At 74.4% G+C, this 227,924-nt stretch carries 203 protein-coding genes, 3 tRNA genes and 3 pseudogenes (1 of these 209 running past the window's edge); 90 read left to right on the top strand and 119 right to left on the bottom strand.

Features of this window, described 5'->3' with window-relative positions:
- The 5 genes from ACFFKU_RS05805 to ACFFKU_RS05785 all read right to left on the bottom strand — a co-directional run.
- Positions 1-515: the beginning of a ComEC/Rec2 family competence protein gene (locus ACFFKU_RS05805; protein WP_380136412.1), read on the bottom strand. The gene continues 1,936 nt to the left of window position 1, outside the view; 515 of the gene's 2,451 nt are visible here — the first part of the coding sequence; its start codon is at positions 513-515; its stop codon lies beyond the left edge, outside the window.
- Complete coding sequence (locus tag ACFFKU_RS05800) at positions 512-1,414, bottom strand: helix-hairpin-helix domain-containing protein (protein WP_380136411.1); 903 nt, start codon at positions 1,412-1,414, stop codon at positions 512-514. Before ACFFKU_RS05800 ends, ACFFKU_RS05805 begins: the two co-directional genes overlap by 4 nt.
- A 129-nt stretch (positions 1,415-1,543) precedes the next feature.
- A complete protein-coding gene (gene ligA, locus ACFFKU_RS05795) occupies positions 1,544-3,691 on the bottom strand; it encodes an NAD-dependent DNA ligase LigA (RefSeq protein WP_380136410.1) in 2,148 nt (715 codons plus the stop codon).
- Between the two features lie 49 nt (positions 3,692-3,740).
- Positions 3,741-4,322, bottom strand: coding sequence for a GNAT family N-acetyltransferase (locus ACFFKU_RS05790; protein ID WP_380136409.1), 582 nt, complete (start codon positions 4,320-4,322; stop codon positions 3,741-3,743).
- On the bottom strand, positions 4,319-5,302 hold the full coding sequence (locus ACFFKU_RS05785) for a uroporphyrinogen decarboxylase/cobalamine-independent methonine synthase family protein (RefSeq protein ID WP_380136407.1): 984 nt from the start codon (positions 5,300-5,302) through the stop codon (positions 4,319-4,321). The genes ACFFKU_RS05790 and ACFFKU_RS05785 overlap by 4 nt, the downstream gene beginning before the upstream one ends.
- Before the next feature lie 45 nt (positions 5,303-5,347).
- Between ACFFKU_RS05785 and ACFFKU_RS05780 the strand changes: the two genes are divergently transcribed.
- Positions 5,348-5,842, top strand: a complete 495-nt coding sequence (locus tag ACFFKU_RS05780) for an NfeD C-terminal domain-containing protein (RefSeq protein WP_380136406.1) — start codon at positions 5,348-5,350, stop codon at positions 5,840-5,842.
- Positions 5,843-5,888: 46 nt separating this feature from the next.
- Entirely contained in the window at positions 5,889-7,439 is a 1,551-nt protein-coding gene (locus ACFFKU_RS05775; protein WP_380136404.1) for a flotillin family protein, read from the top strand.
- 50 nt (positions 7,440-7,489) lie between these two features.
- Here the strand turns inward: ACFFKU_RS05775 and ACFFKU_RS05770 are convergent, their stop codons facing one another.
- Together ACFFKU_RS05770 and ACFFKU_RS05765 are read right to left on the bottom strand one after the other, a co-directional pair.
- Entirely contained in the window at positions 7,490-10,081 is a 2,592-nt protein-coding gene (locus ACFFKU_RS05770) for a polynucleotide kinase-phosphatase (RefSeq protein WP_380136402.1), read from the bottom strand.
- On the bottom strand, positions 10,078-11,451 hold the full coding sequence (locus ACFFKU_RS05765) for a 3' terminal RNA ribose 2'-O-methyltransferase Hen1 (protein WP_380136400.1): 1,374 nt from the start codon (positions 11,449-11,451) through the stop codon (positions 10,078-10,080). The genes ACFFKU_RS05770 and ACFFKU_RS05765 overlap by 4 nt, the downstream gene beginning before the upstream one ends.
- Positions 11,452-11,626: 175 nt before the next feature.
- Between ACFFKU_RS05765 and ACFFKU_RS05760 the strand changes: the two genes are divergently transcribed.
- From ACFFKU_RS05760 to ACFFKU_RS05745, 4 genes and pseudogenes are all read left to right on the top strand, one after another.
- On the top strand, positions 11,627-13,375 hold the full coding sequence (locus ACFFKU_RS05760; protein ID WP_380136398.1) for an alpha/beta hydrolase: 1,749 nt from the start codon (positions 11,627-11,629) through the stop codon (positions 13,373-13,375).
- 27 nt (positions 13,376-13,402) lie between these two features.
- The gene (locus ACFFKU_RS05755; RefSeq protein WP_380136397.1) at positions 13,403-14,722 is read left to right on the top strand and encodes a DUF445 domain-containing protein; all 1,320 of its coding nucleotides are present in this window, start codon (positions 13,403-13,405) and stop codon (positions 14,720-14,722) included.
- Positions 14,723-14,745: 23 nt separating this feature from the next.
- The gene (locus tag ACFFKU_RS05750; protein WP_380136396.1) at positions 14,746-15,789 is read left to right on the top strand and encodes a glutathione S-transferase family protein; all 1,044 of its coding nucleotides are present in this window, start codon (positions 14,746-14,748) and stop codon (positions 15,787-15,789) included.
- Positions 15,790-16,222: 433 nt separating this feature from the next.
- Positions 16,223-17,623 (top strand): annotated as a pseudogene (locus tag ACFFKU_RS05745) (putative bifunctional diguanylate cyclase/phosphodiesterase); the annotation flags it as partial.
- A gap of 47 nt (positions 17,624-17,670) precedes the next feature.
- Here the strand turns inward: ACFFKU_RS05745 and mnmA are convergent.
- Positions 17,671-18,879, bottom strand: coding sequence for a tRNA 2-thiouridine(34) synthase MnmA (mnmA, locus tag ACFFKU_RS05740; protein WP_380136394.1), 1,209 nt, complete (start codon positions 18,877-18,879; stop codon positions 17,671-17,673).
- The gene (locus ACFFKU_RS05735; protein WP_380136392.1) at positions 18,879-20,069 is read right to left on the bottom strand and encodes a cysteine desulfurase family protein; all 1,191 of its coding nucleotides are present in this window, start codon (positions 20,067-20,069) and stop codon (positions 18,879-18,881) included. Before ACFFKU_RS05735 ends, mnmA begins: the two co-directional genes overlap by 1 nt.
- An 82-nt stretch (positions 20,070-20,151) precedes the next feature.
- On the opposite strand from ACFFKU_RS05735, the gene glgX reads away from it, so the two are divergent.
- The gene (glgX, locus tag ACFFKU_RS05730; RefSeq protein WP_380136391.1) at positions 20,152-22,311 is read left to right on the top strand and encodes a glycogen debranching protein GlgX; all 2,160 of its coding nucleotides are present in this window, start codon (positions 20,152-20,154) and stop codon (positions 22,309-22,311) included.
- A gap of 40 nt (positions 22,312-22,351) precedes the next feature.
- Here glgX and ACFFKU_RS05725 read toward each other — a convergent pair whose 3' ends face one another.
- Positions 22,352-22,912: a helix-turn-helix domain-containing protein gene (locus tag ACFFKU_RS05725; RefSeq protein ID WP_380136390.1), complete on the bottom strand. Its 561-nt coding sequence runs from the start codon at positions 22,910-22,912 to the stop codon at positions 22,352-22,354.
- 56 nt (positions 22,913-22,968) lie between these two features.
- On the opposite strand from ACFFKU_RS05725, the gene ACFFKU_RS05720 reads away from it, so the two are divergent.
- From ACFFKU_RS05720 to ACFFKU_RS05705, 4 genes are all read left to right on the top strand, one after another.
- The gene (locus ACFFKU_RS05720; RefSeq protein WP_380136389.1) at positions 22,969-23,667 is read left to right on the top strand and encodes an AzlC family ABC transporter permease; all 699 of its coding nucleotides are present in this window, start codon (positions 22,969-22,971) and stop codon (positions 23,665-23,667) included.
- Complete coding sequence (locus ACFFKU_RS05715; protein ID WP_380136387.1) at positions 23,661-23,993, top strand: AzlD domain-containing protein; 333 nt, start codon at positions 23,661-23,663, stop codon at positions 23,991-23,993. Before ACFFKU_RS05720 ends, ACFFKU_RS05715 begins: the two co-directional genes overlap by 7 nt.
- A gap of 53 nt (positions 23,994-24,046) precedes the next feature.
- Positions 24,047-24,847: an Fpg/Nei family DNA glycosylase gene (locus ACFFKU_RS05710; RefSeq protein ID WP_380136385.1), complete on the top strand. Its 801-nt coding sequence runs from the start codon at positions 24,047-24,049 to the stop codon at positions 24,845-24,847.
- A 73-nt stretch (positions 24,848-24,920) separates the two neighbouring features.
- Positions 24,921-25,850, top strand: coding sequence for a ferritin-like domain-containing protein (locus ACFFKU_RS05705; protein WP_380136384.1), 930 nt, complete (start codon positions 24,921-24,923; stop codon positions 25,848-25,850).
- 113 nt (positions 25,851-25,963) lie between these two features.
- On the opposite strand, the gene glgP is transcribed toward ACFFKU_RS05705, so the two are convergent.
- A complete protein-coding gene (gene glgP, locus ACFFKU_RS05700; protein ID WP_380136382.1) occupies positions 25,964-28,528 on the bottom strand; it encodes an alpha-glucan family phosphorylase in 2,565 nt (854 codons plus the stop codon).
- A 225-nt stretch (positions 28,529-28,753) separates the two neighbouring features.
- On the opposite strand from glgP, the gene ACFFKU_RS05695 reads away from it, so the two are divergent.
- The 4 genes from ACFFKU_RS05695 (at position 28,754) to ACFFKU_RS05680 (ending at position 35,154) form a co-directional block, all read left to right on the top strand.
- Entirely contained in the window at positions 28,754-30,883 is a 2,130-nt protein-coding gene (locus ACFFKU_RS05695; protein WP_380136381.1) for a maltotransferase domain-containing protein, read from the top strand.
- A gap of 5 nt (positions 30,884-30,888) precedes the next feature.
- Positions 30,889-32,316: a maltokinase N-terminal cap-like domain-containing protein gene (locus ACFFKU_RS05690; RefSeq protein ID WP_380136379.1), complete on the top strand. Its 1,428-nt coding sequence runs from the start codon at positions 30,889-30,891 to the stop codon at positions 32,314-32,316.
- A 63-nt stretch (positions 32,317-32,379) separates the two neighbouring features.
- Entirely contained in the window at positions 32,380-34,578 is a 2,199-nt protein-coding gene (gene glgB / locus ACFFKU_RS05685) for a 1,4-alpha-glucan branching protein GlgB (RefSeq protein WP_380136377.1), read from the top strand.
- A gap of 18 nt (positions 34,579-34,596) precedes the next feature.
- A complete protein-coding gene (locus tag ACFFKU_RS05680) occupies positions 34,597-35,154 on the top strand; it encodes an NUDIX domain-containing protein (protein ID WP_380136376.1) in 558 nt (185 codons plus the stop codon).
- Positions 35,155-35,172: 18 nt separating this feature from the next.
- On the opposite strand, the gene ACFFKU_RS05675 is transcribed toward ACFFKU_RS05680, so the two are convergent.
- From ACFFKU_RS05675 to ACFFKU_RS05660, 4 genes are read right to left on the bottom strand one after another with little or no spacing between them, the layout of a single operon-like run.
- Complete coding sequence (locus tag ACFFKU_RS05675) at positions 35,173-35,706, bottom strand: TetR-like C-terminal domain-containing protein (RefSeq protein WP_380136375.1); 534 nt, start codon at positions 35,704-35,706, stop codon at positions 35,173-35,175.
- Between the two features lie 58 nt (positions 35,707-35,764).
- Positions 35,765-36,730: a co-chaperone YbbN gene (locus ACFFKU_RS05670; RefSeq protein ID WP_380136374.1), complete on the bottom strand. Its 966-nt coding sequence runs from the start codon at positions 36,728-36,730 to the stop codon at positions 35,765-35,767.
- Between the two features lie 43 nt (positions 36,731-36,773).
- Positions 36,774-37,769 (bottom strand): DUF8094 domain-containing protein, encoded by a 996-nt coding sequence (locus ACFFKU_RS05665; protein ID WP_380136372.1) that lies wholly within the window; start codon positions 37,767-37,769, stop codon positions 36,774-36,776.
- On the bottom strand, positions 37,766-38,485 hold the full coding sequence (locus tag ACFFKU_RS05660; protein ID WP_380136371.1) for a hypothetical protein: 720 nt from the start codon (positions 38,483-38,485) through the stop codon (positions 37,766-37,768). Before ACFFKU_RS05660 ends, ACFFKU_RS05665 begins: the two co-directional genes overlap by 4 nt.
- Before the next feature lie 186 nt (positions 38,486-38,671).
- Between ACFFKU_RS05660 and ACFFKU_RS05655 the strand changes: the two genes are divergently transcribed.
- The gene (locus ACFFKU_RS05655) at positions 38,672-39,124 is read left to right on the top strand and encodes a DoxX family protein (RefSeq protein WP_380136369.1); all 453 of its coding nucleotides are present in this window, start codon (positions 38,672-38,674) and stop codon (positions 39,122-39,124) included.
- A gap of 55 nt (positions 39,125-39,179) precedes the next feature.
- On the opposite strand, the gene ACFFKU_RS05650 is transcribed toward ACFFKU_RS05655, so the two are convergent.
- On the bottom strand, positions 39,180-39,521 hold the full coding sequence (locus ACFFKU_RS05650) for a thiamine-binding protein (RefSeq protein WP_380136368.1): 342 nt from the start codon (positions 39,519-39,521) through the stop codon (positions 39,180-39,182).
- A gap of 130 nt (positions 39,522-39,651) precedes the next feature.
- On the opposite strand from ACFFKU_RS05650, the gene ACFFKU_RS05645 reads away from it, so the two are divergent.
- The gene (locus ACFFKU_RS05645) at positions 39,652-40,755 is read left to right on the top strand and encodes a hypothetical protein (protein ID WP_380136367.1); all 1,104 of its coding nucleotides are present in this window, start codon (positions 39,652-39,654) and stop codon (positions 40,753-40,755) included.
- Between the two features lie 25 nt (positions 40,756-40,780).
- On the opposite strand, the gene ACFFKU_RS05640 is transcribed toward ACFFKU_RS05645, so the two are convergent.
- From ACFFKU_RS05640 to ACFFKU_RS05630, 3 genes are read right to left on the bottom strand one after another with little or no spacing between them, the layout of a single operon-like run.
- Positions 40,781-41,518, bottom strand: a complete 738-nt coding sequence (locus ACFFKU_RS05640) for an alpha/beta hydrolase (protein ID WP_380136366.1) — start codon at positions 41,516-41,518, stop codon at positions 40,781-40,783.
- On the bottom strand, positions 41,515-42,594 hold the full coding sequence (locus tag ACFFKU_RS05635) for a threonine aldolase family protein (protein WP_380136364.1): 1,080 nt from the start codon (positions 42,592-42,594) through the stop codon (positions 41,515-41,517). The genes ACFFKU_RS05640 and ACFFKU_RS05635 overlap by 4 nt, the downstream gene beginning before the upstream one ends.
- Before the next feature lie 25 nt (positions 42,595-42,619).
- A complete protein-coding gene (locus ACFFKU_RS05630) occupies positions 42,620-42,904 on the bottom strand; it encodes an Rv1322 family protein (RefSeq protein WP_380136363.1) in 285 nt (94 codons plus the stop codon).
- A gap of 211 nt (positions 42,905-43,115) precedes the next feature.
- Between ACFFKU_RS05630 and nucS the strand changes: the two genes are divergently transcribed.
- Positions 43,116-43,817, top strand: a complete 702-nt coding sequence (nucS, locus tag ACFFKU_RS05625; protein WP_380136361.1) for an endonuclease NucS — start codon at positions 43,116-43,118, stop codon at positions 43,815-43,817.
- Positions 43,818-43,954: 137 nt separating this feature from the next.
- Here nucS and ACFFKU_RS05620 read toward each other — a convergent pair.
- Positions 43,955-44,248: pseudogene (locus tag ACFFKU_RS05620) on the bottom strand (STAS domain-containing protein); the annotation flags it as partial.
- Between the two features lie 372 nt (positions 44,249-44,620).
- Here ACFFKU_RS05620 and ACFFKU_RS05615 point away from each other — a divergent pair.
- Entirely contained in the window at positions 44,621-44,956 is a 336-nt protein-coding gene (locus tag ACFFKU_RS05615) for a hypothetical protein (protein WP_380136359.1), read from the top strand.
- Between the two features lie 39 nt (positions 44,957-44,995).
- Here ACFFKU_RS05615 and ACFFKU_RS05610 read toward each other — a convergent pair whose 3' ends face one another.
- The 24 genes from ACFFKU_RS05610 to argS all read right to left on the bottom strand — a co-directional run bounded on the left by ACFFKU_RS05610 (position 44,996) and on the right by argS (position 69,213).
- Positions 44,996-45,433, bottom strand: a complete 438-nt coding sequence (locus ACFFKU_RS05610) for a DUF2550 domain-containing protein (protein ID WP_380136358.1) — start codon at positions 45,431-45,433, stop codon at positions 44,996-44,998.
- Positions 45,434-45,482: 49 nt separating this feature from the next.
- Positions 45,483-45,707: a F0F1 ATP synthase subunit epsilon gene (locus ACFFKU_RS05605; RefSeq protein ID WP_380136471.1), complete on the bottom strand. Its 225-nt coding sequence runs from the start codon at positions 45,705-45,707 to the stop codon at positions 45,483-45,485.
- A 102-nt stretch (positions 45,708-45,809) separates the two neighbouring features.
- Positions 45,810-47,168 (bottom strand): F0F1 ATP synthase subunit beta, encoded by a 1,359-nt coding sequence (atpD, locus tag ACFFKU_RS05600; RefSeq protein WP_512701491.1) that lies wholly within the window; start codon positions 47,166-47,168, stop codon positions 45,810-45,812.
- A 169-nt stretch (positions 47,169-47,337) separates the two neighbouring features.
- On the bottom strand, positions 47,338-48,243 hold the full coding sequence (locus ACFFKU_RS05595) for a F0F1 ATP synthase subunit gamma (RefSeq protein ID WP_380136356.1): 906 nt from the start codon (positions 48,241-48,243) through the stop codon (positions 47,338-47,340).
- A 61-nt stretch (positions 48,244-48,304) separates the two neighbouring features.
- Complete coding sequence (gene atpA, locus ACFFKU_RS05590; protein ID WP_380136469.1) at positions 48,305-49,936, bottom strand: F0F1 ATP synthase subunit alpha; 1,632 nt, start codon at positions 49,934-49,936, stop codon at positions 48,305-48,307.
- Positions 49,937-50,057: 121 nt separating this feature from the next.
- Positions 50,058-50,879: a F0F1 ATP synthase subunit delta gene (locus ACFFKU_RS05585; RefSeq protein WP_380136354.1), complete on the bottom strand. Its 822-nt coding sequence runs from the start codon at positions 50,877-50,879 to the stop codon at positions 50,058-50,060.
- The gene (locus ACFFKU_RS05580; protein WP_380136353.1) at positions 50,876-51,445 is read right to left on the bottom strand and encodes a F0F1 ATP synthase subunit B; all 570 of its coding nucleotides are present in this window, start codon (positions 51,443-51,445) and stop codon (positions 50,876-50,878) included. Before ACFFKU_RS05580 ends, ACFFKU_RS05585 begins: the two co-directional genes overlap by 4 nt.
- Before the next feature lie 46 nt (positions 51,446-51,491).
- Complete coding sequence (gene atpE, locus ACFFKU_RS05575; RefSeq protein WP_380136352.1) at positions 51,492-51,701, bottom strand: ATP synthase F0 subunit C; 210 nt, start codon at positions 51,699-51,701, stop codon at positions 51,492-51,494.
- Between the two features lie 73 nt (positions 51,702-51,774).
- A complete protein-coding gene (gene atpB, locus ACFFKU_RS05570; RefSeq protein ID WP_380136350.1) occupies positions 51,775-52,566 on the bottom strand; it encodes a F0F1 ATP synthase subunit A in 792 nt (263 codons plus the stop codon).
- A complete protein-coding gene (locus ACFFKU_RS05565; RefSeq protein ID WP_380136349.1) occupies positions 52,563-52,895 on the bottom strand; it encodes a hypothetical protein in 333 nt (110 codons plus the stop codon). The genes atpB and ACFFKU_RS05565 overlap by 4 nt, the downstream gene beginning before the upstream one ends.
- Positions 52,892-53,338, bottom strand: a complete 447-nt coding sequence (locus tag ACFFKU_RS05560; RefSeq protein ID WP_380136347.1) for a Cg1360 family ATP-synthase-associated protein — start codon at positions 53,336-53,338, stop codon at positions 52,892-52,894. Before ACFFKU_RS05560 ends, ACFFKU_RS05565 begins: the two co-directional genes overlap by 4 nt.
- Positions 53,339-53,486: 148 nt before the next feature.
- Entirely contained in the window at positions 53,487-54,695 is a 1,209-nt protein-coding gene (locus ACFFKU_RS05555; RefSeq protein WP_380136345.1) for a glycosyltransferase family 4 protein, read from the bottom strand.
- Between the two features lie 3 nt (positions 54,696-54,698).
- Positions 54,699-55,472 (bottom strand): L-threonylcarbamoyladenylate synthase, encoded by a 774-nt coding sequence (locus ACFFKU_RS05550; protein WP_380136343.1) that lies wholly within the window; start codon positions 55,470-55,472, stop codon positions 54,699-54,701.
- A gap of 49 nt (positions 55,473-55,521) precedes the next feature.
- A complete protein-coding gene (gene prmC / locus ACFFKU_RS05545; RefSeq protein WP_380136341.1) occupies positions 55,522-56,424 on the bottom strand; it encodes a peptide chain release factor N(5)-glutamine methyltransferase in 903 nt (300 codons plus the stop codon).
- 36 nt (positions 56,425-56,460) lie between these two features.
- Positions 56,461-58,017: a serine hydrolase domain-containing protein gene (locus ACFFKU_RS05540; RefSeq protein ID WP_380136340.1), complete on the bottom strand. Its 1,557-nt coding sequence runs from the start codon at positions 58,015-58,017 to the stop codon at positions 56,461-56,463.
- 5 nt (positions 58,018-58,022) lie between these two features.
- On the bottom strand, positions 58,023-58,508 hold the full coding sequence (locus ACFFKU_RS05535) for an ArsR/SmtB family transcription factor (protein WP_380136338.1): 486 nt from the start codon (positions 58,506-58,508) through the stop codon (positions 58,023-58,025).
- A gap of 45 nt (positions 58,509-58,553) precedes the next feature.
- Positions 58,554-59,624, bottom strand: a complete 1,071-nt coding sequence (gene prfA, locus ACFFKU_RS05530; protein ID WP_380136336.1) for a peptide chain release factor 1 — start codon at positions 59,622-59,624, stop codon at positions 58,554-58,556.
- 112 nt (positions 59,625-59,736) lie between these two features.
- Positions 59,737-59,952, bottom strand: coding sequence for a 50S ribosomal protein L31 (gene rpmE / locus ACFFKU_RS05525; protein WP_380136334.1), 216 nt, complete (start codon positions 59,950-59,952; stop codon positions 59,737-59,739).
- 181 nt (positions 59,953-60,133) lie between these two features.
- Positions 60,134-62,257, bottom strand: a complete 2,124-nt coding sequence (rho, locus tag ACFFKU_RS05520; protein ID WP_380136332.1) for a transcription termination factor Rho — start codon at positions 62,255-62,257, stop codon at positions 60,134-60,136.
- 320 nt (positions 62,258-62,577) lie between these two features.
- Entirely contained in the window at positions 62,578-63,498 is a 921-nt protein-coding gene (gene thrB, locus ACFFKU_RS05515) for a homoserine kinase (RefSeq protein WP_380136330.1), read from the bottom strand.
- Between the two features lie 101 nt (positions 63,499-63,599).
- On the bottom strand, positions 63,600-64,685 hold the full coding sequence (gene thrC / locus ACFFKU_RS05510; protein ID WP_380136329.1) for a threonine synthase: 1,086 nt from the start codon (positions 64,683-64,685) through the stop codon (positions 63,600-63,602).
- Position 64,686: 1 nt separating this feature from the next.
- Complete coding sequence (locus ACFFKU_RS05505) at positions 64,687-66,036, bottom strand: homoserine dehydrogenase (RefSeq protein WP_380136327.1); 1,350 nt, start codon at positions 66,034-66,036, stop codon at positions 64,687-64,689.
- A gap of 43 nt (positions 66,037-66,079) precedes the next feature.
- Positions 66,080-67,513, bottom strand: coding sequence for a diaminopimelate decarboxylase (gene lysA, locus ACFFKU_RS05500; protein WP_380136325.1), 1,434 nt, complete (start codon positions 67,511-67,513; stop codon positions 66,080-66,082).
- Between the two features lie 35 nt (positions 67,514-67,548).
- Entirely contained in the window at positions 67,549-69,213 is a 1,665-nt protein-coding gene (gene argS / locus ACFFKU_RS05495) for an arginine--tRNA ligase (protein ID WP_380136323.1), read from the bottom strand.
- 116 nt (positions 69,214-69,329) lie between these two features.
- On the opposite strand from argS, the gene ACFFKU_RS05490 reads away from it, so the two are divergent.
- A tRNA-Arg gene (locus tag ACFFKU_RS05490) sits at positions 69,330-69,401 on the top strand.
- 78 nt (positions 69,402-69,479) lie between these two features.
- Here ACFFKU_RS05490 and ACFFKU_RS05485 read toward each other — a convergent pair.
- The 3 genes from ACFFKU_RS05485 to ACFFKU_RS05475 form a co-directional block, all read right to left on the bottom strand.
- Positions 69,480-69,905: an ATP-binding protein gene (locus ACFFKU_RS05485; protein WP_380136322.1), complete on the bottom strand. Its 426-nt coding sequence runs from the start codon at positions 69,903-69,905 to the stop codon at positions 69,480-69,482.
- A 107-nt stretch (positions 69,906-70,012) separates the two neighbouring features.
- Positions 70,013-70,591 carry a GNAT family N-acetyltransferase gene (locus ACFFKU_RS05480; protein ID WP_380136320.1) on the bottom strand — a complete coding sequence of 193 codons (579 nt, stop codon included), beginning with the start codon at positions 70,589-70,591 and terminating at the stop codon, positions 70,013-70,015.
- Between the two features lie 55 nt (positions 70,592-70,646).
- The gene (locus tag ACFFKU_RS05475) at positions 70,647-71,402 is read right to left on the bottom strand and encodes a CPBP family intramembrane glutamic endopeptidase (protein ID WP_380136319.1); all 756 of its coding nucleotides are present in this window, start codon (positions 71,400-71,402) and stop codon (positions 70,647-70,649) included.
- Between the two features lie 106 nt (positions 71,403-71,508).
- On the opposite strand from ACFFKU_RS05475, the gene ACFFKU_RS05470 reads away from it, so the two are divergent.
- Entirely contained in the window at positions 71,509-72,198 is a 690-nt protein-coding gene (locus tag ACFFKU_RS05470; RefSeq protein WP_380136317.1) for a hypothetical protein, read from the top strand.
- Between the two features lie 12 nt (positions 72,199-72,210).
- Here the strand turns inward: ACFFKU_RS05470 and ACFFKU_RS05465 are convergent, their stop codons facing one another.
- Positions 72,211-73,668, bottom strand: coding sequence for a phytoene desaturase family protein (locus ACFFKU_RS05465; RefSeq protein ID WP_380136315.1), 1,458 nt, complete (start codon positions 73,666-73,668; stop codon positions 72,211-72,213).
- A gap of 86 nt (positions 73,669-73,754) precedes the next feature.
- Here ACFFKU_RS05465 and ACFFKU_RS05460 point away from each other — a divergent pair, with 86 nt between their 5' ends.
- Positions 73,755-74,459, top strand: a complete 705-nt coding sequence (locus tag ACFFKU_RS05460; protein WP_380136314.1) for a SprT-like domain-containing protein — start codon at positions 73,755-73,757, stop codon at positions 74,457-74,459.
- Positions 74,460-74,488: 29 nt separating this feature from the next.
- Here the strand turns inward: ACFFKU_RS05460 and ACFFKU_RS05455 are convergent, their stop codons facing one another.
- From ACFFKU_RS05455 to ACFFKU_RS05440, 4 genes are all read right to left on the bottom strand, one after another.
- Complete coding sequence (locus ACFFKU_RS05455; protein ID WP_380136312.1) at positions 74,489-75,313, bottom strand: class I SAM-dependent methyltransferase; 825 nt, start codon at positions 75,311-75,313, stop codon at positions 74,489-74,491.
- Between the two features lie 69 nt (positions 75,314-75,382).
- On the bottom strand, positions 75,383-76,504 hold the full coding sequence (locus ACFFKU_RS05450; RefSeq protein ID WP_380136310.1) for an FAD-dependent oxidoreductase: 1,122 nt from the start codon (positions 76,502-76,504) through the stop codon (positions 75,383-75,385).
- A gap of 102 nt (positions 76,505-76,606) precedes the next feature.
- Positions 76,607-79,153: an ATP-dependent helicase HrpB gene (gene hrpB, locus ACFFKU_RS05445; protein ID WP_380136467.1), complete on the bottom strand. Its 2,547-nt coding sequence runs from the start codon at positions 79,151-79,153 to the stop codon at positions 76,607-76,609.
- 47 nt (positions 79,154-79,200) lie between these two features.
- The gene (locus tag ACFFKU_RS05440; RefSeq protein ID WP_380136309.1) at positions 79,201-80,790 is read right to left on the bottom strand and encodes a DEAD/DEAH box helicase; all 1,590 of its coding nucleotides are present in this window, start codon (positions 80,788-80,790) and stop codon (positions 79,201-79,203) included.
- Positions 80,791-81,083: 293 nt separating this feature from the next.
- Between ACFFKU_RS05440 and ACFFKU_RS05435 the strand changes: the two genes are divergently transcribed.
- The 4 genes from ACFFKU_RS05435 to ACFFKU_RS05420 are packed head-to-tail and all read left to right on the top strand — an operon-like array spanning position 81,084 to position 85,020.
- Positions 81,084-82,136 carry an iron chelate uptake ABC transporter family permease subunit gene (locus tag ACFFKU_RS05435; protein ID WP_380136465.1) on the top strand — a complete coding sequence of 351 codons (1,053 nt, stop codon included), beginning with the start codon at positions 81,084-81,086 and terminating at the stop codon, positions 82,134-82,136.
- Positions 82,133-83,227 carry a FecCD family ABC transporter permease gene (locus ACFFKU_RS05430; RefSeq protein ID WP_380136307.1) on the top strand — a complete coding sequence of 365 codons (1,095 nt, stop codon included), beginning with the start codon at positions 82,133-82,135 and terminating at the stop codon, positions 83,225-83,227. The genes ACFFKU_RS05435 and ACFFKU_RS05430 overlap by 4 nt, the downstream gene beginning before the upstream one ends.
- Before the next feature lie 35 nt (positions 83,228-83,262).
- On the top strand, positions 83,263-84,072 hold the full coding sequence (locus tag ACFFKU_RS05425) for an ABC transporter ATP-binding protein (RefSeq protein WP_380136304.1): 810 nt from the start codon (positions 83,263-83,265) through the stop codon (positions 84,070-84,072).
- Positions 84,073-84,096: 24 nt separating this feature from the next.
- Complete coding sequence (locus ACFFKU_RS05420; protein WP_380136302.1) at positions 84,097-85,020, top strand: NAD(+)/NADH kinase; 924 nt, start codon at positions 84,097-84,099, stop codon at positions 85,018-85,020.
- A gap of 18 nt (positions 85,021-85,038) precedes the next feature.
- On the opposite strand, the gene ACFFKU_RS05415 is transcribed toward ACFFKU_RS05420, so the two are convergent.
- The 3 genes from ACFFKU_RS05415 to ACFFKU_RS05405 all read right to left on the bottom strand — a co-directional run bounded on the left by ACFFKU_RS05415 (position 85,039) and on the right by ACFFKU_RS05405 (position 88,861).
- A complete protein-coding gene (locus tag ACFFKU_RS05415) occupies positions 85,039-87,156 on the bottom strand; it encodes a PfkB family carbohydrate kinase (protein ID WP_380136300.1) in 2,118 nt (705 codons plus the stop codon).
- 62 nt (positions 87,157-87,218) lie between these two features.
- Entirely contained in the window at positions 87,219-88,358 is a 1,140-nt protein-coding gene (locus tag ACFFKU_RS05410) for a glycosyltransferase family 9 protein (protein ID WP_380136298.1), read from the bottom strand.
- Entirely contained in the window at positions 88,355-88,861 is a 507-nt protein-coding gene (locus tag ACFFKU_RS05405) for a D-glycero-alpha-D-manno-heptose-1,7-bisphosphate 7-phosphatase (RefSeq protein WP_380136296.1), read from the bottom strand. Before ACFFKU_RS05405 ends, ACFFKU_RS05410 begins: the two co-directional genes overlap by 4 nt.
- Positions 88,862-89,164: 303 nt before the next feature.
- Here ACFFKU_RS05405 and ACFFKU_RS05400 point away from each other — a divergent pair, with 303 nt between their 5' ends.
- The 3 genes from ACFFKU_RS05400 (at position 89,165) to ACFFKU_RS05390 (ending at position 92,184) form a co-directional block, all read left to right on the top strand.
- Positions 89,165-90,544: a D-arabinono-1,4-lactone oxidase gene (locus tag ACFFKU_RS05400; RefSeq protein WP_380136294.1), complete on the top strand. Its 1,380-nt coding sequence runs from the start codon at positions 89,165-89,167 to the stop codon at positions 90,542-90,544.
- A gap of 72 nt (positions 90,545-90,616) precedes the next feature.
- A complete protein-coding gene (locus ACFFKU_RS05395; RefSeq protein WP_380136293.1) occupies positions 90,617-91,483 on the top strand; it encodes a glycosyltransferase family 8 protein in 867 nt (288 codons plus the stop codon).
- 65 nt (positions 91,484-91,548) lie between these two features.
- The gene (locus tag ACFFKU_RS05390; RefSeq protein WP_380136291.1) at positions 91,549-92,184 is read left to right on the top strand and encodes a LysE family translocator; all 636 of its coding nucleotides are present in this window, start codon (positions 91,549-91,551) and stop codon (positions 92,182-92,184) included.
- Positions 92,185-92,201: 17 nt separating this feature from the next.
- Here ACFFKU_RS05390 and ACFFKU_RS05385 read toward each other — a convergent pair whose 3' ends face one another.
- Positions 92,202-93,065 carry a hypothetical protein gene (locus tag ACFFKU_RS05385; protein ID WP_380136289.1) on the bottom strand — a complete coding sequence of 288 codons (864 nt, stop codon included), beginning with the start codon at positions 93,063-93,065 and terminating at the stop codon, positions 92,202-92,204.
- 135 nt (positions 93,066-93,200) lie between these two features.
- On the opposite strand from ACFFKU_RS05385, the gene ACFFKU_RS05380 reads away from it, so the two are divergent.
- Complete coding sequence (locus ACFFKU_RS05380; RefSeq protein ID WP_380136287.1) at positions 93,201-93,563, top strand: PRC-barrel domain-containing protein; 363 nt, start codon at positions 93,201-93,203, stop codon at positions 93,561-93,563.
- Between the two features lie 27 nt (positions 93,564-93,590).
- Here ACFFKU_RS05380 and ACFFKU_RS05375 read toward each other — a convergent pair whose 3' ends face one another.
- The 3 genes from ACFFKU_RS05375 to guaB1 all read right to left on the bottom strand — a co-directional run bounded on the left by ACFFKU_RS05375 (position 93,591) and on the right by guaB1 (position 97,560).
- Complete coding sequence (locus tag ACFFKU_RS05375; protein WP_380136285.1) at positions 93,591-94,634, bottom strand: hemolysin family protein; 1,044 nt, start codon at positions 94,632-94,634, stop codon at positions 93,591-93,593.
- Positions 94,631-95,968: a hemolysin family protein gene (locus ACFFKU_RS05370; protein WP_380136284.1), complete on the bottom strand. Its 1,338-nt coding sequence runs from the start codon at positions 95,966-95,968 to the stop codon at positions 94,631-94,633. The genes ACFFKU_RS05375 and ACFFKU_RS05370 overlap by 4 nt, the downstream gene beginning before the upstream one ends.
- Before the next feature lie 143 nt (positions 95,969-96,111).
- Positions 96,112-97,560, bottom strand: coding sequence for a GMP reductase (gene guaB1 / locus ACFFKU_RS05365; RefSeq protein ID WP_380136283.1), 1,449 nt, complete (start codon positions 97,558-97,560; stop codon positions 96,112-96,114).
- Positions 97,561-97,700: 140 nt separating this feature from the next.
- Between guaB1 and ACFFKU_RS05360 the strand changes: the two genes are divergently transcribed.
- The 12 genes from ACFFKU_RS05360 (at position 97,701) to ACFFKU_RS05305 (ending at position 113,843) form a co-directional block, all read left to right on the top strand.
- Positions 97,701-98,462 carry a response regulator transcription factor gene (locus ACFFKU_RS05360; RefSeq protein ID WP_380136282.1) on the top strand — a complete coding sequence of 254 codons (762 nt, stop codon included), beginning with the start codon at positions 97,701-97,703 and terminating at the stop codon, positions 98,460-98,462.
- Positions 98,459-99,574, top strand: coding sequence for a sensor histidine kinase (locus ACFFKU_RS05355; protein ID WP_380136281.1), 1,116 nt, complete (start codon positions 98,459-98,461; stop codon positions 99,572-99,574). Before ACFFKU_RS05360 ends, ACFFKU_RS05355 begins: the two co-directional genes overlap by 4 nt.
- A gap of 89 nt (positions 99,575-99,663) precedes the next feature.
- Positions 99,664-103,491 (top strand): multifunctional oxoglutarate decarboxylase/oxoglutarate dehydrogenase thiamine pyrophosphate-binding subunit/dihydrolipoyllysine-residue succinyltransferase subunit, encoded by a 3,828-nt coding sequence (locus ACFFKU_RS05350; RefSeq protein ID WP_380136279.1) that lies wholly within the window; start codon positions 99,664-99,666, stop codon positions 103,489-103,491.
- A 151-nt stretch (positions 103,492-103,642) separates the two neighbouring features.
- The gene (locus ACFFKU_RS05345; protein ID WP_380136277.1) at positions 103,643-104,245 is read left to right on the top strand and encodes a GDSL-type esterase/lipase family protein; all 603 of its coding nucleotides are present in this window, start codon (positions 103,643-103,645) and stop codon (positions 104,243-104,245) included.
- A gap of 37 nt (positions 104,246-104,282) precedes the next feature.
- The gene (locus tag ACFFKU_RS05340) at positions 104,283-106,112 is read left to right on the top strand and encodes a DUF7800 domain-containing protein (RefSeq protein WP_380136276.1); all 1,830 of its coding nucleotides are present in this window, start codon (positions 104,283-104,285) and stop codon (positions 106,110-106,112) included.
- A gap of 92 nt (positions 106,113-106,204) precedes the next feature.
- Positions 106,205-107,119, top strand: coding sequence for an ABC transporter substrate-binding protein (locus ACFFKU_RS05335; RefSeq protein WP_380136275.1), 915 nt, complete (start codon positions 106,205-106,207; stop codon positions 107,117-107,119).
- Positions 107,116-108,090, top strand: coding sequence for an amino acid ABC transporter permease (locus ACFFKU_RS05330; RefSeq protein ID WP_380136273.1), 975 nt, complete (start codon positions 107,116-107,118; stop codon positions 108,088-108,090). Before ACFFKU_RS05335 ends, ACFFKU_RS05330 begins: the two co-directional genes overlap by 4 nt.
- Positions 108,087-108,881 carry an amino acid ABC transporter ATP-binding protein gene (locus tag ACFFKU_RS05325; RefSeq protein ID WP_380136272.1) on the top strand — a complete coding sequence of 265 codons (795 nt, stop codon included), beginning with the start codon at positions 108,087-108,089 and terminating at the stop codon, positions 108,879-108,881. The genes ACFFKU_RS05330 and ACFFKU_RS05325 overlap by 4 nt, the downstream gene beginning before the upstream one ends.
- A 162-nt stretch (positions 108,882-109,043) precedes the next feature.
- Positions 109,044-110,531, top strand: a complete 1,488-nt coding sequence (locus tag ACFFKU_RS05320; RefSeq protein ID WP_380136270.1) for an APC family permease — start codon at positions 109,044-109,046, stop codon at positions 110,529-110,531.
- Positions 110,528-112,174 (top strand): amidohydrolase, encoded by a 1,647-nt coding sequence (locus ACFFKU_RS05315; RefSeq protein ID WP_380136268.1) that lies wholly within the window; start codon positions 110,528-110,530, stop codon positions 112,172-112,174. The genes ACFFKU_RS05320 and ACFFKU_RS05315 overlap by 4 nt, the downstream gene beginning before the upstream one ends.
- Positions 112,171-113,226 carry an agmatine deiminase family protein gene (locus ACFFKU_RS05310; RefSeq protein WP_380136266.1) on the top strand — a complete coding sequence of 352 codons (1,056 nt, stop codon included), beginning with the start codon at positions 112,171-112,173 and terminating at the stop codon, positions 113,224-113,226. Before ACFFKU_RS05315 ends, ACFFKU_RS05310 begins: the two co-directional genes overlap by 4 nt.
- The gene (locus ACFFKU_RS05305; RefSeq protein ID WP_380136265.1) at positions 113,226-113,843 is read left to right on the top strand and encodes a TetR/AcrR family transcriptional regulator; all 618 of its coding nucleotides are present in this window, start codon (positions 113,226-113,228) and stop codon (positions 113,841-113,843) included. The genes ACFFKU_RS05310 and ACFFKU_RS05305 overlap by 1 nt, the downstream gene beginning before the upstream one ends.
- On the opposite strand, the gene ACFFKU_RS05300 is transcribed toward ACFFKU_RS05305, so the two are convergent.
- Genes ACFFKU_RS05300 through ACFFKU_RS05285 form a run of 4 tightly spaced genes read right to left on the bottom strand, consistent with a single transcriptional unit; the run spans position 113,828 to position 118,621 of the window.
- Positions 113,828-114,493, bottom strand: a complete 666-nt coding sequence (locus ACFFKU_RS05300; protein ID WP_380136263.1) for a GntR family transcriptional regulator — start codon at positions 114,491-114,493, stop codon at positions 113,828-113,830. The two genes, ACFFKU_RS05305 and ACFFKU_RS05300, sit on opposite strands and share 16 nt — an antisense overlap.
- Before the next feature lie 38 nt (positions 114,494-114,531).
- Positions 114,532-115,695 (bottom strand): glycerate kinase, encoded by a 1,164-nt coding sequence (locus tag ACFFKU_RS05295; RefSeq protein ID WP_380136261.1) that lies wholly within the window; start codon positions 115,693-115,695, stop codon positions 114,532-114,534.
- On the bottom strand, positions 115,692-117,746 hold the full coding sequence (locus ACFFKU_RS05290; RefSeq protein ID WP_380136260.1) for a hypothetical protein: 2,055 nt from the start codon (positions 117,744-117,746) through the stop codon (positions 115,692-115,694). The genes ACFFKU_RS05295 and ACFFKU_RS05290 overlap by 4 nt, the downstream gene beginning before the upstream one ends.
- Entirely contained in the window at positions 117,743-118,621 is an 879-nt protein-coding gene (locus ACFFKU_RS05285; protein ID WP_380136259.1) for an NAD(P)-dependent oxidoreductase, read from the bottom strand. The genes ACFFKU_RS05290 and ACFFKU_RS05285 overlap by 4 nt, the downstream gene beginning before the upstream one ends.
- Positions 118,622-118,807: 186 nt before the next feature.
- Between ACFFKU_RS05285 and ACFFKU_RS05280 the strand changes: the two genes are divergently transcribed.
- The 7 genes and pseudogenes from ACFFKU_RS05280 to ACFFKU_RS05250 form a co-directional block, all read left to right on the top strand.
- On the top strand, positions 118,808-120,097 hold the full coding sequence (locus tag ACFFKU_RS05280; protein ID WP_380136258.1) for an ABC transporter substrate-binding protein: 1,290 nt from the start codon (positions 118,808-118,810) through the stop codon (positions 120,095-120,097).
- The gene (locus ACFFKU_RS05275) at positions 120,094-121,032 is read left to right on the top strand and encodes a carbohydrate ABC transporter permease (RefSeq protein ID WP_380136257.1); all 939 of its coding nucleotides are present in this window, start codon (positions 120,094-120,096) and stop codon (positions 121,030-121,032) included. The genes ACFFKU_RS05280 and ACFFKU_RS05275 overlap by 4 nt, the downstream gene beginning before the upstream one ends.
- Positions 121,032-121,928, top strand: coding sequence for a carbohydrate ABC transporter permease (locus ACFFKU_RS05270; RefSeq protein ID WP_380136255.1), 897 nt, complete (start codon positions 121,032-121,034; stop codon positions 121,926-121,928). The genes ACFFKU_RS05275 and ACFFKU_RS05270 overlap by 1 nt, the downstream gene beginning before the upstream one ends.
- Positions 121,925-124,099 carry a beta-galactosidase trimerization domain-containing protein gene (locus tag ACFFKU_RS05265; protein WP_380136253.1) on the top strand — a complete coding sequence of 725 codons (2,175 nt, stop codon included), beginning with the start codon at positions 121,925-121,927 and terminating at the stop codon, positions 124,097-124,099. The genes ACFFKU_RS05270 and ACFFKU_RS05265 overlap by 4 nt, the downstream gene beginning before the upstream one ends.
- Positions 124,096-124,860 carry a hydroxypyruvate isomerase family protein gene (locus ACFFKU_RS05260; RefSeq protein ID WP_380136251.1) on the top strand — a complete coding sequence of 255 codons (765 nt, stop codon included), beginning with the start codon at positions 124,096-124,098 and terminating at the stop codon, positions 124,858-124,860. Before ACFFKU_RS05265 ends, ACFFKU_RS05260 begins: the two co-directional genes overlap by 4 nt.
- Complete coding sequence (locus ACFFKU_RS05255; RefSeq protein WP_380136250.1) at positions 124,839-125,705, top strand: NAD(P)-dependent oxidoreductase; 867 nt, start codon at positions 124,839-124,841, stop codon at positions 125,703-125,705. The genes ACFFKU_RS05260 and ACFFKU_RS05255 overlap by 22 nt, the downstream gene beginning before the upstream one ends.
- A gap of 61 nt (positions 125,706-125,766) precedes the next feature.
- Positions 125,767-126,165: pseudogene (locus ACFFKU_RS05250) on the top strand (very short patch repair endonuclease); the annotation flags it as partial.
- Positions 126,166-126,249: 84 nt separating this feature from the next.
- Here the strand turns inward: ACFFKU_RS05250 and ACFFKU_RS05245 are convergent.
- The 4 genes from ACFFKU_RS05245 to ACFFKU_RS05230 all read right to left on the bottom strand — a co-directional run bounded on the left by ACFFKU_RS05245 (position 126,250) and on the right by ACFFKU_RS05230 (position 131,242).
- The gene (locus tag ACFFKU_RS05245) at positions 126,250-127,689 is read right to left on the bottom strand and encodes an HNH endonuclease signature motif containing protein (RefSeq protein WP_380136249.1); all 1,440 of its coding nucleotides are present in this window, start codon (positions 127,687-127,689) and stop codon (positions 126,250-126,252) included.
- Between the two features lie 102 nt (positions 127,690-127,791).
- Entirely contained in the window at positions 127,792-129,378 is a 1,587-nt protein-coding gene (locus ACFFKU_RS05240) for a DNA polymerase (protein ID WP_380136247.1), read from the bottom strand.
- A gap of 11 nt (positions 129,379-129,389) precedes the next feature.
- A complete protein-coding gene (locus ACFFKU_RS05235; RefSeq protein WP_380136245.1) occupies positions 129,390-130,274 on the bottom strand; it encodes a YihY/virulence factor BrkB family protein in 885 nt (294 codons plus the stop codon).
- The gene (locus ACFFKU_RS05230; RefSeq protein ID WP_380136244.1) at positions 130,271-131,242 is read right to left on the bottom strand and encodes a GlxA family transcriptional regulator; all 972 of its coding nucleotides are present in this window, start codon (positions 131,240-131,242) and stop codon (positions 130,271-130,273) included. The genes ACFFKU_RS05235 and ACFFKU_RS05230 overlap by 4 nt, the downstream gene beginning before the upstream one ends.
- A gap of 100 nt (positions 131,243-131,342) precedes the next feature.
- Here ACFFKU_RS05230 and ACFFKU_RS05225 point away from each other — a divergent pair, with 100 nt between their 5' ends.
- A complete protein-coding gene (locus tag ACFFKU_RS05225; protein WP_380136242.1) occupies positions 131,343-131,591 on the top strand; it encodes a hypothetical protein in 249 nt (82 codons plus the stop codon).
- Positions 131,588-132,484 (top strand): CARDB domain-containing protein, encoded by an 897-nt coding sequence (locus ACFFKU_RS05220; RefSeq protein ID WP_380136240.1) that lies wholly within the window; start codon positions 131,588-131,590, stop codon positions 132,482-132,484. The genes ACFFKU_RS05225 and ACFFKU_RS05220 overlap by 4 nt, the downstream gene beginning before the upstream one ends.
- Before the next feature lie 12 nt (positions 132,485-132,496).
- On the opposite strand, the gene ACFFKU_RS05215 is transcribed toward ACFFKU_RS05220, so the two are convergent.
- The gene (locus ACFFKU_RS05215; protein WP_380136238.1) at positions 132,497-133,585 is read right to left on the bottom strand and encodes a type IV pilus twitching motility protein PilT; all 1,089 of its coding nucleotides are present in this window, start codon (positions 133,583-133,585) and stop codon (positions 132,497-132,499) included.
- 127 nt (positions 133,586-133,712) lie between these two features.
- Between ACFFKU_RS05215 and ACFFKU_RS05210 the strand changes: the two genes are divergently transcribed.
- From ACFFKU_RS05210 to ACFFKU_RS05190, 5 genes are all read left to right on the top strand, one after another.
- Complete coding sequence (locus tag ACFFKU_RS05210; protein ID WP_380136237.1) at positions 133,713-134,588, top strand: ABC transporter ATP-binding protein; 876 nt, start codon at positions 133,713-133,715, stop codon at positions 134,586-134,588.
- Positions 134,585-135,388: an ABC transporter permease gene (locus ACFFKU_RS05205; RefSeq protein ID WP_380136236.1), complete on the top strand. Its 804-nt coding sequence runs from the start codon at positions 134,585-134,587 to the stop codon at positions 135,386-135,388. The genes ACFFKU_RS05210 and ACFFKU_RS05205 overlap by 4 nt, the downstream gene beginning before the upstream one ends.
- Positions 135,385-136,599, top strand: a complete 1,215-nt coding sequence (locus ACFFKU_RS05200) for a sensor histidine kinase (RefSeq protein ID WP_380136235.1) — start codon at positions 135,385-135,387, stop codon at positions 136,597-136,599. The genes ACFFKU_RS05205 and ACFFKU_RS05200 overlap by 4 nt, the downstream gene beginning before the upstream one ends.
- Positions 136,596-137,252 (top strand): response regulator, encoded by a 657-nt coding sequence (locus ACFFKU_RS05195; RefSeq protein ID WP_380136234.1) that lies wholly within the window; start codon positions 136,596-136,598, stop codon positions 137,250-137,252. The genes ACFFKU_RS05200 and ACFFKU_RS05195 overlap by 4 nt, the downstream gene beginning before the upstream one ends.
- 75 nt (positions 137,253-137,327) lie before the next feature.
- Entirely contained in the window at positions 137,328-137,402 is a 75-nt protein-coding gene (locus tag ACFFKU_RS05190) for a 50S ribosomal protein bL37 (RefSeq protein ID WP_099052597.1), read from the top strand.
- A gap of 60 nt (positions 137,403-137,462) precedes the next feature.
- Here ACFFKU_RS05190 and rsrA read toward each other — a convergent pair whose 3' ends face one another.
- The 3 genes from rsrA to ACFFKU_RS05175 form a co-directional block, all read right to left on the bottom strand.
- Complete coding sequence (rsrA, locus tag ACFFKU_RS05185; protein WP_380136232.1) at positions 137,463-137,765, bottom strand: mycothiol system anti-sigma-R factor; 303 nt, start codon at positions 137,763-137,765, stop codon at positions 137,463-137,465.
- On the bottom strand, positions 137,762-138,397 hold the full coding sequence (locus tag ACFFKU_RS05180) for a sigma-70 family RNA polymerase sigma factor (RefSeq protein ID WP_380136230.1): 636 nt from the start codon (positions 138,395-138,397) through the stop codon (positions 137,762-137,764). Before ACFFKU_RS05180 ends, rsrA begins: the two co-directional genes overlap by 4 nt.
- A 150-nt stretch (positions 138,398-138,547) precedes the next feature.
- Positions 138,548-139,417 (bottom strand): SOS response-associated peptidase, encoded by an 870-nt coding sequence (locus ACFFKU_RS05175; protein WP_380136229.1) that lies wholly within the window; start codon positions 139,415-139,417, stop codon positions 138,548-138,550.
- A 61-nt stretch (positions 139,418-139,478) separates the two neighbouring features.
- Between ACFFKU_RS05175 and ACFFKU_RS05170 the strand changes: the two genes are divergently transcribed.
- The 3 genes from ACFFKU_RS05170 to rsgA are packed head-to-tail and all read left to right on the top strand — an operon-like array spanning position 139,479 to position 142,523.
- Positions 139,479-140,042: a DoxX family protein gene (locus tag ACFFKU_RS05170; protein ID WP_380136228.1), complete on the top strand. Its 564-nt coding sequence runs from the start codon at positions 139,479-139,481 to the stop codon at positions 140,040-140,042.
- A 43-nt stretch (positions 140,043-140,085) separates the two neighbouring features.
- Positions 140,086-141,429 (top strand): 3-phosphoshikimate 1-carboxyvinyltransferase, encoded by a 1,344-nt coding sequence (gene aroA, locus ACFFKU_RS05165; protein WP_380136227.1) that lies wholly within the window; start codon positions 140,086-140,088, stop codon positions 141,427-141,429.
- 26 nt (positions 141,430-141,455) lie between these two features.
- Positions 141,456-142,523 (top strand): ribosome small subunit-dependent GTPase A, encoded by a 1,068-nt coding sequence (gene rsgA, locus ACFFKU_RS05160; protein ID WP_380136226.1) that lies wholly within the window; start codon positions 141,456-141,458, stop codon positions 142,521-142,523.
- Here the strand turns inward: rsgA and ACFFKU_RS05155 are convergent.
- Positions 142,502-143,140, bottom strand: a complete 639-nt coding sequence (locus ACFFKU_RS05155; RefSeq protein WP_380136224.1) for a vitamin K epoxide reductase family protein — start codon at positions 143,138-143,140, stop codon at positions 142,502-142,504. The two genes, rsgA and ACFFKU_RS05155, sit on opposite strands and share 22 nt — an antisense overlap.
- Positions 143,141-143,288: 148 nt before the next feature.
- Between ACFFKU_RS05155 and hisN the strand changes: the two genes are divergently transcribed.
- The 4 genes from hisN to ACFFKU_RS05135 all read left to right on the top strand — a co-directional run bounded on the left by hisN (position 143,289) and on the right by ACFFKU_RS05135 (position 146,858).
- Positions 143,289-144,104: a histidinol-phosphatase gene (hisN, locus tag ACFFKU_RS05150; protein WP_380136463.1), complete on the top strand. Its 816-nt coding sequence runs from the start codon at positions 143,289-143,291 to the stop codon at positions 144,102-144,104.
- 14 nt (positions 144,105-144,118) lie between these two features.
- The gene (locus ACFFKU_RS05145) at positions 144,119-144,889 is read left to right on the top strand and encodes a CPBP family intramembrane glutamic endopeptidase (RefSeq protein ID WP_380136222.1); all 771 of its coding nucleotides are present in this window, start codon (positions 144,119-144,121) and stop codon (positions 144,887-144,889) included.
- A 90-nt stretch (positions 144,890-144,979) separates the two neighbouring features.
- Positions 144,980-146,095 (top strand): mechanosensitive ion channel family protein, encoded by a 1,116-nt coding sequence (locus ACFFKU_RS05140; RefSeq protein WP_380136220.1) that lies wholly within the window; start codon positions 144,980-144,982, stop codon positions 146,093-146,095.
- A 70-nt stretch (positions 146,096-146,165) separates the two neighbouring features.
- Positions 146,166-146,858 (top strand): SemiSWEET family transporter, encoded by a 693-nt coding sequence (locus ACFFKU_RS05135; protein ID WP_380136219.1) that lies wholly within the window; start codon positions 146,166-146,168, stop codon positions 146,856-146,858.
- A 12-nt stretch (positions 146,859-146,870) separates the two neighbouring features.
- On the opposite strand, the gene ACFFKU_RS05130 is transcribed toward ACFFKU_RS05135, so the two are convergent.
- Complete coding sequence (locus ACFFKU_RS05130) at positions 146,871-148,253, bottom strand: glucose-6-phosphate dehydrogenase (protein WP_380136462.1); 1,383 nt, start codon at positions 148,251-148,253, stop codon at positions 146,871-146,873.
- Between the two features lie 265 nt (positions 148,254-148,518).
- Between ACFFKU_RS05130 and ACFFKU_RS05125 the strand changes: the two genes are divergently transcribed.
- Complete coding sequence (locus tag ACFFKU_RS05125) at positions 148,519-150,528, top strand: anthranilate synthase family protein (protein WP_380136218.1); 2,010 nt, start codon at positions 148,519-148,521, stop codon at positions 150,526-150,528.
- Positions 150,529-150,547: 19 nt separating this feature from the next.
- Here the strand turns inward: ACFFKU_RS05125 and ACFFKU_RS05120 are convergent, their stop codons facing one another.
- A complete protein-coding gene (locus tag ACFFKU_RS05120) occupies positions 150,548-151,843 on the bottom strand; it encodes a Glu/Leu/Phe/Val family dehydrogenase (protein WP_380136217.1) in 1,296 nt (431 codons plus the stop codon).
- Positions 151,844-152,005: 162 nt separating this feature from the next.
- Between ACFFKU_RS05120 and ACFFKU_RS05115 the strand changes: the two genes are divergently transcribed.
- Positions 152,006-152,917, top strand: a complete 912-nt coding sequence (locus ACFFKU_RS05115; RefSeq protein WP_380136216.1) for a LysR family transcriptional regulator — start codon at positions 152,006-152,008, stop codon at positions 152,915-152,917.
- A gap of 1 nt (position 152,918) precedes the next feature.
- Here ACFFKU_RS05115 and ACFFKU_RS05110 read toward each other — a convergent pair whose 3' ends face one another.
- The 7 genes from ACFFKU_RS05110 to ACFFKU_RS05080 are packed head-to-tail and all read right to left on the bottom strand — an operon-like array spanning position 152,919 to position 160,392.
- Entirely contained in the window at positions 152,919-153,992 is a 1,074-nt protein-coding gene (locus ACFFKU_RS05110) for an SIS domain-containing protein (protein WP_380136214.1), read from the bottom strand.
- Positions 153,989-154,888 (bottom strand): TIM barrel protein, encoded by a 900-nt coding sequence (locus tag ACFFKU_RS05105; protein ID WP_380136212.1) that lies wholly within the window; start codon positions 154,886-154,888, stop codon positions 153,989-153,991. The genes ACFFKU_RS05110 and ACFFKU_RS05105 overlap by 4 nt, the downstream gene beginning before the upstream one ends.
- Before the next feature lie 50 nt (positions 154,889-154,938).
- Positions 154,939-156,063 carry a Gfo/Idh/MocA family protein gene (locus ACFFKU_RS05100; protein WP_380136211.1) on the bottom strand — a complete coding sequence of 375 codons (1,125 nt, stop codon included), beginning with the start codon at positions 156,061-156,063 and terminating at the stop codon, positions 154,939-154,941.
- A 28-nt stretch (positions 156,064-156,091) separates the two neighbouring features.
- A complete protein-coding gene (locus ACFFKU_RS05095) occupies positions 156,092-157,258 on the bottom strand; it encodes a GNAT family N-acetyltransferase (protein ID WP_380136209.1) in 1,167 nt (388 codons plus the stop codon).
- A complete protein-coding gene (locus ACFFKU_RS05090) occupies positions 157,251-158,132 on the bottom strand; it encodes a carbohydrate ABC transporter permease (RefSeq protein WP_380136207.1) in 882 nt (293 codons plus the stop codon). The genes ACFFKU_RS05095 and ACFFKU_RS05090 overlap by 8 nt, the downstream gene beginning before the upstream one ends.
- A 5-nt stretch (positions 158,133-158,137) precedes the next feature.
- The gene (locus ACFFKU_RS05085) at positions 158,138-159,124 is read right to left on the bottom strand and encodes a carbohydrate ABC transporter permease (RefSeq protein WP_380136206.1); all 987 of its coding nucleotides are present in this window, start codon (positions 159,122-159,124) and stop codon (positions 158,138-158,140) included.
- Positions 159,121-160,392, bottom strand: coding sequence for an ABC transporter substrate-binding protein (locus tag ACFFKU_RS05080; RefSeq protein ID WP_380136204.1), 1,272 nt, complete (start codon positions 160,390-160,392; stop codon positions 159,121-159,123). The genes ACFFKU_RS05085 and ACFFKU_RS05080 overlap by 4 nt, the downstream gene beginning before the upstream one ends.
- 136 nt (positions 160,393-160,528) lie before the next feature.
- Between ACFFKU_RS05080 and ACFFKU_RS05075 the strand changes: the two genes are divergently transcribed.
- Positions 160,529-161,281, top strand: a complete 753-nt coding sequence (locus ACFFKU_RS05075; RefSeq protein WP_380136203.1) for a DeoR/GlpR family DNA-binding transcription regulator — start codon at positions 160,529-160,531, stop codon at positions 161,279-161,281.
- A gap of 15 nt (positions 161,282-161,296) precedes the next feature.
- Here the strand turns inward: ACFFKU_RS05075 and ACFFKU_RS05070 are convergent, their stop codons facing one another.
- The 4 genes from ACFFKU_RS05070 to ACFFKU_RS05055 are packed head-to-tail and all read right to left on the bottom strand — an operon-like array spanning position 161,297 to position 169,793.
- On the bottom strand, positions 161,297-162,331 hold the full coding sequence (locus ACFFKU_RS05070; RefSeq protein ID WP_380136201.1) for an alkaline phosphatase family protein: 1,035 nt from the start codon (positions 162,329-162,331) through the stop codon (positions 161,297-161,299).
- Between the two features lie 29 nt (positions 162,332-162,360).
- Positions 162,361-165,273, bottom strand: a complete 2,913-nt coding sequence (locus ACFFKU_RS05065; protein ID WP_380136199.1) for a glycoside hydrolase family 2 TIM barrel-domain containing protein — start codon at positions 165,271-165,273, stop codon at positions 162,361-162,363.
- Positions 165,270-168,392, bottom strand: a complete 3,123-nt coding sequence (locus tag ACFFKU_RS05060; RefSeq protein WP_380136197.1) for an alpha-mannosidase — start codon at positions 168,390-168,392, stop codon at positions 165,270-165,272. The genes ACFFKU_RS05065 and ACFFKU_RS05060 overlap by 4 nt, the downstream gene beginning before the upstream one ends.
- Before the next feature lie 39 nt (positions 168,393-168,431).
- Positions 168,432-169,793: a 6-phospho-beta-glucosidase gene (locus tag ACFFKU_RS05055; protein ID WP_380136195.1), complete on the bottom strand. Its 1,362-nt coding sequence runs from the start codon at positions 169,791-169,793 to the stop codon at positions 168,432-168,434.
- Between the two features lie 119 nt (positions 169,794-169,912).
- Between ACFFKU_RS05055 and ACFFKU_RS05050 the strand changes: the two genes are divergently transcribed.
- Positions 169,913-170,896: a carbohydrate kinase family protein gene (locus ACFFKU_RS05050; protein WP_380136193.1), complete on the top strand. Its 984-nt coding sequence runs from the start codon at positions 169,913-169,915 to the stop codon at positions 170,894-170,896.
- On the top strand, positions 170,893-171,846 hold the full coding sequence (locus ACFFKU_RS05045; RefSeq protein WP_380136192.1) for an ROK family protein: 954 nt from the start codon (positions 170,893-170,895) through the stop codon (positions 171,844-171,846). The genes ACFFKU_RS05050 and ACFFKU_RS05045 overlap by 4 nt, the downstream gene beginning before the upstream one ends.
- Before the next feature lie 78 nt (positions 171,847-171,924).
- Here the strand turns inward: ACFFKU_RS05045 and ACFFKU_RS05040 are convergent.
- The 3 genes from ACFFKU_RS05040 to ACFFKU_RS05030 form a co-directional block, all read right to left on the bottom strand.
- Positions 171,925-172,001: transfer RNA gene (locus ACFFKU_RS05040), tRNA-Met, on the bottom strand.
- A gap of 144 nt (positions 172,002-172,145) precedes the next feature.
- A tRNA-Met gene (locus tag ACFFKU_RS05035) sits at positions 172,146-172,222 on the bottom strand.
- A gap of 69 nt (positions 172,223-172,291) precedes the next feature.
- Positions 172,292-175,375 (bottom strand): UPF0182 family membrane protein, encoded by a 3,084-nt coding sequence (locus ACFFKU_RS05030; RefSeq protein WP_380136191.1) that lies wholly within the window; start codon positions 175,373-175,375, stop codon positions 172,292-172,294.
- 133 nt (positions 175,376-175,508) lie between these two features.
- Between ACFFKU_RS05030 and ACFFKU_RS05025 the strand changes: the two genes are divergently transcribed.
- Complete coding sequence (locus tag ACFFKU_RS05025) at positions 175,509-176,141, top strand: PPA1309 family protein (RefSeq protein ID WP_380136189.1); 633 nt, start codon at positions 175,509-175,511, stop codon at positions 176,139-176,141.
- Positions 176,142-176,171: 30 nt separating this feature from the next.
- Here ACFFKU_RS05025 and ACFFKU_RS05020 read toward each other — a convergent pair whose 3' ends face one another.
- Positions 176,172-177,356, bottom strand: a complete 1,185-nt coding sequence (locus tag ACFFKU_RS05020; protein WP_380136187.1) for a YlbL family protein — start codon at positions 177,354-177,356, stop codon at positions 176,172-176,174.
- Positions 177,357-177,545: 189 nt separating this feature from the next.
- Here ACFFKU_RS05020 and ACFFKU_RS05015 point away from each other — a divergent pair, with 189 nt between their 5' ends.
- Complete coding sequence (locus ACFFKU_RS05015) at positions 177,546-179,066, top strand: zinc-dependent metalloprotease (protein ID WP_380136185.1); 1,521 nt, start codon at positions 177,546-177,548, stop codon at positions 179,064-179,066.
- A gap of 4 nt (positions 179,067-179,070) precedes the next feature.
- Here ACFFKU_RS05015 and ACFFKU_RS05010 read toward each other — a convergent pair whose 3' ends face one another.
- Positions 179,071-179,637: a M48 metallopeptidase family protein gene (locus ACFFKU_RS05010; RefSeq protein ID WP_380136184.1), complete on the bottom strand. Its 567-nt coding sequence runs from the start codon at positions 179,635-179,637 to the stop codon at positions 179,071-179,073.
- 92 nt (positions 179,638-179,729) lie between these two features.
- Here ACFFKU_RS05010 and ACFFKU_RS05005 point away from each other — a divergent pair, with 92 nt between their 5' ends.
- Both ACFFKU_RS05005 and ACFFKU_RS05000 read left to right on the top strand, forming a co-directional pair.
- On the top strand, positions 179,730-179,888 hold the full coding sequence (locus ACFFKU_RS05005) for a DUF5679 domain-containing protein (protein ID WP_380136183.1): 159 nt from the start codon (positions 179,730-179,732) through the stop codon (positions 179,886-179,888).
- 76 nt (positions 179,889-179,964) lie between these two features.
- Complete coding sequence (locus tag ACFFKU_RS05000; RefSeq protein WP_380136181.1) at positions 179,965-180,957, top strand: hypothetical protein; 993 nt, start codon at positions 179,965-179,967, stop codon at positions 180,955-180,957.
- On the opposite strand, the gene ACFFKU_RS04995 is transcribed toward ACFFKU_RS05000, so the two are convergent.
- The 3 genes from ACFFKU_RS04995 to ACFFKU_RS04985 all read right to left on the bottom strand — a co-directional run bounded on the left by ACFFKU_RS04995 (position 180,938) and on the right by ACFFKU_RS04985 (position 181,907).
- The gene (locus ACFFKU_RS04995; protein ID WP_380136180.1) at positions 180,938-181,129 is read right to left on the bottom strand and encodes a hypothetical protein; all 192 of its coding nucleotides are present in this window, start codon (positions 181,127-181,129) and stop codon (positions 180,938-180,940) included. The two genes, ACFFKU_RS05000 and ACFFKU_RS04995, sit on opposite strands and share 20 nt — an antisense overlap.
- 41 nt (positions 181,130-181,170) lie before the next feature.
- Positions 181,171-181,530 carry a WhiB family transcriptional regulator gene (locus ACFFKU_RS04990; protein ID WP_380136178.1) on the bottom strand — a complete coding sequence of 120 codons (360 nt, stop codon included), beginning with the start codon at positions 181,528-181,530 and terminating at the stop codon, positions 181,171-181,173.
- A gap of 110 nt (positions 181,531-181,640) precedes the next feature.
- Positions 181,641-181,907, bottom strand: a complete 267-nt coding sequence (locus ACFFKU_RS04985) for a hypothetical protein (RefSeq protein WP_380136176.1) — start codon at positions 181,905-181,907, stop codon at positions 181,641-181,643.
- A gap of 183 nt (positions 181,908-182,090) precedes the next feature.
- Here ACFFKU_RS04985 and ACFFKU_RS04980 point away from each other — a divergent pair, with 183 nt between their 5' ends.
- Positions 182,091-183,398: a trypsin-like peptidase domain-containing protein gene (locus ACFFKU_RS04980; protein ID WP_380136174.1), complete on the top strand. Its 1,308-nt coding sequence runs from the start codon at positions 182,091-182,093 to the stop codon at positions 183,396-183,398.
- A 36-nt stretch (positions 183,399-183,434) separates the two neighbouring features.
- Here the strand turns inward: ACFFKU_RS04980 and ACFFKU_RS04975 are convergent, their stop codons facing one another.
- Positions 183,435-185,546, bottom strand: a complete 2,112-nt coding sequence (locus ACFFKU_RS04975; protein ID WP_380136173.1) for an ATP-dependent DNA helicase UvrD2 — start codon at positions 185,544-185,546, stop codon at positions 183,435-183,437.
- Between the two features lie 161 nt (positions 185,547-185,707).
- Between ACFFKU_RS04975 and ACFFKU_RS04970 the strand changes: the two genes are divergently transcribed.
- Positions 185,708-185,971: a mycoredoxin gene (locus ACFFKU_RS04970; protein ID WP_380136172.1), complete on the top strand. Its 264-nt coding sequence runs from the start codon at positions 185,708-185,710 to the stop codon at positions 185,969-185,971.
- Between the two features lie 89 nt (positions 185,972-186,060).
- Positions 186,061-186,603 carry a nucleoside/nucleotide kinase family protein gene (locus tag ACFFKU_RS04965; RefSeq protein WP_380136170.1) on the top strand — a complete coding sequence of 181 codons (543 nt, stop codon included), beginning with the start codon at positions 186,061-186,063 and terminating at the stop codon, positions 186,601-186,603.
- 43 nt (positions 186,604-186,646) lie between these two features.
- Here ACFFKU_RS04965 and nudC read toward each other — a convergent pair whose 3' ends face one another.
- Positions 186,647-187,678: an NAD(+) diphosphatase gene (nudC, locus tag ACFFKU_RS04960; RefSeq protein WP_380136168.1), complete on the bottom strand. Its 1,032-nt coding sequence runs from the start codon at positions 187,676-187,678 to the stop codon at positions 186,647-186,649.
- A gap of 63 nt (positions 187,679-187,741) precedes the next feature.
- Here nudC and ACFFKU_RS04955 point away from each other — a divergent pair, with 63 nt between their 5' ends.
- The gene (locus tag ACFFKU_RS04955; RefSeq protein WP_380136166.1) at positions 187,742-188,686 is read left to right on the top strand and encodes a phosphotransferase; all 945 of its coding nucleotides are present in this window, start codon (positions 187,742-187,744) and stop codon (positions 188,684-188,686) included.
- Positions 188,683-189,552, top strand: a complete 870-nt coding sequence (locus ACFFKU_RS04950) for an endonuclease/exonuclease/phosphatase family protein (RefSeq protein WP_380136165.1) — start codon at positions 188,683-188,685, stop codon at positions 189,550-189,552. The genes ACFFKU_RS04955 and ACFFKU_RS04950 overlap by 4 nt, the downstream gene beginning before the upstream one ends.
- On the opposite strand, the gene ACFFKU_RS04945 is transcribed toward ACFFKU_RS04950, so the two are convergent.
- From ACFFKU_RS04945 to ACFFKU_RS04925, 5 genes are read right to left on the bottom strand one after another with little or no spacing between them, the layout of a single operon-like run.
- The gene (locus tag ACFFKU_RS04945; protein WP_380136163.1) at positions 189,512-192,892 is read right to left on the bottom strand and encodes an ATP-dependent helicase; all 3,381 of its coding nucleotides are present in this window, start codon (positions 192,890-192,892) and stop codon (positions 189,512-189,514) included. The two genes, ACFFKU_RS04950 and ACFFKU_RS04945, sit on opposite strands and share 41 nt — an antisense overlap.
- Positions 192,889-196,272 carry a PD-(D/E)XK nuclease family protein gene (locus ACFFKU_RS04940; protein WP_380136161.1) on the bottom strand — a complete coding sequence of 1,128 codons (3,384 nt, stop codon included), beginning with the start codon at positions 196,270-196,272 and terminating at the stop codon, positions 192,889-192,891. The genes ACFFKU_RS04945 and ACFFKU_RS04940 overlap by 4 nt, the downstream gene beginning before the upstream one ends.
- Before the next feature lie 48 nt (positions 196,273-196,320).
- Positions 196,321-197,214, bottom strand: coding sequence for a methylenetetrahydrofolate reductase (locus ACFFKU_RS04935; RefSeq protein WP_380136159.1), 894 nt, complete (start codon positions 197,212-197,214; stop codon positions 196,321-196,323).
- Positions 197,211-197,558: an MGMT family protein gene (locus ACFFKU_RS04930; protein ID WP_380136158.1), complete on the bottom strand. Its 348-nt coding sequence runs from the start codon at positions 197,556-197,558 to the stop codon at positions 197,211-197,213. The genes ACFFKU_RS04935 and ACFFKU_RS04930 overlap by 4 nt, the downstream gene beginning before the upstream one ends.
- 1 nt (position 197,559) lies before the next feature.
- A complete protein-coding gene (locus tag ACFFKU_RS04925) occupies positions 197,560-198,372 on the bottom strand; it encodes a DUF3152 domain-containing protein (protein WP_380136157.1) in 813 nt (270 codons plus the stop codon).
- A 152-nt stretch (positions 198,373-198,524) separates the two neighbouring features.
- Between ACFFKU_RS04925 and ACFFKU_RS04920 the strand changes: the two genes are divergently transcribed.
- From ACFFKU_RS04920 to ACFFKU_RS04910, 3 genes are all read left to right on the top strand, one after another.
- Positions 198,525-198,749, top strand: coding sequence for a DUF3107 domain-containing protein (locus tag ACFFKU_RS04920; RefSeq protein ID WP_380136156.1), 225 nt, complete (start codon positions 198,525-198,527; stop codon positions 198,747-198,749).
- Positions 198,750-198,983: 234 nt separating this feature from the next.
- On the top strand, positions 198,984-200,768 hold the full coding sequence (locus ACFFKU_RS04915) for a DEAD/DEAH box helicase (protein ID WP_380136155.1): 1,785 nt from the start codon (positions 198,984-198,986) through the stop codon (positions 200,766-200,768).
- A gap of 166 nt (positions 200,769-200,934) precedes the next feature.
- Positions 200,935-201,684, top strand: a complete 750-nt coding sequence (locus ACFFKU_RS04910; RefSeq protein WP_380136154.1) for an oxygenase MpaB family protein — start codon at positions 200,935-200,937, stop codon at positions 201,682-201,684.
- Between the two features lie 20 nt (positions 201,685-201,704).
- Here ACFFKU_RS04910 and ACFFKU_RS04905 read toward each other — a convergent pair whose 3' ends face one another.
- Both ACFFKU_RS04905 and ACFFKU_RS04900 read right to left on the bottom strand, forming a co-directional pair.
- Complete coding sequence (locus ACFFKU_RS04905) at positions 201,705-202,532, bottom strand: PHP domain-containing protein (RefSeq protein ID WP_380136153.1); 828 nt, start codon at positions 202,530-202,532, stop codon at positions 201,705-201,707.
- 50 nt (positions 202,533-202,582) lie between these two features.
- Positions 202,583-203,308, bottom strand: a complete 726-nt coding sequence (locus ACFFKU_RS04900; protein WP_380136152.1) for a DUF6758 family protein — start codon at positions 203,306-203,308, stop codon at positions 202,583-202,585.
- Between ACFFKU_RS04900 and ACFFKU_RS04895 the strand changes: the two genes are divergently transcribed.
- Complete coding sequence (locus ACFFKU_RS04895) at positions 203,190-204,884, top strand: aminopeptidase P family protein (protein WP_432499912.1); 1,695 nt, start codon at positions 203,190-203,192, stop codon at positions 204,882-204,884. The two genes, ACFFKU_RS04900 and ACFFKU_RS04895, sit on opposite strands and share 119 nt — an antisense overlap.
- A gap of 8 nt (positions 204,885-204,892) precedes the next feature.
- Here the strand turns inward: ACFFKU_RS04895 and ACFFKU_RS04890 are convergent, their stop codons facing one another.
- Entirely contained in the window at positions 204,893-205,681 is a 789-nt protein-coding gene (locus ACFFKU_RS04890) for a YflT domain-containing protein (protein ID WP_380136150.1), read from the bottom strand.
- A 129-nt stretch (positions 205,682-205,810) separates the two neighbouring features.
- Positions 205,811-206,398, bottom strand: coding sequence for a Dps family protein (locus ACFFKU_RS04885; RefSeq protein ID WP_380136149.1), 588 nt, complete (start codon positions 206,396-206,398; stop codon positions 205,811-205,813).
- A 109-nt stretch (positions 206,399-206,507) separates the two neighbouring features.
- On the opposite strand from ACFFKU_RS04885, the gene ACFFKU_RS04880 reads away from it, so the two are divergent.
- The 4 genes from ACFFKU_RS04880 to ACFFKU_RS04865 are packed head-to-tail and all read left to right on the top strand — an operon-like array spanning position 206,508 to position 211,460.
- A complete protein-coding gene (locus ACFFKU_RS04880) occupies positions 206,508-207,818 on the top strand; it encodes a magnesium transporter MgtE N-terminal domain-containing protein (RefSeq protein WP_380136148.1) in 1,311 nt (436 codons plus the stop codon).
- Positions 207,811-208,476 carry a DUF1003 domain-containing protein gene (locus ACFFKU_RS04875; protein WP_380136147.1) on the top strand — a complete coding sequence of 222 codons (666 nt, stop codon included), beginning with the start codon at positions 207,811-207,813 and terminating at the stop codon, positions 208,474-208,476. The genes ACFFKU_RS04880 and ACFFKU_RS04875 overlap by 8 nt, the downstream gene beginning before the upstream one ends.
- 52 nt (positions 208,477-208,528) lie before the next feature.
- Positions 208,529-210,274 (top strand): GspE/PulE family protein, encoded by a 1,746-nt coding sequence (locus tag ACFFKU_RS04870; protein WP_380136146.1) that lies wholly within the window; start codon positions 208,529-208,531, stop codon positions 210,272-210,274.
- Positions 210,275-210,317: 43 nt separating this feature from the next.
- Complete coding sequence (locus ACFFKU_RS04865) at positions 210,318-211,460, top strand: P-loop NTPase (protein WP_380136145.1); 1,143 nt, start codon at positions 210,318-210,320, stop codon at positions 211,458-211,460.
- 3 nt (positions 211,461-211,463) lie between these two features.
- Here ACFFKU_RS04865 and ACFFKU_RS04860 read toward each other — a convergent pair whose 3' ends face one another.
- The 4 genes from ACFFKU_RS04860 to sigE form a co-directional block, all read right to left on the bottom strand.
- A complete protein-coding gene (locus tag ACFFKU_RS04860) occupies positions 211,464-211,871 on the bottom strand; it encodes a twin-arginine translocase TatA/TatE family subunit (protein ID WP_380136144.1) in 408 nt (135 codons plus the stop codon).
- 91 nt (positions 211,872-211,962) lie between these two features.
- A complete protein-coding gene (locus ACFFKU_RS04855) occupies positions 211,963-213,303 on the bottom strand; it encodes a S1C family serine protease (protein WP_380136143.1) in 1,341 nt (446 codons plus the stop codon).
- Positions 213,300-213,806, bottom strand: a complete 507-nt coding sequence (locus tag ACFFKU_RS04850) for an anti-sigma factor family protein (protein WP_380136142.1) — start codon at positions 213,804-213,806, stop codon at positions 213,300-213,302. Before ACFFKU_RS04850 ends, ACFFKU_RS04855 begins: the two co-directional genes overlap by 4 nt.
- Positions 213,803-214,513: an RNA polymerase sigma factor SigE gene (gene sigE / locus ACFFKU_RS04845; RefSeq protein ID WP_380136141.1), complete on the bottom strand. Its 711-nt coding sequence runs from the start codon at positions 214,511-214,513 to the stop codon at positions 213,803-213,805. The genes ACFFKU_RS04850 and sigE overlap by 4 nt, the downstream gene beginning before the upstream one ends.
- Before the next feature lie 137 nt (positions 214,514-214,650).
- Here sigE and ACFFKU_RS04840 point away from each other — a divergent pair, with 137 nt between their 5' ends.
- A complete protein-coding gene (locus ACFFKU_RS04840) occupies positions 214,651-215,316 on the top strand; it encodes an O-methyltransferase (protein WP_380136140.1) in 666 nt (221 codons plus the stop codon).
- Here ACFFKU_RS04840 and ACFFKU_RS04835 read toward each other — a convergent pair.
- From ACFFKU_RS04835 to dapE, 7 genes are all read right to left on the bottom strand, one after another.
- The gene (locus tag ACFFKU_RS04835; protein WP_380136139.1) at positions 215,306-216,889 is read right to left on the bottom strand and encodes a leucyl aminopeptidase family protein; all 1,584 of its coding nucleotides are present in this window, start codon (positions 216,887-216,889) and stop codon (positions 215,306-215,308) included. The two genes, ACFFKU_RS04840 and ACFFKU_RS04835, sit on opposite strands and share 11 nt — an antisense overlap.
- A 68-nt stretch (positions 216,890-216,957) precedes the next feature.
- The gene (locus tag ACFFKU_RS04830) at positions 216,958-217,125 is read right to left on the bottom strand and encodes a DUF3117 domain-containing protein (protein ID WP_380136138.1); all 168 of its coding nucleotides are present in this window, start codon (positions 217,123-217,125) and stop codon (positions 216,958-216,960) included.
- A gap of 170 nt (positions 217,126-217,295) precedes the next feature.
- Positions 217,296-218,513 (bottom strand): putative hexosyltransferase, encoded by a 1,218-nt coding sequence (locus ACFFKU_RS04825; protein WP_380136137.1) that lies wholly within the window; start codon positions 218,511-218,513, stop codon positions 217,296-217,298.
- A complete protein-coding gene (locus tag ACFFKU_RS04820) occupies positions 218,510-218,989 on the bottom strand; it encodes an SRPBCC family protein (RefSeq protein ID WP_380136136.1) in 480 nt (159 codons plus the stop codon). The genes ACFFKU_RS04825 and ACFFKU_RS04820 overlap by 4 nt, the downstream gene beginning before the upstream one ends.
- Positions 218,986-219,270, bottom strand: a complete 285-nt coding sequence (locus tag ACFFKU_RS04815; protein ID WP_380136135.1) for a DivIVA domain-containing protein — start codon at positions 219,268-219,270, stop codon at positions 218,986-218,988. Before ACFFKU_RS04815 ends, ACFFKU_RS04820 begins: the two co-directional genes overlap by 4 nt.
- The gene (locus ACFFKU_RS04810; protein WP_380136134.1) at positions 219,267-219,896 is read right to left on the bottom strand and encodes an LOG family protein; all 630 of its coding nucleotides are present in this window, start codon (positions 219,894-219,896) and stop codon (positions 219,267-219,269) included. Before ACFFKU_RS04810 ends, ACFFKU_RS04815 begins: the two co-directional genes overlap by 4 nt.
- Positions 219,893-221,044, bottom strand: coding sequence for a succinyl-diaminopimelate desuccinylase (gene dapE / locus ACFFKU_RS04805; RefSeq protein WP_380136133.1), 1,152 nt, complete (start codon positions 221,042-221,044; stop codon positions 219,893-219,895). Before dapE ends, ACFFKU_RS04810 begins: the two co-directional genes overlap by 4 nt.
- A gap of 66 nt (positions 221,045-221,110) precedes the next feature.
- Between dapE and dapD the strand changes: the two genes are divergently transcribed.
- Both dapD and ACFFKU_RS04795 read left to right on the top strand, forming a co-directional pair.
- Positions 221,111-222,097: a 2,3,4,5-tetrahydropyridine-2,6-dicarboxylate N-succinyltransferase gene (gene dapD, locus ACFFKU_RS04800; protein WP_380136132.1), complete on the top strand. Its 987-nt coding sequence runs from the start codon at positions 221,111-221,113 to the stop codon at positions 222,095-222,097.
- Positions 222,098-222,149: 52 nt separating this feature from the next.
- The gene (locus ACFFKU_RS04795; RefSeq protein WP_380136131.1) at positions 222,150-223,022 is read left to right on the top strand and encodes a hypothetical protein; all 873 of its coding nucleotides are present in this window, start codon (positions 222,150-222,152) and stop codon (positions 223,020-223,022) included.
- 10 nt (positions 223,023-223,032) lie between these two features.
- Here ACFFKU_RS04795 and ACFFKU_RS04790 read toward each other — a convergent pair whose 3' ends face one another.
- The 3 genes from ACFFKU_RS04790 to fdxA all read right to left on the bottom strand — a co-directional run bounded on the left by ACFFKU_RS04790 (position 223,033) and on the right by fdxA (position 225,865).
- Positions 223,033-224,319 carry a citrate synthase gene (locus tag ACFFKU_RS04790; RefSeq protein ID WP_380136130.1) on the bottom strand — a complete coding sequence of 429 codons (1,287 nt, stop codon included), beginning with the start codon at positions 224,317-224,319 and terminating at the stop codon, positions 223,033-223,035.
- A gap of 77 nt (positions 224,320-224,396) precedes the next feature.
- A complete protein-coding gene (gene dapC / locus ACFFKU_RS04785; protein WP_380136129.1) occupies positions 224,397-225,536 on the bottom strand; it encodes a succinyldiaminopimelate transaminase in 1,140 nt (379 codons plus the stop codon).
- 2 nt (positions 225,537-225,538) lie between these two features.
- A complete protein-coding gene (gene fdxA, locus ACFFKU_RS04780; protein WP_380136128.1) occupies positions 225,539-225,865 on the bottom strand; it encodes a ferredoxin in 327 nt (108 codons plus the stop codon).
- Positions 225,866-226,035: 170 nt separating this feature from the next.
- On the opposite strand from fdxA, the gene ACFFKU_RS04775 reads away from it, so the two are divergent.
- Positions 226,036-227,013: a GNAT family N-acetyltransferase gene (locus tag ACFFKU_RS04775; RefSeq protein ID WP_380136127.1), complete on the top strand. Its 978-nt coding sequence runs from the start codon at positions 226,036-226,038 to the stop codon at positions 227,011-227,013.
- Between the two features lie 31 nt (positions 227,014-227,044).
- On the opposite strand, the gene ACFFKU_RS04770 is transcribed toward ACFFKU_RS04775, so the two are convergent.
- The gene (locus ACFFKU_RS04770) at positions 227,045-227,233 is read right to left on the bottom strand and encodes a hypothetical protein (protein WP_380136126.1); all 189 of its coding nucleotides are present in this window, start codon (positions 227,231-227,233) and stop codon (positions 227,045-227,047) included.
- 233 nt (positions 227,234-227,466) lie between these two features.
- Here ACFFKU_RS04770 and ACFFKU_RS04765 point away from each other — a divergent pair.
- On the top strand, positions 227,467-227,924 hold a 458-nt coding region (locus ACFFKU_RS04765; RefSeq protein ID WP_380136125.1), incomplete at its 3' end, for a hypothetical protein.

Below are 227,924 nucleotides of genomic sequence, written 5' to 3'. Positions count from 1 at the left end.
ACGGCGACCTCGGTTCCCGGCGGCACGACAGGATCGGTCGTCCAGGCCTCGGCGTCGGCCAGCACGAGGACCCGGGTGGCCGCGCTGACGCTCCGCCCCCGCGACTCGGCGTGCGTGACCAGCAGCTCCACGGCGACCCGGGGGGCACCGCCCGGACCCGACCGGACCGGGCGCGGATCGGAACGCACCTCGCCCTGAACCTGGACGGTCGACCCGGCCTCGGCCCAGTCCAGCAGAGAACCACTGCGCTGCAGCAGGCTCGCGGCCAGGCAGGAGACGAGGACCAGGATGACCAGCACGCCCGGCAGCAGCCGGGTCGCTCCCCGCCGACGCCGCCGCCCGTGCCACCCGAGGGCGAGGACGCCCAAACTCACGACGCCGAGGACGGCGGCCAGGAGCGACGGCGCCCGCCCGTGCGCCCAGGCCGCGCAGGCCCATCCGGCCACCGCCGCGGTGACGAGCCGGAGATCGGTGGGAACCGGCGCACGCCCCGGTTCGAGAGCGGTGGCGCTCACACGCGGACCAGCCCGCGGACCCGGTCCAGGACGGTCGGGCCGATCCCCCGCACCTCACCCAGGTCGTCGACGGAGGAGAACCGGCCGTTCTCCGAACGCCACTGCACGATGCGCTCGGCCAGCACCTCCCCGATGCCGGGCAGGGCGTCGAGGTCGGCCGCGCTCGCCGCGTTCAGGTCGAGAGCGGCCCCCTCCGCCGGGCCTCCGGCCGCCGCCGGTGCCCCGCTCGTCGACGGCGGGACGACCGGGTCGACCGGCTCCCCCGGGGCGGGGACGAGGATCTGCTCCCCGTCCACCACCGGTCTGGCCAGGTTCACCCGCGTCAGGTCCGCGTCCGACGCGGGACCCCCCGCCGCGGTGACGGCGTCGACGACCCGCGCCCCGGCCGGCAACGAGACCACCCCGGGCCGGCCAACACGGCCCACCACGTGCACGAGCACCACCCCCGACGCACCCGAGGCCACCGGGTCGGCGCTCGGAGCTCCCGTGCCGGACCCGACGGGCTCCGCGCTCGTCGGCCCGTCGAGGTCCGGTGCGGGGGTCGACCGGGCGGGCACGAGCTCCCCCACCGACGCGGACGCGGCCGCCGACGGGTCCGGCCAGGCCCGCCACGTCACGACCCCGATGAGCAGCGCGGCGACCACGACGAGCAGGACGGTCCCCCGCAGCGCTGCCGGCCCGACCCGCCACCGGATCTCGCGCACACCCGGCGGGAGCCGGTCCTCGACCCGCTGCCGCAGCTCGGCCAGGAAACCGGACGGCGGAACGGGGGCCGGCTCCTCGACCCGGGGCACCACCGGACGCGGTTCCTGGGTCGGTTCTCCCCGATCCTGGAGCTGGCGCAGCACCAGAGCCCGGGCGTCGCGGACGGTGCGCTGCTGCGGACGGTGTCGGCTCACCCGGGCATCGTGGGTTCCCGCGTCAGCGGACCGCGGCTCCGGTTCTGCAGCTGTGGACGCGAGCCGGGGAACGCGTCCTCTGTGGACGACGAGCGCGGCATCGCACCCGGCGTCAGGGGGACGAGACGCTCAGCCGGCCTCGTCGTCGCCGTCGCCGTCGCCGTCGCTGTCGATCTCCGGAAGCGCCACGGCCGCGCTCCCGCCGTCGAGCAGCGCGCGGAACCCGTCCTCGTCGAGGATGCGGACCCCGAGCTGCTCGGCCTTGTCGGCCTTGCTGCCGGCCGCCTCGCCGACCACCACGAAGTCGGTCTTCTTCGACACCGAACCGGACGCCTTGCCGCCGCGGGAGAGGATCGCCTCCTTGGCCTCGTCGCGGGAGAAACCCTGCAGCGACCCGGTCACGACGACGGTCAGGCCCTCCAGGGTGCGGGGGGTGGTCTCGTCGCGCTCGTCCTCCATGCGGACCCCGGCCCGCCGCCACTTCTCGACGACGTCGCGATGCCAGTCTACGGCGAGCCACTCCACGACGGCCTCGGCGATGGTGGGACCGACCCCCTCGGTGCTGCTGAGGTCGGCGACGTCGGCGGACTCGATCGCCGCCATGCTGCCGAACCGGGCGGCCAACGCCCGGGCGGCGGTGGGCCCCACGTGCCGGATCGACAGGCCGACCAGCACGCGCCACAGCGGCTGCGTCTTCGCCTTGTCGAGGTTGGCCAGCAACCGTCGCCCGTTGGCCGACAGCGACCCGCTCTTGTTCGTGAACAGGTCGACGGTGAGCAGGTCTTCCTCGGTCAGGGTGAAGAGGTCTCCCTCGTCGGTGACGGCCCCCGCCTGCAGCAGGGCGGTCGCCGCCTCGTACCCCAGCGCCTCGATGTCGAACGCACCGCGACCCGCGACGTGGAAGATGCGTTCGCGCAGCTGGGCCGGACAGGAGCGGGAGTTGGGGCAGCGGATGTCGACGTCGTCGGCCCGCTGGTGGGCGAGTTCGGTCCCGCACTCGGGGCAGTGCGTCGGGAACTCGAAGGCGCGTTCGTCCCCGGTGCGCAGGTCGGCGACCGGGCCCAGGACCTCGGGGATCACATCCCCCGCCTTGCGCACGACCACGGTGTCGCCGATGAGCACGCCCTTGCGGACCACCTCGTTGGCGTTGTGCAGCGTCGCCAGCCCGACCGTCGACCCGGCCACCAGCACCGGTTCGAGGAACGCGAACGGGGTCACCCGCCCCGTCCGACCCACGTTCACCCGGATGTCGAGGAGTTTCGTCGTCACCTCCTCCGGCGGGTACTTGTACGCGATCGCCCAGCGCGGCGCGCGCGAGGTCGCCCCGAGCCGGCGTTGCAGCGCCACCTGGTCGACCTTGACCACGACGCCGTCGATCTCGTGCTCGACGTCGTGCCGGTGCTCGCCGTAGTGGGCGACGTAGGCGGCGACCTCGGGCAGCGTGTCGAACGTGCGCACCCGCTCGGAGGTGGGCAGGCCCCAGGCCCGGAGTTTCTCGTAGGCCTCCGACTGCGTCTCGTTCTCCATGCCCCGACGGGCCCCGATCCCGTGCACGAGCATCCGCAGCGGGCGGGTGGCGGTGACCCGCGGGTCCTTCTGCCGCAACGATCCCGCGGCGGAGTTGCGCGGGTTCGCGAACGCCGCCTTCCCGGCCGCGACCAGCCCGGCGTTCAACTCCTCGAAGTCCGCGACCCGGAAGAACACCTCGCCGCGCACCTCGAGGAACTCCGGGACGTCGTCACCGGACAACCGGGTCGGGACGGTCTCCATGGTGCGCACGTTCAGGGTCACGTCCTCCCCCGTCCGCCCGTCCCCCCGGGTGGCGGCCCGGACGAGGCGGCCGTCCTCGTAGACGAGATCCACCGCCAGTCCGTCGATCTTGGGCTCGCAGAGGTAGCGCACCCCCTCCCCCACCTCGCGCTCGACCCGCGCCGCCCACGCCGACAGCTCGTCGGAGGAGAACGCGTTGTCCAGGCTGAGCATGCGCTCGGGGTGGTCGACCGCGGTGAACTCGGTCGAGAACGTCCCCCCGACCGTCTGCGTCGGCGACTCCGGCGTCCGCAGCTCGGGGTGGGCCTCCTCCAGCTCCCGCAGCTCGCGTTCCAGGGCGTCGTACTCGCCGTCGGTCAACGGCGAGGAGTTCCGCACGTAGTAGGAGAAGCGGGCGGCCTCGATCTGTCCGGCCAGGTCGTCCCAGCGACGCCGCGCCTCGGGCGGGACCTCGGACTCGGGCGGGGCGGCGGGGGACGACTGCGGTGCCTGGCTCACGGGACTCATCTTGCCGCGAGCCTCCGACACGGGCCGTCCGAGGCGGGGGCGCCGGACCTCAGGCCCGGGCCACCGGGCGCCGCAGGACGACGAACTCCAGGTCCGGACGACGGGGCCGCCCGTAGCGCTCGTCGCCGTAGGGGAAGGGGCGGGTCTCACCCGTCTCGACGAAACCGACCCGTCGGTACCAGGCGAGCAGGTCCGCGCGCTGCCGCAAGGTGGTCATGACCAGGGCCGGCGACCCCCAGCGGCGCACGGCCTCCGCCTCGGCCTCGGCCAGCAGGCGGGACCCGATGCCCGCGCCCTGCAGGCCCGGGCGGACGGCGAAGGTCCCGAAGTAGGCCCCCGCCCCCGGTCCCTCGCGGCCCCCCAGCCCCGACCACCCGTTCAGGCGGACCTCGCAGCACCCCACCAGCTCTCCGTCGGCACCGTCGCCCAGCTCGGCGACCAGCAGGGAGGCCTCCGGGTCGGCCAGCACGGCGGCGATGCCCTCGCCGTCGGTGCGCTGGCCGTCGAGCAGGTCGGCCTCGGTCGTCCAGCCCGCCCGCGAACCCTCCCCGCGGTAGGCGGACTCCACCAGCGCCACCACGGCCGCCACGTCGTCCGGCACCGCCCGGCGCAGCCGTACGTCCGCGCTCATCCCTGCGCCACCTCCGTCGTCGCGTCCTGCACCTCGCGCAACCGCCCCAGGAACGACCGGACGGTCGCCGGGTCCAACCGCTGCAGCCCGCCGACCGGCGTCACCACCACGTCCGCGAGCGAGGGGAGCACGAGCCCGAGCCGCCGCCACCGCTGCTCCAGGACCCGGACGACGTCACCGACCGGCGGGCGCCGGTCGACCGGGACGACGCCGGCCCACAGCGTGACCCCGGCCTCGATCCCCGTGGCCAGGGACTCCCAGCCCGCGTCCTCGACGTGGGTGACGTCCACCGCGACCCCCGCGGCCCCGGCCTCCCGGGCCAGCGCGAACGGCCCGTCGGGGGCGAGCCGGAGGACCGGGGTCGCCCCCGACCGGCACACCGCCTCGACCACCGTGCGCAGGCCCTGACGCACCTCGGCGGCATCCACGGCCCGCAACGACCCGTACCCCGAGGCCGTCGGCAGCCGGCCCTCCAGCACGGCGCTCAACGAGGGTTCCTCCAGCAGGACCGTGCGCGAGGCCCCCGGGACGAGCCGGGCCACGTCGGCCAGGTGGGTCTCGATCCCGACCGCCAGGGATTCCGTCACGTCGCGTCGGGCGCCCGGGTCGATCACCGAACGCTCCCCCCGGGGCAGCTCGACCGCGGCGAGCAGGGACCAGGGGCCGGGGACGGGGACGACGAGGTCGCCGGTGAAACCGTCGGCGGCCTCGGCGAGCGCGTCGAGGTCGTTGCGCAGGAACGTCCGGGCGCGGAACTGGTCACGGCCCGGATGGTCGGTGAACCGCCACCCCGACGGTTGCAGGTCCAGCGCGAGGTCGACCAGCAGGGCTCCGGCACGACCCGTCGGGTCCGCCCCGGGCCCCCGGGCCGGCAGCTGCGCGAGGAACGGGTGGTGCGGGGCCTCGCCCAGTTCACCGAGCACCACCGAGGCGGACTCGCCGGGGTCGGTGCCCGGCATCGGGCCCAGTCCGGTGCTCACCCGGGGAACCTACCCCGCTAGGTTCGTGGTCGGGGGTGGTGGGTCGTGACGGTGTTCCTCGTCCTGGCGATCGTGGGCGGCGTCGGCTGCCTGCTCTCCTTCCTGCTCGACGGCGTCTTCGAGGCGCTGGACCTGGACCTCGCGGGCGGGTTCCTCTCCCTGACCTCGCTGACCGGCGGCGTCACGATGTTCGGCCTCGCCGGCACCCTGGCGACCACGAGCCTCGGTTGGTCGACCCCCGCGGCGGCCGGGCTCGGCGCCGGGGTGGCCCTGGTGACGATGGTCGGGGTCGGGGCGCTGGTGCGGACCCTGCGCAGCGAGGAACCGGAGACGCACGTGCAGATCCGGCACGCCGAGGGGGTGGTCACGACCCCGATCACCCGCCCCGGTGGGTACGGGGAGGTCAACCTGCGCCTCGGCGGGACGACCGTGAAACGCACGGCCCTCAGCGACACTCCGCTGGCCCGGGGCGACCGGGTCCGGGTCGAGGCCGAGGTGTCCGCGACGGCGGTCCGGGTGGTGCCCCTGAGCACCGACTGAGCCCGACCCCGGAACACCCTCCCGCCCCACGACCCCAGGAGTTCTCGTGGAGTTCCTCACCCCCACCGTCATCCTCGTCGCCGCGGCCGTCGTCGTGGTCCTGCTGCTCTCGGTCGCCATCGTCCGCCGGTACCGGATCGCCGGACCGAGCGAGGCGTTCATCGTCACCGGGAAGAAGGGGAAACCCGTCACCAATCCCGAGACGGGCAAGATCTCCACCGACCTGTCCGGGCAGAAGGTCGTCATGGGTGGCGGCATCTTCGTCCTGCCGTTCGTGCAGCAGGCCTACTCGTTGTCGCTGGCCTCCCGCCGGATCTCGGTGCAGATCCGCGGTGCGGTGTCGGGCAAGGGGATCCGGTTGAACCTCGACGGTGTGGCGATCATCAAGGTCGGCGGGACCGAGGACTCGGTCCGGGCCGCCGCGCAGCGTTTCCTGCACCAGCAGGACGAGATCGAGTCGTTCACGCAGGAGGTGCTGGCCGGGTCGCTGCGCTCGATCGTCGGCACGCTGACGGTCGACGAGATCATCCGCGACCGCGCCGCGTTCGCCTCCCGGGTCGCGGAGGAGGCCGAGACGTCCCTCACCAACCAAGGGTTGGTCCTGGACACGTTCCAGATCCAGGACGTCACCGACGAGGTCAACTACCTGCGCGACCTCGGCCGTCCCGAGGCGGCCATCGCCGCCCAGAACGCCGCCATCGCCGAGGCCAACTCGTTGCAGGAGTCGCAGCAGGCGGAGGCCCGGGCGCAGGAGGGCGTCGCCGGCGCCCAGCGCGACCTCGCCCTGCGGCAGGCCGAGTTCAAGGCCGAGACGGACACGGCGCAGGCCAAGGCGGCCGCGGCCGGCGTGCTGGCCAAGGCCGCCCGCGACCAGGAGGTGCTGGTCGAGCAGGAACGCGTCGCCGAGCGGCAGGCCGCCCTGACCGAACGCCAGCTCGACACCGAGGTCCGCAAACCCGCCGACGCACGGCGCTACGACGCCGAGCAGCAGGCCCAGGCCCGGCGGAACTCCGAGATCTTCGAGGCCGAGGCCAAGAAGGCGGGCCAGATCGCCAATGCCGAGGCCGAGGCCCGCCGGGTGGAACTGTCCGCGCAGGCAGAGGCCAACCGGGTGCGGCTGGCGGCCGAGGCCGACGCGCAGCGCGTGCGCGTCGCCGGTGAGGCCGAACTGGACCGCCGCCGGGCCCTGGCCGAGGCGACCCGGCTCGAGGGTGAGGCCGAGGGGGCGGCGATCCGCGCCCGCGGTGAGGCCGAGGCGGAGACGATGCGCCTGCGGGCCGAGGCGTTCGAGCAGTACGGCGAGGCCGCGCTCGCGCAGATGGTCGTGGACGTCCTGCCCCAGGTCGCCCGCGAACTCGCCGCCCCGATGTCGGCGATCTCGGACCTCACGGTGATCTCGACCGACGGCGCCTCCCAGCTCTCGCACCAGGTCGGACGGAACCTGACCGAGACGCTGGAGATCGTGCGGCGCACGACGGGGCTCGACGTCCAGGACCTGCTCCGGGGCTGGCAGGAGAAGAGTTCGGGGAGCCGTCCGGCGAGCACCCCCACCGTGGTTCCGAGGACGGACGGGGCACCCGGTCCCGACCGGGGATGACACGCTGGTGCTGCGCCCGCACTCCGCGGACGCAGCACCGGCCGTGGGCCTCAGAGGCGGGGGTCGACCGGCTCGGACTCCAGGGCCAGCACCGCGGCGACGCACTCGTGCACGCGCCAGGCCGGTTCATCCTGCGCCGCGCGGCGCAGTCCCTCCAGCCCCAGTGCGTACTCCCGCAACGCCAGGGATCGTTTCGTGCCGAGCGAGCGCTGCCGCAACCGTTCCAGGGTCGCCGGCTCGAGGTACTCCGGCCCGTAGACCAGCCGCAGGTACTCCCGCCCGCGGACCTTGAGGCCCGGGTGGACGAGGCCGCGCGGTCCCCGGTGCAGGTTCTGCGCCGGTTTGACGACCATGCCCTCTCCCCCCGCCGCCGTCAGGTCCTCCCACCACCGGGTGGCCGCCGCGCGGGACGCGTCGTCGGCCAGGTCGACCACCCGGCGGGCGGTCCGGGTGAGGCGCTGCGGCCCGGCCGCCACCAGCCGGTCGGCGAGGTCGAGGTGCCAGAGGTGGGGGCGCTCCTCGAACGTCGCGCCCGCCGCCGCGAGCACCGCGAACGGAGCGAACGTCACGCCGTCCAGGCCCGACACCGGGCGCAGGAAGCCCCGGTAGGCGGCCGCGAACGCCCGGACGTCGTCGTGCCGGCGCCGGGTCCGGGCGGCCAGGGCGCGCAGGGCGTCCGCGTCCGGACCGGACGAGCGCGCCGCCGCCCGCTCGGCCACCGCGGCGGCCGCGGGCAGCGCCAGCCCCCCGGCCACCGCGAGCGGGGCGAACTGCTCCCGGAGCAGACCGTCGGCCTTCGCGTTCCAGGGCAGCAGCTCTCCGTCCAGCACGATCCAGTCGGCGCCGAGCTCGGCGAAGACGCCGCCGGACTCGACCGCGTCGACGAGGTCGGCGACCAGGGTCGACGTGGTGGCCGGGTCGAAGAAACTCCGTCCCGTCCGGGTGTGCACGACCCCGCGCACCCCGGACCCCGGCCGGGCCCCGAATCGGGCCACGGCCACGTCCTCGTCCCGGCAGAGGACCGCGACGGCCCGGGAACCCATGTGCTTCTCCTCGCACACCACCTGCTCGACCCCGTCGGCGGCGTAGGACCGGAACGCCGCCTCCGGGTGCTCCAGGACCCCCGTCCCCGCGGGGGCGGTCGGGGCCGGGGCCATCGTCGGCGGCAGGTGGAGCAACCACCGTGGGTCGATGGCGAAGCGGGACAGGACCTCCAGGGCGGCGGCGGCGTTCTCCTCGCGGATCGTCACCCGGCCGTGGTGCCCGGTCTCCACGACGCGGCGGCCGAGGACGTCGCCGATCTCGAGGACGTCGGGGTCGCGGACCGCGATCGTCCCGGCGGCGGTCGACGTCGTGGGCTGCAGCAGGTCCGGGCGGACCGGGTCGTGGTGGACCGCGGTGGCCGGCACCGAGACGACGTCGCGCTCGGGGTAGCGCAACGCCGTCAGCCGGCCCCCGAAGACGCAGCCGGTGTCGAGGCAGAGGGTGTTGTTGACCCACACCGGTTCCGGTACGGGCGTGTGCCCGTACACGACCGCGGCCCGGCCGCGGTACTCCTCGGCCCAGGCCCAACGGACCGGCAGCCCGAACTCGTCGGTCTCCCCGGTGGTCTGGCCGTAGAGGCAGAAGTCGCGGACCCGTCCTGAGGCCCGTCCGTGGAACTTCTCGACCAACCCCGCGTGCGCGACCACGAGGGCGCCCCCGTCGAGGACGTAGTGGGCCAGCAGACCGTCGAGGAACGCGACCACGGCGGCGCGGAACTCCTCGGGTTCTCCCGCCAACTGCTGCAACGACTCCGCGAGGCCGTGGCTGATGGTGACGTCACGCCCGCGCAGGGCGCGCAGGAGTTTGTTCTCGTGGTTCCCGCAGACCGCCAGGGCCTGCCCGTTCGCGACCATGCCCATCACGAGGCGCAGGACCCCCGGGGTGTCCGGACCCCGGTCGACCAGGTCCCCGAGGAAGACCGCCCGACGTCCCGCGGGCGGACGGGCCCCGACCGCCCGTCCCCGCCCGTCGCGGTCCACCGCGTAGCCCAATTCCTGCAGCAGGGCGAGGAGTTCGTCGAGGCACCCGTGCACGTCGCCGATCAGGTCGAACGGACCGGTGTCCTCGCGGCGGTCGTTGCGCAACCGGACCCGCTCGACCACCGCGGCGTCCACGGCCTCCACACCCTCCAGCACGTGGACGGTCCGGAAACCCTCCCGTCGCAGCCCGGACAGGCTCTTGCGCAGCGCGGCCCGCTGCCGCTTCAGGACGTGGGCCGGGTGGTCCCGGTCCGGACGGTCGGCGTTGCGGCGGGCGCAGACCGACTCGGGGACGTCCAGGACGATCGCGACGGGGAGCACGTCGTGCGCGCGGGCCAGGTCGACGAGCGAACGTCGGGCCGCGGCCTGCACGTTGGTGGCGTCGACGACCGTGAGCCGGCCCGCCGCCAGGCGGCGCGCCGCGATGAACTCCAGGACGGCGAAGGCGTCCTTGGTCGCGGCCTGGTCGTTCTCGTCGTCGCTGACCAGACCGCGGCAGACGTCGCTGGAGAGCACCTCGGTGGGCCGGAAGTGCCGGCGGGCGAACGTCGACTTCCCCGCACCGGTCGTGCCGACGAGGACGACCAGGGCGGTCTCGGGAACCTCGAGCGCGCTCATCGGGTCAGCACCGCCAGCTGGGTCGGTGCCCCGTGCCCCGCGACCTCCGCGCCGATCCCCCGGAACCGCACCGTGTAGCCGAACTCCTCGGCGACCCCGCGGGCCCACGCCTCGAACTGGGCGCGGGTCCACTCGAAACGGTGGTCGGGGTGCCGGAACTCCCCCGGGCCGAGGTCCGGGTAGGTCGCGGTGACCTCCGCGTTCGGGGTGGTCACCAGGACCGTGCCCGGCCGGGCGTCGCCGAAGACCACGCGCTCCAGGACCGGCAACCGGTCGGGGTCGACGTGCTCGACCACCTCCGAGAGGACGGCCACGTCCACCCCGCCGAGCCGGGCGTCCCGGTAGACGAGGGAGGACTGGAACAGGTCCAACCGTGCCCGGACGGGTTCCGGCAGCCGCTCCGGACGCAGGCGACGGGCGGTCTGCTGCAGCGCACGGGCCGACACGTCGGTCCCGACCACCCGCTGCACGCCGGGTTCGGCGAGGAGGCGGTGCAGCAGCTGCCCCTGCCCGCAGCCGAGGTCGGCCACCGCTCCACCCCCGGCGGCCCGGACCTCCTCCAGCAGGACCGTGCACCGCTCGTCGCGCAACGGCCGTCGGCTCTCAGCGCCGAGGGGTCCCTCCTGGCCCGCGGCGTCGGGCACGAGTCGCGCCACCGCCTCGTCGACCAGGTCGCGGCGGTGCTTGAGGTAGCGGGAGGTGATCTCGGCCGCGTGCGGGTGCCCGGCCAGCCAGTCCCCGCCCCGGCGCAGGAGTTTCTCGACCTCCGCGGAATCGACCCAGTAGTGCTTGTCGTCGCCGAGCACGGGGAGCAGAACGCTCAGGTGCGCCAGCGCGACGGCGAGGCGGTGCGTCCCGGTCAGGATCACGTCGAGGTGCTCGGCCGGCCCCCACCCGGGACGGGTCTCCTCCAGCGGAACCGTGCGCACCTCCGCCGTCCAACCCAGCGGTTCCACCAGGCGCCGCACCGTGTCGGCCCCGCCGCGGCAGCGCAGGGCCGGCACGTCGACCGTCAGCGGCCAGCGCACCGCGACCAGGTCGGGGTGCGTCCGGCAGCGCCCCGCGAGCGCCGTGGAGAACACCCGGCCGAGGGCGACCGCCAGCAGGCTCCCGGCCGCGTAGGGGCGGTCGTCGAGGTACCCCAGGGCCGACCGAGCCGTCGGGGAGACCGGGTCGACCTCCAGCAGCACCGCGACCGTGCAGCGTTCGGCGGAACTCTCCGGGTAGAACACGTGCGCCGTGCCCACCGAGGAGACCGAGGAGTTCACCCGGTCCGGATGCTTGTGCAGCAGGAAACCGAGGTCGGTGGCGGGGACGGCCGCGCCTGCGGCGTCGTGCCCGGGTCCGGCGGCGGTGATCGTCAGCAGCACCAGGGCATCTGACCACGCGCAGGGGGGCCGACGCACGGAGTTACCGGGTCCGACGAAGGGATGACGGGCGGGCACCGGGTCGGCGGTTGGCGCGGGCCACCGCCGGCGGGCTGGATGGGAACGACCGCGGACGCTCACAGCCGGCGCCCATCCCGTCCTCAGGAGGAACGCCCCGATGATCGCCCGCCGACGAGTCCCCACCGTCCCCGCCGTCCCCGCACTGATGGCGTCCACGCTCGCCGCGACCCTGCTCGTCGGTACACCCGCCGCCCAGGCGGCACCGGCACCCCCGGCGGGTCTGCCGGGCACGGGAGAACTCTCGGCGCTGGCCCGGGCCCGCCCGGCCGACCTCGTCGAGGCCGAACGGCAGTTCGTCGAGCGGACGCCCGCGCGGTACCGCGACCAGGAGCCGGCCTGGGCACCGTGCCCGGCGGACCGGGTGCAGCTGCCGGGTTCCGCCGCCGCCCTGGAGTGCGCGACGGTCCTGGTACCGCGGGACTGGAACGACCCCCAGGCCGGGGAACCCCTGTCCATCGCGATCGCGCGCCCCGTCCGCGACGGCGAGCGCCCGGCGCGCTCGGTCATCACCAACCCCGGCGGACCGGGCGGCGCGGGCCTCGACCTCGCGGCGTCGCTGTCCCGGCAACCCGCCCTGGCCGGCACCGAGGTGATCGGGTTGGACGTGCGCGGAACCGGGGCCAGCACCCCCGTGCTCTGCGACCTGCCCGGCGCCGGGACGGGCACCGGCCCGGACGTCCGCGACCGTTCCCCCGAGGCGCTGGCCGCCAACGCCGCGGCGATGGCGGCCACGGCCCGGGGGTGCCAGTCCGACCCGCTGTCGCGGTTCGTGAACACCGAGCAGACCGTCGCCGACATCGACCTGGTCCGCGACGCGCTGGACCGCGAGACGATCGACTGGGTCGGGTACTCCGGCGGGACCTGGGTCGGCACCCAGTACATGACCTACTTCCCCGCCCGCGTGGGCCGGTTCGTGCTCGACTCCACCGTCGACGTGACCGCCCCCTTCGAGCAGATCTTCGCCGGGAACCAGCCGGCGGCATTCCAGCGACGGTTCGAGGTGGACTTCGCGGCCTGGGCCGGGGAGCACCACCGCCTGTTCCACCTGGGCACGGACGCGGCCGAGGTGACCGGCACCTACGAGAGCCTGCGGGCGGCCTACGCGGCCCGGCCGCTGGAACTCCCGGCGCTGGGGATCACGCTCGACGGCACCGTGATCGACCTCCTGATCACCCAGGCCATGTACTCCAAGACGAGTTTCGAGTCGCTGGCCTGGCTGATGACCGGGCTCCGGGCGGTCGACGCGGCCCGGACCTGGGCCGAACCCGCGGTCGTCGACCGGATGCTGGCCGGGCTGACCGGCAGGATCGTCGACCTGCTGCCCGCGGCGCCCGTACCGTCGGGCGACGTCCCGCCGCACGCCCTCACCATGGCGGCGACGTTCCAGGCCACGGTGTGCAACGACACCGCCTGGACCAAGGACCAGGCCGCGTTCGACGCCTACGCGCTCCGCACCGGGCCGCGGTACCCGTTGCTCGGGTGGGGGACGAACCGACAGCCCTGCGCCCACTGGGACCGGGCCCCGCTGACCCTGCCGCTGCCCGACGGGCGCGACCTGCCCCCGGTCCTCCTCGTGCAGACCGAGCGCGACGCCCCGACGTCGGTGGAGGGGGCCCGCCGCACCCACGCCGCCCTGCCGACGTCGCGGATGGTGCTGGTCACCGACGACGGTGACCACGGGGTCTACGCCGCGGCCGGCAACGCCTGCGTGGACGCGGTCGTCGACGCCTTCCTGACCACCGGGGTGGTTCCGGACGACGACGTCGAGTGCGCCACGACGGGGATCCCGGCACCGGGGGCGTTCCTGCTCGGGAACCCGGACCTGCGCGAGGCGGTCCGGGGCTGACGCGGTCGGGTCGGGGAGGATGGCCGGGTGAGCGACGCCGCGCCCCTCCCCCGACCGACCCGTCCCCCGGCGGGTCCGGCGAGCCCGCGGACCCCGGGCGACGGGACGACCGACGAGGACCGCCGTCGGGCACTGCGTCGGATGCGCTGGAACGCGACCCTGCTGCTGGTGGCGGCGGCGGTCGCCTACGCCCTCACCGTGGGCCGCGAGGGCGGCTGGGGGTACGTCAACGCCGCGGCGGAGGCGGCCATGGTCGGCGGGGTCGCGGACTGGTTCGCGGTCACGGCGCTGTTCCGGCACCCGCTCCGGCTGCCGATCCCGCACACCGCGCTGATCCCCCGCCGCAAGGAGGCGCTGGGCAAGAGTCTCGAGCAGTTCGTCGCCGAGAACTTCCTGGCCGAGGACGTGGTACGGGACAAGGTGTCCCGGGCCGGGCTGCCCACCCGGGTCGGCTCGTGGCTGCGCGACCGCGGTGGGGCGCAACGGGTCGTGGAGGAGAGCGCCACCGTGCTGACCGGCGCCCTGGGCGTGCTGCGCGACGAGGAGGTCACCGCGGTCCTGGACCAGGTCGTCATCCGCCGGCTGGCCGAGACGCCGTGGAGCCCCACGCTCGGGTCGCTGCTGGGCGAGGTCGTGCGCGAGGGGACCCACCAGCCCGTCGTCGACCTGACGATGGGCGAGGCCGAACGCTGGCTGGTGGCCAACGAGGCGACCGTGCGCCGCCTGGTCACCGACCGGGCGCCCGCGTGGGCGCCGGACTGGCTGAACGACCGGTTGTCGCGGCGGGTGCACACCGAGGCGCTCACCTGGGTGCGCGACGTGCACCGCGACCGGCAGCACCCGGGGCGCAAGGCCATCGACGACCTGCTGGCCCGCTACGCCGACGCGCTGCAGCACGATCCGGAGACCCGGGCCAAGGCCGACGAGTTCCAGCGCCGGCTGGCGAACTCCCCCGGTCTGGCCGACACGGTGCAGGGGCTGTGGACCACGGTGCGGGGTTTCCTGCTCGATGCGCTGGCCGACCCGTCGTCGTCGCTGCGCGTGCGCAGCGTCGAGGCGTTGCAGGACCTCGGGCACCGGTTGCTGGGCGAGACCGAGGCCGACCGGGTCTTCGCCACCCGGGTCGAGGGGCACGTCACCGACGCGGCCGGGCACCTCGTCCGCAGGTTCGCCCCGGAACTGGCCACCGTGATCTCGGAGACGGTCGCGCGCTGGGACGGACGGGACGCCGCCGACAAGATCGAGCTGCACGTCGGGCGCGACCTGCAGTTCATCCGCATCAACGGGACCGTGGTCGGCGGCCTGGTCGGGCTGACCATCCACGCGCTCACCGCGCTGCTCACCTGAGATCGTTCCGCTAGCGTCGGGGCATGAGCGGCGAGACCTCGGAACAGGGCAAGTACGTCAACCCGTCGGGGTCCTTCGAACGGGACCAGAACTACCTGTCCACGCGGATCACCGCGGACGGGCGCGAGGGGTACCCGGTGGAGGCCGGTCGCTACCGGCTCGTGGTGTCGCGCGCCTGCCCGTGGGCGAACCGGGCGATCATCGTGCGGCGCCTGCTCGGCCTCGAGGAGGCCCTCTCGATGGGGGTCTGCGGGCCCACGCACGACGAGCGGAGCTGGACCTTCGACCTCGACCCCGACGGCCGGGACCCGGTGCTGGGGTACGAGCGGCTGCAGGAGGCCTTCTTCGCCCGCGACCCCGAGTACCCGCGGGGGATCACCGTCCCGGCGATCGTGGACGTCCCCAGCGGAGCGGTCGTCACCAACAACTACCCGCAGATCACGATCGACCTGTCGCTGGAGTGGGGCGAGTTCCACCGCGAGGGCGCCCCGCAGCTCTACCCCGAGCGCCTGCGCGCCGAGATCGACGAGGTCAACGACGGGGTCTTCCGCGACGTGAACAACGGGGTCTACCGGGCCGGGTTCGCCGGGACCCAGGAGGCCTACGAGAAGGCCTTCACCCGGCTGTTCGCGCGGCTGGACGCCCTCTCGGACCGGCTCTCGCGGCAACGGTTCCTGGTGGGCGACACGATCACCGAGGCCGACGTGCGCCTGTTCACGACGTTGTCGCGCTTCGACCCGGTCTACCACGGCCACTTCAAGTGCAACCGGCAGAAGCTGAGCGAGATGCCGGTGCTGTTCGCCTACTTCCGCGACCTGTTCCAGACCCCGGGCTTCGGCGACACGGTCGACCTCGACCACATCAAGCGTCACTACTACGAGGTGCACCGCGACATCAACCCGACCGGGGTGGTCCCGCTGGGTCCGGACACCTCCGACTGGTGGGCCCCGCACGGCCGCGAGGAGCTCGGCGGTCGCCCGTTCGGTGACGGCACCCCGCCCGGCCCGCCGCGCCCCGAGGAGGTCGTGCCGGCGGAGCACGTGCCGGGGCACCCCGTCCCGGCGTGAGGGGCGACACGGACGACACGGACGACACGGCCGACACGCGACCGTCCGGTGGTCCAGTGCTCAACCTGACGCCAGAACCGGTCGACAATCAACCGTGATCCGAACCACCCTCCAGGGGCGCCGCTGGACGACGTGGCTGCCCGAGGGTCGGCAGCTGCCGGACGGGGTGTGGTCACGGCGGCACGGCATCATCGTCCGCCTGGCCCTGCTCCAGGCCGTCGCCCTGGCGGTCTTCGGCACGGTCGTGCATGCGGGGGTGCTCACCGTCCTCGTCGTGCTGGTGGTCGTGACCGCTCCCCTGATCCTGGCGGTCCCCCCGATCCGCAGCCGCAAGGTCGCCTCGGGCGCCGCCTCGGTCAGCCTCTTCCTCGCCTCCGCCGCCCTCGTGCACCTCTGGGACGGTCGGATCGAGGCGCACTTCCACTTCTTCGTCATGGTCGGCGTGGTGGCCCTCTACCAGGACTGGATCCCGTTCGGCATCGGCCTGGCCATCGTCGTGCTCCACCACGGCGTGCTGGGCACCGTGCTGCCCGCGGCCGTGTTCAGCCACGAGGAGGCCCACCGGCACCCCTGGCGGTGGATGCTGGTGCACGCCGGGTTCGTGCTCGCCGCGTCCGCCGCGCACCTCGCCTCCTGGCGCCTGAACGAGCAGCAGGCGCACTCCGACCCGAGCACGGGGCTGGCCACCCGGGCCCGCTTCCTCGACGTGGTGGCCACCGCGCTGTCCCGGCGCTACCCGGTCAGCGTCGTGGTGGTCGCGCTCGAGGAGGACGAGGACCTGCTGGCCCACCACGGCAGCGGGGCCGCCGAGGAGCTCCGCCGGGCCGTCACCGACCGGTTGCGGGCCTGCGTGCGGCCCGACGACGTCGTGGCCCACCTGGGCGGTTCCCGTTTCGCCCTGGCCACGACGGCCGGTCCCGCGCCGGCCGCGACCCTGGCCGCGCAGGTCCGGGCGGCCCTGACCGACCCGGTCACCGTGGGACGGGCGGGGAGCACCGTGGCGCTGTCCGCGGTGGTGGGCGTCGCGCACCGCGACACCCTCGGCGAGGGCGGCGGCGCCGACCTGCTGCGCCACGCCGAGCTGGCCGCCGCCTGGGCCCGCACGCACGACCGCGGCGCTCCCGCGGTGCACACCGAGGGCATGAGCCGCTTCGCCGACGACCGAGTCGGCCTGCGCGCCGACCTCGACGCCGCGCTCGCCGCCGGGGAGTTCCGACTCTTCTACCAACCCGTCGTCGCGCTCGGCGAGGCCCGCGCGGAGCGGGGACCCTCCTACGAGGCGCTCCTGCGCTGGGAGCACCCCGTGCGGGGTCTGGTGTCCCCCGCCGAGTTCGTCCCGCTGCTGGAGGCCGACGGCGGGATCGTGGCCGTGGGCAGCTGGGTGCTGTGCGAGGCGACGGCGCAGGCCGCGCGCTGGACCGCCCAGCAGGGTCGACCGGTCGGGGTGGCGGTCAACCTGTCGGCCCGGCAGCTCGCCGACGACGCGGTGCTCGACGTCGTCGCCGACGCCCTGCTCGCGGCCGGTCTGCCGCCCGAGCAGCTCACGCTCGAGGTCACCGAGACCATGATCATGGACGACCTCGAGGCCGTCGCCGACCGGTTGGCCCGGGTGCGGGCCACGCGGGTACGGGTCGCCATCGACGACTTCGGCACCGGCCACTCCAGCCTCGCCTACCTGCGTTCCCTGCCCGTGGACACCGTGAAGCTGGACCGCTCGTTCGTCAACGACGTGGCGGTCTCCGCCCCGGCGCGGATGATGGCCGCCAGCGTCGTGGAGCTGACCCGCAGCCTGGGCCTGTCCCTCGTCGCCGAGGGGGTCGAGACCAGTGCCCAGGCCCGGGTGCTCGAGGAGCTCGGCTGCCGCTCGGCGCAGGGCTACCTCTACGGGCGACCGGCCCCGGCCGACCGGCCCGCCCCGGAGCCGCGAACGGCCCCGGACACCGTCCGGTCCTCCGCCGCACCGGCCGCCGGGTCCGTCACCGGGGTCGCGCTCGCCGCGGGGCTCGTGGCCGAGATGGTCGCCGAGCCGAGCACCGCGCTGCCCGAGTAGAGCGCCACGGTCTGCCCGGGGGCCACCCCCGTCAGGGGGGTGAGCAGCTCGATCCGGACGGTCCCGTCCCGGGTCGAGGCCCGCGCGGGAACCGGGGCGCCGTGCGCGCGCACCTGCACGTCCACGGCGAGGAACTCCCCGACCGGCGGACCCTGCGGCAGGTCCGGGGAGCTCCACACCGGGTCCACCGCGTCGAGCCCGACCACGGCCAGGCGCTCGACGGGACCGACGGTGACCCGCTTGTCCACCGGTGAGATCGACAGGACGTAGCGGGGCCGACCGTCGGCGGCGGGCCGGTTCAGCCCCAGTCCCTTGCGCTGCCCCACCGTGAACCCGTAGGTCCCGGAGTGGGTCCCGAGCACCTCACCGATCTCGTCGACGATCGAGCCCGGGTCCTCGCCCAGCTTGTCGGCGAGGAAACCCCGGGTGTCGCCGTCGGGGATGAAGCAGATGTCGTGGCTGTCGGGCTTGCGCGCCACGGGGAGGCCGCGCCGCTCCGCCTCGGCCCGGACCTCGGCCTTGGTGGGGGCGTCGCCGAGGGGGAACATCGCGTGGGCGACCTGGTCGGCGTCGAGGACGGCGAGCACGTAGCTCTGGTCCTTGGCCGCGTCGGCGGCGCGGAGCAGCTCGGCCCCGTCCGGACGGTGCCGGACCCGGGCGTAGTGCCCGGTGCAGACCGCGTCGAAACCCAGCGCGATCCCCCGGTCCAGCAGCGACGCGAACTTGATGCGCTCGTTGCACCGCACGCACGGGTTGGGCGTGCGCCCGGCCGCGTACTCGGCGACGAAGTCCTCGACCACGTCCTCGACGAAGTCCTCGGAGAGGTCCCACACGTAGAACGGGATGCCCAGGAGGTCGGCGGCCCGGCGCGCGTCGAGGGCGTCCTCGACCGTGCAGCAACCCCGCGACCCCGTGCGCAGGACCCCGGGGGCGCGGTTCAGGGCCATGTGGACGCCGACCACGTCGTGCCCGGCCTCGACCGCCCGGGCAGCCGCCACGGCCGAGTCGACCCCGCCGCTCATCGCGGCGAGGACGCGCATCAGGCGGCCCCCCGGACGCGACGGGACCGCGGGCGCGCAGCCCGGCGAGCGCGTTCCAGGGCGGGTCCGAGCGCGGCCACGGCGGCGTCGACGTCGGCCTCGGTGCTGCTCCAGCCGGTCGAGAAGCGCAGCGCGCCCGCGGCCTCGTCCGAGGACAGGCCCATGGCCAGCAGGACGTGGCTGGGGCGCGGCACGCCGGCCTGGCAGGCCGAACCGGTCGAGCACTCGACCCCGGCCGCGTCGAGGAGGTACAGCAGCGAGTCCCCCTGGCAGCCGGCGACGGTCACGTGGGTGTTGCCGGGCAGGCGCTCGCGGGGGTCACCGCGCAGGACGACGCCCTCGAGCCCGCCGATGCCCGCGAGCAACCGGTCCCGCAGCCCGGCCAGCCGAGCGGCCTCGCCCGTCAGGTCGGACACCGCGACCGCGAGCGCCGCGGCGGTGGCGACCGCCGCGGCGGCGGCCGGGGTGCCCGAGCGATGGCCGAGCTCCTGCCCGCCGCCGTGCAGCAGCGGGACCAGGGGGGTGCCGCGCCGCAGCACGAGGGCGCCCACCCCGACCGGTCCGCCGAACTTGTGGGCCGACAGGGACAGCGCGTCCACCCCGGCCGCGGAGACGTCGACCGGGACGTGACCGACGGCCTGCACCGCGTCGGTGTGCACCGGCACCCCGACCGCGTGGGCCGCCCGGGTCGCCTCGGCCACCGGCTGCAGGGTGCCCACCTCGTTGTTGGCCCACATCAACGAGAGCAGGGCGATCTGCTCGGGGGCGTCGGCGAGCTCGGCCTCCAGCGCGGCCAGGTCGGTACGGCCCTGCTCGTCGACGGGGAGGAGCCGGACGTCGGCCCCCTCGTGCGCGGCCAGCCACTCCACGACGTCGAGGACGGCATGGTGCTCGGCCGCGCCCACGAGGACGCGACGACGTCGGGGGTCCTCGGCCCGACGGGCCCAGAACAGCCCCTTGATCGCCAGGTTGTCGGCCTCGGTCCCGCCCGAGGTCCACACGATCTCCCCGGCCCGGGCGCCGACGGCCGCGGCCACGCTCTCGCGGGACTCCTCGACGGCGCGACGGGCGTCGCGGCCGGAGGTGTGCAGCGAGGACGGGTTACCGAGCCGGGCGGCCCGCCCCAGGTAGGCGTCCAGCGCCTCGGGGCGCATGGGCGTCGTCGAGGCGTGGTCCAGATACGCCGTCACGGCACAGATACTACGAGCCCCGGCCCCGGGCCCGGTCCGGCGGCAGGGGCGTTCGCGAGGAAGATCGGGCAGACTGCCAGCCGTGCCCGCCACCGCTTCGACGCCACCGCTGCCGCACCCGCTGGGTGTCGTGGCGGCCCGGGACGGCTCCCCGGGGGCCGACGTGGCGGTGCTCGCCGCGCACGCCGACGCGGTCGAGGTGTGCGTGCTCGGGCCGGACGGGACCGAGGTCCGCACCCGCCTGCCGCACCTGGACAACGGGGTCTGGTTCGGCCGGGTCCCGGCCCTGACCGTCGGCGCCCGGTACGGCTTGCGGACCCACGGGCGCTGGGACCCCGAGCTGGGGCTGCGGCACAACCCGGCCAAGCTGCTGCTCGACCCGCACGCCCGGGGGATCGTGGGCCAGATCGCGCTCACCCCGGAGATCTACGGGCACCGGGTGGACGCGGAGCTGCGCGGCGACCTCACCGTGCCCGACGACCGCGACTCCGCCCCCTTCGTCCCCCTGGGGGTGCGCCTGGCCCCGCCGTCGGCGGACCTCCGCCCGCGCGAGGACGAGCGCCCGCGCGTCCCGTGGAGCGACACCGTCGTCTACGAGGCCCACGTCAAGGGGCTGACCGTGCGCCACCCGGGCGTGCCCGAGGCGCAGCGCGGGACGTACGCGGGGTTGGCGAGCCCGGCCGTCGTCGAGCACCTGCACGCGCTGGGGGTCACCAGCCTGGAACTGCTCCCGATGCAGGCCTTCGCCTCCGAGATCGCCCTGCGCCGGCGCGGGCTGGTGAACTACTGGGGGTACAACACCCTGGCGTTCGACGCCCCGCACCCCACCTACGCGACCGAGGCCGCGCGACGGGCCGGGCCCGAGGCCGTGCGGGACGAGTTCCGCGCCGCCGTCGCCGCGCTGCACGAAGCGGGCATCGAGGTCCTGCTGGACGTCGTCTACAACCACACCTGCGAGGAGGGTCCCGACGGACCCCACCTGTCCTTCCGCGGGTTGGACGAGGCGACGTACTACCTGCGCGACGCGGGAGGGCGCCCGCTCGACGTCACCGGGTGCGGGAACTCCCTCGACTTCTCCCACCCCCGCGTCGTCCAGTTCGCGCTGGACTCGTTGCGGCACTGGGTCTCCGACTACGGGGTCGACGGGTTCCGCTTCGACCTCATGACAACGCTGGCCCGGACCCGGGACGGTTTCTCCCCCGACCACCCCTTCCTGGTGGCGCTGGCCGCCGACCCCGTCCTGGCCGGGACGAAACTGGTCGCCGAACCCTGGGACGTCGGTCCCTACGGCTGGCGGACGGGGCAGTTCCCGGCTCCGCTGCACGAGTGGAACGACCGGTTCCGGGACAGCGTGCGCCGGTTCTGGCTGACCGACGCGCGCGAGATCGCCGCCGGCCACCACGCGCCCGTGGCGGCGGGACGCGGGTTGCGCGACTTCGCCACGCGGTTCGCCGGTTCCGCCGACACCTTCGACGTCGCCCGCGGGCGGTTGGCCGGGGTGAACTTCGTGACCGCCCACGACGGTTTCACCCTCGCCGACCTGACCGCCTACGACCGCAAGCACAACGAGGCCAACGGCGAGAACAACCGCGACGGGTCCGACTCCGACACCAGTTGGAACCACGGGTACGAGGGCGTCGACGGCGACGTCGCCCGGGCCCGCGCCCGGGGGGTGAGCCAGCGCAACCTGCTGGCCAGCCTGATCCTCTCGACCGGGGTGCCGATGCTGACCGCGGGCGACGAGTTCGCCCGCACCCAGGGGGGCAACAACAACGCCTACTGCCAGGACAACGAGATCTCCTGGGTCGACTGGGAGCTGGACGACGAGCAGCGCTCGCTGCTGGAGGACACCCGGGCCCTGCTCGGGCTGCGCCGGGAACTGGCCGTGCTGCGCGAGGCGGGTCACGGCCCGGGGGTGCCCCCGCGCGAGCAGCGCACCGATCTCTCCTGGTTCGGCGCCGACGGCGCCCCGATGGGGGTCGACCGGTGGCACGAGGCGGACCGGCGCACGCTCGTCGTCGTCGTCGACGCGGGCGGGCGCCTGGACGCCGACGGGGTCCCGCTGGCCTCGGTGCTCGTCGTGGTGAACGCCGGCGCCGAGGCCGCCGAGGTGGTGCTGCCCGCGGGGGGCGCCTGGCGACCGCGGTGGAGCAGCGTCGCCGACCGGCGCAGCCGTCCCGTGGCCGCCGGTCGCGGCGTCCGGGTCGCCCCGTGGTGCCTGCGGGTGTTCACCTCGGTCTGACCGCAGGCTCCCCAAGGTCCGGCGGGACCCGCCGGCGTCCTCAGGGGTGGTCGGAGACGAGGGTCGCCGTGGTCCCGGGTTCGAGCGCCTGGAACACGTGCGGCGCGTCGCCCGGGTAGCGGACGTAGTCCCCGGGGGCCAGCTCGACCGCCTGGCCGGGCGGTCCGACCAGGGCCCGCCCGGCGCCGAGCAGGACGTGCTCGACCACGCCGGCCCCGTGCGGGTCGGACAGCCGCGCCCGCCCCGGCTCGGCCTCGATCAGGTAGACGTCGCGGCGGACGTGCGGTGGCGCGGCGGTGAGCAGCGTGCCCACGTAGTCCGCGTCCGTCGCGGGGATGCGCGGCCCCTCGCCCCGGCGCACGACCTGGACCACGGGGCGCGGCGGGTCCAGCAGGTGGCTGAACGGGACCCCGAGGGCGATCGCCAGCGCCCACAAGGTCTCGATCGACGGGTTGCCGCTGGCCGACTCCAGCTGCGACAGCGTGGATTTCGCGACCCCGGCCCGGCGGGCGAGCTCGGTGAGGGACCAGCCGACCCGTCCCCGCTCCCGGCGCAGGGAGTCTGCGATCACCTGCCGGGGGGCCACCGTCTCGTTCGACATAGAAACCTCTTCGTTCGTCTTGACGAACCGTCTCGAGCTCGTTCACTGTATCGACCATGCAGTCGATCTGGCGAACACTCGCCGCGCTCCGGTCGCCGACGACCCGGGACGCCGCCCTCGTCGCCGCCGCCACCACCCTGGTCGGCATCACCTTCGGCGCGCTGGGGGCGGGTGAGGGCTGGCCCGCCTGGGCCGTGGCCGCCGCCTCCGTCCTGGTCTGCGCCGGGTCCGCCCAGTTCCTCCTCGTGGCGCTGCTGAGCGCGGGGGCCGGGCTGCCCACCGCGATCGCCGCGGCCCTGCTGCTCAACCTGCGCCTGCTCCCGTTGGCCTTCGCCGCCCGAGACCTGCTGCCCGCCCGCGGGCCGGCCCGGCTCCTGGCCCTGCACCTGGTCACCGACGAGACCGTCGCCTTCGCCCGCACCCACGGCCGGGCCGGGATGCGCACCCTCGCCCCGATGCTGTTCCTGGGCTGGAACCTCGGCACGGTGCTGGGACTCGCGCTGGTCAGCCTCGTGCCGGACACCGCCGCCCTCGGACTGGACGCCGCGTTCCCGGCGGCCCTGCTGGCCCTGGTCGTGCCCGCCCTGCGCGAGCGGAGCACCCGCGTCCTCGCGCTCGCCGGGGCCGCGATGGCCCTGGTCGCGGTCCCCGTCACGCCGCCCGGGGTTCCGGTCGTCCTGTCCCTGCTGGCCCTGGCCCCGGCCGCGGCGCGGCTGCGCCGGACGGGCGGGGCCACGGCGGTGGCGCCGTGCTGAACCCGACGACGGCCCTGACCGCCGTCCTCGCGCTGGCCGTCGGGACGGCGGCGCTGCGGCTGGGCGGGCTCGCCCTGGCCGGTCGGGTCCGCCTCGCCCCGGGGGTCCAGGCGCTCCTCGACCGGGGCACCGTCGTCCTCATCGTCGCCGTGGTGGCCGTCGCCACCCTCCCCGGGAGCCGGGCCGCCGACGCGCCGCTGCCGCTCGCCCTGCCGCTCGGGGTGCTCGTCGGGGCGGTCCTCGCGTGGCGCCGGGCGCCCTTCGCCGTCGTGGTGCTGGCCGCGGCGGGGACGACGGCCGCGCTGCGCGCCCTCGGGCTCGGCTGACCCGCCCGGGCGCTCGGGCGGCACGGAGATCGCGTGCGTGGCAGGCTCCCCGGGTGCCCGAACTCCCCGAGGTCGAGACCGCCCGCGCCGTCGTCGAGCGGCACGCCCTGGGCCGGAAGATCGTCGAGGTCGACGACTCCGACGAGTACGAGTGCCGCCCGCACCAGCCCGGGCAGATCCGCGAGGCGCTGCTCGGACGGACCCTGACGGCCGCGCACCGCCGCGGCAAGAGCATGTGGGTGGACACCTCCGACGCCGGACCGGTGCTGGGACTGCACCTGGGCATGTCCGGCAAGATCGTCGTGACCGACGGCGACGGGGTCGAGCAGGACGGTGGGGACTACTGGCGGCGCGGCCGCGCCCCCGGAGATCTCCGGTTCACCCGTTTCGTGCTGGAGTTCGCCGACGGTGGGTGGTTGCGGCTCGTCGACCCCCGCCGACTGGGCCGCGTGCGGCTCGACCCCGACGTGGAGAAGCTCGGTCCGGACGCGGCCCGCATCGCCCCGACGGAGTTCCGGAACCTGTTCCGCCGCAGCACCGCCCCGCTCAAGGCGCGCCTGCTCGACCAGGAACGCATCGCGGGCCTCGGGAACCTGCTGGTCGACGAGATCTGCTGGCGGGCCAAGGTCTCGCCCGCGCGACCGGTCGACGAGCTCACCCCCGCCGAGGTGACGCGGCTGCGATCGGCCACCGCCGCGGCCGTCACAAGCGCGATCGAGCAGGGCGGCGTGCACACCGGCGAGATCATCGCCCACCGCCGGGCCGGTGGGGTGTGTCCGCGCGACGGTGCGCCCATGGTCCGGGGAACGGTGGGTGGTCGGACGACCTGGTGGTGCGGTCGGGAGCAGGTCTGACCCATCCGGGTGACGTCCGGCTCCGAAGAGTGGGTGCACGCACAACGGTGTGCACCCACGAACGGAGACGTCGATGTTCAACAAGTCCGTGCTCGTCGACCTGATCAACCGTAGTTCCGAGACCGCCGCCGACCGCCGCAACTTCCTGCGCGGGATGGGGTTGCTGTCCGCCGGGGCCGTCACGGCCGGGCTGGGCGGGGCCGCCGTCGCCGGGCCGGCGGCGGCGAGCACCGGCCTCCCCAGCGAGGGCAGCGTGCTGAACTTCGCCCTGAACCTCGAGTACCTGGAGGCGGAGTTCTACTCGCACGCCGCCTACGGGTGGGGCCTGCGCGACAACCTCATCACCGGGATGACGAACCCGGGTCGGGTCATCGGCGGTCACCGGGTGCCCTTCAAGAGTCGGGCCATGCGGGCCTACGCGGAGGAGATCGCCAACGACGAGATCGCCCACGTCCGGTTCCTGCGGTCCGCGCTGGGGCGCAGCAAGGTGCCCCGCCCGACCATCGACCTGCAGAACTCGTTCACCGCGGCGGCCGTGGCGGCCGGTGTCATCAAGCAGGGCGAGTCCTTCGACCCGTTCGCCTCGGAGCAGAACTTCCTCCTGGGCGCGTTCCTGTTCGAGGACGTCGGGGTGACCGCCTACAAGGGCGCCGCCCCGCTCATCAAGACCCCCGCCTACCTGGAGGCGGCCGCGGGCATCCTCGCGGTCGAGGCCTACCACTCGGGCATCGTGCGCACGCTGCTCTCCGAGAACGGCCTGAGCGCCCCGACCAACCTCATCTCCGACGCCCGCGACCAGCTCGACGGCACCGGTGCCGACAAGGACCAGGGCATCACCGCGGACGGTGACCGGCCCAACCTGGTGCCGACCGACCGCGACGGGATCGCCTTCAGCCGCTCGCCGCAGGAGGTCCTGAACATCGTCTACCTGACCCCGGGCGGCGGGGTCGACCGGGGCGGGTTCTTCCCCGACGGCATCAAGGGCGGGATCCGCACCACCTGATCCGCACCGCCTGGTCAGCATCGCCTGGTCGGCATCACCGGAAACGCGTCGGGTCCCTGCCCCCCGGGGAGGAGGGCAGGGACCCGACGACGGGCCCGACGGCGGCGACCCGCTCAGGCGTTGGCGACCAGACCGACCTCGGCGGCCGTGGCCAGACCCTCGTGGTGCGGGAGGACCCGGACCGTGTACCCGAACGGACCGGTCTGCCGCAGCGTCAGCTGCCCCTCGAACCGGTGCCGCCCGTCACCGAAGTCCTCGGCCGGGGTCAACGGCACGATCCCGCTGGGGCGCAGCTCGTCGGCGTCGTTCACCCGTCCGTGGACCACCTGCACCTCCACGTCCTGGGGGCGGATCGACTCCAGCGTCACGAACGCGCGGACCTGGACGACGTCCCCGATCTGGGCGGAGTCGCCCACGCCGGAGGACTCGACGTGGTCCACCCGGACCCGGTCCCAGTGCTGCCGCAACCCCGCCTTCCAGACCGCGAGGTCGCGCGCCCCGGCGGCACCGTCGGCGGTCGCCGCCCGACCGGCACGGGCGGCGGGCACGTACAGCTGCTGGACGTAGTCCTGCACCATGCGCGAGGCGAGGACCTTGGGCCCGAGCGAGGCCAGCGTGTGCCGCACCATCTCGAGCCAGCGGGTGGGCAGGCCCCGCTCGTCCCGGTCGTAGTAGCGGGCCGCGACCGAGTTCTCGACGAGGTCGTACAGCGCGGCCGCCTCGAGGTCGTCACGACGATCCGGGTCGTCGATGCCGTCGGCGGTGGGGATCGCCCAACCGTTGCCGCCGTCGAACCATTCGTCCCACCAGCCGTCGAGGATGGAGAGGTTCAGGCCGCCGTTCAGCGCCGACTTCATGCCCGACGTGCCGCACGCCTCGAAGGGGCGCAACGGGTTGTTGAGCCACACGTCGCAGCCCGGGTAGAGCGTCTTGGCCATCGTGATGTCGTAGTTCGGCAGGAACACGATGCGGTGCCGCACGGCCGGGTCGTCGGCGAAGTGGACCATCTGCTGGATCAACCGCTTGCCCGTCTCGTCGGCCGGGTGCGACTTGCCGGCGATGACGAGCTGCACAGGACGTTCGGGGTGCAGGAGCAGCGCCCGCAACCGTTCCGGGTCGCGCAGCATGAGGGTGAGCCGCTTGTACGTGGGGACCCGCCGGGCGAACCCGATGGTGAGGACGTCGGGGTCGAGGACGTCGCGCGTCCAGGCGAGCTCCGCCTCCGAGGCGCCCCGCTGCATCCAGGACAGCTTGAGCCGGCGACGGGCGTCCTCGACGAGGCGACCGCGCAGCACGCGCCGCGTGCGCCAGATCTCCTCGTCGGGGACCTGGTCGACCTTCTCGAAACCCTTGCCCTCGCTGACCAGCTCGGTACCGATGTACTGCTTGCCCATCGCGATGACCTCGGGAGCCACCCAGGTGGGGGCGTGGACCCCGTTGGTGATCGAGGAGATCGGCACCTCGGGCGCGTCGAAACCGGACCAGAGCCCCTGGAACATGCCCCGGCTGACGGCTCCGTGCAGCTGCGAGACCCCGTTGGCCCGCTGGGCCAGGCGCAGACCCATGACGGCCATGTTGAACACGCTCGGGTCGCCGCCCGGGTAGTCCTCGGCGCCGAGCGCGAGGATCTTCTCGACACCGACCCCGGGCAGGGCGTTGTCCGAGCCGAAGTACAGCTCGATCTGGTCGCGTCCGAACCGGTCGATGCCGGCGGGGACCGGGGTGTGGGTCGTGAACACGGTCGCGGCCCGGACGGCTTCCAGGGCCTCCCCGAACTCCAGCCCGGCGGCGACGTGCTCCCGGATCCGCTCCACCCCGAGGAAACCCGCGTGGCCCTCGTTGGTGTGGTAGACCTCGGGCGTCGGGGCCCCGGTCAGCCGCGACCAGAGCCGCAGCGCCCGCACCCCACCGACGCCGCAGAGCAATTCCTGCTGCAACCGGTGCTCGCCCCCGCCGCCGTACAGACGGTCGGTGATGCCGCGGGCGGCCTCGTCGTTGCCCTCGACGTCGGAGTCGAGCAGCAGCAACGGGACCCGCCCGACCTGGGCCTTCCAGACCTGGGCGAACAGGGTGCGGCCACCCGGCAGGTCCACCGAGACGCGCGCCGGGCTGCCGTCCTCCTCGCGCAGCAGCGACAGCGGCAACCCGTCGGGGTCGAGCACGGGGTAGGTCTCCTGCTGCCACCCGTCGCGCGACAGCGACTGCTTGAAGTACCCGGTGGCGTAGAACAACCCGACGCCGACGATCGGCACCGCGAGGTCGGAGGCCGACTTCAGGTGGTCGCCCGCGAGGATCCCGAGCCCGCCGGAGTACTGCGGCAGCGCACCGGTGATGCCGAACTCCATCGAGAAGTACGCGATGGCGCGGGGGGCGTCGGCCCCCAGCGAGGCGTACCAGCCGGGTCGGGCCAGGTAGTCGCGCAGGTCCGCGGCGGCGCGGTCCACCCGGCCCACGAACTCGGGGTCGGTCGCGAGCTGCTCGAGCCGCTCGGTGCCGAGAGCCCCGAGCAGGGCGCCCGGGTCGCGGTAGCTGGCGACCCAGGCGAGCGGATCCATCGACTCGAAGAGTTCGCGCGTGGGTTTGTGCCACGACCAACGGAGGTTGCTCGCCAGCTCGGCCAGGGGCGCGAGGGGGGCGGGCAGGACGGTGCGGACGGTGAAGCGCCTGATTGCTCTCACGACCATGGACCCTAGTGCCGGACCCCCGACGCCGACAGGGGCGGGCGATCCGCGTGTCGGCATGATCCCCCGCGGCCCGGACGGCCCGGGCAGGGGCCGCCGAACCGGACCGGAACGGACCCCGACGGGTCTGCTCGGACCGGCCCGGACCCGGGGGACGCCCGCGGCGGGAGGAGAACGGGCGTCTGCTCGCGCGGGTCACCCGGCCTCGGTAGGTTGCCGGGCGTGACGACGAAGCAGCGGCCCCAGCGTCCGTCGACCGTTCCCCGTCCGAGCCCCGACTCCCCGGCGGGCACCGCCGCGGCGGCCACGCCGGCCGCGCCGGTCGCACCCACCACCCCGCCCGCTCCGCCGCCGGACCCCTGGCGCGGCCGGGGCGGCAACATCGGACGCATCCCCGTCACCGGGGTCGCCCCGCTCGTCGACGGGGGTCGCTGGCCCACCAAGGCCGTGGTCTGGGAACAGATCCCGATCTCGGCGACGGTGTTCCGCGAGGGGCACGACGCGGTGGCCGCGACCGCGGTGCTCACCCGCCCCGACGGCAGCGAGATCAGTGCCCGCATGACCCTCGGGACCCCCGGCGTGGACGACCACCACGCCGTGCTCACGCCCGACGTCGAGGGCGACTGGCAGCTGCGCGTCGAGGGCTGGTCGGACCCGTACGGCACCTGGGAGCACGACGCCACCATCAAGGTGCGCGCCGGCGTCGACGTCGCCCTGATGCTCGAGGAGGGCGCGCGCCTGCTGCAGCGCGCCGCCGAGATGCCGGGTCGCGACGGCGAGGGCGCGGAGGTCCTGCACCGGGCCGCCGACCGGTTGCGCTCGACGTCGGCGGGCGACGAGGACCGGTTGCAGTCCGGGTTGACCCCCGACGTGCGCGCCGCCCTGGACCGGCTGCCGGTGCGCGAACTCCTCAGCCCCTCCCCCAGCTACCCGCTGCGGGTGGAGCGTCGGCTGGCCGCGTTCAGCAGCTGGTACTCGTTCGTCCCGCGCTCGGAGGGCGCGTGGTTCGACGAGAACGAGCAGCGCTGGCACTCCGGCACCCTGCGCACCGCCGCGGACCGCCTGCCAGCGATCGCGGCCATGGGTTTCGACGTGGCCTACATCCTGCCGATCCACCCGATCGGCCGGACCAACCGCAAGGGCCCCAACAACACCCTCGACGCGGGACCGGCCGATCCGGGTTCGCCCTACGCCATCGGCGCGGCCGAGGGTGGGCACGACACCATCCACCCCGACCTGGGCACCTTCGAGGACTTCGACCACTTCGTCGCCCGCGCGCGCGAGCTCGGTCTGGAGGTCGCCCTCGACCTGGCCCTGAACTGCTCGCCGGACCACCCGTGGGTGCGTGAGCACCCCGAATGGTTCACCACGCGGGCCGACGGCTCGATCGCCTTCGCCGAGAACCCGCCGAAGAAGTACCAGGACATCTACCCGCCGAACTTCGACAACGACCCCGAGGGGATCTACGCCGAGGTCAAGCGGGTCGTCGACCTGTGGATCGCGCACGGGGTGACCCTGTTCCGGGTCGACAACCCCCACACCAAACCGGTCGAGTTCTGGGAGTGGCTCATCGCCGCGGTCCGGGCCGAGCACCCGGAGGTCGTCTGGCTCGCGGAGGCCTTCACCAAACCCGCGATGATGCACACGCTGGCCAAGGTGGGGTTCCAGCAGTCCTACTCCTACTTCGCCTGGCGCAACGCCGCCTGGGAGATCCGCGAGTACGTCGACCAGCTGCAGCACGAGTCCGCCCACTACATGCGGCCGAACTTCTGGCCCACCACCCACGACATCCTCACCCCGACCATGCAGTACGGCGGGCCGCCGGTGTTCAAGCTCCGCGCCGCCCTGGCCGCGCTGCTGTCGAACTCCTGGGGCATCTACACCGGGTACGAGCTCGTGGAGCACGTCGCCCGGCCGGGGGCCGAGGAGCAGATCGACAACGAGAAGTACCAGTACCGTCCGCGCGACTTCGCCCGGGCCGAGCACGAGGGCCGCAGCCTCGCGCCGTACCTCACCCGGCTGAACGAGATCCGCAACGCCCACGGTGCGTTGCAGCAGCTGCGCGGCACCGTCTTCCACGGCAGCGACGACGAGAACATCCTGTGCTTCTCGCGCCGGCTCGTGGACGGCCACGGCGAGGACCTGGTCATCGTGGTGGTCAACCTCGACCCGCACGCGGCCCGGGAGACGACCGTGCACCTGGACCTCGGCGCGCTCGACCGGCAGTGGTGGCAGCGGTTCGAGGTGACCGACCTCATCACCGGGGACACCTTCGAGTGGGGTGAGCACAACTACGTGCGGCTCGACCCCCACCACGAACCCGTCCACGTGCTGCACGTCCGGCAGCGGTGAGGCGCGTGACCGAGAACCCGACCCCGTCCTCCACGTCCCCCGACCACGATCTGCTGACCCTTCTCGGCGACTGGGTCCCCCGGCAGCGCTGGTACGCGCACAAGGGATCCGCGGCCGAGGTCGTCCGGCTGGAACGCAGCGACCTCGACGAGAGCGGTGTCGCGCAGCTGCTGGCGCTGACGATGCGCTCGGGCGCGGGTCCGGGCGGGGAGACCACCGTCTACGCGGTCCCGGTGACCCTGCGCCCGGCGCCGGACCCGGACCTGGCGCACGCCCTCGTGGGCCACCTGCCGGCCGGGCCGGACGGGGCCGGGGACCCGGCGTGGGTCTACGACGGCCCCCACGACCCGACCTGGACGTGGGCCCTGCGGGCCCTCGTGCTGGCCGAGGAGGGGGTGGGTGACGCGGCCTTCGGGGCGGGGGGGGCCACGGCCGACGGCGGGCTCGTCGTCCCGCTGGAGGCCCGGGCCAGGGTCCTCACCGGGGAGCAGTCGAACACCTCGATCGTGCTGACCGGCACCGAGGAACCGATCGGCCCCCCGGTCATCGCCAAGGTCTTCCGCGTCCTGAACCCCGGCGACAACCCCGACGTCGTCGTGCAGACCGCCCTGGCCGAGGCCGGCTGCCGTCGCGTCCCCCGCCCGGCCGGGTGGGTCGACGGGCACTGGACCGGTGCCGAGGGTGCGCGGGTGCAGGGTCACCTGGCCCACCTCACCGAGTTCCTGGCCGGTTCCGAGGACGCCTGGAAGGTCGCCTCCGCCGCGGCGGTCGCCGGGCGGGACTTCTCGGTCGAGGCGGCCGAGCTCGGGCGGGCCACGGCCGAGGTCCACGCCACCCTCGCCCGCACGCTGCCCACGGTGCCGGCGACGGCGGAGCGTCTCGCCGTCCTCGCCGACGGCCTGCACGCGCGGGTCGACTGGGCGGCCGCGGCCGCCACCGAGCTGGCCGGGCTGCTGGAGCCGGCCCACGCGCGCGTCGAGGCGGTCCGGTCGGTCCAGGCCGCCCCGGACCTGCAACGCGTCCACGGCGACTACCACCTCGGGCAGGTGCTGCACTCGGCCGAGCGCGGCTGGGTGCTGCTCGACTTCGAGGGCGAACCCCTGCGTCCCCTCGCCGAACGGTCCGAGCCGGACCTCGCGCTGCGCGACGTCGCCGGGATGCTGCGCTCCTTCGACTACGCGGCCGGCTCGGCCACGGCGGCCGGGGGGGCGGGCGAGGCGGCCGCGGCCTGGGCCACCGCCGCCCGGGACGCCTTCCTGCAGGGGTGGAGCGAGGTCAGCGGGGTGGACCCGCGGCGGACGGGCAGCGAAGCCGCCACGCTGCTGGCCGCGCTGGAGCTGGACAAGGCCCTGTACGAGGTGGTCTACGAGGTCCGCAACCGACCCACCTGGGTCTCCATCCCGCTCACCGCGGTCCGTCGCCTGCTCGCCTGACCCGTCCCTGCCCCGAGCCACCGAGAATTCGCCACCCACCCCCGATGACGGGAGACTCCCCGCATGTCTGAGCACTCGTCCACGTTGCAGCCCCCGCACGTCAGCGCCGGTGAGCTGGCCCAGGTCGCGGGGGGCGCGCACTGGGCGCCGCACTCGATCCTCGGGGCCCACCCGGTCGAGGGGGGCGTCGGGTACCGCGTGCTGAAGCCCTTCGCCACCGAGGTCACCGTCCTCACCGAGGACGGAGGACGCGTCCCCCTCCGGCACGAGCAGGACGGGATCTGGGCCGGGGTCGCGGCGGGCGGGCGCAACGGGGACTACCGCGTCGAGGTCGCCTACGGCGACGGCGTCGCCCACGTCCTGGACGACCCCTACCGTTTCCTGCCCACGCTCGGCGAGGTCGACCTGCACCTCATCGGGGAGGGTCGTCACGAGCAGCTCTGGGACGTCCTGGGCGCGCACGTGAAGCGGTGGCCCGGGGTGCTCGGCGACGTCGAGGGCACCGCCTTCGCCGTGTGGGCGCCCAACGCCCGGGCCGTGCGCGTCGTCGGCGACCACAACCACTGGGACGGGCGTCAGCACTCCATGCGGTCGCTGGGGTCCTCCGGGGTATGGGAGCTGTTCGTGCCCGGCGTGACGGCCGGCAGCCGCTACAAGTTCGAGATCCAGGGACCGGACGGGCACTGGAACCAGAAGGCCGACCCGATGGCCCAGGCGACCGAGGTGCCGCCCTCGACGGCGTCGGTGGTCACCGAGACCGCCTACGAGTGGGCCGACGACTCCTGGATGACGAAACGGGCGCAGTCGGACCCGCACAGCGGTCCGGTGTCCGTGTACGAGGTGCACCTGGGGTCCTGGCGCCAGGGTCTCGGGTACCGCGAACTGGCGACCGAGCTGGTCGACTACGTGCGCGAGACCGGGTTCACCCACGTCGAGCTGCTGCCGGTCATGGAGCACCCCTTCGGCGGTTCCTGGGGTTACCAGGTCACCTCCTACTTCGCCCCCACCTCCCGGTTCGGCTCCCCCGACGAGTTCCGTCACCTGGTGGACGCGCTGCACGAGGCCGGCATCGGGGTCATCCTCGACTGGGTCCCCGCGCACTTCCCCAAGGACTCCTTCGCCCTGGCCCGCTTCGACGGGACCCCGCTCTACGAGCACCCGGACCCGCGCCGCGGTGAGCAGATGGACTGGGGCACCTACGTCTTCGACTTCGGGCGGTCCGAGGTCCGCAACTTCCTGGTGGCCAGCGCCCTCTACTGGCTGGAGGAGTTCCACATCGACGGCCTGCGGGTCGACGCGGTCGCCTCGATGCTCTACCTGGACTACTCCCGCGAGGAGGGTCAGTGGGCGCCGAACCAGTACGGCGGCCGCGAGAACCTCGAGGCCATCGGCCTGCTGCAGGAGACCAACGCGACGGCCTACAAGCGCTACCCGGGGATCATGATGATCGCCGAGGAGTCGACCGCGTTCCCCGGAGTCACCGGCCCCACGTCCGGCGGCGGTCTCGGTTTCGGCCTGAAGTGGAACATGGGGTGGATGCACGACACCCTCGACTACGTCAGCAAGGAGCCGGTCTACCGGCAGTACCACCACGGGGAGCTGACCTTCAGCCTCGTCTACGCCTTCAGCGAGAACTTCTGCCTCCCGATCTCCCACGACGAGGTCGTGCACGGCAAGGGGTCGTTGCTGCGCAAGATGCCGGGCGACCGGTGGCAGCAGCTCGCCAACGTCCGGGCGTACCTCGCCTTCATGTGGTCGCACCCGGGCAAGCAGCTGCTGTTCATGGGGTCCGAGCTCGGGATGGAGGCCGAGTGGTCGGAGTCGCGCTCCCTGGACTGGTGGTTGCTCGACACCCCGTGGCACAAGGGGTTGCACGACCTGGTGGCCGAGCTGAACGCCGTCTACAAGCAGCGTCCGGAACTGTGGGAGGACGACTTCAGCCCCTCCGGGTTCGAGTGGATCGACGGCGGGGACAACGGGCGCAACCTGTTGTCGTTCGTCCGCCGCGACGCCTCGGGCAAGCCGCTGCTCGTCGTCGTCAACTTCTCCCCGACGGCCTACGAGGACTTCCGGGTGGGGGTCCCGACCCCCGGGGCGTGGCGCGAGGTGCTCAACACCGACGAGGAGCGTTTCGCCGGTTCCGGCGTGACGAACCCGCAGACGCTGGTCTCCGAGGCCCGGGAGTGGAACGGTCGCGAGCACTCCGTCGGGCTGCGGGTCCCGCCGCTCGGGGCCACCTGGCTGGTGCTCGACAACAGCTGATCCCGGGGCCCTGACGACGTGGAGCGGATCTCGGGCCGCGAGGTCTACCGCAACGCCTGGATGAGCGTCCGCGAGGACCGGGTCCGCCGGGCCGACGGCGGCGAAGGGGTCTACGGCGTCGTCGACAAGCCGGACTTCGCCCTCGTCGTCCCCTACCAGGGGGACGGCGAGGGCGTCGCCGTGGACGGGGTGGCCGGCGAGGGGTTCTGGATGGTGGAGCAGTTCCGCTACCCCGTGGGGCGCCGGGCGTGGGAGTTCCCCCAGGGCACGTCGACGACCGGGGCCGAGGCCGAGGCCCTGGCCCGCGACGAGCTCGAGGAGGAGACCGGCCTGCGGGCGGGGAGCCTGCACCGCATCGGGTTCCTTTACGCCGCCTACGGCATGTCCAGCCAGGGGTGCTCCGTGTGGCTGGCCACCGACCTCGTGGCCGGCAGGCCCCGACGGGAGGAGACCGAGGCCGACATGGTCAGCGGCTTCGTCCCGCGCGGTCGCGTCCGCGATCTGGTCGCCGCCGGGGGGATCGCGGACGGCCCGAGCCTGGCCGCGCTCTGGATGGCCGAGGCCCACCTGCCCTGACGTCCGTCGGGCTCGGCGTCAGCCGAGAAGTCCCGCCGCCGCGGCCGCGGCCACGCGCGCGGCCAACCCCTCGACGTCGGGCTCGGCGACCGGGCGGCCCAGCAGGAGCACCGACTGCAGCAACGGCCCGGTCACCGCGAGCACGACCGCCTCGCCGTCGGTGCCCTCGGGCACCTCACCCCGCGACCGGGCCCGCTCCACCACGGCCACCGCGGCGCCCAACCGGTCGCTCCAGAAACCGTTGAGCTCGGTGGCGGCGGCCTCGGAGCGGAACGAGGCCGCCAGCAGGGCCACGGCCAACGTCGGCCGACCCTGGTGGGCCCCGACGACCTCCTCGGCCAGGGCGGTCAGGTCGCCCGCCAGGCTGCCGGTGTCCGGCGGGGTCCACGCGCTGTCCCGGGCCGCGCGGACGGCGTCGGCCAGCAACCCGCCCACGTCCCCCCACCGCCGGTAGACGGTGGCCCGGTGCACGCCGCTGCGCTGGGCGACGCGGTCGACCGTCAACCCTTCGACCCCGGACTCCAGCAGCTCCGCCCGGACCGCGCGGAGCACGGCCGTGCGGACGCGTTCGCTGCGCCCGGGGACCTCCAGATCGCTCAGGAGGGGTCGCTCAGAACAGTGCGCGGGACAGCGCCAGGCGCGCCTTGGCGACCCGCGGGTCGTCGGGGCCCACGACGGCGAACAGCTCGAGCAGGTGGGTCCGGGCCGCGTCGCGCTCCTCCCCCGCGGTGAGCGTCACCAGGCGGACGAGACGGGCGAAGGCGTCCTCGACGTGACCGCCGGCCAGGTCGAGGTCGGCGGCGACGAGCTGGGCCGCGACGTCGGTCGGCGCGGCGGCCGCGGCCGACCGCGCGGCGTCGGCGTCGACGCCCTCGAGCCGGCGCAGCACCCCGACCCGGGCCAGTCCCGCGGTCGCCTCGACGTCGCGCGGGTCCTGGGCCAGGGCCTTGTGCCAGGCGGCCGCGGCGGCGTCGAGGTCGCCGGTCTCGAGCGCGGCGAGGGCCTCGGCGTGCAGCGGGGGCAGCGGCGGGGCGGACGGCTCCGCGGCCTGGTCGACGTCCTCGGCCCCGGCGAGCCGGCCCGACACGCCGTTGGCCTCGGCGACCCGCAGCACCTCCTCCAGCAGCGGACGCCCCTCCTCCGCGCTGGGGTAGCTACCGGTGAACAGCGGGATGGGCTGGCCCTTGACGATGGCCGCGACCAGCGGCACCGAGCGGGCCTGGAGGGTCTGCAGCAGGGACTGGGCGAGGTTGGGTTCGGCCTGCGCGTCGATGCGGGCCAGCAGCAGCCGGCCCCCGGCCTCGCCGACGAGGGTCACCAGGACCTCGGCCCCCGTGTCGTACCCCTCGGCCCACAGCTCCACCAGGACGGGGACCTCGGCCGACTGCTGGACGACCTCGGTGAAGTTCTGCTCGGTGACGTCGACGACGAACGGCGCCGGCGCCGCGGCCACCGGGTCACCCGCCTGACGACGGGCGACCTCCTCGCGGCGGGCGTTGCGGGCCGCGATCGCGCCGAGGTCCACGGCACCCCGGAGATTGAGCTGGGGGCCGGGCTGCGCGGAGGGCTGACTCATGGGCGACAGCTTCTCACGCAGGGCGACCCGGGCCGTCGAGGTGTCAGGACGCCTCGGCCGAGACCGGTCCGCTCTGCGCGGCCAGCACCCGCACCGTCCCCTGCGCCGGGATGGCGAAGGCGACGACCTCGTCGCGCACCACGGTCACCGAACGGGCCTGCTCGCGGCCGGCGAGCGCCGCCGTCGCCGCGTCGAGCGTGCCCGCCCGCCCCCCGGCCGGGCCGGACTGCGTGGTGCTCCACCGCATGGCCGCGAAGGCGATCGCGCCGCCGTCACGGGTACGGACCGCCCGCACCGAGTCGGGCAGGAGTTCCCGGGTCTGCTCGAACCGACCCCCCTGGGCCTGCAGCGAGGCGGTGTCGCGCTGGACCGCCTCCTCCACACCGGAGCGGAAGGCGTCCTCGGCGAACTGCTCGACGAACTCCGACTCGGTGTCGCGCAGCAGGACGTCGACGTAGCGCTCGGCCACCTGCTGCGGGCTCGCGACCAGGTTCGTGTCCTCGTCGGGGGCCACGACGTCGGCCCCGGCCGAGGGCGCGTCGGTGGTGGGCAGGCTCACGCCGGGCAGCAGCGAGGGCGTGGCCCACACCTTGTAGGGGGTTCGGGCCGACTCCGAGGTCAGCAGGGCGAACGACGGCTTCTCGTCGGCCCCCGCCCCCGTGACCACCACGAACCACCGCGGCCAGTCCTCCTGCCGGGGCAGCAGCGAGGAGACGGGGTCGAAGTCGTCGGCCCCGCCGGTGGCCGCCGGGGTGCCCCCGGCGGCGGCGATCCGGGCCGCGGCGGTGCGCAGGTCCAGCTCGGGGCCGGTGAGGCGCTCGGCCGCCGCGGTCGGGTCGGCCACCGGGTCGGCGGACTGCAGACCCGCGACGGCATCGGTCGTGATGCGCGCGGCCTGGGCGGGCGCGACGACCGGCAGCACCCGCTCCGGGGCGGGCGGGGTGGAGACGGTGGGCAGCTGGGCGCACCCGGCCAGCGGCAGCCCGAGGGCGAGGGCCAGCCCGAGCGCGCGGCGGGTGGGGCGGGTGCGGGTGCTCATCGGGCGCCCTCCTGGTCGGCGGGCCGGGCCTCCCGGCGGGTGGACCGCCGCCCTCGTCGCCCGCTCCGACGGGCGAGGACGAGCAGGAGGACGGCGAGGACGAGCAGCGCGGCACCCGCGACGACCAGCGGGACCGCGGCCGGGTGCCGCAGGGCGTCACCCTGGGCGTCCTGCAGCGGCCACTGCAGCGTCACGGTGCCGGAGAAGGGGGTCGTCCCGTCCCCCGTGACGAGGAGGACCGCGGTGTCGGTGGCCGGCCCGGCGGCCGCGCGCACGGCGTCGCCCTCGGTGGGCCAGCGCAGACCGGCGCTGCCGGTGCCGGACTCCGCGGTGATCCACACGTCGGAGGTGCGCGGGTCGCCGGCCGGTCCCTCGCCCCCGGTCGTCACCGTGGTGCGGGGGGCGTCGAGGGGGCCCGTGACGCCGGTGACGGTCTCGACCGCCGCGCCGTCGAGCCAGGCGGTCGCGTCGTCGGGACGGACGAGGGCGACGAAGACCGGGTCGTCGGCCCCGGCGGCGGTGACCCGCACCGTGGCCTCGGGGCCGCTCAGCGCCAGGACCCCGGGGGCCGTCACGACGGCCACCGGACCGTCACCGTCCAGCGTCGTGCTGGTGGTGAGGGTCGAGGGCGGGGCGAACGCGGTCAGCAGCAGGACGCCGACCGCGAGGGCCGCCGCACCGCCGAACGCGAGGAGCACGGCGAGTACACGCCTCACGGCTGGGCCTCCGAGGGGGTCCGGGGTCGGGAGCGCAGCCACCCTAACGGCCCGAGGGGCGCGGATCACCCACCTGAGTTAAGGTCACCCTTGCTTGTACCTGCAAGCATCGTCCTGGCCCGAGCGACCGATCACCGCGCCCGAACCCCCGTCCTGGGGCCCACCCGTCCGCGAAGGAGACCCGCGATGACCAGCACCACCGCACCCCCCTCCGGCACGCTCACCGTGACCCGCCCGAGCACCGGCCACTCCCTCGGCCTGCTCGCGCTGCGCCTCGTCGCCGGGGCCGTCCTGCTCACCCACGGCATCCCCAAGCTGACCGGGCTCGACGGCGTCACCGCCGCCGCGGCCGGCAGCGGCGTCCCGGCCCCGGAGATCGCCGGGATCCTCGTGGTCGCCGGGGAGATCGGCCTCGGCGTGCTGCTCCTACTGGGGCTCGCGACCCGGGTCGCGGGCGGGCTGCTGCTCGTCCAGATGGTCCTGACCTGGGTGTTCATGCACTCCGGCGACGGTCTGTTCATCGAGGGTCAACTCAACGGCGAGAACGCCGTGCTGCTCGCGGCGATCGGCGCCACCCTGCTCCTCACCGGGCCCGGACGGGTCGCGGTGGACGCTGCGCTGCGTCGCCGCCGGGCCTGACCAGCGGGCCCGCACGGGCCATCACGACGTGGTCCCGGGTCCCGGCGGGGGGCGGTCACTGACCGCGCCCCGCCTCCCCCTGGGTCCGCTCGACGGCCGCCTCGAGCCGTTCCAGCTTGCCGGTGAGCTCACCCTCGTGACCCGGGCGGATGTCGGCCTTGAGGACCAGCGACACCCGCGGACCGTGCCGCCCGACCGCCTCGCAGGCGCGGCGCACGACGTCCATGCACTCCTTCCACGAGCCCTCGACCGTGGTGAACATCGCATCGGTCCGGTGCGGCAGCCCGGACTCCCGCACGACGAGGACGGCGTCGGCGACGGCCGCGGTGACGGAGTCCGGGGCGGCCCCGACAGGGGCCGGTCCACCGGAGGGGGCGACGGAGAAGGCGACGAGCATGGCCCGCACGCTACCGGCGAGTGTGTCGCCCCGACTCCCGACGACGGCGCGCGGCTACGCTGACCCGCAGCCGACCGATCACCCTGCCGGGTGCGGTCATCACGCCATCACGTCATGCGGAGGTCCGCCGGTGTCCGAGTCCACCGAGCAGTTCGGCGTCGTCGTCCGCGGTTACGACCGGGGCCAGGTCGACGCCCGGATGCGACACCTCGAGACCGCCCTCGAGGAGGCCCGCGCCCGGGTCAAGGAGATCGACGCGCGCGCCCTGCGCATCGCCGGCGAGCTCGACACCGCCCAGCGCGAGCTGCGCGAGCGGGAGAACCCCACCTACTCCTCCCTCGGCGCCCGGGCCCACCAGCTGCTGAGCCTCGCCGAGGACCAGGCCAACGAGATGCTGCACTCGGCCCGGCGCGACGCCGACCGGCAGCGGACCGACGCCCGCCGCTCCGCCACGGAGACCCGCGAGGCGGCCGAGGGCGACGCCGAGCGCCGTCGCCACGAGTCCACCCGCGACGCCGACGAGCTGCGCGCCCAGGCCCGGGCCCAGGCCCAGGGCCTCGTGGAGTCCGCGCAGCGCACCGCGGCCGAGACCGCGGCCGCCGCCCACCGTGGGGCGGAGCAGATGCGGGCCGCCGCCGAGCACGAGAAGGCCGAGATGCTCGCGGCCGCCGAGCGCGAGGCCGCCGAGGTGCGCGCCAAGGCCGACCACTACGCGACCCAGGTCCGGGCCGCGGCCGAGGCCGCCGCCCGGGAGCAGGAGCTGGCCGTCGCCGCCGCGCGCGAGCGCGCCGCCGAGGAGGACCGGCTGCGGCTGGCCTCGGCCGCCGCCCGCACCGACGCGCAGATCACCGAGGCCGGACGTCGCGCCGCCGAGGCCGAGGAGCGGGTGCGTCAGGCGCTCGACGAGGCTGAGTCGGTGCGCGCCGACGCCCTGGCCCAGGCGGCCAAACGGATGGAGGAGGCCCGGCGCGAGGCCGACGCCGTCCTCGCCGAGGCCCGCGAGGAGGCCGCCCGGCAGCGCTCGGAGGCCAAGGCCTTCGCCGACCAGGTGCGCGAGGAGGCCAACGCCGAGGTCGACGGGCTGATGCGCCGCCGCGACGAGATCACGACCCAGTTCGACGACCTGCGCGAGAAGCTGGGCCCGCGCGGAGACGCCGACCAGTCCGGGGCGGGTGCGGGCGACGGGGTCGTGGACCTCACCGCCACCGGCGACCGCCAGGGCACGCCTGCCTGATCCCGGCGCCGACGGCCCCCGCGGCTCAGCCCCAGGTGGTGGGCAGCGGGGACCTCGTGGGGTTCACCCGGGCCACGATCTCGTCCAGGACCCGACGGACGAACGGTTCCCCCACCCACAGGTGCTTGGCCTTCTCCACCGCGACCAGTTCCAGCTGGGTGAGGGGCGCGAACCGCTCGCGGGCCTCGTCCGGGCGCAGGAAGTCGTCGAACTCCGGCACCAGCGCGGTGACCGGGACGTCGAGCTGCGCCCAGGCGGCGAGATCGCTCGGCTGCGACCAGCGCAACGGCGGCGAGAGCAGGATCAGTCTCTCCACCAACGGGTCCCGGCCGTGCACGAGCGCCAGGTCGGTGCCGAAGCTCCAGCCCAGCAGGCACACGTGCGGCAGCTCGCGGAACTCCGCGAACTCCAGGGCGGCGGCGACGTCGAAGCGCTCGGCGCCGCCCGCGTCGAACTCCCCCTGGCTGGTGCCACGGGGACTGGTCGTGCCCCGGGTGTTGAACCGGAGCACCGCGAGGTCGGCCAGCGCCGGCAGCCGGTTCGCCGCCTTGCGCAGGACGTGGGAGTCCATGAACCCCCCGGCGGTCGGCAACGGGTGCAGGGTGACCAGGGTGGCGACGGGGTCACGGTCCAAGGGCAGGGCCAGTTCGCCCACGAGGGTCAGACCGTCGGCGGTGTGCAGCTCGACGTCCTCGCGACGGGCCGGCAGCACCGTCGCGGGGCCGATCCGCTCCCCCGCGACCGGCGCGGGTCCGGTGCTCATGCGCCGACCCCCGCCCGGGCCGCCGCCGGCGCCACGAGCGACAGCAGCGCGGTGACGTCCTCGGGGCGCGTGTCCCAGCTGCAGACCCAGCGCACCTCGACCAGCCCGTCGCCCGCCTCCGGCCGGGTGTCCCAGACGTGGAAGGGCACCTCCGCCGCGGCGCGGTCCGCCACCTCGGGCGGCAGGAGGGCGAACACCGCGTTCGCCTCGACGGGCCGGGACAGCGCGATGCCCGCGGCGCGGGCCCGGTCGGCGAGCTCGACCGCGCACGCGTTGGCGTGAGCGGCGTTCTCCCACCAGAGGTTCCCCTCCAGCAGGGCCAGCAGCTGCGCCGAGACGTAGCGGGCCTTGGAGGCCAGCTGCAACGACTGCTTGCGCAGGCGGGCCACCCCGGGGGCGCGACCGGGGTTCAGCACGACCACGGCCTCGGCCATCAGGGCACCGTTCTTGGTCGCGCCCAGGGAGACCACGTCCACGCCGAGCGCACTGGTCAGCTCACCGAGGCCAACCTGGTGGAACACGGCGGCGTTGGCCAGCCTCGCCCCGTCCACGTGAACCCGCAGTCCCAGCTCGTGGGCGGTGCGGACGAGTTCGACCGTCTCCTGCAGCCCGTAGCTGGTGCCCAGCTCGGTGGACTGGGTGAGGGTGAGGGCGCCGGCCGGGGCGGCCATCGGGGAGGAGGCGTCGGCGACCAGCCGTGCGAGGTCACCGGGGTGGATCCGTCCGTGCTCGCTGGGGGCCGGGAGCAGCTTGATCCCCCCGACGTGCTCGGGGGCCCCGCCCTCGTCGTGCAGGACGTGGGCCACGTCGGAGCAGACGACCGACTCCCAGCGCCGGGTGAGGGCCTGCAGGGCGACGACGTTGGCCCCCGTCCCGGTCAGCAGGACGGCGGTCTCGGCGTGCTCCCCGAAGTGCCCGCGCACCACCTCCTCGAGCCGCCGGGTGTACGGGTCGGCCCCGTAGCCCATGACGTGCCCGGTCGAGGCCTCGCCCAGGGCGGCCAGGACGTCGGGGTGGGCTCCGGAGGCGTTGTCACTGGCGAAGCCCCGGACGGCGGGGTCGTGCAGGCGTTCCACGCCCGCTGACGCTACCCCCCGCGCGTCAGCCCCGGCGCCCGCGGTGCTCGAAGCAGGCCCGGTGCCAGTGCCGGCGCTCCGAGACGCCGTCCCCGGCCGAGAAGGTGCCGCGGGAGGGCCAGACGACGAGGTGCGGGACGCCGGGGGCGATCTCCTGCCGACAGCCGGGGCAGCGGTAGGTCTTGGCCGAGGAGTCCCCGCGCAGGGTCCGTACGATCCAGTCCCCGTCGGACCCGGAGACGCTGCGGTCGACCCCGCGCCCCGGCACGCCACGGGGTTCGTCGACGCGGCGGCGGTTGGCACGGGGCACGGGCAGAAATTTACCGGGCGGTGCCCCGGTGGTGTCCCCTCCACACCACCGAGACCACGCACCCGGTACACAGGGATACCGGGTGATCATGGTTCGGTGTTACACCCGCACCTGACCCCCTTTCGGGGGACACGGGCCGGAGCGGGCGACGGGCGGGCGACGGGCCGGCGCGGGCGTCGGGTCGCCGGGCCACCCCGTAGGCTCCCCTCCCGTGCGTCTCGTCATCGCCCGCTGCTCCGTCGACTACGCGGGACGGCTCTCCGCCCACCTGGCCCCGGCCACCCGGCTGCTGCTGGTGAAGGCCGACGGCAGCGTGCTGGTGCACTCCGACGGCGGTTCCTACAAGCCGCTGAACTGGATGTCGCCACCGGCCAAGCTCACGATCACGCCGGGCGGGGTGGACGCACCCACCGACGGCGCCGCCCCCGTCGAGACCTGGACGGTGCAGAACCTCAAGACCGAGGACCGGTTGGTCGTGACGATCACCGAGATCCTGCACGACTCCGCCCACGAGCTCGGGGTCGACCCGGGGCTGGTCAAGGACGGCGTCGAGGCGCACCTGCAGGCGTTGCTGGCCGAGCACATCACGACCCTGGGCGAGGGCTACCAGCTGGTCCGACGCGAGTACATGACGGCGATCGGTCCGGTCGACATCCTGGCCAAGGACGCCGAGGGCGCCACCGTCGCGATCGAGATCAAACGACGTGGAGAGATCGACGGGGTCGAGCAGCTGACCCGCTACCTGGAGCTGCTCAACCGCGACCCGCTGATCGCGCCCGTCCGCGGCGTGTTCGCCGCCCAGGAGATCAAGCCGCAGGCGCGCGTGCTCGCGACCGACCGCGGCATCCGGTGCCTGACCCTGGACTACGACGCCTTGCGCGGCATCGACGACCCGACCGCCCGGCTGTTCTGAGCCCCGCTGCCGCCCAGCGTCCGGTCGACCACGCTGCGCGCCCGGCGCAACCGCTCGGCCCGCACCGCGGCCTCGGCCGGGCTCGGCGGGCGGACGGCGCCGTCGACCGTCCCGGCCTCCTCCGGACGCGTCTCGGCCAGGGTGAGGACGCGGTGCAGCTTGGTGACCCGCAGCAGGCGCAGGGTGGGCAGCGTGACGCCGGCCAGGACGAGCCGACGGCCCCGGCGCTGCGCGCGGCGGTGGGCCCCCACCAGGACCCCGAGCCCGGTGGCGTCGCCGATCACGACGTCGCCGAGCTCCACCACCAGGTCGCCCTGGCCGTCGTCGACGGCGTGGTGCAGCGCGGCACGGACGTCGGGCACCGAGTGCACGTCGAGGTGCCCGCTGATCCGGACCCGCTGCCCGCGAACCGTCTCCTCGGCGCCGGCCAGCCGCGGGTCGAGCACGCGGGCCGCCCGCCGGGCGGCCACGTCCTCCGCGGCCGACGGGCGCGCCGGACGGATCCGGGACCCGTCCTCGGACGGTCTCACCGGGGCACCCGTGATCACGGGCGCGGCATTGCTCACGGCCATCTGTTCCTCCCCCGAGGACGCCGGTCGGTACACCGCTCTGACGCAGGACACCTCGCTCCGGTTGCATCGGAGAACGACATCGACGTCGTGCCCACCGCTCCGGCTCGTGAGTCCCAGCAGCCACACTGTGCCACCGATGCTCAGCGCAGGGTTGCCGAACACGGGTTGTGATGAAACCGTCACCATTCGCCCGGGGTCGGCGGTTCCCGGGCGGGGGTCCACACTGGAGGGGTGACCTTCGGCGGCGGGTACTACTACGCGGTCGGACCCGTGATGGCGTTCGTCTTCGTCGGGGTCCTGGTGCTGCTCCTGCGCTGGACCTTCAGCCACGGCCGCTCCCTCGTCGAGCGACGGCCGAAGAGCGGCAGCAGCGAGGAGTACGGCCTGCTGGAGGTCGTGGCCGAGCCCGCGACCTTCATCGAGGCCGAGGTGCTGCGCCGCGTGCTGGTCGACGCGGGGATCCGGGCGACGCTCGCCCCGACCACGGAGGGGCCCCGACTCATGGTCTTCCCCGAGGAGGCCTCGATCGCCCGGACCGTGCTCGCGGACCACCGCCGCCGCGGTTGAGGCGCGACCGCAAGGCCGGCCGGGAGGACCCCCGGCGGGTCAGCTGAGGCCCGGACCCTGTCCGGGCGGGGAGGACTCCAGCCACGAGGCGAAACCGGTGTACTCGTCCTGGGTCATCCCCAGCGCCAGGATCTGTCCCTCGTAGGCGCACTCGACGACGAGGGCCCCCGGCTGGACGGCCATCGCCTCGGTCGCGTCGGGGACCCGACGGTCCAGGACGAGGATCGCCCCCCGCGACAAGGTCTGCGAGGGGCGGGGCGAGAAGGAGAAGACGCGGTACCAGTCCAACCGGTCGGACTCGTACCGCGCCACCCCGAGGGCCCAACGACGGGCCTGCCCGGGGCGGCGCAGCGAGCAGTCGAACGTTCCGTACCGGTCGGTCAACCGGCGTCGGCGCAGGACCACGACGACCAGGCTGAGCAGGAGCAGCAGGGCGACACCGCCGGCGACCTCCAGGGAGACCAGCAGTTCTCGCACCTCGGCGCCTCCTCGACCCCGGTCCGACGTTCTCCGACGCTAGCCGGGCTCAGGAGTGCGGACGCGCCTCGGCGGCCGCACCCACCTCGACCGACTCGGCCACGATCGTGACCTTGTCGGAGTCCACCGAGAAGAACCCGCCGTCGACCTGGGCGGTCACCCCGTCGGAACCGGCTCCGACGATCTTGACCTCACCGCTCTGGAGCACGGCCAGCAGGGGTTCGTGACCGGGCAGGATGCCGATCTCGCCGTCCGCCGTCCGGGCCCGGACCATCGAGGCCTCGCCGGACCAGACCTGACGGTCGGCGGCGACGAGTTCGACCTGCAAAGCCACGTGAATCTCCTGTCGTTACGGGATCGGAGGGGACGGACGGCCTCAGCGGCCGCCGGTCTCCTTCTGGATCCGGTCCCAGTTGCGCTCGACGTCCTCGAGCCCGCCGACGTTGAAGAAGGCCTGCTCGGCGATGTGGTCCAGCTCGCCGTCGGCGATCTTCGAGAAGCCCTCGATGGTCTCCTTGAGCGGCACGGTGGAGCCGGCGACCCCGGTGAACTTCTCCGCCATGTAGGTGTTCTGCGAGAGGAACTGCTGGATGCGCCGCGCGCGGCTCACCGTCAGCTTGTCCTCCTCGGACAGCTCGTCGACCCCGAGGATCGCGATGATGTCCTGCAGCTCCTTGTTGCGCTGGAGGATCTGCTTGACCCGGACCGCGGTCTCGTAGTGGTCCTTCGCGATGTAGAGCGGGTCCAGGATGCGCGAGGTCGAGGTCAGCGGGTCCACCGCGGGGTACAGACCGCGCGAGGCGATCTCGCGCGACAGCTCGGTGGTCGCGTCGAGGTGCGCGAACGTGGTGGCCGGCGCCGGGTCGGTGTAGTCGTCGGCGGGCACGTAGATCGCCTGCAGCGAGGTGATCGAGTGACCACGCGTCGAGGTGATGCGCTCCTGCAGCACGCCCATCTCGTCGGCCAGCGTGGGCTGGTACCCGACGGCGGAGGGCATGCGGCCCAGCAGGGTCGACACCTCGGAACCGGCCTGGGTGAACCGGAAGATGTTGTCGATGAACAGCAGCACGTCCTGCTTCTGCACGTCGCGGAAGTACTCCGCCATCGTCAGGGCGGACAGGGCCACGCGCAGACGCGTCCCCGGCGGCTCGTCCATCTGGCCGAACACGAGGGCGGTCTTGTCGAAGACGCCGGCCTCGGCCATCTCGCCGATGAGGTCGTTGCCCTCACGGGTGCGCTCGCCGACGCCCGCGAACACCGACACACCGCCGTGGTCCTGCGCGACGCGCTGGATCATCTCCTGGATGAGGACGGTCTTGCCGACGCCCGCACCACCGAACAGACCGATCTTCCCGCCCAGCACGTAGGGGGTCAGCAGGTCGATGACCTTGATGCCGGTCTCGAACATCTGGGTCTTGGACTCGAGCTGGTCGAAGGCGGGGGCCTTGCGGTGGATCGGCCAGCGCTCGGTCACCTGGAGGGTCTCGCCCTCCTCCAGGTTCAGGCACTCGCCGATCGCGTTGAACACGTGGCCCTTGGTCACGTCACCGACCGGCACCGAGATCGGCGCGCCGGAGTCGACGACCGGGGCACCGCGGACCATGCCGTCGGTCGGCTTGAGGGAGATCGCGCGGATCATGTTGTCGCCCAGGTGCGAGGCGACCTCGAGGGTGACCGTGGAGGTCTCCCCGCCCATGGTGACCTGGGTGGTCAGGGCGTTGTTGATCTCGGGCATCGTGTCGGTGGAGAACTCCACGTCGACGACGGGCCCGATGACGCGGGCGATCCGGCCGGTGGCGCCACGGTCGGTGGTGCCCTGTGCCTCGCTGACGGTGGCGGTCATGAACGGCTCCCTAGCTTCCTGAGTGGTCGTGCGGCGTCTGTGCTGCTGGTGTTCGGGTGGATCAGGACCGAGAACCGGAGGAGGCGAGCGCGTCCGCGCCGCCCACGATCTCGCTGATCTCCTGGGTGATCTCCGCCTGGCGGGCGTTGTTGGCGAGCCGGGTCAGCTTCTTGACCAGCTCGTCGGCGTTGTCGGTGGCCGACTTCATCGCCCGCTGCCGGGCCGCGAGCTCGGAGGCCGCGGCCTGCTGGAGGCAGTTGAAGATCCGGCTGTTGACGTACTTGGGCAGCAGCGCGTCGAGCACCGCGTCGGCGCTCGGTTCGAACTCGTAGAGCGGGGTGAGCTCGCCGTCGTTCGGCCCCTGGCCCTCGACGACCTCCAGCGGCAGCAGCCGGATGACCCGGGCCTCCTGGGTGACCATCGAGACGAAGTGCGTGTAGACGACGTGGATCTCGTCGATCCCGCCCTGCTCGTACTCCTTGCCGAAGTCGGCCACGAGCCGCTCGCCGATCGCCTTGGCGTCGGAGAAGGCGGGCTTGTCGGTGAAGCCCACCCACTCCTCGACCACGGGACGACGACGGAAGCGGTAGAACGCGCTGGCCTTGCGGCCCACCAGGTACGGCGCGATCTCCTTGCCCTGCTCGCGCAGGGCCGCCGTCACGCGCTCCCCCTCCCGCAGGATGGAGGAGGAGTAGGAGCCGGCCAGCCCGCGGTCGGAGCTGCACACCAGCACCGCCGCGCGCCGGACCTCGGGCTTCTCGGTGATGAGCGGGTGGTCCAGCGAACTGTTCGCCGCCGCCGCGCTCACCGCCCGGGTCAGGGCCCGGGCGTACGGGGTCGACGCCCGCACCGCGGCCTGCGCCTTGACGATGCGCGAGGCCGCGATGAGCTCCATCGCCCGGGTGATCTTCTTGGTCGCCTGGACCGAGCGGATCTGCCGCCGGTAGGCCCTCAGCTGGCCTGCCATGTCCTGTTCCTCTTCCCTGCCGCTCGGTCGCTCACGTGTCCTGGACGATCCCCGCCCGCGCTCAGCGCTTGCGGGTGGTGATCTGCTCCTGGGAGACGTCGTCCTCGTCGGTCTTGCCGTGGTCGGCGTCGGCCGGGACCTCGTCCTCGGAGGAGCCGAACTGCGGCTTGAAGGCGTCGATGGCCTTCTGCAGCTCGTCCTTGGCCCCGTCGGAGAACTGCTTGCTCTCCCGGATCCCGTTCATCAGGTCGGCGTGCTCGCGCTTGAGGTAGTCGAGGAACTCGCGCTCGAAGCGGGAGATGTCACCGACGGCCACGGAGTCGAGCTGACCGGTGGTGCCGGCCCAGATCGAGACGACCTGCTCGTCCAGCGAGAACGGCGTGTACTGCGGCTGCTTGAGCAGCTCGACCAGACGCGCACCACGAGCGAGCTGGTTGCGCGAGGCCTGGTCGAGGTCGGAGGCGAACATCGCGAACGCCTCCATCGACCGGTACTGCGCCAGCGTCAGCTTCAGCGTCCCGGAGATGCCCTTGATCGCCTTGGTCTGCGCGGCACCGCCGACGCGGGACACCGAGATACCGACGTCGATCGCGGGGCGCTGGTTGGCGTTGAACAGGTCCGACTGCAGGAAGATCTGGCCGTCGGTGATCGAGATGACGTTGGTCGGGATGTACGCCGAGACGTCGTTGCCCTTGGTCTCGATGAACGGCAGACCCGTCATCGACCCGGCGCCGAGCTCGTCGGACAGCTTCGCGCAACGCTCCAGCAGACGGGAGTGCAGGTAGAAGACGTCACCGGGGTAGGCCTCGCGGCCTGGCGGACGACGCAGCAGCAGCGACACGGCGCGGTAGGCCTCGGCCTGCTTGGACAGGTCGTCGAAGATGATCAGGACGTGCTTGCCGGCGTACATCCAGTGCTGGCCGATGGCCGAGCCGGTGTAGGGGGCGAGGTACTTGAAGCCGGCCGGGTCGGAGGCGGGAGCCGCGACGATGGTCGTGTACTCCATGGCACCGGCCTCCTCCAGCGACCGCTTCACGGCGGCGATGGTGGAGCCCTTCTGACCGATCGCGACGTAGATGCAGCGGACCTGCTGCTTCGGGTCGCCGCTCTTCCAGTTCTCGCGCTGGTTGAGGATGGTGTCGATCGCGATGGCGGTCTTGCCGGTCTGACGGTCGCCGATGATGAGCTGACGCTGACCGCGCCCGATCGGGATCATCGCGTCGATGGCCTTGATGCCGGTCTGCAGCGGCTCGCGGACCTCCTGGCGCTGCACGACCGTGGGGGCCTGCAGCTCCAGGGCGCGGCGGGTCTCCGCCTCGATGTCGCCGAGGCCGTCGATCGGCTGGCCCAGCGGGTCGACCACGCGACCGAGGAAGCCGTCGCCGACGGGGACGGAGAGGACCTCGCCCGTGCGGTGGACCTCCTGGCCCTCCTCGATGCCGCCGTACTCACCGAGGACGACGACGCCGATCTCGCGGACGTCGAGGTTCTGGGCCAGGCCCAGGGTGCCGTCGGCGAAGCGCAGCAGCTCGTTCGCCATGACCGAGGGCAGGCCCTCGACGCGCGCGATGCCGTCGCCGGCCTCGGTCACGCGCCCGACCTCTTCGCGCGCCGCGTTGCCCGGGTCGTACGACGCCACGAAGGCGTCGAGCGCGTCCCGGATCTCCTCCGGGCGGATGGTCAGCTCGGCCATGGGGTGCCCCTGCTCTCCTTCATCGGTCTTGCTCTCGAGGGTGCTGCTCACTGCTGTACTCACTGCGTGTCGGCCCAGTCTCCCCCACGGTCTGCGGGGGCGGGCCGGGTCGGGGGCCTGCTCAGCCGGCGAGCCGGCGGCGGGCCTCGTCCAACCGGTTGCTGATGGAGCCGTCGATGACGTCGTCACCGATGCTCACGCGCAGACCGCCGATCAGCTCGGGCTGCACGTCCACGTTGAGCCGGACGGCGCGCCCGTACTGCCGGGCGAGGCCCGCGGCGAGCCGCTCGTGCTGCTCGTGGGTCAACGGCTGCGCGGTCACGACGTGCGCGACCAGCTGCCGACGACGTTCCGCCGCGATCTCGACGTAGTCCTCCAGGGCCCGCTCGGCCCGCAGACCGCGCGGGGCCAGGGCGACCCGACGAGCGAGCTGCACCGTCTCCGGGCCGGCCCGCTCGACGAGCAGCCGCGAGACCAGATCGGTCCGCGAGGTGGTCGGCGAGGTGCGGTCGGCCAGCGCGTCGCGCAGCCCGGCGTTGCCGGCCACGAGGCGGGCGAAGCGGAAGAGCTCGTCCTCCAGCGCCTCGCCGCGACCGTTGCGCTCGGCCTGGACGACGACGGCGGTGACCGCCAGCCGCTCGCAGGCGTCGGCGATGTCGCGGGTGGCGGTCCAGCGACCCGCGGCCAGGGCCGCGACCGTCTCCAGCGCCGCCGGCGAGATCTTGCCCGCCAGCGCCCGACGGACGAGGTCCGCCTTGCCCGACCCCTCGCGGGAGGGGTCGGTCAGCGTGCGACGCAGGCTGACCGAGTCGTCCAGCAGCGAGGTGACCGCGAACAGGTCCTCCCCGGTGCGGCCCGCGTCGGCCCCGACGAGCTGGGTGTCGAGGACCTCGGCGGCGCGGGCGTAGCTCGCCCGCGCCGCGCCCGAGTCCAGGCTGCTCATCGCTGCCCGGCCCCGGCCTCGGAACGCTCCAGGTCGGCGAGGAACCGGTCCACGACGCCGCTCTGACGGGTGGAGTCGTGCAGGGACTCACCGACGATGCGCGAGGCCAGGTCGGTCGCGAGACGACCCACCTCGGCGCGCAGCTGCTGGGTGGCCTGCTGGCGCTCCGCCTCGATGGTGTGCCGCGCCGAGGTGGTGATGCGGTCGGCCTCGGCCTGCGCCTGCTCCCGCATCTCCGCCACGATCGCCGCACCCTGCTGGCGGGCCTCCTCGCGGATGCGGTTGGCCTCACCGCGCGCGTCCGCGAGCTGCTTCTTGTACTCCTCGAGCGCGGCCTGGGCCTCGGCCTGGGCCTTCTCCGCCTTCTCGACGTTGCCCTCGATGGCGGCGCGACGCTCCTCGTACATGGCCTCGAGGCGCGGCACGACCTTCTTCGCGACGACGATCCAGATGATGATCGCGAAGATGATGCCGACGATCAGCTCCCCGGTGTGGGGGATGATCGGGTACAGCGTGTCGCCCGACGCCTCTTCTTCCACCACGACGGTGGCGAGGGCATTCAGCACGGTTCCTCCTTCGGGCTATCGATCAAGTCGGCGGTCGCGGCCTGCGTCAGCCCTGGAAGACGAACGCGAGGGCGATACCGAAGATGGCGAGCGCTTCCGCGAGGACGAAGCCGAGGATGGCGATCGACTGCAGCATGCCGCGGGCCTCGGGCTGACGGGCCACACCGTTGATGTAGGCGGCGAAGATGAGGCCGATACCGATGCCGGGGCCGATCGCGGAGAGGCCGTAGCCGACGATGGCGAGGGAGCCAGTCATGCGCTGCATTCCTTTCGTTGCCGGTGCGCTCGTCCGCGGACCGGGGTTTGTGGGGGGACTTGCGGGGTGGTGGTCAGTGCTCGTCGGAGAGCGCCGCGGCGATGAACGTCGCGGCCAGCATGGTGAACACGTAGGCCTGCAGGAACTCGACGAACAGCTCGAACAGGGTCAGCGCGAACGCCATGCCGAACGTCGGGACCGACAGCAGCTTGAGGCCGATGCCGCCGTGGATCAGGAAGTACTCCGCACCGGAGATGAAGAGCACCAGGATGAGGTGGCCCGCGAACATGTTGCCGAACAGCCGCAGCGACAAGGTCACCGGCTGGATGACGATGATGGAGAGGAACTCCAGCAGCCACACGAACGGCACGATGGGTTTCGGCAGACCGTGCGGGACCAGGTTGCCCAGGTAGCCCCCGAGACCCTTCCGCTTGATCCCGACGTAGTGGTAGGTCAGGTAGACGAAGATCGTCAGCGCCACCGGGAACGCGTACCGGCTCATCGTCGGGTACTGGATCGGCGGGATGACCCCGAACAGGTTGTTCACGAGGATGATCGAGAACAGCGTCAGCAGCAGGGGCACGAACCGCAGGAAGTCGCGGCTGCCGATGATGTCGCGGGCGATGGTGTTGCGGACGAAGCCGTACACCGCCTCCATCGCCATCTGGCGCTTGCCGGGGACGACGGCCAGGCGGCGCGAACCGGCCAGCAGCAGCCAGATGATGAGCGGCGTCGCCAACATGAAGACGATGGCGGGCCGCGTGATCGCGAGCGCTCCGTCCCCGATGAGCGGCTGCCAGAAGATGCCTTGGTCGGGGCTGTTGAAGGTCTCCCCGCCGGCGGCGGCCAGACTGGCCAGGCTCACGTCAACTCCTCCGGACGAACGTCATCGTGGGTGCGGGGCGGCGCGCCGCCCGTCGAACTGGTCTTCGGGTCTCGCTGGTGCGGCGCGCGGTCGTGCGTACCGTACCGGAGCCACAGGTAGTACAGGGTCAGCGCCTTGCCGACGACGAGTCCGATGCCGACGACGAAGCCGGTGCCGATGAGCCGGTCGACCCCCCACCCGGCAAGGGCACCGAGGCCGGCGCCGACGATCAGGTAGGAGGTGATGCTCCAGGCGACCGACTCGGTGAGTTCGGAGGCGCGGTCGGGTCGGGCCACGCGCGGGGCGCGGGCGGCGTCGTGCAGGCTCACCGCGACCCCTTCGTCCCGGGGCCGTCGGTCATGAACACCGGGATCCGCAGCTTGACGAACCCGCGCAGCTCGGCGGCCAACCAGGCCACGGCGGTGACGATGACGGTCAGCCCGAGGGCCGGACCGTCGATCGCGTCGATCCGCGTCAGGGCGACCATCGCGATCCCGAGCAGGACCACCTTGACCGTGTAGACCAGCAGCGCGGTGATCATCACCAGGTGCGGGTTGGACCGGGCGACCCGGCCCATGACGACGAGGCGGGCCCCGAAGAACGCGATGACGATGGCGCCACCGAGGAGCGCGGACAGCCCCACGGCGGGTCCCTGCCAGATCCCGGCCACCAGGGCGCAGACCACGGCGATCACGGCGGCCACCGCGCTGGCGCGGCGGAGCAGGATGCCGAAGGCCGCGTCGGCCTGGCTTCCTGCACCGTTGCTGGTCACGTCTGCTGCTTCCTGTCGTCGGCGGGTCGTCCGAAGGGATTCGGCTCGTCGGCGGGGCCTCGGGGGGCTGCGGCGAGCACCCCGGGAAGGCCTCGTGAAAACTATCACGAGCGGCATCTCCTACAGGACGTAGAAGGTGAGAGAGGGGTCACGTCGCCCCGCTGCCGCTCGGCGTCGGGGCCTCGTCGGGGGCGACCTCCCCGGACGCGGTGCCCACCCCGTCCGTCCCGGACGAGGTCGGGACCGGTCCGGCCGCGGTGGCCCCACGGCGCCGGCGCAGCAGCAGGGGCCCGAAGGTGAACAGCGCGATCAGGCAGCCGGCCCCGGACGCCACGGCCAGCGCCTGCGGGAGCGGCAGGAACGCCGAACTCGCGGCCCCGAAACTCAGGAACGCCGCCCACGAGTACATGACCAGCACGGCGACCCGGTGCGAGTGGCCCATCTGCAGGAGCCGGTGGTGCAGGTGCTTCTTGTCCGGGTGCCAGAACGCCTTGCCCTCCCGCGTCCGGCGCACGATCGCGAGCAGCATGTCTCCCAACGGGATCAGCAGCACCGCGATGGGCAGCAGCAGCGGGAAGAACGCCGGGGCGATCCGTTCCGAGGACACCACCTCGGGGTCCACCGTGCTCGTCGCGGCGATCGTCGAGGACGCCAGCAGCAGACCCAGCATCATCGACCCGGAGTCGCCCATGAAGATGCGGGCCGGGTGGGAGTTGTGCGGCAGGAAACCCAGGCAGCAGCCCACGGTGGCCGCCGCGATGAGGGTCGCCAGCGAGGAGTAGTCGTCGGGCGCCTGCCCGCGCTGCAGCGCGTAGGAGTAGAGGAAGAACGCGATGGCGCCGATCCCGACGATGCCCGCGGCGAGGCCGTCGAGACCGTCGACGAAGTTCACGGCGTTGATGGTCACCAGCACGACCAGCACGGTGATCAGCATCATCGTCTGCGAGCTCAGCAGGGTGACCCCGCCGATGGGGAGCGAGAGCAGGCTGACGCCCTGCCAGCCCATGATCCCGGCGGCGATCACCTGGCCCGCGAGCTTGGTGATGGCGTCGAGGGTGACGATGTCGTCGGCGACCCCGAGGGCGCAGACCAGGAACGCGCCGACCAGCACCCACAGCGGCCCCGGGTCGGTGTCGAAGACCCGCTGCAGGAAGGGGGTCCGGCTGGCCACCAGCAGGGCCGCACCGAGCCCCAGGAGCATCGCCACGCCCCCCATCCGCGGGATGGGCACGGTGTGCACGTCACGGTCGCGGACCGGGGTCACCGCGCCCACCCGTTGGGCCAGCCGGCGCACCACGGGCGTCGTCAGGTACGTCACGGCGGCCGCGACGACGATGACGAGCAGGTAGGCCCGCACGGCTCAGGCGGGGGGTCGCGGGGTCGTCTCGCCCGCGGACACGGGTCCGGCGGCGGGTTCGGAGTCGGGTCCGGGTTCGGAGTCGGGTCCGGCATCGGTCCCGCCGTCGGCGGCGGGTTCCTCGGCCGGGTCCGGGTCGGCCCAACCCTTCGGGACGGCCGCGCGCAGGGTCGCCTCGCTCAGCGCCCCCACCCGCAGGATGCGCAGCCCGCCGTCGGAGGCGTCGACGATGGTCGAGGCCTCCCCGCGCGGGCTGGGCCCGCCGTCGAGGTAGATCCGCACGGAGTCCCCGAGCTGCTCGACGGCCTCCGCGACGGTCGTCGCGGCCGGACGCCCCGACAGGTTCGCGCTGGAGACGGCCATCGGCCCGGTCTTGCGCAGCAGTTCGAGGGCGACCGGGTGCAGCGGCATCCGCAGCGCGACCGTGCCGCGGGTGTCCCCGAGGTCCCAGGTCAACGACGGCTGGGCCCGGCACACGATGGTGAGGGCTCCCGGCCAGAACGCGTCCATGAGCTCGCGCACGGCGAACGGGATGGCCGAGGCCAGACCGTCGACGGTGCGCACCTCCGGCACCAGGACCGGCGGGGGCATCGCCCGGCCGCGGCCCTTGGCCTCGAGCAGCTTGGTCACCGCGGCCGGGGAGAAGGCGTCGGCACCGATGCCGTAGACGGTGTCGGTGGGCAGCACGACGACCTCGCCACGCTGGACGGCGCTGTGCGCGGCCGCGAGCCCGCGGTCGCGTTCCTGGGCGTCGGCACAGTTGAAGGGGGGCCTCACACCGAGGAGTCTCCCACCGCCACGACCGGCCCGGACCGCGACTCCCCGGTCAGCCCTCCCCCGCCGACCCGGCCCGACGCGCCGAGGTCGCGCGGGGACGGTCGGTGAGGTCGCGGTGCCCCGTGATCTCCGTCCATCCCCCGGCCGCGACGAACATGGCCCGGGCGCTGCCGGCCTGGACCTCGGCGTGCTCCAGGACGACGTACCCGCCGGGACGCAGCAGCGTCGCGGCGCGACGCAGGACCCGCCGCGGCACGGCGAGCCCGTCCTCCCCGCCGCCGTAGAGGGCCAGCTCTGGATCGTGCTCGGCGACCTCGCGCTCCTGCGGGACCGCTCCCGGTGGCACGTACGGAGGGTTGCTGACCACCACGTCCACCTGACCCCGGAGGTCCTCGAACGCCGTCGCCGCGTCCCCCAGGCGCAGGTCGAGGGGCACGTCCAGACGCTCGGCGTGCTCGTCCACGTTGCGCCGGGCCCACGCGTGGGCCAGCGGGTCCAGCTCGACGGCGTGCACGCGGGCCCCGGGCAGCTCGGTGGCGACGGCCAGCGCGATGGCCCCCGAACCGGTGCAGAGGTCGACCACGACCGGGCCGGCCTCCCGCCGGACCGCGCGGGCGGCGTCCAGCGCGAGCTGGGCCACCGTCTCGGTCTCCGGGCGGGGGACGAAGACCCCGGGCCCGACCCGCAGCGTGAGTCCGCGGAAGCCCGCGACCCCGGTGAGGTGCTGCAACGGGATCCGGTCGGCCCGCAGCGCGAGCAGCTCGGAGAACCGGACCGGGGTGACCGGCGTCCGCATCACCTGCAGGGCGCTCAGCCGGGACCGGTCGAGGCCGAGGTCGTGGGCGAGCAGCACCTCGGCGTCGACCCGCGGGGTGGGCACCCCGGCCGCGGCCAGCGTCGCGGTGGCCGCCTCCAGCAGGGATCGGACGTCGGAGGCGGACTCGCTCGGCACGCCCGGGACACTACGGGGTCGCGAGCGCGGTCCGGCCTACCCGGGCCACCCGCCCAGCAGGAGCGCGAGGAGAACGACGCTCACCAGCAGGCTGAAGCCCGTGCCGACGACCGGGACGACCCCGGACGGCCCCGGCAGGACCCGCCACCGGGCGAGGTGGACGACGGCGGAGAAGGTCGCGGCGCCGACCGCGACCGCGAACAGACCCGGGGGGACGACGGCCCAGGCCCCGATCCCGGCGAGCAGCGCGACCAGCAGGACCTGGCCCAGGACCCCGTCGAGGACGCCCAGCCGGGTGGCCGACGGGGCGATCCGCGGCCGCAGACCGTGCCGGAGCGCGGCGAGCACGGCCACCAGGACCAGGCCCAGGGTCACCCCCACGGGCAGGGTCAGCAGCCGCTGCGCCGTCGTCGGCGGGGCGACGTCCAACCCGAGCAGGCGGAACGCGATCGTCTGGGACTCGACGGCCGAGGGGGCGGTGAGGGCCACCCAGTCTCCCGTGGCCGGGTCCAGCGCCACGGAGGAGACGCCACCGGCCGTGGCACCGTTGTTGAGGAGCAGCGTCCGGCCCTGGACCTCGGCCCTGAAGAACCCCCAGCCGCTGCCGCTCTCCCCTCCCTGCCACGGGCCCCGGGGGCGGACCGCGTCCTGCCCGGGAGCGGTCCCCGCGGCCACCGCGGCCATCAGTCGACCCAGGTCCTCGGCGGTCGACCACACCCCGGTCCCCGCCGGGGCCGACCCCGCCGAGCGCCAGTCGGCGACGTCGCGCCCGGCGGCGTCGACCTCGTGGGCGTGCCCGGCGGGCCGGGGGTCGGGGTCGACGAGGGTGGCGCCCATGCCCAGCGGGTCGAGGACCCGCTGCCGCAGCAGGTCCGGGTAGGGGATGCCGGCGACCTCGGCGAGGGCGTGCCCGAGCAGGGCGTAGCCGAGGTTGGAGTAGGTGAACTCGCCCCGGGTCCCGCCGCCCAGCTGGAACTGCTGCGCCTCCTGCAGCACCGAGGCGGGGGTCTGGCCGCGGTAGGGGTTGCCCTGGGACAGGTTCGCCGCCACGACCCCGAGGGCGCGCCGACCGCCGACCACCCCGAGACCGCTGCGGTGGGTGGCGAGCTCGTCGAGGGTCACCGTGGCGAGTCCGGCGTCGAGACCGGCGTCCGGGTAGATCTCCCCCAACGTCGTCGTGGCCTCGACCTCACCGCGGGCGACCGCGTCGGCCAGCAGCAGCCCCGTGAGGGACTTGGTGACGGAACCGATCTCCTGCGGTGTGCCGGCCGTCATGGCACGTCGGGAGTCCGGGCGGGCGTCGGCGGCGCCGAGGGCCGCGGTGCGGACCGGCCCCCCGCGCGAGCCGGTGGCGACGGCGAGACCCTGCAGGTCGAGCCCCGCCGATGCCGTCCGCGCCCGCGCCGCGAGGTCGGCGTCGCCGGAGACCTCGGGGCCGAGGCTCGGCGGTCGGGGCAGCCACAGCAGGGCGGTCAGCACGGCGGCGACGAGCGCCGCGACCAGCGCCAGGCGTCGTGCGCGGGGCGGGGTCGTCGGGGTGGGACCGGTCTCGGTCCGGGCCGTCGTGCCGGCAGGGGCGGGGGTGGCGGGCATCGCCGTCACCGGAGCCCGGCGGTCGCCAGCAGGGTCAGCAGGGGGACGACCCGCGCGCCCGGGACGGCGTAGGTGCCGCGCCCGACGGCGTCGAGCCAACCGGCCTCGGTCAGCTGCCGCAGGTGGTGGTAGAGCTGGCCCGACGTGCCCAGCCCCTCCCCCAGCTCGGTGACGGTCCGCCTGCCCTGCAGCACCTTCAGCAGCAGTCCGAGCCGTACCGGATGGGCCAGGGCGGAGAGCGCCGCCACGGCCACGGTCGGGTCGGCGTCGAGCACGCTTGCGGCGTCCGCCGCCTCCTGCCACTCGTAGCGCTCCCCGCCGGGCAGGTCGACGGCGCCCGTCCAGAGCAGGACGGACCGCCCGTCGGAGCGCTCCTTCACGCCCCGCAGGGCCCAGAAGGCCTCGTGGTCGGTGACGGCGGCCGTGTCGGCGCGGGCGGCCTCGAGCGCCGCGATGCGCTTCTCGAGCAGGGACCAGCGTTCCTCGTCCATCACCTCATACTACGGATGAACGTAGATCGTGCAAAGGTTACGTAGTTACGACGTCGAGACGGACTCCAGCTGGGACTGCTCGTCGAGGTCGATGCAGGACCGGACCACCGGGTCGAGCGCCCCGTCGAGGACCTGGTCGAGGTTGTAGGCCTTGAACCCCGTGCGGTGGTCGGCGATCCGGTTCTCGCCGTAGTTGTAGGTCCGGATCCGTTCCGAGCGGTCGACCGTGCGGACCTGCGACCGGCGGGCCGCCGACGCCTGGGCCTCGGCCGCCTCCTGGGCGGCGGCGTGCAGGCGGGCCCGCAGGATGCGCAGGGCCTGCTCACGGTTCTGCAGCTGCGACTTCTCGTTCTGGCAGGACACGACGATGCCGGTCGGCAGGTGCGTGATCCGCACGGCGGAGTCGGTCGTGTTGACCGACTGCCCCCCCGGGCCGGACGAGCGGAACACGTCGATGCGCAGGTCGTTCGGGTCGACCTCGACGTCGACCTCCTCGACCTCGGGCAGGACGAGGACCCCCACCGCGGAGGTGTGGACCCGCCCCTGCGACTCGGTCACCGGCACGCGCTGGACGCGGTGCACGCCGCCCTCGTACTTGAGGAAGTGCCAGACCCCCTCCGGACTGAGCGTCCGCGACTTCACCGCCACCGAGATGTTCTTGTAGCCGCCCAGGTCGGACTCGGTGGAGTCGAGGACCTCGGTGCCCCATCCGCGCTGCTCGGCGTAGCGCAGGTACATGCGCAGGAGGTCCCCGGCGAACAGGGCCGACTCCTCACCCCCCTCCCCGGCCTTGACCTCGAGGATCACGTCGCGGGAGTCGTCGGGGTCGCGGGGCAGGAGGAGGCGCCGCAACCGCTCGGCCGCCTCGTCGGCCGCCGCCTGCAACGCGGGCACCTCGGCGGCCAGTTCCGGGTCCTCCGACGCCAGCTCGTGGGCCGCCTCCAGGTCGTCCGTGGCCGCGCGCCAGGTCGCGTGCGCCTCGACCACCGCGCCGAGCTCGGCGTACCGGCGTCCCAGCCGACGGGCCAGACCCGCGTCGGCGTGGACCGCGGGGTCGGCCAGGCGCTGCTCCAGCTCGGCGTGCTCGCCCAGCAACGGCGAGACGGCCTCGAACACGTCCGTCCTCCTCGGGGACTCGACCTCCCACCTCCCCGTGATCAAGGAAGGGTGGGGGTGGGAAAAGCGACGGCGCCGGCTCCCAGGAGGGAGCCGGCGCCGACAGGGGGTCCTACTTGGCGGCCTTCTTGCCGTACCGCTGCTGGAAGCGAGCCACGCGGCCACCGGTGTCCAGGATCTTCTGCTTGCCCGTGTAGAACGGGTGGCAGGCGCTGCAGACGTCGGCCTTCAGCTCACCGCTGGGCGAGGTGCTGCGCGTGGTGAACGTCGCTCCGCAGGTGCAGGTGACCTGGGTCTCGACGTAGTTCGGGTGGATATCGGCCTTCATGACTCTCCTCGATGCTCCGGGCGGATCCGGGTCGCCCCCTCGCGGACGAGGGACTCACGGCGTGAGCCGGTTCCTGATGGCTTCGGCCAGTCTCCCACAGGAGCTGACCCACTCCGGAACGCCGCGGGCCCGGTGGACATTCCGGGCCCGCGGCGTCCGCGGAGGTCGACGGCGGGACGACTCAGTCGTCGCCGTCCTTGTTGACCAGCGGCGTGGACTTCTGCACCTGGACCAGGAACTCCAGGTTGCTGCGGGTCTTCTTGAGGCGGTCCAGCAGCAGCTCGATGGCGGCCTGCGCGTCGAGCGCGGTGACGACGCGACGCAGCTTCCAGACGGTCTGCAGCTCCTCGCGCGACATGAGGATCTCCTCGCGGCGCGTGCCCGAGGCCGGGACGTCGACCGCGGGGAAGATGCGCTTGTCGGCCAGCTGGCGCGACAGCCGCACCTCCATGTTCCCCGTGCCCTTGAACTCCTCGAAGATGACCTCGTCGGCCTTGGAGCCGGTCTCGACCAGGGCCGAGGCCAGGATGGTCAGCGACCCACCGTTCTCGACGTTGCGGGCCGCGCCGAAGAACCGCTTCGGCGGGTACAGCGCCGAGGCGTCGACCCCGCCCGAGAGGATGCGGCCGCTGGCCGGGGCCGAGATGTTGTACGCCCGCGAGAGCCGGGTGAGGGAGTCGAGGAGCACGACGACGTCGTTGCCGAGCTCCACGAGGCGCTTGGCCCGCTCGATCGCCAGCTCGGCGACCGCGGTGTGGTCGGCCGCCGGACGGTCGAACGTCGAGGCGATGACCTCGCCCTTGATCGTGCGCTGCATGTCGGTGACCTCTTCGGGCCGCTCGTCGACCAGCACGACCATGAGGTGGCACTCGGGGTTGTTCGTCGTGATCGCGTTGGCGATGGCCTGCATGACCATCGTCTTGCCCGCCTTGGGCGGAGCCACGATCAGACCGCGCTGCCCCTTCCCGAGCGGCGACATCAGGTCGATGATCCGCGTGGTCAGGACGTTGGGCTCGGTCTCCAGCCGCAGCCGCTCCTGCGGGTACAGGGGCGTCAGCTTGGTGAAGTCCGGACGGTTGCGGGCCTGGTCGGCCGGGGCGCCGTTGACGGTGTCCACGCGCACCAGCGCGTTGAACTTCTGCCGCTGGTTGGACTGCTCGCCCTCCCGGGGCTGGCGCACCGCACCCGTGACCGCGTCCCCGGGACGGAGGTGGTTCTTCTTGACCTGCCCGAGGGAGACGTAGACGTCGTTCTGACCGGCCAGGTAGCCCGAGGTCCGGATGAACGCGTAGTTGTCGAGCACGTCGAGGATCCCGGCGACGGGCAGGAGCACGTCGTCGTCGTTGATCTGTTCGTCGATCTCGGGCGCACCACCGCCGGGGCCGCGACGGCCCTTGCGGTCGCGGTAGCGGTTGCGGCGACCGCGACGGCCACCGTCCTCGTCGTCGTCGTGGCGAGGGCCACGGTCGTTGCGCTGGTCGTTGCCGCGCTGCTCGTTGCGCTGGTCACCGCGCTGGTCGCTGCGGTCGTTCCGCTGCTCGTTGCGGTCGGTGCGCTGGTTGTCGCCGCGCTCGCGCTGACCCTCGCCCCGCTCGGAGCGGTCCTGCCGGGGGGCCCGCCCCTCGGCGGCGCCCTCGGCCCCGTCGCGCTGCTGGGGCTCGCGCACCGGCATGGACGGCAGCTCGACCTGCTGGTCGGGTTCGCGGACCCGCTCACGGCGGGCCCGTTCGCGCCGCGACGGGCGCTCGGAACGGTCGGGGCGCTCGCCGCGCTCCGGCCGGTCCACCCGGGCCTTGGTGAAGTCGTCGAGGGTGGGGATCGTCGGCGTCGAGGCGTCCGACGCGGCGGTCTCCTCCGCCACGGGGGCGGGCGCCGGGGACTCCTCGGCCGGCGGCGTGGCCGGCTGGGCGGCAGGCTGCGCGGTCGCTTCGGCGGCGGAGGCCTGGCCGTCCTCGGAGCGCTGCGCGGGCACCTCGGCGGCGGGGGCGCCGACGGGGGCCGAGGCCCGGCGCGGGCGGCGGGCCGGGGCCTCCGTGGGCGCGTCCGTACCGGTGACGGGCGCGGCGTCGGCGGGCGCGGTGTCGACGGGCGCGGCGGCGGCGGGCGCGGCCGGACGGGACGGGACGCCGGCCTGGTGGTCGCGGATCGCCGCGAGCAGGTCGACCTTGCGCATCCGGCCGGTGCCGGAGATGCCGAGCTCCGCCGCCAGGGCCTGCAACTGGGGCAACCGCAGCGCGGAGAGGCTGCCGGTGCGGCGCGGCGCCGCGGTACCGGCGTCGGCGGAGATGTCGGTGGTGTCGGTCACGAAGGTCCTTCCCCCTCGTCAGCGACCGGCCGTCAGATGGGCACAGTCGCGATGTCCGCCCGAGGATCGGGCGGTCTGCGGAAAACCACGGAAAGGCCTGACGAACGCCGTGACGGCAGGGCTCAGGCTGAGCGTGGGTGTGCACCCGTGACGGGAAGCCGTGCGAACCGGAACGCGAACCGCCTACGAATGTCGATGTAGGTGGCCGAGGTCAATCCCGAGCGGCCCATCGGTGGGGTGCTTCCTGGAATGGTACACGGCTCGACCTCGAACGCCCGCCCGTACCCCGGGTGGAGCAGTCGCGCGTGTCCCGGACCACCTCAGTCCAGGACCCGTGCGCGTACCCCGTCGGTCGCGATGGGCAGGTCGAGCACGCGCCATCCCGGCCCGGCCAGACCGGCGACCTCAGCGGCCCGCGCGGCCGGGGCCAGCACCAGCGCGCTCGGTCCGGCCCCGGAGACGACGGCCGCGAGACCGCTGCGGCGCAACCGGTCCAGCAACTGTGCGGTGTCCGGCATCGCCGGCGCCCGCTGGGCCTGGTGCAACCGTTCCACGGTCGCCTCCAGGAGCAGGTCCGGGTCGGCGGTGAGCGCGTGGACGAGCAGACCGGCCCGCCCGGCGGTGAGGGCCGCGTCGGCGTGCGGCACCGTCGCCGGCAGCAACGCGCGCGCCCGCGACGTCGCGAGCTCGGTGTCGGGGACGCAGACGACCGCGCGCACGTCGGGGTGCACGCCGAGCCGCACGGCGTGGACGGCACCGGGGTGCCCGGGCCGGCCGGGGTGCGCGTCGTCGTGCGCGCTCCAGGCGATCGTGAACCCACCGACGACCGCCGGGGCGGCGTTGTCGGGGTGCCCCTCCCACCGGGTGGCCTCGCGCAGCACCCGGTCGCGGGTCTGCGCGTCGTCCTCGTCGACGACCCCCGCGGCGGTGAGCAGCGCGCGCGCCGCGGCCAGCCCGGCGACGATCGCCGAGGCCGACGAACCGAGCCCGCGACCGTGCGGGATCACGTTGCGGCACACCAGTTCCAGACCGGGCGCACTGAACCCGGCCGCGGCGAGCTCCTCGCGGACGACCCGGGCCACCAGGTGCCGCGCGTCGGCCGGGACCTTGCCGGCCCCCTCGCCGTGCACCTCGATGCGGGTGCCCTCGGCCCCGGTCCGGGCCTGCACGACGTCGCGCAGCTCCAGGGCCAGGCCGAAGGAGTCGAACCCGGGGCCGAGGTTGGCGCTCGTGGCGGGCACCGACACCTCGACGGCCAGGCCCGACGGCAGCGGGACCGCGGCGGTGCGGTGCAGGTCGACCGGCGTGACCCCGCCGGCCGAGGGTCCGGGAGCGGTGATGGTCAGACCTCCATGCCGAGCGCCCGGGCGATCGTCACGGCGTCGGGCTGGACCCGGACCGGTGCGACCGGCCGACGGGACCCGTCGGGGGCGGCCAGCTCCAAGGCCCACTGCGGGTCCTTCAGACCGTGGCCGGTCACCGTGATGACGATCTTCTGACCGCGGTCGAGCTCACCGGCGCGGGCGGCGGCCAGCAGCCCGGCCGCCCCGGCGGCGGAGGCGGGCTCGACGAACACGCCCTCCTTGGCCGACAACCAGCGGTGCGCCTCGAGGATCTGTTCGTCGGTGACGGCGTCGATGCGCCCCCCGGAGTCGTCACGGGCGGTCGTCGCACCCGTCCAGGAGGCCGGGTGCCCGATCCGGATCGCCGTGGCGATCGTCTCCGGCTCGTCGACGGGGTGGCCCTTGACGATGGGCGCGGCACCGGCGGCCTGGAAACCCCACATGCGCGGCGTGCGCGAGGCCACGCCGTCGGCCGCGTACTCCGTGTAGCCCTTCCAGTAGGCCGTGATGTTGCCCGCGTTGCCCACCGGCAGGCAGTGGATGTCGGGGGCGTCGCCGAGGACGTCGACGACCTCGAAGGCCCCGGTCTTCTGACCCTCGATGCGGTAGGGGTTCACCGAGTTCACCAGCTCGACCGGGTAGGCCTCGGCCAGCTTGCGGGCCTGGGTCAGGCAGTCGTCGAAGTTGCCGTCGACCTGCAGCAGGGTCGCCCCGTGCGCGACCGCCTGGGACAGCTTGCCCATGGCGATCTTGCCGTCCGGCACGAGCACGGCGCAGCGGATCCCCGCCGCCGTCGCGTAGGCCGCCGCGGACGCCGAGGTGTTGCCGGTGGAGGCGCAGATGACCGCCTTGGCCCCGTTCTCGGCAGCCCTCGACATCGCCATCGTCATGCCGCGGTCCTTGAAGGACCCGGTGGGGTTGCAGCCCTCGACCTTGAGCAGCACCTCGCACCCGGTGAGCTCGGAGAGCGCTCGCGCGGGCACCAGCGGCGTGCCGCCCTCGTGCAGGGTGACCACCGGCGTGGTCGCGCTGACCGGCAGACGGTCCCGGTACTCCTCGATCAGTCCACGCCACACGTGCGCCATGTCAGGCTCCCCTCGAATCCGTGCCCTCGACCCGCATGACACCGGCGACGGAGTCCACGCTGTCCAGCTTCTGCAGTTCCTCGACCGTGGTCGAGAGCGCCGCGTCGGTCGCGGCGTGCGTCGTGACGACCAGGACGGCCCGGTCGACGCCGTCGTCGCCGGTGACCTGGCGCTGCTGCACCGTCTCGATCGAGACGTCGTGCGCGGCGAAGACCCCGGCGACCTGGGCCAGGACGCCCGGACGGTCGGCCACGTCGAGCCGCACGTGGTAGCGCGTCACCGTGTCGGCCATGGGCAGCACGGGGAGCTCGGCGTAGGCGTACTCCCCCGGGCCCCGTCCGCCGGCCCGGCGGTGGCGGGCCACGGCGACGACGTCGCCCAGCACGGCACTGGCGGTCGGCTGCCCGCCGGCCCCGGGGCCGTAGAACATGAGCTGCCCGGCGCCGGTCGCCTCGACGAAGACGGCGTTGAACGCCTCGCGGACCGAGGCCAGCTGGTGGTCCAGCGGCAGCATGGCCGGGTGCACGCGCACGCTGACGGCCTCGGCGCCGTCGGCGGTGCGGGAGCGCTCGCAGATCGAGAGCAGCTTGATGACGCAGCCCTGCTGCTGGGCGGCGAGCACGTCGGCGGAGGAGACCTCGGAGATCCCCTCGCGGTGGACGTCGTCGAGGCTGACCCGCGTGTGGAACGCCAGCGAGGCGAGGATCGCGGCCTTGGCGGCGGCGTCGAAGCCGTCGACGTCGGCGGTCGGGTCGGCCTCGGCGTAACCCAGGGCCTGCGCCTGCTCGAGGGCGTCGGCGAAGCTCTGCCCGGTCGAGTCCATCTTGTCGAGCATGTAGTTCGTCGTGCCGTTGACGATCCCGAGCACGCGCTCGATCTGGTCCCCCGCCAGCGACTCGCGGATCGGGCGCAGCAGCGGGATCGCCCCGGCCACGGAGGCCTCGTAGTACAGGTCGACGCCGTGCCGGGCGGCGGCCTCGTAGAGGGTCGGGCCGTCGGCGGCCAGCAGCGCCTTGTTGGCGGTGACCACGCCGGCCCCGTGCTCCATGGCCCGCAGCATCAGCGACCGGGCGGGCTCGATCCCGCCGATGACCTCCACGACGATGTCGGCCCGGGTGACCAGGTCCTCGGCGTCGGTGGTGAACAGCGCGGGGTCGACGTCGAGGTCGCGCTCGCGCCCCAGCCGTCGCACGGCGATGCCGATGAGCTCCAGGGGGGCTCCGACCCGGGCGGCGAAGTCCGCCGCGTTCGTCGTCAGCGCGCGGGCGACCTCGGTCCCCACCACACCGCAGCCCAGCAGCGCGACCTTCAGCGGCTTCACCGCAGTCGTCCCCTCACCGTTCGTCGTCATGTCCGCCAACCCTCTCACCCCGACGACCTCCGTCGGATCACGCTCAGCCCGCGTCCAGCGCCAGCAGGTCCTCGGGCGTCTCGCGCCGCACCAGCAACCGGGCCACCCCGTCGCGCACGGCGACGACGGCCGGACGCGGCACCTGGTTGTAGTTGCTGGCCATGCTCCGGCAGTAGGCGCCCGTCCCGGGCACGGCCAGGAGGTCACCGGCCCCGGCGTCGGACGGCAGGAACTCGTCCTTCACGACGACGTCGCCGCTCTCGCAGTGCTTGCCCACGACGCGGGAGAGCACCCCGGGGGCCTGCGAGGCGCGCGAGGCCAGCGTCGCGGAGTAGTCGGCGTCGTAGAGGGCCGTGCGGATGTTGTCGCTCATCCCCCCGTCGACGGAGACGTAGCGCCGCGAGGTGCCGCCCTCCAGCGCGACGTCCTTGACCGCACCGACCTCGTAGAGCGTGAAGGTCGAGGGACCCGAGATCGCCCGGCCGGGCTCGACGGACACCTTGGGCACGGCCACGCCCTGGACCAGGCACTCGCGCGCGACGATCTCGGCGAGCCTCGTCGCGATCCGCTCCGGCGCCAACGGGGTGTGCTCGGAGGTGTAGGCCATGCCGAAACCCCCGCCCAGGTCGATCTCGGGGAGGGTGACGCCGTAGGAGTGCTCGATGCGGGCGTGAAGCTCGAGCAGCCGTCGGGCCGACACCTCGAACCCGCCCAGGTCGAAGATCTGCGACCCGATGTGGCTGTGCAGCCCGCGCAGCGACAGCTCGGGCCGGGCCAGGACGGCCTCGACGGCGGTCAGCGCCTGGCCCCCGGCCAGGGACAGCCCGAACTTCTGGTCCTCGTGGGCGGTCGCGATGTAGGAGTGCGTGTGCGCCTCGACCCCGACGGTGACCCGGATGAAGACGGGGGCCACGACGTCCAGCTCGCGGGCCACGTCGGCGACCAGGTCGATCTCGCCGAGGGAGTCCAGCACGATCCGCCCGACCCCGGCGGTCAACGCCGCGTGGATCTCCGAACGGGACTTGTTGTTGCCGTGCAGCGCGATCCGCTCCCCCGGCACCCCGCCGCGCAGTCCCAGCGCGAGTTCCCCACCGCTGGCGGTGTCGAGGTTCAGACCGTCCTCGGAGATCCAGCGGGCCACCCCGGTGGCGATGAAACTCTTCGCCGCGTAGTAGACGTCGGCCCCGCCGCAGAGGTCGGCGAACGCGGTCGCGAACGCGTCGCGGAACTGCGCGGCCCGGGCCCGGAAGTCCTCCTCGTCCAGCACGTACAACGGCGTGCCGAACTGCTCCACGAGCTCGGCGACCGCGATGCCGCCGACCTGCAGCGAGCCGTCGGCACCGCGGGTGACGGTGCGGGCCCACAGCTGCGGGAGGAGTTCGTTGACGTCCGCCGGCGGGGTCAGCCAGGCGGGGACGACGGCGGTCGCCCCGTTGTGGGGGGCGTGCAGGGCGCCCGCCTCGTGGGAATGGGCCATCTCGTCGTCTCAGCTCCGTCGTGCTCGTCCGGCGGTCACATGCGGTCCGGGGCCGAGACCCCGAGCAGCCCCAGGCCCGAGGCCAGGACCTGCCGCGTGGCGTCGCTCACCCACAGGCGGGTGCGGTGCACGTCGGACACCTCGTCGTCGGCCCGCGGGGTGATGCGGCAGGCGTCGTAGAACTTGTGGAACCGGCCCGAGAGTTCCTCGAGGTAGCGCGCGACCCGGTGCGGCTCACGCAGTTCCGCGGCCCGGGCGACGACGGCCGGGTACTCGGCCAGCGCCGCCAGCAGCAGCGACTCCGTCTCGTCGGTGAGCAGCGAGGGATCGAACGCGTCCGCGCGGCGCACGCCGGCGCCCTCGGCGTTGACCGCCACGTTGGCCGTGCGGGCGTGCGCGTACTGCACGTAGTAGACGGGATTGTCGTTGCTGCGCCTGGTGAGCAGGTCCAGGTCGATGTCGATCTGCTGGTCGACGCTGGAGCGCACCAGGGCGTAGCGGGCCGCGTCGACCCCGACGGCGGAGACGAGGTCCTCCATCGTCACGACGGTCCCGGCCCGCTTCGACATGCGGACCGGGGTGCCCTCGCGGACGAGGTTCACCAGCTGCCCGATGAGGATCTCGAGGTTCACGCCCGGCTCGTCACCGAACGCGGCGCACATCGCCATCATCCGGCCGATGTAGCCGTGGTGGTCGGCGCCGAGCATGAGCACGCACCGGTCGAACCCGCGCTCGCGCTTGTCCAGGTAGTAGGCGAGGTCGCCGGAGATGTAGGCGGGGTTCCCGTCGGACTTGACGACGACGCGGTCCTTGTCGTCACCGAAGTCGCTGGTGCGCAACCAGGTCGCTCCGTCGGCGGTGTAGATGCGGCCGAGGTCGCGCAGCTTCTCGACCGCGCGCCCGACCGCGCCGGAGGTGTGCAGGGAGTCCTCGTGGAAGTACACGTCGAACTCGACGCCGAAGTCGGCCAGGCTGGTCCGGATCTCGGCGAACATCAGCTCCACGCCGACACGCCGGAACGTCTCCTGCTGCTCGGCCGGGGGCCGCGACAGCACGTCCGGCTCCTGGGCGATGACCTGGGCGGCGATGTCGGCGATGTACTGCCCGCCGTAGCCGTCCTCGGGCGCGGGCTCGTCGTGCGCACGAGCCATCAGCGACCGCGCGAAACGGTCGATCTGGGCGCCGTGGTCGTTGAAGTAGTACTCGCGGGTGACCTCGGCCCCCGACGCCTGCAGCAGGCGGGCGAGCGAGTCGCCGACCGCGGCCCAGCGGGTGCCCCCGAGGTGGATGGGGCCGGTCGGGTTGGCCGAGACGAACTCGAGGTTGATCTTCTGCCCGGCCGCCGCCGCACCGCGTCCGTAGGCCGCCCCCGCCTCGACGATGGTGCGGGCCAGCTCGCCGGCCGCCGCCGCGTCCAGGGTCACGTTGAGGAAGCCCGGCCCGGCGACGTCGACCGCCTTCACGCCGGCGACGGCGCGCAACCGGGCGGCGACCACGTCGGCCACGGCCCGCGGCGGCATCTGCGCCTTCTTGGCGACCTGGAGGGCGACGTTGGTGGCCCAGTCCCCGTGCTCCCGGTTCTTCGGGCGCTCCACCCGCACCTCGGCGGGCAGGTCGGCCGCCGCCAGCGACACCTCGCCCGCCTCGACGGCGGCGGTCAGGGCGGCCTTGAGCGCCTCGGAGAGCTGGTCGGGGGTCACGAGAGACCAGACTACCGGGGGCGCAGCCGCTCTCCGCGCGCCCTGCGGGACCCGCGCCCGGGGCGGGTGGTCGGGGGCGCGGCCGTGCGCTGGTAGTGTTCTCGACGTTCGACCAAGCCCCCGTAGCTCAGCGGATAGAGCATCGGCCTCCGGAGCCGTGTGCGCAGGTTCGAGTCCTGCCGGGGGCACCCACGATCACGGACGAAGCCCGCGAGCAGGCCCGACGGCCCGCTCGACGGGCTTCTTCTCGTCCGGGGCCGCGCGGCTCAGACGCCGGTCGGGATCCGGCACCACACCGTCGTCGTGCCGGCGGCGACGTCGCGACCCCAGTCCGAGGACAGCGCCTCGACGAGCCGCAACCCGCGGCCCCCGGTGGCGGCGGGCCCGGCCTGACGCAGGACGAGGGCGCCCGAGCCGTGGTCGCTCACCCGCACATGCACCTCCCCCGCGGCCGGCTCGACGGTGACCCGCACGGGACCGGCGCCATGCACGACCGCGTTGGTCACCAGCTCGCTGGCCAGCAGCAGGACGACGTCGACGGTCGGGGCGGGCAGCCGGAGCTCGGCGCAGTAGTGGCGCAGGGCCGCCCGCGCCCGTCGCGCGGCGTCCAGGCCCTCGCCCGGTTCGAGATCGAACCGGGGCCGCCCTCCGCGCCCCTCGACGGGGCCTCCCGTCGTCCCGTGCGGCTGCACGTCGTCCCCCCGCCCGCGTTCGCCGGATCGTGCGACCCGACGAGGTCCACTGAACGACGGGTCGGGGAAGACCGCACCCCCGGGCGCCGACGCACCGCTCTGCCGGCTCAGCGCAGGTCGTGGCGCAGCAGCACGCGGGGGAACCCGTCCAGCACGGACGTGGTGGTGGTGACGAACTCGAAACCGTTGGCCTCGAACAGCTTCCGGGTGCCCACGTAGGCCATCGTCAGGTTGACCCGCCTGCCCTCGTTGTCGACGGGGTAGGCCTCGACCGCGGGGGCGCCGTGCTCGCGGGCGACCTCGACGGCCCCGCGCACGAGCGCGTGCGCGATCCCCCGGCCGCGGTGGCCCGGCCGGACCCGGACGCACCAGAGCGACCACACGTCGAGGTCGTCGACGTGCGGGATCCGTCGGTTGCGGGCGAACGTCGTGGCCGAGCGCGGGTGGATGCCCGCCCAGCCGACCACGTCCTCGCCGTCGTGGGCGAGCACCCCGGGCGGGACGTCCTGCGCCAGCAGCGCCCGGACCCGCTCCCCGCGCGCGGGGCCGGCCAGCGCCTGGTTCTCCTTCGAGGGGATGCGGTAGCTGAGGCACCAGCAGACGTTCGCGTCGGGCCGCTTCGGGCCGACCATGGTCGCCACGTCGGCGAAGGAACCCGGTCCGGCGGCGGTCACCACGAGGCTCATGGACCCAGGGTGCTGCCACCGGGCACCGTCGTCGAGGGCCCACCCGACGGTGTGCTCACCGGTCCAGCCCACCGACCAGGAGCAGCCCCAGGGCCAGAGCGTTGACGGTGACGTGGACGCCCACCGACGGCCAGGTGGAACCCGTCCGCTCCCGCAGCCAGGCCAGCGGCAGGGTGGCCGCCCACACGGTCACCCAGGCGGCGGGCTGCCACAGGTGGTAGGCGGCGAATAGGGCGCTGCCGCCCACGACGCGCCCCCACAACCCGCCGGGCAGCAGCGGTTGGAGCAGCCCCCGGAACAGCACCTCCTCCACGACCGGTCCGAGCAGCACCGCCACCAGCACCCAGAGCACGAGCAGCGACGCGCGGTGCTCCGTGCCACCGGTCGCGGGAACGCCCGCCGAGGGCCACGCCGAGAACCATCCGAGCCGGCGCAGGACGTCCTCCACGGGGAGTCCGACGACGGGCAGCACCATCCCGGCCAGGAGGGCGGTCAGGCCGAGCCGGAGACCTTGCCCGCGAGCAGGGCGGACCAGGCCGAGGCGGGCACGGATCCGCGCCCGGTCGGTCGGGGTCGGACCCCTCCTGGTGAGCAGTCCTTCGACCCGCAGCCGGTGTCGCAGCAGCAGTGTGGCGACCACCGGGAGCACCAGCCCCACGACGAGGAGCAGGAACGCGACCGGTGGCCCGCCCGCCCGGGGGAGGGCGGTCAGCAGGAGGAGCCACGGGAGCAGGACGGCGAGGCCGGCGACGAGGTGGTGGCCGAGCACGACGGAGAGGCCGGTGGTGGGACGCGGTGTGGTGATCGTCATGAGGGGCAGGCTGCGTCGCCCCCGACTCAGCCCGGGAGGGAGCGCCCTGAGTCGGGCGGCCCTAACGTCACGGCCCGACGCAACCGCCGAGCGAGGGAGCACCACCATGAGCACGCCGACCGCCTCGCCATCGTCTTCCGGGCCCGCGGACGAGGTGCGGCTGCACGACGTGGCCGCCGTCCGGGCCCTGCTCGACGCGCGCACCCGTCAGGTCTTGGCGGTCTTCTGCGGACGGTCGGTCGAGACCGCCCGCGCAGCCGCCGAGCTGGGGTGGACCACCGAGCGCACGGCCCACCACGTGACCCGGCTGCACCGGCTCGGGGTGCTGCGCGAGGTCGCTCGCCGCGAGCACTCCGGACGGGCGGTGATCAGTTGGACCGCCCCGTCGGTGCTGCGCGGCTCGCTGGACCTGCTGCCGGAGGCGGACGTGACGGCGGTCTTCGACCAGGTGGACGCCGCGGGACGCCGCCCCTTCCTGCAGGCCCTGTCGCGGGCGGCGCTGCAGCACGGTCTGCTGACCTGGGACCTTCTGGTGCACCACGGCGAGGAGGGCGGCCCGGTGACAGGGGGCGGTCTGCGCCTGTCGGTCGCCCCGGCCGGGACCCGCTGGCTGCCCGGGGACCCCGTCCCCCGGCCCGGCTCGGCCCCGGCGGTGGTGCTCACCTGGCTGCCGCTGGCCCTGGGACCGGAGCAGGCCCGTCGGCTGCAGGCGACGCTGCTGGAGCTCGCGGCCGAGCAACCGGTCGCCCAGGGGGCACCGACCCACCTCTGCGGGCTGTTCCTCACCCCCTGCTGAGGGCGCCACGGCTCAGGCCGGGGTGAGCCCGTCCCGGGCGACGCGGATACCGAAGTGGTGGCGCAGCACGCGGCGGGCGGCGTTGACCCCGCACAGGCCGTGCACCCCAGGCCCGGGGGCGGTCGCGGCCGAGCACAGGTACACCCCGTCCAGGGGGGTGCGGTAGGGGTCCCAGCGCGGCACCGGACGGAACGCGAGCTGCCACGGGGTCGGTGCGCCGCAGGCGATGTCACCCCCGACGAGGGTGGGGTCGTCGGCCGCGAGCGCCGCGGCCCCGAGCGCCGTGCGGGCCAGCACGAGGTCGGAGAAGCCGGGCGCGAACTCCTCCAGGCGACGCTGGACCGCCTCCCCCGCGTCGGGCACGGACCCGACGGGGACGTGGGCGTAGGTCCACAGGACGTGTCGACCGGCGGGCGCGCGGGTGTCGTCCACGACCGAGGGCTGCGACACCAGCACGTAGGGGCGCGAGGCGAAGCGGCCGCGGGCCACGGATCGTTCCGCCGCCATCATCTGCGCCCGGTCCCCGCCGACGTGCACGGTGCCGGCGCGGTCCAGGCCGGGGGCCGCCCAGGGCACCGGTCCGGCGAGCGCGAAGTGCACGGGGCTCGCGGCCCCGCGGTGGCGGTAGCGGCGCAGGGCGGTCGCGTAGCCGTCGGGGAGGCGGTCCCCGGCCAGGCGCAGGAGGCCGGTGGGGGCGACGTCGAGCAGCACGGCCGTCGTCGGCGGGAGCTCGCGCAGGTCGGTGACGTCCACGCCGGTCCGTACCCGCCCCCCGTGCGCGAGGAGGTCGGCGACGAGCGCGTCGACGATCGACTGCGACCCGCCGCGCGGCACGGGCCAGCCCACGCCGTGGGCGAGGGCGGCCAGGACGAGGCCCGCGGCGGCGGGACCGGGGGCGCGGGGTGGGGCGACGGCGTGGGCGGCGACCCCGGTGAGCAGCGCGGCGGCCTCCTCGGTCCGGAACCGCAGGTTCCAGGCCGGGCCGCCCTGCTCGACCACTGCGGCGCCGAGGTGGGCGGCCGTCGTCCAGGCCCGCGCCGGGGGCAGCGAGCGCAGGTCGCCCAGGGCGACCTCGACGAGGCGCGGCCAGGCCCGGGCCAGGGGGCCCAGCAGGGCCCGCCAGGCCGGACCGTCCACCCCGAGACCCGCCGCCGTGCGGTCCAGGTCGCGGTGGGCGAGCGCGGCGCGACCGCCCTCGAGCGGATGCCCGTAGGCGATGTCGGGGTGGCGCAGGTCGACCCCGTGGGCGGCGAGGTCGAAGGCCCGGAAGAAGGGCGAGGCGAGGGCCATGGGGTGGACCGCGGAACCGGTGTCGTGCCGGAACCCGGGGAGCGTGACCTCGCGGGTGCGGGCCCCGCCGCCGGGGGTGGGGGCCCGTTCGAGCACCTCGACCTCGAGCCCCGCGCGGGCCAGGACGACGGCCGCGGCCAGCCCGTTGGGCCCGGCCCCGACCACGATCGCGTCCGCCACGCCGTCAGCCTGCCACCCGGGACGCTTCGTGTCGGAGGCGGGTGCTGAGGTGGGCCCGTCGCCGTGGGGGTCGGGTGGCGACGCGGGTGGACGGCACGGAGGGGCAGGTCGGGGTGGACGTCGAGGACGCGCTGCGGATGGGTCGGGAACTGGTGCGCGAGCACGGGCTGAGCGGGTGGACGGTGGGGCTGGACCGGGCCCGCACCCGGGCGGGGGCCTGTCGCTACGACCGGCGGCGCATCACGGTGAGCGGGCCCATCACGCTGCTGCACGGGCCCGAGGAGGTCCGCGCGACCCTCCTGCACGAGATCGCGCACGCCCTGGTCGGCGCGGGCCACGGTCACGACGCGGTGTGGCGGGCCACGGCGGTGCGGATCGGGGCCGACGGCGCGCGCACGATGCCGGCGGACGCCCCGACCCCCGTCGGGGAGTGGGTCGGGACGTGCCCGGCCGGGCACGTCGTCCACCGGCACCGCCGCCCGACCCGCGTCAGCTCCTGCCGCAGCTGCGCCGCGGCCTTCGAGGCGCGGCACGTGCTGAGCTGGACGCACCGGGGGCGCCCGGTCGACCTCGGCCCGGTCTACGCGGCCCAGCTGCAGGCGGCCCTCTCCGGTACCCCGACGCCACCGGCCCTGCGCCTGGGGGTCGGGACACCGGTCCGGCTGCTGGGGTCGGGACGCTACGCCGGACTCGGCGGGCGGGTGGTCGCACGCGGGCGCACCCGCTACCGGGTGCAGACGTCGCGGGGGGAGCTGAGCGTCCCCTTCACCCTGGTCGAGCCGCTCACGTGAGCGCCCCGGGACGGGCACCGGTCCACGGGTCAGGCCCTCAGCAGCACCTCGCCGTGGGTCATGCTCATCCAGGCGTCCTCGACGTCCGCCCAGCGCCGCCAGGCCGCGACCATCGCGTCGGTCCGGTCCTCCTCGCCCGGTCCGCCCGCCGCGAACCGCGGCCGCAGGACGGTGTCGGTGCGCTCGGCCCAGGTGCTCGCCCACCACTGCCGGTCGGCGGGGTCGGAGAACGCCCACGCCGAGGCGCTCACCACGACGTCGGTGAACCCCGCCGCCCGCGCCCAGCGGGCCAGGTGGGCCCCGGCGTCCGGTTCGGTGCCCAGGGCGCGCGCGGTGCGACGGTAGGTCTCGCGCCAGGCCACGAGGTCCGGGTCCTCCGGGACGGCCACGGTGGAGGCGTACACCGCGTCCCGGGCGGCCACGGTCCCGCCCGGGCGCAGCACGCGGCGGGCCTCCCGCAGGACCGCGACCGGGTCGGGGACGTGCTGCAGGACCTGGTGCAGGTGGACGACGTCGAAGGAGGCCGCGGCGAAGGGCAGCGCGGTGGCGTCGGCGACCAGCAGCTCGACGTCGACGCCGTGCGCGGCCGCGGCGGCCGCGGCCGCGGTGAGCACCTCCGCGGAGGCGTCCACCCCGACGACCCGACCCGGCGCCACCCGCGTCGCGAGGTCGGCGGTGAGGGTGCCGACGCCGCAGCCGACGTCGAGCAGGTCGAGCCCGGGGCGCAGCCGGGGTTCGAGGTAGGCGGCCGAGTTGGCCACCGTGCGCCAGGAGTGCGAACGCCGGACGGGGGCCGAGTACCCGTGCAGGTAGTCGGGGGCGGAAGGGGTCGTCTCGCGGGTGTCGTCGGGCATGCCCGGACTCTGCCGCGCCCTTCGCTCCCCGTCCCATCGGATGAGACGACGGTCTCATCATGTGGACGTTCAGCGCGCCAGCCGCACCTCGCGGACCGCCGCCCGGGCGGCCCTCGTGGCGCCGATCGTGCCGGCCGCCGGCCCGTACCCGATCAGGTGGAGTCGGGGTTCACGCACCACCCGCGTCCCCTGCAGCCGGATCCCCCCGCCCCGTTCGCGCAGCCCCAGACCACGGAGGTGGTCCAGCGCCGGCCGGAACCCGGTGGCCCAGACGATCGCGTCGGCCGCCTGCTCGGAGCCGTCGGCCCAGCGCACCCCCGTCGGGGTGATCCGACGGAACACCGGGTGCCGCTTGAGGACCCCGCTGCCGCGCAGCTCGGCGACCTCGGGGGTGAGCGGGATGCCGGTCGCGGAGACCATGCTGCCGACCGGCTCCCCCGCGGCCACGCGCTCGGCCATCAGCTCGACCGCGGCCCGGCGGGCCGCCTCGTCGACGGGGTCGGCCTCGGCGGGGTCGCGGAAGACCGGTTCGCTGCGGGTGACCCAGGTGGTGCCCGCCACCGGGGCCAGTTCGGCCAGGTGCTGCACGGCCGAGGTCCCGCCGCCCACGACGACCACGTGCGGGTCGGCGACGGTCTCCAGCGGCCCCCCGAGCAGCGCGGCGGCCCCCGCCCAGGTGGCCGTGTGCACCTGGGGCCCGCGGAAGTCCGCCGCCCCGGGGTACGTCGGCCACCAGGGCCGGGTCCAGGTGCCGGTCGCGCTCAGGACGGTCCGGGCCGCGACGACGGGGCCCGGGCCGCCGTCGCCCTCCGCCGTCCGGACGGTCAGGCGCCCGCCCCCGCGACCGACGTCGACCACCCGCAGCGGCCGCCGCAGGTGCTCGGGGGTCAGGCCCAGCCGCGCCTCGTACTCGGCGAGGTAGTGCGGCATCACGTCCCGGGCGCGCAGCTCCGGGTCGAGGTCGCCGAGCGGGTAGCCGGGCAGGTCGTGCCCACCGTCGATCCAGCCCATGGTCAGCGTCGGCCAGCGGTGCCGCCAGGCCCCACCGGGTCCCTCCTCGGCGTCGAGGACGAGGAAGCCGCGGCCCGGTTCGAGGCCCCCGCGGAGGAGTTCGTGGGCGCAGGCCAGCCCGGCCCCACCGGCCCCCACCACCAGGACGTCGGCCGTGAGCAGGGAACGCGACGACGTCACGGCCCGCCCCCTCTGCTCTCACGACCTGTCCCCGCGCGGACATCAATGACTGATCGTAAGCACTCGGTCACGGTCTCGTCCCGGCACCCCGGGGCGCCCGGGTCAGGACCGGTCCGGGGAGCCGCGTCGGGTGGTCCGGGCGGTCGGCGTCGCGGTGAGGGGGTCCTCGGGCCACGGATGCTTGGGGTAGCGGCCCCGCATCTCCCCCCGTACCGAGGGGTAGACGTTGCGCCAGAACGACTCCAGGTCGGCGGTCACCGCGAGCGGACGACCGGCGGGCGAGAGCAGGTGCACCACGACCGCGACCCGGCCCCCGGCCACCCGGGGCGAGGCGGTCAGCCCGAACAGCTCCTGGAGCTTCACCGCGAGGACGGGGGCGGTGGGGTCGTCGTAGGCCACCGCCGCCTCCCGGCCGCTGGGCAGCGCGAGGGTCTCCGGCGCCAGCTCGTCCAACCGCCCGGCCGCCGGCCAGGGCAGGGCGGCGCGGAGGGCGGACAGCACGTCGAGGCCCCGCAGGGCGGCGGCGGAGCGGACCCCGGCGAGCGCGGGGGCCAGGGCCGAGGCGACGACGGCCGGGTCGGCGAGGTCGGGCCAGGAGGTCGGGTCGGCGGCGTGCAGGCAGGCCACCCGCTGCCGCAGCCGCCGGGCCGCGGGGGTCCAGCGCAGCAGGTCGACCCCGTCCGCCGCGACCGCCGCGGCGAGGGCCGCCGCCACCCGGTCGGCGGGCGGGTCGGGCCAGGGTCGTTCGGTCAGGACGAGGGCGCCGAGGCGGGAGAGGCGACGCGCCCGGACGTCGCCGTCGCGCCAGACGACCTCGCCCTCCTCGTGCCGTTCACCGGCCAGGACGTCGAGGACGACGGCCTCCTCCACGGCGACGGCGGCCCGGATGCGGGCGTCGGCCCGGCCCGGGGCGCGCTCGGCCACGGCGACCGCCAGCCAGGGCGCCCCGGCGAGCGCCGTGCCCGGAGCGAGCGCGAACCCGGTGCCACCCACCCCGGCGTACCCCTCGCCGCGGCGGCGGGCCACCCGTTCGGGGTGGGCGAGCATCACGAGCACCGCGGCGGCCTCGTCGTCGGAGGGTCCGGAGCCGCGCGACCCCCCGCGCCCCCCGGCCGGGAGCAGCGCCAGGAGGCGACGGACCTCGGCGCGCCAGCGCCGGGACCGGAGGTCGTCGCCCGATCGCAGCCCGCGCCAGGTGACCACCACGTCGTCGGTCCCCTGCCCCAGGAGGTCCTCGGACAGCAGCGCCACGACCTCGGCGGCCCGCTCGGGCCCGCACCGGTCCGCCCCGCGCAGCAGCGCGTGGGCGAGGCGGGGGTGCAGGCCGAGACCCGCGAGCTCGCGCCCGTGCCCGGTGGGGCTCCCGTCGGGGTGGAGGGCACCCAGCCGGCGCAACCCGTCGCGCGCGGCCTGCAACCGCCCCGGGCTCGGATCCTCGGGCAGGCGCAGCTCGCCGCCCCAGCAGGCCAGGAGCAGGGCGGCAGCGGTGAGATCGGCGGTCCGCACCTCGGGTTCGGGTCGGGGCGCGAGCAGGCCCTGCTCGCCGACGGACCAGGCGCGCAGCACCGTGCCCGGGGCCTCGCGGGCCGCACGACCGGCGCGCTGCTCCGCCCCCGCCCGCGAGACGCGCACGGTGTCCAGACCGCCGACCCCGCGGGCCGGGTCCGGCCGGGGGATCCGGCTCAGTCCGGCGTCGACGACGACCCGGACGCCCGGCACGGTGAGGCTGGACTCGGCGACCGACGTGGCGAGGACCACCCGCCGGTCGCGGGTCGTGCCCGGCGCCGGGGGGCGCAGGACGTCGTCCTGCTCCGCGGAGGGCAATCGCCCGTGCAGCGCCCGGACGTCGACGGGGCGGCCGTCGGGCGCGCGCAGCCCGCCCAACCTGCGGGTCAGCGCGGCGATCTCCCCGGCCCCGGGCAGGAAGGTCAGGACGTCCCCGGGGAGCTCGGCGACGGCCTCCCGGACGAGGGTGGCGACGTGGTCGAGCAGGGCCGGGTCCACGGCCAGTCCGAGCGGGGGACGCACGGGGCGCGGGGTCGGGCGGTAGCGGACGTCCAGCGGGTGGACGGCGGCCGTGGCGGTGACCACGGGGGCCGGGTGACCGGACTCGGCCAGCAGGGCGTCGAGCGCGGGGACGTCCGGGGTCGCGGTCGCCGCGACCAGCCAGAGGTCCGGGCGCAGGACGGCGCGGCTCTCGGTGACGAACGCGGCGGTCAGGTCGGCGTCGAGCTGGCGTTCGTGGATCTCGTCGAGCAGCACCGCCCCGACACCGGGCAGCTCGGGGTCGGACAGCAGGCGCCGCAGCAGCAACCCGGTGGTCACGACCTCGACGCGGGTGGCGGGCCCGACACGGCGCTCACCCCGGACGGCGTACCCGACGCTCGCCCCGACCTCCTCGCCGAGGAGGGCGGCCATGCGGGCCGCCGCCGCCCGCGTGGCGACCCGACGGGGTTCGGCCACGACCACCCGCGAAGGTCGACCAGAACCCCTGTGCGACAACGCGTCCGCCAGGGCCAGCGGGGCCAGCGTCGTCTTGCCCGTGCCGGGCGGGGCCACGAGGACGGCCCGCCCGGCCTCCCCGAGGGCGGCGAGGAGACCGGGCAGGACCGGACGGACCGGCAACGTGGTGCCGGCCCGGTCCAGCAGCCCGGTCACGCGGTCGTCCCGACGATCAGGAAGGGCGCGGGAGGACGTCAGCCGCGGGCGGCACCGGGGCGACCGGCACCCCCGGCGGAGCCTCCCCGGCCGCGGCCACCGCGGCGACGCGCTCCGCCGGTCTGCCCGGCACCGCCGCTCGGACGGGCGCCACCACGTGCGGGCGCAGGGCCGGCGGCGGGCCGGGCGGCCCGCTTGGGCTGCGGCTGCGGCGGAGCCGTCGGGACCGGCGAGGTCGCCGGGTCCACCCAGGCCGCGCGCGGTCCGGTCAACGAGTCGACCAGCTCGTGGCGTGCCGTGACCGCGGTCCAGCGCGGCGAGATGCCGGCCTGGCGGGCCAGGGTCCGCACGTCACCACGCTGGTCGGGCGTCGCGACCGTGACCACGATGCCCTCGGCCCCGGCCCGCGCCGTGCGCCCGGAACGGTGCAGGTAGGCCTTGTGCTCGGTGGGCGGGTCCACGTGCACGACGATGGTCACGTCGTCGACGTGGATGCCGCGCGCGGCGATGTCGGTGGCCACGAGGACGCGGACCGAGCCGTCGCTGAACGCCCCGAGGTTGCGCTCGCGGGCGTTCTGGCTGAGGTTGCCGTGCAGGTCGACGGCCGGGACGCCGGCCGCGGTGAGCTGCTTGGCGAGCTTCTTGGCGCCGTGCTTGGTGCGGGTGAAGAGCACGCGGCGACCGGTGCCGGAGGCGAGCTCGCGGACCAGGGAGCCCTTGCCGTCGGCGTCGACCTCGAGGACGTGGTGCTCGATGCTCGGGACCGCCGCGACCGCCGGGTCGACGGAGTGGGTGACCGGGGAGCGCAGGTAGCGCTTGACCAGGACGTCGATGCCGTTGTCCAGCGTGGCGCTGAACAGCAGGCGCTGGGTCCCGGCCGGGGTCTGGTCGAGCAGGCGCTTCACCCCGGGCAGGAACCCGAGGTCGGCCATGTGGTCGGCCTCGTCGAGGACGGTGACCTCGACCGCGTCGAGGCGGCAGAAGCCCTGCCGGATGAGGTCCTCGAGGCGGCCCGGGCAGGCCACCAGGATGTCGACGCCGTCGCGCAGGGCGTTGACCTGCGGGTTCTGCCCGACACCGCCGAAGACGACGGTCGTCCGCAGCCCGAGCTCGGCGGCCAGCGGGGTGACCGTGGCCGCGACCTGGGTCGCCAGCTCGCGGGTGGGCACGAGGACCAGGGCGCGCGGGCGGGTGCTGCGCCGGGCCGTCCCCGAGGCCGCGAGACGGCTCACCAGGGGCAGCGCGAAGGCGATGGTCTTGCCGCTGCCGGTGCGCCCACGGCCGAGGACGTCGCGTCCGGCCAGCGAGTCCGGCAGCGTGGCGGCCTGGATCGGGAAGGGGTGCACCGCGCCCTGGGCGGCGAGCACGGAGACCAGCGGCGCGGGGACGCCGAGCTGGGCGAAGGTCCGCCCGTCCGCGACGGGCTCGACGCCCGCGGCGGGACCGTCCAGGACCGGCGCGGGAGCCTCGGACCGGGCCGGGCGCGGCGCGGTGCGCTGCCCGGGGACCGAACCGCCCCGGGGGGCGGGGTTGGCGGGGCCGGCCGCGGCGGTGGCCCGACGACGGCGGGGCGCGGCGGACCCGTCGCGGGGGGTCGAGGGCGCGCGGAACTCAGGGGTGGACGTCACAGGGTGGAACCTTCCAGGGTCGATCGACAGGGTTGGCCGTGGTGCCCGACCCCGCTCGCCATGGAGGGACCTGATGCGTCTGCACGACCGACCACCGGGGGAACCGGGGCCTGGCGGACGCTGACAACTCGACCGCGGCGTCGTCCCGGGTCGGGACGGCACCGCACCCCCATTGTGCCGCACCGGCGACGGCGGGCACCGGGGCGACCCGTGCCAGACCGGTCACACTCTCACCCGGTCAGCGCCCGGGGGAAGACGCGGAACATCGGAGAGGCTAACCTCACCTCGTGGCCATCCCCACCCGATCCCCGGGCGTCCGCCCGGGCTCGCCGCCGGTGCGCAGCACCCGCCGTCGCCGTTGGCGCGGACCGGCTCTCGCGCTCTCCGTCGCCGTCCTGCTGCTCGCCGTCGGGCTGAGCCTGGCGATCGGGTCCCGGCCCATCGCCCCGGGCGTGGTCTGGGACTCGTTGACGGGAGCCGCGCAGGGCCAGGACGCGCTGGTCGTGCGTGAGCTGCGGGTGCCGCGGACCATCCTGGGGATCGCCGTCGGGATCGCGCTGGGACTGTCCGGGGCGCTCATGCAGGCCCTGACCCGCAACCCGCTGGCCGACCCGGGCCTGCTCGGGGTGAACTCCGGGGCCGCCGCCGCCATGGTCACCGCCGTCGCGGTGGCCGGCGTCACGAGCCCCATGGGCCTGGTCTGGTTCTCCATGGTCGGGGCCGCGGTGGTCTCCGTCGTCGTCTACGTCATCGGCACCAGCGGCCGCGGCGGGGCGACACCCGTGCGCCTGGCGCTGGCCGGGACCGCGATCGCCGCCGCCCTCGGCGCCTACACGACCGGGATGATCCTGCTCGACAGCCGGACCTTCGACCGGTTCCGGTACTGGCAGGTGGGCTCGCTCGTCGGTCAGGACCTCTCGCTGGTCGCGCAGGTCGCGCCCTTCTTCGTCGTCGGGACCCTGCTGGCGCTGAGCCAGGGCCGCGCCCTCAACGCCCTCGCCCTCGGCGAGGACTCCGGTCGGGCCCTCGGCGCGAACGTCGCCCGCACCCGCGTGCTCACCGCGGTCGCCGTGACCCTGCTCTGCGGTGCCGCCACGGCCGCGGCCGGCCCGATCTGGTTCCTGGGTCTGGCGGTGCCGCACATGGTGCGCGCGGTCACCGGGCCCGACCAGCGCTGGGTGCTGCCGTTCTCCCTCGTCCTCGCCCCGGCCCTGCTGCTGCTGGGTGACGTCCTCGGCCGGGTCGTGGTGCGACCCGGGGAACTGGAGGTCAGCATCGTGACCGCCGTGCTGGGTGCCCCCGTGCTCATCGCCCTGGTCCGCCGCAAGCGGTTGGCGCAGCTGTGAGCGCGGGCCTGGACACCGCTCCCCCGCAGACCCTGCGGATCGCCGACCGGGCCCGACGGGGCCGCACCCTCGGCGGTCGGGGCCGCGTCAGCGTCCGGGTCGAGGGACGGACGGTCGGGGTCTGCGCGGCGCTGCTGGTGGCGCTGCTCGGTGTGGTGAGCCTGCTGCTGTCGACCGGCGACTACCCGCTGAGCATCCCCGAGGTGCTGCGCACGCTGATCGGGCAGGGCGAGCGGGCCTCGGAGTTCATCGTCCTCGGGCTGCGGCTGCCCCGGGTCGTGGTCGGGGCGCTGTGCGGTGTCGCGCTCGGGGTGGCCGGGGCGATCTTCCAGCAGGTCACGCGCAACCCGCTGGGCAGTCCCGACATCATCGGGTTCACCACGGGCGCCGTCACCGGGGCCCTCGTGGTGCTGCTGGTGCTGGAACGGACCGGGCTCGCGGTCGCCCTCGGCGCGGTCGCCGGGGGTTTCGTGAACGCCCTGCTCGTCTACGTCCTCGCGGTGCGCGGCGGTGGGCTGCAGGGGTACCGGCTGATCCTCGTCGGGATCGGTCTCACCGCGGTGCTGTCCGCGCTCAACAACTACCTGCTGACCCGGGCGCAGCTGGAGCAGGCCCAGGCCGCCCAGGTGTGGATCACCGGGAGCCTGAACGGACGCGGGTGGGAGCAGGCGCTGCCGCTGGCCGTGGGTCTCGCCCTGCTGCTCCCGGTGGCCCTGGCCATGGGCCGGCCGCTGACCATGCTCGACCTCGGTGACGACGCCGCCCGGGCCCTCGGGGTGCGCGTCGACCTGACCCGCGGCCTGGTCCTGCTGGTCGGGGTGGCGCTGACCGCGCTCGCGGCGCTGGCCGCCGGACCGATCTCCTTCGTGGCGCTGACCGCGCCGCAGATCGCCCGCCGCCTCACCCGCAGCGTCGGCAGCGGCCTCGTCGCCGCCGGGTTGACCGGCGCGGTCCTGCTGCTGCTCAGCGACTTCGCGGCGCAGCGCCTGTTCGCCCCGACCCAGCTTCCCGTCGGCGTCGTCACCGGCGCGGTCGGCGGTCTGTACCTCGCCTGGCTGCTCGTCGGGCAGTGGCGCCGCGGCCGCGGCTGAGCCCCTCGATCCGTTCCCTCCTCGATCGGAGTTCCGTGCCCACCCGCCCGTCCCCCCCGTCCTCCCGGCTCAGCGGCGAGAACCTCACGCTCGCCTACGACGACCGCACGATCGCCGAGCAGCTGTCGGTGCAGATCCCCGACGGGTCCTTCACCGTCATCGTCGGCCCCAACGCGTGCGGGAAGTCGACGCTGCTGCGGGCGCTCGCCCGGATGCTCAAACCGCAGGACGGCCGCGTCCTGCTCGACGGCTCGGTGATCCAGTCGCTGCCCGCCAAGGAGGTGGCCCGCCGGTTGGGGCTGCTGCCGCAGACGGCGAGCGCCCCGGACGGCATCACCGTCGCCGACCTCGTCGCCCGCGGTCGCTTCCCGCACCAGAAACTGCTGCGGCAGTGGACGCGTGAGGACGAACGCGCGGTGGACCACGCCATGGCGGCGACCCACGTCGAGACCCTCGCCGAGCGGTCGGTGGACGAACTCTCCGGTGGTCAGCGCCAGCGCGTGTGGATCGCGATGGCCCTCGCCCAGGAGACCCCGATCCTGCTGCTCGACGAACCCACCACGTTCCTCGACATCGCCCACCAGGTCGAGGTGCTGGACCTGTGCGCGCAGCTGCACGAGGAGGGCCGGACGATGGTCGCGGTCCTGCACGACCTCAACCAGGCCTGCCGGTACGCCACGCACCTGATCGCCCTGCGGGACGGACGGATCGTCGCCGAGGGCGAACCGGCCGAGATCGTGACGGCGGGGCTGGTCGAGACCGTGTTCGGACTGCCCTGCCAGGTCGTGCCCGACCCGCAGACGGGCACCCCGCTCGTGGTCCCGCTGGCCCGCCGCCGGGCCTGAGCCCCGTTCGGTAGCGTCGCCGCCGTGCGCAGTCACCGCCTCGGTCTCGTCGTCCACCCGGTCAAGGACGTCTCGGGACCGGCTGCGGTGGTGGCGAGATGGGTGGCCGAGGCCGGTGGCGAGGTCGTCGGCCTGGACTCGGCCCGGTTGCCCGCGGGCGTCCCCGCCGTGTCCGAGGAGGAGTTCCTGGCCACCGTGCGCGTGGTGATCTCCCTGGGCGGCGACGGGACCATGCTCGGAGCCCTCAGACTCTGCGCCGGGCGGGGTATCCCGGTGATCGGGGTGAACCTCGGACACCTGGGTTTCCTCGTGGAGCTGGAACCCCAGGAACTGCCCGCGGCGCTCGACCGGTTGGCGGCCCTGGACTTCACCGTCGAACCCCACCTGTGCCTGCGCGGGCGGGCCGGTGACCCGGGCGGCACCCGCGAGGTCGTGGCGTTCAACGACCTGGCCCTGGCCCGCCAGCCCGGCCGCGGCACGGTGACCGCCCGGTTGAGCATCGCGGGCCAGCGCATCGGTTACTACCGTTGCGACGCCGTGGTCCTGGCCACCCCCACCGGATCGACGGCCTACAGCTACGCGGCCGGCGGACCGGTCGTCTCCCCGGGGACCGACAGCCTGGTCCTGACCCCGGTCGCGCCCATGTCGGGGATCGCACGGCCCATCGTCCTCGGGGTGGACGAGCCGGTGACCCTGGAACTCATGGAGGGGTCGGGGACACCCGTGCTGGAGGTGGACGGCATCGCCTCCGGTGAGGTCCCGCCCGGGCACCGGCTCACCATCCAGGCCCAGCGCGACGCGGGCCAGGTGATCCGTTTCGACCCGACCGGGCACGGCCGACGGTCGCGGATGAAGCTCAGCCTGCTCGACCTGCCCCTCCTGCCGGAGGAGATGCAGGAGCTCGTGCCCGACGAGCTGCGCCGCCCGGAACCCCCGCGCCGGCACTGAGGCGGGCGCGCTCCCGGGTCAGCCGGCGACCTCCGCGGTCGCCGCCCCCTTGGCCAGGGTCAGCGTCGTGGAGCGGCCGGCGAGGTAGGGCAGCAGGACGACCCGCCCGCCCCAGCTGCGGACGAGCGGGGCCTCGGGCAGCTCGGCGCCGCCGTAGTCGCCGCCCTTGGTCCACACGTCGGGTCGCAGCCCGGCGAGCGCGGCCCGTGGGTCGTCCTCGTCGAAGACGACGACGGCGTCCACGCAGTCCAGGGCGGCGAGGACCCGGGCGCGGTCGGCCTGGTCGTTGACCGGTCGGCTCGCCCCCTTCAACCGGCGCACCGAGGCGTCGGAGTTCAGCAGCACCACGAGCGCGTCACCGAGGCGGCGGGAGGCCTCCAGGCTGGCGACGTGGCCCGCGTGCAGCACGTCGAAGCACCCCCCGGTGGCCACGACGGTCCCGCCCGACGCGCGCACCCGGGCGACCGGGTCCACCGGGTCGACGTCGGCGCCGGTCACCGGGTCGAGGGCGTCGGTCGCGCCGCGCTCGCGCTGCGCCGACCGCCAGCCCGCCGCCCCGCCCGCGGCCACCCAGGCCGAGGCGTCGGCGACCGCCGCGACCACGGCCTCCGAGGGCAGCCGCCCGGCGGCCAGGGCCAGCGCCGCGGACGCGGCGAAGCGGTCCCCGGCCCCGCACGGGTCCCCGACGGCGACCACGGGTGCGGGGACGAACAGACCCTCGGTGCCCGCCGACGCGAGCCAGGCCCCCTGCGCCCCGGTCGTGACCACGACGCCCTGGACACCCCACCGGCCGGCCAGGTGCTCGGCCAGGGCGTCGGGCGCGGAGCCCACCGCGGGGTCGGCCGCCCCGCGCGCCTCGGCCAGGTTCGGGGACACGAGGACGCACCCGGGCACCGGGGCACCCCCGCGCGGGTGGGGGTCCCACACCACGGGGACGCGTCGGGCCGCCGCGGACAGGGCCGCCCGCACCGCGGGGTCACGGGTGGTGCCGGCGCCGTAGTCGCTGACCAGCACGACGTCGGCGTCGGCCAGGACCGCGGCGAGCGCCCCGGCGTCCACGTCGGCCGGGGTGGCGGGACCACCCTCGTCCAGGCGCACCAGGGACTGACCGCCCACCCGCACCCGGGTCTTGGTCCGCGTCGGGCCCTCGTGCCCGAGCCCGACCACGGCGACCGGGGCGGCCGCGTCCTGCAGCCCGGAGCGCAGCGCCCGCCCGGCCTCGTCGTCGGCCAGCGGGGTCACCAGGGTCACCCGGGCCGTCGCGCCCCCGGCTCCCCCGGCGGCCACGAGCAGCGCCGTCAGGCCAGCCCCTCCCGGGCTCTGCAGCCGCTCCTGCAGGTCCACGACCGGGACGGGCGCGTCGGGGGCGATGCGGTCGCTGCGCCCCAGCAGGTCCCGGTCGAGCATGCTGTCGCCCACGACGACCACGTGCCGGGCACCGGGGCCCGCGGCGCGACGGGCCGGCCGACGGGCGGCGACGGTGGTCGCCGCACCCACGGCGGGGGCGGGGGCGGCCAGCGGGGTCCCCGCGGCGAGGGGCTCCCCGCGCAGCCCCGCGTCGATCGCCGCGCAGAGCGCGTGCACGGCCACGAGGTGCCCCTCCTGCACCGCGGAGGTCGAGGACCCGGCGACCCCCACGAGCAGGGTCTCCTCGGCCACCTCCGACAGGGGGCCGGGGACGGGCCCGGTGAGGGCCAGCACCCGCAGCCCGAGGCGCCGCCCGCGGACGGCGGCGGCGACGACGTTGGGGCTGCGGCCGGAGGTGGAGAGCAGGACCAGCACGTCGCCCGGCCGCCCGTGGGCCTCGACCTGGCGGGCGAAGACCTCCTCGGCGCCGTAGTCGTTGCCGATCGCCGTGGTCGAGGAGGTGTCCGCGTGCAGCGCGATCGCCGACAGGGGCCGCCGCTCCCCCTCGAACCGTCCGACGAGCTCGGCGGTCAGGTGCTGGGCCTCGGCGGCGCTGCCCCCGTTGCCGGCGGCCAGCACCCGCCCCCCGGCGCGGAAGGTGTCGACCATGGTCGCCGCCCACCGGTCGACCAGCTCGGCCTGCGCGACGAGGCTGCCCATCGCGTCGGCGACCTGCGCCTCGTGGCCCTGCAACCAGGACATCGCCGGTCCTCGGGGGTGCTCGTTCATGGCTGCTCCTGCTCGGTTCGTGGGGGGCGTGCCGCCGTCGGGGGAGGTCGGGTCGAGGGTGCTCACAGGGCCTGCTCGGCCCCGGGGCGCAGGTCGGCTCCGACGAGCGGGGTGGCGGGCGGGGGGACAGGGACCTCACCCGCGGCCAGGGCCGCGACGGCCTCGACCGTGCGGTCCGGGGAGACCTCCAGGCAGGGGTGACCGGGGGTGGGGCAGACCTGCGCGCGGGTCAGGCGGCAGGGGGCGAACAGGTCGCCCAGGACGACGACGGGGACGCCGAAGGGCACCCAGCGCTCGACGGGCATGACCGCGGAGAACCAGCTCGCCACCGGCGTTCCGACGGCCGCGGCCAGGTGCGCGGGTCCGGTGTTGCCGACCACGACGACGGCGGCCGCCGTCAGCAGGGTCGCGAGCTGACCGAACGAGGTCCGTCCGGACGCGTCGACCACCCGCTCGTCGCCGCCGCGCACCCGGGCGGCCAGCTCCACCTCGCCGGGACCGCCCGTCACCACGACCCGCCAGCCGGCCGCGGCGAGCGCGGCGACGGCGGCCGCGGCGACCCGGGGGTCGGGCGCGCGGGCCGGGACGGAGGCGCCCGGGTGCACGACGACCACCCGGCCCGCGGTCAGGTCGTCCCCGAGCTCGGCGAGCAGGTCCGGGGGCAGCGCCGGGAGGTCCGCGCGCAGGGCCGTGCGGGGGTCCTCGGGGACGGCACGGCCGGACGCCAGGACCAGTCCGAGGCTCGCGACGACCTCGTGCTCACCGCCCGTGCCGTCAGGGTTGCCCGGCCGCCGGTGCCGCACGTCGAGCATGCTGCCCGGGTAGTCGTCGCTGGCCGCGACCACCCGCGGCACCCCGGCCAGGCGGGCGATCAGGGCCATGGGCATCGAGCTCTGGTGGTAGGAGGTGAAGACGACGACCTCGTCGTAGGACCCGCGCCGGACCAGTTCGACCAGCTCGAGCAGGGCCGCCGCGTCGGGCGCGGGCGGGTGGTACCCGGACCAGGGGACGTCGGCCACGAGGACGTCGTCGACCCCGGGCAGCAGTCGCGCCGCCGCGGCCCCGGGCGGGGCGGCAAGGAGGTCGACCCGCTCGGCCCGGACGCCGTCCGGGCCGTACCGGAGCGCGGCGATCGCCGGGCCGGTCATGAGGACGTCGCCGTCGCTGTCGAGCCGCACCGCCAGGATGCGCGGGCCGGTCACCGGGCCGCGACCACGGGCAGCAGGCGGTCCAGGGCGGCCAGCAGGTCGGGGGCGTCCTGCGGGACCAGCACGGCGCGGCAGCCCGCCGCCGCGGCGGCCGCGGCGTCCCCGGGCGAGTCGCCCACGACCGCGACCTCGGAGGGATGCAGGCCCAGCTCGGCGAGGGCCGACTCGATCATCCCGGGCGCGGGCTTGCGGCACCGGCACCCGTCGTCGGGGGCGTGCTCGCACAGGCGCACCACGTCCACCCCGCCGACCCGGCGGACCACCTCGGCGGTCACCGCCTCGGCCTGCTCGCGGGTGATGAGACCGCGCCCGATGCCGGACTGGTTGGTGACGATCCCGGTGCGCAGCCCGGCCGCGCGCAACCGGGCCAGCGCCTGCTCCGCCCCGTCGACGAGCCGGACCAGGACGGGGTCGCCGTTGTACGGGACGTCGTGGACCAGGGTGCCGTCCCGGTCGAACAGCACGGCGCGCAGGACCGCGCCGTCGGTGGTGTGCATGCTGCGTTTCTAGCCGAGCCCGTCGCCGGGTGCGCGTTGATCCAGTCTCGTCGGATGAGACGTAGGACACGTCGGCCGCGCTCGACGGGCTCCGGGGGACCCGGGGGGTTACCGTCCGGATGATCTCCTCGGGAGGCGAGGGATCGAGGCGGCAGATCCGGACCCGCCTCCGGGCGATCGAGCAGAGAACCGCCCCACGGACCAGGAGCCGTCGGGGGACCCGTACCGCGCGAGGTGCGCGCCCACCAGACCCGCAGCGAACAGTCAGCGAACACCCACGTCAGCGACCGGCAGGAGAACCCGATGACCGCAGAGCTGGCCGCCTACCCCCGCCGCGACGTGGGGGCCGACGACGGCCGCACGTTCTGGAACTGGGCTCGCAACGACACGCTGGGGCCGCTCGGGGCCGTCAGCGCCCCCGCCGACGAGGACGAGCTGCGCCGCCTCGTGACCTCGGGCGCGGGCCGGGTCCGCCTCCTCGGGTCGCGGATGTCGGCCGGTCGCATGCTCAAGCTCGCGGCCGACGGGGAACGCCTGATCGACACCAGCGGCCTGCGCGGGTTGCTGGGGTCCGGCGCCGAGCACGCCACCTTCGCCGGGGGCACGACCCTGCAGGAGGTCTACTCCGTCCTCACCGCGATGGGCCGCATGCTGCCCTCCTCCCCCGGCGTCATCGCCTCGCAGACCCTCGCCGGCGCGCTCGCCACCGGGACGCACGGGCAGGGGTTGCGCCAGTCCTCGATCGGCGACGCGGTGCTGAGCGTCCGGATGGTGCTGGCCGACGGGTCCGTCGCGGAGTTCGACCGGGCCGACCCGGCGTTCCCCGCCGTCCAGCTCGGGCTCGGCCTGCTCGGCGCGGTGAGCGCGGTGACGCTGCGCACGGTGCCGAACCGGATCTACACGTGCGTCAAGGGCGCGGTGGCGGCCGGGGGGTTGGAGACGGAACTCGTGCGGTGGAACCGCGAGAACGAGCTCGCCAAGGCCTGGTGGTTCCCCGACGAGGACCTCGTCCACGTCTGGACCGCCCAGGAGGCGACCGACGGCGAGGTCCGCGAGTACCGCGAGGGGGGCGGCACGCTCGTCGAGCGGGCGCAGACCAGCGACGCGATGAACCGCACCGTGGACAACGCGCTCGCCGCGATGCGCAGCGACACCCGCATCGAGGACGCGAACGGCAAGCCGTACCGCACCGTGAACCGGTTCAAGGACTTCTCCGACGTGACCGGGGACGTCTACCAGGTGTTCTGCCGCGGTATCGCCACCCCGCAGATCAACGTCGAGATCGGCGTCCCGCTGCACCGGGCCGGTGAGGTGATCGGCCTGCTCAAGGCCTGGCACGCGCGGACCCGCCCGCACATGCACTACCCGATCATCCTGCGCTGCACCGGTCCCTCGACCGCCTGGCTCAGCCCGTCGGCCGGGCAGGAGACCGTCTACTTCGGGTTCGTCGTGTACTACGCCGAGGACGGCACGCTCTCCCCCGGCGGCATGGACTTCCTGCGCGCGGTGGAGGAGGTGCTGGCCGAGGAGGGTGGGCGTCCGCACTGGGGCAAGTACTTCGAGGCCCCGCTCTACGACTGGGCGGCGCTGTACCCGCGCTGGGACGACTTCCGGCGCGTGCGCGACACCCTCGACCCCGGCCACCGGTTCGCGAACGCGTTCACCGACCGGCTCCTCGACTGAACCAGCGGGCCGGCCCCCGCCGAGCCCGGCGTCCGACCCGAATGACGACCCCCGACGACCCAGGGAGAACCGATGAAGGCGTGGGCCACCCTCCTGACCCAACCCGACTACCTCGTGGGGGTCCGGGTCCTCGACGCGTCGTTGCGCCGGCACGGCACGGAGCACCCGTTCGTGGTGATGGTGACGTCGGACATCGACGAGCCGACCCGCGAGAGCCTGCGGGACGAGGGTTTCCTGGTCCGCGAACTGCCCTCGCTCCGGCCCGACGACAGCCTGGAGACCCACTACGCCAACGCCCGGTTCGCGGAGGTGTGGACCAAGCTCGGCGCCTGGAACCTCACCGAGTTCGAGCGGCTCGTGGTGCTCGACGCCGACATGCTCGCCGTCGCGGGCATGGACGAACTGTTCTCGATGGACCTGCCCGAGGGCGCCCCGGCGGCCTGCCACGCCTGCCGGTGCAACCCCAACCGGATCCCCAGCTACCCCGCGAGCTGGCGACCCGAGAACTGCTTCTACACCTACTGCCGCGGCGTCGACCACACGCAGGAGCCGGACGCGGTCGACAACTACTTCAACGGCGGGTTCCTGGTCATCGAGCCCGACCGCGCGGTGTACGACGCCCTCGTCGAGCGGTTGGACGACCTCGACGACCTGGCCGGGTACCAGTTCGCCGAGCAGGACTTCCTCAACGAGTTCTTCGCGGGGCGCTGGCTGCCCGTCCCCTACGTCTACAACGCGTTGAAGACCCTCCACCACCAGCACCCGCAGATGTGGGACGCCGCCGAGGTCAAGAACCTGCACTACATCATCGACAAGCCGTGGCAGGGCCGTACGGAACCCGGCAGCCGCTACCACGAGCTGCACGAGCTCTGGTGGGAGGTCGCGGAGCGCGACGTCCTGACCGCCGCGACCCCGGTGGGCGGAACCCCCCGCGGCTGAGCGTCCCCCACGACGCCCGCGCCACGACGACCAGCCCGGGACGACCACCCCTGCGATACTCCGGCGTGGTCACGCTCGAGCAGGTCGTCGCCCTCGCCCTGGCCTCGGCCCTGCTCATCGTCGTCCCCGGGCTCAGCGTCCTGTTCGTCGTCGGGCGGGCGCTGAGCCGGGGGCGGCGCGTGGCGCTGGCCGGGGTCGTGGGCAACGGGATCGGTTCCTACGCGGCCGCGGTCGCCATCGCCGTCGGCCTCGGACCGGTGCTGCACCGGTCCGAGCTGGTCTTCCTGCTGCTCAAGGTGGCCGGGGCGGCCTACCTGGTCTGGCTGGGCGTGCACGCGATCCGGCACCCGAGCCCCCCGCCCGGGGTCACGGGCGGGCCGAGGGAGTCGACCCTGGGGGCGGTCCGCACCGGTGCGGTCGTCGGGATCTCCAACCCGAAGGTGTTCATCCTGTTCGCCGCGATCCTGCCGCCCTTCGCGGATCCGACCGCGGGGGACGTCACCACCCAGCTGCTGCTGCTCGCCCTCGTCCCCGTGCTGCTGGGGCTGACCACCGACTCCCTGTGGGGCCTGCTCGCGGGCCGCGCCCGGGGCCTGCTGGCCGGCACCCCGGCCCGGTCACGGACCGTGGCCCGGGTGGGGGGCGGCTCCATGATCGCGCTGGGCGTCTCCGTCGCCCTGACCGGCCGCCCGGGCCACTGACCGCAGTCCCGCCGACGTCAGGGGGTCGGCGTGGTGGCGGTCAGGTCTCCGGCCGCCCCGCCCGAACCGTCGGCGTCCTGACCCGCCGGGGCGCTCGCCCCACCGGTGGCCGTCGCCCCCGACCCGTCGGTCGCCTGGGTGCCGGAGCCGTCCGTCGCCTGCGAGCCGGAGCCGTCCCCCGCGTCGGAGCCGGAGGTCCCGGTCGCCGTGGACGAGGCGGTCGTGCCGTCGGTGGCGGTGCCGGTGGCCGTGGGACTCGTCGTCGGCGAGTCCGTCGTGGCGGTGGTGGGAGTCCCGGACTCCGTCGGGGTGTCGGTGACCACGGGGGTCGCCGGGGCCTGCGTGATGGAGTTGCCGAAGACGCCCGTCGAGACGCCGTCGTCGCTGCTGGTCGTCCCCTGCACCTGGGCCGAGACACTGCTGCCGGTGACGACCTCGTAGGTGGCGATGCCCCCGACGGCCAGCACGAAGGCCACGACCCCGAGCAGCACCGAGTGCCGGGCCCGCCACCTCCGCCGCGCGGGATCGGGCGCACCGGGTGGCGGGTCCTGCGGCGCCGGCCCGCCCTCGGCCTGGTCCTCGAGCACGGGCAGGTCGTCGTCGGAGGACTGGTCCGGGTCGTCCGGGACCGGCTGGGGTCGCCGCAACCGTCGCGTCGTCTCGACGACGCGGTCGCGGCTCGCGGCCAGGTAGTGGCTGTAGACCGCCGCGGCCGTCGAGGCGGCCACGCTCCCGACCGCCGCCCCGACGAGGGTCCCGTACGTGCCGAGGCTCTTCAGCCCGGCCAGGAGGACCGCCGAGGTGACCGCGGCCAGGGCGCCGCCGGCGATCTGGACCCAGTTGATCGTGAGTGTCGTCCGTTGCTGTGTCTGATCGCTCATCCCGCCCCCAAGTCTGGCAGCCGCTCCCGGCGATTCCCAACCGTGGCGGTGACCCCCGCGTGGCGTCCGGGTGCAGAGCCTGTGCAGGGCGGGGCCGGTGTGGCGGGCGGGCGTGGGCTCCGCCACAGTTCGCCCATGAGCATCCTCGTCCAGGACCTGAACCAGTGGAAGGGCGCGGCCGTCGTCGACGTCACCGACGCCAAGATCGGCACCCTCGCCTCGGTCTACGTCGACGCGGCCACCGACGAGTGGCTGTTCGCGGCCGTCGAGGTCGGCCTGGTCGGGTTCAAGAAGGTCGTCCTGGTCCCGCTGAACCAGGCCGCGGTCGGGCGCGCCGACATCCGCGTCGCGTTCACCAAGGAGATCGTCAAGGCGGCCCCCGCCTTCGCGACCGACGAGGAGCTCGGTCCGGACGACGAACCGCGCATCTACGCCCACTACTCGCTGGAGTACGTCCCGGCCGACACCCCCAGCGGGCGTCGCCTGGCCCGCCGCTGACCCGTCCCACCCCGGGCCGCTCGCGGATCAGCCGCGGGCGGCCCGCTGCATGACGTCGCTGACCTCGCCGACCAGTTCCTCGATGACGTCCTCGAGGAAGACGACCCCGACGACCTCGCCCCCCGCGTCGACGACCCGGGCCACGTGCGACCCGGTGCGCCGCATGGCGGCCAGCGCGTCCTCGACCTCCTCGACCGCGCCGAGGGTGCCGAGCTGACGGACGCGCTTGTGCGGGACGGGCAGGGTGTAGCGCTCGTCGTCGGCGTACAGGACGTCCTTGAGGTGCAGGTAGCCCACGAGGTCGCCGTCGTGGTCGCAGACCGGGAAGCGGCTGAACCCGGTCCGGGCGACGAGCGCCTCGACGTCGGCCGGGGTGGCGCCCTCGGTGACCGTGACGAGGTCGGAGACGCCGACGGCGATGTCGCCCACGCTGCGGTCGGAGAACTCCAGGGCTCCGGAGACGAGACCGTTGCGGTCCGGCAGGGTCCCCTCCCGCCGGCTCTCGGCCACGATCGAGGACACCTCCTCCACCGTGTAGGCCGAGGAGACCTCGTCCTTCGGTTCCACCCCCATCGCCCGCAGGGCCAGGTTGGTCAGCCAGTTCAGCGCCCGGATGACGGGGTTGATCGTTTTGGCGATGGCCAGCAGCGGCGGGGCGAGCACGAGGATCGCCCGGTCGGGACCCGCGATGGAGATGTTCTTGGGGATCATCTCCCCGGCCACCACGTGCAGGTACACCACGATCGTCAGGGCGATGACCAGCGCGACCGGGTGCACCAGGCCCTCGGGCACACCGAGGTCGGTGAAGACCGGTTCGAGCAGGTGCGCCACGGCCGGTTCGGCGACCGCCCCGAGACCGAGGGAGCACAGCGTGATGCCGAGCTGGCAGACGGCCAGCATGAGCGAGACGTTCTCCATGGCCAGCAGCGCCCGGCGGGCGCGCTTGCTGGTCTCGGCCAGGGGTTCGACCTGGCTGCGCCGCGCCGACAGCACGGCGAACTCGGAACCGACGAAGAAGGCGTTGGCGGCCAGCAGGACCACGGCCAGCAGCAGGGCGCCGAGGTCGCTCACGCGGGGACCTCCTCGTCGCGGCCGGTCCCGGGGGCGGCGGGGACGGGCGGGCGCAACCGCACCCGCTCCACCCGGCGGCCCTCCATGCGGACCACGCGGAGCACGGCGCCGGGCAGGCGGATCTCGTCCCCGACGGCCGGGATGCGGCCGAGCTGGGTCATCACGAAACCCCCCACGGTCTCGTAGGCGCTGTCGTCGGGGATCTCGATCCCGACGGTGTCGCGGACCTCGTCGGGGCGGCTCAACCCCGGCACCGTCCACGACCCGTCGCGGTGCCGGCGCAGGCCGCCCCGGTCGCGGTCGTGCTCGTCGGAGACGTCGCCGACGATCTCCTCGACCAGGTCCTCCAGGGAGACGATGCCCGCGGTCCCGCCGTACTCGTCGACGACCAGGGCCATCTGCAACCCCTTCTGCCGCAGCTGCAGCAGCAGGGGTTCCAGGCGCAGCGTCTCCGGGACCCGGCGCAGCTCGGTCATCAGCGCGGTGACCGGCACCTCGCCCCGCCGGGCGGGCGGGACGGCGACCGCGGTCTTCACGTGGACCGCGCCCAGCACGTCGTCGTCATCGGTGCCGGTGACGGGGAAGCGCGAGTGCCCCGTGGTCCGGGCCCGCACGACCACGTCGGCGGCCGTCTCGTCGGCCCGCACCTCCCGCATCCGCACCCGCGGGGTCATGACGTCGGCCGCCGTCTGCTCCCCGAACACCAGGGTGCGCGAGAGCAGGTTCGCGGTGCCCTCGTCCAGGGTGCCCAGGTCGGCCGAGCGGCGGACCAGGGAGGCGAGCTCGCGCGCGGAGCGGGCCCCCGAGAGCTCCTCCTGCGGCTCGATGCCCACGGCCCGCAGGAACCGGTTCGCGCTGCCGTTGAGCACGGTGATGAGCGGCTTCATGAACCAGGTGAAACCCCGCTGCAGCGGGGCGACCACCCCGGCCGTGGGCAGCGGCACCGACAGGGCCAGGTTCTTCGGGATCAGCTCGCCGACCAGCATCGAGAACGCGGTCGCGACGACGACGGCCAGCACCACGCCGACGGTCGCGACCAGCGCGCCCGGCAGCCCGACCGCCTCGAGGACGGGGGCCAGCAGCGCGGCGAGCGAGGGCTCCACCAGGTAGCCGACCAGCAGCGTCGTCAGGGTGATGCCGACCTGGGCGCCCGAGAGCTGGGTGGAGAGGGTGGTCAGGGCGGGCAGCACCCCGGCCGCCCGGCGGTCCCCGTCGTTCGCGGCCTTCTCGACCGTGAACCGGTCCAGCGTCACGAAGGCGAACTCGGCGGCGACGAACACCGCGGTCCCGAGGGTCAGCAGCACCCCCACGCCCAGCAGCAACCACTCGGTCACGACGGCCCACCACCGCGGCGGGGACGAACGGGCAAGGATGTCGGTCGGCCGCCGAGCGGCCCGGGAGATGAGCTCATGACGTCGACCAGGGTAGAGGGTGGGAAGCCCCCCGGCCCGTCACCGCGACCCCCACCGGGACCTCCTCACCACCCGGCGGGCAACGGCCGGCCCTCGTCGTAGCCGGCGCTGGACTGCAGACCGACGACCGCGCGCTCGGCGAACTCCGCGACGGTGCCCGCCCCGACGTAGGTGAAGGCCGATCGCACCCCGGACGTGATCTGGTCCAGCAGGTCCTCCACGCCCGGTCGCTGCGGGTCGAGCATCATCCGCGACGAGGAGATCCCCTCCTCGAACAACCCCTTGCGCGCCCGCTGGAACGGCGAGTCGCCCCGCGTCCGCGCGCGCACCGCGCGGGCCGAGGCCATCCCGAAGCTCTCCTTGTAGGGCCGGCCGGCGGAGTCCAGGGCCAGGTCCCCCGGGCTCTCGTGGGTCCCGGCGAACCACGAGCCGACCATGACCTGGCTCGCCCCGGCCGCGAGCGCCAGGGCGATGTCGCGCGGGTGCCGGACCCCGCCGTCGGCCCAGACGTGGGCCCCGAGCTCCCGGGCGGCCGCGGCGCACTCCAGGACGGCGGAGAACTGCGGACGCCCGACGCCGGTCATCATCCGGGTCGTGCACATGGCCCCCGGCCCGACACCGACCTTGACGATGTCGGCCCCGGCCGCGACGAGGTCGCGCACCCCCTCGGCGGTGACGACGTTGCCGGCCACCACGGGGACCTGCGGGTCCACCCCACGCACCGCGGCGAGCGCCTCGAGCATCTTCTCCTGGTGGCCGTGGGCGGTGTCGACGACGAGGGTGTCGACCCCGGCCGCCAGGAGCCCCTTCGCCGTGCCCGCCACGTCGCCGTTGATCCCGACGGCCGCGGCCACCCGCAGTCGTCCGTCGGCGTCGAGCGCCGGCGTGTAGACGGTGGAACGCAGCGCCCCGGTCCGGGTGATCGCCCCGACGAGCCGCCCGTCGCGCACGACCGGGGCGAAGCGGTGCCGGCCGGAGTGCAGCCGGTCGAAGGCGGCCTCGAGCCCGCCCCGTTCGACCTCGGCGGCCTCGACGGCCACGGGGGCCGTGCTCATCACGTCCCCGACCCGGGTGAACCGATCGACGTCGGCGCAGTCGGCGGCCGTGACGACCCCGAGCACCTCGTCGTCGTCGCCGAGCACGACCGCGGCCCCGTGGGCCCGCTTGGGCAGCAGGTGCAGGGCGTCGTGGACGGTGTCGACGGGGCGCAGGGTCACCGGGGTCTCGTAGACGGGGTGACGGTCCTTCACCCAGCCCACGACCTCGGCGACCACGTCGAGGGGCAGGTCCTGCGGCAGGACGGCCATGGCGCCCCGGCGGGCGACCGTCTCGGCCATCCGTCGCCCGGCGACCGCCGTCATGTTCGCCACCACGACCGGGATGGTCGTCCCGGTGCCGTCCCCGGTGGAGAGGTCGACGTCCAGGCGCGAGGTCACCCGGGAGCGCGAGGGCGCCAGGAAGACGTCGTTGTAGGTCAGGTCGGTCTGCGGGCCGCGGCCTCCGAGGAACTGCACCCGGGCAACATAGGTCGCGTCACCGGCCCGGGCTATCCCGGAGCGGGCACCGCGTGAAGGTTGCGGGCGGCCCGTGGAGGACCGGTGACCGGGGGTCGACGCCCCCGGTCGGGGCCCGCGGCCCGCTCTACGCTTCGGCCATGAGCTTCCCGAGCGCCGAGAGCCCCGCGACCGCGGGCGGCCCCCGCACCGCCGTCGTCGTCGAGGACGAACCCACGATCGCCGACGCGGTCGCGCGGCGGTTGCGCGCCGAGGGCTACACGGTCGAGGTGGCCGGGGACGGTCCGGGCGGGGTGGAGCTGTGCGCCCGGGTCGACCCCGACGTGGTGGTGCTCGACGTCATGCTGCCGGGCTTCGACGGCCTCGAGGTCTGCCGTCGCGTCCAGGCGGCCCGTCCGGTGCCGGTCCTCATGCTCACCGCCCGCGACGACGAGACCGACAAGCTGGTCGGGCTCGGGGTCGGGGCCGACGACTACATGACCAAGCCGTTCTCCATGCGGGAGCTGGTGGCCCGCGTGAACGGACTGGTCCGCCGGGTCGAGCGGGCGCGGCTGCTGGCCGGGGCGCCCGCCCCCGCCGAGACCCTGCGCTTCGACGTCTCCGACGGCGAGCTCGTCGTGGACTCCGCCCAGCGCCGGGTCCGCCGGGCCGGCGCCGAGGTCCACCTGACCCCCACGGAGTTCGACCTGCTGGTCTGCCTGGCCCGCTCCCCGCGCACGGTGCTGACGCGGGAGAAGCTGCTGGAGGAGGTCTGGGACTGGGCCGACGCCTCCGGCACCCGGACCGTCGACAGCCACGTGAAGGCGTTGCGGCGCAAGCTCGGGGCCGACCTGGTCCGGACCGTGCACGGGGTGGGCTACGCCTTCGAACCGAGCACCCCGGAGGGCGGGGTCCGCGCGTGAGCCTCCCGCAGCGCGAGCCGAGCGGCCTGACCGGCCCCATCCCCATCACCGGTGCGGCCGCCGAGGCCCGCCGCGCGGCGACCCGCCGCACCTTCCCCGACGTCCGGCCCCTGGACCCGATCGGCTCGCTGAAGTGGAAGCTCGGCGTGCTGGTGGCGGCGACCACCGTCGTCGCGGTGCTCCTGGTCCGCTACGGCCTGCAGGCCCAGATCCCCACCCGGTACACGCTGCCCGCCGCCGTGCTCGTCTCGCTGCTGGTGACCCAGCTGCTGGCCCGCGGGATGACGTCGCCGTTGCGGGACATGCGCGTCGCGGCCCAGGCGATGGCCACCGGCGACTACTCCCGGCGCGTCCGGGCGACCAGTCACGACGAGGTCGGGGCCCTCGCCACCGCGTTCAACCGGATGGCCGAGGACCTCGAGGCGGTCGACCGCGAGCGCCGGGAACTGGTCGCGAACGTCTCCCACGAGCTGCGCACGCCGGTCTCGGCGCTGCACGCGGTGCTGGAGAACCTCGTCGACGGGGTCAGCGAACCCGACGAGGAGACCCTGGGCACCGCCCTGGCCCAGACCGAACGGCTGGGCCGGCTGGTCGAGCAGCTGCTGGACCTGTCGCGGTTGGACGCGGGCGCGGTCTCGCTGCAGCGGGACACGATCCGGCTCGAACCCTTCCTCGCCTCGGCGGTGCGGGCGATGTCCATGTCCGGCCGTGAGGTGCGCTTCGTGGTCGACGTGATCCCGCCGGACCTGCAGGTCAGCGTGGACTCGGCCCGCCTGCACCAGGTGGTGGCCAACCTGCTGGACAACGCCTCCCGGCACTCCCCGGCCGGCGGGACCGTGACGGTGCGCGCCGACACGACGGGTGAGGTCGTCCGGATCTCGGTCATCGACGAGGGCCCGGGCATCGCGACCGAGGACCGGGAACGGGTGTTCCAGCGGTTCACCCGCGGCTCCTCGGCGACGCGTTCCGACGGGGGGACCGGCCTGGGCCTCGCGATCGCCCGGTGGGCGGTGCAGATGCACGGGGGGACGATCCGGGTCGCGAGCACGCCCCGGGGCGGGGGCTGCCAGATCGACGTGCACCTGCCCGCGACGCCGCCCGCCCTGGGCTGAGGGGCCGCGAGCCCCTCGCCGGGGTCGCGCGGGCGCGGGATAGTCTCTACGGGTCCCGCCGAACCCACGAGGAAGAAGGCGACACCGCCGTGCCTCAGCACCCCTCGCAGCACGAGGACCCGCTCGCGACCTTCGGGCCCAACGAGTGGTTGGTCGACGAGCTGTACGAGCAGTACCTCGCCGACAAGAACTCCGTCGACAAGGCGTGGTGGGACTTCTTCGAGGACTACGCGCCCGCCGAGAACCCGGCCGAGCACACCACCACCAACGGCGCCGGCGCCCCCGCCGAGAACCGGTCGGCCGAGCAGCCCGAGCAGCCCGAGCAGGCCCGGCCCGCGGAACCGGCCCGTCCGGCCGGGGTCGCGTCGGGCACGTCCCCCGCGAAGGGCCCCACGAAGGCCGCCGCCCCCGCCGCCCCGGCCCGACCCTCGGTCGAACCGGCCGTCTCCCGGGTCATGCCGGGCGGGGCCGACGCCCCCGTGCAGCGCGACGCGCAGCCGAGCACGGCCCTCGCCGCGCCGGTGGCCGAGGGCGAGCGCACCGACGTGGTCGCCAAGCTGCGCGGCCCGGCCGCGCGCGTGGTGACGAACATGGAGGAGTCCCTCGAGGTCCCGACGGCGACCTCGGTCCGCGCGGTCCCGGCGAAGCTGCTGGTGGACAACCGGATCGTCATCAACAACCACCTCAAGCGGGCCCGCGGCGGCAAGGTCTCCTTCACCCACCTCATCGGTTTCGCGGTCGTCGAGGCGCTGGGCCAGATGCCCTCGATGAACGCGGCGTACACCCTCGAGGGCGGCAAGCCCGCCGTCCTGCAGCCGGCCCACGTCAACCTGGGCATCGCCATCGACCTGCCCAAGCCCGACGGGACCCGTCAGCTCATGGTTCCCGCGGTCAAGCAGTGCGAGTCGAAGAACTTCGCCGAGTTCTGGGCCGCCTACGAGGACGTCGTGCGTCGGGCCCGCGGTGGCAAGCTGACCGCCGACGACTTCGCCGGGACGACGATCAGCCTGACCAACCCGGGCACGATCGGCACCGTCCACTCGGTGCCGCGCCTGGTCAAGGGCCAGGGCGCGATCATCGGCGTGGGCGCGATGGAGTACCCGGCCGAGTACGCGGGGGCCAGCGACGACACCCTGACCCGCCTCGCCGTCAGCAAGATCATCACGATCACCTCGACCTACGACCACCGCATCATCCAGGGCGCCGGGTCGGGCGAGTTCCTCAAGATCGTGCACGCCAAGCTCCTCGGCGAGGACGGGTTCTACGACCGCGTCTTCCAGGCGCTGCACATCCCCTACCAGCCGATCCGCTGGGTCCGCGACATCTCGATCTCCCACGACGACCAGATCAACAAGACCGCGCGCGTCGTCGAGCTGATCCACGCCTACCGGGTGCGCGGGCACCTCATGGCCGACACCGACCCGTTGGAGTACCGCCAGCGGTTCCACCCCGACCTCGAGGTCGAGACCCACGGGCTGACCATGTGGGACCTCGACCGGGAGTTCCCGACCGGCGGGTTCGGCGGCAAGGCGCACATGCGCCTGCGCGACGTCCTCGGCGTGCTGCGCGACTCCTACTGCCGCACGGTCGGCATCGAGTACATGCACATCCAGGACCCGGAGCAGCGTCGCTGGATCCAGGACCGGGTGGAGCGTCCGTACAACAAGCCCTCGGCCGCCGAGCAGCTGCGCGTCCTGCGTCGCCTCAACGCCGCCGAGGCGTTCGAGACCTTCCTGCAGACGAAGTACGTGGGGCAGAAGCGGTTCAGCCTCGAGGGCGGCGAGAGCGTCATCGCCCTGCTCGACGCGCTGCTCTCGCGGGCGGCCACCACGGGCCTCGACGAGGTCTGCATCGGCATGGCCCACCGCGGTCGGCTGAACGTGCTGACCAACATCGCGGGCAAGAGCTACGAGCAGGTCTTCCGCGAGTTCGACGGCAAGCAGGACCCGCGCACGGTCCAGGGGTCCGGCGACGTGAAGTACCACCTCGGCACCGAGGGCACGTTCACCGGTGAGGACGGCGAGCAGACCAAGGTCTACCTCGCGGCCAACCCCTCCCACCTGGAGGCGGTCAACCCCGTCCTGGAGGGCGTCGCGCGCGCCAAGCAGGACAAGATCGACCTGGCCGGGCGCGCCTTCCCGGTGCTGCCGGTCCTCATCCACGGTGACGCCGCGTTCGCCGGGCAGGGCGTCGTCGCCGAGACCCTGAACCTCTCGCAGCTGCGCGGGTACCGCACCGGCGGGACCGTGCACGTCGTCATCAACAACCAGGTCGGGTTCACCACCGCACCGGCCTCGGCCCGCTCGTCGGTGTACTGCACCGACGTCGGCCGCATGATCCAGGCGCCGATCTTCCACGTGAACGGCGACGACCCCGAGGCCTGCGTCCGCGTGGCCCAGCTGGCCTTCGAGTTCCGGCAGGCGTTCGACAAGGACGTCGTCATCGACATGGTGTGCTACCGCCGTCGCGGGCACAACGAGGGTGACGACCCCTCGATGACCCAGCCGCTGATGTACTCGCTGATCGAGAAGAAGCGCTCGGTCCGCAAGTCCTACACCGAGCAGCTCATCGGCCGCGGGGACATCACGGTCGAGGACGCCGAGGAGGCGCTGCGCGACTACTCCGCCCAGCTGGAGCGCGCGTTCGCCGAGACCAAGGGTTCCAAGGCCTCGGCCGACGGCGAGAGCCGCGGCGGGCTGGACAAGCCCGCGGCCCAGGAGGCCGACGACCGGACCCCGGACACCGAGGCCCGCCCGACCGCGGTCGACAAGGCCGTCATCGAGTACATCGGCGAGGTCCAGGCCAACCCGCCGGCCGGGTTCACGGTGCACCCCAAGCTCATGCAGCTGCTGGAGAAGCGCGCGCAGATGTCGCGCGAGGGCGGGATCGACTGGGGCTGGGGCGAGCTGCTGGCCTTCGGTTCGCTGCTCATGGAGGGCACCCCGATCCGCATGTCGGGCCAGGACACCCGCCGCGGCACGTTCGTGTCCCGGCACGCGGTCCTCACCGACCGCCGCACGGGCGAGGAGTGGACCCCCCTGCTGTACCTGGGCAAGAACGCCGAGGGGCAGAACCAGGGCCGGTTCTGGATCTACGACTCGTTGCTGTCGGAGTACGCGGCGATGGGTTTCGAGTACGGCTACTCCGTCGAGCGGCCCGACGCGCTGGTCCTCTGGGAGGCCCAGTTCGGCGACTTCTTCAACGGCGCGCAGACCGTCATCGACGAGTTCATCGCCGCGGGCGAGCAGAAGTGGGGTCAGCGTTCCTCGGTCGTGCTGCTGCTGCCGCACGGGTACGAGGGCCAGGGCCCGGACCACTCCTCGGGGCGCATCGAGCGCTTCCTGCAGATGTGCGCCGAGGACAACATGACCGTCGCGGTCCCCTCGACCCCGGCGAGCTACTTCCACCTGCTCCGGCGGCAGGCCTACGCCCGCCCGCGCCGTCCGCTGGTCGTCTTCACCCCGAAGTCGATGCTGCGGCTCAAGGCAGCGCAGTCGGCGGTGGAGGACTTCACCTCGGGCACGTTCCGCGAGGTCATCCCGGACACGACGGTGGACGCGGGCAGCGTCGACCGGGTCCTGTTCTGCTCCGGGAAGGTCTACTGGGACCTGCTCGCCGAGCGCACCAAGCGCGGGGACGAGAAGACCGCGATCGTGCGCGTCGAGCAGCTCGCCCCGCTCCCGGCCGAGCAGATCGCCGCGGCCCGGGCCACCTACCCCGACGCCGAGGCGCTGTGGGTCCAGGAGGAACCGGCCAACCAGGGCGGCTGGACGCACGTCGCGATGGGGATGTTCGCCCACGACTCCTCCCTGTTCCGGCGGGTCTCCCGCTCGGCCTCGGCCTCTCCCGCGGCCGGTTCGGCCAAGCGGCACCAGGCCGAGCAGCAGCAGCTGGTCCAGGAGGCCTTCGACCGCTGACCGACCCCGCCCCGCCTCGACGTCGAGCCCGCCCCGCCCCCGTGCGGTGGCGGGCTCGACGTGCGAGGAGGCCCCCGCCGCGACCGATATCCTCGGCTCGCCCCGCCGCCCCCCGCGCGCACCACCGGAACCCTTGAGGAGTACCTCCTACGTGAACGGCCGCTACGACGTGCGTGTCTGCCTGGTCGGCGACGAGTTCGTGACCGGGGTGGGCGACCCCCGGGCCCTGGGGTGGGCGGGCCGGGTCTCGGCCCGCACGCCCCGAGAGGACCGCGACATCACCCTGTTCCCGCTCGGCGTGCCCGGTGAGACGACGACCGACCTCAACGCCCGCTGGCGCGAGGAGACCGCGCGTCGCTTCACCGGTGGCGACGAGCACCGCCTGATCGTCGGGCTCGGCCACGCCGACCTGGACGCCGGGACCACCTTGGCGCGCAGCCGCCTCAACCTGGCCAACATCCTCGACGAGTGCGAGGCCCGGGGGCTCCCGACCCTGGTCGTGGGGCCGACCCCGGTCGCCGACGAGGACCGCAACGACCGCATCGCCGACCTGGCCGACGCCTTCGCCGACGTCTGCGCGCGGCGTCGGGTGGCCTACGTCGACACCTTCGGGCCGCTGGCCGAGCACGAGGACTGGTACGCCGACCTCGCCGCCTCCGACGGGGTGCACCCCGGTCAGGCCGGGTACGGGCTGCTGGCCTGGCTGGTCCTGCACTCCGGCTGGTACGAGTGGCTGGGGCTGCAGCAGCCCTGAGATCGCGCCGCGGGCCGGCTGGCGGATGATGTCGACCATGACCTCGTCGGTGCCGGCCCCCCGCTCCCCCTCGCCCTCGGCCGTGCCCGGCCTGCTGCTGGGGCCGATGCTGCGCCACGTCGGCGAGCACCGGGCCACCCTCTGGGTCGAGACCGAGGCCCCGGGCCGCGTCGAGGTGCTGGTCGACGTGCCCGACTCCGGGACCGTCCGGGCCGGGGCCGAGACCCTCACCCTGCACGGCCACCACTACGCCCTGGTGATCGTCGAGGACCTCCCCGCCGCCGCGAACCTCACCTACCGGGTCGAGGTCGACGGGTCCCGGGTCTGGCCCCCGGAGGGCAGCACCCGACCGCCCAGCCGGATCCGCACGCTCGACGTCGAGCGCGACGTCCGGCTGTCCTTCGGCTCCTGCCGGCGGGCGGGCGGCCACACCGCGGAGGACGTCGACCGGCTCGGGGTGGACGCGCTGACCGCCCTGGCGGAGCGGCTGTGCGCCGAGGACCCCGAGGCCGCGGGCGGCTCCTGGCCCGACGTGCTGCTGTTCGTGGGCGACCAGGTCTACGCCGACCTGCCCAACCCCGAGGTCGTCGGCCGGTTGCGCGAGCGTCACGCCGGGCGCCCGCAGTCGGAGCAGCTGCCCACCGAGCAGGCCGACGCCGACGTCTCGGAGGAGATCGGGGACTTCGAGGAGTACACCTGGCTGTACCACGAGACGTGGGGCGGGGACCCGCGTACCGACCACGAGGGCAGCGCGGGGGGCGGCGCCGTCCGCTGGCTGCTCTCGACCGTGCCGAGCGTGATGCTGCTGGACGACCACGACCTGCGCGACGACTGGAACACCTCCGCGTCGTGGAAGGAGGAGATCTCCGCCCAGCCGTGGTGGCGCGACCGGGTCACGGGCGCCTTCGCGAGCTACTGGGTGTACCAGCACCTCGGCAACCTCTCCCCCGACGAGATCGCGGCCGACCCGCTGCTGGCCCGGCTGCGCGCCGAGCCCGACCCGGAGCGCCGCGACGAGATCCTCGACGAGTTCGCCCGGCTCGCCGACGCCGACCCGTCGTCGGCCCGCTGGAGCTTCGTGCGCGACCTGGGCGAGACCCGACTGGTGGCGGTCGACTCCCGCTGCGCCCGGCAGCTCACCCCCGGTGACCGCCGCATCACCGACGCCGAGGAGTGGGAGTGGGTGACCCGGCAGGCCCACGGCGAGGGCCGGCTCACGCCCGTCCGGCACCTGCTGCTGGCCACGACGCTGCCGCCGTTCCTCGTGCACGGCATCCACCACGCCGAGGGCTGGAACGAGGCGCTGGCCGACGGCCGGTGGGGGCGGCGGGTGCAGGCCTGGTCGGAGAACTTCCGCCAGGTCGCCGACCTGGAGCACTGGTCGGCGTTCCGTCGGTCCTTCGACGACCTGATCGCCCTGCTCCGCGACGTCTGCACGGGCGAGCAGGCCCCCGCCTCGATCCTGGTGCTCTCCGGTGACGTGCACTGCAGCTACACCGCCGAGGTGCAGCTGCCCGGGGTCGACCGGACCCGCACCGAGGTCCACCAACTGGTCATGTCTCCCTTCCGCAACCCGCTGTCCTGGGGGATGCGCTTCGCCTTCCGGATCCTGGACTCCCGGCCCCTGCGCGCGCTCAGCCGGGGGCTGGCCCAGGCGGCCGGCGTCCAGGACCCGCCGGTGCGCTGGCAGGTGCAGGCCGGGCCGTGGTTCGACAACGGCGTGATGACCGTGGCGCTGGACCCGGCCGGTGGGGCGGGGGTCACCGTCGAGCACGCGGGCACCCGGGACGGGCGGCCGGTGCTGCGTCGGACCGCGGCCCGGGCCCTCACCCCTGCTCACCGTCGGGTCCCGGTTACAACTGCGTGACGAACTGACCCGGACCGCGCAGCCTGTTCAGGAGCACGACGTCGGGTGGGTCACACTGTGCAGGCTCACGTTCGATCTCTGGAGGATGCACCGTGGCTCTGCCGACTGCTCGACGTTCGTTCCTCGCCTCCTGCGGCCTGCTCGCCGCGGGCGCCCTGACCCTGGCCGGCTGCGGCTCGGACTCCCTGTCCGGGTCCACCCCGGGGGCGAGCTCGCAGGCCCCGGCGACGTCGGTGGCGGCCGACTCCTCGCTCAAGGCGATGCTGCCGCAGTCGGTGCAGGACTCCGGGGTCCTGCGGGTCGGCACCAACGCGACCTACGCCCCGAACGAGTTCCTCCAGGGTGACAAGATCGTCGGGATGGACATCGACATCATCAACGCGGTGGCCGCCAAGCTCGGGGTCAAGGCCGAGTTCACCAACGCCGAGTTCGACAGCCTCATCGGCGGGGTCAGCGCGAACCGCTACGACGCGGCGATCTCGTCGTTCAGCATCACCGACGAGCGACTGCAGCAGATCGACATGGTGCAGTACTTCAGCGCCGGCACCCAGTGGGCCACCAAGAAGGGCAACCCCGACAACGTGGACCCGAACAGCCCGTGCGGGCTGTCGGTGTCGGTGCAGACCGGCAGCACCCAGCAGCTCGACGACCTGCCGCCGAAGAACGAGGCCTGCACCGCGGCCGGCAAGCCCGGCATCACCGTGCTGCCCTTCGACTCCCAGGCCGACGCGGCCAACGCGCTGGTCAGCGGGCGGGTCCAGGCCATGCTGGCCGACTCCCCCGTCACCGCGTACGCGGTCAAGCAGACCGGGGACCAGCTCGAGCTGGTCGGCGACATCTACGACTCCGCGCCCTACGGCATCGTCCTGCCCAAGGGCGGCGGGCAGACCGCCGAGGCCGTCTCCAAGGCGCTCGAGGAGATCGCCAAGGACGGTTCCTACGAGACCGCGATGACCAACTGGGGCGCCGAGGCCGGCGCGGTGACCGAGTTCCCGGTCAACCCGTGAGCGAGCCGAGCGCCACCCCGGCCGGGGAACGGCCGGGGCGCATCGACGCGGTCGAGGTCCGCCACCCCTGGCGCTGGGTGGCGCTCGCCGTCATCGCCGTCCTGGTCCTGATGCTCGCCCACCTCCTGGTGACGAACCCGGCCTTCGACTGGGCGTTCACGCTGGAGGCGATGAACCAGACCGCGGTCATCCGGGGTTTCCTCCTGGGAACCCTGCTGACGACCGTCATCGCCATGGTCATCGGTGTCCTCGGTGGCGTCCTGCTGGCCGTGCTGCGCCTGTCGGACAACCCGGTGCTGGCCGGGGTGTCCTGGACGTTCACCTGGTTCTTCCGCTCGGTCCCGCGGTTCGTGCTGCTGACCTTCACCGGGGGCCTGGGCGCGCTGTTCGTCACCGGGTTCTCGATCGGGGTGCCGTTCGACTTCCTGCTGACCGAGTGGTTCGGTCTCCCCGAACTGCGGCTCTTCACGATCTCGCAGCAGACGATCTTCAACGTCCTCGGCGGGACCATCATCGGCGGGATCCTCGGGCTGGGGATCTCCGAGGCGGCCTACATGGCCGAGATCGCCCGGGCCGGTCTGCTCAGCGTCGACAGGGGCCAGCACGAGGCGGCCGAGGCGCTGGGGATGCCGAAACGCCTGGCGATGCGGCGGATCATCCTGCCGCAGGCCATGCGGGTCATCGTGCCGCCGACCGGCAACGAGGTCATCGCGATGCTCAAGGACACCTCGCTGCTGCTGGCCATCCCGGTCACCGCCGAGCTGTTCTACCAGTTGCAGCAGATCGGCAGCCGCACGTTCCAGGTCGTCGCGACCAGCATGGCCGCGATCATCTACTACTGCCTGGCCACCAGCATCCTCATGGTCGGGCAGTACTTCCTGGAGAAGCGGTTCGGCCGCGGTTTCGGGGACGTCTCGAACGGCCCCCGTCCGGCCGCCGGCGTGAGCCTGGGCGCGGGGGGTGCGAAGTGAGCACCCCCACGCCGCACCCTCTGGTGCACGCCGTGAACGTGACGAAGTCGTTCGGCCACGTCGAGGTCCTCAAGGGCATCGACCTGGACGTCCACGCCGGTGAGGTCGTCTGCCTGCTCGGCCCCTCGGGATCGGGCAAGACGACGTTCCTGCGCTGCATCAACTCCCTGGAGCGCATCGACGGGGGTCGGATCTGGGTCGACGGCGACCTGGTCGGCCTGCGCGAGGTCGACGGTCGGTTGCACCGGTTGACCGACAGGCAGATCGCCGCGCAGCGCCGCGACATCGGCATGGTGTTCCAGCGGTTCAACCTGTTCCCGCACATGACCGCGCTGGAGAACGTGATCGAGGCCCCGATCCGGGTCCGCGGCGAGTCCCGCGCGGACGCGACCCGCCGGGCCACGGAACTCCTCGACCGGGTGGGCCTGGCCGACCGGCGGCAGAACTACCCGGCGCAGCTGTCCGGCGGGCAGCAGCAGCGCGTGGCCATCGCCCGGGCGCTGGCCATGCGGCCGAAACTCATGCTGTTCGACGAACCCACCTCGGCCCTCGACCCGGAACTGGTCGGGGAGGTGCTGGCGGTCATGCGCGAGCTCGCCGCCGACGGGACGACGATGATCGTCGTGACCCACGAGGTCGCCTTCGCCCGTGAGGTCGCCGACCAGGTCGTCTTCATGGACGGCGGCGTCGTCGTCGAGGCCGGACCGCCGGCCGAGGTCATCGGCAACCCCCGCCACGAGCGGACCCGCTCGTTCCTGGCCCGGATGCGGGCCGGCGCCGAGCACGGCTGAGCTCCACCCGTCGCCCCCGGGGCGTCGCGGCACCCACCCGGGTGCGGCGGCGCCCCGTCGTCGTCCGGGGGGAAGATCGCAGGAACCCCTTCACAAACCGAATGCCATTCGTTTAGAGTCCTCGGCACCTGCTCCACCCGGCCCTCGTCGCAGGAGACGACCATGCAGCCCACCGAGCACTCCCCCGAGCACCAGCTGAAACCCGGCGCCATCGGCGCCGCCGGCATCACCTTCATGGTCGTCGCCGCGGCCGCCCCGCTGACGATCATGGCGGGCCTGGCCCCGCTGGCCATCAGCATCGGGGGCATCGGCGCCCCCGTCGGCTACCTCGCCGCGGGTGCGGTGCTCGCGATCTTCGCGGTCGGGTTCGTCACCATGACGCGCATCACCCGCGGGGCGGGGGCGTTCTACAGCTACATCACCCTGGGGCTCGGGCGGACGGTGGGCGCGGCGTCGGGGCTGCTGGCGATCCTGTCCTACAACTCGCTGCAGATCGGGGTGTACGGACTCCTCGGCGTCCAGTTCGCCGGCGCCTGGACCCGCTTCACCGGGACCGAGGCCCCCTGGTGGGTCTTCGCGCTGGGCGCGATCGGCGTCGTGGCCTGGCTCGGACGGCGCGGCATCGACATCGGCGCCAAGGTCCTCGGGGTGCTGCTGCTGGCCGAGACCGCGATCCTCGCCCTGCTCGTCGTCGGCGTGCTCGCCCGCGGCGGAGCCGACGGTCTGAGCGTCGCGACGTTCTCGCCCCAGGCGGTCTTCGCCCCGGGCATGGTCGCCATCCTCAGCTTCTGCTTCGCGGCCTTCATGGGGTTCGAGTCGACCGCCCTCTACCGCGACGAGGCCCGTGACCCCGACCGCAGCATCCCCCGCGCCACGTTCGCCGCCGTCGCCTTCCTGGCCCTCTTCTACTGCCTGGTCGGCTGGGCGGTCGTGCAGGCCTTCGGCGACTCGGCCGTGGTCGCGGCCGCCGGGACCGACCCGGCCGGCTTGTTCTTCGCGGCGATGGACCGCTTCGTCGGGCCCTGGGCCGGTGACGTCATGTACGTGCTCGTGCTGACCAGCGTCCTGGCCTCGCAGCTCGCCTTCCACAACGCGATCAACCGCTACACCTTCGTCCTGGCCGGGGACGGGTTGCTCCCCGCCGGGCTCGGCCGGGTCCACCCCCGCTTCGGCTCCCCCGCGACCGCGGGCAGCGCGCAGTCGGTCCTGGCCGTGGTCGTCGTCACCGCGTTCGCCGTGGCCGCGCTCGACCCCTACCTGCAGCTGCTGCTGCTGGTGAACACCCCCGGGGTCGTCGGGGTCGTGCTGCTGCAGCTGATGACCTCCCTCGCGGTCACGGTGTTCCTGCTGCGCCGCGGGGGGTTCCGGGTGGCCACGGCCGCCGCGGGGCTCGCCACCGTCCTGCTCGGCGTCGTCCTCGTGCTGCTGACCCTCCACCTCGACCTGCTGACGGGGATGCCGAAGGCCTCGACCTGGGCGCTGGCGGCGATGGTCCCCGCGGTGCTGCTCGTCGGGATCGCCTGGGCCCGCTACCTGCACCGCGCCCGCCCCGCCGTGTTCGAGGCCGTCGGCGGACCCGACGTCCGGCGTCACGAGAGCACGACCACCCCCCTCACCAGCCCCGCCACCGGCGAAGGAGTCCGTTCGTGACCAGCCGCCCGACCCTCGTCCTCGCCGCCGACACGATCCACACCCTCGACCCCGAGTGCCCGCGGGCGAGCGCCGTCGCCCTGCGCGACGGGCTGGTGCTGGCCGTGGGTGAGCGCGCCGACATCCCCGACTGGACCGGACCGGGCAGCGAGGTGCTCGACCTCGGGGCCGCCACCATCACCCCGGGGCTGGTCGACGGGCACAGCCACCCGGTGATGGGTCTCGATCTGACCGTGGGCCTGGACCTGTCTGGGGTCGCCACGCCGGCCGAGCTGCGGTCCGTGCTGGCCCGCGCGGTGAGCGGTCTCGGCCGGGGTGACTGGGTGCGCGGCTGGGGTCTGGACCCGAACTGCTTCGAGGGGGCGCCGATCACGGCGGCCCCCGTCGTGGAGGCGGTCGGTCCGGACGTTCCGGTGTTCCTCAACCTGTTCGACGCGCACTCGGCCCTGGCCAGTCCCGCGGCGCTGGCCCGGGCCGGGGTCCACGGCGCGCGGCCCTTCGCCTCCGGGGCCAGCATCGTCTGCGACGCCGACGGCGTGCCGACCGGGCACCTGCTGGAGATGGAGGCCGTGAACGTCGTGGCCGCGGCGCTGCCCGCCGAGTCCCGCCCCGAGCGGCGCGCCCGGCTCCGGGACCTGTTGCGGGCCATGGCGTCCACGGGGCTGACCGCGGGCAACGCGATGGACTTCGAGAAGGACTCCCACGACCTGGTCCGCGACCTCGACGCGGCCGGGGAGCTGCCGATGCGCTGGCGGTTCGCCCCGTTCGTGTCCCCGGGGGTCTCGCTGGCCCACCTGGCCGGGGTGGTCGAGCAGCAGCGGCTGGGCGGCCGGCGTTGGTCGGTGGACGGGGCCAAGTTCATGATCGACGGAACGATCGACGGCGGGACGGCCTGGTTGGACGAGGCCGACACCCACGGGGAGTCGACCACCCCGTTCTGGCCCGACCCGGCCGAGTACCGCGCCGCGGTGGCCGAGCTGAGCGCCCACGGCGTCCCGGTCGTCACCCACGCCATCGGCGACGCGGGCATCCGCTACGTGCTGGACACGCTGGCCTCGACCCCGCGGGGGCGGGTCCCGCACCGCATCGAGCACCTGGAGACGATGCCCTCGGACCTCGTGGCGCGGTTCCGGGCGCTCGACGTGACCGCCAGCATGCAGCCCACCCACTGCACCCACTACACGCGCGCCGACCAGACCGACAACTGGTCGCAGCGGTTGGGTCGGGAGCGGGCCGAGCGCGCCTTCCGCTGCGGCGACCTGGTCCGGGCCGGGGCCCGGCTCGTGCTGGGGTCGGACTGGCCGATCGCCCCCTACGACCCCCGGCGCATCGTTGCCGACGCCCAGACCCGACGTCGGTCGGGCACCTCCGACGAGCCGGTCCTGCCCGGTCAGGCGGTCTCGGCCGCCGACGCGCTGGCCGGCTACACGCACCGGGCCGCCCTGGCCGCCGGCCTGGGCGGGGTGGCCGGGCAGCTGCGCCCCGGGTTGCGCGCCGACCTGACCGCCTACGCCCTGGACCCGCTGCTGGTGGACCCGGACGAGTTCGCCGAGGCCCCGTGCCTGCTCACCGTCGTCGACTCTGAGATCGTGCACCGCGACGGAATCACCGACCCGACCCAGCTCGTAGGGAGTCACGCATGAGCGACAACGTTGCCGCCGGGCGCCGGATGCCGGCCGAGTGGGAGGCCCACGACCGGTGCTGGATGGCCTTCCCGTCCCCGAACGCCACGTTCGAGGAGGAGGGTGGCCCGGAACTCGCCCGCGCCCGCACCGCGTGGAGCCGGGTCGCGAACACCGTCGCCCGGTTCGAACCGGTCACCGTGGTGGTCGACCCGGGTTCGGCGGCCGCCGCCGCGGAACTCCTCGACCCCTCGATCACCCGGGTGGAGGCCGCCCTCGACGACGCCTGGATGCGCGACATCGGCCCGACGTTCGTCCACGGCGGTGCCGACGGGGCGACCGGGGTGACCGCCGTGGACTGGACCTTCAACGGGTGGGGCGGGCAGTCCTGGTCGCGCTGGGAGGACGACTCCCAGGTGGCCCGGTTCGTCGCCGCGCAGGCCGGGACCGCCTGCGAGAGCACGACGTTCGTCCAGGAGGGCGGGGGTTTCCACGTCGACGGCGCGGGCACCGTGCTGCTCACGGACACCGTTCAGCGCGACCCGGGCCGAAACCCCGGGTGGAGCCGGGAACAGGTCGAGGCCGAGGTGCACGCCCGGTTGGGAACGACCACCGCGATCTGGGTGCCCCGCGGTCTGACCGCGGACTACGGCGAGTTCGGGACCCGGGGGCACGTCGACATCGTGGCCGCCTTCACCCGGCCCGGGACGGTGCTGGTGCACACCCAGACCGCGGCCGGGCACCCCGACGTCGAGGTCAGCCGGGAGGTCACCGAGATCCTGTCGCAGGCCACCGACGCCGCCGGGAACCGGTTGGACGTCCTCGCCCTGCCCGCGCCGGACACCCTCGAGGTCGAGGGCGAGCTCGTCGACTACTCCTACGTGAACCACTACGTGGGCAACGGGTTCGTCGTGCTCTGCGCCTTCGACGACCCGCAGGACGCGGTGGCGAAGGCGGTGCTGGAGAAGGCCTACCCGGGCCGCGAGGTGGTCCTGGTCGACGCGCGCGACATCTTCCGCTTCGGGGGCGGGATCCACTGCATCACCCAGCAGCAACCGACCCCGGCGCGCTGATGGCCCGCCCGAAGAACCCGTTGCTGTCGCGGGAGCTGGTGCTGGAGCAGGCCCTGGCCCTGCTGGACGAGACCGGGCAGCTGACCCTGCCCGGTCTCGCCCGGCGGCTCGGGGTGTCCCCCAGCTCGATCTACCACCACGTCCCGGGCGGCAAGGAGGAGATCGTCGAGGGGGTCCGGGGCGTGCTCACCGGCTCCGACCCGGGCCCCGACCCGACCCTGCCGTGGGGGGAGTACGTCGAGGCGTGGGCCCGGCAGTACCGGTCGGCGATGGCCGCGCACCCGCACGTCGTCCCGTTGCTCACCGCGCAGACCGTCAGCAACCCGCTCACCCTGGCCTGGTACGAGGAGTGCGCCCAGGTGCTCGCCCGCGACGGGTTCGCCCCCGTCGACGTGCTGCACGCCATCACCGTGCTGGACTCGCTGGTGCTGGGGTCCGCGCTCGACGCCGGGGCCCCGCTGACGGTCTGGGCCGACGACGACGAGCACGCGCCGACCCTGTCGGCGGCGATCCGGGCCGGGCGGGAGACCGCCGGGGACCGGTCCCGGCTCTCCTTCGAGCTGGGGTTGCGCAGCCTGCTGGTGGGCCTGGCCGAACGGTGTCAGCCCGTCGGCTGACGGGCCAGGACCCGGTCGCGCGCGGAGTCGAGGTGATCGCGCATGACGCTCGCGGCCCGCTCCACGTCACCCGCCTTGAGGGCCTTGAGGACCCGGGCGTGCTCGGCGGCGATCTTCTTGCCGGGCGCGGTGCGGTGGGCCGCGTGCAGCCCCATCGTCAGGTGGACCTCACCGATGATGATCTCGTGCATGCGGCGCAGGCGTTCGCTGCCCGTCCCGACGACGAGCGCGGTGTGGAACTGCACGTCGGCCTGGACCTGGCGGTCGAAGTCCTCGGCGGCCACCGCGGCCTCGATCTCGAGCTGGGCGGCCAGCGCCGGGGACGGGGTGGACGAGCGGGCCGCGAGGACGCGGACGGCGGCGAGCTCGACGGTGCTGCGACTGAGGAACAGGTCCTCGATGTCGGCGGCCTCGAGGACGGGGACGACGGCGGTCCGGTGCACGGTGCGGCGCAACAACCCCATGACGGTCAACCGCTCGACGCAGGCCTTCGCGGTGGGGCGGGCCACCCGGTACTCCCCGACGAGCCGGGCCTCGGTGACCTTCTCCCCGGGGGCGATGTCCCCGCTGACGATCCGGTCGCCGACGGCCTTGGACAACGCGTCCGTGAGCGACGAGGTGGTCAGTTCGAAGCTCGGCACGCGGGCCATGGTCGCACAGGCCGACTGGTCTGACGATGATGCCGGGCTCACCGGGCAACTCCTGCGAGGGAGGCCTCGAGCACGGTGGCGGCGGCCGCCGCGACCCACCGACCGGGGTGGAGCAGGGCGTCCTCCGGCCGGCCCGCCGCCCGGGCCGCGTCGAGGGCCGACCCCACCGCCGCGATGCCGAGCTCCGCCAGCTCCTCGGCGCCGACGTCGAGACGGCCGACGACCGCGAGCGTCGGCACCCCGAGACCCGCCGCGCGACGGGCCGCCGCCACCGGGGCCTTCCCGGCCGCGGACTGCCCGTCGAGGCGGCCCTCCCCCACGACGAGCAGGTCGGCCCAGGCCAGGTGCCCGGTGAGTCCGACCAGGTCGGCGACGTGGTCGGCCCCGGAGACGACCCGCGCCCCCAGCACGGCGTGGACCCCGGCGCACACGCCGCCCCCGGCCCCGGCCCACGGCCAGGTGCTGACGTCGGTCCCGGTCCGCGCGTGCAGGACGCGGGCCCAGTGCGCGAGTCCCGCCTCGAACCGGGTGACCTCGTCCGGGCCGGCCCCCTTCTGCGGGGCGAACTGCGCCGCGGCCCCCCGCGGGCCGAGCAGGGGGACGGCCACGTCGGCGGCCAGCAGCACGTCGAGGTCGTGCCACCGGGGGTCGAGCCCGGCGAGGTCCACCTCGGCCACCGCGGCGAGCCCGGCGGCCCCCCGGGCGACCGGGCGACCGGCCGCGTCGCGCAGACCGACCCCGAGCGCCCGCAGCAGGCCCGCCCCGCCGTCGGTGCTCGCCGTGCCCCCGACCCCGAGGACGATCCGGCGCGCGCCCGCGTCCAGGGCCGCCCGCAGCAGCTCCCCCGTCCCCTCGGTCCCGGCCCCGGCCGCGGTGGCCGGGGTGGGGTCGACGTGGGCGAGCCCGGAGGCGGCCGCGGACTCGACGACCGCCACCGGGGCGGGGTCGCGGGTCAGGGCCCAGGTGGCGGTCACGAGCTCGCCGAGCGGGCCGCTCACCCGCGCGGTCCGCGCCCCGGCCCCGGCCGCGACGGCGGCCGCCACCGTGCCCTCGCCGCCGTCGGCGAGCGGGACGCAGCGGACCTCGGCCCCGGGGACGGCCCGGCGCACCCCCTCGGCGACGGCCGCCGCGGCCTCGGCGGCGGTGAGGGTGCCCTTGAACTTGTCGGGCGCGACGAGGACCCGCAGGGCGGGCGCGCTCATCGGGGGCTCCGCACCAGGAGCGCCTCGAACCGCCCGACGTCCGGGAGGTCCACCCCGACCTCACCCCGTTCGTCGCGGGTCGCCACCAACCGGGTCCCCGCCACGGCGGCCTCCACCTCGTCACCGGCCTGCAGCCCCCGCCACCCCAGCCGGTGCCCGGCCCGGATCGGCAGCGGGACGCCGAACGACTGCCGGGTCGCTCCCGAGAGGTTGCGCAGGTGGACGACCGAGCCGGCCGCGGACCGGCCGAGGACCACCTCCACCGCCGGGGGCAGGTCGGTGCGGACGTCGAGGTCGTCGCCCAGCAGCCGCACGGCCTCGGCCACCACGACGTCGCGCAGCACGCTCAGACCCGCTCCGCGGTAGGCCCGTCCGAGGGTGGTGGCGAACCACGTGGCCCGTGGCCCCGGCGCGGTCGGGCCCGAGCGCACCCGGCCCGGGGTGTCGAGCTCGACGTGGCCGTAGCACTTCTCGGGCGGTCCGTAGGGGGCGCGGGAGACCAGGCCCATCCCGGCCTCGGCCCCGGGCGCCGGGGTCAGCACGTGCATCGCTCCCAGCACCGGCAGCGGCCCGGGTGCCGGGCGATGGGGCAGCGGGTCGGTGCGCAGGAAGGAGGACCACGTCGCCTCGGTGGTGGCGCGGACCGCCCGCCGCTGCGCGGCCGGGCAGGCGGCGAGCTGGGGGACCTCCCCCGCGAAGCCCGAGGACGCGGTGGCGAGCAGTCGTCCGCCCCGGGCGCCGAACCCGTCGAGGGCCTCGACCGCGGCGGTGTCCAGCTCGCCGAGGTCGGGCAGCACCAGCAACCGGTAGCGGTCGAGGGTCCCCGCGGCCGCCGCCGCGGCGATGCGTCGCTCCGGCAGCACCTCGAACGGGACGTGCCCCTCGACGAGGGCGAGGTACAGGCCCTTGAACTCCTCCTCGGCCTCCTCCGCCTCGACGCGGGACCGACCGGGGGCCAGCGGGTCGGGGGCCACCAGCGCGGTCACCGCCGCGGGGACGAGCCCGGTGTAGAGGTCGGGGTGGTCGCGGTGGAAACGGACGATCTCCGAACCCGCCGTCAGGCACTCGTAGTCGAACTCGTGGGGCAGGCCCATGATGTAGGTCGAAGGGTTCGCCCCCCGGGCGGCGGCCTGGACGAGGTACTGCGCGAACACCTCGGGATCCTCCGACGCCGACCGGTAGGGCATGTCGAAGAACGCGACGGCGTTCACCAGCACCGGCACCTCCGGACGCCAGCTCTTGGCCCGGCTGACGTTCTCGGCGGTGTGGTGGTGCCACATCGGTCGACCGATGGCGTTGTTGGCCTCGTGGAACACGATGTCGGAGGAGTTCCCCATGATCAACGGGGCCTCGGGCCGTCGGCCGGAGATCAGGTCGCGGGCGCGGGCCACGAGGTCGTCCATCATCGCGACCGTCCACCGTTTCCACTCCGGGTACCCGGGCGAGCCCGGGTCGGTGGGGTGCGGGGTCCCGGGGTGGGCGGCGGCGAAGGTGCGGCGGCAGGACAGGCACTGGCACACCCCCCGGTAGACCTTGCCGTAGTCGATCTCGCCGTAGGACAACCAGTTGAAGAAGAACCCGTCGATCTCGTAGCGGTCGAGGATCTCGGTCAGGACGGCGAACATCCGCTCCTGGTAGTACCCCGCGCTCGGGCAGACCGAGACCAACCCCTCGACCACCTGCTGGCGACCCTGGGGGTCCACGTAGCACCACTCGGGGTGCTCCTCGGCGATCCGTCCGGCGATCTTGGAGAAGTCCATGCGGGCCAGCAGCCGCATCCCCCGGCCGTGCGCGGCGCGGACGGCGGTCCCCACGAGGTCCCCGTCGGGGCGCCGGGCGAGCCCGGGGTTGCGGGACTGGAACGGCAGGGAGCTCGGGTGGTTCGCGACGATCCCGCCGACGCTGAGCAGCCAGGCGTCCGCCCCGTACTCCTCGATCCGGTCCAGCACGTCCTCGACGTCGAGCTCCGCGGTGTCGATCTCGCGGATGTTCGTCTGGAACATCCGGAACGGACGTTCCCACCAGTACCCGGTCGGGGTCGCGGCGCTCATGCGGGACGGTTCAGCTCGGCGGCCAGCTTGGCCAGCGCGGAATGGTCCAGGTCACCATCGCCGCGGGCCACGAGGGCGGCCAGCAGCTGGGCGAGCAGCGCGGTCACCGGCAGCGCCACCCCGGCCGCGCGGGCGGCCGCGGTGATGATCCCCAGGTCCTTGTCGTGCAGCGCGACCCGGAAACCCGGGCTGTACTGCTCGGTGAGCAGCGCGGTCCGCTTCCGGGTCAGCGCGGTGGACCCGGCCAGACCCCCGCCCAGGACGTCGAGGGCCGCCTCGAGGTCGGCCCCGTGCGCGCGCAGGAAGACCATCGCCTCGGCCAGCACCTGCAGGTTCCCGGCGACCACGATCTGGTTGGCGGACTTCACCACCTGACCGGCCCCCGGGCCTCCGACGTGCACGACGGTCGACCCCATCGCGCCGAGGACCTCGCGAGCGGCCGCGACGTCCTCCGCGGCCCCGCCGACCATGATCGAGAGGGTTCCCTCGACCGCGCCGGCCTCCCCGCCGCTGACCGGGGCGTCCAGGCACCGCACCCCGCGCCCGGCGGCGGCGGCGTGGACCTGCCGCGCCTCCTCGGGAGCGATGGTGCTGCAGTCGATCAGCAGCGTTCCCGCGGGCAGCACCGGCAGGAACCCGTCGGAGCCGGTGACGATCTCCAGCACGTCCGGACCGGCCGGGACCATCGTGATCACCACCTCGGCCCCCTCGACGGCCTCGGCCGTGGTCGCGACCACCGAGGCCCCCGTCGACGCGACGCGTTCGCGGGCCCCGGCGCTGCGGGCGTGGCAGCGCACCTGGTGCCCCGCGGCCACGAGGTTGGCGACCATGGGCCGCCCCATGGTCCCGGGTCCGATGAAACCGATCCGTGTCACGAGATTCCTCCGTCGTCAGCAGGTGGGGTGCGGCGACGCTAGCACGCGATCTTGTCAGACAAGTTTACCGGAGGTGATTGACTGCACCCTGGTCCGCACCTACGGTCGGACCACCGCACGAATTCCCACCGACTCCCCCTACGCCGGACCACCGGCCGACATCGATGAAGATGATGGAGAAGAATCATGGATCGTCGCTCGTTCGCCCGACTCCTCGGCGCGGGACTGCTCCTGCCCCCCACCCTCGCCGCCTGCGGGCGGGGTTCGGGCGGGTCGTCCGGGGACGGGATCCGCTACGCCTGGTGGGGTGACGCCCTGCGCCAGCAGAACTACCAGAAGGCGTTGGACCTCTTCCAGGACGAGAACCCCGAGATCGTCGTGCAGCCGGAGTTCGCCAGCTACGACGCGTTCCAGGAACGCATGACCGTGCAGACCGCGGGGCGCAACGTCCCCGAACTGTTCTGGGTCCCCTCCCCCCAGGTCCTCTCCTACCGCGACGCGGGGCTCTACCGCCGCGTCGACGACCTCGAGCAGTTCGACCTGTCCGACTACACGCCCGAGCAGCTGGAGCTCTACAAGCTGGACGGTCAGCTCGACGCGATGCCGCGCTCGCTGTTCAGCTCCGCGTTCCGCTACAACCAGACGTTCCTCGAGGAGGCCGGGGCGACCCTGCCGCCGGAGGACCCGGGGTCGTGGAACTGGGCCTCGGTCGCGGAGTTCCTCACCGACTACACGAACAACACCCCCGACGGGCGGGTGGGGGCCGCGTACTCGGCCAACAACGACATGTGCTTCGAGGCCTGGGTGCGCCAGCACGGCGGTGACCTGTGGTCGGCCGAGGGCCGGCTCGGTTTCGAGCCCGCCGTCCTGGAGGGGTGGTTCGAGTGGTGGGAGGGCCTGCGGGCGGCCGGGGCCGCTCTCAGCCTCTCCGAGCAGGAGGGACCCGACCCGGAGTGGGACGTCGTCGGCAGCCGGGTGCTGGCCACGTTCTGCAACTCCAACCACATCGTCGACGAGGCGGAGATGTACCCCGACGTGACGTTCCAGCAGCGTCGCCCCCCGGCCGACCCCGACGCCGACGCCGACTGGGCGTTCGTCTACCTGAGCCGGATCGGCCTCTACTCCGGCACCGCCGAGGACAAGCTCGCCGACGCCGCGACCCTCCTGGACTTCACGCTCGGGGACGCGCGTCTGGTGGAACTGGCCGGCCTGAGCATCGGGGCCCCGGCCAACCCGCGGGTGCTCGAGGAGGTCCGGGGGACGGCGACGCCCACCGGGCAGGAGTTGCTCCGCCTGGTGGACCAGGAGCTCGGACTGCCGAGCCGCCCGCGCTTCGAGGCCCCGCCCGGGTCCGGTACGTGGCGCACGATCATGGCCCGCGGCATCGAGTCCCTGGCCGGCGGCGTCACCGGGATCACGGAGACCGCGGCCAACGTCATGGCCGAGATCAACGCGGGAGTCGAGGGCTCGCGGTGACCGCACCCGCCCTGCCCACCGAGGCGCCGGCCACCCCGCAGACCCGGGGCACCGCCCCGTGGCGACGGCAGGGCCGGGCTGCGCACGTGTTCCTGCTGCCATGGCTGGCGGGCCTGCTGCTCATCACCGCGGTCCCCCTGCTGGCCTCGCTGTACCTGTCCTTCACCGACTACGACCTGCTGAACGCCCCCAGCTGGACCGGGCTGGAGAACTACCAGCGGATGTGGGACGACACCCGGTTCTGGGCCTCCGCGTCGGTGACCCTGCGCTACGTCCTGGTGTCGGTGCCGCTCCAGCTGGCGTTCGCCCTGCTGCTCGCGGTCCTGCTCGACAAGGGGCTGAAGGGGCTCACCCTGTACCGCAGCGGGTACTACCTGCCCTCGCTGCTCGGCACCAGCGTGGCCGTCGCGATCCTCTGGCGGCAGCTGTTCGGGCACGACGGCCTGCTGAACTCCGGCCTCGCGGTGCTGGGCATCGAGGGGCAGAGCTGGCTGCAGAACCCGACGACCGCGCTGGGGACCCTGATCGTCCTCAACGTGTGGACGTTCGGCTCCCCGATGATCATCTTCCTGGCCGGGCTGCGGCAGATCCCCGAGGAGCTGTACGAGGCGGCCCGGGTGGACGGCGCGGGGAGGGTCCGGCAGTTCGCGTCGATCACCCTTCCCCTGCTGACCCCGATCATCTTCTTCAACCTGGTCCTGCAGACCATCGGCGCCTTCCAGACGTTCACCCAGGCCCACGTCATCTCGGGCGGGCGGGGCGGACCGCTGGACTCGACGCTCTTCTACACCCTGTACCTCTACCAGCAGGGGTTCCAGAACTTCAACATGGGTTACGCCTCGGCGATGGCCTGGGTGCTGCTGGTCGTCATCGGCGTCGTCACCGCACTGCACTTCACCCTGTCGAAGTACTGGGTCTTCTACGGAGACAAATGATGGCCACCACCACCGAACCCGTGACCGGCACCGAGACCCGCAGCACGAGCACCCCGGTCCAGCGACCCCCGCGCCGCTCCAGCGGCCTGCTCAAGCACGTCGGCCTCGTCGCCTTCCTGCTGCTGATGATCTACCCGCTGATCTGGATGATCGTCAGCTCCTTCAAGCCGGGCAACATCGTCCTGACCCAGCCCGGCCTCATCCCGAGCGAGGTGACGTTCGACAACTACCGGGACGGGTGGAACGCCCTCGGGCGTCCGTTCTCCTGGTTCTTCGTCAACTCGCTCATGGTCACCGTCGGGTCGATCGTGGGCAACCTCATCTCCTGCTCGCTGGCCGCCTACGCGCTGGCCCGGCTGGAGTTCCGCGCCCGCAAGCTCTACTTCGGGATCACGCTCGCCTCGGTCATGCTGCCGCTGCACGTGCTCGTCGTGCCGCAGTACATCTTCTTCTCGCAGCTGGACCTCCTCAACACCTACTACCCGCTGCTGATCCCGAAGTTCCTGGCGACCGACGCGTTCTTCACCTTCCTCATGGTCCAGTTCATCCGGACCATCCCCCGCGAGCTGGACCAGGCGGCGTCGGTCGACGGTGCCGGGCCCTTCCGGATCTTCTGGTCGGTGATCCTGCCGCTGATGAAGCCGGCGCTGGTCACCACCACCGTCTTCACCTTCATCTGGACCTGGAACGACTTCTTCACCCCGCTGATCTACCTGACCTCGACCGACGTCTACACCGTGCCGGTGGCCCTGAACACCATGGTCAACGCCGAGACCCAGAGTGGAGTTGGACCCTTGTTCGCCATGAGCCTGCTGTCGCTCGTGCCCGTCCTCATCTTCTTCGCCGTCGCCCAGAAGTACCTGATCCGCGGCATCGCCACCACGGGGCTCAAGTGACCGCGGTGGACCCGGCGCTCCGGGACACCACGTCGACCTGGTGGAGCCGGGCGACCCGCTGGACGCAGCTGACCTTCACCGAGGACGACCCGCAGAACCTCGACCTCGACTTCTGGACCGACGTGATGCGGCGCAGCCGGTCCAACGCGCTGTGCATCAGCGCGGGCGGGTACATGGCCTTCTACCCCACGTCGATCCCGTACCACTACCGCAGCGCCCAGCTCGGTGACACCGACCCCTTCGGCGCCTTCGTCGACATCTCCCGCTCGCTCGACATGGCGGTGATGGCCCGGGTCGACCCGCACGCCATCCACGCCGACGCCCTCGCCGCCCACCCGGAGTGGGCGGCCCTGGACGAGCACGGCGAACCGGTCGAGCACTGGGCCTTCCCGGGCATCTACGTCACCTGCCCCTTCGGGCCCTACAACCGCGAGTTCACCACCGAGGTGGCCCGCGAGATCGTCCGTGACTACGACGTGGACGCGATCTTCGCCAACCGCTGGCAGGGGCACGGCATCTCCTACTCCGAGGCGGCCGAGCGGGCGTTCTTCGACGACACCGGCCTGGCCCTGCCCCGCGGGGCGCGCGACCCCGACGACCCGGCCTGGCGCGCCTACCCCGGCTGGCGGCGCCAGCAGCTCTCGGAGCTCGTGGGGATCTGGGACCGGGCGGTCAAGGACCTCAAGCCGCACGTCGCCTTCATCCCCAATCTCGGCTCGGTCGCGGTGCAGGACCTCGAGCGCGGGCTGGTCGAGGAGCACTACCCGATGCTCTTCATCGACCGGCAGGGTCGGCACGGCGACGAGGCCCCCTGGTCGGCCGGTCGCAACGGCAAACGCAGCCGCAGCGTGTTCCGCGACCGGCCGGTCGGGCTGATCACCTCGGTGGGCCCGGAGAACCCCACCCACCGCTGGAAGGACTCGGTGATCTCCGGGGCGGAGATGCAGACCTGGATCGTCGACGGGTTCGCCCAGGGGGCGCTGCCCTGGTTCACCAAGTTCAAGGGCGAGATCCACGACACCCGCTGGGTCCAGCCGGTGGTCGACGCGTTCACCCTGCACGACCGGGTCGAGCCGGTGCTGTCCCGGGCGAAGATCACCGCCGACGTCGCGGTCCTCGACCCGACGCGGCACGTCGCCGCCCGGGCCGGGCAGCCGGTGGAGTCGCTCTACGCGGACAACGACGCGCACGGTCACGGCGTCTACCAGGTGCTGGTCGAGGCCGGGATCCCCTTCGAGTTCGTCAACGACGGCCGCATCCTGGACGAGGACCTGGACCGCTTCAAGGTCCTCGTGGTGGGCAACGCCGAGCTCCTGGACGACGAGGACTGCGCCCGCATCGACGCCTGGGTCCGCCGGGGCGGGTCGCTGGTGACGACGTTCGAGACGTCCCTCGCCGACGGACGCGGACGGCGCCGCACCGACTTCGGTCTCGCCGACGTCATGGGCGTGCACCTGACCTCGCCCGCCCGGGGTCCGGTCAAGAACAACTACGTCGCGCTGACCGGCCCCGAGCACCCGTTGCACGCGCCCTTCCGTGGGGCGCAGCGCATCGTCGGGGGCACCGGGATCGTCGGGGTCCGCGCCGAGGACGGCGTGGACGGGGTCGCGGTCCCGTTCCGGTTCGTCCCGGACTACCCGGATCTGCCCATGGAGGAGGTCTACGCTCGCGAGACGCCGCGCGACCCGGCCGTGGTGACCCGGGAGGTCCCCGGCGGGGGCCGGACCGTCTACGTGGCGTTCAACCTGGGCGCCCTGTTCTGGGAGACGTTGCAACCCGACCACCGCGACCTGCTCGCCCGGGCGGTGACCTGGGCCCTCGGCGGCGACGGGGTGGCCCGGATCAGCGGGCCGGGACTGGTCGACATCGCGGTGCACGAGAACCGGAACGGCGACGTCGTCGTGGAGACCTCGGTCGCCCTGGTCAACCTCACCAACCCGTTCACGATGCGTGGGGTCATGCGGGAGACCCTGGCCGTCGGTCCGCACTCGGTCTCGATCGCGGTGCCGGAGGGACGCGAGGTGCAGGCCGTGAGCCTGCTCGTGTCGGGGACCGCGGTCGCGGCCACCGTCGACGAGGGCCGGCTGGACATCCTGCTGCCCTCGATCTCGCTCCTGGAGGTGGTGCACGTGACGTGGGCGCCGCGCACCCGGACGGGAGCCTCTCGATGAGGTTCAGCGCCAACCTGACGATGCTCTACCCCGAGCTGCCCTTCCTCGACCGGTTCGCGGCGGCCGCGGCCGACGGGTTCACCGGGGTGGAGTTCGTCGAGGCGCCCGGGGTCGACGACGAGGCGGTGGCCCGGGCCCTGGACGACCACGGCCTCGCCCTCGCCCTCGTCAACACCTGGTCCGGGGACTGGGCGGCGGGCGAACGGGGGGTCGCCGCGCACCCCGACCGCATCGAGGAGTACCGGGCCACGCTGCCCGCCGCCGTGGCCCGGGCCCGGCGGTGGGGGGTGCCGACCGTGAACGTCCTGGCCGGCAAGGACCCCGGCGACGCCGGTCCCGACGAACTGTTCACGACGCTGGTGGGCAACCTCCGGGCGACCGTGGAGGCGTTCGCGGGCACGGGGACCACGGTCGTCCTGGAGGCGGTGAACGATCGGGACGTCCCCGGTTTCGTCGTCCCCACCATGGCCGCCGCGGAACTGGTCCGGGCCGAGGTGGGCGGCGGGCTGGGCCTGCAGTTCGACGTCTACCACGCGCAGGTGCTGCGCGGGGACCTGCTGAACACCTACCGACGGCACGCCGAGCACGTCCGGCACGTGCAGATCGCCGACCACCCCGGGCGGCACGAACCGGGGACCGGGGAGATCCGGTTCGAGTTCCTGCTCCCCGCCCTGGTCGAGGCGGGCTACACGGGGTGGATCGGGGCCGAGTACGTCCCGGCGGCGCCCGAGGGGGCGGCGTGGCTGAAGCGGTTCGCCTGATCCGGCTGGAGGTCGGCGGCACCTGGACCGCGGAGCAGGAGGCCGAGGTCCGGGCCGTCGCCGGCGGCCTCGCCGTCGAGTTCACCGGGGTTCCCGGCCCGGCCCGGGCCTGGGCGGGGGCGGAGCTGCGGTGGGTGCACAGCTGGGCGGCGGGGGTCGACGGCCTCACCGGGTGGCGGGAAGCGACCGTGGTGACCTCGGCCAAGGGCAACGGGGCGGTGCCGTTGGCCGAGCACGCGATGCTGCTCACCCTGATGCTCGACCGGGACGCAGCGCGTTGGGCGGCCGCCCAGGCCGGACGCCGCTGGGAGCGGCGGACCCACTCGGAACTGCTGGGCCGCACGATGGGCATCCTCGGTCTCGGCCGGGCCGGACGCGAGCTGCGGACCCGGGCCGAGGCGTTCGGGATGCCCGTGGTCGCCTTGCGCCGCGACCACTCCCCCGCCGACCTCGACGCGTTCTGCACGGCCAGCGACGTCCTCGTCGTCTGCGCCCCGCTGACCGACGAGACGCGCGGGATGCTCGGGGACCGGCAGTTCGACCAGCTCGGCCCCACCGGGCACTACGTGTGCGTGTCCCGCGGCGGGATCGCCGACGACGCGGCGCTGCTCCGCGCCCTGCAGGAGAACCGGATCGCCGGAGCGGGACTCGACGCCCACGCCGTCGAACCCCTCCCGGAGGACTCCCCGTTCTGGGACCTGCCCAACGTGATCGTCACGCCGCACAACGGCGCCACCACCCCGGGTACCGCGCGACGGGGGTTCGAGATCTTCCTGGGGAACCTCGGCCGGTTCATCCGGGGCGAGGGGCTGGAGCACCGGGTGGACGTCGAGGCGGGGTACTGATGCGACGGTCGGGCGCTGCCCGGCCGGGTCGTGTTCACGCTCACCTGGCAGTCTGCCCCGCATGGGTGAAAGATCGGGCGACGACGAGGCGGCGCGTCACTTCCCGGTCGCAGCACATCCCGGGGGTGCGGGCCGCGAGGTGGCGGCGCGGATGTCTCGGCAGGCCCGCCGAGACACTGCGCCGGAAGTCGCGGTGCGTCGCCTGCTTCACGCGGCCGGGTTGCGTTACCGCGTCACTCATCCCGTGCCAGGGCGGCCGAGACGGAGCATCGACGTCGCCTTCACCCGCGCTCGCGTGGCGGTATTCATCGACGGCTGCTTCTGGCACGACTGCCCGGAGCACGGGACCCGCCCCAAGAACAACTCCGCCTGGTGGGTCGAGAAGTTGCGACAGAACAAGGCCCGCGACCTGGACACGGACGAGGTTCTCGCCCGGGCAGGATGGCGTGTCCTCCGGTTCTGGGAGCACGAGCAACCGGACAGGGTGGCCGCGATCATCGTTGCCGAGGTGCGTACCGGCTTGAGGGACGACCCCGCCGCGGGCTCAGAAGGGAGCCATCTCCCCGCCACCCCACCTCGCCGCGACAGCTGCGGCCCGTCCGTTCCGGCGTCGGTGCGCGGCACGCGACTCGAAGACGTACAACGTCTTCTGCCGGTGATGCCGGCGGCAGGAAGCGTGCAGGTTCGACCGGACCGTCCGCCCGCCCTCCTCGAACGGGACCCGGTGGTCGAGGTCGCAATCGATCGCGGGCACCAGGCAGCCCGGCGTGGTGCACGTCTTGTCCCTCGCCTGCACGAAACGACGCAACGCGGCGCCGGGACGGTAGACCCGAGGTGACACGTCCAGAACGTCGCCCGACACCGGGTCGGTGAGGACTCTTCGCCAGTCCCCGTCGGCGGCCAGGGCGCGGGCCAGCGCGGCGGGGACCGGACCGATCCCGGCGACCTCACCCGGTTCGTCGTCCAGACCCAGCAACGTCCGCGCGGCGATCGTGACGTGGACGGTGGTGCTGGAGGCGGGGCGGTGGGTCCGGACGTGCGTCACCGGGTTCACCTCACCGGGCTCCGCCGGCGTGGTGGGGTCGGAGAAGGCGGGGACGCCGTCGCGCATCGCGGTGGTGAGAACGTCGGTGAACACGTCGGCGCGGCGCTGCTGATGGGTCCGCTCATCGCGGGTCCCGGCGATGCGGGCGTGGTCGGCGGCCGCGTCCGCAGCACTGGTGAGCCAGCGGTCGAACCTGAGGGCGACGTCCTTGCCGACCAGGGCCGTGAGGTGCGCGGAGAGACCGGAGTCCTCACCCGTGTCGCAGAGGTCGACGCTGACGTGACGGTTCACGTCCGCGACCCGGACCGCGACCGGGACGTGGTCGGGGGTGAGCCGGCGGATGACCTTGGTGCAGTGCCGGGTCAACTGCTGCGGGGTGGGGCGGGCCTGCTCGATGTAGGCCAGCGCGCTGCGGGTGAGTTCAGCCCGGGCGGCAGCCAGCGCGTCACCGTCGAGGACGGGTTCCCCGAACGCGCCCACCCGCACCCCGTCGGAACCCTCGACGGGGACGAGCGTGGCTTCTCGGACGGCGAGGCGGTCGTGGGCGCGGCGGATCACCGCGCGGTGGGTGAACGTGATGTTCCCGGACCGGTACGCGTCGTGCAGGACCGGGTCCTGGAGAGCGTCCTCCGCGTCGCCGACCTGCCCCACGGCTTGCAGGTGGGACAGGTGCCGCGCCTCCGCGAGGATCATCGCCGCCACCTCGGCGACCAGATGGTCGAGCAGTTCGGGGGTGAGTTCCTCCCCGTCGCGGGTGCAACCGAGGTCGCGGGCGCGGACCACATCGGGGTGCTCGCGGCGGACCCAGTCCAGCAGCGCGATCACGGCGTCGATGGCCAGGGCGTGACCGGCGGAACGGACGCGTTCGGAGGAGACCAGCAGGGCCGACACGGCATCGCGCGACGGCGCCCACACCTGTTCCACGACCTCCGCAACCATGTCCGAATTCTACTCGAACACTCCGCGGTGATCAAGCTCCGATCGCTCTGAAGCCGTTGCTGCACAACGGGTTATGACCAGCGTGACCGGCCGCGACCCACGTCACTTCGCCTCCGACCACCGCTGCACCCGCCCGACGTCGGCCACGAACCGCACCCCGCTCCCGGCCGCCCACCGCCCGGCGGTGGCGTCGAGGGAGGCGTGCAGGAGTTCCTCGACCGCCTCGGCATGCTCGACCGGGACGTGCAGCAGGAGTTCGTCGTGCAGGCACAGGACGATCTCCCCGCGGCCGCGCAGCGCGAGGCGGACGGTCGCCGCCCACGCCTTGAACAGTTCGGCGGCGGCGCCCTGGATCACCGCGTTGCGCGCGAACCGACCGCGGGCGGCGACGGCGTCGGCGTTCGGCGCCGCGACCTCGGACACCCGGATCGACCGGCCGCCCCAGGTGCGCACGTCGCGGCCCTCGCGACCGGCGGTCTCGGCCTCGGTGAGGACGGCCATGGCCCGCGGGTAGGCGCGGTGCATGTCGCGCAGCGCCACCCCGGCCGCCCCCGAGGTCTGCCCGTACATCGCGGCGAGGACCGCGACCTTGGCGGTCGGCCGGTCGGTGCGCAACGCGGCCGCGACCGGGGCGTAGAGGTCGGCGTCCCGGGTGGCGGCGATCAACCCGGGGTCGTGGCTGACCACGGCCAGCACCCGGGGTTCCACCTGCCCCAGGTCGGCGCGGACCAGCACGTGACCGGGTTCGGCGACGACCGCGACCCGGAGCTCGGCGGGGAGGTTGTGCAGACCGGCCTCGGCGGTCATCCGCCCGGCCGCCGCATCGGCCCCGCTCCACGCGCCGCGCAGCCGGCCGTCGCTCCCGACGTGGGCCGCCAACCACGCCGTCCCGTAGGTGCTGAGCAGCCGTTCCGCCTTGCGCCAGCGGAGCAGCTCCTCGACCGCGGGATGGGCGCCGCGCAACCGTTCCAGTTGCCAGGCCCGGGTGTTCACGAGGTCGAACCCGAGCCCGCGCAGCGCCCCCAGCACGGCCACCGGGCTGCGCAGGTCGACTCCCGGCCACCAGGTCCGCAGCCGCGCCCCGGCCGTCTCCCGCACCGCGTCCGCCTCCCCGAGCACCGCCGCGGCCGCCCTGACGTCCAGCGGCAGACCGGTGACGGCGAGGTCGCCGGCGAGCAGCGCGGCGGCCGACTCCGACCACGCCGTCTGCAGGGCGAGCGGAATCCCACCCGGGCGGGCCCGGCGCTCGGGCAGCGCCCGCAATTCCTGCTCCTGCCACCGGGCCACCCGCAAGGCCGTCGCGGCCCGCTCCCCCGCTCCCACCACCCCCGGGGCCGCGCCTCCGAGGTCCAGGTCGAGGACCAGGACGTCGGGACCGTGGTCCCGCAGCGGGCGGGGACGGCGCGGTTCGGGGGGTTCGGGCTCCCCGGCGGCCGCGGCCAGGACCGCGGCCTCGTCCTCGCGCCGTCCCCCGTGCAGCAGCCGGTGCACGGCGCCGAGGTCGTGCACCCGGGCCAGCGGCGAGGGGTTCCCGAGGTCGGCGACGGAGGCCGCCGACCAGACCACCCAGCGCACCCCGGCGCCACCCGCCTCGCGTTCGGCGACGTGCGGCGCCGCCGGGCCACGGAACTCCCGGACGCCGGCGTCGTCGGCCAGGGCACCGCCACCCGGGCCGAGGACCAGGGCCACCAGCGAGGAGCTCAGGACGCCCGCTCCGGGACCGGGTCCAACGCGGCCCGCCAGGGGGACCCGCCGCGGCGGTGGAGTTCGAGGGTGAGCGCGTAGCCGTAGACGGTGAGGGCGGTGAACACCCACAGCCACAGGCAGACCGCGACCGCACCGCCCACCTGGGTCAGCCCGCCGAATGGGGCGCCGAGGTCGACCGGGATGGCCAGGAACAGCACGAAACCCTGGAGGAACCCCGACACGAACGCCCCGGTCGCGTACCCGCCCCACAGGGCCGCCCGCCACGACGGCCGGACCGGACCCAGGATGCGGTACACGTAGACCAGCACCGGGGAGACCACCAGCCAGTCGACGTTGAGCGCGACGTAGACGGCCAGGAACGACTCGTTCACCTCCCCGCTGTTGAACCAACGGGCCAGGAACGGGGCCACCTCCAGCACGACCAGGAAGCCCAGCGGGGCGAGCACCAGGAGCGGGACGGCGGCGATCCGGATCCGCCAGGCCCCGATCCTCCCCGACACCGCGGGCGGGGCCTGCTGCCCGGGACGGACGCTCACCCGGGAGAAACCCCGGCGCAGCCCCTCGGCGTACACGGTGGCGGGGACGAGGGCGATGAGGGCCGTGACCCAGTTGGCGTCCAACCCGGTCCGGACGAGCGCGAGCACGACGGCACCGGCGTTCATCGCGTCGGGCAGCGCCGCCGCGACCGCCTCGGCCAGTTCCATGATCCTTGCGGGCGAGAGGATCTCGCCCATGAGGCGGACCACCACGACCAACGAGGGGACCATCGCGACGGCCGCGTAGAAGGTCACCCCGGCCGAGATCAACCAGAGGTCGTGCCCCCGGAGGCGTTCGTGGGTGTCGCGCAGGACCGCGCGCACCGCGGCGGCACGGGTCACGCCGCGCCCCGGAACGTCCGCCGGTAGGCGGTGGGCGTGGTCCGGACGAGACGCAGGAAGTGCTGCCGCAGGGTCGCGGCCGACCCGAAACCGCACCGACGGGCGACCTCGTCGATGCTCTCGTCGCCCTCCTCCAGCAGTTCACGGGCCAGCTGCACGCGTTGCTCCAGCAACCAGCGGTGCGGGGTCATCCCGGTCTCGGCCCGGAAGCGCCGGGCGAAGGTGCGGGGCGACATCGTGGCGCTGCGGGCCCAGGACGTGACGTCGATCGTGGTGTCGAGCTGCCCGCGGGCCCAGTCGAGCGCCGCCTGCAACGACTCCTCCGCGCAGGCGCGGACGGGGGCCTCGACGAACTGCGCCTGCCCCCCGTCCCGGTGCGGCGGGACGACCATCCGGCGGGCGATCCGGTTGGTGACCGCGGCACCGTAGGCCTGGCGCACGAGGTGCAGGCAGAGGTCGATCCCGGCGGCCGTCCCGGCGCTCGTGAGCACCGGACCGTCCTCGACGTAGAGCACGTCGGGAACGACCTCGACGGCCGGGAACTGCCGGGCCAGGTCGTCGGCGTAGCGGAAGTGCGTCGTCGCCCGGCGACCGTCCAGCACGCCGGCGTGGGCCAGCGTGAACGCCCCGCTGCACAGGCTCATGACCCGCCCCCCGCGCTCGAGCGTCGCCCACAACCGTTCCCCCAGACCCGATCCCCCCGGACCCCGGTTCAGCAACGAGGGCACGACGATCACCAGGTCGGCGGTGTCGAGCCGGTCGAGCCCGTGAACCGTGGAGAGCTGGAAACCCTGGGCGCAGTCCACCGGCCCGGGCGTGACCGTGGTCACGGCGAAATCGAAGGCCGGGACCCCGTCGTCGGTCCGGTCGATGCCGAACACCTCGCAGGCGATGGACAGCTCGAAGGCGCTGAACCCGGGTGGGGCCACCACCGCGACGTCGCGCAACCGATGCTCGTTCCTGGCCATGCGGCGAGTGTGGCACCCATCGCCGGACTTGGCAGGATCTGGACGAACAGCGGCAGATCTGCCACTCGATCGGTCGCGGCGTGATCAGCACGCTGGAGTCATGACCCACGACGACCTCCTCGCCGCCCTGCTCCTCCTCCTCGTCCTGGCCCTCGGCCCGCTGGCCGCGCGCTGGGGGGCCGACACCCGGACCTCGCGGGCCTGGACCGACGGCACCGACGTCACCCGACCGGGCGCCCCCGACCGACCCGCCCGGAAACCCCTCCGGCTCCCGGCCCTGCGGTCTAGGCTGGCCGCGGCCGCCGCACGGAGCCGCGGCCGGGAATCGTGGTGGGGGGAAACACCGTGAAGAAGCAGATCAGTGCTGCCCTGGTGGCGGGGGGACTCGTGCTCGGGGCGGGCATCGGGGCGGGTGCGGCCAGCGCGGCCACCGCCCGTCCGGACCTCGTGGTCACGGCGGTCAAGTGGGCGCCGGTGGCGACGGTCGCCGGGCAGAAGGTGCGGTTCACCGCCACGGTGACCAATCGCGGTACCGCGGCCACACCGGCGGGCACCATCACCGGCGTCGGGTTCTCGGTCAACGGGAAACTCGTCACCTGGTCCGACACCGAGCGTTCCGCCATCGCCCCGGGCGAATCGCGGACGCTCACCGCGAACGGTGGACCGACCGGCGACGCGGCCTGGACCGCCACGTCCGGTCGGTCGAGCGTGACCGCCTTCGTGGACGACGCCAAGCGCATCACCGAGTCCACCGAGACGAACAACACCCTGTCGGCGACGGTCGACGTGGCCGCCGGGATCGCCGTGCGGCCCTCGGAGCTGGGTCTGCTCGTGGACCTGCCCGCCTCGAGCCGGGCGACCTTCCTGACGACGTCGTTGACCGGGGACGCCTACGCGGGCTGCGTCACCGACGCCGGGGCGGTGCTGGCCGGCAGCGAGCAGTTCCAGACGACGTACACCGTCGGGAACGACACCCCCACCCAGGGCAAGTGGCAGGACGGGCAGGACCGGATCGCCGCCGGGCAGACCCGGGTCCAGACCGACGTGAGTTTCTCGCTGCTGATGTACAGCAACCAGGGGCACTTCCCGTTCACCTGCCCCGCCGGCTCCACGGCCCAGTGGACGACGTTCGCCTCCACCTCGACCACGGCCACCCGCTGGCCCGGCGCAGACGGCACCGGGGGTGCGGCCCTGGCCCGGGTCTCCGTGCCGATCTCGACGGTGTTCCCGATCGCCCCCTGACCGGGGGCGGGATCAGCTGATGATGCCCTGACGACGCAGTTCCACCCCGAGGTCCTGCGGGTTGCTGGCCACCTCGACGGCGTCCTCCAGGGTCACCACCCCGTCGCGGATCAGGCTCACGAGGTGCTGGTCGAAGGTCTGCATCTCGTAGTACCCGCCCTCCTTGATGAGGTCGGTGATGGTCGAGGTCTTCTGCGGGTCGCTGATCGCGTCGGCGATCCGACCCGTGTTCACGCAGATCTCCATGACCACGCACCGCCCCTCGCCGTCGGCGCGCGGAACCAGCCGCTGGCAGACGATGCCGCGCAACGCACCGGCCAGCATGAGGCGGATCTGGTTCTGCTCGTGCGGGGGGAAGAAGTCGATGATGCGGCTGATGGTCTCGGCGGCATCGATGGTGTGCAGGGTCGACATCACGAAGTGACCCGTCTCGGCGGCCGACAGCGCCGCCTTGACCGTCTCCTGGTCGCGCATCTCCCCGACCAGGATGACGTCGGGGTCCTGCCGCATCGCGGCCCGCAGCGCGGTCGAGAAGTCGGCGGTGTCCAGCCGGACCTCGCGCTGGGAGATCATCGACATCTTGTCGCTGTGCAGGACCTCGATGGGGTCCTCGATGGTGACGATGTTCGACTCGCGGACCTGGTTGATGTGGTCGATCAGACCGGCCAGCGTGGTCGTCTTGCCCGATCCGGTCGGGCCGGTCACCAGCAGCAGCCCACGGTTCTCCAGCGCGAGGCGGTTCAGCACCGGCGGGACCCCGAGCGCGCTCAGCGGGATCGCCTGCGCGGCGACGCGACGCGCCACGATCCCGATCGACCCGCGCTGGCGGTAGGCGTTGACGCGGAAACGCCCACCGTTCATCGGCAGGCTGTAGGCGAAGTCGGCCTCGTGGGTGCGCTCGAACTCCTCGGCGAGGTCGGGCCGGATGATCTCGGCGAGCATCTGCCGCATGACGTCCGGCTTCAGGGGCGGGGCGTCGAGCTGCAGCAGCCGACCGTCGATCCGGACCCGCGGCGACGACCCGGCCTTGCAGTGCAGGTCGGACCCGCGCAGCTCCACGAGGGCGCGCAGGTAGGGGGCGAGGAGCGTCTCGGTCGCCACGCTGGCCAGGGTCACCCTGCTGGCATCGACCCCGTTCCGCCCCGACTTGAGCCTCCACCGGTCGGTGGACACCGGAATCCACCGGCGTCCTCTGCCGGGACAGGGCTCCAGACGGCAGGCTCGTCCCATGAGCAGTGACCCCGGGAACGCCCCCGCCGTCGTCGTGCGCGACCTGCACAAGCACTACGGACCCCGCCGGGCCGTGGACGGCATCTCCTTCGAGGTGCCGACCGGCCAGGTGTTCGCCCTGCTCGGCCCGAACGGGGCCGGGAAGTCGACCACCGTCGAGGTGCTGGAGGGCTACCGGGCCCGCACGTCCGGGGAGGTGGTCGTGCTCGGGACCGACCCCGGACGACCGACCCCCGCGTGGCGCAGCCGGATCGGGATCGTCGCGCAGTCGACCAAGGACCTCACCGACCTGACCGTGCTGGAGGTGCTGCAGCAGTTCGCGGCCTTCTACCCCGACCCCCGCCCCCCCGAGGCGGTCGTCGACCTCGTCGGGCTGGCCGACGACGCCCGGACCCGCGCGGGAGCCCTCTCGGGCGGTCGACGGCGCCGGCTCGACGTGGCGCTCGGGATCATCGGCGACCCGGACCTGCTCTTCCTCGACGAGCCGACCACCGGGTTCGACCCCGAGGCCCGTCGCGAGTTCTGGACCCTGGTGCAACGGCTGGCCGCGGAGGGGACGACGATCCTGCTCACCACCCACTACCTGGACGAGGTGGAGGTGCTGGCCGACGCACTGGCGGTGATCGACCACGGCCGCATCGTCGCCACCGGCACGCCGGCCACCCTCGCGGGCCGCGACACCGCCCCCGCCACCGTCCGCTGGCGCGACCCCGACCGCGGTTGGCGCAGCGAGCGCACCGCGGAACCGGCCGCGTTCGTGGCCCGGCTGCACGCCGGGGGCGGCGAGCCGGACGGTCTCACCGTGCACCGCCCCACCCTGGAGGACACCTACCTGGAGCTGCTGCGCACCCCGGCCGCGGAGGTGACGCGATGAGCACCCCCCGTGCCGTGCTCTCCGCCACCCGGGCCCGGACCGTCGTGGAGCTGAAGGAACTCTCCCGGTCCTGGGACGCCCTCGTCTTCAACGTCTTCTTCCCGGTGATCTTCCTGTTCATCTTCGGCTCGGTGTTCGGCGACGACATCGCCCCGGGGGTGAGTTTCACCCAGTACTTCACCGCGGGCATGGCGGCCTCCGGGGTGCTGCTGGTCAGTTTCCAGAGCCTGGCCATCTCGATCGCCGTGGAACGGGACGACGGCCTGCTCAAACGCCTGCAGGGCACCCCGATGCCGCCCGTGGCGTACTTCCTGGGCAAGGTCGGGCTGGTCGTCGTGAGCGGCCTGGTCCAACTGGCCGTCCTGCTCACCGCGGCGCACCTGCTCTTCGACGTGACGCTGCCCGCCGGCCCCCGGCAGTGGTTCACGCTGGCGTGGGTCGCGGTGCTCGGTGCCACCGCCGGCACGCTGCTGGGGATCGCCTACTCCAGCATCCCGCGCACCGGACGCTCGGCGAGCGCCGTCGTCGCCCCGGTGGTGCTGGTGCTGCAGTTCATCTCGGGGGTGTTCTTCGTGTTCAGCCAGCTGCCCGGCTGGATGCAGGACGTGGCCTCGGTGTTCCCCCTGAAGTGGATGGCCGAGGGGTTCCGGGCGGCCCTGCTGCCGGAGTCGATGGCCGCCGCCGAACCGTCGGGGAGCTGGCAGCTGGGCCTGGTCGCGCTGGTCCTGCTGGGCTGGACGGTTCTCGGGCTCGTGCTGTGCCGCACCACCTTCCGGTGGCGCCGGCGCGGGGACCGATGACGTTCTGGGAGCGCAGCCGGATCGGCTGGCACGCCGCCTGGTACGGGGTGCTGCTGATCACCGCGGTCGCCGTCGTCGTCCTGCAGGGATTCTCCGGGTCCGGGGTGCTGGCCGTGGCGGTCCTGGCTGCGGCGGCCGGCTGGTACGCGCTGCTCGGGGTGCGACTGCTGGCGGAGGACCGACCGGGCCCCACGTCCGTGGCCCGCTACGCCGCCTACACCGGGGGCATCACGGGGTGCCTGCTCGGGGTGTCCCTGCTGGTCGGTCCGGGTGTGGCGCTGCCGATGCTGTTCGTGTTCTTCCCGCAGGCCTGGGCGATGGTGGACCATCGGGGGCCCGCGACGGTCGTGGTGGTCCTGTCCCCCGCGGTGCTCGCGCTGGGTCAGATCGCCCACCAGGGGTGGGCCCGCACGAGCGTGGTGGACGCCCTGGTGACCGCGTTCCTGCAGTCGGCCGCCGCGATCGTGCTGGGATGGTGGATCACCGGGCTCACCCGGGAGAGCGAGGAACGGGCCGCGCTGGTCGCGGAGCTGACCGCGGCGCGGGAGCACCTCGCCGAGGCCGAGCACGCCCGAGGCGTGCTGGCCGAGCGTGAACGCCTCGCCGGTGAGATCCACGACACCCTGGCCCAGGGGTTCACCAGCATCGTGGCCCTCACCCAGGCCGCCGACGCGGCGCTCGGCACCGACCCCGGCCTGGCGCGGCAGCGGTTGGCCCTGATCGAGTCCACGGCCCGGGCCAACCTCGCCGAGGCGCGGGCGATCGTGGCCGCGATGGTCCCCCCGGAACTGCACGGGACCGGTCCCGGTCCGGCCCGCCTGGCGGGGGCGCTGGACCGGTTGGCCGCGCGCAGCAGCGCCGAGGACGGTCTGACCGTCGCGTTCGAGGCGCCCCCGGTGCTGCCGCCGTTGCGGTCGGAGGCCGAGGTCGTCCTGCTCCGCGCCGCCCAGGAGGGGGTGACCAACGCCCGGCGCCACGGCCGCGCCGGGCGGGTCGTGCTGGCCCTCGCGGTGGACGTCGAGGGCGTGGAGCTCACGGTGACCGACGACGGGTGCGGCCTGGGCCCGGAGGGGGCGGCCGGGCCCCGGGCCGGGTACGGCCTGGCGGCGATGGCGGCCCGGGCCGGTCAGGTCGGTGGGTCGGCCGAGCTGGGCCCCCGCACCGACGGGACTGGCGCGGGATGCGTCCTGCGGGTCAGGGTGCCCTCGTGAGCGCGGTGCGAGCGGGGTCGTCGGGGTTGCGTCTCCTCGTCGTCGACGACCACCCGGTGGTGCGGGCGGGGATCGTGGCGCTGCTGTCGGCCGAGACCGACCTGGAGGTGGTGGCCGAGCTGGACGACGGAGCCGCGGTGCCCGACGCCTTCGACCGCCTCGCCCCCGACCTCGTCCTGATGGACCTGCGGATGCCCGGGGTCGACGGGGTCGAGGCGACCACGCGGTTGCGGGCCCGCCACCCCGGGGCCCGGGTGCTGGTGCTGACCACCTACGACACCGACGCCGACATCCTGCGGGCCGTCGAGGCCGGGGCGACGGGATACCTGCTCAAGGACGCGCCCCGGGCGGACCTGAGCGACGCGGTCCGTCGGGCCGCGCGCGGGGAGACGGTGCTGGCCCCGCCGGTCGCGGCCCGGTTGCTGACCCGGCTCCGCGCGCCCGCGGCGGAACGGCTGACCGCGCGCGAGACCGAGGTGCTGGCGGCGGTGGCGCGGGGTCTGAGCAACGCCGGCGTCGCGGCCGAGCTCTTCATCGGCGAGGCCACGGTCAAGAGCCACCTGCTGCGGGTGTTCGCCAAGCTCGGCGTGGACGACCGGACGGCGGCCGTGACGGTGGCGATGAGCCGCGGTCTGCTGCCTCCGCCCGTGTAGGGAGACGGGGTGAGGAGACGGGCCCGGGCCGTGGGACCATGGACGCCGAGTCCAACCCCTCGAGAGGAGAACCCCATGAGCAAGCGAGGCCGCAAGCGCCGCTCGCGCAAGGGCAACGCCGCCAACCACGGCAAGCGTCCCAACGCCTGAGCCTGCGCAGCAGACGCGAGGAAGCCCCGGACCGGTCACGGTCCGGGGCTTCCTCTCGTCTCAGCCGAGGGTGGTCCGGACCTCGGTGATCTGCAGCAGGATGCGGGCCCGCAACGTGGTCGGGGCCTCCTCGCACGGGCACCCCGAGCGGATCACCCGTTTGAGCTCCTCGTCCTCGGCCAGCTGCACCACGCACGAGGCGCACTCGAGGAGGTGGGCCCGGACCGCGTCGCAGTCGAGGTCGGCCATCTCGCCGTCGAGGAACTCGAAGGCGCGGTCGAGCACCTCGCGGCAGTGGGCGCGGCGGGCCTCGGTCAGGGGTTGGCCCGCGTCGTCACCGAGGGCCGGTTCGGCGGCGCTCACGAGGCACCTCCGCGGACGGTCTCGGCGTCGGCGGGACGGGCCCCGCTCACCCCGCGCTCCACGGCGTAGTCGCGCAGCAGGTCGCGCAGCTGTCGTCGCCCCCGGTGCAGGCGGGACATCACGGTGCCGATCGGCGTGCCCATGATCTCCGCGATCTCCTTGTAGGCGAACCCCTCGACGTCGGCGAGGTACACCGCCATCCGGAAGTCCTCCGGCACCTGCTGCAGCGCCCGCTTCACGTCGGTGTCGGGCAGGTGGTCGAGCGCCTCGGTCTCGGCCGAGCGCAGCCCGGTGGAGGTGTGCGACTCCGCCCGGTGCAGCTGCCAGTCCTCGATCTCCTCCGCGTGAGACTGCTGCGGCTGCCGCTGCTTCTTGCGGTAGGTGTTGATGTAGGTGTTCGTCAGGATCCGGTAGAGCCACGCCTTGAGGTTGGTCCCGGGGGCGTACTGGTGGAACGCGGCGTACGCCTTCGCGAACGCGTCCTGGACGAGGTCCTCGGCGTCGGCCGGGTTGCGGGTCATCCGCAGGGCCGCGGAGTACAGCTGGTCGAGGAAGGGCAGCGCGTCGCGCTCGAAACGCTCGGTGCGCTCGGTGGCGGTCTCCTCGGGAGCCCGCGAGGTCTCGTCGGTCATCGCGGGCGAGCCTAGTCGTCTCACCTGGACCTCGCCCGAGCGCGATCTGAGGATCAGCACCTGCGGACGGGGCGCACGGACCGGTGCGTCGAGGAGTTCGAGCATGCCTGTCCGAACCGCGGACCGGGGGCCTTCATTCCGACCGCGCCCTCAGGCGGAGGTGCCGAGCAGCTCCCCCGTGCGCAGGTCGACGGCCCCGTCCAGCTCCGCGGGCGGCGCCGGGTCGAGGAGACCGTCGTCGGCGACCCGGACGTTGCCGACCCGGCGCGGGACGGGATGGGCGTCCAGCAGCGGCCCGCCCGTCGCTTCGGCCGAGAACAGGTCCCGCGGCAGGGCGGCGAGCAGCGCCTCGACGTCCTCGCGCTCTCCCAGGGACGGGTCCAGCCAGGCGTCGCGCAGGTCCCGGGGCACCACGAGCGGCATCCGCTCGTGCAGGCGGTCGAGTCCCGGTTCGGCGGCCGTGGTGACGACGGCGAAGGTGACCCACCAACGGGCCGGGTCGTCGTCGGGTCGGGCCGGGTCGCGCCAGAACTCGTAGACGCCGCCCAGGGACAGCACCGAACCGTCCGTGGCCCGCACCGCGAAGGGCTGCTTGCGGGGCTTGCCGCCCTCGACCACCGTGGGGCTGACCTGCCACTCGTACCAGGCGTCCACCGGGACCAGGCAGCGCCGCGTGAGCGCGGCCTTGGCGAAGGCGGGCTTGGTCAGCAGCGACTCGGCCCGGGCGTTGATCATCCGGGCGGCGCCCTTCGTCGCCTCCCCCGCGTCCTTCGTCCAGCTCGGCACGAGACCCCAGCGCAGGGCCCGCAGCTGACGGGTCGGCGGGGCGTCCTCGACGGTCCCGTCGCGGCCCCGGGGCACCCGTTCCAGCACCACCGGCGGGGTGGTGGTGGGCGCCACGTTGGTCGAGCGCGTGGCCCCGGCCGCGAGCGCGTCGCGCGCCGCCGCGTCCATCGGGTCCACCTCGAACTCGGTGACCAGGTCGTCGATGTCGCGCCGCAGCGCATACCGTCCGCACACGCGCCCCACCCTGCCAGCCCCCGCCGGTGCGCGCGGGCCCCGGATGCGGTAGGCAATCCCCATGACCGTTGTGCGCCGACTGGCCCGTCCGATGCTCGCCGGGATCTTCGTGAAGACCGGGATCGACCAGATCCGTCACGCCGGCGACCTGGCCCCGTCGGCCGAACCGCTGGCCGGGGCCGTCTCCGGCCCCCTGCACCTGCCCAACGACCCGGTGCTCATCGTCCGCCTGAACGGCCTGGCCATGGCCGGGGCCGGGGTGCTGTTCGCCCTCGGCCGTGCGCCCCGGGTCAGCGCCGCCGTCCTGGCCGCCACCAGCGCGCCGGTCGCCTACCTGAGCCACCCCTTCTGGGCCGAGAAGGACCGGGAGGTGCGCAAGGAGGTCATGGGCGACTTCCTCAAGGACGTCGCGCTGCTGGGTGCGGCCCTGCTGGCCGCGGTCGACACGGCCGGCAAGCCCGGTCTCGCCTGGCGCAGCGGGCGCGCCGCGCGCGACGCGTCCCGCGTCGCCAAGCACGCCGTGCGCGAGGTCGAGCGGGCCGCCTCGCTCGCCGCCCGCGAGGCCGGCCACGTCGCCGACTCCGGTCGCAAGGACCTCCAGCTCGCGGCGGCCCGGCTCACCTGAGCCGGATGTCGGTGATGTCGGGGGCGACTGTCAGGATTGGGCCGTGAGCAGTTCGACGGCCTCTTCCGACCCCTCCCATCCCGCCCCGGGCGCCCTGCTGGACCCGTGGCCCGCCCCGGTGGCCGACGGCCCTCTCGCGGCCACGGTCACGGTGCCCGGCTCCAAGTCGCTGACCAACCGTTACCTGGTGGTCGGCGCGCTGGCCGAGACGGACTCCCTGCTCCGCGCACCGTTGGACTCCCGCGACACGCGGCTGATGGTCGGGGCGCTGCGCGAGCTCGGGACCGTGGTGGACGAGATCGTGCTCGACGACGAGCCGGCCTGGGTCGTGCGCCCGCAGCCGCTGCGCGGCGGAGGGCGGGTCGACTGCGGTCTGGCCGGCACCGTCATGCGCTTCCTGCCCCCGGTCGCCGCCCTGGCCGACTCTCCCGTCCTGTTCGACGGTGACGCCCGGGCCCGCGAACGCCCGATGGCCGCGCTGATCGGGGCGCTGCGCGACCTCGGCGCCGAGGTCGCCGACGAGGGTCGGGGCCTGCTCCCCTTCACCGTCGCCGCCCCCCCGGGGGGCCTGCGCGGGGGCACGGTCCGGATCGACGCCTCCGGTTCCAGCCAGTTCGTCTCCGCGCTGCTGCTCGTCGGCGCGCGGTGCCCGGAGGGCCTGACCGTGGTCCACGACGGTCCTCCGCTGCCCAGCGAGCCGCACGTGCAGATGACGGTCGAGGTGCTGCGCGACTGCGGGGTCGTCGTCGACGACACCGTCCCCGGCACCTGGAGCGTCGAGCCCGGGGAGATCCGTTCCCTGGACGTGACGGTCGAACCGGACCTGTCCAACGCCGGCCCGTTCCTGGCCGCGGCCGCCGTCTGCGGCGGCAGCGTCACCGTCCCGCACTGGCCGCAGTCGACGACCCAGGCCGGGGACCTGCTGCGCGACGTGCTGGACCGGATGGGGGCCGAGGTCAGCCTGGACCGCGAGGGGCTGACCGTCACCGGGACCGGGGAGCTCTACGGCCTCGACCTCGACCTGCACGAGGCCGGGGAGCTGGCCCCCGTGATCACCGCGCTGGCCGCGCTCGCCGAGTCGCCGACCCGGTTGCGCGGGATCGCGCACCTGCGCGGGCACGAGACCGACCGGCTCGCCGCGCTCTCGACCGAGCTGAACCGGTTGGGCGGCAAGGTGAAGGAGAAGAAGGACGGTCTCCTCATCACCCCCGCGCCGCTGCACGCGGGGACGGTCGAGACCTACCACGACCACCGGATGGCGACGGCCGCCGCCGTCCTCGGTCTCCGGGTGCCGGGCATCCGCATCCGCGACGTCGCCACCACCCGCAAGACGCTCGCCGACTTCCCGGGGCTGTGGACGGGGATGCTCCGAGGCGCCCAGCGGTGACGCGGCGGTGACGCGGTGGTGACCGGATGACCCCGGGCCGGCGCTACGACGAGGACGACGTCCGCATCCGCCCCAACCGGCGCGGCTCGCGTCCCCGGACCAAGGAACGTCCGCGGCACGCCGACGCCGTCCCCGCCCGCGTGGTCGTCGTCGACCGCGGCCGCAGCACCTGCCTGGTCGAGGGGACCGACGGGGGCCACCTGGTCACCGCGATGCGGGCCCGCGAGCTGGGCCGCACCGGGGTCGTGGTGGGTGACGAGGTCGCCCTGGTCGGGGACACCTCCGGGCGGGCGGACACCCTGGCCCGGATCGTGCGCATCGACGAGCGCCGGACCGTGCTGCGGCGCACCGCCGACGACACCGACCCGGTCGAACGCGTCGTCGTGGCCAACGCCGACCAGCTCGTGGTCGTCGCCGCCGTCGCCGACCCCGAACCGCGGGCCCGCCTGGTGGACCGGTTCCTGGTGGCGGCCTACGACGCGGGGATGGACCCGCTGCTCTGTTTGACCAAGGGTGACCTGCGCGACGCGCGCGAGGTCCTCTCCACCTGGGCCCCCCTGGGTCTGGACGCGGTGGTCACGTCGCGCGGCGAGGGCGGGATCGTCGGGCTGGACGCCGTCCGCGAGCGCCTGCACGGGCGGACCAGCGTCCTGGTCGGGCACTCCGGGGTGGGCAAGTCCACGCTGGTGAACGCCCTCGTCCCCGACGCCGACCGGGCCACCGGCTCGGTGAACGCCGTGACCGGTCGGGGGCGGCACACCTCCACCTCGATGGCCGCCATGCTGCTGCCCGACGGCGGCTGGATCATCGACACCCCGGGGATCCGGTCCTTCGGCCTGGCCCACGTGGACCCGGAGCGGGTCCTCGGTGCCTTCGCCGACCTGCGCGACGGCGAGCAGGAGTGCCCCCGCGGGTGCACCCACGACGAGGAGGAGTGCGCCCTGGACGCGTGGGTCGCGGCCGGGCGGGCCGGCAGCGCCGGGCCGGAACGGCTCGCCTCGCTGCGCCGGCTGCTGGCCACGCTGCGCGGCGAGCGCGAGCCCGACATGCAGCGCGGCCGCGACCGCGAGGATCAGAGCAGCCCGCTCCAGTAGGACCAGAACCGGACGCCGATCATCGCGACCACGGCGACGTAGCTGAGGACCGTCAGCAGGACGCGGAACTCCACGACCGCGCGGGCGACCGGCGCCAGGGTCTCGGGCACCGGCAGGACCCGGCGGTCCAGGGCGTCGGCGAGCGCGGTCCAGAACGTCGCGATCATCACCGCCCAGACGACCATGCAGTAGGGGCACAGCGCCCCGATCTCGTACAAGGACTGCGTGATCAGCCACCCGATGAAGACCGTGCCCAGGGTGATCCCGACCAGGTGACCGAGCTCCACCGACCGCGGCAGCCGCACCCCGGCGAGCAGCAGCACCCCGAGCGTCGTCGACACCGCGAACGCGGCGATGCCGATGAGGGGGTTGGGGAAACCGAACAGCGCCGCCTGCGGGGTCGCCATCACCGAACCGCAGGAGAGCACCGGGTTGATGCTGCAGCTCGGGACGTAGGAGGGGTTCTCGGCCAGCTTGAAGCGCTCGACGGTGAGCACGAACGCGGCCACGAACCCGACGAGCCCGCCGACGCTCAGCAACCAGGCCCGGGCCCGCTGCGACACCGGAAGGGCCGACAGCCCCTCGGTCCCCGGCCCACGGATCTCCGTGGCGGCCATCCTCACCCTCCTCCCCGGGCGGCACCCCGCCGCCCGCACCAGCATCCTCGGCACACCTGGACGTTCCCTGCAGGCCCCGGGGCGGGTCACGGCCGTCCCGGGCGGGCGCACCGGTAGGTTCGCGCGCGTGACTCCCAGCGCCGCGGGCCTGCAGACCCCGTCCTCCGCCCGTCCACGGTACGACGACGACCTGCGCCTGGCGCACGTCATCGCCGACCAGGTCGACGGGGTCACGACCGACCGGTTCAAGGCCCTGGACCTCACCGTCGAGGCCAAGCCCGACCTCACCCCGGTCACCGACGCCGACCGCCGGGCCGAGGAGCTCATCCGCGGCCAGCTCAAGCGCACCCGCCCCCGCGACGCCGTCCTCGGCGAGGAGTTCGGGCTGGTCGGGCACAGCGCGCGGCAGTGGGTCGTCGACCCCATCGACGGCACCAAGAACTTCGTCCGGGGCGTCCCCGTGTGGGCCACCCTCATCGCGCTGCTCGACGAGGGGGAACCCGTCGTGGGGCTCGTCTCCGCCCCCGCCCTCGGACGACGCTGGTGGGCGGCCCAGGGTTCCGGCGCCTGGACCGGGCGCAGCCTCTCCTCGGCCACCCGCATCTCGGTGTCCAGCGTGGCCGACCCCGCCGACGCGTCGTTCTCCTACGCCTCGATGGACGGCTGGGAGGCCGCGGGCAAGCTGGAGGACTTCCTGGCCCTCACCCGGCAGGTGTGGCGCACCCGCGCCTACGGCGACTTCTGGTCCTACATGCTGCTGGCCGAGGGGGCCGTCGACCTCGCCGCCGAACCCGAGCTCGCCCTCTACGACATGGCCGCCCTGGTGCCGATCGTCACCGAGGCCGGGGGCCGGTTCACCGACCGCACCGGCACTCCCGGGCCGCACGGCGGCAACGCCGTGGCCAGCAACGGTCTGCTGCACGACTTCGCGCTCAGCCACCTCGGGGAATCCCCAGCCGCGTAGGGCAGGCTCGCAGGGTGCCCGTCGTCACCGACCGCCGCGAACGCCGGCTCATCGTCTGGGAGCTCGTCGCCGTCTTCGGCGTGTCCCTGGGGATGAGCGGGGTGCGCGCCCTCATCCGGTTCCTCGGCCTCCTCACCGCCCCGCAGGCCCTGAACGCCCAGACGTCCGTCGTGCTGGGCAGCTACGCCCCCGACCGGCCGTGGCTCGACCTCTCCCTGCAGCTGGCCGGGATCGTCTCCGGGCTCATGCCGGTCGTGCTCGTCGGCTACCTGCTCGTGCGCGGCGGGGAGTCCTTCGCCACCATCGGGGTCGACTTCCGCCGGTTCGGGCGCAACGTGGCCGCAGGTCTCGGGATCGCCGCCGCCATCGGCGGGGCCGGGCTGCTGTTCTACCTCGCCTCCCGCGCCCTCGGCCTCAACACCAACGTCGCCGCCTCGACCCTCGGCGACGTCTGGTGGGCGGTGCCGGTGCAGGTCCTGGTCGCGGCCGAGAACGGCATCCTCGAGGAGGTGCTCGTCGCCGGGTTCCTGCTGCACCGGTTGCGGCAGCTGGGCGTCCACGACGCGGCGGCGCTCGCCGTCAGTTCGCTGCTGCGCGGCTCCTACCACCTCTACCAGGGCCTCGGCGGGTTCCTGGGCAACGTGATCATGGGGGTGATCTTCGGGCGCATCTTCCAGCGGACCGGCCGCACGATGCCCCTGATCGTGGCGCACACGGCGATCGACGTCGTCGCCTTCGTCGGATACGCGGCCCTGGCCGGGAAGGTGTCCTGGCTCCCCGGCTGATCCCGGGATGAGTCCGTCGGTGATCTCCTCTACGGTGGCCGGGTCCGCAGGACGTCGATGTCCACCGTCTCGACCTCCCTGAGGAGCTCCGTGCCTCTCCTGTCCCTCACCGACGTGTTCACCCTGCCCACGATCAGCCAGTCGGTCTGGCTCACCCTGGCCGTCGCCGCGGTCGCCGCCCTCGTCGCGGTCACCGCCGGTGAGGTCGTCGCCCTCGTGCTGCGCCGGCTCGGCACCCGGCACGCCATCCTCGCCACGCTGGGCCGACGGGCGCGCCGACCGCTCGCGCTGCTGCTGGCGACCGGGGCCGTGGTCGCCGCGCTGGACGTCTACACCCAGGTGGCGCCCTGGCGCGCCCCCACCCTCGCGGTGCTCAAGCTGTTCCTGGTGGCCGCGATCGCCTGGCTGGCCGTGGTCGCCGCCAACGTCGTGCAGGACGTGGTGCTGCTGCGCTACCGCACCGACATGCTGGACAACCGGCGCAACCGGCAGCGGCGCACCCAGGTCGGGCTGGTCAAGCGCATCGTCGTCGTCGCGATCGTCGTGGTCGCCGCCGCCCTCATGCTGCTGACCGTGCCCGGGGCCGAGGGGGTCGGGACGAGCGTCCTGGCCTCGGCGGGCCTGCTGTCGGTCGTCGCCGGGCTCGCGGCCCAGACCTCGCTGGCCAACGTCTTCGCCGGCCTGCAGATCGCCTTCACCGACGGCCTGCGGGTCGACGACGTCGTCGTCGTCGAGGGCGAGTGGGGGACGATCGAGGACGTCACGCTCACCTACGTCGTGGTGAAGGTGTGGGACAGCCGGCGGTTGATCCTGCCCTCGACCTACTTCACGACCACCCCGTTCGAGAACTGGACCCGGACCTCCGACGACCTGCTCGGCACGGTCGAGGTGGACGTGGACTGGAACGTGCCGCTGGAGGACCTGCGGACCCACCTCGACGGGTTCGTGCGGGCGCACCCGTTGTGGAACCAGCAGGGTTTCGCCGTCCAGGTCACCGACGCCGTGACCGGACTCGTCCGCGTGCGGGTCCTGGTCAGCGCCGACGGCGGGCCGAAACTGTTCGACCTGCGCTGCGCGGTCCGCGAGGAGCTCGTGCGTTGGTTGCAGGTCGAGGCCCCCCAGGCGCAACCCCGCGTCCGCGTGCAGCAGGGCGCCGGATTCTCGTTGCCGCAGCAGGCGAACGGTGCCGCCGACCGGGTGAGGTGACGCAGGTCTCACCCCGGGCTCGTCATGGCCGGCTCAAGCAGGGCGGGGCCCACGGCCGACACAGGACCACGTGCTCGTACCTGCTCCGCTGGCCCTGCTCGCCCCCTTCGTCCCCACCCTCGGCCTGGTCGCCGCCGGGCTCGGCATCGTGACCGGGGTCCCCCAGGTCGTGCGGCTGCTGCGCACCCCCGACGCCAGCGGGTTGTCCTACCCCTCGGCCGTCCTCGGGGTGCTGTCGTCCTCGGGCTGGCTGCTCTACGGGCTGCAACTGCTCGACCCGGCCCAGCTCGTCGCCAACGTCCCCGGACTGCTCTGCGCCCTGGCCACCCTCGTGCTCATCGCCCGCCGCCTGGGCCTGCGCCTCGCCCCGGCCGCCCTGGCGGCGGCCGCCTGGGCCGGGGTGCTGACGGCCGCCACCCTGCTGGGCGGGCCCGTCCTGGTCGGGATCGCGGCGACCGTGGTGTCGCTGGTGAAGATGCTCCCGCAGGTCCTCGTCGTGCTCAGCCGGACCCCGCTGCACGGTCTGGCGCCCGGCACCTTCGCCCTGACCCAGCTCTCCGCCACGCTCTGGTCGGTCTACGGGGCGGCCACGGCGCAGACGTCGGTGACCGTCTGCTCCGTCATCAGCCTGCTGCTGGCCACGGTGGTGCTGTCCCGCCGCTGCCCGCCCCTGGTCGTGGTGCGGGCGCTGCACGAGGGCCGGTGGGGGACGCCGGGCCGACTGCTCGTCGCCCCGGTCGCCCCCCTGGTCCTCGCCGCCTGAGCGGAGGTCGGCTCAGCGCAGGAACCACGCCCCGGGCGCGGCCAGCTCGTCGACCGCCGCGGGCCCCCAGGTGCCGGGGGCGTAGCCCTGGACGGGCGGGCGGTTCTCGGAGAACTCCTGCACCGCGGTCCAGGCGGCCCGCAGGCCCTCGACCCCGGTGAACAACGACCGGTTCCCGGTCAGGACGTGCTCGATCAGGTGGACGTAGGGCAGCGCGGCGCGCCCGGAGTCGAGCCCGTCCAGGGGGGCGGTCGCGGTCGTCAGCGACGTCCCGCCCTCGACCCCCGGGGTCCGGACGACCAGCCGGACGTCGATCGCCCCGCCCTCGAGCAACGAGAAACTCACCGCGGCCGGTTCGGACGGGAGTTCCGCCCCCTCCGCGTACGGCCCCTCGGAGGCACCCCTGAGCACGAGTGTGACGCGCTGCTCGTCGGCCGCCATCTTCTTGCCGCTGCGCAGCAGGAACGGCACGTCGCGCCAGCGGTCGTCGTCGATCCAGAGCCGGACGGCGGCCAGCGTGTCCGTGGTCGAGTCGCCGGGGACGGACTCGATGTCGAGGTAACCCTCGAACTGCCCGAGGACCACCTCGGCCGGGTCGAGCGGACGGAAACGTTGCAGCGCAGCGTCACGGGCGGCCTGGACGGTCTCCGGGGCGAGGTCGGCGGGCGGCTGCAGGGCCACCGTCGCCGCCATCTGGAAGAGGTGGGTGACGATCATGTCGAGGAACGCGCCCGTCGCGTCGTAGAACTCCGCCCGCTGGGCCACGTCCAACGTCTCGGCCACGTCGACCTGCACCTGGGCGACGTGCTCGCGGTTCCAGATGCCGGCCAGCCAGGGGTTCGCCAGACGCGCGTGCAGGACGTTCTGCATCGCCTCGAACGCGAGGAAGTGGTCGATCCGGTAGACCTGGTCCTCGGAGAAGACGCGCTTGACCTCGGTCTCCAGCTCCTCGAACGTCGCCAGCGAGGTCCCGTAGGGCTTCTCGTAGACGACCCGGGACCCCTCGGCCAGACCGTGGGCGTCGAGGGCCTTGGTGTAGTCCAGGAACGCGGTCGGCGGGATCGCCAGGTAGTGCACGAGCTGGGCGTCCTCGGCCCCCTCGGCGGCCAGGGCGTCGCGGGCCTGCTTCAGCACCTCGGGCAGGTCGCCCGCGCTCTCCTCGCTCATCCCGCCCCCGGCCGAGAGCAGACGGGCCGCGAACTCCTCGAACGGACCGTCCCCGGGCCGGGGACCGAACTCCTCCAGGGCGTCGCGCACGTGCTCGACCAGGTCGAGGGCGTCCCCGCGCACCTCCCCCACGAGCCGCCAGTGCTCCGGCAGCAGGTCGCGCCGGGCGAGTTCGAAGAAGGCGGGCAGGACGAGACGGCGGGCCAGGTCGCCGGAGACGCCGTACATGACGAAGATCGTGGGACGGGTGTTCGCTGTGGTTCCGGTCACGCCGGTCAGGCTATGTCCCGGGCCGAGGGGCCGCCGGGTATGGTGCTCAACTGTGCAGCCCACCGCGTCCCGCCGACCCGCCCCGTGCGGGTTCCGTGGTGCGTGGTGGTGGGTGCCGGCGACCGCCTGACACCCACGTCCCGGGTGGTCGCCTCGTCGAGGAGGACCGACCCCCGGTGCACCCTCGACGGCTCCGCCCCCACCCGTCCGTCGAGGAGATCCGATGAGCCAGCCAGACCAGCCCGCCGCCCGGCCGCGGGACCCCGAGCAGGTGGTCGCCGACCTCCTCGCCCCCGGGGCACCGCCGTTCGCGCTGCTGCGGCGCATCGATCCCCGCACCGGCGCACCCGGCCCGGTCGAGGTGCTGACCGGCCCGGTGAGCGTCGTGGAGGACCTGGCCGACATCCCCCTCCCCTCCGGTCCGGTCACCGGCCCGGGGACCGGGTCGGGGACCGGGGGTCGCGACGTGCTCGCCCTGGTCCCGTTCCGGCAGTTGCGGGAACGGGGGTTCGAGGTCCACGACGACGGCACCCCCCTGATGGTCCTGAGCATCGAGTCGGTGACCGAGCTGGCGGTCGAGGACGCCGTGCGGGTCCTGCCCGACGCCGAGGTCGCGCTGCGCGACGTGGCCCCCGACCTGTCCGACGACGACTACGCCGCGGTCGTGCGCCGCATCATCGACACCGAGATCGCCGAGGGTTCCGGGGCGAACTTCGTGATCCGCCGCGACGTCGACGCGGTGCTGGACGGTTTCACCCCCGCGACCGCGCTCAGCCTGTTCCGCCGGTTGCTGGTCGCCGAGCAGGGTGCCTACTGGACGTTCGTCGTCCACACCGGCACCGCAGCCGACGGGACCCCGGGGCGCACCCTGGTCGGCGCCTCCCCGGAGGTGCACGTGCGGATGGCCCGCGGCGAGGTGGTCATGAACCCGATCTCCGGTACCTACCGCTACCCCGCCGGTGGCCCCGACGTCGACGGCCTCGTGGAGTTCCTCACCGACCCCAAGGAGGTCGAGGAACTCTTCATGGTCGTGGACGAGGAACTGAAGATGATGTGCGCCGTCGGCGACCTCGGCGGGACGGTGCACGGGCCCTACCTGCGGGAGATGGCCAACCTCGCCCACACCGAGTTCGAACTGCGCGGGCAGTCGACCCTGGACTCCCGGGAGGTGCTGCGGCAGACCATGTTCGCGGCCACCGTCACCGGGTCGCCGTTGCAGAGCGCGTGCCGGGTGATCCGCCGCTTCGAACCCTCGGGCCGCGCCTACTACGCGGGCGCCCTGGCTCTGCTGGGGCGCGACGAGGACGGGACGCAGACGCTGGACTCCCCCATCCTCATCCGCACCGCCGACATCCGTCCCGAGCCCGCGGGCGCCCGGGTCCGGGTCTCGGTCGGGGCGACCCTCGTGCGGGGTTCCACGCCCGAGGGCGAGGTCGCCGAGACCCACGCCAAGGCGGCCGGGGTGCTGCGCGCGCTCGGGGCCCTGCCCGCCCGGGCCGGCGGGGGCGGGGCGGGGGCGGCCGGTCCCTCGCGGCGCGTCCCGATGATCGCCGACCCCCGGGTGGCGACGTTGCTGGCCGGTCGCCGCGACCGGCTGGCCCGGTTCTGGCTGGAGCCGCAGAACCCCTCCGGGGCGGCGCTGGGCGAGGCCCTGGTCGTCGACTCCGAGGACACGTTCACGCAGATGCTGGCCCACCTGCTGGCCTCGGCGGGGTTGCGGGCCCGGGTCCTGCGCTACGACGACCCGAGCCTGGACGCCGAGCTCGACGCCCACCGCGGGCTGGTCGTGCTGGGCCCCGGCCCGGGCGACCCCGAGGACGCCGGGGACGCCCGGATCGCCCGGCTGCAGGGCATCGCCCGCCGCGTGTCGGCGGCGGCCCGCGGCGGCGGGAACCCCGCGCTCGGCGTGTGCCTGGGCCACCAGCTGCTGTGCGGCACCCTGGGGTTGCCGCTGCGGAAGAAGGACGCCCCGTTCCAGGGGGCCCAGCTCGACGTGGACGTGTTCGGCACCTCGGCCACCGTCGGGTTCTACAACTCCTTCAGCGCCCGCGTGGACGACGCCCGGGCCGCCGAGCTGGCCGCGCAGGGGGTCGAGGTCAGCCGGGACGGCGAGGAGGTCGTCGCCCTGCGCGGCAGCGGGTTCGCCGGGGTCCAGTTCCACCCCGAGTCGGTGCTGACCCTGGCCGGGCCGGAGATCGTCCGGGCGGTGGTGACCCCCCTGCTCCCGTCGTGAGCGCGGCCCGGCCGGACGGTCAGGGGTAGAGGCCCCGCTGGGTGTGGGCGTCGGCGACGCGGCGCACGGCCAGGCTGGTCGCCGCGGCGCGCAGCGTCAGGTCGTGCTCGAGGGATTCGGTCAGGACGCCCTCCCACGCCTGCCGCATCCGCAGCGCCAGCCGGGCCTCGACCTCGTCCTCGCTCCACCAGTAGGCCTGGGTGGCCTGGACCCACTCGAAGTAGGACACGGTCACCCCGCCGGCGTTGGCCAGGATGTCGGGGACGACGAGGGTGCCGCGAGCGGCGAGGACACGGTCGGCCTCGGTGGTGGTGGGGCCGTTGGCGCCCTCCACCACGAGCCGGGCCCGCACCTCACCGGCGTTGCCGGCGTGCAGGACCCCTTCCACCGCCGCCGGGACCAGCAGGTCGACGTCGGCGGTGAGGACGTCGGCGTTGTCGATCGCGGTGGCGAAACCCACCACCGAACCGTGCCGGTCGACGTGGCGTTCCAGCGCGGGGACGTCGAGACCGCGCGGGTCGGCCACCCCGCCGTACTGGTCGCTCACGGCGAGGACCCGGACCCCGCCCTCGGCCAGGAACCGGGCGGTCCCCCGACCGACCTTGCCGAAACCCTGGACCGCGGCGGTGGCCCGGCCGGCCTCGATGCCGAGGTGCTCCAGCGCCGCGAGGGCGACGTGGACGACCCCGCGCGACGTGGCCGACGCACGACCCAGCGACCCGCCGAGCGCGAGGGGTTTGCCGGTCACCACCCCGAGGACGGTGTGCCCGCGGCTGACGGAGTAGGTGTCCATCATCCAGGCCATGGTCTGCTCGTCGGTCCCGATGTCGGGGGCCGGGATGTCCTGCGCCTGACCTATGAGCGGGGCGATCTCGGAGGTGTAGCGGCGGGTGACCCGTTCCAGCTCGGCGGTCGAGTAGTTCCGCGGGTCGATCACGACCCCGCCCTTGGCCCCGCCGTAGGGGACGTCCAGCAGCGCGCACTTCCAGGTCATCCACATGGCCAGCGCCCGCACCTCGTCGAGGTCGACGTGCGGGGAGAACCGTACGCCGCCCTTGGCCGGTCCCCGGGAGTAGTTGTGCTGCACGCGGTGCCCGGTGATGACCTCGGTGCTGCCGTCGTCGCGGCGCAGCGGGATGCTGACGGTCAGCTCCCGGCGCGGCTGGGCCAGCAGGTCGTACATCCCGGCCGCGAGACCCAGGTGCCGGCAGGCCTCGGCGAGCTGGGTGCGGGCCTCGACCAGCGGGCCCCCCGTCGGTGCCGTCGGTGCCGTCGTGGTCGGCGTGGTCGGTGCCGTCTCGACGAGAGCGGTCATGTCGGGCTGTCTCCTGTCACGGTCGTCGCGGCCGACCTCGGCGTCGGCCATCCCCCGCGAGCAGTCTCCGCACCGGGAGGCCATGCCGTCCAATACTCATCCGGCATCCGAACCATGCCCAGGACGCATATGCGGGGAGCCTGCGCCGCTACGCTCGGGCGGGTGGAGCTGCGCACCGTCACCGCGTTCGTGACCGTGGTCGAGGCGGGCGGGGTGACCGCGGCGGCCGACCTGCTCCGCGTCGCGCAGCCCGCGCTGTCCCGGCAGGTGCGCCAGCTGGAGCGCGACCTCGGCGTCACGCTGTTCGACCGGACCGGGGGGCGGCTCACCCTGACCGCGGCCGGGCACCGCCTGCTGCCGGTGGCCCGCGACCTCGTGGCCACCGCCTCGGCGTTCCGGGTGGCCGGGCAGATCATCGCCGAGGGGCGCCTCGCCGCCGTGACGATCGCCGCCCCCACCACGACCCTGTCCGACGTGGTCGCCCCGTTCATCGCCACGCTGCGACCGGAGGACCCGATCCCGTCGGTCTTCACCTCCGACGAGCTCAGCGCGGTCGAGGCGTTGCGTCGCGGCGCCGACATCGCGGTCACCCACCGCCGCCCGCCCGGATCGACGACCGGCCCGGCGCTGGCCGCGATCCCGCTCAGCGTGGCCCCGGTGTGGGCCTACGTGCCCCCCGGGCACCGATGGGTCGGACGTCGCTCGGTCGACCTGGCCGACCTGTTCGAGGACCCCGTGGTCACCCTGCCGACCTACATCACCGCGCGGCAGGCGCTGGACGCCGCCGCGGACCGACGGGGTCTGTCCCCCGCCGCGCTCGTCGAGGCCGGGACGGGTGTCGTGGCCCAGGCCCTGGCCGCCGCCGGGCGGGGCGCCGCGGTCGTGTCCGACGACCCGCGGTTCGGGTTGCGACCGCTGGCGATCCGGACCGGGGCGGGCACCGACGAGATCCTGGAGGTGCACCTCTACGCGGTGTGCAACCCCCACCATCCCGCCGGCGCCGCCCTGGTACGACTGGCCGAACGGCTGCGGGACTACGTCCGGGAGCGCTACCCCACCCCCGTCCCGCGCTGAGTCAGCGGGTCTCGGTGACCTTGCGCAGACCGCGCGGGGCGTCCGGGTCGAGTCCGCGGGCCAGCGCCATCTCGATGGCGAGCCGTTGCAGCGGAACGATCTGCACGATCGGGGCCAGGTCCTCGGGCAGCCCCGTGGGGACGTCGAGACGCACGTCGGCCTCCGGGGCCAACCCGGCCGGAGCGACGGCGCAGACGTCGGCACCGCGCTCGCGCAGCGCGCTCAGCACGGGTTTCATCGCCTCCCCGCCCGGACCCTCGGGGACCACCGCGACGACCGGGCGGTCGGCGTCGACCATCGCCAGCGGACCGTGCATGAGATCGGCCGCGGAGAACGCCATCGCCGACAGGTAGGAGGTCTCCATGAGTTTCAGGGCGGCCTCGCGCGCCGTCGGGTAGGAGTACCCGCGGCCGGTGAGGACGAGCCGGTCGACGAAGCGGTAGCGCGAGGCGATCGGCGCGACGTCGTCGGACCCGACGGCCCGGGCGAGGAACTCCGGCAGCCCGGCGGCCGCGTCGAGCGGTCGCCCGGCGAGCTCGGAGACGAACAGCCACAGCGTCAGGAGCTGGGCGGTGTAGCTCTTCGTCGCGGCCACGGCGAGCTCCGGCCCGGCCAGCACGTCCAGGTGGTGCTCGGCCGCCGCCGCCAGGGGCGAGGCGGGGTTGTTGGTGACCGCGAGCGTGCGCGCCCCGGCGGCCCGGGCCGCCGCGGTGGACTCGACCAGGTCCGGGGACCCGCCCGACTGGCTGATGCTGATCCAGAGGACGCCGGAGAGGTCCGGGCGCGCGCCGTAGACCGTCATGGTCGACGTCGAGGTCAGACCGACCGGCAGGCCGAGCCCGATCTCGATGAGGTACTTGGCGTACAGGGCCGCGTGGTCGCTCGTCCCGCGCGCGGTCAGCAGGACCATCCGCGGGCGGTCGGCGCGCACCAGGGCGGCGATCCGGGCGAGCTCGCCGCCGGCGGCGGCGAGGATGCGCGCGGCGACCTCGGGCTGCTCGGCGATCTCGGACCGGACCAGGTGGCCCGGGGGACGGGTCGTCGCCTCGTCGGGGGTGGGGCTGGCGGTGCTCACGGCAGGACTCCTAGCAGGGTGTCGAGGTTGTCTCGTTGCGCTGCACCGAATTCGGCGAGCTGAGGGGCACCGGTGGGGACGACGTCCTGCTCGACGACGTACCACCCGGCGTACCCGCGGCGGTCCAGGGCGCGCAGCACCCCGGACAGGTCGACGTCGCCCGCGCCGAGGGGGACGTTGGCCTCGCCCCACCAGGACCGCAGCGCGACGGGGCCAGCGGCCCGGGCCTGCGCGAGGACGTCGAGGCGCACGTCCTTGACGTGGACGTGGTTGATCCGCGCGCCCCACCGGGTGACGGCGGCCACCGGGTCGGTCCCGGCGAGCAACGCGTGACCGGTGTCGAGGGTGACCGAGAGGGAGGTGGTCGCCAGAAGTCGGTCCACCTCGCGCTCCGATTCCACGAACGTGCCGAGGTGGGGGTGGAACGACGTGGTCAGCCCGTGGTCGGCGACGATCCCCATCGCCTCGCCCAGCGCGCGCACGGCCCCCCGCCACTGCTCGGCGTCGAGCCCCGAGGACTCGTCGGCGGGGTCGCGCGGGCCGTCCAGACCGGGCGCGCCGTCGTCGGCCAGCACGATCGGCGCGTCGGGCAGGGCGCCACCGGGACCCACCGACAACTGCGCGTCCACGACCGCCCGCAGGGTGCGGCAGGCGCGTTCCAGGTCGGTCCGGGCGTCACGGGAGAGCATCCCCTCGACCGTGGGCAGACCGACGTAGACGCCCGCCGGGGCCAGCCCCGCGGCGACGAAGAGTTCCGCCGTGCGCTCGGGGTCGCCCAGGTACCCCGTGGGGCCGAGCTCGCTGCCGTCGTAACCGGCGCCCGCGAGTTCCCCGAGGACCGCGCGGCCGTCCCCGTCGACCGGGCCGAGGTGCGGCCCCCACACCCCGAAACTCACCGGCGCACCGGCGACCGGTCGGGGGGTTCGTTCGCGGCCCTGCCGACGCATCACGACCGACCCCGCAGGTGGGCCAGGATCCCCTGCAGCGCAACGAGGTCCGTGGCGGCACCGGCCGCGGTGGCGTCGGGGTGGACGTCCCCGGTGCGCACGGCCGCGACGAAACTCTCGAGCTGACGCTGGAACGCACCGTCGGCGTCGAACCGGACCTCCCGGGCCCCGCCGCCCGAGGCGCTGAGCACGGTCAGCCGGCTGGGGGTGTCGAGGACGTAGGGCGGGGCCATCCGCAGCTCGACCTCACCGGCCGTCCCGGTCAGCCGGACGGTCTCGGTGTAACCGGGGAACTCCGGCAACCAGGCCCAGTCGAGGATGCAGCGCACGTCGGGTGCCGGGGAGGCGGTGACGAGCAGGGTCGGCGGGGCGGTCCCGTCCCAGGCCAGCAGCTCGGCGTGGTCGGGGCGGTCGGGCAGGCCGAGGCCGAGGGCGCGCAGCACCGACAGCTCGTGGACGACCGAACCGCACAGCACCGAGCGGAACAACCGGCGCCACGGCGCGTCCGCCTCCGCGGACTCCCCCGCGCCGACCGCCGCGAGCACCGTGTCGAGGGCCGCGGCCTCCCCCGCCTCGGCCGCCTCGACCACCGGCCGCGCCGACTCCGGCAGCGGTCCGGGCGGGGCCAGCCGGAGGTGGGCGAGCTGCGGGGCGTCGAGGGGGTGGCGCACCGAGACCTGCACGAGGCGCAGCTCGCCGATCTCGGCCAGGGCGGCCCGCGCGGCGACGACCGCGCCGTCGTGGACCTTCATGTACCCGACCTGCAGCACGCGTCCCGCGGCCACCGCGGCCGCCTCGGCGGCGACCACCTCGGGCAACGACAGGGCCAACGGCTTCTCGGCCAGCACGTGCTTGCCCGCGCGCAGGGCGGCGACGGCCAGTTCCGCGTGGCGCCCCGGGGTGGCGACGAGGACGGCGTCCACGTCGGGGGCCTGCAGCAGCTCCTCGGTGTTGAGCGCGCGCGCACCGTAGGCCGCCGCCAGTTCGCCGGCCCGGACCGGGTCCAGGTCGGCGACCGCGACGAGCCTGACGTCGGCGCTGCGGGCCACCAGCGGCAGGTGGACCGCCCGGCTGATCGTGCCGAGGCCGAGGATGCCCAGACGGAGGGGTGACTGCTGGCTCATGACGGCCCTTCGGGGGAGGACGGGTGGATCAGAACGGTCGGGTGAGCACGGCGGCGGGACCGGCGAACAGTCCCCGCAGCGCCGAGGCGGGTGCTTCGGACCCGCTCATCCGGCCCTCGGCGAGGGCGACGAGGGGGTCGGTGTGCCCGGCGAAGACGGAGGCGAGCAGGGCCCCCGACATCCTCAGGTCGACCTCGGCCGCCGCGTCCGCGGTGCGGACGGCGCCCCGGCCCCCGTCGACCGAGAGCGTCAGGCGCTCGCCGTCGACGTCGAGCGCCAGCTCCACCCGCAGACCCGAGGGGTAGCCGCGGGAGGCCAGGGCGGCGGCCGGGTCGAGCAGACCCAGCATCCAGGTGTTGTTCTCGACCGGTTCGACCTGCCGGGGCAGCAGGTGTTCCAGCAGGGTTCCGGGGGCGACGAGGGCCTCGACGTCGCGCGCGGTCGCGGGATCGGCGACCGCCTGGCGCCAGGCGGCCAGCTCGGCGTCGGGGTCATCGGCCACCAGGTCGTGCACGACGACGGTGAACAGACCCCCCGTGCGCTGCGGGGCGCGCCGCCCGAGCAGCACCCAGCCGACGGTCCGGCCCTCGGGGTCCACGACCAGCAGGTGGCGACCGCCGTTGTGGGTGTGGTGCTCGAGCTGGCCGTTGCCGCGGACCGCCCGGGCCCGCACGAGCGCGGCGACGTCGGCGGTGTCGGCCGGGGTCGCGTCGCGCAGCGAGTAGCGCCGGGTGGGGGCCGGCAGCTGCAGGAGGTCGGCGGTGTCGATGCGGAAGACGGGGCGACGGCCCGCGACCCCGCACCCCAGACGCGCGTAGAAGGCGTGCGTGGAGGGGATGAGGGCCAGGGCCTGCGCCCCGGCGGTGCGGGCGTCGGCGATGAGCCGGGCCACGAGCCGTCGGCCGATCCCCAGCCCCCGCAGGGGCAGGTCGACCGCGACGCCGGCCAGGGCGGCCGCCGGCACCGGCCGACCGCCCCACCACTGCTCGGTCAGCCGGGCCTGGGCGGTGGCGACCAGCCGGCCCGAGAGCTCGTCCTGCACGCACAGCCGGATCAGCGCCGGGTCCTCGTCCCAGTCGCCCCAGCCGATGCGGTCCGGTTCCGGGGAGAAGGCCCCGGCACCGAGGGCGGCGACCAGACCCGCGTCGGCGGGCCTGGTCGCGCGCACCACGAACCGGTCGGCGTCCTCAGCCACGCACCGCACCGGCGACGGAGTCGGCCACGAACTGCTTCGCGAAGAAGAGGAACATGACCACCAGCGGGATGATCGCCAGCAGCGCACCGGTCATGACCACCGCGTAGTCGGTCGACCGGGTCGCGTTGAGCTGCGACAGGGCGACCTGCAGGGTCAGCATGTCCGGGTTGATGAGGACGATGAGGGGCCACACGTAGTCGTTCCAGGCCGCGACGAACGTGTAGATCCCCAGGAACGCCAGACCCGGCCGGATGATCGGCAGGACGACGAACAGGTACTGCCGGAAGAACCCGCAGCCGTCGAGCACCGCCGCGTCCAGGATCTCGTCCGGGATCGCGTTGGTCATGTACTGCCGCATCCAGAAGATGCCGAACGCGTTCGCCGCCGCCGGCACGATCAACGCCTGCAGGGTGCCGACCCAGCCGATGTTGATCATCGTGATGAACTGCGGCACCGCCGAGAGCTGCGCGGGGAGCATGAAGAACAGCAGCAGCAGCGTGAACAGGAACTTCTTGGCCGGGAAGTCGAACTTCGCGAAGGCGAAGGCGGCCAGGGAGTCGAAGAACAGCACCAGCACGGTGACCGAGACGGCCACGACCAGGGTGTTGACCATCGACCCGAAGAAGTTGATGGAGGTCAGCACCTGGTTGACGTTCTCCAGGAAGTGCGTCCCCGGCACCAGCTTCGGCGGGAGCTTGTAGAAGTCGGCGTTGGTGTTCGTCGCCATGACCACTGTCCAGTAGAACGGGAACAGCAGCAGCACGGCGGTGATGCCGAGCGGGAGGTGGGCCCAGGGGCCGGCCCCGCGCACCCGGCGCCCCTTGGCGGGGGTCAGGCCGACCAGCGCGGGAGCGGTGAGGTCCTTCGTCGCCATCGGTGTCAGTCCTCCGAGCGGGCGACGATGCGCCAGTTGATGATGGCGAACACGGCGACGATCGCGAAGACCGCGTAGGCGATGGCCGCGCCGTAGCCGAAGTTGTTGTTGGTGAAGGCCTGTTGGTAGAAGTACAGGACCATCGTGAGCCCGGCCTGGCCCGGTCCCCCGCTGTTGGGGTTGATCGAGGCGTTGGACCCGAAGAGGACCTGGGGCTCGGTGAAGGTCTGCATCCCGGTGATGGTCGAGACGATCACCGTGAACAGGATGATCGGGCGCAGCATCGGCACGGTGATGGACCAGAAGGACCGCAGCGGGCCGGCGCCGTCGAGCTTGGCGGCCTCGTAGATCTCGCCGGGGATGGCCTGCATCCCGGCGAAGTAGATGATCGCGTTGTAGCCGACCCACTGCCACGTCGTGAGGACGGCCAGGACGATCTTGATCGTCCAGGGCCCGCTCAGCCAGTCGACCGCGGGCAGCCCGATCCCGGTCAGGACGATGTTCACCAGGCCGTAGGAGGTGTTGAAGATCGCCTTGAAGAAGATGGTGATGGCGACGATCGACGTGACGCTGGGGACGAACAGCACGACCTGGTAGAAGGTCTTGAACCGCTTGACCGAGTTCAGCAGGGACGCCAGCGCCAGGCTCATGACGAGCATGGGCACGGTGGACAGGATCCAGATGACGAACGTGTTACCCACGGCCTTGCGGAACGTGGCGTCCTGCGCGAGGAACCGGAACTGGTCCAGCCCCGCGAAGGTGACCGGGTTGATGCCGTCCCAGTTGTGGAACGCCAACCACGCCGAGAACCCGACCGGGAAGAGCCCGAACGCCAGGAAGAGCAGGAAGAACGGACTGACCGCGACGTACTGCGGCCAGAACGCCCTGACGCCGCGCCGGTGCGGAACGCCCTTGCGAGGGGGCTTCGGCCGACTCCGGCGGAATCCCTTGTCCCCTGTGGCCGGTCCGATCACCGGCGCGGCGGAACTCACTTCACACCCTGCCGGTCGGCGATCTGCTTGGCGGCGGCGACGGCGTCGTTCCAGGCCTGCTCCGGGTCCTTGCCCGAGGCCTCGACGTTGGTGAGCTCGTCGTAGAAGGGCGCGGACACCGCGGCGTCGGCCGAGGCCACGAACTGGGTCGGGACCTTCTCGCCGGCGGGGCCGAAGATCTCGATGGTCTTCTGGTTGTTGAAGAACTCGTCGCCACCGGTGAGGGCGGGCAGCTCCCAGGCGGCCGGGTCGGCCGGGAAGATGGTGGCGTCGGTGAAGGCCTTGGCCTGGTTGTCGGTGTCCAGGATCCAGCTGATGATCTTCCAGGCGCCCTCCTTGTCCTCGGTGGAGGCCGGGATGGTGAGGAACGAGCCGCCGAAGTTGGTCGGGGAGACCGGGTTGTTGGCGACCATCCACTTGCCCGAGGTGTCGGGGGCGGCGTCCTTGATGTCCAGCGCGTGCCAGGCCGCACCCAGGTCCATCGCGATGGTGCCGTCGCCGAGGGAGGCGTTGAGGTTCTGCGCGGCGTTGGCGTTGATGCCGAGCGCCTGCGCCTTGACCGTGGTGTCCCAGGCGCCCTTCATCTCGTCGCTGTCGGCGATGAAGGTGTTGTCCTCGGAGACGAAGCGGCCGGTGAGCTGGCCGACGATGATCTGGAAGACGTTGGACAGCTGCGGCACCGGGAAGGAGGTCGGGACCTTGCCGTGCAGCTCCTGACCGAAGGCGAAGTAGTCGTCCCAGGTGGAGGTGGCGGCGGCGATCTCGGCCGGGTCGGTCGGCAGACCCGCCTGGGCGAGGATGTCGTGGCGGTAGAACAGGGCGGTCGGACCGATGTCGATCGGGAAGCCGAGCTGCTTGCCGTCCGCGGTCTGCGCCTCCTTCCACTTCCAGGAGAGCTGCTTGCTCGCGATGTCCGCGGCACCGAGCGTGTTCAGGTCGGTGAACTTGTCGGCCACCGAGCGGAAGAAGGGCATGTCCTCGCCCTTGACCCCGGTGATGGAGGGGATGAACTGACCACCGGTGAGGGTCGTCTGCAGCTTCTGCTTGAAGTCGCCCCCGACCTTGTTGGGGGTGAGCTTGGCGTCGGGGAACTGCGTCTTGGCCGCGTCGACGACCGAGTCGCCGAGCCCACCGTTCCAGTACCAGAGGGTGGTCTCGCCACTGGCGGCGTTGCCACCCCCGGCGGAGGTGGAGCACGCGCTGAGGGCGCCGATGCCCATCGCCGCGAAAGCGCTGCTGCGCAGGAGATGACGGCGGGAGAGCTGCATGGGGTAACCCTTTCTCTCCGGCGGACGGGCCCGCCAGGTGATCTGATCGTTCAATCAGGTCTGACCACGACTGCGTGGTGAGATTGCGCGAACGCTACTTGACGCATGCGCGAACGCGCAAGGTATTCTGCCGATCGTGCACGCAGATGAGCGAAGGGACGCGATCGTCGAGGTCGTACGCGCGCAGGGGCCGGCCACGGTGGCCGAGCTCGTGTCGCGTCTCGGCCTCTCCGAGGCCACCATCCGCCGGGACCTGGTCAAGCTCGACGATGCCGGACTCCTGCGCCGCGTGCACGGAGGCGCGCGTCCGCTGGACGTCCGCGACGACGTCTACGCCGACCTCGCCGAGCGGCAGGCGGGGCCGAAGGAGGCCATCGCGGCCGCTGCGGCCGCCCAGGTCGCCGACGGCCAGGCCGTCCTGCTCGACATCGGGACCACCGTCGGACGGGTCGCCAAGTACCTGCGGGGCCGTCAGGTCACCGTCATCACCCGCAACCTCGCCGTCTTCGCCGAGCTCGCCGAGGACCCGACCGTCGAGCTGATCCTGCTCGGCGGCGCCGTCCGCCCCGCCCACCGCTCCCTCGTCGGCTACCTGACCGAGGAGGCGCTGCGCCAGCTGCACGCCGACGTGCTGCTGCTCGGCACCTCGGGGGTGCGCCGCAGCGGGCACTGCGTGGACACGGTCTCCGACGAGGTCGGGGTCAAGCGCGCGATGATCGCCGCGGCCGACCGGGTCGTCCTGCTCGCCGACGCCTCGAAGTTCCCCGGGAGCGGCACGGCGACCATCTGCGACGCCACCAGCTACCACCACCTCATCAGCGACGAGGCCCCCGAGCCGGAGACCCGCGCGGCCCTGGACCGGGCCGGGGTCAGCCTGCAGCTCGTCTGAGCCGCAGGCGGACCCTCACCACTCGAAGCGCAGGTCCCGGGTGGGGCCGAGGGGTTCGACGTCGCGCACGGCCCCGACCTCGTGGTCGGGCGTCCACGAACCGGCCCGGACGCCGAGGGCGGCCAGCAGGGCCGGGGTCACCTCGTGGCTGCGCAGGGTCGGCGGGGTGGTGAGCGGGGCGGGCAGCCCGGCGTCCGGGTCGGGGCTGATGCGGTGCACCAGCAGGAACGAGCGGCGCACGTCGACCTCGTCCTCGCCGTGGCCGCCCTCGGGCTTGTGCCCGTGGTCGGTCACGACGGCGACGAGCCAGTCCTCCCCGAGGCGCTCGACGCGCTCGGCGACGGCCTTGACCAGGAACCGCACGTGCTCGTCGGCGGTCCGGACGGCCTCGCGGTAGTCCTCCGAGGCGGCCCCCGAGCGGTGGCCGGCCTCGTCGACCCCCTCGAGGTAGACGAACGCGGCGTCCGGACCCTCGTGGTTCAGCACCTGGGTGGCGTGGGCGACGACCTGACGGTCGGCCGAGCGGCACCCCTCGGAGAAGTCCGTCGCCCTCATGACCCGGTGCTGCCCGCCGACCTGCTGGTCGGGGCGGGTGTGGATCACCGGGCCGGGACCGTTCGGGTCGACCAGGGCCGACCAGGTGGCGGCCGCGAACGTCCGGGCCCGCGGGTTCGCGAAGAACACCTGCGAGAGCACGTCGGGGCAGCCCCCGAGGCGGTGCCCGACGAACTCGTTCCACCAGACGTTGTTCTGCTCGTGCGTGGTCCCGGTCAGCAGCGACGACCAGCCCGGACCGGAGTCGGTGGGCGGGGTCATCCACACCGGGACGAGCCGCCCGCCGTCGGTCAGCCGTTGCAGGGTCGGAGCCAGACCGTCCACCACCTCCACCGAGACCGGGGGGTCGGCCGGCGGGGCCGACCCCGGCGACCCGGCGGCGAAGCGCGGGTCGGCGGGGTGGTCGGGTGCGGCGAAGGCCGGATCCGCGGCGACCGGTCCGGGCAGCGCCAGATCCACCCGGAGGCCGTCGAGTCCGACGAGGAGCAGTTTCACGACGGGCCTCCGGGTGGTTCGGGAACGGGTCAGGCCGGGTGCAGGGTCCAGGACCACGTCCAGGTCCCGGGGGTGATCCGATACTGCGGCAACGCGTCCGGACCGCACGAGGCCGAGCCGACGCCGCGGTGGGCGACGTCGAGGACCACCTCGGTGACGTTCGCCGCCGGTCGCACCGTGACGTGCAACGGCCGGTCGAACCGCAGGGACACCCCGTCGAGCTCGAGCCGACGGACGCCGCTGCGGCCCCCGTTCTCCTGGGGACGGACGTAGGGCACCCCGAGCTCGGCGACGGGCAGCTCGTGCCAGCCCGTCGGGGCCGTGCAGCGGTCCGGGTAGGTCTCCCACGGACCGGTCCCGAACCAGCGGGCGGTCCGGGCCGTGGGGAGGCGGAGCCGGACCCCGAGGCGGGGCAGGTCGGCCAGGCCGTCGGGGACGACGACCGTGTCCTCGCTGCGCAGCACCGGGCGACCCGCGTCGTCGGTGCGCGAGCTCAGGCGTTGGGTGTGGACGACGTCGCCCGCGCCGGTCGCGAGGGTGGAGACGACCGTCACGCCGTCCGGGGTCGACGAGGTCGACGTCACCGTGGGTCGGGCGCGCAGGCCCAGGTCGGCCCAGACCTTCCCGAGCCCGATGATGTCGTCGTTGTCGGTGGGGTCGCGCCACAGCGTGAGCTCCGGGCCCTCGAGCACGTTCGGGTGCAGCACCCGGCCCCGTTCGTCCACGACCAGGGGGGCACCCCGCCGCGGCGGGGTGGCCACTGGGGACGGGGCCTCGCCGTCGGCCAGGCGCAGGCTCGGTCGGGCGACCTCGGCCCCCGCCGGGTCCCACGCGGTGGCGGCGGCCTGCACGAGCACCAGCTGGATCCGGCGTTCCCCGGACCCGGCGCCGAGGAGTGCGGCGGGCAGCGCCAGTTCGGCGCTCTCCCCCGACCCCAGCGCGGGCAGGGTCGCGGCCTCGGTGAGCGACGTCCCGTCCTCGGCGTCCATCCGCCACTGCGCGCGCAGGTGCCCGAGGTCGCTGAAGTCGGTCGCGTTGCGCACGACCACGCTCACCCCGGGCGTCCCCCCCGGCCAGGACAACCGGACCGGCGAGGCCAGTTCCCGGTGCTCCCACATGGTCGGTTTCGGGGTGCCGTCGGGGAACGTCATGCCGTCGAGGCAGAACGCGCCGTCGTGGGGCGTGTCGCCGAAGTCGCCGCCGTGGGCCCAGCGCAGACCGGGGGCAGGGACGCCGTCGCGGAACAGCCCCTCCCCCGCGATCCCGACGGGGAGCCGGTCGTCCTCGCGCTGCAGGATGCCGTGGTCGGCGAACTCCCACACGAAACCGCCCTGCAGGCCCGGCAGGGACTCGATGGCCGCCCAGTAGTCCGACAGCGACCCGTTGGAGTTCCCCATCGCGTGGGAGTACTCGCACTGGATGACGGGCCGCAGCGGCCCGTTGTTCGCGTAGTCGACCATCTGGCCGATGTGGGCGTACATGGGGCAGACGATGTCGCTGCTCGCCGCGCCCGCGTACCAGTCGTCCTTGATCGCACCCTCGTACTGCAGGGGGCGGGTGGGGTCCTCGCGCCGGATCCAGGCGGCGACCGCGTCGTGGTTGGCCCCGTAGTCGCTCTCGTTGCCGAGGGACCAGATGACGACGCTCGGGTGGTTGCGGTCGCGGCGGACCATGCGCGCCACCCGCTGGGTGAAGGCGGGCAGGTAGGCCGGGTCGTCGCAGATCTCGTGCGCCCAGGCGTGCGACTCGATGTTCGCCTCGTCCACGACGTAGAAACCCAGTTCGTCGGTGAGGTCGTAGAACCGCGGGTCGTTCGGGTAGTGCGAGGTACGGACGGCGTTGAACCCGAACCGCTTCAACGTGTGGAGTTCCTCGCGCATCTGCGACTCGGTGACCACGCGCCCGGTCAACGGGTTGCGGTCGTGCCGGTTCATGCCCCGCACGAAGATCCGCCGGCCGTTGACGAGCAGGTCGGGACCGACGATCTCCACCGTGCGGAAACCGATGCGCTGCACGCAGGAGTCGACCAGGACGCCGGCGGCGTCGCACAGCTCGACCGTCAGCTCGTGCAGGTTCGGCGCCTCGGCGGTCCAGGTCGCGATCCCGGGGAACGAGCCGTGGAACCGGGCCCGGCCGCGGTACAGGGAGAGCCGCTCGTCGTCGTGGTCGCGACGGTGCGCGGCGGCGTCGAAGGCGAGGTCCGTGCCGGCCAGCCGGGTGCGCACGCGCCACCCCTCGGGCAACCGGTCGGTGCCGGTCGGACCGTCCTGGCCGACGCGCACGTCGACCGAGAGCTCCCCGTCGGCCCGGGCCACGACCCGGACGTCGGACAGGTGCAGCAGCGGGCGCGTGAACAGGCGCACCGACCGGGTGATCCCGCCGTGCCACCACTGGTCCTGGTCCTCCACGAAGGTGGCGGCCGACCACTTCACGACGGTCAGCCGCACCCGCACGCGGGAACCCGGGGTGGCCCAGGCCGTGACGTCGAACTCGGCGGCGAGGTGGGAGTCCGTGCTCGTGCCGACCTCGACGAGGTTCCCCCCGGCGTCGACGACGTGCACGAGCAGGACGCTCTCGGCCGCGCCGACGTGCAGCAGCACCCGTTGACCGGCCCAGTGGGCCGGCACGGCGACGTCGCGCTCGTAGACGCCGGTCGGGTTCTGCGCCGTCGGCGGGGTCGGCGGCAGGTCCGGCCACGGCATCTGGTCGTTGGTGTACCAGGGCGGGTCGGCGACCTCCCCCCACAGCCCGGGTTCGGTGGTCCAGCACCCCGGGACGCGGGCACTCGCCCACCGCGTCCCGGGGGTGTCGGTGGGCCTGGGCAGCAGCTGGAAGTCCCAGTCGCCGTCCAGGTCGAGGGAGCCGTCGGCCGTGGCGCGACGCAGGGTCCCGACGGGTTCCCGGCGCGAGCCGACGTGCTCGGGTTCGAGCCAGACGCTCATGCGCGGGTGAGGCGCAGCGTGAGGATCTGGAACGGGCGCAGCGCGAAGGTGACGGAACCGTCGGCCTGCAGATCCGCCCGGCCCAGCGCGGCCGCGCTGCCCGGGGTCGCCGGGTCCTCCAGGAGGTCGGTGACGACGGCGGACCCGATGGCGAAGGACGTCTCCAGGCGCCCCTGGGCGCGGGCGCCCCAGGACTCGTAGAGGCGCACGACGACGTCGCCGGAGCCGTCCTCGGCGAGCTTGACCGCCTCCAGGGTCGCCCCGTCGCCGGTGACCGTGACCGGGGCGGGCGGCGGCGTGGCCGGACCGTCCACGACCCGCAGCGGCAGGTTCACCTCGTAGCCGGTGCGCACCGCGTCGGCGATGGAGGCCCCCGGGACCAGCGCGTAGCTCATGACGTGCCTCCCCTGGTCGGCCTGCGGGTCCGGGCACTGCGGGCCGCGGACCAGCGAGAGCCGGACGGTGGTCGTGCTGCCGCCCTCGGGACGGGCCGAACGGGTGGTGTCGTGCCCGTAGGTCGCGTCGTTCACGACCGCGACGCCGTACCCGGGTTCGCCGACGTGCACCCAGCGGTGCATGGCGGTCTCGAACCGGGCGTAGTCCCAGCTGGTGTTGGTGTGTGTCGCGCGCTGCACGTGCCCGAACTGGATCTCCGAGGAGCTCACGGCGGCGTGCAGGTCGAGCGGGAACGCGGCCTTGAGGAACTTGTCCTGCTCGTGCCAGTCGATCTCGGTCCGCACGTCGAGACGGTCGGACCCGGCGCGCAGGGTGTACTCCTGCACGACGGTGGACCTCCGGAAGCTGCGGGCCACCCGGACCCGGACCAGCAGGTCCGAGGACGCGACGAGGGTGACCTCGTCGGCGTCGGTGAGGTCGACGACCCGGTTGCGGTAGTGCTGGTCGACGTCCCAGGCGTCCCAGTTGTTCGGGAAGTCGGTGTGCAGCTGCAGCAGGTTGCCGCGGGTGCCCGGCGCGATGACCTCGCGGCCGGCCGTCTCGTCGACGACGGAGCGGAGCAGCCCGTCGGCGTCCACCGTGACGGTGATGCGCCCGTTGGCCAGGACGAACCCGCCCTCTGCGGGCGTCGCGGTGACCGGGGTGGCCGGGGCGGCCTGGCCCGGGGCGGTGAGCGGGGCCGCGCCGGAACCCGGCACGGTGACCCGGACGAGCTCCCCGGCGGAGTTCTCGACGACCTCGGTGCGCTCGTGCCCGGCGGGGTTCAGCACGACGGGGGTACCGGTGCCCAGCGCCGCCATCGCCTCGGTGACCACGGCGAGCAGGTCGGCGGCCACCTGGGCGTAGGTCGCCTCGGCCTCCTTGTGCACCCACGCGATCGAGGAGCCGGGGAGGATGTCGTGGAACTGGTGCAGCAGGACGATCTTCCAGATCCGGTCCAGCTCGGCGTGCGGGTAGGCGTACCCCTCGGCGTTCAGCGCCGCGGTGGTGCAGAGCAGCTCCGCCTCGCGCAGCAGGTGCTCGCTGCGCCGGTTGCCGGCCTTGGTCCGGGCCTGGCTGGTGTAGGTCGCGCGGTGCAGTTCCAGGTAGAGCTCCCCGCTCCACACCGGCGGCTCGGGGTACTCGGCCTCGGCGTCGGCGAAGAACTGGTTCGGGTCCTGGACCGTGACCTTGGGCGCGCCCTCGAGGTCGGCGAAACGCCGGGCCCGCTCCATCATCTCGCGCGTGGGGCCGCCACCGCCGTCACCGTGGCCGAACGGGGCCAGCGAACGGGTGCCGCGACCCTTCTCGGAGTAGTTGTCGACCGCGTGCACGAGCTCCTCGGCGGAGAAGATCGCGTTGTAGGTGTCGACCGGGGGGAAGTGGGTGAAGATCTGCGACCCGTCGATGCCCTCCCAGCGGAAGGTGTGGTGCGGGAAGGCATTGGTCTGGTTCCAGGAGATCTTCTGGGTCAGGAACCATTGCATCCCGGCCAGCTTGGCGATCTGCGGGTAGGCACCGGAGTAGCCGAAGGAGTCGGGCAGCCAGACCCCCTGGCAGTCGACGTCGAACTCCTCGCGGAAGAACGACTTCCCGGTGACGAACTGGCGCACCAGGGCCTCGCCACCCGGCAGGTTGCCGTCGGCCTCGACCCACATGCCGCCGACCGGGACCCACTGCCCGTTGCGCGCCGACTCCTGCATCCGGGCGTAGATCTCCGGCGAGCGCTCCTTGACCCACGCGTACTGCTGGGCCTGGGAGCAGGCGAAGACGAACTCGGGGTACTCCTGCGCCAGCGCGGTCACGTTGGCGAAGGTGCGGCTCGTCTTGCGCTTGGTCTCGCGCAGCGGCCAGAGCCAGGCGGAGTCGATGTGCGCGTGCCCGACCGAGGAGAGGGTGTGGGCGCTGCGGTTGGCCGGGGAGGAGAGGACGTCGCGCAGTTCGGCGCGCGCGTCGGCGGCCGTGCCCGAGATGTCGTCGAGGTCGAGCGCGTCGACCGCCCGGTCCAGGGCGCGGGCGATCTCGAAGCGACGGGGTTCCTTCTCGGGCAGGTGCCGCATGAGGTCGTCGAGGCACTCCATGTCGACGGCCAGGCCCCAGACCTCCTCGTCGAGCACGACGAGGTCGGCGATCTTCATGGTGTACAGGTGCTTCTCACCCGCGGTCGCCTTGTCCCCCAGCGGGGTCGGGCGCATGTCGTCGGCCAGGATGTCCGGGTTCGCGGCCATCTCCAGCAGCAGGTCGACGGTCTCCCCGCCGTAGGCGACCCGGCTGACCGGGACGACCTGGTTGTCCGGGGCGACGCCCTTGATCGGGATCCCGTCGATGGAGTGCACGAGCGCCTCGGCCTGGTTGCCGGGCCAGTCACCGATGAACCCGAGGTCGAAGTGCGCCTCGACCCGCTTGCCGGCCCACTCGGCCGGGATCTCCCCCTGGGCGCGCACCCACGTGGTCGACCACGGCTGCCCCCAGCTGGTGCCCACGGAGAACTCGCCGAACTCCTCGGCGGCCAGCGCCTGCAGCGCGTCGGCCACCGGCACGGGTTCCCCGGCCGTCCCCTCCGACCGCGGCACGACCCAGGCCTGCAGGGTCAGCGGGGTGCGGTGGGAGTGCACCGCGGGGCGGATGCGGTGGCTCAGGACGCGCTTGACGCGGCCTTCGACCAGGGAACGATCGTCGTGCACGGGAGTTCTCCTCGAAATCTCTGGCTGGGGGTGAGGGCGTCAGGAACGCCCGAAGACGGCGGCCACGGCGGGGATCCGCTCGATGTAGCCGTCCAGCAGCTTCTCGGCGACGTCGACGGAACGCACGAGCGGGTGGGTCGCGAAGGCGAGCAACGCCTCGGACCGGTCACCGTGCAGCGCCGCGGCGATGGTGTGCCGCTCGACGGCCTTCATCTGCTGCATGAGGCCGAGCTGGTGCAGGTTCGGGGCGGTCGTCGAGAACGGACGGACCCCGCTGCCGTCGATGGCCACGGGGACCTCGACCACCGCGTCGTCGGGCAGTCCGTCGATCGTGGACGCGTTGCGCACGTTGAGGATCGCGGTCGAGGGCTCGTTGCGGCTGATCGCGGCCATGACGGCGAGCGCCACCCCGGCGTACCCCTGCTGGGAGGGGTCGGTCTCCGGCGGCTCGGGGTTCTCCGGCGCACCCTGCTCGCCACCCTTCGCCTCGGCCATGTAGCTGGCGCTGCGGTCCAGGACGGTGTCGCGCCAGAGCTGGGCGGCCTTGCCCCCGGCCCGCGGCAGGTTCTCGAAGAACTCGCCCTGGGTCTTGAGCAGGAACTCCCCGCGGGTCATCGAGGACTCACGGATGCGGCGTACGGCCTCGACGTTGCGGTACCAGTAGTAGAGGTACTCGTTGGGGATGACGCCCAGCGCCTTGAGCCACGGGGCGCCGAAGACGTGCTGCTCCTCCAGGTGGGCCAGCAACCCGTCGTCGCCCAGCAGGTCCGGCAGCACGTCGCGGCCGTCGACGACGACGCGCCGCAGCCAGCCGAGGTGGTTCAGCCCGACGTAGTCGAGCCGGGTGCGGGCCGGGTCGTGACCGAGCAGCAGGGCGACGCGACGACCGAGGCCGGAGGGGGTGTCGCAGATGCCGAGGGCCTTGTCGCCGAGGACGCCCTGCATGGCCTCGGTGATGATCCCGGCGGGGTTGGTGAAGTTCAGCACGTAGGCGGTGGGGGCGAGACGTTTCACCCGTTCGGCCACGTCGACCATGAACGGCACGGTGCGCAGGGCGTAGGCGAGGCCACCCGGGCCGGTCGTCTCCTGGCCCAGCACGCCCAGGTCGAGCGCGACGCGCTCGTCGGCGCAGCGACCCTCGAGGCCGCCGATGCGGACCGCGGAGAAGACGAAGTCGCTGCCCTCGAGGGCCACGTCCAGGTCGGTGGTGGTCTCCAGGCGGGGCGGGTCGACGAAACCCTCGGCGAGCTGCTCCAGGACGGCGCGCATGCCGGCCAGCCGCTCGTCGCTGTTGTCCTGCAGCGTCACCGTGGTGATGCGCGGGGACCCCTGGTCCCGGAGGAGGGCCTGCCACACGAACGGCGTACGGAAACCGCCGCCGCCCAGGATTGCCAGCTTCACCAGATGCCCCCTCGATGCTCGATCACGCAGGGAGACTATGACCGAACGCGCATCCTTGGCTAGTCTGGTGGTCAAGATTTTGAGTGTTCGATCAGATCCACCGACGAATCGGAGCCGACATGACCGAGCTGGACCTCGTCTTCGGGGGCCGGGTCTTCTGCGACCTGGTGATGTCGGGGGTGGCGGCCCCGGCCGTCGGCGCCGAGGTCTTCGCCGACTCCTTCGCCGTCGCCCCCGGCGGCACCGCGACCCGCGCCGTGGCCGGTGCCCGCCTGGGCTTCCGCTCCGCCCTCGTCGGCGCGGTGGGACCGGACATGTTCGGCGCGGCCGTGCGCGACGCCCTGGCGGCCGAGGCGCAGCTCGACCTGCGGTGGCTGCGCGAGGTCCCCGGGGCCCACACCGCGGTGACCGTGGCCCTGACCGACGCGGCCGACCGCAGCTTCGTCACCTACGAGCAGCGCGCCACCTGGCTGAGCGACGAGCTCGACCGCCCCCTGCCCCGGGTGGCGGCCTGCCACGTCGGGATCGCCGAGGGCATCCCCGCCTGGGTCGGCGAGCTGCGGCGGGCCGGGACCACGGTCGTCGGCGGCGTGGGCTGGGACGAGACCGAGGTCTGGGACCCGGCCGCCCTGGACGCCCTCGCCCAGGTGGACGCGTTCGTGCCCAACGAGGACGAGGCCACCCGCTACACCCGGACCCCCGACGCGGCCTCGGCGCTGGCCGAGCTCTCCCGCCGGACCGCCCTCGTCGTGGTGACCCGCGGGGCCCGGGGCGCGGTCGCGACCGACTCCGCCACGGGTGAGCACTGCGAGGTCCTCGCGCCCCCGGTCACCGCGATCGACCCGACCGGCGCCGGGGACTGCTTCGTGGCCGCCCTGTGCGGGGCCCGCACCGTCGGCTGGACGCTGCAGACCAGCGTCGCCTTCGCCGTCCTGGCGGCCTCGGAGTCGGTGCAGCGGCTGGGCGGGGCCTCCAGCGCCCCGACGGCGGCGCACCTCGCCGCCCGGATCCGCGAGGGGCTGGAGCACGATGACCTGACCTCGGGCGACTGGGGGACGGTCCTGGAGCACCTGGACGCGACCACGAAGGGGGCGGGGGCATGAGCGACTACGTCCTCGGGATCGACATCGGCGGCACCAAGATCGCCGCGGGCTGCATCTCGGCCGACGGCGAGGTCGTGCTCGACCGGGAGGTCCCGACCGACGCCACCGACGCGTTGGCCGTGACCGCGGCGCTGCACGGCCTGGTCGACGGCGTGCTGGCCGACGCGGCCGAGCGGGGCCTCACGGTCGGGGACGCGATCGGCATCGGCTCGGCCGGCCCGGTCGACACCCGGTCCGGGACGGTCAACCCGGTCAACATCGTCTCGCTGCGCGGGTTCCCGTTGACCGCGACGGTGGCCGACCGGGCCACCGAGCGGCTCGGCCGACCGGTCCGGGCCGTCGTGGCCCAGGACGGTCAGTGCTTCGCCGCCGCCGAGCAGTGGGTCGGCGCCGGCGTCGGTGCGGCCTCGATGCTCGGCGTGGTCGTCTCCACCGGGATCGGGGGCGGCATCGTCCTCGACGGGCACCTGCTGGCCGGCAAGACCGGCAACGCCGGGTTCATCTCCCACGTCGGGGTCGAGCTGGACGGTCTCGTGCTGCCCGGCTCCGGAGCCCTCGGGGTGGTCGAGTCCTACGCGTCGGGGCCCGCCATGGTGCGCGCCGCCCTGGCCCGCGGGTGGCGCGCCGGCGAGACGGTCGACGCCCGGGTCCTGACCGGTGACGCCCGCGACGGGGACCCGCTGGCCCTCGACGTCATCGCCCGCGGCACCCGCGCCCTCGCCTCGGCGTTCCTCTCGGTCGCCGCGCTGTTCGACCTGGAGCAGATCGTCGTCGGCGGGGGCGTCGCCTCGGCCGGGGACGTCCTGTTCACCCCGCTGCGGGCGGCCTACGCCGAGCTGGCGGTCTACCCCCACCTGGCCGACGTGGCCATCACCCCGGCCCGCCTCCCCCGCGGGTCCGGACTGATCGGCGCCGGTCGACTCGGGTGGCAGGCGCTCGAGGGCGCCTGAGCGCCCCCGGCCCTGCCGCAAGCACGACGAAGGCCCCGGATCGGCGATCCGGGGCCTTCGTCTCGTGCTGGTCCTGCGTGGTAGCGGGGACAGGATTTGAACCTGCGACCTCTGGGTTATGAGCCCAGCGAGCTACCGAGCTGCTCCACCCCGCGTCGTGAACACCACCTTACGCGTCCGCCACGGCGCGGCCAAATCGAGGCCGAGCAAGGCGTGCGGACCGGGGCCGACGAGGGGTCGTGACGCACGAAGGGCCCGGACCGACTGGTCCGGGCCCTTCGTGCCGAGTTCCCTCGGACTGGTAGCGGGGACAGGATTTGAACCTGCGACCTCTGGGTTATGAGCCCAGCGAGCTACCGAGCTGCTCCACCCCGCGTCGTGGGAACGACCTTACGCGACGCGGGGTGGATCGCCAAATCGGTTGCCGGGCAACCGCTCCGAGCGGTCAGCCGGTGGCACCCGGGGTCGTCGGGGACGCGGACGGGGTCGCCTCCGGGGTCGCCGTCGGGGTGGCCGCGGCCGCCTGCTCGATCCGGTTCTCAGCGTCGACCGCGGCGTTGACCGCGGCCTGCAGCCGCTGCTGGGCCTCGCCGTAGGCGGCGAAGTCGCCGTTCTCGAGCGCGGTCGCCGAGTCGGTGATGGCCGTCCGGGCGCTGTCCAGGGCCGTGCGGAGGTCCTGCTGCGCGGTCGTGTCCGTGCCCCCGCCCGTGTTTCCGCCCGTGTTCCCGTCGGTGCCCCCGTCGGTGGGGGGCTGGCCGGTGTCCGGGTCGGTCCCCGTCGGCGGGGCTCCCTGGTCGCCGGCCTGAGCCCCCGAGTCGCCCTCGAAGACCTGGTCGAGCGCCTCGTCGAGGGTGTCGGCGAAACCGATCTGGTTGCCGAACACCGCGACCACCTTGCGCAGCACCGGGTAGGACGCGCCGGTCCGGCTCTGCACGTAGACGGGTTCGACGTAGAGCAGACCGTCACCGACCGGCAGGGTCAGCAGGTTGCCGTAGACGACCTGGGACTCGCCCTGGTTCAGCAGCCGCAGCTCGTTGCCCACGTCGGTGTCGGAGACGATGTTGGCCTGCACCTGCTCCGGGCCCTGCACCGTGGTCTCCCCCGGCAGCTGCAGCAACCGGATGGTGCCGTAGCCCTCCTTCTTCACCCCGGACTCCCCGCCCGCGTCGGCGTCGACCGCCGCGAACCCGGTGAGCACCCGGCTCCCGGACCCGGCACCCTGCGCCTGGCTGCGCGGAACGTAGGAGGTGGTCAGGCTGAACGCCGTCGAGGTCTGCCCCGGCATCTGCAGGGTCAGGTAGTACGGCGGCTGCGCGGGGCGGGACTGGTTCTGCCCCACGGTGGCGGTCGGGTCCTCCGGGGTGCGCCAGAAACCCTGCTGGGTGAAGAACGCGTTCGGGTCGGTCACGTGGTAGCTGCCGAGCACGTCGCGCTGCACCTTGAACATGTCCTGCGGGTAGCGCAGGTGCTCCATGAGGTCGCCGGAGATCTCCGAGAGCGGACGGACCGCCCCGGGGAAGGACTTCATCCACGAGCGCAGCACCGGGTCGCTGTCGTCCCAGGCGTAGAGCGTCACCGAACCGTCGTAGGCGTCGACGGTGGCCTTCACCGAGTTGCGGACGTAGTTCACGCTGCGGTCCTGCAGCGCCTGCACGCTCTGGCTGCCCTCGGTGAGGGTGTCGGTGGTGGCCTCGCCGAGCTCGGTGATCGCCGAGTACGGGTAGCCGTCGGACGTGGTGTACGCGTCGACGATCCACTTGATCCGCCCGTCGACGACGGCCGGGTAGGAGTCGCCGTCGAGGGTCAGCCACGGGGCGACCTTCTCGACCCGGTCCCGCGGGGCCCGGTCGTACATGATCTTGGAGTTCTCGCCGATCTGGTCGGAGAGCAGGATGTTCTGGTCGGCGAACTTCAACGCGTAGGCCAGCTTCTGCCCGAGGCCGCCGACCGGGACGCCACCCTCGCCCGCGTAGCGGGTCTGCGCGTACCCCAGGGGGGAGTTGTCCGGGTAGTCGAGCTCGATCGGGTCGTCGCCGCCGACGATGGAGTACGTCGGCGACTTCTCCCCGAAGTAGATGCGCTGTTCGTACTCGCCGAGGGCCCCCGACGTGGGCAGGCCCTGCTGGAAGAACGACGGGAGCCCGTCGGCCGCCCGCTCGTTGCCCCGCGCGGCGATCAGCCCGAACCCGTGGGTGTACACGAGGTGCTCGTTGATCCAGTTGCGCTGGGAGTTGTTCAGCCCGGAGAGGTCGATCTCGCGCGCGGCGATCACGGTGTCCTGCTCGACGGTCTGCCCGTCCGACCCCGGCAGCTGGTACCGGTCGACGTCGAGGGTGTCCGGGAAGGAGTAGTACGGCCGGACCTGCTGGGTCTGGCGGTAGGCGTTGCTGACCACGGTCGGGTCGAGCAACCGGATGCCGGGGATGGTGCCCGCGTCCTGCCGCAGCTGCCCGGGTTCCACCGTGGTCTGCGCGTCGTACTGCCGGACGTCGGTGTCGGCGAGGTCGTAGGCCTCCCGCGTCGCCGCGATGTTCTTCTGGATGAACTCCGACTCCCGGGCCTGCGCGTCCGGGCGGACCACGAAGTACTGCACGGCCCAGGGGTAGATCCCGCCGACCGCGATGGCGGAGAACACGAGCAACCCGGTGCCGATCGCGGGCAGGCGCCAGGACGACCCGACGGCCGCGGCGATGAACAGGGCGGCCACGAAGACCGCGACCACCGCGAGGATCGCCTTGGCCGGCAGCACGGCGTGGACGTCGGTGTAGCTCGGGCCGACGACCCCCTCGATGTCGATCCGCGAGGTCTGCGCCGTCATGAGCTGGTAGCGGTCGAGCCAGTAGCCCGCCCCCCGCAGCAGCAGGAACATCGCCGCCAGGGTCGCCAGGTGGATGCGCGCGGCGCGGGTGGTGCGCGGGCCGGCTCCGGCCAGCCGGAGCCCGCCGTAGAGGTAGTGCGTCGCCAGGCCCGCGATGCCGGAGAGCACCACGGCCGCCGAGAGCAGCCCGACCAGGAACGTCAGGAACGGCAGCGTGAAGACGTAGAACCCGAGGTCGATCCCGAACTGGGCGTCGTTGCGGCCGAACGGTTCCCGGTTCCACCAGAGCAGGACCGTCTCCCACTGCCCCATCGCCACCGACCCGCCGAAGAGGCCCGCGGCCACCGACAGCGCGATGACGACCAGGCGCCGCAACGGTTCCAGCGACTCGCGGTAGCGGTCGAGGCCGGCCTGCTCGGTCGAGATGGGCGCGTAGATCGGGCGGCTGCGGTAGCCGACGGTCAGCGAGACGGCGATGGCCGCGGCCATCAGCAGCGCCCCGACGACGAAGAGGATCACCTGCAGCCGCAACCGCGTCGTGAAGGTCTGCAGGTAGTCGAGCTGGGAGAACCACCAGACGTCGGTCAGGGTGCGCGTCCCGACGAGGGCGAGGACCAGCAGACCGGCCAGCACGACCAGCGTCGGCACCAGCGGACCACGCCGGCGCCGGCGCAGCACCGGTCGGGCGGGAGGGCGGGGAGGGAAGCTCACAGCTCAGCAACGTACAAGTCCGCGGACGCGTGCCGCCCGTGGACCTTTCGTCACCGTTTCGTGTCCGAGCGCGCTCGGGGCGCCGGTGCGGCGGTTTTCCCTCCCCCGCAGCCCCCGTGCCACCATCGGGGCCGTGCCCGACCCCATCCCTGCGAACCCCGCCGTCACCGATCACCCCGCCGCCCCCGCCGATCACGGAGCCCCCGTGGTCTCCGCGCCGCCCGCGCCCGGGTTGTGGCGGGCGGTCGCCGAGATCGAACGGCACGTCGCCGCCGACGGGTGGGGCGTGCAGCAGCCCCGGCTGTTCGCCTTCATCCGCACCGCCGACGCCCTGCGCCGCGACCCGGGACTGGCCGACCGGCTGCCGCCCGCGGTCCTGCAGGAGGCCCGCGCCGACGACGACCACCTGACCGCCGTCGAGCAGGAGGGGCTGCCCTCCGCCGACGGCCTCGACGAGCTGCTCGGGCGGCTGGCCTGGCCCCCCGGGGTCGACGGCGCCGGGCTGGTCGTCGAACGTCTGCTGGTGCCGCCGGACGCCGAGGCCGAGGTGCGCGCGGCGACCGCGAGCGCCGACGAGGCGACCCGGGCCCGGGCGCTGGCCGAGCACCCGGCGGCCGAGGACGTCCGGATCGCGGTCGGGGTCCTGCGCCGCGGCGGCTCGGAGTGCGCCGTGCGCAGCCGCTCCAACGACTCCGACGGGGAGGTCCGGACCGGGACCGACCTCGTCCCCGGCCTGATCAGCGCCCTGACCGCCACGCTGGAGTGACGGTGCCGGGGTGACGGTCCCCGGGCCGGTCTAGCCGCAGGTCGGGAGGCTCTCGCCCCGGCCCGCGCCGATCGTCTCGACGGCCTCGCGGGCCTGGTGCAAGGTCGTGATCGGGACCACGGTGATGCCCTCCGGGGTGGCGCCCGCCACCTGGGGGCACTCCGCCGCGGGGGCCAGGAACCAGCGGGCCCCGTCGGCGCGGGCGCCGATCACCTTCTGCCGCAACCCGCCGATGACCCCGACCACCCCGTCGGGGGTGATGCTGCCCGTGCCCGCCACGTGCTGGCCGCCGGTCATCGCCCCCGGGGTGAGGACGTCGACGATGCCGAGGGCGAACATCGTCCCGGCGCTCGGCCCCCCGATGTTCTCCAGCGACAGCTCGACGTCGAAGGGGAAGTCGTAGGTGATCTCGGGAGCCACGCCCAGCCGGGTGGCCCCGTCCACCGCCACGGTCCGCGTGGTGAGCTCCTGCGTGGCGCCGTCGCGCCGGACCGTCAGCCGCACCTCGGCCCCGGGCCGCAACGCCTCCACGGCCACCCGGAGCGCCTCGAAGTCGGCGACCGGGCGCCCGTCGACCGCCCGAATCTCGTCCCCGACGCGCAGCACCTCCGCCGCCGGCGCGCCCGTCGCGAGCTGCCCCACCCGCAGGGTGACGGTGGCCGGCACGTCCTCGCCGAGCTCGCGCAGGGCGGCGACCTTGGCCGCGGTCTGCGAACCGGTCATCTGCGCGACGCTGGCGGCGGCGGCGTCCTTCGCGCTCTGCCCCTCCGGGTAGTAGACGGAGCGGGGGGCCACCGCGACGCGGGGGTCGAGCCAGGCCTGCAGGGCCTGCCACAGGTCGAGGTCGTCCCCCGGCCCGCCGAGCACGGCCACCGTGGTCAGGTCGAGGCTGCCCTCGGTGGGGTACACCGGGGCCCCGCGGACCGTGATGAGGCCCTCGCTGCTCCCCTGGCTCGGGCTCGGGCTCGGGCTGCTCGTCCCGGTCGCAGCGGTCGCGGCGGCGGGCACCTCGGTCCCGATCACGTCGACCACGGGCCCCGGGCTCAGCGTCACGTACGGGGCGGGGAGCAGCGACACCACCGACACCAGCAGGAGCGAGAGCACCGCCGAGCAGCCGAGCAGCAACCCGCGCGGCGAGACCCCGGCCCGGTCGTCCCGCTCGGACGACCCGTCCTCGGAGGACTCGTCGGGCCCGGTCCGGTCCTGCGGCAGCACCCCGGCAGCCTACGTCCGACCGGCGCCCGGCCCGGTCCGGTGCCCGGCCCGGGAACCCCCGGACGCGGTCGCTCGTCATCCCGTCCTGACCCGGGGCGTCCGGGCGACGCGGCGGACCGCCCGTCATGATGGGACCCGGCAGCGATGACCGGGGTGGTAGCTCACCCGACCGGAGCTTGAGGAGAAGACGTGGACCAGCACGGCGACGACGAGAACGACCGCCCCGCGGACGACGGCGCCGGTGAGCAGGAGGTCTCGCGCGAGAAGCCGGGCCAGCCCGATTTCCGGCCGTCCTCGACGCCCGGCCCCACGCCGGGGCGGGGGTCGTCGGGGTCTTCAGGGTCCGGGAACCCGCTGGAGGACCTGCTGGGCCCGCTGCTCGGCGGGGCGGGGGGAGCCGGCTTCGGCGACCTGGGCGACCTCGGCAAGCTGGGCGGTCTGGGTGGTCCGGGTGGTCCGGGGGGCCCGCAGTTCGACCCGCAGATGATGGGTGCCGTCCTCGGGCAGCTGCAGAAGTTCCTGTCCAACCCCGGGGACTCCCCGGTCAACTGGCAGGTCGCCCACGACCTGGCCCGGCAGGCCGCGGCCGGCTCGGGCGACCCGACCCCCGGTGACGCCGACCGTCGGGCCGTCGACGACGCCGTGCGCGTCGCGGAGCTGTGGCTCGACGGCGTGACCGAGTTCGCGGCCGCCTCCGCCGGCGCCGAGGCGTGGAGCCGGGCGGAGTGGGTCGAGCACACCATGCCCGTGTGGCGGCAGCTGGTGGAGCCGGTGGCGGCGAACGTCGCCACGGCGATGGGCGACGCCATGGCCTCCCAGGCCCCGCCGGAGATGGCCGCGATGCTGGGGTCGGCCTCGGCGATGCTGCGCCAGGTGGGCGGTGGTGTGTTCGGGATGCAGGTCGGGCAGGCCATCGGCTCGCTCGCCGGCGAGGTGCTGGTGAGCACCGACATCGGCCTGCCGCTGGCCCCGCCCGGACGGGCCGCCCTGCTGCCCGGCAACGTCACGGCGTTCGCGGAGGGGCTGGAGGTGCCCCTCGACGAGGTCCGGCGCTACCTGGCCCTGCGCGAGGCGGCCCACCAGCGGCTCTTCGCCCAGGTGCCCTGGCTGCGGGCCCACCTGCTGGGCGGCGTGGAGTCCTTCGCCCGGGGCATCCACGTGGACGGCGACCGGATCGCGGAGGCGGCCCGTCAGGTCGACCCGAGCAACCCGGAGTCCCTGCAGGAGGCCTTGGCCTCGGGCATCTTCGAACCGCAGAACACCCCCGAGCAGCGGGCCGCGCTGACCCGCCTGGAGACGGCGCTGGCCCTCGTGGAGGGCTGGGTGGACCACGTCGTGGACTCGGCCGCCGTCGGGGTGCTGCCGCACGCGGCGGCCCTGCGCGAGACCGTCCGTCGACGCCGGGCGACCGGTGGCCCGGCCGAGCACGCGTTCTCGGTCCTGGTCGGGCTGGAGCTGCGCCCGCGCCGGGCCCGGGAGGCCGCGGCCCTGTGGGCGCTGCTGGAGGAGCGCGGCGGGCGCTCCGCCCGCGACGCCGTCTGGGCCCACCCCGACCTGCTGCCCGACGAGGACGACCTCGGCGCGCCCGAGGCGTTCGTCGGCCGACGCGCGGTCGGGGGCTCCGGGGAGTCCGCCACCGAGGGTGACGCGATGGATGCGGCGCTGCGCGAACTGCTCGACGGCGGGGACGAGGGTCCCGCGAAGAGCTGAACGCTCAGCCGGTGCCGGCGACCCCGGGGGTGAGCAGGTCCAGGTGCGTCTCGGCGACGTCGGGGTCGGCCACCTCCTGGCCCGCGGCGAAGTCGAGGCCGGACAGGAACCCCCGGGCGCGTTCGGTCTTCGGGTAGGCGTCGAGCAGCGCCCAGAACGCGCGCCCGTGGGTGGGCACGATGAGGTGCGCCAGCTCGTGGACCAGGACGTAGTCGAGGACCCACGGCGGGACCCCGCGCAGACGGGTGGAGATGCGGATGGACCCGTCGGCCGGGGTACAGGAACCCCAGCGGGCCTGCTGGTTGTCGACCCACCCGACCGAGTCGGGACGGGCCAGGCCGTCGAGGTAGCGCTCGGACAGCGCCCGGGCCCGCAGCAGCAGGGACTCGTCGTCGGGGTCGCGACGCCGGTCGGCGGCGTCGAGGCGGGCCAGCATGCGCTCCACCCAGACCGACTCCTCGGCGCGGGAGAACCGGGCCGGGATGAGCACGACGGTGGAGCCGCTGTCGCGGTAGGCCGACACGGTCCGGGTGCGGCGGCGAGAGCGGCGGACCTCCACGGGCCCCTCCATGCGACAGACGGTACCCGGCGGGGCCGCTCTCCCGGGGGGAACGCGCAAGAACGGGATGCGATCTCCGATCCCGACCCAGCATGCTGGGCGTCATGGCCGAGACCTGGCAGGGCGAGTTCTACTGCGTCAAGTGCAAGGAGAAGCGCGAGGCGGAGGGGGCCGTCGTCGAGACGAACGGCCGCCGCATGGCCAAGGGGACGTGCCCCGTGTGCGGCACCAACCTGAACCGCATCCTCGGCAAGGCGGGCTGAGCTCGTCCCAGCTCGCCCCGAGCGGAGGCTGTGGACGGCGTCGGGACTCCCCCGTCCGGTCCGTCACAGTGGGCCGGTGCCCGCCCTCCCCGCCGACGACGGCCGCACCGCCGAGACGCTGCGCGAGTTCGCCGCCCTGCCCGTCGTCCATCGTCCCGACGGGACGGTCCAGGTGGGGTCGTCGCCCCGCAGCCTGACCCGCGCCGGACCGCTCACGGTCGAGGACCGTCGGGCGCTGCGGGCCGCCCAAGGCCTCGACCCGGACACCGAGCGGCGCCGCCTCGCGGTGCTGCACGCGCTCGTCGGGGCGGGTGCGATCCGTCCGGGACGACTGCGGGCCCGCCCGGAACGGGTGCGGGCGCAGCCGCGGCTGGCCCGGCTCGCCCCCGACGCCCGCGCCTGGGCGACCTGGGACCCGCTCGGTCCGGACGGTCCCGACCGCCTGGCCGCGCGGGGCCGACGGTGCGTGGCCGTCGTGGGGACCGGGCGCGTCGGGTCGGGGGTGGCGGAGCTGCTGCGGGCGGCCGGGGTCGGGACGGTGCTCGTGCACGACGACACCCCGACCCTCGACGCCGACCGGGGCGGGAGGACGACGGGCCCCGGGTCGACGGGACCCGAGGCGGTGCCCGACCTCGTCGTGCTGGTCGAGCACCACCGGGCCCGCTCGGAGTCGACCGGCGGCCTGGTCGCCCACGGCACCGCCCACCTGTCGGTGGTGCTGCGCGACACCGACGCCGTGGTGGGGCCCCTGGTGCGGCCCGGTGCCGGTCCGTGCCTGCGTTGCCTCGACCTGCACCGCAGCGACGCCGACGCGGACTGGCCGCTCGTGGCCGCGCAGCTCTCGCACGGCCCGCCCGCGCTCGAGGAGACCGCGAGCGCCGCCCTGGTGGCGGGCCTGGCCGCCGTCCAGGTGCTGGCGCACCTGGACGGGGCGGAGGCGACCACGGTGCACGCCTCCCTGGAGGTGGCCCTACCCGAGGGGTGGGTGGTCCCCCGGTCGTGGACCGTCCACCCGGGGTGCGGGTGCGGTGGGCTGCCGCCCGAGCCCCTCAGACGCCCGCGCCGATGAGCGGGGCGGGGGCGGCGAGCTCGTCGGCCCGGGCGGAGAGCCGGTCGGCCCGGCGGGCCGCGACCTCCGCCCGACGCCGCGCCCGCAGGAGACGAGCGGTGCGGACGCTGCGCTCGCGGCGCTGCGCCTCGACCAGGCGTTCTCGCAGGAGTTGTTCTTCGATCCAGGACATGGCGTTCCCTCGGGTTCTCTGGTGCTCGGAGGTCGGGCCGGTCAGGCCGCGACGGGGTGCTTGCGGGGACGTCCGCGGGGACGTTTGCGGGGGACGACGACACCGGCCAGGACGAGCTGGCCGCCCCAGACGCCCCACGGTTCGGCGCGCTGCAGCGCCCCGTTCAGGCAGGCGGCCTGCAGGGGGCACTCGGCGCAGAGCGACTTGGCCAGTTCGACGTCGGCGGGGGCCTCGGCGAACCACAGCTCGGCGTCGAACCGGCGGCAGGGCAGGGACTCGGGCGTCGGGCGACGGCGCGGCACGCCGGTCACCTCCTCGGGGTGGGTGGAACCGGTCCTCGGGACCGACGGGTGGGCGGTGCGGGCGTCAGCGGTGCGGGGACGAGCGGTGCGGGTGGTCATGTCTCGCGTTCTCCACGGGGCGTGGTGCTGCCGGAGGGAGGACCGCTGAACGCACGAAGGCCGCGGTCCCGGAACGGGATCGCGGCCTCGAAGAGCTCACCTGGGGTCGGTCAGACCGGTGGCTCCCGGAACGGGATCCCTGCGGGCGGGAAGGAGATGGCGGAGCGCCGACGCAGCACGGGCACCTCGGTGCCGTACTCGACGACCGACCCGGCGACGGGTTCGGTGACGCCCTGCAGACGGAGCTCTCCCCCGGACGGGACGAGGGTGGACGCCTTGATGGCGTCGCGGCCCACGGCGACCGGGGCCGTCATCACGACGGGGAGCAGGGAGAGGGTCGGCACGGCGCTCATGACGTCGGCGGTCATGTCGTTCATCGGTCTCCTCCTCCCTGGTGCGGCGCGGGCGCAGGTAGCCCGCGCGCTGTCGTGATCGTCACAGTACGTCGTCGTCGGGGACGGGCACAAACGATTTATCGCGGGAGTTCCGAGAACCTCCGGACGCGCCCTGCGCCGACCCCTAGGGTCTGCCGCGGAGGACGGACGGCAAGGAGGCCGACGATGCGCGCTCGACGGATCACCCGGGGCCCGGTGGCGGCTGCGGCCGGGTTGACCACGACCCTCGCACTGGTCCTGGCTCTGGTCCTGGGCGGTTGCTCCTTCCCGTTGCGCGAGAACGGGACATCGGCCTCGCCGACCCCGGCGACCCCGTCCGCCGAGACGCCGACCGAGGCGGCCACCGCGCCGGCCACGAGCAGTCCGAGCAGCAGCCCGGCACTGGCGGCGCCCACCGCCGGCTGGGACGGGTTGTTCGACGACGTGGGTTCCGGGGTGGTCCGGATCGACGCCCTCGGCTGCGACCCGGAGTTCGGCTACGTCGTCGGCGGCAACGGCAGCGGTCTGCTGCTGGAGCCGGGGCTGGTGCTCACCGTGGCCCACGTCGTGGAGGGGTCGGGGCGGCTGGCGGTCCGCAGCGGGTCCGACGCGGTCGCCGCCGAGGTGGTCGCCGTCGACCCCGCGAACGAGACGGCCCTGCTCGCCCTGTCCGAGGACCTCCCGGGGCACGTCTTCGACCTGGCCGCCGCACCGGCCGGGGTGGGGGCCGACGTCGCCGCCCTGGGCTACCCGGCGGGCCTGCCCCTGTCCCTGACCCGGGGCACCGTCAGCGGCCTGGACCGCCGGCTGGACCTGGGCGACCGGGAGCTGCGCGGGGTCGGGCAGATGGACGTCGCGATCACCCCCGGCAACAGCGGCGGGCCGGTGGTCGACGTGCACGGCGACGTCGTCGGGCTGGCCGAGGCCTCGTTCCGGGACGGGCAGAACGTCAACTACTACGTGCCCGCCGCCACGGCGCAGGACCTGCGGGACGAGCACGACGCGGGCACCGCCGCGACGCTGCCCGACCCGACCTGCGACGTCTCCGCCGCCTGGGACGGGGTCGAGGTGGACACCGGGCACCCGGACGCGGCGATGATCGCCACGACGTTCGACGGGTACGCGACCGCCGTCAACGACGGGGACTACGAGACGGCCTTCGCCCGCCTGGCCAGCCCGGCCCGGCAGCGGGCGGGCGGCCTGGAACGCTGGGCGGCCGGGCACGCCACCACGCTGCAGTACGCCCTGCGCCTGGAGGAGGTGTCGACGGTCGACGCGGTCACCGACCGCGCCGTGCTCTCCATGCTCTCCACGCAGGAGGCCGACGACGACGTCCCCGCCTGCCAGAGCTGGCGTCTGGAGTACACGCTCGTCCGGGACAGCGGCGACTGGCTCGTCGACCGGGTCCGCGCGCTGGACAATTCCCCGACGCGCTGCGACGCCGAGGAGGAGGCCCGCACCGCGGACGGGATCGACCCGGGACTGACCTCCTGAGGTGCCCGTCCACGACGTTCGCGGCCCCGGCGGCGGTCAGTCGGTGGCGAGCGTGGCGAGCAGGTCCTCGCCCCAGCGTTCGAGCTTGGCCGGGCCGACACCGGGCACCCGGGCCAGCGCCGCGAGGTCGTCGGGCATCGCCTCGGCCAGGGCCATCAGCGTCGCGTCGGTGAACACCGTGTAGGCGGGTTTCGCGATCTCCCGGGCCACGTCGGTGCGCCAGGTGCGCAGGCGTTCGAAGACCGCCTCGTCGTAGCCGGCCGGGCAGTCGTGGCAGCGCAGCAGCTTGCGTTCCGCACCCGTGCTGAGCGGCCGGGCGCACACCCGGCAGCGGGCCAGGGACGCGGCCGCCCGGGCCGGACGGGCGGTGGCGCGGGCCCCGCGACCGAGACCCTCGGCCTGGCCCCGTACGGCGTCGAGGAAGCGGGACGGACGGCGGGAACCGCGCCCGCCCGGGGTGCGCGACTCCCCCCAGGAGACGTGCACGCCCTCGCGGGCCCGGGTCACGCCGACGTAGAGCAGCCGGCGTTCCTCCTCGATGTCGTCGGCGGTCTCGGCGAACGAGATCGGCAGCAGCCCCTCGCTCACGCCGACCAGGTGCACGACGTCCCACTCCAGGCCCTTGGCGGCGTGCAGCGAGGCCAGCGTGACCCCGTCGACGGTCGGCGCGTGCTGGGCGTTGGCGCGCTCGTCGAGCTCGGCCACGAGGTCGCCGAGCCCGGATCCGGGCCGGGTTCCCGCCAGTTCGTCGGCCAGGATCACCAGCGCCTGCAACGACTCCCAGCGTTCCCGGGTCGCCCCGCCCGCCGTCGGCGGCTGCTGGGCCCACCCCGCGGTGACGAGGACCGCGCGGGCCTCCTCGCGCAGGTCGTGGTCGGGGTCCAGACCCCGCACGGCCCCGCGGAGCAGGACCATGGCCTCGCGCACCTCGCGGCGGGAGAAGAACCGTTCCCCGCCCCGCACGACGTAGCCGACGCCGGCGTCGGCCAGGGCGGACTCGAAGGCCTGCGACTGCCCGTTGGTCCGGAACAGCACCGCGACGTCCTTGGCCGACCGGCCGGCGGCGATCTCGGCGGCGATGCGGGCCGCGACCCCGGCCGCCTCGGCCACGTCGTCGGGGTAGGCGGTGAACGTGGGTTTCGGGCCGGAGGGGCGCTGCGCGACGAGTTCGAGCCGGGCCCGGGCGTGCTTCCCGGTGGCCTGGGAGAGCACGGCGTTGGCCATGGCCACGACCTCGGGCGTCGAGCGGTAGTCGCGGACGAGGCGGACCACGGTGGCGTCGGGGTGCCGGCGCGGGAAGTCCAGCAGGTGCTCGGGGGTGGCCCCGGCGAAGGAGTAGATGGTCTGGCTGGCGTCGCCCACGACGCAGAGGTCCCGGCGCGAGCCCAACCAGAGGTCGAGCAGCCGCTGCTGCAGGGGCGAGACGTCCTGGTACTCGTCGACGACGAAGTGCCGGTACTGCTCGCGCACCGTCGTCGCGACGTCGGGACGCTCCTCGAGGACCCCGGCCGTGAGCAGCAGGACGTCCTCGAAGTCGATGACCGCGCGGTCGATCTTCACGTCCTCGTAGGTGCGCAGCACCCGGGCCACCGTGGGCAGGTCCAGCCCACCCGGTTCGCCACGGCCGGCCGCCGCCGCGCGGGTCACGTAGTCGTCGGGGTCGACGAGCATGACCTTGCCCCACTCGACCTCGGCGGCGAGGTCACGGACCCGCGTCCGGTCGGCGGACAGGCGCAGCCGGTTGCAGGCGTCGGCCACGAGCGGGGCCTTGTGCTCGGCCAGGTTGGGCAGCGTCCCGCCGATCGTCTGCGGCCAGAAGAACTGCAGCTGGCGCAGCGCCGCCGCGTGGAAGGTCCGGGCCTGCACCCCGGCGACCCCGAGGTCGCGCAACCGGGTCCGCATCTCCCCCGCCGCCCGGGCGGTGAACGTCACGGCCAGCACCCGGTTGGGGACGTAGGCCCCGGAGTGCACGCCGTAGGCGATGCGGTGGGTGATGGCCCGGGTCTTGCCCGTCCCGGCCCCGGCGAGCACGCACACCGGGCCGTCGAGGGTGGTGGCGACCTGGCGCTGCTCGGGGTCGAGCCCCTCGAGGACGGCGTCGGCGGAGCCGGTGGCGGGGGCGGCGGGCGGGGAGGTCTGCGCAGTCATGACCGGGTCATCCTCGCAGCCCCGGCGCGGTGAGCGGGCGCCCCGACGCGCGGCTGTGCGCGGTCGACCCCGGGGCGGGAAGATGCCCGCGACCCCTCCGGTTGTCAGCTCGTGCAGCTCACGACCGGTGAGCACCCAGCGAGCACGAAGGAGCGACCCGCGTGTCCACGATCGAGGCCCCCGCGGCCGGCAGCGTGACCATGTTCACCACGACCTGGTGCGGGTACTGCCGCCGCCTGAAGTCGCAGATGGACCGGGAGGGCATCAGCTACTCCGAGGTCAACATCGAGGAGGTCCCCGACGCCGCGGAGTACGTGATGGAGGTCAACGGCGGCAACCAGACCGTGCCGACCCTGCTGTTCTCCGACGGCAGCGCGGCCACCAACCCGTCCCTGGCCGAGGTCAAGGCCCGGATCGGCGGCTGAGGCCGATCACCGCGCGCTACCGGCCCACCTCGCCGCCCGAGTTCGCGGCGAGGTGGGCCGCGTCGTTGCCGGCGGGGGCCCGGGTGGGGGTGGACGGAGCCGTCGACGCCGACACCGCCTTCCTCGCCGACCACCTGGAGGCGGCCCTGCGGGCCGAGCACCGACCCGTCCTGCGGGCGGGGTTCAGCGGGTTCTGGCGGCCGCGCTCGGTCCGGCTGGAGCACGGGCGCGACGACCCCGACGCCTTCTACGAGGCCTGGTGGGACGTGTCCGGCCTGTGGCGGGAGGTGCTGGACCCGCTGGGTCGCGACGCGGACCGGACCTGGGTCCCCTCGCTGCACGACCCGGTGACCGACCGCGCCTCCCGCGCCCCCCGGGAGGCGGTGCCCCCGAGCGCGGTGCTGCTGCTCACCGGGCCCTTCCTGCTGCGGCCGGAGCTGCGATGGGGCTTCGACGCCGTCGTGCACCTGTCCACCTCGCCCGCCGCGATCCGCCGTCGGGTGGCCCCCGAGGACGTGGAGCGCGTGCTGGGCGGCTGGGGGCGCTACCTCGACGAGGACGAGCCGCTCGTCGCGGCGACGGCCGTCCTGCGGTGCGAGGACCCGCGGCACCCGGCCGAACTCCTCGACTGAGGGCTGGGGGCTAAGGGCTGCGGGTGCGGGCGCCGGGCGCTCCTCACCAGGTGGCGCCCGACGGGACGGGCAGCGGACCCCCGAACCAGGCCTCGATCAGCCGCCGGGCGATGGAGACCTCCGGCGGGGGCAGCACCCGAGCGTCGGCGACCTCGGCGGCCAGCTCCTCCCGGCTGAACCACCGGGCAAGCGCGATCTCCTCCCCGTCGACCTTGATCTCGGTCGTCACCGCCCGGGCCACGAACCCGACCATCAACGAGGCCGGGAACGGCCAGGGCTGCGAACCGAGGTAGACGACGTCGTCGGGCGCCGAGCCCACGACGACCCCGGCCTCCTCCCACGCCTCGCGCCGCACGGTGTCCTCGAAGCACTCGCCGGGCTCGACGAACCCCGCCAGCACCGAGTAGCGGTTGGCGGGCCACACCGGCTGGTGCCCGAGCAGCAGACGGTCGGCCGGGTCGACGATCGCCATGATCACGGCCGCGTCGGTGCGGGGGAAGTGCTCCCTGCCGTCGGGCTCGACCTTCACCCACCCGCCGGAGGCGGGACGGAGCGGCTCCCCCGTGCGCGGGGAGAACCGCGTCACCGCGTGCCAGTTGCCCATGGCCAGGGCCTCGGTGAACAACCCGGCGTCGCGCGGGCCCAGGGCGGCCCCGACCTCGCGCAGTCCGCGCCACTCCTCGCCCCCGGCCGAGCCGTCGGCCACCTCGGGCTCGGCCGCGTCGGAGACGAAGGCGACGAAATCGGTCCCGTCGTGCGTGCCGAGGTACAGGACCAGGTCGTCCTCCCCGGGCGCGGCGATCTCCGCGGCCCCGGGCAGGACCAGCTCCAGCCCCCGCGGCGAGCTCAGCACCGGCGCCCGACCGGCGTGCACGCGCAGCACCCGGGTGGCCGGGTCGGCGAGCAGGTCGGCCACGGGCAGCGCCCGCCGGGTCCCCGCCCGGTCGAGGTCCTGCCGGGACAGGGCCAGCTCACCGAGGGGCGGGGACGGCAGCGCCACCCGGGCCGGGGCGTCGGCGGCGGCGCCGGGATCGGTGGTGGCGCGGGGGGTGGAGGCGGGCAGCGGTGCGGGCACCCGTCCAGCCTAGGAACCGCCGCGGTGGGCCGGGGCCGCGGGAGGGGCTCGGCGGAATACCGTATGGGCGTGTCGTCCCGAAGCCCCGCCGCCCTCGCCGCGCTCGCCACCGCCGCCGTCGGCGGCCTGCAGCCCGTCGCGACGGGCACCAGTGACGCCGACGGGGCCGACTTCGACGTCGCCGTCGTGCTCGACGCACAGGACGCCCGGTGGATCGTGCGGGCCCCGCGCCGCCCGGCGGCGGCCGCCCTGCTCGACGCCGAGGTCGAGCTGGTGCGGGCGCTGCACGGCCGACTGCCGTTCGCCGTCCCGGAACCCGCGGGCACCCACCTGCTGCCCGAGGGCGGGCACTGCTCGGTGCACCCGGACCTGCCCGGGACCCGTCTGGACCCCGCCGACCTGCGCCCCGGGCCGGGGCTGGCCGCCTCGCTCGGGCGGGGGCTGGCCGCCCTGCACCAGCTCGACGGTTCCGTCTTCGCCGAGGCCGGGGTCCCGGTGTACGACGCGGAGGAGTACCGCCGGCGGCGGCTCTCGGAGCTCGACCGCGCGGCCGCGACCGGGTACGTCCCGCCCCGGTTGCTGACCCGCTGGGAGGCCGCGATGGAGGACGTCGCGGTCTGGCGGTTCGCGGCGACGCCCGTGCACGGGGACCTCGTGGGCGACTACGTCCGCTGCTCGCGCGACGCCCCGGGCCGGCTGGACGGCAAGGTCACCGGGATCGACGGCTGGGTCAACGCCAAGGTCGCCGACCCTGCGGACGACTTCGCCTGGCTGGCCGTCGGGGCGGACCCGGAGGCGCTGGAGTCGGTGCTCGAGGCCTACGCCAACGCCCGCTCCGAGGCACCCGACCCCGACCTGCTCCTGCGGGCACGGTTGGCCGGCGAGCTCGCCCTGGCCCGCTGGCTGCTGCTGGGTCTGCGCACCGACGACGCCGACATCGTCGAGGACGCCCGGCGCATGCTGGACGACCTCGACTCCCACGCCGACGCGATGCCGTTGGAGTCGTGAAACTCCTCAGCCTGAACGCCGCCTCCGGGCGCGACATCCGCTCCGGGCGGATCGGGGCCGCCGGCAGCGCCGCCCTGGCCGCCGCGGTGGCCGAGGTGGTCGCCCGCGAGGACGTCGACGTGGTGGCGCTGCAGGAGATCGACCGTCACCTGCCCCGCTCGGGCGACCGGCACCAGGCGCACGACATCGCCGCGGCCCTGCGCGAGGCCACCGGCCGGGACTTCCACGCCCACTTCACGGCGGCCGTCCTCGGCACCCCCGGCACGTCGTCGGCGCGACCGGCCCCGCCGAGGCCCGCGGCCGGCCCCGCCGATCCCGAGCCCGGGGGGTACGGGATCGCGCTGCTCAGCGCGCTGCCGGTGCTCGACGTCCGCGAGCTCCTGATGGCGGCGAGCAGCCGCTCGATGCCGGCCCTGCTGGCCAACGAGGGCAGCCCGCACCGCCTGGTCACCATCCCCGACGAGCAGCGGGCGGCCGTCGTGGCCGTCCTGGACAGCGCCGCGGGACCGGTCACCGTCGTCGTCACGCACCTCTCCTTCGTGGTGCCCCGCTCCATCCGCCAGGCCCGCCGGCTGCGGGCCGAGCTGGCCGACCTCCCACGACCCCTCGTCCTGGCCGGGGACCTGAACCAGCCCCCCTTCCTGGTCCGACGGGTCCTGCCCTGGACGCCGCTGGCGCGGGGGGCGACGTTCCCCTCGCCCGCGCCCCGGATCCAGCTGGACCACGTCCTGCTGGACGCGCCCGACCTCGACGTCACCCTCCCCCCGGCGCAGATCCTGCGGGTGGGTGGCAGCGACCACCGGGGGTTGCTGGTCGAGGTGCCGCTCAGCCCGTCCCCGTCCCCGCCGCCTCGGGCAGGTCGGTGACCAGCCGCTCGAGGTCGGCCGCGGTGTGCAGGTCGACCGGCCGGACCGTCTCCCCCGTCGAGGCGTAGAAGAACGCGGCCGACACGTCCTCCAGGGGCACGCCGCGCCAGCGCGACCACGCCAGGCGGTAGACGGCCAGCTGCACGTCGCGAGCCCGCCGCGCCCGGCCGGTGGGGGGCCGCCCGGTCTTCCAGTCGACGACGTCATGGCGGACGCGCCCGTGCGGCCCGTCCGGCGCGGTGAAGACGGCGTCGATCCGGCCCCGCACGACGAGGCCGGCCACCGGCGTCTCGACCGACACCTCGACCATCAGCGGGTCCCGCGACGCCCACGGCGAGGCCAGGAAGTTCCGCTGCAGCGCAGCGAGTTCGTCGTCGTTCTCGGCCGTCTCGTCGGCCGCGCCCGGCAGGTCGTCGAGGTCCATGAGCCGTCCCGCCGTGAACCGCTGCTCCAGCCACGCGTGGAACGCGGTCCCCCGGCGGGTCGAGGCCCGGGGCTGCTGCGGCACCGGGCGGCGCAGCTGCAGGGCCAGCGCGGCCGGGTCCTCGGCCAGCGCCACCAGCCGCGACGCGGACAGGTGCGCGGGCAGCTCGACGCGGGGCGCGGACGCCCCGGCGGACCGCTCGGCCAGCAGCAACCGCACCTGCTCCCGCCACTCGGCGACCTCGGCCTCCGCCCCCTCGGGCAGTTCCCGACCCGCGCCCTCCGGCCCGGCGAGGACCGCCGCCCGGACCCGGGCCGCGCCCGCGTCGACGTCCTCGCGGCGGGCGGCCAGCGGGTCGACCGGCCAGGGCACCCGGACCGCCTCGGCGGTGCGCGGGTTGACCTCCCCCGCCTCCGGCGGCGGGGCACCGGGCAGCTGGACGAGGCCGGGGACGCGCCCCTCGTCGGCCGCGGCCAGCAGCTCGGTCAGGAACCGGGAGCGCACCCGCGGCTTGGTGGCGTCGTCCCACCAGGCCCCGGAGAGCAGCAGTTCGGTCTTGGCCCGGGTGAAGGCGACGTAGGCGAGGCGGCGCTCCTCGGCCATCTCGTGGTCACCGCAGGCCTCCCGGAAGCGGACGCGCGCCTCGTCGAGCTCCTTCTGCGTCCCGGCCCCGACCACGTCCCACTGCGGCAGGTGGGCGCCGTCCCCCCGCAGCGGGTAGGGCAGCACGCCGATGCCGCCCGGTCCGCCCAGCCAGCCCGACGCGGTGTCCCCGCCGGCCGGGAAAGTCCCCTCCACCAGCCCGGGGACGGCGACGACGTCCCACTCCAGACCCTTGCTCGCGTGGACGGTGAGCAGCTGCACGGCCTCGCTGGAGACGTCGGCCGCGCCCGGCTCCAGCCCGCGCTCACGGACCTCGGCCGCCTCCAGCCAGGACAGGAACCCGCCCAGGGTGGGCCGGCGGGAGGAGGCGGCGAACCCGGCGGCCGCGTCGGCGAGGGCGTCGAGGTTGGCCCGGTCGAGGGCGGGGCGGGCGCCGGGCCGGGCGGCCACCTCGATGTCGAGCAGCAGCGCCCGTTCGACCTCCCCGACCAGGTCGGCGACCCCGAGGGAGCTCGTGCGCGACCGCAACCGGCGCAGCAGCTGAGCCAGCCGGCCCGCCCGCTCCCGGGCCTCGGGGCCCAGCCCGAGCCCCTCGGCGTCGCGCCACCCGGGCGGGGGCAGCTCGTCCAGCGCCTCGACCAGGCTGACCGACTCGACCTCGTCGGGGGCGACGACCAGGTCGTCGGGGGCGGGGTCGACCAGCGTCGGGGCCAGCCGCCGCCGGTGCACGGCGCGCGCCCACGACCCCAGGGCCACGAGGTCGCGGGCGCCCAGCCGGCACCGGGCCCCGGTCAGCAGCCGGGCGAGCTGGTCACCGCGGCCCGGGTCGTGCAGGACGTGCAGCGTCGCGACGACGTCGACCACCTCGGGGGTGGAGAGCAGGCCGCCGAGCCCCACGACCTGGACCGGCAACCCGGCCTCGCGCAGCGCGCGGTGCAGCACCACGAAGGAGCTGCGGCGCCGGCAGAGCACCGCCGCGGTCCGTCGCGTCGCGGCCGGGTCGAGCGCCAGCCGGGCGGTGTCGGCCCGCCACACCTCGGCGATGCGGGCCGCGACCTCGGCGGCCTCCTCCTCGACCGTCGCGGCGAAGGAGGTGCGCACCCGGCCGGGACCGGCCCCGGGACGGGCGACCAACCGCCCGACGGTGGCCCCCTCGGCCCGGGCGCTCAACGGCTCGGCCACGACGTTGGCCGCGGCCAGCACCGCCTCGTCGTTGCGCCAGCTCGTGGCCAGCGGCGCCACGGCCGCGGGCGTGTCGTCGACGCGGCGGAACCGCGCCGGGAACCCGGCCAGGTTGCCCGCGCTGGCCCCCCGCCAGCCGTAGATGGACTGGTGCGGGTCCCCCACCGCGGTGACCGGGTGCCCGCCGCCAAACAGGGCCCGCAGCAGCGCCAGCTGGGCGTAGCTCGTGTCCTGGTACTCGTCGAGGAGCACGACGCGGTGCCGGGACCGCTCGAGGGCCCCGACCGCCGGGACCTCGCGGGCCAGCCGGGCGGCCAGCTGGACCTGGTCGCCGAAGTCGAGCTGGTCGGCCTCCCGCTTGCGCGCGCCGTACTCGGCGAGCAGCGGCAGCAGGGACCGGCGGGCCCGCAGACCCGTGAGCACCTTCTTGACCTCGGCGTACGGGTCGCCGGGGACGTGCGCCCCGAGCTTGCGGACCGCCTTGTCGTCGCGGGGCAACCGGGTGATGCGGCCGGTCAGGTCGGTGACGAGGTCGTCGATCCGGGCCGGGTCGGTGAGGTGCTCCGCGCACTCCCCGGCCGCCTGCAGGATCGCGGTGGCCAGCGTCCCCGCGGTGATCTCGACGTCGGGGAGGTCCCCCCGCCAGCGTTCGACGATCTCGGTGGCGAGCTGCCAGGACCCGGCGTCGGAGAGCACGGTCGAGGCCGGTTCGACCCCGATCCGCAGCCCGTGGTCGGTCACCAGGGAGGCCGCGTAGGCGTGGTAGGTCGAGACGACCGGGTCGCCCTCGCCGATCCCGGCCTCCTGGCCGGGACCGGCCTCGTCACCGGGGCCGGCCAGGCCCAGCGCGCGCAGGCCGCGCAACCGGCGCCGGACCCGCTCGGCGAGCTCTCCGGCGGCCTTGCGGGTGAAGGTCAGGCCGAGCACGTCCTCGGGGGCGACGAGCTGGTTCGCGACCAGCCACACCACCCGCGAGGACATGGTCTCGGTCTTGCCCGACCCGGCCCCCGCGACCACGAGCATCGGCTCGACGGGCGCCTCGATGATGCGGACCTGCTCCGGCGTCGGGGCGGGGCGCCCCAGCCGGGCGGCGATCTCGGTGGCCCCGATCCAGGGGCCGGAGCCGCTCACGCCGGCCCTCCCTCGTCGGCGGTCCCGTCCGCGCACACGCTGCGCCCGGCGTCGTGGGCGGGGCAGCTGGTGACGACCGGGCAGTAGCCGCAGTGCTTGCCGACGACCGCCTCGAACTCCGCCGCGGCCATGCCGTCGGCCGCGCGGGCCAGCAGCTCGGCCGCCCAGCCCGGCTCCTCGTCGTCGGCCGGTGGCGGCTGCCGCTGCACCTTCACCGACTTCTGCGACCCGCCCAGCTGCACGAGGGCCGCGCCGCCCGTGACCCGCGGGCCCGTCCCGTCCGGGCCCGCGAACCCCCCGTGCTCGGCGGCGACCTGGTACACCCCCAGCTGCGCGGTGCGGGCGAGGTCGGCGTCCTTGGGCGGGGTCTTGCCGGTCTTGAGGTCGACGACGACCGCCCGCCCCAGGGCGTCCACCTCGAGCCGGTCCACCCGCCCCCGGACCCGGGCCCGGCCGACGACGACGTCGACGGCCTGCTCGACCGCGGACAGGGTCCGGCCCTCGGCCCGGCTCTCGCGCTCGTACTCGGCCAGCTTGTCCAGCATGCGCTCGGCCCGTTGCCGCTCGCGGTCGGCCACCCAGCCCGCGGGCAGGCCGAGGCTCGGCCAGAGCCGGTCGAGACGGGCGCGCAGCTCGTGCGCCCCGGCCCCGGGCAGCTCGGCCGCGATCTGGTGGACGAGGTTGCCGAGCGACTGCTTGGCGCTGTCCCCCGGTCGGGCCCCCGCCGTGTCCAGCAGCCAGCGCAGCCCGCAGCGTTCGAAGCTCTCCACCCGGGACGGGGAGACGCTGACCAGCTCCCCCGGTGCGCGCAGCGGGTCCGCGCTGCTCGGCGCGGGCACACCGAACCAGTCGAGGGGGTCCGCACCGGGCACCCCGGCCGCGGCCAACCGGGCCAGCTCGCGGGCCGCCGCCTCCTGCCGCGCTGCGGTCTCCGCCCCGGCCGGGGCGCAGACGACCTGGCGCAGACGGGCGACCAGAGCCCCCAGACCGACGCTGCGGGGGACGGGGACGGTGGGCCGCTCCTCGTCCTCGGCGGCGCCGCGCGGGTCGACCAGGTCCAGCAGGGCCGAGGGCCGCTCGTCCTCGTCGCGGACCGCGGTTACCACGAGCTCGCGGCGGGCCCGGGAGACGGCCACGTGGAAGTAGCGCAGCTCGTCGTCGAGCACCGCCCGCCGGGCCGCCCGCAGCCGCACCTCGGCGGTCTCCTCGTGGCGCCCCTCCAGGACGTCCACGAGGTCGACGGCGCCGAGCAGGGAGCCCCGCAGGCGCAGGTCGGGCCACACCCCCTCCTGCACCCCGGCGACCACCACGACGTCCCACTCCCGACCGGCCGCGCCCTGCGGGGTGGTCAGGGTGACCGCGCCGGTGTCGGGGGCCCGGTCGGCCAGCGTGTCCGAGGGGACCTCGGCCGAGGTCATCTCCCGGTGGAAGCGGAGCGCGCCGGCGGGTCCCGGGAACCGGTCGGTGAACCGCCCGGCCGCCTCGAAGAGGGCGAGCACGGCGTCGAGGTCCCGGTCGGCGCGGGCGCCCTCGGACCCACCCGCGAGCGCCGCGCGCTGCCAGCGCGGTCCCAGACCGGAGGCGGCCCACAGCGCCCAGAGGACCGCCTCGGCCGAGTCCTCCGAGGTCTCGGCCAGGGCGGCCCGTCCGGCGTCCAGCACGGCCCGGACGCGTCGGGCGGGGGCGAGCGGGTCGGCGGCCGGACCGGGCACCTCGTCGGGGGCGGCCAGCCGGGCCACGTCCGGGTCGCCCCCCGCCGGGTCGGCGACCAGGCAGCGGGCCAGGACCTCGTCGCTGCTGCGCCCACCGCCCGCGGCGAGCTCTGCGCGGCGCAGCTCCTGGCGCAGCCGGCGGAGGGCGACGACGTCGGCCCCGCCCAGGGGCGAGGTGACGAGGTCGCGGGCCCGGTCCGGGCTCATCCCCTCCGTCTCCCCCGGGCCCGACCCGCCCGCACCGGTCACGGCCAGCACGACCCCGAGCGCCCCGAGCAGCGGCGCGACGGCCGGCTCGTCGCGCAGCGGAACCTCGGCCAGGGGCACGTTCAGCGGGACGCCCGCCGCGGGCAGGGCCCGCCGCAACGCCGCGGTCGCGCCCGCCGACCGCACGACGATCGCCATCTCCGACCAGGGCACCCCGTCCAGCAGGTGGCGCCGGCGCAACCGCTGCGCGATCCAGGCCGCCTCCTGGGTCACCGAGGCGAGGACGACCACGTCGACCCCGGCGGCGGTGGAGGAGCCGGGGGCGGTGGGGACCGCCGGCACCGCCCGCCGGCGGGCGACCCCGCCCAGGGCCCCGATGCGCCCCGCCACCCGGGTCGAGACGGCCCGCAGCGGCTCCGGCTGCCGCCAGGAGGTCCCGAGCACGACCTCCTCGGCCGGTCCGCCCCCGGGCCGGGGGAAGGCGGCCGCCAACCCGGCCGCGGTCGCGGCGTCGGCCCCCCGGAAGCCCTGGGTCACCGAGTCCGGGTCGCTGGTCAGGAGCAGGTCACGACCACCGGCCACGACCTGCAGCAGCTCGACCCCCGCCGCGGGCAGCTCGTGGGCGTCGTCGACGACGACCAGGGCGAAGCGCGCCCGTTCCGCGGACAGCAGCTCCGGGTCCTCACGCAGGGCCTCGACCGCCGTCCGGACGACCCCCGCCGGGTCGTAGGCGTCGGCGGCCCGACCGAGGAGGTTCACCTGCTGGTACTCGCGCAGCAGCTCCGCGGCCGCGACCCACTCGGGACGGCCGTGCCGACGACCGAGCTCGGCGAGCGCCGGGGGCTCCAGACCCCGCTCGACGGCCCGCATCAGGAGGTCGCGGGCCTCGTTGCGGAAACTGCGCAGCACCCAGGACGCCCGCGGCACCGAGGGGGGCCACGGCGGTGCGTGCAGGACCCGTCCCAGCAGCTCCAGCAGGTCGTCCGGGCCGTCGTCGGGCTCCGCGTCGGCGGCCTCGGCGTGGGCGGCCAGCAGCTCGGCCAGGATCGAGTCCTGCTCGGCGCCGGAGATCAGCCGCGGCGGGGGCAGCTCGTCGCGCACGTGCACGCGGCGCAGCACCTCGAAGGCGTAGGACTGCACGGTCCGGGCGGCCGGGCGACCCGTGGTCCGGGCCAGGCGCGCGGACAACGCGTCCCGCAGCGCGTCCGCGGCCAGCCGGGTCGGGGCCAGGGCCAGGACGGCGTCGGGGTCCAGGCCGGCGTCGACGCGGGCCGCGACCAGCTCGCGCAGCACCAGGCTCCGCCCCGTGCCGGGGGCCCCGAGGACGACGACGGGTCCGCTGCCCGCGGGCCGCCCGACCACCCTCCGCTGGTCGGCGTCGAGGGTCCACGCGGGCCGGCCCCGGCGCGGGGCCCGCAGCAGGCGCGGGGCGGGGAGGGTGTCGATCGGCACGTCGGACATGCCACCACACGCCTCCGACACGAGAGGTGGCCGCCGGTCCGGGTCGTCTCAGCCCGCCAGCCCGAGCTCCTCGACCAGGCGCACCGCCGTCCGCGACGCGTTCAGCGTGTAGAGGTGCAGCACCTCCACGCCCTCGTCCAGCAGGCGCCGACCGCTCTCCAGGGCGATCTGCACGCCCTCCTCGCGGAAGGCGTCGCGGTCGTCGATCAACCCCGCCAGACGCTCCCGCAACCAGGCCGGGTGCTGCCCGCCGGTCAGCCGGTCGCTCACCTCCAGCACGGTGGGGCTGGTCAGCGGCAGCAGGCCCGGCAGGACCGGGACGTCGCCCCGGCCCGCCGCCACCACCCGGTCGCGCAGCCGGAGGAACTCCTCGACGTCGAAGGTGAGCTGGGCGATGGCGAAGTCGGCCCCGGCCCGCAGCTTGGCGAGGAGGTGGCGGGTGTCGGTGTCCAGGTCCGGGGACTCGGGGTGCCCGGCCGGGAAGGCCGCCACCCCGACGCTGCGCATGCCCTCGGCCCGGGCCAGCGCCACCAGCTCGTCGGCGTGCTCGAGGCCCTCGGGGTGCGCCTCCCAGGGCGCCCCGGGATCCCCGTCGGGGTCGCCGCGCAGGGCCAGCACCTCCCGGACCCCGGCCCGGGCCAGCGCCCGCAGGACCTCGCGCAGCTCCGCCGTCGACTGCCCGACCGCGGTGAGGTGCGCCAGGGGCAGCACGTCGGTCTCCCGGTGCAACCGCCCGGCCAGCTCCACGGTTCCGTCCCGGCTGCCCCCGCCGGCCCCGTAGGTGACCGAGGCGAAGACCGGCCGGAGTTCCTGCAACCGTTGCACCGCAGCCCATTGCCGCCGGGCCGTGGCCTCGTCGTGGGCGGGTGAGAACTCCACCGAGAACCGCTGTCGGGCCTCGCGCAACCGGGCGCCGAGCCCGGCGTCGTCCCCGGGGGTCACGGCCCCTCCCAGCGGGCCCGGGCCAGGTCGACCCGGACCGCGACGGGGTCGGCGTCGTCGCGACGCAGCGCGACCCCCTCGACCCGCCAGTGCTCGACGGCCACGGCGGCCAGGCCCGGGGCCGCGCTCCCGTCGGCCCGCAGCACGCGCCACCAGGGCGAACCGGACCCGAAGCGGCGCAGCACGTTGCCGACGAAGCGCGGACCCCGGTCCCCGAGCAGCTCCCCGACGTCGCCGTAGGTGAGCACCCGGCCCGGCGGGATCGCCTCGACGACGTCGAGCACGTCCTCGACCCGCTCCGGCAGGCGCGGCGGGTCGGGGGCGGCGGAGGTGGCACCGGGCATCTCAGGCGTCCGGGAAGGGCCACGGATTGGGCAGCGCACCCTTCAACCCCTTCGTCTGCTGCATCATCACGGGCGCGCGGCGGCCGACCCCGGGGGACGGTTCGTGCCCGTGCCCGAGCAGGTGCCCCACCTCGTGGTTCACGACGTACTGCCGGTACCCGGTGCGGTCGTCGCCGTAGTCCGGGTGCGCCAGCACCCACCGGTGCAGGGTCAGGACCGCCGCGTCCCCCTGTCGGCAGGAGAGCGTGCCCAGGGTCCGCAGGGGGCGGCAGAGCGCCGCCGAGGTGTCCGGGCTGGCCAGCACGAGGCGGAACTCGGCGTCCGCCGCATCGGTCCGGGCGAAGCTCATGGTCCCGCCGGCCCCCCAGCCGCGTCGGTCGTTGAGGACCGCGAGCGCGAAGTCGGCGAAGGCGACGCCGTCGACGAGTTCGGCGTCGAGCAGTCCCCGCTCGACCTGCACGCGCAGCGTGCGCACCCGGGCCGAGGCGGGGGCCGGGGCCGAACCCGGGACAGTGACGAGCTCGCCCCCGGCGAGGCTCGGCACCTCCGCCGAGCGCAGGCCCGCGGCGACGTCGGCCTCGGTGAGCCCGGGAGGCAGGGCGGAGGTCGGCGCGGGGGTCGGCGCGGGGGTCGGGGACGCGACCGGCGCCGTGGTCGTCGTCGCGGTGGACGCCGGGGCCGAGGACGTCACGAGCGGGGAGGGGTCGCCGGAGACCGGGGGCGGGGCCCCCTCGGTGCACCCGGGCAGCCCGGCCAGGGCCCCCAGCCCCAGCAGGAGGGACCGGCGCCGCACGGAGGGGCTCGGGGGGCGCATGGCCCCACCCTGCCACCCGGGGGTGGTGCCTGCGGGCGGGGACCGGACGAACGGTTAGTGTTCGAGGCGGGTCGCACCGACCGGTGCACCCGACCCGAGCCGTCGGCGACACGACGTCGCGCGACCGGACACGCAGCCCCTGGAGGTCACTGGTGGAGGTTCGCATCGGCGTGCAGAACGTGGCACGCGAGCTGGTCTTCGAGTCCGCGCAGCAGCCGGCCGAGATCACGGCGGCCGTCGCCGAGGCGCTGGCCCAGGGCGGCACGCTGCAGCTCACCGACGAGAAGGGGCGCACCCTGGTCGTCCCGGTCGCCTCGCTCGGCTACGTCGACGTCGGCGCCAACGAGGTCCGCAAGGTCGGTTTCGGCCTCTCCTGACCCCGGTCCCGGACCATCCGCCGCGCCGCGGAGGGTCCGGGAACCGTCCGGTCCGCCCGGGCCGGTTAGCATGGGTCGCGTTCAGGGTTGCCCGGTCGCCAGTCACGATCGGCTGCCGATCGCCGCGACGCGGCTGAGAGCACCGACGATCTCGCTCTTCGTGACTGCCCCCGGGAACACCCGCCGGGGCCCGGAGCGCCGGTGCCGCCGCGTCCGCCCCCGCCCGGGAGACGCATGACCGACCAGACCAGCACCATCGAGCCCGAGTCCACGGACGTCGAGGTGGACCAGCACCCCCGCCCGCACGTGGTCGAGTCCTTCGGCGAGTTCGGGGTCGACCCCCGCATCGTCGAGGCGCTCGCCGGGGCGGGCATCGTCGCCCCCTTCCCCATCCAGTCGATGACGCTGCCCGTGGCCCTGTCCGGGCACGACATCATCGGCCAGGCCAAGACCGGGACCGGCAAGACGCTCGGTTTCGGTGTCCCGCTGCTGCACCGGACCGCGGTGCCCGGTGACGACGCCTACGAGGCGCTCGCCAAGCCCGGCGCCCCGCAGGCGCTGGTGATCGTCCCCACCCGCGAGCTCGCCGTCCAGGTCGCCGGTGACCTGACCACCGCCAGCCGGGTCCGCAAGACCCGCATCCTCACCGTCTACGGCGGTCGCGCCTACGAGCCGCAGATCGAGGCCCTCGCGGCCGGGGTCGACGTCGTCGTCGGCACCCCCGGTCGACTGATCGACCTGGCCCAGCGCCGCCACCTCGACCTGTCGCACGTGACCTGCGTCGTGCTCGACGAGGCCGACGAGATGCTCGACCTCGGGTTCCTGCCCGACGTCGAACGCCTGCTGGCGCAGACCTCCCCGGCCCGCCAGACCATGCTCTTCTCGGCGACCATGCCCGGCGCCGTGGTCGCCCTGGCGCGGCAGTACATGACGCAGCCCACGCACATCCGCGCGGTGGACCCCACCGACGACGGAGCAACGGTCGCGGCCATCACGCAGTTCGTCTACCGCACCCACGCGATGGACAAGGTGGAGGTCCTGGCCCGCATGCTGCAGGCCGAGGGGCGCGGGCTGACGATCGTGTTCAGCCGGACCAAGCGCACCGCCGCCAACGTCGCCGAGCAGCTCGAGGAGCGCGGCTTCGCCTCCGCCGCCATCCACGGCGACCTGGGACAGGGCGCCCGCGAGCAGGCGCTGCGCGCGTTCCGCACCGGCAAGGTCGACGTCCTGGTCGCCACCGACGTCGCCGCGCGCGGGATCGACGTCGAGGACGTCACCCACGTCGTGAACTACCAGTGCCCCGAGGACGAGAAGACTTACCTGCACCGGATCGGGCGCACCGGGCGGGCCGGCAACACGGGCACCGCGGTCACCTTCGTCGACTGGGACGACCTGCCGCGCTGGGGACTGATCGACAAGGCGCTCAGCCTCGGCTACGACGAGCCCGCCGAGACCTACTCGACGTCGCCGCACCTGTTCGAGGACCTGCACATCCCGGCCGGCACGACCGGTCGCCTGCCCCGCGCCCAGCGCACGCGGGCCGGTCTGGACGCCGAGGCCCTCGAGGACCTCGGTGAGGTCGGCGCGGCCAAGGGCCGCCGCGGTGGACGCGGCGGCGGGCAGCGGGACGGGCGCGGTGACCGCTCCGGTGGTCGCGGCCGCCGCGGTGACGCCTCGTCGACCGATCGGGCCGACCGGGCGACCGGGACCGCCGAGGCCGCCACCGACGCGCCGGTCGCCGGCGACCCCGAGGAGGGTGCGGCCGAGGGCACCGCGGGCCGGACCCGACGCCCGCGCCGCCGCCGCCGTCTCGGCACGGGTGAGCAGTCCGGCTCCGCGACCCCCGGTTCCGAGGGTGCGGACTCCCCGGTCGGGGAGACCGAAGGATCCGGGACCACCGGCAGCCCGACCACCGGCAGCCCGACCACCGGCTCCGCCCCGCGTCGTCGCCGCCGGACCCGGACGGCCTCCACCGAGGCCCCGTCCCCCGCGCAGTCCGAGGCGCAGTCCCGGGACTGACCTCCGCACCACTCCAATCGTGACCGGCCCGGTCGTGACCGGCCCGGTCGTGACCGGCCCGGTCGTGACCGGCCCGGTCGTGACCGGCCCGGTCGTGACCGGCGGCGCCCACCCGGGCGCCGCCGGTCGAGCTGCGATCTGCTCGTGCCTGGTCGATCCTGATCCCGTGAGCGCGGAATCCTCGACCCCGGTGAGAGCCTCGCCGACGCCCCAGGAGGAGCCGGCCACCGTCGAGGCGGCCCTCCACGGGCCCCTCCTCCCGGTGGCCCTGTTGGCCGCCGCCCTGGTCGAAGAGGCCCACCCCGTCCTGGCCGTGGCCGCGGCCACCGATCCGCGCCACCCCTGGCAGCGCATCCGCGACCTCGCCTCGGTGGTCCGCGCGGCGCGTCGCGACCCCTGCCGGGCCCTGGCCCTGGCCGCCCGGGAGCGCGTCCTGATGACGTCCTCGGGCGACCTCGAACCGGAGCGCACGGTGGCCGTGCGGCACGCCCTGCGGTTGTCCGCCGTCTTCGCCGCCTCCGCCTCGGCCGGGCGCCGCCTCGACCCGGCCCAGCAGGAGCGCTACGTCCGTGACCAGGTGGGCACCGCGGTGCTGCTGGGGGCGCAGGACGAGGTGGTGCCCGACAGCGTCGAGCGTATGAACGCTCTCGTCGAGGAGATCCGTCTCGACGTCGAGTCGCTGCTCCTGCTCTCCCGACGCCCCGCCGGCCCGACGAGCCCGACCCCGCGCGGGAGCCGCTGCATCGCCGTGGACGAGCCACGGATGCCCGGGTGGGTCGCCGCCTCGACGCTCGCCCCCTCGCTGCTGCCCGCCTGGGCCGACCGCCCCGGTCTGCCCGACCGGTTCGACGACGACGAGCTGCGTCGGCGGTTGACCCGCCTCGAGGCCGCGGCGCTCAGACCCCGCCGGCGCTGAACCCCGGTCGCCGACGGCCCTCAGCGGGCCACGGCCGCATCGATCCCCTCGTAGACCTCGGGCCGGGTCGTGTTCTCCCCCAGGCGGTTCTGCTTGCCGGTGCCGTGGTAGTCGCTGGATCCGGTGATCAGCAGACCGAACGCGTCGGCCCAGCGTCGCAGCCGCGCCCGTTCGTCCTCGGTGTGGTCGCGGTGGTCGACCTCGATGCCCAGCATCCCGGCGGCCACCATCTCCTCGATGTCCTCCTCGGTCAGGCACCGCCCTCGCTTGGACGCCGCGGGGTGGGCCACCACCGGCACCCCGCCGGCGGCGCGGACGAGCCGGACCGCCTCGGCCGGGTCCGGCGCGACGTGCGGGACGAAGTAGGGGCTGCGCGCCGACAACCACGTCCGGAACGCCTCGTCGCGGTCGGGCACGATGCCGGCCGCGACCAGGGCGTCGGCCAGGTGCGGGCGACCGATGGTCGCACCGTCGGCCACCTGGGCCTGGACCGCAGCCCAGGTCAGGCCGGTCACCGGGGTCAGGTTGTCGACCATGCGCCGGGCCCGGGACTCCCGGGACTCCCGGGAGCGGGTCAGCAGCTCGCGCAGGACGGGTTCGGCCGGGTCGTGGTGGTAGGCCAGCAGGTGCACCGAGATGCCCCTTCGCTGGCAGCTGATCTCGACACCGGGCACGACGCGCACCCCGTGCCGCTGCCCGGCCGCGAAGGCCTCGTCCCACCCGGCGGTCGTGTCGTGGTCGGTGAGCGCGACGACGTCCAGCCCCGCCGCGGCGGCCGAGGCGACCAGCTCCGTCGGCGTCTCCGTGCCGTCGGAGACGGCGGAATGCGTGTGGAGGTCGATGCGCACCGACCGAGCTTACGCCGGGGACACCGCGGCCCCCTCCGCAGCGGCTCGGCTCAGTTCCAGGCCACCCGGGGGGTCAGCGCACCGCAGGGCACGTCGAGCGCGTGACCGGGTTCGCGCAGGTCGATCAGCTCCAACCCCTCCAGCATCGAGGCCCCGGCGCTGGCCGGCCAGAGCAGGGCCCACAACCAGACCCCGGCCGCCTCCCCGACCAGCACGGCCCGGTCCCCCTCGACCGGCACCCCCCACAGGGGCGTGCCCGCCCGGTCGGCGCGCAACCGGGCCGCGGGCGCCCCGCCCACCACGCCGTCGCCGGGGTCCACGTCGTCGAGACCGGCCAGTCGCGCACCCAGCCCCGTCCCCGGCTGCTCGGCGACCAGCAGCATCTCGGCCAGGCCCCCGCCGACCCGGCCCTGCTCGTCCACGTGCCCGCCCGCGTGGGGTCCGCTGGTCGCGACCACCACCGCCCGCGCGTCGTGGTGCTCGTCGCGCACGCAGCGCACACCGGTCAGCAGCCACCCGTCGGGCAACGGCCACGGCGCCCACACGGGGACCTCGGAATGCGCTGCGACCCAGGCGAGGTGCTCGGGATCGGCCGGTTGCGGCGGCTGCAGGGGGACGACCTCGCCGTGCCGCGCACAGGTCGCCGAACTGTGCCAGATGCTGGGAGCCCGCACCGCCTCGTCGCAGCGGGGGCAGGTCGCCGGGGAGTTCATGGTCCACCATCCGCCCGCTCGCGCGGCCACGTCAACCGTGCGCAGGTCGGCCCCCGCAGGCATCGGCCATGATGGTCGGGTGAGCGCGAACCCGGGCACCGAGACCGTCGACGACACCGCGAGGGCGGTCGCCGAGACCCCCGCCGAGACTCCCGCGGAGGCCACGGCCGAGGAGGTTCCCGCGCCCGCGGAGGAGTCCTCGCACCGCACGCTGCCCCGCTCGGAGGCCTTCCGTCGCTTCATCGCCGACGGCTGGGGGCCGCGACCGGCCGAGCCGGACGCCCCGGACGCGGTGGCCGCCTTCGCGGCCCGGCGCCGCGAGCAGCTCTCGGTCCTCTTCCCCGGCGACGTCCTCGTGGTCCCGGCCGGCCCGCTGGTCCGCCGGTCCAACGACTGCGACTACCGCTACCGCCCGCACTCGGCGTTCGCGCACCTCACCGGCCTCGGCACCGACGAGGAGGCCGACGCCGTGCTCGTCCTGCACCCCCGCGAGCAGGGGCACGAGGCCGTCCTCTACCTGCGGCCGCAGGCGGGGCGGGAGACCGAGGAGTTCTTCGCCGACGCCCGCTACGGCGAGCTCTGGGTCGGCCCGCGACCGACCCTGGGCGCCCTCACGACCCGGACGGGTCTGACGACCCGCGACGTCGCGGGACTCGTCGAGGAGGTCACGGCCGCCGGGTCGGGGACGGGGACCGTGCGGCTCGTGCCGGACGCCGACCCCGTCGTGACCGCGCGCCTGCGGCCGGAGGGGTCCGACGGAGCCGTCGCGAGCACCGACGCCGAGCTCGTCACGGCGCTCTCGGAGCTGCGGCTGGTCAAGGACGCGTGGGAGGTCGAGCAGCTCCGCTCGGCGGTGGCCGCCAGCATCCGCGGGTTCGAGACCGTGGTGCGCGAGCTGCCGCGCGCCGTCGGTCACGACCGGGGCGAACGCGTCGTGGAGGCGGCCTTCGACGGCAACGCCCGGATCGAGGGCAACGGCGTCGGCTACGAGACCATCTCCGCGGCCGGCAACCACGCCTGCACCCTGCACTGGATCCGCAACGACGGGGCGGTGCGTCCCGGCGACCTGCTGCTGCTCGACGCCGGCGTGGAGGTCGACTCCCTCTACACCGCCGACATCACCCGGACCCTGCCGGTCGACGGTCGCTACACCGACGCCCAGCGCCGGGTCTACCAGGCGGTGCTCGACGCCGCCGACGCGGCCTTCGCCGTGGCACGGCCCGGAGTCCGCTTCCGCGAGGTCCACGAGGCCGCCATGGTCGTCGTCGCCGACCGGCTCTCGGCCTGGGGGATGCTGCCGGTCGACGCGGCCACCTCGCTGCAGCCCGAGGGCCAGTACCACCGCCGGTGGATGCCGCACGGGACCAGCCACCACCTCGGGCTGGACGTGCACGACTGCCAGCAGGCCCGTCGCGAGATGTACCTGGACGCCGAGCTGCGCCCCGGCATGGTGTTCACGATCGAGCCGGGCATCTACATCAAGGCCGAGGACGAGCTCGCCCCGCCGGAGCTGCGCGGGATCGGGGTGCGCATCGAGGACGACGTCCTCGTCACCGAGGACGGGGTGGAGAACCTCTCGGCCGCGCTCCCCCGCACCCCCGAGGCCCTCGAGCGCTGGATGGCGGGCGTGCGCGGCTGACCCGCCGGTCAGGCGGGGGGCGTCTGCCCGCGCTCGCGCTCCTCGCGCTCGCGCTGCTCGGCAGCGCGCCGTTCGCGGCGCGCCTCCTCCATCTTCTCCGCGTACGTCGGCCCGCTGAGGTCGTGGACGGGCCCGGTCTCGGGCTCCTTCTGCAGGGACGGGGCCGAGGGCGGCGGGGGCTGCTGCAACGGGGCGCTGCCGGGCTGCGGCGGCGGGCCGTAGGCGCCGGGCGTGCTCGAACCGCCGGGCGGCGGGCCGTAGGACGGCTCCCCCCACCGGCTCGGACCCCCGGGCGCCGCGGCCCGGCCCAACCCGTTGGGCAGCCGACCGAGCACCTCGCGAGCCTGGGCCGCGAGCTGCGGCGCGCAGAGGACGGTGTACTCCCCGGCGACGATCTGCGAGGCCGAGGTGAAGTCCCGCCGCCCCCCGGTCAGGGCGTAGGAGATGACCGCGAACATCATCCCGAACCCGGCCCCGACCAGGAGCCCGGTGAGCAGGCCGGGCAGACCGGCGTTGCCGAAGACCGACAGCATCAGCCCGATGAGCAGACCGAACCAGGCCCCCGAGGCCGCACCCGCGCCGGCCGCACGACCGTAGGTGAGACGGCCGGTGACCCGCTCGACCATCTGCAGACCGGTGCCGACGATGGTCACGTTCTGCACCGGGAACTGCTCGTCGGAGAGGAAGTCGACGGCCCGCTGCGCCTCGGCGTAGGTGCCGTAGCGGCCGATCGCCTCCCCCTGGGGCGGCGTGGGCACCTGCTGCTGCGGACCGGCGAAGGGCCGGAGGTTCGACATGGCGACGTCCTCTCTCGGACGAGGGTGGGTGACTCTCACCGGTCAACGACCGGCGGACGTGCGACGTGCCCGGTCGCGGCGGGCCGGGGGTGCCGGTTCCGCCGCGCCGGGCACGTGGCGCGGGAGGGGTCAGGCGCTCTTGCGACCGGCCTTGCGGGTCGCGTCGACCTCGGAGGTCGCGTTCGCGGTGGTCAGCGTGCCGCCCTGGGTCTCCAGGTGGGCGCGCACGAACCAGTGGAACTGCTCCAGCTCGCTGGACTGGGCGATGAGCATGTCCTGGGTGACCAGGTCGAGGTCGTCGGTCGCCTCGATCGCCGAGCGGTGGTCGCTGATCACGCCCTGGTAGACGAGGTCGAGGGCGCCGAGGTGCTCGATGGCCCCGGCGCGCCCGATCGAGTAGTCGTCCCACGACCGGTCGGCCACGAGGGCCCCGGGGGTGCCGCTCGGCGAGGCACCGAGGGTGGCGATGCGCTCGGCCGTCGTGTCGGCCATCTCGCGGACCGCGTCGACCTGCGGGTCGAGCATCTCGTGGACCGCGATGAAGTGCGGCCCGACGACGTTCCAGTGCACGTGCTTGAGGGTCAGGTGCAGGTCGGTCAGGGCGTTGAGCCGGTCCTGCAGCAGGGCCGCGATCTCGGCGCCCTGGCTGGGGGTGAGCCCCGGGACGGTGTAGGCGGGAGTGCCCGCCGCCTGCAGCTTCTTGCTCGTCTTGGCCATGTCCTTCACCGTAGAAGGGGAGATCGGGACCGGCACGTCGAGACCGACCGGCGGCACCGGGGTCCCGGGCGTCACCGGCGGTCCGTCGCGCGTGACTAGCCTGACCTGCATGAGTGGTCCCACCCAGCGCGTCTTCGCGGCCAGACTGGCCGGGACGGCCGTCTTCGACCCCCAGGGTGACCAGGTCGGCCGGGTCCGCGACGTCGTCGCCCTCCCGCGCACCCGGGGTCCCCTGTCGGTGCTGGGGCTCGTCGTGGAGGTCCCGGGCCGCCGTCGCGTCTTCGTGCCGATGACCCGCGTCACCCACATCGAGAACGGTCAGGTCCTCACGACCGGTCTGGTCAACATGCGCCGCTTCGAGCAGCGCAGCACCGAGACGCTGGTGCTGGCCGAGCTGCTGGACAAGACGGTGGCGATGGCCGACGGCAGCGGCCCCGTCGTCGTGGAGGACGTGGGGCTGGAGCAGGTCCGGGCCCGCGACTGGGCCGTCACCCGCCTCTTCGTGCGCCGCGGTCAGCTGCGCCGGGGCCTGTCGGGGCGGCTGGCCCGGCGCGGGGAGACCCTCGTCGTGGGCATCGCCGAGATCGCCGACCTCATCTCCCCCGACGCCGACCAGGCGGCCACCAACCTGCTCGCGGCGTTCGAGGGGCTCAAGGCCACCGACCTGGCCGACACGCTGCGCGAGCTCACGGCCAAGCGCCGCCTGGAGGTCGCCTCCGCGCTGGACGACGAGCGGCTGGCCGACGTGCTGGAGGAGCTCGGCGAGGACGACCGGGTCGAGATCCTCTCCGCCCTCGAGGGGGAACGGGCCGCGCACGTCCTGGAGGAGATGCAGCCGGACGACGCCGCCGACCTGCTGGCCGAGCTGCCCGCCGAGCAGGCCGAGGCCCTGCTGACCCTGATGGAACCCGACGAGGCCGACCCGGTCCGTCGGCTGCTCGCCTACGACGAGGACACCGCCGGGGGGCTGATGACGTCGGAGCCGGTGATCCTCGCCCCCGACGACACCGTGGCCGAGGCGTTGGCCCACGTCCGCCGCGTCGAGCTGCCGACGACGCTGGCCACCCTGGTCTACGTGTGCCGGCCCCCGTTGGAGACCCCGACCGGGCGCTACCTGGGGGCGGCGCACATCCAACGTCTGCTTCGCGAACCCCCGCAGACCCCCCTCGGGCAGGTCATGGACAAGGACCTCCAGCCCTTGGCCCCGCGGGCGGGGTTGCAGCGGGTCACCCGGGAGCTGGCCGCCTACAACCTCGTCTCGCTGCCGGTCGTCGACGAGGACGGGCACCTGCTCGGCGCGGTGACCGCCGACGACGTGCTGGACCACCTGCTGCCGGAGGACTGGCGCGAGCAGGACGAGGACGAACCCCGTCGGCGTCGTCGCTCCGCCCGCGTGGTGCCGGGGGGCGACCGTGGCTGAGCCGCGCGACGCACGCCGTCGCCGCGCCGACGGGCTGGACACGCCCCGGGAGAACCGGCGTCGGCTGCTGGCCCGCCCGCAGGTCGACCCGGACGCCTTCGGCCGCGCCTCGGAGAGCTTCGCCCGCTTCATGGGGACGGGGCGCTTCCTCGTCTACATGACCGCCTTCGTGGCGATCTGGTTGGCCTGGAACACGTTCGCCCCGGAGGGGGCCCAGTTCGACCCGCGCGCGCTGAACTACACCCTGCTCACCCTGATCCTGTCGCTGCAGGCGTCCTACGCGGCGCCGCTCATCCTGCTGGCCCAGAACCGGCAGGACGACCGCGACCGGGTCCTCAACGAGCAGGACCGCGCCCAGAACGAACGGGCCCTGGCCGACACCGAGTACCTGACCCGGGAGGTCGCGGCCCTGCGGATGGCCCTGCGCGAGGTCGCCACGCGCGACTTCGTCCGCTCGGAGCTGCGCAGCATCCTCGAGGAGCTGCAGGAGGAGTCCGAGGGCGGGCCGGGTACGGTCAAGCGCAAGGGCAAGGGCACCAAGAAGGTGCGCAAGGAGCCGGAGAAGGTCCAGAAGGTGGAGAAGGCCGAGAGGGTCGACGGGCCCGAGCGGCGCCGGCCCACCGACGAGACCGCCGCCGCCCAGGACCCGCCCGACTGAGGCCCACCCGTCCGGGCTCAAGTCCGTCGCCCGATGTGACGAGTCCTTCTGGGTGACGACTCTCGACGAGGCCCGGCGCAGCGCTGCCGTCGCCCCCGCCGCCGCCCCGCGCAAGCGCCTGGGCGACGTGCTGGTGGAGAAGGGCCTGCTCACCGACGCCGACCTGGCGCTGGCCCTGACCCGCCAGGGCGACGGCGACGGACCGCGACGACGGCTCGGGACCATCCTCGTCGAGGAGGGCCTCGTCTCCGAGGCCGAGCTCGCCCGCAGCCTGGCCGAGCTGCTCGGCCTGCAGCACGTCGACCTGTCCCGGCTCAACGTGGCCCCCGACGTCGTCCGCCAGCTCCCCCGCGCCGTCGCCGAACGCTGCCGCGTGCTGGTCCTCGACCGGACCCCGGAGTACCTGCTCATCGCGGCGTCGGACCCGACCAACGTCATGGCCCTCGACGACGTGAAGCTGTACACACGGGCGCCCGAGGTGCACGTCGTCGTGGCGCTGGACTCCCAGATCCGCGACCACCTCGCCCGGGCCTGGTCGCTGTCGGAGGACACCTCGCAGGTGACCCGGATGGTCGAGGAGGCCACCGACGAGGACGAGGAACCCGCGGTCGACATGCTCGCGGCGGGCGCGGCCGACGACACCCCGATCGTCAAGCTCGTCAACCAGATCCTTTCCGACGCCGTCCGCCTGCGCTGCAGCGACATCCACCTCGAGTCCCAGCGCACGGGGCTGCGCGTGCGGTTCCGCGTCGACGGCCTGCTGCGCGACGTGATGTCGGCGCCGAAGCGCCTCGCCCCCGCGGTCATCAGCCGCATCAAGATCATCTCGGGCCTGGACATCTCCGAGCGCCGCATCCCCCAGGACGGCCGCACCCGCGTCACCGTCGACGGCCATGCGATCGACTGCCGCGTCTCCACGCTGCCCGCCCTGCACGGCGAGAAGGTCGTCATCCGGCTGCTGACCCGCGGCGACGACGTCCCCTCGCTGGAGTCCCTCGGGTTCGAGGACGACCAGCTGGAGGTCTTCCGCCGCGCGCTGAGCGTCCCGCAGGGGCTGGTCCTCATCACCGGGCCGACCGGGTCGGGCAAGACGAACACCCTGTACGCCGCGATCCACGCGACCATGTCGCCCGAGAAGAACATCATCACGCTGGAGGACCCGGTCGAGGTCCAGCTGCCCGGCATCACCCAGGTCCAGGTGCACCCCAAGGTCGGCATGACCTTCTCCGCGGGGTTGCGCTCGGTCCTGCGGCAGGACCCCGACATCGTCCTCATCGGCGAGGTGCGCGACACCGAGACCGCCGAGCTCGCGCTGAAGGCCTCGATGACCGGGCACCTGGTGCTGACCACCCTGCACACCAACTCCGCGGTCGCCGCCCTGACCCGGCTGGTCGACATGGGTGCGGCCCCGTTCCTGGTCGCCAGCTCGCTGACCTGCGCGATCGCCCAGCGCCTCGTGCGCCGTCCGTGCGACACCTGCGCCGAGGGCTACATCCCCGACGAGACGCTGCTGACCGCGCTGGACCTGTCCATCGAGGACATCCTCGACGCGACCCCGCTCAAGGGGGCCGGCTGCCCCGAGTGCGGGGGGACCGGCTACCGCGGCCGGACCGCGATCTACGAGGTCCTCGACATCGTGCCCTCGGTGCGCAAGGTCCTGCTGACCGAGGCGACCGAGGCCGCGCTGGAGGCCGAGGCCGCCCGCATCGGCATGAGCTCCCTGCGCGACTCGGCGCTGCGCAAGGCCATGCGCGGGGAGACGACCTTCGAGGAGGTCCTGCGGGTGACCGCGGGGTAGCTGTTCGCGCCGGGCCCCCGCAGCCGCACGTAGGGTGGCCGACGTGGCTCCCCGAACGACCGACGACATCCGTGCCGACGTCCTGACCGCGCTCGGGTCGGTCATCGACCCCGAGCTGCACAAGCCGATCACCGAGCTGGGGATGGTCGACGGCGTCGACGTCGCCCCCGACGGCACGGTCGCCGTCCGGGTGCTGCTCACGATCGCCGGCTGCCCGATGCGCGACACCATCACCGCCGACGTCACCCGGGCCGTCGGCACGGTCGCCGGCGCGACCGGCGTGCGCGTCTCGACCTCGGCGATGAGCGAGGAGCAGCGCCGGGAGCTCACCACCAGGCTGCGGGGTACGACGACCGCGGCCCCGACCATCCCGTTCAACGCCCCCGGCAGCCTCACCCGGGTCATCGCCGTGGCCTCGGGCAAGGGCGGTGTCGGCAAGTCGAGCGTGACCGTGAACCTGGCCGCCGCGATGGCCGCCGACGGGCTGCGCGTCGGGGTCATCGACGCCGACGTGCACGGTTTCTCGGTCCCGCGTCTGCTCGACGTGCACGGGCGTCCGACCCGGGTCGACCAGATGATCATCCCGCCGGTCGGGCACGGGGTCCGGGTCATCTCCATCGGCATGTTCGTCGACGGCAACCAGCCGATCGCCTGGCGCGGGCCGATGCTGCACCGGGCCCTTCAGCAGTTCGCCTCCGAGGTGTTCTGGGGCGACCTCGACGTGCTGCTGCTGGACCTCCCGCCGGGCACCGGTGACATGGCGATCAGCGTCGCCCAGCTTCTGCCCAAGGCCGAGGTCCTGGTGGTCACGACCCCGCAGGCCGCCGCGGCCGAGGTGGCCGAACGGGCCGGGGCGGTCGCCGTGCAGACCGAGCAGGCGGTCATCGGCGTGGTCGAGAACATGTCGTGGCTGCCGCTGCCCGACGGGCAGCGCCTGGAGGTGTTCGGCTCGGGCGGGGGCGCGCAGGTCGCCACGGCCCTGACGTCGCTGCTCGGGCGCGAGGTCCCGCTGCTGGCCCAGCTGCCGATGGACGTCGCCCTCCGCGAGGGCGGGGACGCCGGGGTCCCGGTCGTGCTGAGCGACCCGGGCTCCCCCGCGGCCGCCGCGTTGCGGGAGCTGGCCCGCGGGCTGGCGCACCGACCCCGCGGACTGGCCGGGCGGCCGCTGGGCGTCAGCGTCGCCTGAGGATCAGGTGGCGTCCTCGTCGAAGGGGACGCGGGAGCTGCTGCCGGAGTCCTTCGACAGGTCCAGGCGCGGCTTCGTCTCGGAACCGGCGCTGCCGTTCTTGCCGGAGTTCTTCAACGAGACCGCCTTCTTCAGCGCGGCGTCGTCGTCCTCGTCCCACACGTCGGACAGCGCGTCGCGCACGATGCGGCGCGGATCGTACTGACGGGGGTCGAGCTTCTTCCAGTCGATCTCGTCGAACTCGGGGCCGAGCTCCTCGCGCATCTGCGCCTGGGCGCCCTTGGCGAAGCGGCGGGCGGAACGGACGAGCCCGGCGAGCTGCTCGGCGTAGTGCGGCAGCCGTTCCGGTCCGAGGACCAGCAGGGCCACGACGAGGAGGACGAGGAACTCGCCCCCGTTGATGCCGAACACGACCTCAGACTAACCGACGTCCACCGGCGTGGACCGCCCCCGCACCTGTGGGTTCACCCCACGGAGCCTGGGCGGCGACCCCGCGCCGGGCTCAGCCGTCGGCCGCGAGGGTGACCGGTACCTCGTCGGTGCCGGAGCCGCGACGGACGGTCAGCGTCACGGTGTCGCCGGGCTGGCGGGCCCGGATGTCGACGATGAGCTCGGCGGCCTCGGTGACGGCCCGGCCGTCGATGGCCAGGATGACGTCGCCGGCCCGCAACCCGGCCTCGTCGGCCGGGCCGCCCGGCTGCACCGGCGGGGAGCCGTCGGCGGCCGCGGACTGCAGGATCCGCACGCCCTCGCCGGCGTAGCCCGGGTCGAGGCTCACCCCGATGACGGGGTGCACGGCCCGCCCCGTCCGGATGAGCTGCTCGGCCGTGCGCCGCGCCTGCTCGGAGGGGATGGAGAAGCCCAGGCCGATGCTGCCGCCCGCCTCGAAGGCCCCCGGGAGGGCGGCGATCGCCGAGTTGACCCCGACCACCTCGCCGGAGGTGTTCAGCAGCGGACCGCCGGAGTTGCCCGGGTTGATGGCCGCGTCGGTCTGGATCGCCTGGATGTAGGAGGCCTCGTTGGTGTTGCGCCCGGCCGTCACCGGACGGTTCAGGGCCGAGACGATCCCGGTCGTGACCGTTCCCTGCAGGCCGAGCGGGGCACCGACCGCGACCACCTGATCACCCACGACGAGGGACCCGGAGTCCCCGAACGGCAACGCCGACAGGCCGGAGCGTCCGACGCGGACCACGGCGAGGTCGTAGGAGGCGTCGGCGCCGACCACCTCGGCCGGCAGCTGCACGCCGTCGTCGAACAGGACGGTGATGCCACCCGTCCGCGCCCCGCTGATGACGTGGTTGTTGGTCAGGACGAAGGCCGCGTCGGCCCCGTCGGCCTCCAGGACGAACCCCGAGCCGGTCCCGGCCCCGTCCTCGGTCTCCACCTGGAGGGCGACGACGGAGGGCAGCGCCGCGGCGGCGATCCCGGCGATGCTGCCCGCCGGGCGGTCCACGGTGCCCGCGGACGGTGCGGGCAGCGAGACGCCCGCGTACCCGCCGGAGTTCATCTCCTCGTGGAGGGCGGAGCCGGCGAAGCCGCCGACGATGCCGATGAGCAGGACGGCCGACCCCGCGGCGACCAGCCGCGCGGCCCCGCCGCGGCGTCGGCGGCCGGGCTGCCACGGACCGTCGTCGCTCGATCCGTTCGGATGCGGCGGCGGGTGACCCGACTGCGGCGGCGGGTAGCCGTAGGCGTCCACCGCCGGACGCGGCTCCCCACCGGGACGGCCCCAGGGGTCGTCCGGGGGCGCGGGGGTCCGCTCCCCCTCGGGCGTCCACCAGGGCGAGGCGGGGGCGGGACGGTCGTCGGACCCGTAGGGCTCCGTCGGCCGGTGGTCGGTCACGGCGTCGGACTGGCCGTGGACGCCCCGGCCGGGGACGGACGCAGCTCGGCCACGGGCGGGGCCTGGTGCGGGCCGAGCCAGAGCAGACCCGCCACTCCCACCCCGAGCAGCCCGAACGACCCGGCCAGGGCCAGGGCGAGGGGGCGGCGGCCGTGACGGCCGCGCCGACGAGCCGGCCGGGAGGCCGGCGGTCGCGTCGCGGCCAGCGGACCCCGCGGCGGCGCCGTCCCGACGGCGGGGCGGGCCGGGCGGGCCATGGGCCGGTCGCGCGGCGGCAGCGGACCCACGGGCCCACCGATGTCGAGCAGCCGGACCAGGAGGTCCGGGGAGACCTCGGGGCCGCGCAGCGCGCGCACCTGGTCGACGACCTGCCGCTCCGCGGCGACGTCGTCGGCGCACGGACGACACTCGGACAGGTGCGCGTCGACCCGGGCGGCCGCGTCGGTGCTCAGCCGCCCGTCGATGAACGGGGTCACCCGCGACCCCAGGTGCGGACCCCTCATGCCCGACCACCCGGCACGATCCGGGAGCGCAGGCCGGTGCTGCGCGTGGCCTCCGACCCGGGCGGCGCCTGCGGCGGTCGGGGGGCGCGGTGGGCCAGGGCGGTGCGCAGCTGGGCTCGCCCGCGGTGGATGCGCGAACGCACGGTGCCGAGCTTCACCCCGAGCGTCGCCGCGATCTCCTCGTAGGACAGACCCTCGATGTCGCACAGGACCACGACGGCCCGGAAGTCCGGGGCCAGCGCGTCGAGCGCGGACTGCACGTCGTCGTCGAGGTTGCGGTGCTCGAAGGCCCGCTCCGGGCCGACGTCGGTGCTCGGCAGACGGTCGTTGGCGTCGTCGCCGAGGGCGTCGAACCGGATCCGCTGCTTGCGGCGCACCTGGTCGAGGAAGAGGTTCGTGGTGATCCGGTGCAACCAGCCCTCGAACGTGCCCGGCTGGTAGCTGGACAGCGAACGGAAGACCCGGACGAAGACCTCCTGGGTGAGGTCCTCCGCGTCGTGCCGGTTCCCGGTCAGCCGGTAGGCCAGGCGGTAGACGCGTGCGCTGTGCTCGCGGACGACCTCGTCCCACGTCGGAGGCACCCAGGTCGAGGCGACGACGGGGCTCGTGGGGGTCTGCTCACCGGCGGTGCCGGCGTCCTGCTGCACGGGGTTCCTCCTGGGACGGGTGGGGAAGGGGGCCGCGAACGGCACCGCCACTGCGCCCATCGTCTCGCACGTCCTCTCGCTCGGCACGCCGCACCCGGCCCTGATGGCCGGGAGGGCTACGCACGTCCCAACGGGAGGGGGGCGGACGGGGTTCCCGCCTCCCCCGATCGGCGGGGTCGCCCGACTAGATTCCTGGCATGCCTCCCTCGTCCACGCCGTCCTCGTCCCCCTCCGGGTCCCTCGGCTCGGCCGCCCACCTCTACGCCGAGCACTTCGTGGCCGAGGACGACGTCCTGCGCGAGGCGCGGGCCCGCGCCGAGGAGCTGGGGGTCGCCGCGGTCTCCGAGGGCGTCGGCGCGACCCTCGCCGTGCTGGCGGCCGCCGTGCGGGCCCGCACGATCGTCGAGGTGGGCACGGGCGCCGGGGTCTCCACGCTGTGCCTGCTGCGCGGGTCCGCCCCCGACGGTGTGGTCACCACCATCGACGTCGACGGCGAGGTGCAGCGCGCGGCCCGCGAGGCCGTGGCCGACGACGGCCAGCGCAGCAACCGGGCCCGGATGATCGGCGGACGCGCGCTGGAGGTCCTGCCCCGGCTCACCGACGGTGCCTACGACCTGGTCTTCCTCGACGGCGACGAGCGCGAGCACCCGGCCTGCGTCGAGCAGGCGCTGCGGTTGCTGCGCCCGGGCGGCCTGCTCGTGCTCGACCACGCCCTGTGGCGGGGCAAGGTCGCCGACCCGGCCGCGCGCGACGCCTCGACGGTCGCGGTGCGCGACCTGGGCCGGACCATCGCCGAGGACGAACGCTGGCTGCCGGCCCTGCTGCCCGGTGGCGACGGGCTGCTGCTGGCCGTCAAGCGCTGAGGCCCTCCAGCCAGCTCAGCAGCACGCGGGCGCCGAAACCGGTCGCCCCGCGGTTCACCTCGTGCTCGGCCACGTCGGAACGGCCCGTCCCGGCGATGTCCAGGTGCGCCCACCGACGCCCGCCGACGAAGGGCTGCAGGAACAGCGCGGCCAGGACGGTCCCCGCCCCGGCGCCCGGGGTGCGCGCGACCTGCGTCGCGTCGGCCAGCTCGGAGTCGAGCAGCTCGGCGTACTCCGCGACCAGGGGCAGCGGCCAGAGCCGTTCCCCCGAGGCCTCCCCCGCCGCGCGCAGGCCCTCGCCCAGGGCCTCGTCGGTCGCGAACAGCGCCGCGTGGCGCTTGCCCAGGGCGACCCCGACCGCACCGGTGAGGGTGGCCACGTCGACGAGCACGTCGGGCTGCAGCGTCGCGTCGGCGAAGGCCAGCGCGTCACCCAGGACGAGGCGGCCCTCGGCGTCGGTGTTGTTGATCTCGGTGGTGCGCCCGCCGTGGTGCCGGACGACGTCACCGGGACGGTAGGAGGCCCCGCCGAAGGCGTTCTCGGCGAGCGCCAGCAGCGCCGTGACCCGCACCGGCAGCCGGGACCGGGCCGCGGCCAGCACGACCGCGAGCACCACGGCGGCCCCGGTCATGTCGGTCTTCATGCCGACCATCGACTCGCGCGGTTTGAGGGCCAGGCCACCGGTGTCGTAGGTGATGCCCTTGCCGACCAGCACGACGTGGGGGACGGTCGCGGCCGGGTCCTGGGCGGGCGGGGTCCAGCCGACCTGGACCAGGGCGGGCGGCGAGGGCGAACCCCCGCCGACGGCCAGCAGCCCGCCGAAACCCTCGGCGCGCAGGTCGGCCTCGCCGCGCACGACGACGTCGAGACCCGCGGCGGCGGCGAGCTCCCGGGCCTGCCCGACCATCCAGGCCGGGTCCTTGAGGTTGGCGGGGGTGGCGGCCAGGTCGCGGGCCAGCACCGTGGCGCCGGCCCGCGTCAGGGCCCGCTCCACGGCGTCCGCGTCGACCTCCCCGAGCAGGTGCAACCGACGCCGCGCCGGCTCGTCGGCCGCGCGCGCCCCGCTGACCGGGGGCTGGTAGCCGGCCAGGACGTAGCCCTCCACGAACGCGGTGACCCCGGTGGCCCCGACGCCGTCGAGAGCCGGGGTCGCCGCGTCGGCGTCCCCCACCGCGCGGGCGAGCGCCGCCCCGGCGCGACGCAGGTCCGTGGGCCCCGAGTCACCGAGTCCCAGGGCCAGCAGGCGGCGCGGGGCCCCGTCCGGTGCGGGCACCGGGACGCGGCTGCTGCCGGGACGGCCGCCGAGCTTCTCGGCCACGGCCACCGCGGCCAGGTCGATCCCGTAGCGCTCGGCCACCGCGCGCGAGGCCGGCGGCACCTGGACGCCGGGACTCCCCGCCGAGGTCGCGGGGCCGGTCGCGGGGGTCAGCGCCACCGCGAGCACCTCGGCGGTGCCCGACCCCACCGTCGTCGGGTCGCCCGCGGCCCCGCGGAGCACGAGCACCTCGGGCGGGGTCCAGCGGCGCAGCTGCGGTGCGGCCGAGCGGGTCGGGACGGTCGGGTGCGGGCTCACAGGACTCCTTCGGGGTGGGAACGGGGACGGGGCGGACCCCCGAAGGGATCCGCCCCGTGGGACCGGGCTCAGCCGACGACCGAGCCGATCTCCTCTCCCAGCGCCTTGGCCTCGTCCGGGGTCATCTCGACGACGAGGCGACCACCACCTTCCAGCGGCATGCGCAGGACGATGCCGCGCCCTTCCTTGGTGACCTCCAGCGGACCGTCCCCGGTCCTCGGCTTCATGGCCGCCATCGGCGTGCGTCCTCTCTCGTCGTCTTCTGCGCCGGCAGTACCGCGCGGGTACTCGGCGCGTGCCGCGGCCGGCTGCTGCGGCAGGCGTTCTGCTCCCATTGTCCCCTACCGCGGGCGCCGCCGAGGACACGGGCACGCCAGTCATCTCGGTCGGTCGGTCGGGCGGTCGGTCACGGCGGCCAGTCCGCGGGCGGGGAGAACCGCCAGAGCCAGGCGGTCCAGACGATCTGCAGGAGCAGGCAGGCGACGACCGTCGCCCGCAGCGCTCCCCTCCGTCGGGGGTGCAGTGCGACCAGGCCGCCGAGCGGGAAGAGCAGCATCAGGTAGCGGAAGAGGCTCGTGAAGGGGTCGAGGACCGCGAGCAGGTAGCCGGAGTAGGCCAGGCACCAGACCCGCAGCTCCAAACCGAGCACGGCGGTGCGGGCCGAGAGCAGGAAGAACGCGGCGAGCCCCAGCAGCAGCAGGAGCAGCACGGGCCCGACGAGGTCACCCAGGAGGTACTGCGACACCGACACCCAGGGCACGAACGGGACGACCTCCCCGCTGCTGCGCCAGGCGCCCATCGTGGCCGTGTAGGCGTCGCGGCGCCCCGTCAGCCACCAGGTGATCCCCGGCCAGAGCAGCCCCGCGGTCCCCGAGGCGGCGAGCAGCACCGCGGCCCGGACGGCGACCCCGGTCGGGGGCCGGCGTGCACCGCCGCGGTGGGCGCGCAGCGCCCGCAGCCCGAGGTGCACGACGACGACCGCGGTCAGCGGGAGCGCCACGGGGCGGGTGAGCCCCAGCACCAGGGCCAGGACCGCGGCCGGGAGGTAGGCGCGCCGCAGCAGGAGCAGCAGGAACCCCGCCAGCAGCAGCATCGCGGGGCCCTCGGTGTAGGCCACCTGCAGCACGGGCGAGACCGGGGAGACGCAGAAGAGCACCGCCGCGCTCCACGCCGCCCGCCGCGCGGTGGCCGGGCGGCCCCCGGCCCGCAGCACCGCCTCGTGCAGCACGCGGTGGACGAGCACCGCGGCCCCCGCCCCCGTCACGAGGGCGACGACCGATCCGCTGACCGCGAAGTCGAGCCCGGTCACCGCGGAGAGGGCCCGGGCCAGCAGCGGGAAGACCGGGTAGAAGGCGAGCGCCGACTGCTGCGGACGCCCGTCGGCACCGAGCGGCACCGAGGAGGGGTAGCCGTCCTCGGCGATCTCCCGGTACCAGACCGCGTCCCAGATGCCGAGCATCCCGGTGTAGCCGGGGTCGGCCGACGTCCAGACCGACTCCGCCTGGAAGCGGGCGACCTCGGCGATCACCACCGCCGAGAAGACCCGGGCCGCGGCGTAGACGAGGAGCACCTGGACGATGACGGGGGCCCGCAGCCAGGCCAGCACGAGCCGTCGACGGGTCACCGGCGCACCGCACCCCGTTCGAGGTCGCGACGGGCGCGCAGCAGCACCCCACCGAACGCGACCCGGCCGAGCAGGCCGGGCAGCGGTCCGCCGAGCCGGGCGGCCCGAGCGAGGGGCGCGGGGCGGACGAGCAGGTCCTCGGTCCAGACGACCCGGCTGCCCCCGCCCTCGGCGGCGACCTCGATCGTGGCCGTCCCGCCGAGCACGGTCCCGGTCTTGGCCAGGTCGACCCGGCCGGGGCGGCCGTCGAGCGGCGGGTCGAGGCGGGTGACGCGCATGGGGTCGCGCAGCGCGAACGGACCGAGCGCGCTGACGGTGGAGAACTCCTCCCCGACCGCCCCCCGGGGGCCGGGGCGCCGACGGATGCGGGTGAACGGGATCCACCGGGCCTGGGCCGGCCAGTCGGTAAGGGCGGCGAACACGGCCTCCGGGCTCGCGGCCATCCGCACGGCGACCCGGAAGCGGACCCGGCTCACAGGTCGTCCCCCGCCCGCCAGGCGGCGAGCTCCTCGTCGCGTTCGCGCAGTTCCTCGCGCAGCCGGTCCAGCACCGCGTCGACCTCGTCGGTGCGGTAGCCCCGCAGCCCGAGGCTGAACCGGACCGCATCGACGTCGGCGGGCACGACGGCGTCCGGGGGCAGCCCGACGAAGGGGCGTCCCGACGCGGCGGGGGCCATCCCGCCGCCGATGCGACCGGCGGCGACCGCCACGACCAACCCGATCGTGGTCAGCAGGCAGAGCAGCAGGAAGAGGGTCACGGCCCCGGCTCCGAACCCGGCCCGTCCGTGGGGAAGGCGGCGAAGGAACCGACGATCTCCGAGCTCGGCAGGGTCACCCGGTCCCGCGGGGCGGACTCGAGGTGGTCCAGGGCGGCCACCGGGTCGTCGGTCCAGAGGACGCAGTCGAACACCATGGGCCGGGCGAACCCGTTCGCCACCAACGACTCCAGCCACGACTTGAGACCGGCGTAGTGCCCGCCGGAGTCCAGCACGGCCAACGGCTTGGTGTGCAGCCCGATCGTGCGGGCCACCCAGATCTCGAAGAGTTCCTCCAGCGTGCCGAGGCCGCCGGGCAGGACCACGAAGGCGTCGGCCCGTTCGTCCATCTCGGCCTTGCGGGTCCGCATGTCCGGGGTCACGACGAGCTCGCCGATCTCGGCCGGCGGCAGTTCCAGGTCCATGAGGGCCTGCGGGATGACGCCCGTCGTGCGGGCGCCCGCGGCCCGGGCGGCGGACTCGGCCGCGCCCATCACCGACGTTCCGCCGCCGCCGTAGACCAGGTCGTGGCCGCGTTCGCCGATCAACCGGCCGACCTGGGCGGCCAGCTCCACGTGCACGGGGTCGATCCCCCCGCTCGCCGAGCCGTACAGGCAGATGGTGCTCATCGGTCCCCCCCTCGCGCCGGCCCGTCGGCCAGCAACCATTCGCTCAGCACGGCCAGGCACCGGTGCAGCTCCTCGACCCGGCACCGCTCGTCGTCGGCGTGCGCGGTGGCGTTGTCCCCCGGGCCGTAGTTCACCGCGGGGACGCCGAGCTCGGAGAACCGGGCCACGTCGGTCCAGCCGTACTTGGGCAACGGCTCCGTCCCGGTCCGGGCCACGAAGTCGGCGGCCGCGGGACGGTCCAGCCCGGGCAGCGCCCCGGCGGCGGCGTCGGTCAGGTGGACCTCGAGACCGGCGAACACCTCGCGGACGTAGGCCTCGGCGGCCGCGACGTCGGCGGAGGGCGCGAACCGGTAGTTGACCGTCACCACGCAGCGGTCGGGGATGACGTTGCCCGCGATCCCGCCCTCGACCTTCACCGCGTTCAAGCCCTCACGGAAGACGAGGCCCTCGACCTCGACCTCGCGCGGGACGTGGTCGCGCAACCGGTCCAGCACCTCGGCGGCGTCGTGGATCGCGTTGTGCCCCCGCCAGGCGCGGGCCGAGTGCGCGGCCCTGCCGGAGGTGACGACCTCGACCCGCAGGGTTCCGTTGCAGCCGCCCTCGACCACGGCCGAGGACGGTTCCAGCAGGATCGCGAAGTCCCCGCGGAGCAGGTCGGGGTGGTTGCGGGCGAGCCGGCCGAGCCCGTTGCGCGCGGCCTCGACCTCCTCGTTGTCGTAGAACACGAACGTGACGTCGCGCGAGGGGCCCCGCCCCGCCGCCACCGCCTGTCCGAGCTCGCGGGCCAGGACGAGCTGGACCGCGACGCCGCCCTTCATGTCGCAGGTGCCGCGCCCGACGAGCACGTCGCCGTCCTGCGGGTGCTCCTCGCGACGGACCGGCAGGTTCGGCGGGTCGGCCAGCGGCACGGTGTCGAGGTGCCCGGCCAGGACGACCCGCTCGGGGCGGTCCAGCACGGTGCGGGCCACCACGGCGTCCCCGTCGCGCATGACGTCCAGGCCCCAGGAACGGACCGCGGCCTCGATCGCGTCGGCGAGGGCCGCCTCGTCGCCGGAGACCGATTCCAGGTCGCACACCCGGCGCGTCAGCTCGACCACGTCGAGGTCGGCCTCGGCCAACGGACCGGCGGAGAGGGCTGCGGCTGTCACCCGACTCACCCTAGGGGTTGGCCTGATCCGGGGTCGGGGAACGGCCCGCCGGTAGGGTCGGGCAGCGTGAGCACGCATCCCGAGCAGAGCAGTCCCGCCGCGACCGAGTCGCGCAAGGCCTGGGGTCACGGCCTGGCCACCGTCACCGACGACGGCACCGTCCTGGACGTCTGGTACCCCTTCCCGGCCCTCGGTCCGAACCCCGGCACCGGTTCCTACGGGATCCCCGCGGAACTCATGTCGCTGGAGGACGCCGATCCCCACCGCCGGGTCAAGCAGCGGGTCGTCACCACCGAGGTCGACCTCGACGCGGCCCCGGTCGACACCGCCGACGCCTACCTGCGCCTGCACCTGCTCTCCCACCGCCTGGTCCGCCCGCGCGAACTCGTCATGGACGGGGTCTTCGGCGTGCTCGCCAACGTGGTCTGGACCAACCACGGACCCTGCGCGGTCACCGACTTCGAGCGCGTGCGCCTCGCCCTGCGGGCCAACGTGGGGCCGGTCACCGTCTACGGGATCGACAAGTTCCCGCGGATGACCGACTACGTGACGCCCTCGGGCGTGCGCATCGCCGACGCCGACCGGGTGCGCCTCGGCGCGCACCTGGCCCCGGGCACGACGGTCATGCACGAGGGTTTCGTGAACTTCAACGCCGGCACCCTCGGCAACTCGATGGTCGAGGGCCGCATCTCGGCCGGGGTCGTCGTCGGCGAGGGGTCCGACGTCGGCGGCGGCGCCTCGATCATGGGGACGCTCTCCGGCGGCGGCAAGGAGGTCATCTCCATCGGGGAACGCACCCTGCTGGGCGCGAACTCCGGGACCGGCATCGCGCTGGGCGACGACTGCATCGTCGAGGCCGGCACCTACGTCACGGCCGGCACCAAGGTCACCGTCCTGGACGAGGCCGGGCAGCCCGTCCGGACCACGTCGGCGCGCACCCTGTCCGGCGCCTCGGGGCTGCTGTTCCGCCGCAACTCCGTCAGCGGTGCCGTCGAGGCGTTGCCGCGCAAGGGCGTCGCGGTCGAGCTGAACGCCGCCCTGCACGCCAACTGAGCGGGCGGGCCCTCCCCTGAACCCCCGACGCCCGAGCGCCGCGGCCCGGCGGGTGCAGCGCACCCGCCGGATCGTCGCGGTCGGCGCGCTGGCCCTGGTCGGCGCCGGCCTGCTCACCTGGCTGACCCGCGACGAACCCGGCCCGCTGACCCGGGAACGCTGCTCGGCGACGGTCGAGGGCGAGTCGACCTCGATGTCGCCGGAGCAGGCCCGCAACGCCGCGACCATCGTCGGGTTGTCGGTCCGGCGCGGCCTGCCCGCGCGCGCCGCCACCATCGCGATCGCGACCGCCGTGCAGGAGTCCGACCTGCGCAACCTCGACTACGGCGACCGCGACTCCCTGGGCCTGTTCCAGCAGCGCCCGTCGCAGGGCTGGGGCAGCGAGGCCCAGGTGCAGGACCCGGTGTACGCGACGACGAAGTTCTACGACGGCCTGGAGAAGGTGCCCGGCTACCGCGACCTGGAGGTCACCGACGCCGCGCAGCGGGTGCAGCGCAGCGGGTTCCCCCTCGCCTACGGTGACCACGAGGCCGAGGGACGCCTCGTCGCCTCGACGCTCACCGGGTACACCGCGGCCGGGTTCACCTGCCGGTTGCACCCCGCCGAGGACGGGGGCAGCGGCGACGACGAGACCCTGGCGCCGCGGGCGGCGGCCCTGGCCGAGGCCGCGCAGGTCGAGGTGACGACCGCCGGACCCCGCGTCGTCCCGGGCGTCGACGGCCGCGGCGTCGAGTTCCGCCCCGGCGGCGAGGAAGCACCCCGGCTGGCCTGGGCGCTGGCCGGCTGGTCGGTGGCGTCGGCGAAGACCTTCGACGTGGTCGAGGTCGACGTCGAAGGCAACCGCTGGACGCGGGCGAGCGGCGAGTGGCGCCCCACCGCGACCGGCGTCCCCGCCGGCGCGGTGCAGATTCGCACCGCGGGCTAGGACTCCCGGCTCAGCGCTGGTCGAGGGCCAGGTAGTCGCGCTCGGGCGAGCCGACGTACACCTGGCGGGGGCGGCCGATCTTGGTGGCCGGGTCGGCGATCATCTCGCGCCACTGCGCGATCCAGCCGGGCAGGCGGCCGAGGGCGAACAGGACCGTGAACATCTTGGTCGGGAAGCCCATGGCCTTGTAGATGATGCCGGTGTAGAAGTCGACGTTCGGGTACAGCTTGCGCTCGATGAAGTAGTCGTCGTTGAGCGCGATCTCCTCCAGGCGCATCGCGATGTCGAGCATCTCGTCGCGCTTGCCCAGCTTCTCGAGGATCTGGTCGGCGGTCTTCTTCACCAGGGCCGCGCGCGGGTCGTAGTTCTTGTACACCCGGTGGCCGAAGCCCATCAGGCGCACGCCCTTCTCCTTGTTCTTGACCTTGGTCATGAACGTGTCGACGTCGTCGTCGGAGGTGCGGATGCCTTCGAGCATGTCCAGCACCGCGGAGTTCGCGCCGCCGTGCAGCGGGCCCGAGAGCGCGTGGATGCCAGCCGAGACGGAGGCGAACAGGTTGGCCTGCCCGGAGCCGACGAGGCGGACCGTGGAGGTCGAACAGTTCTGCTCGTGGTCGGCGTGCAGGATGAAGAGCAGGTCCAGCGCCTTGGCCGTGGCCGGGTCGACCTCGTAGTCCTCGGCCGGGTTGCCGAACGACATCCGCAGGAAGTTCTCGACGAGGCCGAGTCGGTTGTCCGGGTAGAGCAGCGGCTGGCCGAGGCTCTTGCGGTGCGCGTAGGCCGCGATCGTCGGCAGCTTGGCCAGCAGCCGGAAGGTGGAGAGCTCGACCTGCTCGTCGTCGAAGGGGTTGAGGCTGTCCTGGTAGAAGGTGCTCAGCGCGCTGACGGCGCTGGACAGGACGGGCATCGGGTGCGCGTCGCGGGGGAACCCGTCGAAGAAGCGCTTGAGGTCCTCGTGCAGCAGCGTGTGGCGCTGGATCCGGCCGCTGAACGCCTCGAGCTGGGTGGCGGTGGGCAGCTCGCCGTAGATGAGCAGGTAGGCGACCTCGATGAAGGTCGACTTCTCGGCCAGCTGCTCGATCGGGTAGCCGCGGTAGCGCAGGATCCCCTGGTCGCCGTCGATGTAGGTGACCGACGACGTGCACGACGCGGTGTTGGTGAATCCGGAGTCCAGCGTGACCAGCCCGGTCTCCTTGAGCAGGCTGCCGATGCCGAAGCCGCTGCCGCCGTCGGTGGCCGGCGTCACCGGCAGGTCGAGGTCGCCGCCGGCGTGCTTGAGGGTCACGGAATCCACCATGCGGCGACCGTACCGGGCGCGACCCCGCCAGCCCAACGCAGCCTCCCGGAGTGACCATCGTCACTCCGAGCGGCCGCTCAGGCGAGGCGTCCGGCGACCTGCGCGATGCGTTCGTCGGTGGCGGTGAGGGCCACCCGGACGTGCTGCGCCGCACCGGGTCCGTAGAAGTCACCGGGCGCCACGAGGATGCCGCGGGCCGCGAGGTCGGCGACGGTCTCGCGACCCGGCTCGTCGCGGGTGGACCACAGGTAGAGGCCCGCGACGGATTCGTCGACCCGGAACCCGGCCCCGGTCAGCGCGGTCAGCAGGACCTCGCGCCGGGCCCGGTAGCGCTCACGCTGGACCGCGACGTGCTCGTCGTCGGACACGGCCGCGCGCAGGGCCACCTGCACCGGCCAGGGGACGATCATCCCGGCGTGCTTGCGCAGGTCCAGCAGGGCCCGGACGAGCGCCGGGTCCCCCGCCACGAACGCGGCGCGGTAGCCGGCCAGGTTGGACTGCTTGGACGTGGAGTAGACGGCCAGCAGCCCGTCCACCGCTCCCCCGCTGACGCGCGGGTCGAGGACGGAGGGGACGAGCCCGCCGCGGGTCGTGTCCAGCTCCGGGGTCCAGCCGAGCTCGGCGTAGCACTCGTCGGAGGCGACGACCACGTCGTGGGCGCGGGCCCAGTCGACGAGCTCGCGCAGGGCATCGACCCCGAGCACCGCTCCCGTGGGGTTGCCGGGACTGTTGAGCCAGAGCAGCCCGAGGCGACCGCCGTCGCGCGCGGCCTGCGCCGCGGCGGTCTCCAGCTCCTCCACCGTGCCGGCCTTGACCGGACGGGCACCGGCCAGCCGGGCCCCGACGTCGTAGGTCGGGTAGGCGACGTGCGGGTGGGCGACGACGTCACCGGCCCCCAGGCCGAGCAGGAGCGGCAGCCAGGCCACGAGTTCCTTGGAGCCGATGGTCGGCAGCACCCCGTCGGGGTCGAGGCCGGGCACGCCGCGGCGCCGGGCGAACCAGCCCGCGACCGCCTCCCGCAGCCCGGGGGTCCCGTACGTCTGCGGGTAGCCGGGGGCGTCGGCCGCCGAACGCAGGGCCTCGGTCACGACGTCCGGGGTCGGGTCGACGGGGGTGCCGACCGAGAGGTCGACGATGCCGCCGGGGTGGGCGGCGGCCCGCGCCTTGGCCGGGGCCAGGGAGTCCCAGGGGAAGTCCGGCAGCGCGGGCCGCGCCACCCTCAGTGGTCCTGGCTCTGCGGCGGCAGCGCGGAGACGACCGGGTGGTCGGCGTCGATCTCACCGAGCTTGGCGGCGCCGCCCGGGGAGCCGATGGTGTCGAAGAACGCCACGTTGGCCTCGGTGAACGCCGACCACTCCTCGGGGACGTCGTCCTCGTAGTAGATGGCCTCGACGGGGCAGACCGGCTCGCACGCCCCGCAGTCGACGCACTCGTCGGGGTGGATGTAGAGCGATCGCTTGCCCTCGTAGATGCAGTCGACGGGACATTCCTCGATGCACGCCTTGTCCTTGAGGTCGACGCAAGGCTGGGCGATGACGTAGGTCACGAGAGTGTCCTCCTCCTCCGGACGCCGGCGGCTCCGGGCGGTGGGTCGGTTCGGCGCTGCGGGAGCGCCGCGAACTGCGGGGTGAGCATCGGGCGTCCCTAGTATCGCCGACGGCGGCGCTCCGGCGCGCGCCCGCCCCGTCCCCCGAGCCGTCGAGGAAGGTGTCCTCCGTGCGTCACGTCGTCCGCTGGCAGGACCTGGTCGTCGGAGCCCGCGTCGTGGTGCGTCACCGGCATCCCGACGGCTCCGCCGGCGACGCCCTCGGCGAGCTGGTCGCCGACGACGGCGAGACGCTGACCGTCGAGACACGGCGCGGACCCGTGGTGGTCGCCCGCTCCGCCGTGCTGGCGGCCAAGGGCGTCCCTCCCGCCCCGGCCCGCCGCGCCGCCCCGCACCGGGCGCTGGACGCGGAGCAGCTGCAACGGGTCACCCACGAGCACTGGCGCAGCCGCGAGCAGGTGCCGCTGGGCGACTGGCTGCTGCGCGCCCACGACGGGTTCTCGTCCCGGGCCAACTCGGCGCTGGCCGTGGGCGACCCGGGACGTCCCCTGGCCGAGGCGGTCGCCGCGGTCGAGGCGTTCTACGCCCAGCGCGGTCTACCACCCCTGATGAGCGTCCCGGGCGCCGTCGACGAGCCCACCGCCCTGACCGAGCACCTCGCCGGGGCGGGCTGGACCCCGCGCGCCGAGACCCTCGTGATGACCGCGGCCCGCCTCGACGTCGAACCCCTTGCGAGCCCGCCACCGGGGTTCGTGGTCGAGCGCGAGCCCCGCCCGTCGGCCGACTGGTTGTCGCTCTACCGCGGCGGCGTCCCCGAGGTCGGGGTGGAGGTGCTGTGCTCCGCGGCCGACCAGGTCTTCGTCAGCGTCCGCGAAACCGCATCCCCCGACGTGGTGGCCGTGGGTCGCGGTTCCCTCTCCCCCGGCTGGCTCGGCCTCAGCGCGGTCGAGGTCTGCGATTCGTACCGTCGACGGGGGCTCGCCACGCTCGTGCTCGCTGAACTGCTCCGGTGGGGAGCCACCCGATCCGCGACCTCGGTGTTCTTGCAGGTCACGACCGAGAACACCGGCGCCCGGGCCATGTGGAGCCGGGCCGGCTTCGAGGAGCACTCCCGCTACCACTACCGGGCGGCGCCCACCGACGACTGACGGGAGCAACGGACGGACCAGACGGACCGGGTCAGGGCAGGAACTCCTCGATCTCCTGACGCAACCGGAACTCCCGTGACGCGTCTTCGTCCATCCACCGAACTCGCCACTCCTCCCCGCAGAACACGAAGACACCGGCAGAGAGGTGGTCCAGGGTGTCGGCCAGATCCCTCCCGTCGCTCAGGAAATCGCTGACCAACTCGTCGGCCTCGAACCACATGCCGGAGAGTCCATGGCGGGGCGCGTCCCACCGGCGAGCCACGCCCCCCGCTCACGAAGGGCTTCGATCCGTTCGTCGCGTGGGGGTCGTTGGTCCAGGGGCGGCTTCCATGGCACCACCCCAGTGTGCCGGACGGCGAAGAGTGGCGTCGGCGTCATGTAAAACGTTGTGGCACAACGGATACAGCGCCGCACCGCCTTGCCTGGGGCCACTCGTTCGGATAAGATTCGAACATGGTTGCGGGGGTTGGCGAACAGGTCTCGACGTCGTCGCGCGACGCCGTGTCGACCCTGCTGATCTCCTCCGAACGCGTCCGTGCCGCCGGTCACGCCCTGGCGATCGACGCCGTGATCGCCCTGCTCGACTGGGTCCGCCGCGAGCACCCCGACGTGACCCGCGCCCGCGACCTCGGCTGCACCCGCGACGGGAAGGAACTCACCCCCGAACTCCTCGACCACCTGGTTGCCGAGGTGGCGGCGATGATCCTGGCCGAGGCGCGGCACCTCTCCCACCTGCAGGCGATCAGTCAGGTCGGTGATGCCCTCGACGCCGTGGCCGATCCGGTGCTGCAGGACGCGTACCGGGCCGGGGCCATCACGTCCACCCACCGCGCGGTCATCCGCCACGCCCACGACCGTCTCGCCGCTCGCGAGGCCACCCTCGTCCCGGTCGAGGGTTCGGAGGGTCTGCG

This window comes from Kineococcus gynurae (assembly GCF_042433995.1).
In the GTDB taxonomy this organism is placed as follows: Bacteria; Actinomycetota; Actinomycetes; order Actinomycetales; family Kineococcaceae; genus Kineococcus; species Kineococcus gynurae.
This window is presented reverse-complemented; position numbering and strand designations above follow the sequence as displayed.

Excerpts from the sequence above, each read along its gene's own strand:
- ACFFKU_RS05210 (WP_380136237.1), top strand. The coding sequence starts at position 133,713 with ATGAGCAGTGACCCCGGGAACGCCCCCGCCGTCGTCGTGCGCGACCTG.
- ACFFKU_RS05050 (WP_380136193.1), top strand. The coding sequence starts at position 169,913 with ATGACCGAGCTGGACCTCGTCTTCGGGGGCCGGGTCTTCTGCGACCTG.
- ACFFKU_RS05340 (WP_380136276.1), top strand. The coding sequence starts at position 104,283 with ATGACCTCGTCGGTGCCGGCCCCCCGCTCCCCCTCGCCCTCGGCCGTG.
- ACFFKU_RS05770 (WP_380136402.1), bottom strand. The coding sequence starts at position 10,081 with ATGAGCGCGCTCGAGGTTCCCGAGACCGCCCTGGTCGTCCTCGTCGGC.
- ACFFKU_RS04995 (WP_380136180.1), bottom strand. The coding sequence starts at position 181,129 with ATGTCCTGGATCGAAGAACAACTCCTGCGAGAACGCCTGGTCGAGGCG.
- ACFFKU_RS05760 (WP_380136398.1), top strand. The coding sequence starts at position 11,627 with ATGATCGCCCGCCGACGAGTCCCCACCGTCCCCGCCGTCCCCGCACTG.
- ACFFKU_RS05720 (WP_380136389.1), top strand. The coding sequence starts at position 22,969 with ATGCAGTCGATCTGGCGAACACTCGCCGCGCTCCGGTCGCCGACGACC.
- mnmA (WP_380136394.1), bottom strand. The coding sequence starts at position 18,879 with ATGCGCGTCCTCGCCGCGATGAGCGGCGGGGTCGACTCGGCCGTGGCG.
- ACFFKU_RS05455 (WP_380136312.1), bottom strand. The coding sequence starts at position 75,313 with ATGCCCGACGACACCCGCGAGACGACCCCTTCCGCCCCCGACTACCTG.
- ACFFKU_RS04850 (WP_380136142.1), bottom strand. The coding sequence starts at position 213,806 with ATGAGGGGTCCGCACCTGGGGTCGCGGGTGACCCCGTTCATCGACGGG.
- ACFFKU_RS04975 (WP_380136173.1), bottom strand. The coding sequence starts at position 185,546 with ATGACTGCGCAGACCTCCCCGCCCGCCGCCCCCGCCACCGGCTCCGCC.
- ACFFKU_RS05065 (WP_380136199.1), bottom strand. The coding sequence starts at position 165,273 with ATGAGCGTCTGGCTCGAACCCGAGCACGTCGGCTCGCGCCGGGAACCC.
- ACFFKU_RS05120 (WP_380136217.1), bottom strand. The coding sequence starts at position 151,843 with ATGACCGCTCTCGTCGAGACGGCACCGACCACGCCGACCACGACGGCA.
- sigE (WP_380136141.1), bottom strand. The coding sequence starts at position 214,513 with ATGGGCGCAGTGGCGGTGCCGTTCGCGGCCCCCTTCCCCACCCGTCCC.
- atpD (WP_512701491.1), bottom strand. The coding sequence starts at position 47,168 with ATGCCCGAGATCAACAACGCCCTGACCACCCAGGTCACCATGGGCGGG.
- ACFFKU_RS05470 (WP_380136317.1), top strand. The coding sequence starts at position 71,509 with ATGAGCACGCCGACCGCCTCGCCATCGTCTTCCGGGCCCGCGGACGAG.
- lysA (WP_380136325.1), bottom strand. The coding sequence starts at position 67,513 with ATGGCCCATTCCCACGAGGCGGGCGCCCTGCACGCCCCCCACAACGGG.
- ACFFKU_RS04840 (WP_380136140.1), top strand. The coding sequence starts at position 214,651 with ATGCCTCCCTCGTCCACGCCGTCCTCGTCCCCCTCCGGGTCCCTCGGC.
- ACFFKU_RS05005 (WP_380136183.1), top strand. The coding sequence starts at position 179,730 with ATGGCCGAGACCTGGCAGGGCGAGTTCTACTGCGTCAAGTGCAAGGAG.
- ACFFKU_RS05205 (WP_380136236.1), top strand. The coding sequence starts at position 134,585 with ATGAGCACCCCCCGTGCCGTGCTCTCCGCCACCCGGGCCCGGACCGTC.
- ACFFKU_RS05360 (WP_380136282.1), top strand. The coding sequence starts at position 97,701 with ATGAGCTTCCCGAGCGCCGAGAGCCCCGCGACCGCGGGCGGCCCCCGC.
- ACFFKU_RS05290 (WP_380136260.1), bottom strand. The coding sequence starts at position 117,746 with ATGAGCGCCGCGACCCCGACCGGGTACTGGTGGGAACGTCCGTTCCGG.
- ACFFKU_RS04790 (WP_380136130.1), bottom strand. The coding sequence starts at position 224,319 with ATGGTGGATTCCGTGACCCTCAAGCACGCCGGCGGCGACCTCGACCTG.
- ACFFKU_RS05595 (WP_380136356.1), bottom strand. The coding sequence starts at position 48,243 with ATGGCAGGCCAGCTGAGGGCCTACCGGCGGCAGATCCGCTCGGTCCAG.
- ACFFKU_RS05395 (WP_380136293.1), top strand. The coding sequence starts at position 90,617 with ATGAAGGCGTGGGCCACCCTCCTGACCCAACCCGACTACCTCGTGGGG.
- glgB (WP_380136377.1), top strand. The coding sequence starts at position 32,380 with ATGTCTGAGCACTCGTCCACGTTGCAGCCCCCGCACGTCAGCGCCGGT.
- ACFFKU_RS05010 (WP_380136184.1), bottom strand. The coding sequence starts at position 179,637 with ATGGAGGGGCCCGTGGAGGTCCGCCGCTCTCGCCGCCGCACCCGGACC.
- ACFFKU_RS05505 (WP_380136327.1), bottom strand. The coding sequence starts at position 66,036 with ATGACGACGAACGGTGAGGGGACGACTGCGGTGAAGCCGCTGAAGGTC.
- ACFFKU_RS04885 (WP_380136149.1), bottom strand. The coding sequence starts at position 206,398 with ATGGCCAAGACGAGCAAGAAGCTGCAGGCGGCGGGCACTCCCGCCTAC.
- rsgA (WP_380136226.1), top strand. The coding sequence starts at position 141,456 with ATGACCCCGGGCCGGCGCTACGACGAGGACGACGTCCGCATCCGCCCC.
- ACFFKU_RS05725 (WP_380136390.1), bottom strand. The coding sequence starts at position 22,912 with ATGTCGAACGAGACGGTGGCCCCCCGGCAGGTGATCGCAGACTCCCTG.
- ACFFKU_RS04985 (WP_380136176.1), bottom strand. The coding sequence starts at position 181,907 with ATGAACGACATGACCGCCGACGTCATGAGCGCCGTGCCGACCCTCTCC.
- atpE (WP_380136352.1), bottom strand. The coding sequence starts at position 51,701 with ATGACTGGCTCCCTCGCCATCGTCGGCTACGGCCTCTCCGCGATCGGC.
- ACFFKU_RS04830 (WP_380136138.1), bottom strand. The coding sequence starts at position 217,125 with ATGGCGGCCATGAAGCCGAGGACCGGGGACGGTCCGCTGGAGGTCACC.
- ACFFKU_RS05750 (WP_380136396.1), top strand. The coding sequence starts at position 14,746 with ATGAGCGGCGAGACCTCGGAACAGGGCAAGTACGTCAACCCGTCGGGG.
- ACFFKU_RS05305 (WP_380136265.1), top strand. The coding sequence starts at position 113,226 with ATGGCCCGCCCGAAGAACCCGTTGCTGTCGCGGGAGCTGGTGCTGGAG.
- ACFFKU_RS05790 (WP_380136409.1), bottom strand. The coding sequence starts at position 4,322 with ATGAGCGCGGACGTACGGCTGCGCCGGGCGGTGCCGGACGACGTGGCG.
- ACFFKU_RS05280 (WP_380136258.1), top strand. The coding sequence starts at position 118,808 with ATGGATCGTCGCTCGTTCGCCCGACTCCTCGGCGCGGGACTGCTCCTG.
- ACFFKU_RS05605 (WP_380136471.1), bottom strand. The coding sequence starts at position 45,707 with ATGGTCCGGGCCCGGACGGCGGACGGCGAGATCGGCATCCTGCCCGGT.
- ACFFKU_RS05125 (WP_380136218.1), top strand. The coding sequence starts at position 148,519 with ATGAGCCAGCCAGACCAGCCCGCCGCCCGGCCGCGGGACCCCGAGCAG.
- ACFFKU_RS04990 (WP_380136178.1), bottom strand. The coding sequence starts at position 181,530 with ATGACCACCCGCACCGCTCGTCCCCGCACCGCTGACGCCCGCACCGCC.
- ACFFKU_RS05170 (WP_380136228.1), top strand. The coding sequence starts at position 139,479 with ATGACCGTTGTGCGCCGACTGGCCCGTCCGATGCTCGCCGGGATCTTC.
- ACFFKU_RS04930 (WP_380136158.1), bottom strand. The coding sequence starts at position 197,558 with ATGCCCGGTGCCACCTCCGCCGCCCCCGACCCGCCGCGCCTGCCGGAG.
- ACFFKU_RS05650 (WP_380136368.1), bottom strand. The coding sequence starts at position 39,521 with ATGCTCGTCGCCTTCTCCGTCGCCCCCTCCGGTGGACCGGCCCCTGTC.
- ACFFKU_RS05380 (WP_380136287.1), top strand. The coding sequence starts at position 93,201 with ATGAGCATCCTCGTCCAGGACCTGAACCAGTGGAAGGGCGCGGCCGTC.
- ACFFKU_RS05310 (WP_380136266.1), top strand. The coding sequence starts at position 112,171 with ATGAGCGACAACGTTGCCGCCGGGCGCCGGATGCCGGCCGAGTGGGAG.
- ACFFKU_RS04895 (WP_432499912.1), top strand. The coding sequence starts at position 203,190 with ATGCTGGGAGCCCGCACCGCCTCGTCGCAGCGGGGGCAGGTCGCCGGG.
- ACFFKU_RS05585 (WP_380136354.1), bottom strand. The coding sequence starts at position 50,879 with ATGAGCAGCCTGGACTCGGGCGCGGCGCGGGCGAGCTACGCCCGCGCC.
- ACFFKU_RS04880 (WP_380136148.1), top strand. The coding sequence starts at position 206,508 with ATGAGTGGTCCCACCCAGCGCGTCTTCGCGGCCAGACTGGCCGGGACG.
- ACFFKU_RS05300 (WP_380136263.1), bottom strand. The coding sequence starts at position 114,493 with ATGGCCCGCGTGCCGAGCTTCGAACTGACCACCTCGTCGCTCACGGAC.
- ACFFKU_RS05670 (WP_380136374.1), bottom strand. The coding sequence starts at position 36,730 with ATGAGTCAGCCCTCCGCGCAGCCCGGCCCCCAGCTCAATCTCCGGGGT.
- ACFFKU_RS05295 (WP_380136261.1), bottom strand. The coding sequence starts at position 115,695 with ATGAGCGCGCCCGCCCTGCGGGTCCTCGTCGCGCCCGACAAGTTCAAG.
- ACFFKU_RS04940 (WP_380136161.1), bottom strand. The coding sequence starts at position 196,272 with ATGTCCGACGTGCCGATCGACACCCTCCCCGCCCCGCGCCTGCTGCGG.
- ligA (WP_380136410.1), bottom strand. The coding sequence starts at position 3,691 with ATGAGTCCCGTGAGCCAGGCACCGCAGTCGTCCCCCGCCGCCCCGCCC.
- ACFFKU_RS04925 (WP_380136157.1), bottom strand. The coding sequence starts at position 198,372 with ATGCGCCCCCCGAGCCCCTCCGTGCGGCGCCGGTCCCTCCTGCTGGGG.
- ACFFKU_RS05100 (WP_380136211.1), bottom strand. The coding sequence starts at position 156,063 with ATGAGCCAGCAGTCACCCCTCCGTCTGGGCATCCTCGGCCTCGGCACG.
- ACFFKU_RS05245 (WP_380136249.1), bottom strand. The coding sequence starts at position 127,689 with ATGGTTGCGGAGGTCGTGGAACAGGTGTGGGCGCCGTCGCGCGATGCC.
- ACFFKU_RS04900 (WP_380136152.1), bottom strand. The coding sequence starts at position 203,308 with ATGCCTGCGGGGGCCGACCTGCGCACGGTTGACGTGGCCGCGCGAGCG.
- ACFFKU_RS05400 (WP_380136294.1), top strand. The coding sequence starts at position 89,165 with ATGACCGCAGAGCTGGCCGCCTACCCCCGCCGCGACGTGGGGGCCGAC.
- ACFFKU_RS05640 (WP_380136366.1), bottom strand. The coding sequence starts at position 41,518 with ATGAGCACCGGACCCGCGCCGGTCGCGGGGGAGCGGATCGGCCCCGCG.
- ACFFKU_RS05045 (WP_380136192.1), top strand. The coding sequence starts at position 170,893 with ATGAGCGACTACGTCCTCGGGATCGACATCGGCGGCACCAAGATCGCC.
- ACFFKU_RS05270 (WP_380136255.1), top strand. The coding sequence starts at position 121,032 with ATGGCCACCACCACCGAACCCGTGACCGGCACCGAGACCCGCAGCACG.
- atpA (WP_380136469.1), bottom strand. The coding sequence starts at position 49,936 with ATGGCCGAGCTGACCATCCGCCCGGAGGAGATCCGGGACGCGCTCGAC.
- rpmE (WP_380136334.1), bottom strand. The coding sequence starts at position 59,952 with ATGAAGGCCGATATCCACCCGAACTACGTCGAGACCCAGGTCACCTGC.
- ACFFKU_RS05225 (WP_380136242.1), top strand. The coding sequence starts at position 131,343 with ATGACCCACGACGACCTCCTCGCCGCCCTGCTCCTCCTCCTCGTCCTG.
- ACFFKU_RS05475 (WP_380136319.1), bottom strand. The coding sequence starts at position 71,402 with ATGACGATCACCACACCGCGTCCCACCACCGGCCTCTCCGTCGTGCTC.
- ACFFKU_RS05180 (WP_380136230.1), bottom strand. The coding sequence starts at position 138,397 with ATGACCGACGAGACCTCGCGGGCTCCCGAGGAGACCGCCACCGAGCGC.
- ACFFKU_RS05090 (WP_380136207.1), bottom strand. The coding sequence starts at position 158,132 with ATGGCGACGAAGGACCTCACCGCTCCCGCGCTGGTCGGCCTGACCCCC.
- ACFFKU_RS04810 (WP_380136134.1), bottom strand. The coding sequence starts at position 219,896 with ATGAGCACCATCTGCCTGTACGGCTCGGCGAGCGGGGGGATCGACCCC.
- ACFFKU_RS05130 (WP_380136462.1), bottom strand. The coding sequence starts at position 148,253 with ATGTACGGCGTCTCCGGCGACCTGGCCCGCCGTCTCGTCCTGCCCGCC.
- ACFFKU_RS05665 (WP_380136372.1), bottom strand. The coding sequence starts at position 37,769 with ATGAGCACCCGCACCCGCCCCACCCGCCGCGCGCTCGGGCTGGCCCTC.
- ACFFKU_RS05080 (WP_380136204.1), bottom strand. The coding sequence starts at position 160,392 with ATGCAGCTCTCCCGCCGTCATCTCCTGCGCAGCAGCGCTTTCGCGGCG.
- ACFFKU_RS05480 (WP_380136320.1), bottom strand. The coding sequence starts at position 70,591 with ATGAGCCTCGTGGTGACCGCCGCCGGACCGGGTTCCTTCGCCGACGTG.
- ACFFKU_RS05540 (WP_380136340.1), bottom strand. The coding sequence starts at position 58,017 with ATGCCCGCCACCCCCGCCCCTGCCGGCACGACGGCCCGGACCGAGACC.
- ACFFKU_RS05535 (WP_380136338.1), bottom strand. The coding sequence starts at position 58,508 with ATGGACGAGGAACGCTGGTCCCTGCTCGAGAAGCGCATCGCGGCGCTC.
- ACFFKU_RS05260 (WP_380136251.1), top strand. The coding sequence starts at position 124,096 with ATGAGGTTCAGCGCCAACCTGACGATGCTCTACCCCGAGCTGCCCTTC.
- ACFFKU_RS05655 (WP_380136369.1), top strand. The coding sequence starts at position 38,672 with ATGACCAGCACCACCGCACCCCCCTCCGGCACGCTCACCGTGACCCGC.
- ACFFKU_RS04770 (WP_380136126.1), bottom strand. The coding sequence starts at position 227,233 with ATGTGGTTCGAGGCCGACGAGTTGGTCAGCGATTTCCTGAGCGACGGG.
- ACFFKU_RS05385 (WP_380136289.1), bottom strand. The coding sequence starts at position 93,065 with ATGAGCGATCAGACACAGCAACGGACGACACTCACGATCAACTGGGTC.
- ACFFKU_RS05200 (WP_380136235.1), top strand. The coding sequence starts at position 135,385 with ATGACGTTCTGGGAGCGCAGCCGGATCGGCTGGCACGCCGCCTGGTAC.
- ACFFKU_RS05155 (WP_380136224.1), bottom strand. The coding sequence starts at position 143,140 with ATGGCCGCCACGGAGATCCGTGGGCCGGGGACCGAGGGGCTGTCGGCC.
- ACFFKU_RS05415 (WP_380136300.1), bottom strand. The coding sequence starts at position 87,156 with ATGAACGAGCACCCCCGAGGACCGGCGATGTCCTGGTTGCAGGGCCAC.
- ACFFKU_RS05230 (WP_380136244.1), bottom strand. The coding sequence starts at position 131,242 with ATGGCCAGGAACGAGCATCGGTTGCGCGACGTCGCGGTGGTGGCCCCA.
- thrC (WP_380136329.1), bottom strand. The coding sequence starts at position 64,685 with ATGGCGCACGTGTGGCGTGGACTGATCGAGGAGTACCGGGACCGTCTG.
- ACFFKU_RS04915 (WP_380136155.1), top strand. The coding sequence starts at position 198,984 with ATGACCGACCAGACCAGCACCATCGAGCCCGAGTCCACGGACGTCGAG.
- ACFFKU_RS05320 (WP_380136270.1), top strand. The coding sequence starts at position 109,044 with ATGCAGCCCACCGAGCACTCCCCCGAGCACCAGCTGAAACCCGGCGCC.
- ACFFKU_RS04890 (WP_380136150.1), bottom strand. The coding sequence starts at position 205,681 with ATGTCGAACCTCCGGCCCTTCGCCGGTCCGCAGCAGCAGGTGCCCACG.
- ACFFKU_RS04955 (WP_380136166.1), top strand. The coding sequence starts at position 187,742 with ATGGGCGTGTCGTCCCGAAGCCCCGCCGCCCTCGCCGCGCTCGCCACC.
- ACFFKU_RS05405 (WP_380136296.1), bottom strand. The coding sequence starts at position 88,861 with ATGCACACCACCGACGGCGCGGTCCTGCGCGCCGTGCTGTTCGACCGG.
- ACFFKU_RS05705 (WP_380136384.1), top strand. The coding sequence starts at position 24,921 with ATGTTCAACAAGTCCGTGCTCGTCGACCTGATCAACCGTAGTTCCGAG.
- ACFFKU_RS04980 (WP_380136174.1), top strand. The coding sequence starts at position 182,091 with ATGCGCGCTCGACGGATCACCCGGGGCCCGGTGGCGGCTGCGGCCGGG.